The following is a 230,686-nucleotide window of genomic DNA, read 5'->3' as shown; positions in this document are numbered from 1 at the left end:
GCTCCGCGGTGAGCCGGACCAGGGCGACGAACAGGGTGGGCCCGTCACCGACGACACCCTCACCGTCCAACAGGCCGTGCAGGGAGACGAGTTCGGCGCGCTGCCCGTCCTCCGCCGACCAGCCCGTGACCTGCACCGGCGTGCCCGCAGCCGCGCCCACCACCAGATGCGCCCGCACCTCCACCGCACCCTCGGCCATCACCACGCTGGTCACCCGGGCACCGGAAGCCGCCGTGTGCCGGGACGCCACCAGGCCCTCCCCCACCCCCAACGGCACAATCTCCGTCCGGCTCGGATCGCCGCCCACGAACACGCTGTTGTCGTACGACGTCGACGGCGTCGTGGCCGTGGAGTAGGCGAGGCGCGTGTAGTACGGGTCGTAGCGGACGTCCTCGCTGCCGTGGTTGTGCAGGCGGACCAGGCCGTCCGAACTGGTCGACTGGAGCAGCCAGTTGGCGGGGGCGATCGCGGTGACCGCGTCCGCTCGTTCGGCCGGACCCGGTTCCTCGACGGCCGTCCACACCTCGTGGTCCGGTGGGAGGAGCAGGCCGAGGAAGCCCTTGCTGGCCCAGTACGGGGACGCGGGGCCCGAATAGCCTTGCAGGACGGCCTCGTCGGGGCCGTGCCAGCCGAGGGTCAGCAGTCCCCGGTCGTCCACCGCGCCCCGGTCCAGGAAGTACTTCAGCGCTCCCGACGCCAGCCGCCGCGTCTCGCCCGGCGACAGGGGCGTACGGCCCGTCAGCGCGCCCAGCCACAGCGGAGACGTCGTGGCGAAGCGGTAGGTCAGGGACCGTCCCTGGTGCATCGGGGCGCCGTCGCCGCCGAACAGGCGGGCGTAGTCGGCGAGATGGCGTTCCAGGCGGCCCGCGTACAGGTCGAGGAGTCGGGGGTCGTCGGCGAGCCAGGCGTGCAGGACCGGGTAGAGGTGCATGGCCCAGCCGTTGTAGTAGTCGAACTTGCGGCCGTCGCCGTCGGTGTACCAGCCGTCGCCGACGTACCACTGCTCGATGCGCTCCAGGCCGTGGTCGATCGCCTTGCGGGAGGCCTCGGGTTCATGGCCGATCTCCTGGAGGAAGCCGCCGACCGTGACGGGGAACAACTCCCAGTTGCAGGGCCAGGGTTCGGCGGTGAGGGCGTCGGTGAGCCAGGCGGCCGCGCGCTGTCGTACCGGTTCGTCGAGGCGGTCCCAGAGGAGGGGGCGCGTCAGGCGCAGGGCGAGGGCGATCGAGGCCGCCTCGACCAGGGGCTGGCTGCGGTCCTCGATGCGGGGCCAGACGCCCGCGACGCCCGCGGCGAGTCCGTCGGCGTAGCGTTCCAGTGCCGTCTCGTCGCGGCGGAAGGCGGCCAGCAGCAGGGTGCGGGCGTAGCCCTCCAGGCCGTCGGAGAGGCTGCCGGACCAGCTGGTGTGGGTGCCGGGGAGGTGGTAGAGCGCCCGGTCCTCGGTGGCGCAGGGCTCCACGGCGGCGAGGAGGGCGTCGGCGGCAGCCTCCCAGTGGGCGCGGGTCCAACCGGTGCGGGGGCTCGACTCGCGGTCGTCGGCGGGCAGTTGCATCGGCTCACTCTCACAGGCGGCGGGTGGAGCCTGGGGCGCTCCGGTTCCGGTCGGAACGCCCCAGGGGTCTTTCGGGTCTCAACCCACCCGTACCCGCTCCTCCGGCAGCAGATGCCGGGCGACGAGTGCGTCGCGGACCAGGCCCGCGTACACCGTGGCACCGTGCACGGAGGTGTGCGTGTTGTCCTTCTTCTCGTTGTAGAGATAGATCGCCTTGGAGCCTTCCACTCCCAGCGACTCCACCAGCGCCTTGGTCTGCGCCGTGAGATCGATCAGTGTTACCCCCTCGGCGGCGGCGACCGAGCGGACGACGCCCGGCAGGTCTACGCCGAGTCCGTTCACCAGCAGTGCGGTGTTGTTGTTCAGTGTGCCGTCGGCATTGAACCAGCGTCGGACGATCGGTGTCACCAGAACCGGACGACCGCCCATCTCCCGGATACCCGCTACGAGGGTTTCCAAATTCGCGCGGTACGTCGCCTCGTCGGTCGTCTTGTCGTTGTGGGCGAGCTGGACCAGGACGAGGTCACCGGGGTTGATCAGCGGCTGAACCGTCCCCCACAGCAAGGGATTCGCCAGATAGGTGACCGTACTCTCCCCGGAATCGGCGTAGTTGGCGACGGAGACGCCCCTGCGCAGGAACTGCGGGAGCTGTTGGCCCCAGCCCGAATACGGGTCGCCCGGTTGGTCGCAGACCGTGGAGTCGCCGATCAGGATGATCTGACGGGCACGGTGGGCGGGGGTGACCCGGATGTCGGTGAGGGCGGGGGCGGTGCCGCCGAGGGTGAGGTCGAGGCCGGGGGTGCCGTCGGGGCCGGTGGGTTCGCCCTCGGGGGTGCGGACGTTCACGGTGAAGCTGCGGGTCACGGTCTGCCCGGCGGCCGTGGCCGTCTCGGGGAGCAGCGAGCGCCGGGTCTCGCCGGTGACGGCCGTACTCGCCGCGCTCTCGCCGCCGAGGCGGACCGTGACGTCGTAGGTGCCGGGCGGGACGTCGAAGTGGCACGCGCCGGCGGTGCAGTTGGCGATGCCGAGGGGGGGCGTACGGTCGTGGGCCTGCGCGGGTGCGGCCGACAGTGCGGCGCTCAGGGTCACCGCGGCCAGCAGGGCGATGTTGAAACGTCTCATCCGTGGCTCCTCCGTCCGACGACAAGGCCTGGCGGTGGACCGTACCGCTCCGGACAAGCGCTTTCTAGACCCGTGCCGAATTTCTCGTCATCGCCAACTTCCACGCTGCGAAAGCCCTTTCGCGAAATCGATTCAACTGTCACCCTCCAAAGCACCCGCACCCCCACCTCCCGAAGGAGGCACCCCCATGTCCGGCTCTGTGAACAGACCGGTCCGTCGCCGCACCTTCGTCCTCGGCACGGCGGCCGCGGCCGGTTCGGCGGCGCTCGCCGGGCCGCTCGCCGAGACCGCGTCCGCCGCGAGCTTCGGCTACACCGACGACGGCTCGAACTACGTCGTCGACACCGGCGCCAGCCTCGTCTTCAAGGTCAGCAAGACGAACGGCGACCTGACCTCGCTGGTCTACAAGGGCACCGAGTACCAGGGCTACGGCGGCATGAACTCGCATGTCGAGTCCGGCCTCGGCGCGTCCACGGTGACGATCGCGCAGTCCGGCACGACGATCCTGATCTCCGTCACGCACGGCACGCTGAAGCACTACTACGCGGCCCGCAGCGGCGAGAACAACGTCTACCTGTGGACCAACAAGGCCGACACCTCGGTCAGCGCGACCCGCTACATCGTGCGTGTGAAGGCCGGCATGTTCCTCAACGACGAGCCGGATTCCTACACTTACGCGCCCACCACCATCGAGTCCGCCGACGTCTTCGAGAAGTCCGACGGCCAGACGCGCTCCAAGCACTACTCGAAGAAGCGGGTCATCGACTACGACTACATCGGCTGGACCACCGGCAGCGTCGCCCTGTGGGTCGTGCGCAGCAACCACGAGAAGGCGTCCGGCGGTCCGTTCTACCGTTCCCTGCTGCGCCATCAGAGCGCGGACGGCGGCGGGTTGTACGAGATCCTGTACTACGGCGAGAACCAGACGGAGGCGCAGCGGTTCGGTCTCCAGGGGCCGTACGTCATCGCGTTCACGGACGGCGGCGCGCCTTCCTCGGCGCTGTACCACGCCAACCTCACGACCTCGTGGGCCGATTCGCTCGGCATCTCCGGGTACACGGCCGCGAGTGGTCGGGGCCGGGTCGCGGGCGTCGGCATCACCGGGCGCGACACGGCGTACGCGTACACGGTCGGGCTCGCCAACTCGGACGCCCAGTACTGGGGTTCGGCGCGGGCCTCGGACGGCTACTTCTCCATCACGGGAGTGCTCCCGGGGACGTACACGCTGACCGTCTTCAAGGGTGAACTCGCCGTCTACACCGGGTCGGTGGCGGTCACCGCGGGCGGCACGACGACGCTGAACAGCATCGCGATCCCGTCCTCGAACGACCCGTCCAACGCGAGCGCGATCTGGCGGATCGGCAACTGGGACGGCACGCCGAGCGGGTTCAAGAACGCGGACCTGATGACCTACGCGCACCCCTCGGACGTACGGGCCGCGTCCTGGACCGGCAACGTCGTCATCGGCAGCGGGACGGAGACCTCGGCGTTCCCCTGCTACCTCTGGAAGGACGTCAACAGCGGCATCATCGTGTACTTCAAGCTGACGGCCGCTCAGCTCGCCGCCGCGCACACCCTGCGCATCGGTGTGACGACGGCGTACGCGAACGGCCGGCCGCAGGTCGTCGTCAACGACGCCTGGACCTCGGCGGTTCCCTCGCCGCCCACCCAGCCGAGCACCCGGTCGCTGACCGTGGGCTCGTACCGGGGCAACAACAACACGTTCACGTACAGCGTTCCGGCGTCCGCCTGGCTGACGGACAGCGGCGCGTACAACACGCTGAAGATCTATGTGGCGAGCGGCTCGGGTTCGACGTCGTTCCTGAGCGCGGGCACGTCGGTCGACGCGATCGACCTTCTCGCCTAGAGGCGGCAACTTCCGGGCGGGGGACGGCGACTTGTAGGCATGACTGAGCCGAACACGCACCGCCGCTCCCCCGTCCGGCGTCGGGCCGTCGCCGTGGCGACCGGTACCGCCGCCGCCCTCGGGCTGGTCGCCGTGTCGCTGGCGTCCCAGGCACGGGCCGCCACCGTCATCACCGTCGCCAAGGACGGTTCGGGCCGCTTCACGACCGTGCAGGCCGCCGTGAACGCGGCGGCCGCCGGCGACACCATCTCCGTGGCGAAGGGCACGTACGCCGAGATCGTCAACGTCCCTTCCGGGAAAACGGGGTTGACCATCCAGGGCGCCACCGGCAACGCCGAGGACGTCGTCATCACCTATGACCGGGCCGCCGGTTACACCGATGCCAGTGGCAACAAGTACGGCACGCTGGGCAGTTCGGTCGCGACGTTCTCGGCGAGCGGTCTCACCGTCGCCGGGATCACCGTCCAGAACACCTTCGACAAGGCGGCCCACCCCGACATCACGGACACCCAGGCCGTCGCGATCACCGCGCAGGGCGACCGGCAGATCTTCACCAACGACCGGTTCATCAGCCGCCAGGACACCGTCCTCAACTGGTCGCCGTCCTCGACCGGTCAGTACCGGCAGTACTTCTACTCGTCGTTCATCTCCGGGGACGTGGACTTCATCTTCGGCAACGCCACGGCCGTCTACGACCGGGTCAACATCCAGTTGCGCAACTCGGGCGCCGCGGCGGGCGGTCTCAACGGCTTCCTGTCGGCGCCCAACACCAGCTCCGCCAAGACGTACGGCATCCTCGTCACCAGCAGCTCGGTGACCAGCTCGGCGGCTGCCAACACGTACTACCTGGGCCGCCCCTGGCATCCGACGGCGGACGCGGTGGGCCAACTGGTGATCCGCCAGACCTCGTTGCCCGCCGCCGTGAAGGTCGCCGGGCCCTGGACGGACATGAGCGGCTACTCCTGGAAGAACGCCCGCTTCTTCGAGTACAAGAACACCGGCGCGGGCGCCACGGTGAACTCCAACCGCCCGCAGCTCACCGACTCCCAGGCCGCGAACTACACGGCCCAGAAGTATCTGGCGGGCACGGACGGCTGGAATCCGGTCCGGTAATCGGTCTTTCAACTACCGCGCGTCCACAGCTGGTTGGTCGCCCCGCTGCACGTGTACGTGATGATCGCGGCGGAGTTGGCGGTGGACGCGCCCGACACGTCCAGGCACTCGCCGCTCGTCCTGGCCTTGACGAGGACGTAGCTGCCGGACGTGGTCAGGCTCCACTGCTGGGTGGTGGCGCCGGTGCAGTTCTCCTGGGTGACGTTCGTGGAGTTCTCCTGGAGACACAACGAGCTGCCCCGGCCCATGAGTTCGTAGTAGCCGGTGCCGAGGTCCTTGAACCACCACTTCTGGTTGGTGCCGCTGTTGCAGGTGTACTGGCTGATCGCGATGCCCTGCCACAGGGACTGGTTCGGTACGTCGGCGCACTTGGCGCTGTTGCGGGCGACGAGCGTGTTGTAGGTCGCGCTCGTCCCGGTGATCGTGCCGGCGGTCGTGTCGATCGACACCTCCGGGTACCAGGACGCCATGGACATCGAGGTGGTGGTCGGGAAGGTCAACGGCAGCCAGACGTAACGGGAGTCGTTGACGGTGCCGCCGAAGGAGTTGCCCCAGCGGTCACCCATGTAGAGGTAGGAGGTGCCGGAAGTCCCCGTGACCGGAAGGACGTAGGCGGTCTGCGAGTTGTAGGCGGTCGAGTCGCCGACGTTGGTGAAGGCCGTCCACGGGCCGGTGATGCTGGTTGCGGTGGCGTACTGCTGCTGGTTGGCGCTCCAGCCTGTGGCGCCCGAAGTCAGCATGAAGTAGACGCCGTTGCGCTTGAACAGGGCCGGTGCCTCGCGGTGTCCGCCGACCCAGGGGTTGGCGACCAGGCTGTCGATGGCGGTGTAGTCGGCGGTGAGCCTGTAGATGTGCAGGTCGTAGTTCTCGTTGGCGGCGGAGACCATGTAGGCGGTGCCGTCGGTGTCGACGAAGGTCGTGATGTCCCGGGACATGTTGTCGCCGAGCGGCTGGAAGCTGCCCTGGTAGGTGTAACTGCCGTCCACGGTCGAGGAGACGGCGACGGCGGCCTTGGCCTCGCTGTAGTCGACGCCGTTCTCCTTGTGCATCCACATCACGAACTGGCCGGTGGACGCGTTGTAGATGACCTTCGGCCGCTCGATGTAGGCGGTGCCCAGCTCGGAGGCGCTGGACTGGGTCAGGACGTGGCCCCGGAACTCCCAGTTCTTCAGGTCGGTGGAGCGGTAGGCGTCCACGTACTTGAAGGTGTTGTCGGCGTTGCGGTCCTCGCCGAACCAGTAGTAGTAGCTGCCGACCTTGATCACCCCGCCGCCGTGCGCGTGCAGGGCGTTGCCCGAAGTGTCCGTGAACTGCGTGCCGTTGGTGATGGTCTGGGCCGCGGCCTGGGCCGGGCCCGCCGTCACCAGGGCGACGGCGAGGGCGCAGACCAGGGCGAGCAGGATGGCGTACGCACGTCTCATCTCACACACTCTCCTTCACCGTGTCGGCCACGGGAACGCCGAAGTCGGGGGTGCCGTCGGGGTGCCAGCCGAGGCGCTGGATCCGGGTGTGGCGGTTGGGGTCGTTCAGGGGGTCGCCGGTGATCTCCTTGTACTGGCGCGCGTGGTAGACGAGGACGTCGCTGCGGCCGTCCTCGGCGACCGTGAAGCAGTTGTGGCCGGGGCCGTACTGCCCGGTGGTGTCGTTGCTGGTGAAGACGGGGGTCGGCGACTTGGACCAGTTCACCGGGTCCATCAGGTCGGCGTTCGCGTCGACGCTCAGCAGGCCCATGCAGTAGTGCCAGTCGGTGGCGCTGGCCGAGTACGACAGGAACAGGCGGCCCCGACGGGCGATGACGGCCGGGCCCTCGTTGACCTTGTAGCCGACGGTCTCCCAGTCGTACTCCGGTGTGGACAGGCGTATTTGAGGGCCCGTCAGGGTCCACGGGTTCGCCATCCTCGACAGCCACAGGGCGGTGTTGTTGTCCATGCCGGGCTCGTGCTGGGCCCAGGCGAGATAGCGGGTGCCCCGGTGGGTGAAGGTGGTGGCATCCAGGGAGAAGGTCTCCCAGGCCGTCCCGATCTGCCCCTTCTCCACCCAAGTGCCCTGGAAGGGATCGGGGTTGGCGTTCTCCAGGACCCAGATGCGGATGTCCCAGACGCTCTCGGCGGGCGCGGAGGCGAAGTAGACGTACCACTTGCCGCCGATGCGATGGATCTCCGGCGCCCAGATGTGGGCGCCCATCACACCGGTCGCGTGCTTGGTCCAGATCACCGACTCGGTCGCGGTGGCAAGGCCGTTGAGGGTGCGGGAGCGGCGCAGAATGATGCGGTCGTACTCGGGGACGGTGGCGGTGAAGTAGTAGTGGCCGTCGGTGTGCCGGTGGATGTACGGGTCGGCGCGTTGGCGGACGAGCGGATTCACGAACGGGGCTGCTTTCGGGGACGCGGTCGCCGGGGCCGGAGTGATGGCCAGGGCGCCTGCGGCCAGGGCGGCTCCCTTCAGCATCAGCCTTCGGCTGGGGGCATGGGGCAGTTCGTCGTTGCGGCTCATACGGCTGCCTCTCGGAAACGTTCGAGGTGGCGAACACCATCTGTCATTACGAACGACTTCGAACGCCGAAAAGGTAAGGGTGTGCCACCACTAGGTCAACGGGTCCGACGAGACAAAGAGAGAGCGCTTTCCGTCTGTTCTCGAATTTCTGTTATCCCGGTGTGCCTCGAACCGTCTCCACTCCCGTGCGCAGCCATATCCACACGACAGGAGCAGCCGCCGGCGCCCTAGCCGCGGTCGCCGCCCTCCTCACCGCCGCCTCCCCGGCCTCCGCCGCCGGCAGCCGCGACGCGACCGGCGACGTGCTCGCGGACCGCGATGTCACGCTCACCGGCGACACGGTGGTCACCGTGCCGTCCGGGACGACGACGTACGACGGGGTGTTCCGCGGGCAGGGCACGCTCACCGTGCGCGGCGGCGGGACGCTGGTCCTCACCAAGGACAGCGACTTCACGCTCCCGGCGGCCCGGCAGCGGCAGAAGGTGACCACCCGGGGCGGCAACCACCCGTACACGACCGTCAGCAACCCGGATCCGCCCGCGATCACGGTCGAGCGCGGCACAACTCTCCAGTACGGCACGGGTGGTGGCACCGGCCTGATCGGCCACTTCCCGTACAGCACCCCGGGTTACCGGCTCAACCAGCTCAATGTCCGGGTCGACGGCACGCTCCGCCTCTCCCTGACCCGCACCTTCAACATCGGCACCATCAGCGGCTCCGGCCTGGTCACGCAGCCCCGCAACATGTGGGGCACGCTCGACCTCGCCGGAACCCACCCTTTTTCAGGGGTCATCGACAACGGCACCGGCATGGCGGTCGGCCGCCCCGAGTACCCGGTCGCGCTGCCCAACGCCCGCGCGATCCTCAACCAGGGCTCCTGGATCATCGACACCCCGCTGTACCAGACGATCACCCTGCGCCAGAACTTCTACCAGCGCGAGTACGGCAGCGACGTCAACGTGCACTCCCGGCCGGGCAGCAAGGTCGTCCTCACGGGCCAGTACAGCTACAGCGACCAGGGCGGCGACACCGATCCGTCGCTCAGCGACCCCGGCCTCGACTGGCGTGCGATCGCCCACCAGTCGAACAAGCGCGGCACCAACATCGAGGGCGCGGACGTCCAGTGGGGTGACGGCACCACCCACCAGATCTTCATGCCGGGCACCAAGGACACCGTCTACATCAACCTTCACGCGGCGAGCGGGGTCCGGTCCAGGCTGACCTTCGACTACGACGGTCCGGTCACCCTCGGTGCGCCGATCGGCGGCGGCAAGTACCACGACACGCTGGCCGCGCCCGGTGCCGGGGACATCGTCGTCGCGGGGACGCGCGGGAACGACGTGACCTTCGCGGCGCCGCAGTACTACGACGGGTCGACGACCGTGGAGAAGGGGGCGGTGCTGCGGCTGGGGTCCGGGAAGCGGGGCGGCGACGGCGGGGTGCTGACCGGCACGGAGGGGCGCCGGATCGTCGACGACGGGACCCTTGTCGCGCGGAACGTGTCACTCCCCGTGAAACTGTCGTACCTCTCCGGCAAGGGGTCCCTGATCCAGTCCGGCGCCGCGACGACGACGCTGACGGGCGCGGCCGTCACGTACACGGGGACGACCACGGTCTCGAAGGGCACGCTGGCTCTCCGGTCGGGGGCAACTCTCGTCCACAGCACGGCGATCCGGCTCACCTCGGCGAGCGCGCGGCTGGACGTGGGGACGGCGGGGCTGCGGTTGGCAACCACGCTCACCGGCTCGGGCACGGTGAAGGGTTCGGTGACGAACGACGGCGTGATCGCGAGCGGCGGCCTCACCGTGACCGGGAACTACACGCAGAGCGCGAAGGGCGAACTGGTCCTGGGCGCAAAGCCGTTGAAGGCGGCGGGCAAGGTCGCCCTGGCCGGCGACCTGGACCTCTCGGCGGCCGGTACGCATCCCGCGCGGACCGTGACGATCGTCGATCACACGGGCGGCGCCCCAACGAACGGCTCCTTCAAGGGACTTCGCGAGGGCAGCAAGCTCATGCTCGGCGACACGACGTACCGGATCAGCTACCGGGGCGGCGACGGCAACGACGTCGTCCTGACCACCGTCACCGCGAGCAGCGGCTCCTCCCCCACCGCCGACCCCAAGTCGTCGTCCGGAACGACGATCACCGAGGCCCACGCCGAGAACACCGCCCGCGGCGCCGGTTTCGGCTGGTGGCCCTACGCCCTCGGACTCGGCCTCCTGGGCGCCCTGCTGGTCCCGGCGACCAAGCGCACACGGGGCGGGAGCAGGCGCGGAGGCGGGGGCGGGAGGCACGCGGCATAGAGCTGACGGCCGCGGCCTGACGGTTGCCTGTCATTCCGGGACGTCGACGGGAACGGTCATCGTGCGATGGCCGTCGCCGTTGGTCGGCGAGCGCGGACCGTCGAGGGCGTTCAGGTAGGTGGCCAGGTGGCGGGCCGCCTCGATGGTGATGGCGCCGTCCGGTCTGGCCGTCCCCTCCGGCGGCAGGCGTGTTTCGTTCGCGGCCGGAGGGGTGCTGCCGAAGAAGCGGGCCAGATCGATGCTGACGATCCAGCACGCGACGGCCACCTCGCCCTGGCCGGGTGCCGTCCGGCGAGCCCTGAGGTGTCCGTACAGGGTGAAGTTGTCCCCTCCGTAGGAGATCGTCGTGGTGTGTTCCTGACCGTCGGCCGACAGGCGCAGCAGCTCACGGGCCGCGGGTGCCAACGTGAACCGCGCCATCCCATCCGCATAGATCACAGAGCCTCCTCAATGCCTCCTGAAGACATGTGCATGCAAGCTTCGCAGGTCGGGGCCACGACGACCAGATCGCCGTATGCCGGAACAGACGTATCGCATGCCGGGCAATCCGCTCACCAGCTGGACACGGTCCGCGTCCACGGCCGTATCGACTAGCGTCGAGACATGACCAGCGACACCTCCGCCCCCCTCGCCGACGCCCTCGCAGCCGGAACGCTCGTTCTCGACGGCGGTCTGTCCAATCAGCTCGGGGCGGCCGGGCACGATCTGAGTGACGAACTGTGGTCGGCGCGGCTGCTCGCGGACCGGCCCGAGGCGATCACCGAGGCGCATCTCGCGTACTTCGAGGCGGGCGCCGACGTGGCGATCACCGCCAGCTACCAGGCCACCTTCGAGGGCTTCGCGAAACGCGGAATCAAGCACGACCGGGCGGCCGAACTCATGGCGGAGAGCGTGGAGTTGGCGGTCGACGCGGCGGTGGAGGCCGGTCGGCGGGGCATGGAGCGGCCCCGTTACGTCGCGGCCTCGGTCGGACCGTACGGCGCGATGCTCGCGGACGGCTCCGAGTACCGGGGCCGGTACGGGCTGAGCGTGGCCGAGCTGGAGGCCTTCCACCGGCCCCGCCTGGAGGTGCTGGACCTCGTCGGCCCGGACGTGCTGGCCTTCGAGACGATCCCGGACACTGACGAGGCCGAGGCGCTGCTGCGGGCGGTGCGCGGACTGCGGACGCCCGCCTGGCTGTCGTACTCGATCGCCGGGGACCGCACCCGTGCCGGGCAGCCGCTGGAGGAGGCGTTCGCCCTGGCCGCCGACGCGGACGAGATCATCGCGGTCGGCGTGAACTGCAGCGCCCCCGAGGACGTCGACGGCGCGGTCGAGATCGCGAGCCGGGTCACCGGGAAGCCCGTCGTCGTCTATCCCAACAGCGGTGAGACCTGGGACGCGGAGGCGCGCGCCTGGACGGGCCGGTCCACCTTCACCGCCGAGCAGGTCGAGGGCTGGCGGGCCGCCGGTGCGCGGCTGATCGGCGGCTGCTGCCGGGTGGGGCCCGAGGCGATCGCCTCCATCCGGCGGACGCTCACACCGTCGTGATCGAGTTCCGTACGACCACGTGCGTGCCCAGCAGCAGGTGCTCGTCCGGGGACTCCGGTGTGCGGCCCAGCGCGGTGCGCACCGCGAGACGGCCCAGCTCCTCGTAGGGGACGTGGACGGTGGTCAGGGCGGGGTACAGGTCGCGGGCGAAGGGGATGTCGTCGTAGCCGGCCAGTGAGACGTCCCCGGGGACGTCGAGGCCCGCCTCGTGCAGTGCGGTCAGAGCGCCCGCCGCGACCATGTCGGTGGCGGCGACCACGGCGGTGAACTCCAGTTTCCGGCTCAGCGCCTGGCGCATCAGCCGGTGGCCCGAGTCGCGGGTGAAGTCGCCGTGGAGCAGGAGTTCCGGGTCGGGTTCGACGCCTCGGGCGCGGTGCGCGGCGAGGTAACCGCGTTCGCGGCCCTGCGCGGTCGCGTGGTCGGGCTTGCCGCCGAGGAACAGGACACGCCGGTGGCCCTGGGCCAGGACGTGCGCGACCAGGGCGTAGGCGCCGCCCTCGTTGTCGTACTCGATGACCGTGACCGGTGCGTCCGGACCGAGCGGCGGGCGTCCGCACAGCACGAGCCGCGAGCCGGCCGCCGCGAGCGAGTCGGCGATACGGCGGGTGCGGGTGCGGTACTCGGGGGTGTCCGCGGTGCCGCCGACCAGGATCACGGCGGCGGTGCGCTGGGCGCGCATCGTCTCGATGAAGTCCAGTTCGCGCTGGACGTCGCCCTCCGTGCTGCACACCAGACAGAGATGGCCGAGGCGGGTCGCCTCGCGCTCCACACCGTGTGCCATCAGCGCGAACGACGGTCCCGTGATGTCCTCCAGGACGAAGGCGAGGGTCGGCGTCCCGACGCCTGCCACGGCCTTGGCGCGGGCGTCGGCGACGTAGTCCAGTTCGCGCACGGCCCGCAGCACACGCGTGCGGGTCGCCGTGCTCACCGGGTACTCGCCGCCGAGCACCCGCGACACCGTGGACGCGGACACTCCGGCGCGGGCCGCCACGTCCCGGATGGTGCTCCCGTTAGCGTCCTGGCTCTTCCTGGTCATGCGCCGCCTCGCCCCTCCCCTGCCTGCGGGAACACGTCCGGCAACCGGTTCCCTGCGCGGAGGGTAGCAGCGAGCGCCGGTCGGGAGGAGGGGCGCGCGTCGGCCAATTCACCTAAGTGAGCACGGCAGCCCTCGACAACAGGCGTTGGGCAACCGGTTTCCGTCCGACACCCACCCCTTCACGACGACCGCCGCACATCCCCCGTCCGCCGCAACCGCCGTACGACCGACCGCAGTTCGACGGTGCCGCGCGCGGGAGTGCCCACGACCGGGACCGCCGGCTCGCGTGTCGCCGTGTCGGCCGCCCACAGGGCGAACTCGGGGTCGCGCGGGCCGTTGGCGACGTAGGGCGCGCCCTCGCCGAAGATCCGTACGGGGTGGGTGTCGTCCCAGGCCGGCCAGCCCGGGTCGCCGTCCGCGGCGAACCGCACCCAGGCCGCGTGCATGGTGTCGGCGAGTTCCTGGGGCGCGCCCTCGCCCGCGAGTCTGGCGGATTCGGGGATGTCACCCGTGTCGAAGACGAAGCCGAGTTCGAGGGCGTGGCAGGAGCCGAGGTCGGGACGGTTGGAGGGCCAGGCGAACTCGTAGAGATGGGAGTTTCCGGGGCGGGCGTCGGCCAGACGGTGCAGGGGGTAGCGCAGCAGGTGGTCGGTGACGAGCTGGCCCACGGTCTCGGCGGTGCCGGCTTCGGGGTGCAGGGCGCGGTAGCCGCGCGGGACCTCGACACCGCAGCGGCAGCGGGCCATCGCACCGGCCAGGGCGACCGCGCCGAGCCGGTCGACGCGCTCGTGCAGGCCCCCGGGGACCAGCCACAGCCGGTACTCGTCGCGGGTCCAGCCCATCAACAGGTCGACGTCCCGGGCCACTTGGCCGTCGACGAGCGCCTCCAGCGGATCGCGAGGCACCAGTTCGCCGTCGACGACGATCCCGAACATGGGCCCGCCGAGCACCGGGCTGCTGAGTCTGCCCACGTCGGCCTGGGTGCGTAGCAGGAGTTCGCGGTCGACGGCGGCGAAGGCCTCGGCGGTGGCGGGGATCTTCAGCCGGGTCGCCATCCGGCGTACCATCCGCCGTACCTTGTCGCGGTCGAGGGCCTCCGGCGGCCCGCTCTGCAGGACGGCCCGGCGCACCAGCCCCTGGGCCTGCGGGGCGGCGAGCAGGGCGCCGGCGCTGATCGCGCCGGCGGACTGACCGGCGAGGGTGATCCGGTCGGGGTCGCCACCGAACGCCGCGACCGACTCGTGCACCCAGCGCAGCGCGGCGAGCTGGTCGCGCAGGCCGGGGTTGGCGGGCGCGTCCGGGAAGAGGCCGTAACCCTCCACGCCCAGGCGGTAGTTGACCGAGACGAACACGACTCCGTCGCGGGCGAAGGCGTGTCCGTCGTAGACGGGGACGGCGGAGGAGCCACGGGTGAGCGCGCCGCCGTGCAGCCAGACCATGACCGGCAGCCGGGCGCCCGGTCCGGGTTCCGGGGTCCACACGTTGAGGTTGAGGCAGTCGTCGCCGGGGACGACGGGGTCGGAGAGCAGTTTGCCGAAAGCCTCGGAGTACGGCGGTTTCGGCGGGGTCGGGCCGAAGGCGAGGGCGTCGCGCACTCCGGTCCAGGGCTCGGGCGGGACGGGTGGGCGGAACCTGCGCGGTCCGAAGGGGGGCGCCGCGTAGGGGATGCCCCGGAAGACCGCGATCCCGTTCTCGTACCGGCCGCGTACCGCCCCGTAGGGGGTTGCCACCACGGGGCCGGGCTGCGCCGCCGTTGCCGCTGCCATAGCCGTCATCTGCCCACCAGCTCCTCACCGCGCTCGTGAACCATGCTCATCAGAGCATCACATCGCGCCGGACTATTCCGGCGGACGAGCGCGGCTGGACGGGTTATCCGTACCGGCGTGCGGAGGAGTGCGAGGAGGGCTGTGCGGACGCGTCGTGCGGGACTGCGGGTCCGCCGACCGATTGACCCCCGCTCCTCCGCAGATCTACGGTAGAAGACGCTTTCAGAAAACGTTTCCGAAGCTGCATTCCACGTCGCACTACTGGAGGGTCATGCCCAGCGCCCAGCCGCCGAGGGCCGTGTTCGCCATGGATCCGGTGCACCTGCCCCTGCTCTTTCCCCCACCCCTGATGGCACGGCTCCGGCAGACGGCCGAGATCGACCCCGGGCTCGTCGTACGCGACTTCGCCGCCCCCGAGGCCGCCGGGCCCCTGGCCGGGGCCGAGGTCCTGATCACCGGCTGGGGCTGCCCGCACCTCGACGCCGACGCCCTCGCGGCGGCACCCCGGGTCCGCGCCGTGCTGCACGCGGCGGGCTCGGTCCGCTCGCTGGTCGGCGAGGCCCTGTGGGAACGCGGGGTGACCGTGTCCAGCGCGGTCACCGGCAACGCGCTGCCGGTCGCCGAGTACACCCTCGCCATGATCCTGCTCGCCGGGAAGGACACCTTCGCGCAGCGGGAGCGCTTCCGGCACGCGCACGCCTACCCGACGCCCGCCGAGACCGCCGCGATCGGCAACCTCGGCCGCCGGATCGGCGTCATCGGCGCCTCCCGGGTGGGCCGCCGGCTGCTCGAACTGCTGCGGTCCTACGACTTCGAGGTCCTCCTCCACGACCCCTACGTCGGCGTCACCGAGGCAACCGCGCTGGGCGCCGAACTCCTGCCGCTGGACGACCTGTTGAGCCGCAGCGACATCGTCAGTCTGCACGCCCCCGACATTCCCGAGACACAGCGCATGCTCGACCGCGGGCGGCTCGCCCTGATCCGGGACGGCGGGGTGCTGATCAACACCTCCCGGGGCGCCCTGATCGACCACGACGCCCTCACCGACGAGCTGCTGTCCGGCCGGCTGACCGCGATCCTGGACGTCACCGAGCCGGAGCCGCTGCCCCCCGCGTCCCCGCTCTACCAGCTGCCCAACGTCTTCCTCACCCCGCACATCGCGGGCTCGCTCGGCAACGAGCTGGCGCGGCTCGGCGGAATCGTCGTCGACGAGCTGGAGCGACTGGCAGCGGGCCTGCCGCCGGCCCACGAGGTACGGCACGCGGACCTGGCCCGTGTCGCCTGATCCGGGCCGTCCACAGGGCCTCCTGCCTGGAACAACGATGGGATACGGTTTCCGGACCGGCGCGGGAGCGGAGCCTCGCACGCCCGGTGGAAGAGCCGATACCGCGAAGGAGTCGCCACGGTGAGTCAGCGCAAGACGTCGGGCGACGTCGGCCGGGCCACGATCCGGGACGTGGCGGAGCGCGCCGGGGTCTCGGTGGCGAGCGTCTCGCGGGTGCTGTCCGGCAACTATCCGGTGTCGGAGGAGCTGCGCCGCCGGGTGATGAAGGTCGTCGGCGACCTGGACTACGTCACCAACGCGCACGCCCGTTCCCTGGCCGGCGGCGGCACACCGACGGTGGCGATCCTCATCAACAACATCACCGGCGCGGCATTCGCCCATGTGGCCAAGGGAGTTGAAGGCGCGGCCACACTGCGCGGCTGGCTCTCCCTGGTCGGCACCACCGGCGACGACCCGGAGCGCGAGCTCGCGCTGGTCAACCTCATGCGCCAACAGGGCGTCGCCGCCGTGGTGTTGCTGGGCGGCGCCTACGACGTCGACGAGTACCAGCTGCGCATGGCCCGCTTCGCCCGCTCCCTCGACGCGGCCGGCTCGCACCTCGTGCTCGTCGGCCGCCCGCCGCTGGAGGGCGACGTCCCGGCCACGACGGTCGACTACGACAACGAGGGCGGCGCCTACGCCATGGCCAGCCACCTCCTCTCGGCCGGCCACCGGCGGGTCCTGCTGCTGCCGGGGCACGCCGAACTCACCACGGCGCAGGGCCGGTTGAGGGGGGCGCAACGGGCCTTCGAGGCGTACGGCGTGCCGTTCGACCCGGGGATGGTGCGGCACGGTCCGTACGACTACGAGCACGGGTACGAGGCGGTCGAGGAGAGTCTGAAGGCAGGGGTGGACTTCACCGCGGTGCTCGCGGGCACCGACGTGGTCGCCGCGGGTGCCATGCAGGCGCTGCGCGCGGGGGGCCTCAGGGTGCCCGAGGACGTGTCGATCGTCGGCTACGACGACATCCCGCTGGCCTCCCAGCTCACCCCTCAGCTGACCACCGTGCACGTCCCGTACGAGGAGATGGGCCGGGTCGCGCTGCGCGCGGTGGCGGACCGGCGCGAGGGCGGCGGTACGGGCCGGCGCAGGGGAAGCGACGGCGACCATCTGGTGCTGGGCACGCACGTCGTCGTACGGAATTCGGTACGACCGCCCGTCCGGCGGGACTGGTCCAGCACACGGAACCAGGGCGTTACGTAACCGGTTTCCCTCTAAATTCCCAGGCCAGACAGGGTCTGTTCAGGGCTGTCGAAACAAGTCGTTGCACACCTCTTGCTCCGAACAGCCCCCGATGTCTACCTTCCAAGCAACCGGTTTCTACCTCTTCTCTTCCGAAGGAACACGGTCTGATGAACTTCACCAGCCCTCGGAGAAGGTTCGCTCGGGCAGCCGTCGCGGGCCTCGCACTGACAGGTCTGCTCTCCGCCTGCGGCGGATCCGGCTCGGGAGACACAGATTCTTCTGGTCCTTCCGGCCCGGTCACCCTCCCCTTCTGGGGCTGGGCCAACGGGCAGGACGCGGTCGTGAAGGCGTTCAACGCCGCTCACAAGGACATCAAGCTCAAGTACACCAAGGTCACCGACCAGTTGACGATGCAGAAGCAGCTCACCAACGCGGTCAAGGCCGGCAACGCGCCCTGCCTGGTGCAGAACACGGCGGAGTACGTGACCACCTGGGTCTCGCAGGGCGCCCTCGCCGACATCACCAAGTACGTCTCCGCCGACAAGGGCAGGTTCAACGCGGGCTCGTGGGCCAGTGCGCAGGTGCAGGGCAAGTCCTATGGCGTGCCGACCAGTTCGGCCCCCGCCTTCACGATCTACCGCACCGACATCTTCCAGAAGTACGGCCTGAAGGCGCCCACGACCTGGGACGAGTTCATCGCCGCGGGCAAGGTGCTGAAGAAGCACGGCATCAAGATCACCAACTACGCCGGTGAGGACCCGAGCACCCTGGAGGTCCTCTCCATGCAGGCCGGGGCGCACTGGTACGCCATCGACGGCAACTCCTGGAAGGTGGACTTCCAGGACGCGGGCAGCCTCAAGGCGGCCAAGGTGATCCAGGACATCGTCGACAACGACCTCGCCTCCAAGCTGTCGTTCGCCGACTACGCGGCCGTGCAGCGCAACTACGACAACGGCGGCACCGCGACCCGGCAGATCTCCACCTGGCAGATGGCGGGCATGGTGCAGAACTTCACCAAGTCCGACGGCAAATGGGCGCTGTCGCCCTGGCCCACGTTCGCGGGCGAGGCCGCCAAGACGCCCGCCGGGACCAACCAGAGCGGTGGCGTCACCCTGGTGACCAAGCAGTGCGCGCACCAAGAGCAGGCCGCCGAGGCCGCGTTGTGGATGTCGACCAACACGGGCGCGGTGAAGACGATGGCGAGCCCGACCACCGGCAACGGCGTGATGCCTGCGCTGGCCGACAGCAACGCGTATGTCGCGGAGGCGATCTCCGACAAGCTGCTCGGCTCGAACTACGAGCCGGCGAAGAAGGTCGTCACCGACAGCCTGAACACGGTCACCTCGGACTGGGTGTTCGGCCCGGACTGGACCGCCATGTTCACCGAGCTGCAGACCGGCTGGGCGAAGGTGATGAACAAGCAGGAGAAGGTCACCGATCTGCTGGCGCACATGCAGGAGTGGACGGTCAAGGACCTGAAGTCCCGCGGTATCAGCGTCAAGGGCTGAGGCAGCGCCGATGATTCGCTCCCAGCGCTGGAAGGGTGCCGCGTTCACGGTGCCCTTCCAGCTCGGTTTCGTGTTCCTCTACCTGATACCGATCGGGTACGCCGTCTACGAGTCGCTCTTCGTGGAGCACCAGTCCGGGCTCGGCCTCGGCGGCTCCACCGAGAAGTTCTCCGGCCTCCACAACTACCAACAGGGCCTGACCGACTCGGCGTTCATGAACTCGGTGCTGCGCGTGGTGCTGTTCGCATGCGTGCAGATCCCGGTGATGCTGCTCGTGAGCCTGCTGCTGGCGCTGTTCCTGGACGCGCTGTCCTCGAAGGTCGCGGGCCGCTTCCGGATCCTGCTGCTGGTCCCGTACATGATCCCCGGGGTGGTCGCGGCGATCGTGTGGATCAACCTGTACAGCCCGGACGTCGGCCCGTTGACCCCGCTGGGCAAGGTGTTCGGCCTGTCCTGGAACTTCTTCGCGCCCTTGATGGTGTGGCCGTCCATCGGCAACCTGCTGACCTGGCACGGCATCGGCTACAACATGGTCATCATCTACTCGGCGCTCCAGGGTGTGCCCCGGGACCTCTTCGAGGCGGCCCGGCTGGACGGCGCCTCCGAGGTCCGGGTCGCGACGAGCATCAAGATCCCTTACGTACGAGGGGCGTTGGTGCTGACCGGGATGCTCTCGATCATCCAGATGCTGCAGATCTTCAACGAGCCTGCCCTGTTCCGGAACGTCACCCCGCAGACCGTGAACGACAGCTTCACCCCGATCATGATCATCTACAACCAGGCGTTCAACGCGGGCAACTACCACTACGCGGCGACCCTTTCGGTCCTCCTCGCCCTCATCCTCGGCCTCGCCTCCTTCCTCTTCTACCGGCTCACCGCGAAGGAGGCCGACTGATGACTCTCACCGCAGACCGCCGGACAACTCGTCAGGTCCGCCGTCTCGACAAGCCCGACCCGGCGGCCCGTTCACGCGGCGGCCAGCGCTTCCTGCTCGTCGGTCTGGTCCTGGCCAGCGGCTACAGCCTGTTCCCGGTGTGGTGGCTGATCGTCGCCGCCACCAAGAACCGCACGGGCCTGTACCAGAGCAACGGCCTGTGGTTCTCCGGCATGCACCTGTGGGCCAACCTGCGTCAGGTCTTCACCTACGAGAACGGCATCTTCCTGCGCTGGACCGCCAACTCGTTCCTGTACGCGGGCGTCGGCTCCCTCGGCGGCACACTCATCGCCCTCGCCACGGGCTACGGCCTGGCGCGCTTCGAATTCCCGGGCCGCAGCGCGGTGTTCGCGTGCGTGGTGGGCTCGTTCCTGATCCCGATCGCGCTGCTCACGCTGCCGCTCTACCTGATGTTCTCGAAGATCGGCCTGGTCGACACCCCCTGGGCGATGCTGATCCCCTGTCTGATCAACCCGTTCAGCGTCTACCTCGCCAAGGTCTACACCGAGGCCACGATCCCCTTCGAACTCCTCGAAGCGGCCCGCCTGGACGGCGCGGGCGAGCTCCGCATCTTCTTCAGCATCGTGCTGCGGATGATGACGACGGGCGGCGCCACCGTCTTCCTGCTCGCGTTCGTGAACACCTGGAACGCCTTCTTCCTCCCCCTCACCGTCCTGCGCGGCGAGAACAACTGGACCCTCAACATCGGCCTCTACAACTGGTCCGGGAAACGCCTGGAGTCGGGTGTCGACCTCACCGGCCTGGTCCTGACCGGCGCGCTGCTGTCGATCGTGCCGATGGCCGTGATGATGGTGGCGATGCGGCGGTACTGGCGTACGGGCGTCACGCTGGGAGCCCTCAAGTGACCTTGCTGCACAACCCCGTTGTCCGAGGCTTCGCCCCCGACCCCTCCATGGTGAGGGTCGGCGACTGGTACTACGTGGCGACCAGCTCCTTCGAGTGGTTCCCGACGATCCCGATCCACCGCTCGCGGGACCTCGCGCACTGGGAGTACGCGGGCCATGTCCGTGGCGCGGTCCCGGGCGGCTCCCTCGCCGGTGTGCCCGACTCGGGCGGCGTCTGGGCGCCCTCGCTGAGCTGGGACGGCGAGCGCTTCTGGATGACCTACTCGATCGTCCGCTCGGTCGGCACGCCGTACTTCGACGCCGACACCTACATCACCACGGCCACGGACATCGGCGGGAAGTGGACCGCCCCGCGGCGGGTCGTGAGCCACGGCTTCGACCCGGCGCTGTTCCACGACGAGGGCCGACTGTGGCTGCTCAACCTCCAGAACGACCACCGCCCCGGCGGCCGGCGCTTCGCGGGCATCGTCGCGACCGAGCTGGACCGCGACACGCTCGCCGCGACCGGCCCGACCCGTCTGCTGCTCCAGCACGAACGGCTCGTAGAGGGACCGAAGTTGGTACGGCGGGGCGACTGGTACTACCTGCTGCTCGCGGAGGGCGGCACCGGGTACGAGCACGGGGTGCTGGTGGCACGCGGCCGTACGGTCACCGGTCCGTACGAGGTCGACGACCGTCCCCTGCTGACGTCCCGGGACGATCCGTCGGTGCCGTTGCAGAAGGCAGGCCACGGCGAGCTGGTCGAACTACCGGACGGCGAATGGGTGTTGAGCCACTTGGCGGCACGGCCTGTCGCGACTTCCGCAGGGCCTCGGTGCACGCTGGGCCGGGAGACGGCGATCCAGGCGGTGACTTGGGACGCGGACGGCTGGCCGAGGCTGCGCGACGGGGGCCGGCACCCGGCGGTGGCGGTCGCCGTGTCGACGCGACCTCTCGCCCGACCCGACCAAGCCACCAAGGACGGCGACCTGTTGGGCTGGCCGTGGAGCAGCCCGCGCGGGTACCCGGACCCGTCCTGGGCCGACGCCGCCACCCGCCCCGGCTGGATCCGGCTGCACGGGCGGCACGGGCCGGAGTCGCGGTGGGCGCACAGTCTGCTCGCCCAGCGGCTCACGGAGCATCGGGCGGAGGCCGAAGTCACCGTCGAGGCGCGGCCGTCGACGTTCACGCAGGCGGCGGGTCTGGTGCTCTGGTACGGCGCCGACGCGTATCTGAGCCTGGACCTGACCTGGGCGGAGCCCGAGGGTGAGGGGCAGCGGGGGCAGCAGTGGCGGGGCGGCGGGCGTACGGTGCTGAGGCTGGTGGAGCGGGACGAGGACGTCACGCGTGAAGTGGCCGTCGTCGAGGTCGAGTTCGGGCTACAGGTGACGATGGGGGCGACGGTCGACGGAGCCGACGCGCGGTTCTGGTACGTCCGTGCCGGCCAACGCGTGCCGGTGGGACCGGTGTTGGACTTCAGCCGACTCTCGGACGACCACGGATCGCGGCTGCGGTTCACAGGGGCTGTGGCCGGTGTCCATGCCGTGGATCTCGTCGGGGCGGAGTTCACCGCCGACTTCGGCGGCTTTCGCCTGGAGTGCACCCCGCCCGGCTGACCTGTTCGGGGTTTCGAAAGATCGGGTTGCCGTCATCACGTGAATTCCCTGGTCTTCCCGCCGTGTTGACGCGCACCTATCGTAGGAAGCGCTTTCTGATCGGTTGATGGTCGGGCCGTGGAACAGCGCTGGCCGAAACTTTCGATGGCCCTCGGGCGGGCTGGAGAGGTGGTTCCCGATGGTCCGTGCGGGGAGCGCGAGCATGACGGCAGGACCGACGCTGGCGGTCGTGGCCCGTGAAGCCGGGGTGTCCGTACCGACGGCGTCGAAGGTGGTCAACGGCCGGGAGGACGTGGCGCCGGAGACCCGGCGGCGGGTGACGGAGGCGCTGGAGCGGCTCGGTTATGTGCGCAGGCCGCGCTTCGACGCGCACAAGGCGCCGGGGCTTGTCGACCTCGTGGTCCACTCGCTGGAGAGTTCCTGGTCGGGGGCGGTGCTGCACGGGGTGGAGGAAGCGGCGTACGAGGCCGGGCTTGAGGTGGTGGTCTCGGCCGGGCTGACCCGGACGCGGGCGGACCGGCCGGAGCGGGGCTGGCTGGACAAGCTGGTCGGCAGGGGTTCGTCCGGAGTCCTGTTCAATCTGGCGGAGTTGACGCCGTCCCAGTACGCGTGGCTCGACCAGCACCGCATCCCGTTCGTGATGATCGACCCGGTCCAGGAGCCGCCGCCGGGTGTGGTGTCGGTGGGTGCGGCCAACTGGCACGGCGGGGTGACGGCGACCGAGCATCTGCTGTCGCTGGGCCACGAGCGCATCGCCGTGATCGCCGGTCACCGGCACAAGATGTGCAGCAGCGCCCGCGTCGCCGGTTACCGCTCCGCGCTCGCCTCCGCGGGAGTGCCCGTGCGCCCCGACTACATCCGCCACGGCGGCTTCGACCAGACCATGGCCCGCACCCGGATGCGCGAACTCCTCGACCTCCCCGAACCGCCCACAGCGGTCTTCGTCTGCTCCGACCGCATGGCGCTCGGTGTCTACGAGGCCGTGGAGGAACGGGAGTTGAGCGTCCCGGACGATATCAGCGTGGTCGGCTTCGACGACCTGCCGGAGGCCCGCTGGGTGACTCCGGCCCTGACCACGGTCCGGCAGCCCCTGTCGGAGATGGCCGCTACGGCCCTGCGTCTCCTGGTCCGCATGATGGACGGCGACCGTCCGGAGAGCACCCGGACGGAGCTGTCGACGCGGTTGGTGGAGCGGGCGAGTACGGGGGTGCCGCGGTGACCCGTGGAGTGGCGGACTGTCGGGGTCACCTCTGGGTCACCGGCCAGAGAGCCGCCGGGTCGCAGTGGGCCGGGCACGCCAGCAGGTAGACCTCGTTGCCGAGAAACAGCTCATAGGTGTCGATGCCACCGCTGTAGGGCTGCTCCGGTTGCCCGGGGCGGACGGCGAAACCCATGTTCTCCGGGACCTGGCACAGGTACACCATGTCGGCGCCGCACGCGCACCTGTAGTACTCGGGAAACTGCGCCCAGGAAGGCGTACCGCCCACTTTGAAGCTCTGCGCTCCGATCCCCTCCGCGTCCGGGGTGTCCGTGAAGGGGCACAGCGTCAACGGCAGTGCGTGCAGGGACGGTTCGGCCTCCACCGTCGGCACTGTCGCGTGGCGCTGGAGCAGCACGCGCCAGAACGGGCGTGGATACGGCGGCTGCGGAGCGTCCCAGTACCGGGGTACGAGACGGCCGTCGGCCAACTCGGCGTAGGTCGCGTCGTTGTGCGCGCGGCAGTGGAAGAACAGGAGGTGATCCCCGCCGAAGGTCTCCACGTCCGGGGGGATGTCGAGTTGGAAGAACAGGGCGAGCCGCTCGCCGCAGAAGCACTCGGGCCATGGCCTGCCTTCGTCGAGGTACGGCCGGCCGCCCACCGAGTTCCGGTTGGGCCCGTCGAGCGGCTCGGTTCCGACCTCGACCAGATGAGCGGACACCTTCCTCATTCCCCGCTCGTCCCCGGCCGCGCCGCCCAGTTGATCCCGCCCAGCAGGTACGCCCGGAAGTCCGGGTCCTCGTAGAAGGATTCGTCGGCGGAGAGGAGGACGTGGGTCGAACTCCGAGGGCCGGTGCGGAAGTCGTACCACTCGTCCGTGAACTGCCATACGGCGGGAAGGTGTTGGGTGGCCGGGTGGGTGCGGTCCTCGATCACGGCGTTGCCGGGCTGGTGGGCGGGGTGCCGGTCGAAGCGGGCGCCGAGGAGGTCGCCGTAGTACGGCCAGTCGTACTCGGCGCAGGCCGACGCGTGGACGCCGACGAAGCCGCCGCCCGACTCGACGTGGGCCGCGAGGTGTTCGCGGCCCGCCGATGTGAGTACCTCGCCACTGGTGGAGAGGAAGACCACGGCCGCGTAGTCGTCCAGGGGACGTTCGAAGGCGGCAGGGTCCTCCGTGGCGGTCACCTCGAAGAGGCCGAGGGTGCGCAGGGCGGTCACCGCGGCCGGGATCGAGTCGTGGTGGTAGGCGGTGGTGCGGGCGAGGAGGCGGGGTGCGGCAGCCATGCGGGGAAGCCTATTTCACTGCGTTTTTCACTGCGTGGGCTCAACCGCCGTTCCCCGCACCGCGGTCCCGCCGCGTAGCCTCGGTGGTGATGAACGCCGTTCCCGCACGCCTGGACCATCTCGTCCTCGCGACCCCCGACCTGGCGGCTACGGTCGCCGACTTCACCCTGCGCACGGGTATCGCGCCGGTGGCCGGCGGAGCCCATGTCGGGCTCGGTACCCGCAACTACCTGGTGTCTCTTGGTGGTTCGCGTTACCTGGAGATCCTCGGTCCCGATCCCGAGCAGGGCGAGCCGTCCGGGCCGCGTCCGTTCGGTGTCGACGGGTTGTCCGGCGCCCGGACCGTGACCTGGGCCATCAGTCCGCCCGATCTGGACGCGGCGGTCGCGGCGGCCCGCGCCCAGGGGTACGACCCCGGACCCGTGCGCGCGATGAGCCGCCGCCGGCCCGACGGCACGCTGCTGGAGTGGCGGCTCACGGACGGGAGCACGGCGCATCCCTCCGGCCTGGTGCCGTTTCTGATCGACTGGAGTTCTTCGCCCCATCCGACGACCGCCTCAGGTCTGCCCGTCGCACCCCTGCTGGAGCTGACCGCCACGGCCCCGGCGCCGGACGAGATCCGCCCGCTGCTGTCCGCCGTGGGCGTGGAGCTGGCGCTGACCGAGGGACCGGTGGGCCTCTCCTTCACGGTGAACACGCCGCACGGAACGGTGGCGTTCTCATGAAGAGTTCCGGTGCACCTTTCTCCGTGAGCGCTCTCGACGAGGTGGGGCGGATGCCCTGGCGGGCCGGGAAGCGCCTGCGCAGAGTACGGAAGAGCGGCCGGACGGGGGTGCTGCTGGTCGCCGAGATCAGGGAGCCGGTTCGAAGCTTCACCAACAGAGCGGGCGTCGTGTCCATCCGCGAGAACGGCCTGGAGATCTGCTCTCGGGACCGTTTCGTCAAAGCACCGAAGTTCGTCGAACTCCCACCCGGTCTTCACGACATGGAATTCCTGGTGATCCGTCTGAGAGCAAGCAGGACCAGTTCGTTCCGGAGAGCCGTGGAGCTGCGGGCAGGTGACGTCCTGGTCGCGTTGTGCGATCCGGTGCAGCCGAACACCTTCTACCGGAAGAGCCGGCCTGCGGACTCGTGGTTCGTCGGGATCCTTTCACCGGTCGTGGAAGTGTCCGATTCGTTCAAGACCCGCCGCCCACCCCCGCCTACCGTGGCCCCATGACTCCACGATTCGACGCCATCGGCCTGGTCGTCTCCGACATGGCCGCCTCTGTCGCCTTCTATCGTCGGCTCGGGTTCGGGTTCCCCGAGGGTGCCGAGAGCCAGCCGCATGCAGAGGCTCAACTACCCGGTGGACTACGGCTGTTGCTGGACACGGAGGACACCGTCCGCTCGTTCCACTCGGGTTGGCAGCCGCCCACCGGGGGCAGCGGGCGGGCCGCGCTCGCCCTGCTCTGCGACGACCCCGCCGAAGTCGACCGGGTCTACGAGGAGTTGGTCGGCACCGGGTATCACGGCGAGCTCAAGCCGTGGGACGCGTTCTGGGGGCAGCGGTACGCCGTCGTGCACGACCCCGACGGCAACGGCGTGGACCTCTTCGCGCCGCTGAACCCTGCCTAGCCGGTCCGGCCGAGCAGCTCCCCCAGCGGCATCCCCGCCAACTCCTTGACGTCACGGGCGAGATGGGCCTGGTCCGCGTAGCCGGACCGGGCCGCCGTGGCCGCGAACGGCACTCCTGCGCGGGCCAGCGCGAGGGCCCGCTGCAGGCGCAGCACCCGGGCCAGCGTCTTGGGGCCGTAGCCGAAGGCTGCCAGCGAGCGGCGGTGCAACTGGCGGGCGCCCAGGCCTAGTTCGTCGGCGGTGGCGGCCACCGGGCGGCCCGTGTCCAGGGCCGCGACGAGGTGTCGTAGCAGCGGATCCGGTGGGGGTGTCCGCGCGGCGCGGTCCAGTGCCAGGTCCTCCAGTGCGGTCGCCGGGTCGGGGGCCGTGGCGAGGCGGGCGTGCAGGCGCCGTACCGTCGCGGCGGGCCAGAGGTCGGTGAGGTCGACGCGGCGGTCGCGGAGTTCGTGTGCGGGCACGCCCAGGTAGGTGGGAGCGGTGCCGGGGGCGAAGCGGAGGCCGGCCCAGTGGGCGGGTTCGGTCCCGGGGACGTACGCGCGGGTGTCGGGGCCGGCGACCAGCAGGCGCCCCTCGTTCCAGAGGAGGTCCATGCAGCCGTCGGGCAGGACGGGGTGGACCGGGGTCGAGACGGGGTTCTCGATGGTGCGGGTCCACACCACCGCGCCCGGCAGTCGCGATGCCCTCTCCACGTACACGCCGACCAGGCTACGCCGACCGCGTCCGGTGCTCCTGCGGACTCACTCCGTACACCCGCTTGAACGCGCTGGACAGCGCGAACGCGCTGCCGTAGCCCACGTCCCGCGCGATCGCGGCGATCGTGTCGTCCGTGTCGCGGAGGCGGTCCGCGGCGAGGGCGAGGCGCCAGGCGGTGAGGTGGGACATCGGGGGTTCGCCGACCAGGTCGGTGAAGCGGCGGGCCGGGGCCGCGCGGGAGACGGCGGCCTTGGCGGCGAGGGCGGCGACCGTCCAGGGGTGGGCGGGATCGTCCTGGAGGAGGCGCAGGACCCTGCCCACGACGGGGTCCGCCAGGGCGCGGTACCAGGCCGGGGCCTCCGCCTCGGGGCGGGAGAACCAGGCCCTCAGGGCGGCGATGACCAGGAGGTCCAGGAGGCGGTCCAGGACGACTTCCTGGGCGGGTTCGTCGCGGACGATCTCCTCCATGAGCAGCGGGGTGAGCGGGCACTCCCAGACCTCGGAGGGGAGGGAGAGCAGGGGCGGCAGGGCGTCCAGCAGGCGGCCGTTGATCTCGCCGCGCATGAGGTAGGTGCCGATGAGCATGACCGTGGAGCCGTCGAGGCGGTCGCCCCAGGTGCGGACGCCGAGGTCCATCGAGCCCTTGAGGGACGTCCCGTCGGGGTGACTGCACTCGCCGCCGGGCAGGATCAGCGCCTGCGGGGGTGTGCCCGGGGCGTCGCCGCAGGTGTACGGGTCGGGGCCGCGCGCCATGGCGAGGTCGCCGGCCCGGAGCCGTATCCGCTCCCCCGTGTCCGGGGTGACGCAGGCCTCGCCGCGGACCATGAGCATGACCGTCAGCGGGGCGCGGTCCTCGATGCGCAGGGCCCACGGCGGGTCGAAGCACGAGCGGACCATGAAGACGCCACGCGCGCGTGACCCCTCCAGAAGGCCTGACAGGGCGTCCATGCGGCCAGCGTAGACGCGCGCTTACGGGAATGAGCCGGGCGCTTCAGGTCGTACCGGGCGCCGGGTGGCGGAGGCCGTGCGGGCGGCCAGGCGGGCGCAGGGCCTCGACTGGGCGGACCGGTCGACGTGGGCGGACACCCTGCGGGGTGCCGATGCCGCGTACCTGGTGTATCCCTCGGACGTCGGGGCGCCGGACGCGCCTGGCGCGGTGGGGCCGCTCGCGCGCGAGGCGGTCGGGCTGGGTGTGCTGCTGTCCTCGCGGGGCGAGGAGCGGGCGCGGCCGACCGAGGAGGCGCCGCGCGGGTCGGGGGCGGACTGGAGGGTCGCAAGGGCGGCGTGGTTCGCGCAGAACTTCAGCGAGGGACCGTTGGTGGCGGGGCTGCGGGAGAGCGGGGAGCTGGTGTTTCCGGCCGGTGACGTTCGGGAGCCTCCCCCCACAGCCTCAAGGGCATGGGAGGTGCCCCCAATCGATGTGCGGGACATCGCCGACGTGGCCGCGGTGACGGCCGGGGACCGGTATGCCGGGCAGGCCGTCACGATGTCCGGGCCCCGGCTGCTGAGCTTCGGGGAGGCGGTCGCGGAGATCTCCGCGGCGGCGGGGCGGGCGCTGACGTACCGCGCGGTGTCGGCGCGTCAGTACGGCGGCGATCCGGCCGGGTTCGGGGTGCCGGACGGGGAGGTCGAGTTCCTGGTGGAGCTGTTCGAGTCGCTGCTCGACGGGCGCAACTCGCATCTCTCGGACGGGGTCCAGCAGGTGCTGGGGCGCGAGCCGCGCGACTTCTCGGAGTTCGCGCGGGAGGCCTCGGCGGCGGGCGTCCGGAAGGTGTGAGCGGGCGTCCGGAAGCAGTAGCGGAGTGTTACTTCACCGGTCCCTGCGTGTCCCCGCCGTTCTTGTGGATGCTCTTGGCGTGGGTGCGCAGCCGGGAGGTGACGTCCTCGGGGGGCAGGAAGCGGGACCAGCGTTCCGGGAACTCGGAGGGCATGTCGCCGTCCTCCGGGTCGTCGAAGTCCTCGTCGTCCTCGCCGCCGTGGGTGCGGGCGGCGGCCATGCGGGCGACGTACTCGGCGGCCTGCTCCTCGTGGCGGCGTTCGTTGGCGGCGCGGGCGGCGGCCGTCGCGGCGGCCGGCCAGACCCGGTCGATGGCGGCGTTGACGGCGGCTCCGACGAGTACGGCGAACGCGGACACGCCGATCCACAGCAGTACGGCGACGGGCGCGGCGAGGGAGCCGTAGATGGTGGGGCCCTCGACCGTGCCGGTGAGGTAGATGCGCAGCAGGTAGCTGCCGAGGACCCACATGGCGAGGGCGACCAGGGAGCCGGGCACGTCCTCGATCCACGGGGAGCGGACGGGGACGGAGACGTGGTACAGCGTGGTGAGGAAGACGACGGACAGGACGAGGACGACGGGCCAGTACAGGACCTGTACGACCGTCTCCGACCAGGGCACGACGTTCACCACGGCGTCCGGTCCTGCGACCATCAGGGGCAGCGCGATCGAGCCGATCAGCAGAGCCGCGATGAACAGGGCGAAGGACACGATCCGGGTCTTGACGATGCCGCGTACGCCGTCGAGGCCGTACATCACGGTGATGGTGTCGATGAAGACGTTGACCGCGCGGGAGCCCGACCAGAGGGCGAACAGGAAGCCGATGGAGATGACGTCGGGCCGGCCGCCCTTCATCACGTCGTGCAGGATCGGCTGGGCGATCTCGTGGACGCCCTTGTCGGTCAGGACGGTGCGGGACGCCTCCAGGATGTTGTTCTCCAGGCCGGCGATGCTGTGGGCGCCGGTCCAGCTGTCGACGTAGCCGAGCAGGCCGATGAGGCTCAGCAGGAGCGGCGGGACGGACAGCAGCGTGAAGAACGCGGCCTCGGCCGCGAGGCCCAGGATGCGGTACTCCATGCAGGAGTTGACGGTGTCCTTGACCAGCAGCCAGGCGGTCCTGCGCTTGGAGACGTTCCGGTAGAGGGCACGCGCCCGGTGGAACCGGCCGGTGGGCCGCTCGGGGGTTTCACTTGCTGACTGCACGCCCTAAAGGTATCCGCCGTGCCGGGATGCACTCATCCCCCGGGGGCGTCGGCGGGGACGCGACGCCCGCCGGTCGGCCGTGCCATGCCCGCACTGGCCGAAACTTTTCGGTCCTGAATTCGAATTGACATTCGAGATTTTAATGGTTGTTTCGGAGAGCTTCCCGGTGAGGACTTCGCCCGTCAATCCTGTTTGACCTTCCCCGTATCCCCCGAAGACGAAAAGGCGCCATTACCCAAAACGGCCTTGACCCGTTCCAGAATGTCCAGAAATAATCCGGACTGCATTCGTTGCGCGCGTTGGGACGACGTCAGCGCACACGACTCGGGGGAAATCACATTGGGTCCACGACCGGGACCCCGTCCCAGAAATTCACTTTCACCCCACCCGTTTCGCGTGTGCCGTATTCGTCTTTGGCGATTTTGGCAATTCAAAGACAATGATCAGCACCAAGGAGCCACGTGGTGGGAAAACCCGGCACCGGCACCGAGACCGTTCTCGCAGAGGTCCTGGCCGATGTCGTACGCAAGGAAGCAATACCGCTCGACAGTCACTTCTTCGACGACCTGGGCGCCAACTCGCTGGTGATGGCGCACTTCTGCGCCCGGGTCAGGAAACGCGACGACCTGCCGTCGGTCTCGATGCGGGACGTCTACGGCAATCCGACGATCCGCAGTCTCGCGGCGGCGCTCGCCGACACCGACGAGCCTTCCGCAGCGGCCGTCGCCGAGCCTCCGCCGCCCGGCAGCACGACCCGCTATCTATTGTGCGGACTGCTCCAGTTCCTCGTGTTCGCGGTGTACTGCGCACTGGCCGGAGTTGTCACCGGGCGCGGCTACGAATGGGTTTCCGGCGGTTCCGGAGTGGCACAGGTCTATCTGCGTTCCGCGATATTCGGCGGCGCGGTGTTCATCGGTGTGTGCACGGTGCCGGTGGTGGCCAAGTGGGTACTCGTCGGCCGCTGGAAGGAGACCGAGTTCCCGGTCTGGAGCCTCGCCTATGTCCGGTTCTGGACGGTCAAGGCGTTGCTGCACGCCAACCCGATGATCCTGTTCGCCGGCAACCCGCTGTACGTCCTCTATCTGCGCGCCCTCGGCGCCCGGATCGGCAGGGGCGTCACGATCCTGTCCCACTCCGTCCCGGTCTGCACCGACCTGCTGACCGTCGGAGACGGAACGGTCATTCGCAAGGACTCCTTCTTCCTCTGCTACCAGGCGCACGCCGGCCGTGTCCGCACCGGCCGGGTCACGCTGGGCAGCGGGGTGTACGTCGGCGAGAAGACGGTCCTCGACATCGGCACGGTCATGGGCGACGGATCCCAACTCGGCCATTCCTCCGCCCTGTACGACGACGCGCGGGTCCCTGCGGGCGGGCGCGTGCACGGCTCCCCGGCGCAGGCCACGGACGTCGACTACGTCCGCGTCCCGGCGGCGGACTGCTCCACGGCACGCCGCTTCGGCTACGGCCTGGCCGCGCTCCTCCAGATGCTGGTGGTCTACGTCCCGCTCGCGGTCGGCGGCACCTACATGGTGCTGACCGTGGTGCCGGCCCTCGACCACCTCCTGGACCCGAACACCGAGGACCTCGGCTCGGGCCGCTTCTACGTCGAGGCGCTGGGGCTGTCGTTCGTGGCGTTCGCCGCCTTCGTGGTGCTCGGCTTCGCCTCCGTGTCCCTGCTGCCGAGGCTGCTCCGACCGCTGCTGCGCCCCGACCGGGTGTATCCGCTGTACGGCTTCCACTACTCGGTGCAGCGCGCGGTGGCACGCCTGACCAACCTCAAGTTCTTCAAGTGGCTGTGCGGCGACAGCTCGTTCATCGTCGGCTATCTGAAGGCCATCGGCTACGACCTCGGCGAGGTGGAGCAGACCGGCTCCAACTTCGGTACGGAGGTGCAGCACGAGACGCCGTATCTCGTCGGTGTGGGAAGCGGCACGATGGTCGCGGACGGTCTGTCGATCGTCAACGCGGACTTCTCCAGTACGTCGTTCCGGCTGTCGCACGCCTCGATCGGGCCGCGCAACTTCCTGGGCAACAACATCGCCTACCCCTCCGGGGGCCGCACCGGCGACAACTGTCTGCTGGCCACGAAGGTGATGGTGCCGATCGACGGCGAAGTCCGTGAGGGCGTAGGCCTGTTGGGCTCGCCGTGCTTCGAGATCCCGCGCTCGGTGGAGCGCGACAGCCGCTTCGACCATCTGCGCGAGGGCGACGAGCTGAAGCGCCGGCTGACCCTGAAGAACCGCGCCAACCTGCGCTCGATGGGCCTGTATCTGTTCCTGCGCTGGCTGCACTGGTTCGTGCTCACCGTGCTCGGCTTCGCCGCCGTCGACCTGTACGGGGGCGAGGGGATCGGCGGGGGGCTGCTGATCGGCGCGTCCCTGATGCTCGGGCTCGGCTTCACCGCCGGGTACTACGTGCTGGTGGAGCGCCTGGTCGGCGGGTTCCGGCCGCTGGAGCCCAAGCTGTGCTCGATCTACGACCCGTACTTCTGGTGGCACGAGCGGCTGTGGAAGGTCCCGGACACCTACATCCAGGTGTTCAACGGGACGCCGTTCAAGAACCTGATCTGGCGGCTGCTGGGCGTCCGCATGGGCCGGCGCGTCTTCGACGACGGCGCCTACATCACCGAGCGCACGCTCACCGCGATCGGCGACGACTGCACGCTGTCGGCGCACACCAAGGTGCAGTCCCACTCGCAGGAGGACGGCACGTTCAAGTCCGAGCTCATCACCATCGGCAACGGCTGCACCCTCGGGGTGGGGGCGCTCGTGCACTACGGGGTGTCGATGGGCGACGGGGCGGTACTCGCCGCCGACTCGTTCCTGATGAAGGGCGAGGAGATGCCCGCGCTGTCGCGGTGGGGCGGGAATCCGGCGGTGGCCCAGCGCGGCGCCGTCGTGCACATGACTCCCTGACGGCGTGGCCGCAGGGGGAAGGAAACAGGGGGGAAGAGAACGATGGAGATCATTCCGCGGTGGACGCTCGCTCCGGTGCCCGGTGTGGCGGAGTACGAAGTGTCCCTGCCCGAAGGGCTGTTGATCGAGCCCGCCGCTTTGAAGGCCGCCCATGCGACGGTGCTCGCCGCGCTCTCCGGAGAGAGCGTCGAGGAGGACCCGGCGCTGCAGGTGAGCGTCACGGGCCGCACACTGCGACTGCGGTACCGCACCGACGTCCTGGACGCCGAGGCCGCCGCCCGTATCGCGGGCTATCACCTCACGGTCCTCGCCGATCCGAAGCGGACGAGCCTGCTGTCCGAGGCCGAAGTCCGTTTCCAGCTGGAGGAGTTGGCCGGTCCTCGGCGTGAACTGCCGGACCGGCGGGTGCACGAGCTGTTCGAGGAGCGGGTGGCCGCACAGCCGGACGCCGTCGCCGCCGTGCAGGGAGACCGCCTGTGGACCTACCGGGAGCTCAACTCCCGGGCGAACCAGCTGAGTCGGGCGCTGCTGGCCCGCGGTCTGACCCGCGAGGGTGTGGTCGCCGTGGTGCTGGAGCGCAACCTGGACTGGATGGCGGCCGTGCTCGCCGTGTTCAAGGCGGGCGGGGTCTATCTGCCCGTCGAGCCGCACTTCCCGGCCGACCGCGTGGCCCGGGTGCTCGACCGCGCCGGGTGCGAGCTGGTGCTGACCGAGCACGGCAGCGACGGTTCGCTGGACGCGCCGGTCCGCACGCTCTACGTCGACGATGCCTACGCCGAGGGACATGCGGACGGGAACCCCGGGATCGAGGTCTCGCCGGGTCAACTCGCCTACATCTACTTCACGTCGGGCTCCACGGGTGAGCCCAAGGGCGCGATGTGCGAGCACGCGGGTTTCCTGAACCATGTGTTCGCCAAGCTCGACGACCTGGGGATCGGGGCCGGTCAGGTGGTCGCGCAGACCGCTCCCCAGTGCTTCGACATCTCGCTGTGGCAGCTGGTCTGCGCGCCGCTCGTGGGCGGGCGGACGCTGCTGGTGGAACAGGACGTGATCCTGGACGTGCCGCGGTTCGTCGACACGATCGAGGCGGGGCGCGTCAATGTGCTCCAGGTCGTGCCGTCGTATCTGGAGGCCGTGCTGGCCGAGTTGGAGCGCCAGCCGCGCCAACTCCCGGACCTGCGCTGTGTGTCGGTCACCGGGGAGGCCGTGAAGAAGGAGCTCGTGGAGCGCTGGTTCGCGGCGCGGTCCGGAGTGCGGCTGGTCAACGCCTATGGCCTGACCGAGACTTCGGACGACACCAACCACGAGGTGATGGACCGGGCGCCGGACGGACCCCGGGTCCCGCTCGGCCGACCGGTGGGCAATGTGCGGGTGTACGTCGTCGACGAGGACCTGGTGCCGGTGCCGCTGGGGGCGCCCGGCGAGATCGTGTTCTCCGGAGTGTGCGTGGGCCGGGGGTATGTCAACGATCCCGAGCGGACGGCTGCGGCCTTCACCGAGGACCCCTACCGGCCCGGTGAGCGGCTGTACCGCAGCGGCGACCACGGGCGCTGGCGTCCCGACGGCAAGCTGGAGTTCCTGGGGCGCCGGGACAGCCAGGTGAAGATCCGCGGCTTCCGTATCGAGATCGGCGAGATCGAGAACGCGCTGCTGCGGGTCGACGGGGTCCGGGACGGGGCGGTGGTCGTCGTACGCGGGACGCAGCTGGTGGCGTTCTGCACGGGTGCGCGGCCCGTCGGGGCCGACGCGGTGCGGGCGCGGCTCGCCGAGTCGCTGCCCGCGTACATGGTGCCGTCGGTCGTGCACTGGCGGGCGTCGCTGCCGCTGACCGCCAACGGCAAGACCGACCGGCGGACGCTCACCACGCTCGCCGGTGACCTGGACGCGGTCGGCGAGGGGCCCGGCACGGCCGCCGAACGCAGGCTGGCCGCCGCCTGGGCAGCGGTGCTGGGCATCCCGGCCGAGCGGATCGGCCGCCAGGACCACTTCTTCGACCGGGGCGGCACCTCGCTGGCCGCGGTGAAGCTGGCGGTAGCCCTCGACCGGGCGATCAGCCTCAAGGACGTCACCCGACACCCGGTCCTCGCGGACCTGGCCGGACTGCTGGAGCCGCCGGTCTCCTCCTGAGACCCGCCGCACCCCCGGCCGAACGATCGACAGCACCACCGAAAGGAACACCGAGATGTCGCTCTCATCCGCGACCCTTCTCCACGCCGTCACCCTGAGCCCGGACGGTCCGCCGCTGCTGCACGCCGACGCCGGCGCGAACCCGGTGGGCTGGGCCGACCGGCACCGTACGGCGCTGCGCGCCGTCGTCGCCGAGCACGGCTGCGTCCTGGTCCGGGGGCTCGGCCTCGCCGACCCGGCCGGGACCGAGACCGTCTTCCGGCGGCTCACCGACTCCCTGATGGCCGACCGGGAGCCGTTCGCGCCGCGCCGCACCTACGCGGAGGGCGTGTACTCCGCCACCAAGTGGCCGACCGACCAGCCGATGTGTCTGCACCACGAGTCGAGCTACGCGCTGGACTTCCCCGGACTTCTGCTCTTCGCCTGCCTCGACGCGCCGACCGAGGGCGGCGCGACCCCGGTCGCCGACGCCGAGGCCGTCCTGACCTCGCTGCCCACCGCGCTGGTGGAGCGCTTCGAGCGGGAGGGCTGGCTGCTGACCCGCACCTACCACGAGGAGATCGGGGCGTCCGTCGCCGAGGCCTTCGGCACCGAGGACCGTACCGTCGTGGAGCGCTACTGCCGGGCCCAGGGCATCGACTTCGCCTGGCAGTCCGACGGCTCGCTGCACACCCGGCAGCACCGCGCCGCCGTGCTCCGCCACCCGGTCACCGGCCGCCGCTGCTGGTTCAACCAGATCGCGTTCCTGAACGAGTGGACGATGGAGCCCGAGGTCCGCGAGTACCTGATCGACGTCTACGGCGCAGACGCGCTGCCCTTCAACACCCGCTTCGGGAACGGCGATCCGGTCGACGCGGACATGGTGTCGGCCATCAACGGGGCCTACGACGCACACGTCCGGCGCACGCCGTGGCGCTCCGGGGATCTGCTGCTGGTGGACAACATCCGTACAGCGCACGGCCGGGACCCGTTCGAGGGCCCGCGCGAGGTGCTCGCCGGACTCGGCGACCCGGTACGGCTCACGGACTGCGCGCCGACGGGAGGGGTGAGGGCGGCATGAGCGACTTCACCACGGACTTCGACACGCCCTCGTTCGCGGTCGTCAGCGGCGAGCAGGTCCAACAGGCCCTCGCCGGGCGGGAGTCGGAGATCGGCGAGCTGGTGGAAGCCACCTACCGGCTGCACGGCGCGGGCGACTCCGTGAACCCTCCGTCGTACTTCCTGCGCTTCCCGGACCGCCCCTCGTCCCGCATCATCGCGCTGCCCGCGTCACTGGGCGGGCCGCAGCGGGTGGACGGCCTGAAGTGGATCTCCAGCTTCCCGGGGAACACCGGCTCGGGACTGCCCAGGGCCTCGGCGGTGCTGATCCTCAACGACCCCGACACCGGCTATCCGTACGCCTGCCTGGAGAGTTCGGTGATCAGCGCGACGCGTACGGCGAGTTCGGCGGCGCTCGCGGCCGACAAGCTCAGCCAGGGCCGGACGCGCCCGCTGCGGGTCGGGTTCGTCGGGACGGGTCTGATCGCCCGCTACATCCACACCCATCTCCGGGCCACCGGCTGGGAGTTCGAGGAGACGGGCGTGTACGACCTGTCCGCGGACAGCGCGGAGGGGTTCCGGGGATATCTGGAGCGGTCGGGCGCGCAGGGCCGGATCACCGTGCACGACAAGGCCGAAGGGCTCGTCCGCTCCAGCGACCTGCTGGTCTTCGCGACGATCGCCGGCTCGCCGCACATCCACGATCCGGCCTGGTTCGACCACCATCCGCTGGTCCTGCACGTGTCGTTGCGGGACCTCGACCCGGCGATCCTGCTCGCGTCCGCGAACTTCGTGGACGACGTCGAGCACTGTCTGAAGGCCGACACCTCACCGCATCTGGCCGAACAGGCCACCGGCGGGCGGGAGTTCATCGACGGCACGCTGGACGACGTGCTGACCGGGCGGGTGAGCGCACCGGCGGACCGCACCGTGGTGTTCTCGCCCTTCGGTCTGGGGGTGCTGGACCTCGCGGTCGGCAGGTTCGTCCATGACGTAGTGGCTCGACGGGGCGAACTGCGCGTCGTCGACGGGTTCTTCCACGAGCTGCGCCGGTACGGCTGACGGCGATCGTGGCGCACCACTAGGGGGAAAATACATGGCTGTGATCTCCGATCCCTCGGAGTTCAACGAGGACGAGCTCTACGTCGATCTGCGGGCCTCGCTGGGGCTGCCGCTCTATCTGAAATGCGAGGGGTTCAACTTCGCCGGCTCGATCAAGCTGAAGGCCGCCACCGAGATGGTGGACGCCGCCGAGCGGGACGGCGTCCTGCGGCCCGGCTCGGTGCTGGTCGAGTCGTCGTCCGGGAACCTGGGGGTGGCCCTGAGCGTGATCGCGGCGAGCCGCGGCTACGGCTTCCTCTGTGTGACCGACAGACGGTGCAACCTGCCCACGGTGCGGCTGATGGAGACGCTGGGCAGCCGGGTCCACATCGTCGAGCAGCCGGACGGGCACGGCGGTTTCCTGGGCGCCCGGATCGCGTACGTGCGCGCACTGTGCGCGTCGGACGAGCGGTATGTGTGGCTCAACCAGTACACCAACCAAGGGAACTGGCGGGCCCACTACCGCACCACGGCACCCGCCATCGCCCGCCGGTTCCCGCAGCTCGACGTGCTGTTCGTGGGGGCCGGCACCACCGGGACCCTGATGGGCTGCGCGCGCTGGTTCTGGCAGTGGCGGCGCCGGGTGCGGATCGTCGCGGTGGACGCCGTCGGCTCGGTCACCTTCGGCGGGGAGGCGGGACCCCGGATGATCCCGGGGCTCGGCACCAGCGTGGGGTCGCCCTTCCTCGACGGGTCGTACGTCGACGACGTGATCCATGTCGAGGAGACGGACACCGTGCAGACCTGCCGCCGACTGGCCGCGCGGGGCTTCCTGTTCGGCGGGTCCACCGGCACGGTCGTCAGCGGGGCAGGACAGTGGCTCGCCCGCAACGGCCGGCCGGACCGACGGCACGGCCCGACCGCGGTGGCGATCGCCCCTGACCTGGGCGAACGCTATCTGGACACCGTGTACCGCACGGGCTGGCTGGAGGAGGAGGCGGCGGCCGGGACCGAAATACTGGCGGCCATGTCCCGGTCGGCCTGACGGCGGCGGTGGCTGTTTCGGGGCGAAGATCCGGACCACCGCCGCCCGCCCGGGTAGGTTCCAGCCATGGCACGCAGCACCCACACCGTGACGAACCAGCCTCCCCCGCTGACCGGCTACGACGTCTTCGCCGCCGACCGCGTCCTGACCTCGGCGGTCGAGCGGCACACGCCGCCCGAGCTGCTCACCGAGGTGCGGAACGACCTCTCCGCCCTGGGCCGGGCCGCCGGCTCGGCCCAGGTGCAGGAGTGGGGTGCGCAGGCCAACGACAACCCCCCGGGCCTGCGCACCCACGACCGTTTCGGCAACCGGATCGACGAGGTCGAGTTCCATCCGGCCTGGCACCGGCTGCTCGGCAAGGGCGTGGCGGCGGGGCTGACCAATGCCTGGCGCCGCCCTGCCGGGCATGTCAGGCGGGCCGCCGGTTTCCTGGTCTGGACGCAGGTCGAGGCCGGCAACGGCTGCCCGCTGTCGATGACCCACGCGGTGGTACCCGCCCTGCGCGCCGACCCCGCGCTCGCCGCCGAGTGGGAGCCCCGGCTGACGTCCATGGTCTACGACCGTGAGCTGCGGCCCGCCCACCTGAAGGCCGGGGCGGTCTTCGGGATGGGCATGACGGAGAAGCAGGGCGGCAGCGACGTCCGCGCCAACACGACGGCGGCGCGACCGCTCGCCGAGGACGGGACGTACGAGCTGACCGGCCACAAGTGGTTCTGCTCGGCGCCCATGTCCGACGGTTTCCTCGTGCTGGCGCAGGCGCCCGGCGGGCTCACCTGCTTCCTCGTCCCGCGAGTGCTGGCGGACGGCACCCGCAACGTGTTCCTGCTCCAGCGTCTCAAGGACAAACTGGGCAACCGGTCGAACGCCTCCGCCGAGGTCGAGTTCGACGGGACCTGGGCGCGCCGGGTCGGGGACGAGGGGGCCGGGGTGCGGACCATCATCGGGATGGTCGCGGCGACCCGGCTCGACTGTGTGCTCGGCTCGGCCGGTCTGATGCGGCAGGCCGTCGCGCAGGCCGTCCACCACGCCACGTACCGCGAGGCGTTCGGCGGCAGGCTCCTCGACAAGCCGCTGATGCGCAACGTCCTGGCCGACCTCGCCCTGGAGTCGGAGGCCGCCACCACGCTCGGACTGAGACTCGCGGCGGCCTACGACGACGGCGGTGAACAGGAGCTGGCGTTCCTGCGGTTGGCGGTGCCGGCCGCCAAGTACTGGGTGACCAAGCGCTGTTCGACGGTCGCGGTCGAGGCGGCGGAGTGCCTGGGCGGCAACGGATACGTGGAGGAGTCCGGACTGCCGCGCCTGGTACGGGAGTCACCGCTCAACTCGGTCTGGGAGGGCGCCGGGAACATCCAGGCCCTGGACGTACTGCGGGCGTTGCAGCGGGAGCCCCGGGCGCTGAACGCCTTCCTGGTCGAGGTCGGCAAGGTGCGCGGCGCGGATCACCGGCTGGACGGGGCGACGAAGAACCTGCTGACCGAGTTCGCCGACCTGGACGGCATCGAGGGCCGCGCCCGGCGCGTGGTCGAGCGGATGGCCCTCGTACTCCAGGGGGCGCTGCTCGTCCAGCACGCGCCGCCGGAGGTCGCCGACGCGTTCTGCGCGTCCCGGCTGGGCGGGGACTGGGGTGCCACCTTCGGCACCCTGCCGCCGAGCCTGGACCTGGCGTCGATCGTGGAACGCGCCCGGCCGACGGCCTGAGCCGCAGCGGCACAACGCGAGGGTGGTGCTGCGCCGACACGGCACCACCCTCGCAGCGTGGGACAAGTTTCAGACACGGTACGGCCGTTCACCAGGGTTGCAGAGGGTTGCAACTCGGCGGCCACTGTGTCCGGAGTGTCTCCCTCCGTCACCGCGGGGCGGCACTATAAGAACAACAGTCGATACGGGACCGGAGAGAAGGACCCATGGTGAACCCGCCGGCCGCCCCGACGCAGCACGCCACCGTCGACGCGGCGCGGACGGCACGGATGCTCAGCGACGCCCGGCACACCACGCTCTCCGGACAGCGCGCCCGCACCGCGCCGCGCCCGGTGATCGAGGAGTCCTGGGAGCGCGCACTACGCGGCGGGACCCACCCCGACCACGATCTGCGCACCGGACTGCTCTCCCGCGAGGAGGTCGAACGGCGGCGCGGCGCCAGCCCGTTGCGGCACGTCCTGCCGGTGCTGCGGGAGGGCCTGGTGTCGGTCGCGGACGCCGCCCACCACATCGTGCTGATCGCGGACGACGAAGGCCGGGCGCTGTGGCGCGAGGGCAGCGCGGCCGTGCTGCGCAAGGCCGACGAGGTCGGCATCGAGATCGGCACCGACTGCCGCGAGGACGTCATCGGCCCGAACGGTGTGGGCACCCCGGCGGTCGTACGGCGGCCGGTGCAGGTCTTCGCCGCCGAGCATCTCTCGCGCGCGCTGGCCGCGTTCACCTGCGCGGGCGCCCCGATCACCGACCCCAGGGACGGCCGGCTGATCGGTGTCGTCGATGTCAGCGGTCCGCTGAAGACCCTGCATCCGGCGACCCTCGCCTGGGTCGACTCGGTGGCCAAACTCGCCGAGGCACGGCTGCGCGAGCTGCACATGACCTCACTGGAGCGGCTGCGCGCGGTGGCGGCGCCGATCCTGCCCCGGCTCGGCGGCCAGGCCCTGGTGGTGGACCGGGACGGCTGGACCGCCGCGGTCACCGGAATCCCGTATGTGAAGCGGATCGCGTTGCCCAAATCGCCCTCGGCAGGCCGTCGTTGGCTGCCCTCGCTCGGGCTGTGCTCACTGGAGCCGCTGGCCGGGGGCTGGTTGGTCCGCGTCGCCGACGAACCGGGGCCGCGTGCCGCCACCCGGATCGTCCTCGACCTCGCGCTGCCGCGCCGCTGGTCGGTGACGGTGTCCGGCTGTGCCGGCTCCTGGACCCACGAACTGAGTCCCCGGCACGCCGAGTTGCTCTATCTCCTGGCTCTGCACCGCACCGGCCGCAGCGCGGCGGGCCTGGCCGAGGACATGTTCGGCGACCCCGGCCGCACGGTGACGGTGCGCGCCGAGATGTCGCGGGTACGGCGCTATCTCGGGGCCTTCCTGGAGCACCGGCCCTACCGCTTCTGCGAGGACGCGGAGGTCGAGGTGCTGCTCCCGGACGACCCGCGCGAGTTGCTGCCCTACTCGACTGCACCGGCGGTCGCCAGGGGGCGGAGGCCGGTCCCGGCGCCGTAGCGGACAGGTGGCGCAAAAGACACACCGGACGGCATCTTCCGCATAATTGCGGGGTCTTGCCCATGGGGCGGCCTTGACTGCCGTAGCATCCCTCTACGGGCCACCCCACCTGCTCCCTGGTCAACGCACGGATCACCAGGCGCAGTTGGCTCGCTCCGGGAGGACACTTATGGGTGCACGTGGGCGACATCGCCGGCGCAAGCGGGGCAGGGCGCTGCGAGCGGCGCTGGCCGGGGCCGCGCTCGGCCTCACCGCTGCCGCGACGATGATCAGTGCCTCGCAGGCGACGGTGAGTTCCGATCCCGGGGCGCTGAAGCCGCTCACCTCGGCTTCCGAGCTGGGGAAGTTGGATCTGCGGGAGAATCTTGAGCCGCAGCGGTCACTGGACCGGCTCGCCACCGCGATGGGGCGTCCGGTGGGCGTCGACAGCGTGTTGAAGAGCGCCGACCACACCCTGCGCGACGCCGCCGACTGCACGACGGACGAGAAGGCGGCGCTGCCCGTCGAACCCGCGGCGACCCGCGCGTACTGCTGGGACAGCGGCGACGCGGCCGACCCGGCGTGGACCCCGCGCTCGGTGACCACCTCGGGCGACGCCGACGAGGACGGCTGGTGGGGCTCGAACCGCGTGATCCTCTCCGGCTGGACCGCCAACAGCCGCGGCCTGGCCAAGGTCGCCTTCGTGAACGCAGGCGACCCCACCAATCTCACCTACACCTGGGCTCTCCTCGCCGTACCGACCGACGGCGGGCGCGACTACCGCGGGCTCGTCTCCAAGGTCTCCGGCATGGTCTGGTACCAGGACAAGCTCCTGGTCACCACCAGCAGCGGGAACCGCGCCGCCTTGTACGTGTACGACATGAACCGCATCCAGCGCGCCACGGTGACGGCCTCCGCGGTCGGCCGGGTGCGCGAGGGCTGGTCGGCCGCCGGGTACCGGTATGTGCTGCCCGCGGTCGGGTCGTACCGGCTGACCGGTGACAGCTCCGCCACCGGACCCGTCGGACTCTCACTCGACCGCAGCACGGTGCCGGACAGTCTGGTCGCGAGCGGCGGAAAGCGGCTGTGGCGCTATCCCTTCAGCCTGGACCCGGCGCGGCCGGGGCTGCTCGCCACCGACTCGGCGGGGCGCGCGGTGCCCGAGGAGGCGTACGCGACGAAGATCACCGGCGTCGAGGGCGTGCTCTCGTACGGGTCCGCCTGGTATCTGGGCGGCGCGGCCGGGGAGCAGAGCGGGCACGGCTCGCTGTGGCGGCAGGACGCGAAGGACGCGTGGGCCACCGAGTGCGGGGCCGACGAGACGCATCAGTGCTGGAGCGCGCAGACCGACTCCCTCTCCTACTGGCAGGAAACGGGCGAGGTCTGGTCGGTGTCCGGCCGGATGCTGTTCGCACTGCCGCTGACCTCGATCGACCGCTCGCTCGATTGATCCACTGATCGACAGATCACCCGGCCGGATGATTCCCTGACGGGCATGACGAACACCCCCGTGACCACCTGGTCCCTGGAGCAGACCGATCCGCGCGACCTCCTCCCGGCCATCACGCCGGACGGAGACGTGCGGATCGTCCGCGCCGAGGCGCCCTCCGCCGAGTTCAGCCGCTTTCTGTACACGTCCGTGGGCGGGGACATCCTCTGGATCGACCGGCTCGGCTGGACGTTCGCACAGTGGCAGAAGTACCTGGACCGGCCGGGCATGGAGACCTGGGTCGTGTACGACCGGGGCACCCCCGCCGGGTACATGGAACTGGACGCACAGGACGACGGCGTCGTCGAGATCGTGTACTTCGGACTGATCCCCGCCTTCCGCGGCCGGCGCCTCGGCGGCCACCTCCTCTCCTACGGCACCGCCCGCGCCTGGGACCTCGCGGACCGCTGGCCGGGGCGGGCGCCGACCAGTCGGGTGTGGGTGCATACCTGCAGCCTGGACGGGGTGCACGCGATGGACAACTACCAGCGCCGGGGCTTCAGGCTCTTCGACACGCAGGTCGAGGAAGTGACGCTGGTGACCACGCCGGGCCCCTGGCCCGGGGCCTACCCGGTCTGACCTGCGCCGACAAGACCGCGCGCACGTCATGTGACTGATCACACCCTCGTCTCACATACCGGGACCAGGGTGTCCGCATGGCGGACGAAGCTGGACTGTGTCCAGATCGCCGTGACACGCTTCCGTCATGTCTGGAACTGGGATTGCCTTGGTGAGTCGGCGGCACGTCGACCTCGGCCGCATGTCCAGCGCCATCTGTCCGGCGGGCTAGCCGAGCCGCAACCCCCCGGAATTCCCGTATCTGCCCCATCCTGCGCAAAGACGCGCACGTATGCCCGCATGCGCCCGTACGCGCAGGTCAGAGCCGATCACCCGCCTGTCCCGGAGGACGTAGAACCATGGCCGCCACCCCTGAGAACCCTGCAGCCGCAGCGCCCCGCCGCAAGGTGAGCCGTCACCGCGGTGAGGGTCAGTGGGCCGCCGGACACTTCACTCCGCTCAACGGCAACGAGCAGTTCAAGAAGGACGACGACGGTCTCAATGTACGGACACGCATTGAGACGATCTACTCCAAGCGCGGGTTCGACTCGATCGACCCGAACGACCTGCGCGGCCGTATGCGCTGGTGGGGGCTGTACACCCAGCGCAAGCCCGGGATCGACGGCGGCAAGACCGCGATCCTGGAGCCGGAGGAGCTCGACGACAAGTACTTCATGCTGCGCGTCCGTATCGACGGCGGCCGGCTCACCACGGACCAGCTGCGGGTGATCGGCGAGATCTCGCAGGAGTTCGCGCGCGGCACGGCCGACCTCACCGACCGGCAGAACGTGCAGTACCACTGGATCCGCATCGAGGACGTGCCCGAGATCTGGAACCGCCTGGAGGCGGTCGGTCTCTCCACCACCGAGGCCTGCGGCGACACTCCCCGCACCATCCTCGGCTCGCCCGTCGCCGGTATCGCCGAGGACGAGATCGTCGACGGCACGTCGGCGATCGACGAGATCCATCGCCTCTACATCGGCAACAAGGAATTCTCCAACCTGCCGCGCAAGTTCAAGACGGCGATCTCCGGCTCCCCGCTGCTCGACGTCGCCCACGAGATCAACGACATCGCGTTCGTCGGCGTCAACCACCCCGAGCACGGCCCCGGTTTCGACCTGTGGGTCGGCGGCGGCCTGTCCACCAACCCGAAGATCGGCGTCCGGCTCGGCGCCTGGGTCCCGCTGGACGAGGTCCCGGACGTGTGGGCCGGCGTGATCGGCATCTTCCGCGACTACGGCTACCGGCGGCTGCGCACCCGCGCCCGCCTGAAGTTCCTCGTCGCCGACTGGGGCCAGGAGAAGTTCCGCCAGGTCCTGGAGGACGAGTACCTCAAGCGCAAGCTGGTCGACGGTCCCGCCCCCGCGCAGCCGGTCCAGCGCTGGCGCGACCACGTCGGCGTCCACCGCCAGAACGACGGCCTGTTCTACGTCGGTTTCGCCCCGCGCGTCGGCCGCGTCGACGGCACCACGCTCACCAAGATCGCCGAACTGGCCCAGGCGCACGGCTCGGGCCGGCTGCGTACGACCGTCGAGCAGAAGATGATCGTGCTCGACGTCGAGGAGAGCCGGATCGATTCGCTGGTGGAGGGCCTGGAGGCACTGGGCCTGACCGCGAAGCCGTCTCCCTTCCGGCGCGGGACCATGGCCTGCACCGGCATCGAGTACTGCAAGCTCGCGATCGTCGAGACCAAGCAGCGCGGCATCACGCTCATCGACGAACTGGAGCGCCGCATCCCGGAGTTCGACGAGCCGATCACCATCAACATCAACGGCTGCCCGAACGCCTGCGCCCGTATCCAGGTCGCGGACATCGGTCTCAAGGGCCAGTTGGTCCTCAACGACCAGGGCGAGCAGGTCGAGGGTTTCCAGGTGCACCTCGGCGGCGCCCTCGGTCTGGAGGCCGGCTTCGGCCGCAAGGTCCGTGGCCTGAAGGTCACTTCGGAGGAACTCCCCGACTACGTCGAGCGGGTCCTCACCCGGTTCCAGCAGGAGCGCGAGGACGGCGAGCGCTTCGCCACCTGGGCCACGCGCGCCAGCGAGGAGGCCCTCTCATGAGTGAGCGGGCGGCCCCCTTCTACTGCCCCTACTGCGGCGACGAGGACCTGCGTCCGAGCGAGCAGGGCCACGGCGCATGGGAATGCGCGGCATGCAATCGGGCCTTTCAGCTGAAGTTCCTCGGGCTCCTCGCCCGGGGTCTCCAGCAGACCGACGCAGGGGGAGAACAGATATGACGACGACTCAGAAAGCGCGCCCCACCGACGACTTGAAGGCCCTCGCCGAGCAGGCGGGCCGCGACCTGGAGGACGCCTCCGCCCTGGAGATCCTCCAGTGGGCGGTGAAGACCTTCGGCAAGCAGTTCTGTGTGACCTCCTCGATGGAGGACGCGGTGGTCGCCCACCTCGCCTCCCGCGCCATGCCCGGCGTCGACGTGGTGTTCCTCGACACCGGGTACCACTTCCCGGAGACCATCGGCACCCGCGACGCGGTCGAGGCCGTGATGGACGTCAACGTCATCACGCTCACCCCGCGTCAGACGGTCGCCGAGCAGGACGCCGAGTACGGCCCCCGACTGCACGACCGCGACCCGGACCTGTGCTGCAAGCTGCGCAAGGTCCAGCCGCTGGAGCAGGGCCTGACCAAGTACGCGGCCTGGGCGACCGGGCTGCGCCGCGACGAGTCCCCGACCCGGGCGAACACCCCGGTCGTCGGCTGGGACGAGAAGCGCCAGAAGGTCAAGATCTCCCCCATCGCCCGCTGGACCCAGGACGACGTGGACGCCTACGTCGCCGAACACGGCGTCCTCACCAACCCGTTGCTGATGGACGGCTACGCGTCCGTCGGCTGCGCGCCCTGCACCCGCCGGGTCCTCGCGGGCGAGGACGCGCGCGCCGGCCGCTGGGCGGGGCGCGGGAAGACCGAGTGCGGGCTGCACGAATGACCATCACCCAGAAGGAGTTGCACGTGACGACCGGAGCCACCGTCTGGCTCACGGGTCTGCCGAGTGCCGGCAAGACCACCATCGCGTACGAGCTGGCAGGCCGGCTGCGCGAGGAGGGCCACCTCGTCGAGGTGCTCGACGGCGACGAGATCCGCGAGTTCATCTCGGCGGGCCTCGGCTTCAGCCGCGAGGACCGGCACACCAACGTGCAGCGCATCGGCTTCCTCGCCGAACTGCTCGCCCGCAACGGCGTCAAGGCGCTCGTCCCGGTCATCGCGCCGTACAGCGACAGCCGCGAGGCCGTCCGCAAGCGGCACCAGGAGAGCGGCGCCGCCTACATCGAGGTGCATGTGGCGACCCCGGTCGACGTGTGCTCCGTACGCGATGTGAAGGGTCTCTACGCCAAGCAGGCCGCCGGTGAACTCACCGGGCTCACCGGGGTCGACGACCCGTACGAGGAGCCCGAGTCGCCGGACCTGCGGATCGAGTCGCAGCACCAGACCGTGCAGGAGTCGGCAGCGGCACTCCACGCGCTGCTCACCGAGAGGGGACTGGCATGACGGCGACCGTCGCCAAGACCGACGAGGGTACGGACACGCCGTACGCCCTCTCGCACCTGGACGCCCTCGAGTCCGAGGCGGTGCACATCTTCCGTGAGGTGGCGGGTGAGTTCGAGCGGCCGGTGATCCTCTTCTCCGGCGGCAAGGACTCCATCGTCATGCTGCACCTGGCGCTGAAGGCGTTCGCTCCCGCGCCCGTTCCCTTCTCGCTGCTGCACGTGGACACCGGACACAACTTCCCCGAGGTCCTGGAGTACCGGGACCGCACGGTCGAGAAGCACGGGCTGCGCCTCCATGTGGCCTCCGTACAGGACTACATCGACCGCGGTGTGCTGCGCGAACGGCCCGACGGAACCCGCAACCCGCTCCAGACCCTGCCGCTCACCGAGAAGATCCAGGCCGAGAAGTTCGACGCGGTCTTCGGTGGCGGCCGTCGCGACGAGGAGAAGGCCCGGGCCAAGGAGCGGGTGTTCAGCCTCCGGGACGAGTTCTCGCAGTGGGACCCGCGCCGGCAGCGGCCCGAGCTGTGGAACCTCTACAACGGGCGGCACGCGCCCGGCGAGCACGTCCGCGTCTTCCCGCTCTCCAACTGGACCGAGCTGGACGTCTGGCAGTACATCGCCCGCGAGGGCATCGAGCTGCCCGACATCTACTTCGCGCACGAGCGTGAGGTGTTCGCACGTGGCGGTATGTGGCTGACCGCCGGCGAGTGGGGCGGGCCCAAGGCGGACGAGACCGTGGAGAAGCGGCTCATCCGGTACCGGACCGTCGGTGACATGTCGTGCACCGGTGCGGTCGACTCCGACGCGGTGACGCTGGAGCAGGTCATCACCGAGATCGCCGCCTCCCGGCTGACCGAGCGGGGCGCCACGCGTGCCGACGACAAGCTGTCCGAGGCCGCGATGGAAGACCGCAAGCGCGAGGGGTACTTCTAACCATGAGCACCATCACGACCGAGGAACTCTCGGCCACCACGCTGCTGCGGTTCGCCACGGCGGGCTCCGTCGACGACGGCAAGTCCACGCTCGTAGGACGGCTGTTGCACGACTCCAAGTCGGTCCTGACCGATCAACTCGAAGCCGTACAGCGGGTGTCGGCCGACCGCGGCCAGGACGCACCCGACCTCGCGCTGCTCACCGACGGCCTGCGCGCCGAACGGGAACAGGGCATCACCATCGACGTGGCGTACCGCTACTTCGCCACGCCCAAGCGCCGGTTCATCCTCGCCGACACTCCGGGCCATGTGCAGTACACCCGCAACATGGTGACGGGTGCCTCCACCGCCGAGCTGACGGTGGTCCTCGTCGACGCCCGCAACGGTGTCGTCGAGCAGACCCGGCGGCACGCGGCGATCGCCGCGCTGCTGCGGGTGCCGCACGTGGTGCTGGCGGTCAACAAGATGGACCTCGTCGAGTACAAGGAGTCCGTGTTCGCCGCGATCGCCGAGGAGTTCACGGCGTACGCGAGCGAGCTGGGTGTCCCGGAGATCACCGCGATCCCGATCTCGGCGCTGGCCGGGGACAACGTGGTGGACCCGTCCGCGAACATGGACTGGTACGGCGGGCCGACCTTCCTGGAGCACCTGGAGTCGGTGCCGGTCGCCCACGATCTGAGCCACTGCCACGCGCGGCTGCCCGTGCAGTACGTGATCCGGCCGCAGAGCGCCGACCTCCCGGACTACCGGGGGTACGCGGGTCAGATCGCGGCCGGTACGTTCCGGGTCGGCGAGTCCGTGACGGTGCTGCCGTCCGGGCGGGCCACGAAGATCTCCGGTATCGACCTGCTCGGCAAGCCGGTCCGGGCCGCCTGGACCACGCAGTCGGTGACCCTCCTGCTGGAGGACGACATCGACATCTCGCGCGGCGATCTCATCGTGCCCAGCAAGGACGCCCCGGCGACCACGCAGGACATCGAGGCGACCGTCTGCCATGTCGCCGACCAGCCGCTGACCGTGGGCCACCGGGTCCTCCTCAAGCACGGCACCCGCACGGTCAAGGCGATCGTGAAGGACATCCCGTCCCGCCTCACACTCGACGACCTGTCCCTGCACCCGCACCCGGGACAGCTCGTCGCCAACGACATCGGCCGCGTGAAGATCCGCACCGCGGAACCGCTGCCGGTGGACTCGTACGCGGACTCGCGCCGTACGGGCTCGTTCATCCTGATCGACCCGGCGGACGGCACCACGCTCACCGCCGGCATGATCGGCGAGTCGTTCGCGGCGCCGGAGCCCGTCAAGGACGGTACCGACGACGACGGTTGGGACTTCTGACATGACGTCCCGGGACATCTACTCCACGTTCGCGAAGGAGGGCGGCCGGGTCGGCAGCGGCGCCCTCGGCAGCGGGCAGGGCGGAGTCGCGCGATGTGCGGGTTGACGTACGCGCACCGCCTGCGCGCCCCGTCCCCCCACCCGCCGTCCCGGAAGCGACGACGAAAACCTGCCGACCTCCCGGCCACGACCTGAGAGACCGTGACCAGCCGGGCCAACGAGAGGAACACCTCCCGTGCCTGCCAACCGCTCAACTCTTCTGCGCCGCGGCACAGCCGTGGTCGCCGCGCTCCCTCTGCTCGCCCTCGCCGCGTGCGGTTACGGGTCGGAGTCCAAGAGCACCAACTCCAAGGAGAAGGTCGCCGCCGGGTCCTCGGAGATCGACGGTCTCGCCTCCGTGAAGATCGGCTACTTCGGCAACCTCACCCACTCGACCGCGCTGGTCGGCCGTGAACAGGGCCTCTTCCAGAAGGAACTGGGCGCCACCAAGGCCGAGTACGCGACCTTCAACGCCGGACCGTCCGAGATCGAGGCGCTCAACTCGGGCTCCATCGACATAGGCTGGATCGGCCCCTCCCCGGCGATCAACGGCTACACCAAGTCCGACGGCAAGAGCCTGAAGATCATCGGCGGTTCGGCCTCGGGCGGCGTGAAGCTCGTCGTCAACCCGAAGAAGATCAAGTCCCTGAAGGACGTCAAGGGCAAGAAGATCGCGACGCCTCAGCTGGGCAACACGCAGGACGTGGCGTTCCTCAACTGGATCGCGGACCAGGGCTGGAAGGTCGACGCGCAGAGCGGCAAGGGTGACGTCACCGTCGTCCGCACCGACAACAAGATCACGCCGGACGCCTTCAAGGCCGGTTCGATCGACGGCGCCTGGGTGCCGGAGCCGACCGCGTCGAAGCTGGTCGCCGAGGGCGGCAAGGTACTGCTCGACGAGTCGACGCTGTGGCCCGACAAGAAGTTCGTGATCACGAACATCATCGTGTCGCAGAAGTTCCTGAAGGCGCACCCGAAGGTCGTCGAGGCGGTGCTGAAGGGCTCGGTCGCGGCCAACAAGTGGATCAACGCCAACCCGACCGAGGCGAAGGCCGCGGCGAACAAGCAGCTGGAGGCCGACTCCGGCAAGGCGCTGCCCGCCAACGTCCTGGACCCGGCGTGGAGTTCGATCCAGTTCACCAACGACCCGCTGGCCTCGACCCTCAACACCGAGGCGGCGCACGCAGTGAAGGCCGGCCTGCTGGAGAAGCCCGACCTGAGCGGCATCTACGACCTCACGCTCCTCAACAAGGTCCTCAAGGCCGACGGTGAGAGCACGGTCGACGCCGCCGGTCTCGGCACGAACTGATCGAGGGATCCCGATGACTTCCCAGGAGGTGACGACCATGGCCACGACCCTCGCCAAGGAGACCATTGCGTCGGTCGAGCACGCGGCACGCCTTGAGCACGTCTCGAAGTCCTTCGCGACGCCGGGCGGTCAGCAGCTCGTCCTGGACGACATCACCATCGATGTCGCGCCCGGCGAGTTCGTCACCCTCCTGGGGGCCTCGGGCTGCGGCAAGTCCACCCTGCTGAACCTGGTGGCGGGCCTCGACAGGCCCACCACCGGGTCCATCACCACGGACGGCCGCCCCGCCCTGATGTTCCAGGAGCACGCCCTGTTCCCCTGGCTCACCGCGGGCAAGAACATCGAACTCGCCCTGAAACTCAGGGGAGTTCCGAAGGACGAGCGACGCGGCCGGACCGAGGAACTGCTCGAACTGGTCCGGCTGCCGGGCGCGTACGGCAAGCGGGTGCACGAACTGTCCGGCGGTATGCGACAGCGCGTCGCCATGGCCCGCGCGCTCGCCCAGGAGAGCCGCATCCTGCTGATGGACGAGCCGTTCGCGGCCCTGGACGCCATCACGCGGGACGTCCTGCACGACGAACTGACGCGTATCTGGGGCGAGACGGGGCTCTCGGTCCTGTTCGTCACGCACAACGTGCGCGAGGCGGTACGGCTGGCCCAGCGGGTGATCCTGCTGTCCTCGCGGCCCGGCCGGATCGCCCGCGAGTGGACGGTCGACATCCCGCAGCCGCGCCGCATCGAGGACGCGCCCGTGGCCGAACTGTCCCTTGAGATCACCGATGTACTGCGTGGGGAGATCCGCCGTCATGGCCAGCACTGAGACGACGACGGTCAAGGACGCCGGGAGCGTCGAGGCCGGCCTCGACGCCCTGGAGACCACGGTCACCGGCCGTCCGACCTTCCGGCAGACCTTCGTCAACAAGATCTTCCCGCCGATCGTCGCCCTCGCGGTGGTCATGGTCGTCTGGCTGATCCTGACCCCGATCGTCGACGACCCGAGCAAGCTGCCCTCACCGGGCGCCGTCGGCACCGAGTTCAAGAACGCCTGGCTGCAGGGCGACCTCCTCGGCTACATCTGGACCAGCGTCTCGCGCGGTCTGCTGGGCTTCTTCTTCGCGCTGCTCATCGGCACCCCGCTGGGACTGGTGGTCGCGCGGGTGAAGTTCGTCCGCGCGGCGATCGGTCCGATCCTGTCCGGCCTCCAGTCGCTGCCGTCGGTGGCGTGGGTGCCGCCGGCCGTGATCTGGCTGGGCCTGAACAACTCGATGATGTACGCGGTCATCCTGCTCGGCGCGGTCCCCTCCATCGCCAACGGCCTGGTGTCCGGCGTCGACCAGGTGCCACCGCTGTTCCTGCGCGCGGGCCGCACGATGGGCGCGACCGGCGTCAAGGGCATCTGGCACGTCACACTGCCCGCCGCGCTCCCCGGCTATGTGGCGGGCCTGAAGCAGGGCTGGGCGTTCTCCTGGCGCTCGCTGATGGCGGCCGAGATCATCGCCCAGTTCCCGGACCTGGGCGTGGGTCTCGGCCAGCTGCTGGAGAACGGCCGTACCAACAGCGACATGGCGATGGTCTTCGAGGCCATCATCCTGATCCTGTTCGTCGGTATCGCCATCGACCTGCTGATCTTCAGCCCGCTGGAGCGGTGGGTGCTGCGCAGCCGCGGTCTGCTGGTGAAGAGCTGAGCTGATTCCCGTGCACCAGAGGCCGGTCCTCCTCGTCATCGCCCACGGCAGCCGCGACCCGCGGCACGCCGCGACCGTCCACGCCCTCGTCCGGCGGGTACGGTCGCGGCGGCCCGGGCTGCGCGTGGAGGTCGGCTTCCTGGACTTCAACATCCCTTCCGTGCAGGGGGTGTTGGAGTCGCTGGCGGCGGAGGGCGTCCAGGACGTCGTGGCGCTCCCCCTCCTGCTCACCCGCGCGTTCCACGCGAAGGCGGACATCCCCGCGGTCCTCGCGGGCGCGCCGCCACGGCTCCGGATCCGCCAGGCGGAGGTGCTGGGGCCGTCGCCGCTGCTCCTGTCCGCCCTCGAACGACGGCTCCACGAGGCCGGGTTGAGGCCCGCCGACAAGTCCTCGACCGGGATCGTGCTGGCCTCGGCGGGGTCGACCGACCCGGAGGCGATCGCGGTGATCGCGGACATCGCGCGCGAGTGGCGGGACACCGGCTGGCGCGCGGTACGCCCCGCGTTCGCCTCGGCGGCCCTCCCCCGCACCGAGGACGCGGTCCGTGAACTGCGGGCCCTGGGCTGCGAACGCGTCGCGGTCGCGCCCTACGTCCTGGCGCCCGGCTTCCTCCCCGACCGCATCGCGCGGGGCGCGGCGGAAGCGGACGTCCTGGCCGATGTCCTGGGCCCGGCCCCGGAGGTGGCGCGACTGCTGCTGAATCGCTACGACGCGGCCCTGGCCCCACGGCTCGCGGCGGTCGGCGCCTAGCGCCTCCACGGTCCGACCTGCCCGGATTCGCGAAAAAGGGTCCCCCTGGGGCCCCGGATCTGCTGGGATGGTTCCTCGCGGAGCTAGCGGGGGAGCAGTACACGTGACGGGTCGGGACTTCGGGTATCACTTGGGGCTGCCCCGGGCGCTGTCCGGGCTGCCGCTGAGTCCGCTCGTCGCGTCCTACGGCGAGCTCGTGGCCGCCCAACACGCGGCGGGCCTACGGCACTTGGGCGAGGCCCTGATCCCGGCGGGCGCCGGGGGCTTGGGCGTCCTCGACGGTCTGTACGTGCCCTCCGGCGGCCGCGGTCGCCGTCGGGTGGACGTCCCGTTCCTGGAGGACCTCGCCCGCGCCCCCACGCCCGGGGCCGGACTCGCCCAGCTGCTGGCCGAGGTGCACCGGCGGGATCCGCAGGCGCTGCGCCGGGTCGTGCTGTACCAGCTGATCGGGCTGCTGCAGGATCGGCCCGTGAAGGAACGCCCGCACGCGGCGGCCCAGTTGGGGCTGCGTGCCGACGAGGTCGCCGGGCTGGTGGCGGCGGCCCGGCTGCGGCCCCGCCTCGACAAGCGTGAACGGCAGGCCGCCGAATCCCTCGCCGGAGCCCGGGACCGGCACCGGCTGCACCGGGTCCGCACCCTGCTGGAACGGCTGCCGACGGGTACCGACGACCCGGCTCTACTGTCGCTGCGCACCGAGTTGGCCGCACGGTTCGCGGTGGTCGACGGGGCGCTGCTCGCGGCGCGGCAGGCCGAGGAGGCGCGGGACTCGGAAGCCGCGAGTGCGGAGTATCTGCGGGCGCTGCGTGAAGTCGCCGACGACCGGCGGGCGTTGCGCGGACTGGTGCGGGTGGGCCGGCCCCGGCGTGGCGAGCGGGCGGCGATGGCTGCCGAACTCGGCCTGGATCATGTGCGGTTGACCTGGGACGAGTCGGATGCGGACGACGGCTGGCGGCTGGTGTGTCTGCACCGCGACGAACAGGGCGCGCCGACCGTGCGCGAGGTCTCCGCGCACGACGACGCCCTCGTGCTCGGGAGCACGGTCCGCTACGCCGCCCTCCCACTGTCCGGCGGACTCGTGGACGGCCCGCCGCTCGTGTCGCACCAGGTCCTGCTCGCCCCGGAGGTCGGCGAACTCACCCTGACGGACAGCCCGGAGCGCATCGAGGGCACCTGGAAGAGACCGCCCGGCGCGGCCGACGTCACGGTCGAGCGCACCGGGCCGGACGGCACCGTCGAGCAACTGGGCGCCCGCCGGGACGGGTTCACCGCGAAGGGCCTGCCGGCCGGCACCCACACCCTCCGCGTCGTCTGCCACTACCGGACCCCCGGCGGAGCGCCGGTCACCTCCCCCGGCGTCCGCGCCACCCGCACCGTCCACCCCTGGCCCGCCCCCGTCCGCACCCTCACCGCCCAAGCCGAGGGCGACGCCGTACGGTTCGCCTGGACCGGCGCCGGGAACGCGGACGTCCGCCTGGTGGAGTGGCCGGGCGAGGTCCCGGCCCCCGGCACCGAGCTGGACACCCGGGACCTTCCGGCCGGGCTCGGCTGGCCCGAGCGGGACGGGGCGCTGTGTCCACCGCCCGGCCGGTATCCGCGGGTCGCCGCCGTCGCCGTACTCGGGGAGCGCGCGCTCGCCGGTCCCGCGGTCGGGGTCGAGGTGCTCCGCCCGGTGACCGGGCTCGACGCCCGGCGGCTGCCGGGCGGGGAGGCGGAGGTCACCGTGGACTGGCCCGACGGCACCGGTCATCTCCGGGTGAGTTGGGACACCGGCGAGCGGAGTGTCACCGCGCACGCCTACCGGCGTGGTGGGCTGAGGCTGTCCGTGGGCCCGGGGGCGGTTCGGATCCGGGCCGCCGCCGTGCCGCAGGCGCCCGGAGCGGTCGTCGTGGCGCCGGACGCGGCCGAAGTACTGCTGCCGCCGGACACCGCCGTCGGCTATCAACTGGTGCGCCCGCCCCGCCGGTTGCTCGGCCGGGGCCGCCCCCTGCTGCGGGTCACCCTGTCGGCGCCCGACGGCGGTGAGCACCACGAGGCCCCCGAGTTCGTGTGCGTCGCGCGCAGCGGCACGCTCCGGCCCCGGAACGCGGCCGACGGCACGACCCTGGTGCGGATTCCCGGCACCGACCTGCTCCGGCTGGGCACGGTGGAGCGGGAGTTGCCCGCCACGCCCTGCCCGGCGCCGTACACGCTGCGCGGCTTTCTGCTGGGCGAGCACGCGGCCTCGGTACGACTCGAAGAACCGTCCCCCGCGACCCTGGTGGTGCGCTGAGCCATGACGACCGTCATCTGCCCCTACTGCTTCGCCCGCACCTCGGCGGCCAAACTGCCCTACCGGTGCCTGATGACCCCGAACGGGGTCCGCGGGGGCTCACCCTGCGGGCCCGAACGGGACGACGTCTGGGCCGGGTTCGTGGGCCCCGGGGTCAATCCCGCGGCCCTGCTGCGGGGGCCGGTGTTCGCCCCGGTGCGCGGGATGGCCTCGCTGGCGTCCGGGCTGCGGTCCGGCTCCGGCAGCAGCGTCCCCTGCCCGGACTGCGGGGTGACCACCACGGTCCGCGTCTGCGCGTCCTGCCACAGCGACCTGCCCAGCGACTACTGCGACCAGGACAGCCGCATCATCGCGCTGGTCGGTGCGAAGGCCTCCGGCAAGAGCACCTATGTGTCCGTGCTGGTCAACGAGTTGAACCAGCGAGTGGGGCAGGCCTATCACGCCTCGCTGGCGGCGATGGGGCAATCCACGCAGCAGCGGGACCGGGAGATGGCGGAGGACCTGTACGAGCGGCTGCGGCTGCCCGACGCGACCCGCCCGGCCGCGCTCGGCTTCAACGACCCGCTCCTGTACCGGCTCAGCGTGCCGCGCCGCAGCAGACTCGGCAACGGCACCCGGCACACCACCCTCGTCTTCTTCGACGCGGCGGGCGAGGACCTCGCGGGCGCCGAGGCGATGGACCGCTACACCCGCTACCTCAGCGCGGCCGACGGCATCGTCCTGCTCGTCGACCCGCTGCAACTCGGCTCCGTACGGGACCGGTTGCCGCTCCAGGACGGCCCGCCGCTGCCCACGGTGGAGACACCGCCGCAGCAGATCGCCGCCGACCTGGCGGCCCAGCTGCGCGCCCACGGCAAGGGCGGCGCGCGCGGCCGGGTGACCACGCCGATCGCGGTCGCGGTGACGAAGACGGACATGCTGAAGCCACTGCTCGACCCGCACTCGCCGGTGCTGCGCAACGCTCCGCATCCCGAGGGCACGTTCGACGAGGACGACCGGCTCACCGTGCACGAGGAGATCCGGTCCCTGATGGCGGACTGGGACTCGGGCGCCCTGATGCGGCAACTGGAGCTGGACTTCGCGCAGTTGTCGATGTTCGGGCTCTCGGCGCTGGGTGCGCCGCCGCCCGCCGACGCGCCCGCCGACGTACCGAAGTCGGGGCCGCAGCCGGTGCGCGTGGAGGATCCGCTGCTGTGGCTGCTGGCGCTGCGCGGGGTGCTGCCGGTCCGTACCACCGCGAAGGGGCGAGCCAAGTGACCCTGGCCCAGCTGCACTACACCTCGGCGCCGCCGGGCCCCGACGGCTCCGGCTTCCGCTTCACCGCGGTCAGCGCGGGAGTTCCGCAGGGGCTGTTGCGGGAGGCCGAGCAGCTCATCGGGTACGAGCCGCCGCGCGACTGCCCGGCCCGCCCCGACGCCGAACAGCTCAAGGGCTTCCCGAAGGCCTTCAGTTTCAGCGAACTCTCCGACGGCGGAAGGCTGTTGAGCCGGACCGTGTACATCGGCGCCGACTACAGCGGGCGGTGGGGCAACTTCCACGCACACGCCGTCCATCTGCCGTCCGGCACCCGGCTGCCGGACGGCGCCCTGCCCATCACCGCGTGGGAGTCGCCGCGTTGGGCGGACGCGACTCCCCCGGACGGCAGACCCGTGCCGGTGGACCGTATCGAGCCGTCCGGGGTGCTCCGCAAGGAGGCGCTGGTCGCGTTCGCGGTGTCCCGGGCGGGCTGGCTCGCGCCGTTCTTCGCCGATCTGCGCGCGGTCGCGGCGGACCCGGGTGCCGGGCAGCTCGTGGTGGTGGAGCACGACAGCGGCGACGTGGCGCAGTGGATCGCGCTCGCCTGCGCGGTCCTGCCCCGGGAGCAGGCGCACCGGCTCACCTTCACGACGTACACCCGCCGTCCCCAGCAGGCCCGCCAGCAGATCGTGGGCGCGCTGCCGTCCTCCGAGTCGGTGGCCCACGACCACCGCTACCGGGTGCACGACTGCACCGGACAGCAGCCGTCCGGGCCGGTCGCGGACACCTGGGCCGACGTGTGCGCCCGGATCTGGCGCGCGGGCCGCACCGAACTCTTCCACAACGACCCCGAGGATCTGGGGCGGTTGGCGGTGACCGCGCTGACGGCGGGCATCGAACTGCGCGCCGACGCCCGTGCGACAGCGGCCCGTTGGGCGGCCGAACGCGCGGGCGCGCTGTCGGACGAGACGTTGACGGCGCTGGTCGCCGGGTTGTGCGGCGGCCCGCTGCCCGCCCCGGGCGCGGTGGCGGACGAGGCCGAACAGGCGGCGCTGGCAGCCCTGTTGGCCCGGCTCGACGGGCAGGTGCCGACCGTGGTGTCGGCACCGCTGGCCGCGCGGGTGCTGGCGTCGGCGGTGCTCGGCCGGGGACCGGTGCCGGCGCTGCGGGCCGGGTCGCTGACGCCCCGGGCGCACGACGAGCTGGCCCGCGATCTCGCGCCCACGCTGCGGGCCGGGCTCGCGGACCCGCAGGAGCCGCCCGCCGGACGGCCGTTGGCCCTGCTGCGGGTCGCCGACCTGCTCGACATCGACTGCCAGGACCAACTTCCGGACCTGGCCGGGCGGTTGGCCCGGGAGCTGGTGAGCGAACCGGCGGACCCGGCTGCGGCGGACGGCGACGGGAACCGGTCGCGGAACCTGCGTGCGCCGGGGCGGCCGGGGCCGGACCAACAGCCCCGCGCGGGCGGCGATCCGCTGCCCGCCCCACCGCCGTACAGCCCCCGCGTGCCCGGCCGGCCGGAGCCCGCCGCGCCGCGGCCGGGCGGCGACCGTCCCGCCATGGGCTGTCCGCCCGCGCTGCTCGACGCGGTGCACGCGCACCCCGGGCTGCGGGTGGCGCTGTTCGGGTCGCTCAACGCACTCGCCGTGGCCGAACCGACCGCCGTGGCAAGGGTGTTGACAGGTTCCGGGCTGCCGGTCGCCATGCACCCCGGTTTCCCGCATCTGCGGATGTGCGTCACGCCCGCCCGGTCGGGCGACCGGCTCGCGCGGTTCCACGAGGTGGTCCGCACCGCCGGCGTCTCGCCGCACGCCGACCCGACGGTCCTGCGCACCGCCCTGCAGCTCACCTGGCCCGGCGAACTGCCCACCGGCCAGGAGGCGAGTCTGCTGCTGAACGAGCTGGGGTCCGACACCCACCGCGCGGCAGGCACCCGGGACCTGCTGATCGAGGCCGCCCTCGCCGCTCCCCGGGACGACCGTGACGTACCGGCCCTCGCGGTCGACCTGCTGCGCTGCTTCAACACCGAACTGCGGCCGGGGCAGCGGGCGGCGCTGCTCCTCCTGGAGTTCAGCGGGCTGCTGGGCACCGAGGGTGAGGGCGAGGAGTGGGTCCGGCGGGTGCTGAACCTGCGCGACGGCGCCGCAGAACCGGTGCCGGACCCGGTCGTGGACCGTGCCTTCCGGGTCCTCGCGCGGCGGCTCCTCGACGGGGTCGTACCGGAGAACGAGCTGTACGCGCTGGCCCGTTCGGGTGAACCTGGGCTGCTCGCGGCGTACGAGCGGGCGGGCCGTTCGGACCGGGTGGGCGACCGGCTGCGGACGGCGCCGGCGTATGTCGCCGCCCGGTTCTGCGACTGGAGCGCGTTCCCCGGGACCCATCCGGCCTGGGACGAGACCCGGACGGCGCTGCTGACGAAGGTGCTGCGGCCGATCGTGCGGGTACTGCCCGCCGAGGACCTGACCGAGGTCGAGGCGGCGCTCGGCCGCGCGGGCGGCGGCAAGCTCGACGCGTACCGCGCCTGGAACCGCCCCGGCGCCCTGGGGCGTCTCGCGGGACGGCTGTCCGGTCGTGGACGGCGCCCCGACCAGCCCGGTGTGTGGTCGGGGGACCTGGAACCGCCGAGCGGGGGAGGCCGCCGATGACCGCTCTGTCGCCGGTGCTGCTCCTGGCCGTCTGGACCGGGATCATCGCGGCCGGACTCTGTCTCGGCCGACTGCTGTGGGTGTTCCTGTGGATCGGCGCCCGGGCCGTCTGGCGGGGCCTCGGCCCCTGGCAGCCGGGCCGCGCCGACCAGCGGGTCCCGCGCCTCGCACCGGGCGCCGAACCATCCCATCTCAGCTACTACTGGCGGCAGTTGTGGGTCGACGCCGCATCGGCCGGCGGCTACGGGATACGGGTCGTATGGGCCGCGTTCGCCGATCCGTGGCTGCATCGGAACGCCCGCAACCTGTTCCGGGGACGGCACCCGTCGGGCCTGCGCGGCCGGGCGCCAATCAACCGTTTCGGTTACGCCGTCCTCCTGGGGCCCGGCGTCTTCCTCGGCGCCCTGCTCGGCGCGGCCCTCGCCACCGTGCTGCTCGGTGTGTCGCTGCTGTTCTTCGCGCTGCTGGTCGGCCTGGTGTGGCTGGGCTGCGCGGTGGCGGTGCCGGTGCTGCGCGGGGTGGAGTACGGCCGGGCGCTGGCCCGGGGCATCCGCGTCAAGTGCCCCTATCCCGGCTGCTACTTGCCGGTGCCGCTGGCCGTGCACCGCTGCCCCGGCTGCCGCGCCTCGCACAGCTCGCTGCGGCCGGGGCGCTACGGCGTGCTGTGGCACCACTGCGCGTGCGGACAGCGGCTGCCCACGACCCGGCTCGCCGGGCGCGGCGGACTCACCGCCCTGTGCCCGCACTGCGACCGGGTGCTGCCCGAGACGGCCGGCTCCACCCGGGTCGTGCACGCCCCGCTGGTCGGCGGCACCTCCTCGGGCAAGACGATGCTGATGGCGGCCATGGTCGAGGGCCTGCACGCCTGGGCCCGGCACGGCGACCTGCGCGTCGAGTACGCCTCCGACGACGACCGCCACACCTTCAACGACCTCAACCAGGAGCTGAACAGCACCGGTTGGGCCCATGCGACGACCGGCGGCCAGCCGCGCGCCCTGATGCTGACGGTGGCCCGGGGGCGTCGGCGCCGGCTGCTGTATCTCTACGACCCGATGGGCGAGTCGGTGAGCGACGCCGAACGGATGCGCGCCCAGCAGTACTTGAAGCACACGGACGGCGTGGTCCTGGTCGCCGATGTGCTGGCCGACCCCAAGGTGCGCGGCCGGCTCGGCGCCGAGGACACCGAGCGGGCCGGGGCGGCGCGTCCCTCCCCGCAGGGCCCGTGGGAGACGTACCAGCGGCTGACCGGCGAGCTCAACGCGCTGACCGGCCGGCGCAAGCGGCTGTCCGTGGCCACCGTCGTCACCAAGCGGGACGTCCTGGACCAGCTGGTCACGCTGCCCGTCCCGGGAGCGCGGGTCGACTCCTGGCTGGCGGGGATCGGGCTCGGCGGACTGGTCCGGGCCCTCGGGCACGACTTCAAGGAGGCCCGCTACTGGGCGGTGAGCGCCCGGGCCGCCACCGGCACCGGACCGCTGGAGAGCGAGCAACGCCGGGCAGCGGAACCGGTGCTGTGGCTGCTGGCCGCCTCGGGCCTGAAGACCGCCCCGCTGCGCGCACCCGGCGCCGAACCGGAGAAGAGGTACACCCCGGCATGACGAAGGTGACCCCACCGGTCGGACACGGACGGCGGCTGCTGGCAGGCCTGTTCGTCACCTCCCTGGTGCTCACGGCCGCCACCCTGGCCTACTTGGCCTACCTGTTCATCCCGCACCCGTAGCCCCCACTCGCAGAAAGAAAGGACACGGAGTGAGCGACATTCCCGGCGGGCCGATGGCGAACCGGCCGGTCCACTTCATCTGGCTGCTCGACTGCTCGTACTCGATGCAGGGCGAGAAGATCGGCCAGCTCAACTACGCGATCAGAGAAGCGATTCCGGAGATGCGGTCGGTGGCGCACGACAACCCGGCGGCCCAACTGCTGCTGCGGACCGTCACGTTCTCCACCACCGCCCGCTGGCACCATCAGACCCCGGTCCCGGTCGACGACTTCACCTGGCAGGACGTCGAGGTGGACGGCATGACCAACCTCGGCGAAGCCCTGCATCTGGTCTCGCGCGAGCTGCAGAGCCCGCCGATGCCGCAGCGCGCGCTGAAGCCGGTGCTGGCGCTGGCGTCGGACGGGGTGCCCACCGACGACTGGCGGGCGGGCCTGAAGGCGATCGACGCGACACCGTGGGGCCGCAAGGCGGTACGGGTCGCGATCGCGATCGGCGGTGACGCGGACCGCAGTGTGCTGCAGGAGTTCCTGGGCAACCCGGAGATGCAGCCGCTGGACGCCAACAGTCCCAAACAGCTGGCGGCGGCGATCCGTTGGGCGTCGACGGCGGCGGTGAAGGCGGCCTCGCAGCCGGTCGCGGGCGGCTCCTCGGGGCTGACCCTCACCAAGCAGCCCTACGCGCCGCCGGTCATCGACGACGACGATGACGACGACGTGTGGTGACGCTCGGAGTGCGACGCTGGGAGACGCTGGCCGAGAGCGTGCAGGGCGTCGGCAAGAAACTCAACCAGGACTGGTACGCGTGCGAGGGCACCGGCTCCGGCGAGGACCCGCTGCTGCTGGCGGTCGCCGACGGCCACGGCTCGGCCGCCCACGCCCGCAGCGAGATCGGCGCGCGCTTCGCCGTGGACCGCTTCCTGGGCCGGGCCGAACTGTTCGCCCGCGCGGCCCGCGACTGCCATGAACGGGGCCGCCTGACCCGGCTGATGACCTACGCCCGCGACGACTTCCCACGCGCCCTCGTGCAGGACTGGCGGGAGGAGGCCCTCGGCCACTGGGCCCGGCACCGCCCGGTCGCCGACACCGGCACGCCGGAACCGCGGCAGAGCGAGAAGCTGCTGCTGTACGGCACCACACTGATCGGCGCCGTCCTGACACCGTGGCTGTTCGTGGCCTGGCAGATCGGCGACGGGGATCTCGCGGTGGTCGGGCACGACGGCACTCTGAGCCGGCCGCTGGCCCCCGCCGAGGAGGATCTCGGCGACGAGACGGAGTCGATGTGCGGCAAGGAGGCCTGGAGCGCGGTGCGGATGCACTGGGCGCCGGTGTTCGACGAGGCCCGCACCCCGCGCCTGGTGGTGCTGTCGACGGACGGGCTGTCGAAGAGCTTCGCCTCGGCCGACGGCTACCGGCAGTTCGTGGCGGGCCTGGACGGCCGGCTGACGGCGGAGGGCAGCGAGGGGGTGCGTGCCGTGCTCCCGGAGTGGCTGCGGCAGGCCTCGCAGTACTCGGGCGACGACACCACGCTGGCGGCGGCGCTGCGGCGCGCGCCGACGGTGCCGGTGGCCCCGCCCATGGACACGGAACCGAAGACGGAGACATAGATGAGCGGCATGCTCGACAGCGGTACCCGGCTGACCGCGCAGAACGGCGAGGAGATCCAGATCGTCGACATGCTGGGCGCCGGCGGCCAGGGCGAGGTGTACCGGGCCAAGACTCCGGCCGGGGACATGGCCCTGAAGTGGTACTACCCGACCTGCGCGACACCGGAACAGGACGCGATCGTACGGGAGTTGGTGGAGCGCGACTTCGACGACGACCGGTTCCTGTGGCCGGAGGCGTATGTGCCCGAGTACCGGGGCTCGTTCGGGTATCTGATGGGCCTGCGCCCCGACCACTTCAAGGGGCTGCCCGCGCTGTTCCGGCGCCAACTGCGCACCTCACCCAGGGCGTTGCTGACGGCGTGCCTGTACACGGTGGAGGCCTACCAGGCGCTGCACTCACGGGGTATCGCCTACCGGGACATCTCCTGGGGCAACATCTTCTTCGACCCGGCCACCGGTGACGTACTGGTCTGCGACAACGACAACGCGGTGGTCGAGGGCGACGTCAGCGGTATCTCGGGCACGATGGAGTTCATGGCTCCGGAGCTGGTGCGCGCCGAGCCGGGCGCCCGCCCCGGCACCCAGTCCGACCTGCACTCCCTCGCGGTCCTGCTGTTCATGTTCCTGATGAACCATCACCCGCTGAAGGGCAAAAGGGAGTTGGGCATCCACTGCCTCGACGAGGCGGCGGAGCGCAAGTTGTACGGCAGGAGTCCGCTGTTCGTCTTCGACCCGGCCGACGACTCCAACGCGCCGGATCCGATGGAGCACGCGACAGTGCTGGCCACCTGGGACGCGGCGGCCGGGAAGCTCCAGGACCTGTTCCGGCGCGGGTTCACGGTCGGGCTGCGCGATCCGGCGGCCCGGGTCCGCGAGTCGGAGTGGCGGGACGCGCTGCGGGCCGTTCTGGACTCGGTCGTGGAGTGCGCCGCCTGCGGGCGGGAGAACATGACGGAGCCGGGCGAGAACCCGCCGGCCCGTGCCTGCTGGGGCTGCGGGAGTCAACTCGTCCTCCCGCCGAGGCTGGTGGTGACCACTCCCCCGCCGCGCGCCGAGCACCACATCCGGCTGCGCCGGGCGGCCCGGGTGCAGGCCCACCACCTCCGGGCGGAGCCGACCCGGCACGACTGCTCGGACGCGAGCCTGGTCGCGGAACTGGTCGAACACCCCTCGAAGCCGGGCCGGTTCGGCATCGCCAACCGCTCGCAGCTGACCTGGACGGGAACGCGCTCCGACGGCGGCTCACAGCAGATCGAGCCCGGCCAGACGGTCCCCCTGCGCTCGGGGCTCGAACTGGACCTCGGGGGCGGGGCACGGGCGGTGGTCAGGGCCAAGTGAAGCGGCGGGGGCGCCCTGTCGGGACGGGGCGCCCCCGCCGCTTCACAGGCCGAGCGCGTGCTTCAGTTGCTCGATGAGGGCGAGCCCGCCGGTGCCGGCCCCGACGCCGATGGTGATGGTCTCCAGCGCGGCCCGGACACGGCCCCGGTTGACGGCCCGGCCCTCCTCGCCTGCCCGGACCAACTCGCCCTGGATGACCTGCGCTTGAGGGACCAGGGTGGGGTACTCGCCGCGCATCCGGTCGACGAGTTGTTCGGCGAGGCGCAGGACGGTCGCGGAGTCCGTTCCGTTGTTCACCACGTGACCGTGATCGCCGATGTGACTGTTGGTGATGTTTCCGCCGTTGAAGTTGAACGTGCTCATGTCCCGCTCCCCGTCCGTGTTCAGGGCTGTGGCGCCCCGCTCTGCCCCGAAGGCCCTTGGCCCTGCGGCCCGTTGTTGGTGACGTGGCCCTGGTTGCCCACGGCGCTGTTGTGGATGTCCCCGGAGATGTTGTAGGTCTGCGTGCTGATGTTGGCCTGTGCCTTGTCGAAGGAACTCGTGTCGACGTTGTGGTCCTTGAGGAACTTCTCTGTGGCGACGAGCACACCGCCCTGAAGCCTGAAGAGGAAGTCCTGGGAGTCGATGCGCTCGGCGTAGCCCGCCTCGCCCCAGTCCCCGATCCGTTCGCGCAGGCTGTCGGTCGCGCCGACGTCGAGGACGATGTGGTGGTCCAGGATCTCCCTCCGTCGCTCCGCCATGAACTTCTCGCGGCTCCGCCGCGCTCTGCGCAGCGCCCGCAACCGCCCGACGGCGCCCCTGAGTTCGGGCCAGGTACGCGAGTTGGCGTATCGGAAGAGGCTCCACCAGCGCTTGGAAGGGGTCACGGGCAGGTGGTCCACCAGGTAGAACCGCCCGCCCAGCGGTGGAATCGCGTAGGCGGCGACCTCCCAGGTGAGGCTGGGCCCGCTGAGGATCGCCCGCAGGTACATGGAGACGATGATCCGCCCGCCGTCACCGACCCGCTCCAGGCACAGATGGGTCCGCATGCCCGCCCCCGGGGTCTGCACGCCGGCCTGCACCAGTTGACTGGGGATCTTCGGCAGGGGGCGTGCGGTGCGGTCGGGCAGCAGTTCGGGAAGCATGTGGGCGTTGCTGCCGAGGACGTAGAGCCGGTTCTTGGTCCGCAGTCCGTCGAGCCCGGAGAGGGCCTCCATCTCCTTGGCCACATAGGTGTGGAGCTCGACGGCGTCGAAGGGGCGGATGGTGAGCTTGCCGCCCTGCGGAGCGTCGGCCGGCTTGCTGACGTCGATCGGCTGCCAGACGACTTCCTTGATCTTCCTGCCGCTGCCGACGAACGGGTTGGTGAGAGCCGCCGCGTCGGCGTACGGCAGCACGTTGGCCCGCTTGTTCGAGTGCTCCTGCAGCCAGGCCTCCACCGCCGCGTCCACCGGTGGGGCCAGCTTCTCCACCTTGTCGGGGTTGCGGAAAACCTCCTGCGCCGCCTCACGGGCCTGGGCCTCCGCGCGGTGGACCAGCCACCACGAGGCGCCGAGGGCGATGAGCGGGCCGTAGACGCCCACCAGGGCGACGGAACCGAGCCCGCTCGCGAGTCCCCAGACCGCCACCAGCAGGGAGGCGCCCAACGCTGCGCTGAGCCAGGCGAGTTGGCGGTCGAGGGCCGCGCGGCGCAGCAGGGCGGCGCGGGCGTGCCGGGCGAGCGCGACCAGGTTGATGCCGAGCGTGAGGCCCAGGGCGTTGAACCGGTCCCCGGTGAGTTCCTCGTCGACCTCCCGGGCGAACGCCTCGTCGAGATGGACCGACGCGCACAGCCGTCGTGTCACCCCGTCCTTGCGGTACCGCGGCAACGACGGTAGGACCCTGCCCGCCACTGTCACCTGCCCTTCCGTCCGAATTCGCGCACTTCACCCTAGGGACAACAAGCCTGGTTTGTCCCGGGGTTGGGTGAGGTGGCGTCCGAACGGTACACGGGAGCCGTCCGGTTCCGGCACTCCCCTGTGATGCCGGACCCGGACGGCCCGTCCGCTCTCTGTACTGCGTTTCTTCCGGCGTTCTTGTCACTCCGTGACGGCAACTGGTCCACGTTCGGGACGCTCAGTCGAAGGAGAGGCCGCCCGTGCGGGTCCGCTTCAGCTCGAAGAGGTCGGGGTGTGTGGCCAACACCCGGAAGCTGTCGAAGAGTTCGGCCGCCTTCACGCCGCGCGGAATGGCCCGCAGCACCGGGCCGAACCACACCGTCCCGTCGACGTGCAGGGTCGGCGTCCCCACATACCCGCCCGACTCCTCCTCGACGCCCGCCTCATGACTGCGGCGCACGGCGTCGTCGTAGGACGGATCGTGGGCGGCGTCGGCGAGTGCGGCGGGGAGGCCGAGTTCGGCGAGGGATTCGGCGATCACGGCGTCGAAGTCGTCGTGCCGCCGCTCGTGGATGCGGACACCGAAGGCCGTGTACAGGTCGCGCAGGACCTTGTCGCCGTGCTGTTCGGCGGCGGCCACGGCGACGCGTACCGGGCCGATCGACTTGTCGACCAACTCCCGGTACCAGTCGGGTAGTTCGTTGCCGATGTTGTGGAGGTAGAGGCTCATGGCGTGGAAGCGGAGGTCGAGCGGGCGCGCACGCTCGACCTCCAGCAGCCAGCGGGAGGTGATCCAGGCGAAGGGGCACGCGGGGTCGAAGTAGAAGTCGACGCGGACAGCGGTGTCAGTGCTCATACGGAGAACGCTAACCACTAATTGGGCCGAGCGCTCGACCCAATCAGGCGATATGTCAGTGGTCCACTTTGCGCACGGCCGTCTGCCGGGGGTCCCGTCCGCTGGACGCCAGGGCCCGCTCGAACACCGGGGCGTCGTCCGGTACCGGCACCGGGTCGGCGAAGCCGTCGTACTGGCGGTAGAGCGCGCCGTGCTTCTCGACCACGCCGAGGACGAGGCGGGCGGCGCCGTCCGAGACGCGGTACTCCTGGCCGGTGGCGGTGGCGACGTCCCAGCCGTGCACGGCCAGCTCCTTGATGATCATCGCGGCGAGTTCACCGGCCGGCATCTTCGCCATGCCGAGGTCGACCTCGCCCTCCCACACCGCCGGGTCGGCCCAGGCGGCGACGGCCCGGTCCAGCTGGGCGGCATAGGCCCTTGCCCAGTCCGGGTCGGCGGTGAAGTCGCGGGCGGTGAGTTCCTCGGAGAGCTGCTTGCGCAGGGCGCGGTGCTCCAGGCCGTGCGAGGTGTAGAGAACCCAGTGGTTGACCATCGCGCGCACGTCCCAGTCGGGGCAGTGCGTGGGGTCGTCGAGCTGTGCCGCACCGACACCGCGCGCGACACGGGCCGCCTCGGCGGCGCATTCGATCATGTACGGGTGCAGGTCGTAGTGGTTCGTCCGGTCCGGGTGCAGGTCGTCGTTGCTCATGCACCCCACGCTAGGCAGCGCTCCGTCAGGACTCTTGAACAAACGCGACAGCCTCGTCGGCGAGACGGACCAGCTCGTCGAACGGCAGCGAACCGGCCGCCCTGCGCTCGCGCGCGAAGCCGTTGGCCAGCCGTTGCAGCAGGTCGTTGAGCGGTGTGGGCACACCGTGCAGCCGCCCCAGCAGCGCGATCTCGCCGTTGAGGTAGTCGGCCTCGATGGTGCCGGTGCCCCGGTTCAGCGACTGCCAGGACGAGCCGCCGCCGCGCGGTGCGCCCTCGATCTCCACGAGCTGGATCTTGTCGCCGCGCGCCTCCTTCTCCTCCTCGGAGCTCGCGTACGCGACACCGGCGGCATCGAGCACGGCCGCGCCCTCGGCCCGCACCCGCCCGTAGAACGCGAAGCTCTCCTCGCTGCCGAGCGGGCCGGAGACCGCCTCGATCGCGTTGGCGAGGTTGCCGAGCAGCTTGGAGTACTGCCAGCGCGTCACATCGGGCACGACCGGCGCCTCGAACCGCGACTTCTCCAGGTCGGCGGCGATCAGCCGGGCGGTCTCGTCCGTGCCGTGCGGATAGCGGCCGAGGTGCAGGATGCCGGTGAGGGGAGCGCCCTCGGCGGCGACCACGCCCGGTTCGACGAAGGTCGCGGGCAGCCAGACGCAGACGCCGTACACCTGCCGGAAGCGGCGCAGTGCCAGCCGCTGGCTCTCCACCCCGTTCTGCGCGCAGACTACGGGCAGCCGCTCGGCGGCCGTACCGCCGCCGGCGACCGGCGCGGGTCCCCAGGCCGCGAGCGCGGCCTCGCTGTCCTGGGTCTTGACGGCGAGCAGTAGTACGTCGTCGGGCCTCAACTCGCCCAGTTCCGCCGGCTCTTGGACAACCGGCAGCCGGTAGGTCGACTCGCCGTCCGGCACCTTGAGCCGCAGCCCGTGCTCGGCCAGTGCGGCCCGTTGCGCACCGCGCGCGACGAGTACGACCTCGCTTCCCGCCCCGGCCAGCCGGCCGCCGACGGCTCCGCCGACCGCCCCTGCTCCGATGATGATGTAGCGCATGGGGACGAGCCTCGCACAGGATGGATCTCTCCCTCCACGAGGCCTCTCGACGGTCTCAACTGCCGGTCAGCTCCACCAGTTTGACCACGGTGTTCCAGTTGCGGGTGGTGGCGACCAAGCCCTTGTTGAGTCGGGGCCGGGCCAGTTCGACGGCGAGTCTGGAGCGGCCGAGGCCCTCGGGGACGTAGAGATACAGCGCGCGGTCGCCGAGGCGGAACTCCTCGGGGAGGAAGGCGGATCGGTCGAGCTGCGCGTAGCGGTCCTCCGTGACCGGCTCCGAGCAGTATGTGACGTGGAGCTGTTTGGCCTCCAACTCGGCGGCCGGGAAGGGGCAGTTGTCGGCGACGGCCTTCAGGTAGGCGTGGTCCCGGACGACTACGTCGACGGTGAAGCCGAACCGCTCCTCGATGGCCCGGGCGAGTTCCGCCGCGTGGGACTCCTCGTCCCCGTGACCGCTCGTGAAGACGGCCTGGCCGCTCTGGAGGTAGGTGCGGACGTCGCCGTGTCCGAGGCCTTCGAGGAGAGCGCGCAGCTCGGCCATCGGGAGCTTCTTGTTGCCGCCCACGTTGATCCCGCGCAGCAGCGCCGCATACGTCGTCATCCGCACACCATAAAGCGGCCTTCGTGCCCCGTGGGGGTGGGCACGACGACCGCTTTCCGTGGTGCGTGGGTGCGCGGAAACTCTGGCGGATGAGGTGGCTCCGGATCAACACCTACGGGCACACCTACAGACACCTGTGACTTGTTCAACAAGCTTTCTTAATAACAAAGCGGACCCTGCCGACGCATCGGACACCCTGATCACCACCCCCGAGCCGCCCGGATAGATGTAGGGGGCCGCCGTCCTCCCCAGTGGTGAGGGCCCGGGGTCCGTGCGGAGGAGTCGGGCCCTTGGTACTTCACCGGTCAGCACGAGGGGACGTTCTTATTCCGCGCATACCTTCGAACCATGAGGTGGCGGCAGGGGGCTGTCACCGTGCACAAGGGGGCAAGCCCGTCATGGGGAACGGAGATTCGCGGGTACGGGGCCTCGCCGCCCGGGCCGGCGGCTGGAGCGCCCGGCACCGGTGGGCCGCGGTCGGCATCTGGGTGCTGTTCGTGGTGCTGGCGATGGGAATCGGTTCGGCGGCGGGCCGCGTCGACGTCAACGAGAGCGACCAGCTCAAGGGCGAGACGCACACCGCCGCCACGATCATCGACGACGCGGGGATCAAGGAACCGGCCGGTGAGACCGTCCTGATCCAGTCGAAGGACGGGTCGCTCAAGTCCACGGACGCCGAGTTCCGCTCCGCGGTCACCGCGGTCGTGACGGCGGTGAACGGCACCGGCAAGGTCACGGACGTCACCTCGCCGTACGACACGAAGACGATCTCGAAGGACGGCCGGAGCGCGCTCGTCCAGTTCGACATGCGGGGCGACTCGGACACCGCGGGCGACCGGGTGGAGCCGGTGCTGAACGCCGTCGCCGGGGTGCAGAAGGACCATGGCTCGCTGCGGATCGAGGAGATCGGCGGCGCCAGCATGGCGAAGCAGTACAAGGACGCGTTCGGCGACGACTTCAAGAAGGCCGAGTACTCCGCCGTGCCCGTGGCCCTGGGCATTCTGCTGATCGCCTTCGGCGCGCTGGTCGCGGCGCTGCTGCCGGTGGCGCTGGCCCTCACCGCGATCATCGCGACGATGGGTCTGATGGGCATCGTCAGCCACGTACAGCCGATGAGCGACACCGCCAACTCGGTGATGCTCCTTGTCGGTCTGGCCGTCGGCGTCGACTACTGCCTGTTCTATCTGCGCCGCGAACGCGAGGAGCGCGAGGCCGGCCGGGACGCCGGGGCCGCGCTGCGGATCGCCGCCGCGACCAGTGGCCGCGCCATCATCGTCTCCGGTGTCACGGTGTGCGTGGCGATGGCGGGCATGCTGTTCACCGGACTCGCCGAGTTCGAGGCGATGGGCCTGGCCTCGCTGATGGTCGTCGCGGTCGCCATGGTCGGCTCGGTGACCGTACTGCCCGCGCTGCTCTCCCTGTTGGGCGAGCGGGTCGAGAAGGGCCGCATCCCGTTCCTGCGCCGGCGCGGCCGCCGGGGCAACGGCGAGAGCCGGTTCTGGACCGCCGTCCTCAAGGGCGTGCTCGCCAAGCCGCTCGTCTCCGTCCTCGTCGCGGCCGGCGCGCTGCTGGCGATCGCCGCTCCCGCGCTCGGCATGAAGACCGAAAACCTCACCCTGGACCAGGAGTTCGGCAACTCCCTCCCGATCGTGGGGACTTACAACCGGGTCAACGACGCCTTCCCCGGCGGCTCCGAACCGGCCGAGGTGGTCGTCAAGGCCAAGGACATCAACGCACCCGAGGTAAAGCAGGCGTTGGCCGACTTCAAGGCGGAGGCGGTCAGTTCGGGCGCCTCACTCGGCCCGGTCGACATCAAGCTGCACGACGCGCAGAACGTCGCCTTCGTCTACGTCCCGCTCGTCGGCGGCTCCGACCAGGACAAGGCCGCGAAGAGCCTGGAGAAACTGCGCGACGAGGTACGGCCCGCCACCCTCGGCAAGGTCGACGGGGTCCGGGCGCCGATCACCGGACAGGTCGCCGGTTCGCACGACTTCAACGACCAGCTCCTCGGATCGGTCGTACCGGTCTTCGCGTTCGTCGTGGTCTTCGCCTTCCTGCTGATGCTCCTGTCGTTCCGCTCACTGACGGTCGCGATCACCTCGATCGCCCTCAACCTCCTTTCGGTGGGGGCGGCTTACGGCATCCTCGTGGCCGTGTTCCAGCACGGCTGGGGCGCCTCGCTGGTGGGCGCGGAGGGCGTCGGCGCCATCGTCACCTGGCTGCCGCTGTTCCTCTTCGTGATCCTGTTCGGCCTGTCGATGGACTACCACGTGTTCGTCGTCTCCCGCATCCGTGAGGCCCGGCTGCGCGGCCGTACGACCCGGGACGCGATCCAGCACGGCGTGGTCACCACGGCCGGTGTCGTCACCAGCGCCGCGATCATCATGGTCGCCGTCTTCGCGATCTTCGGCACACTGTCCATGCAGTCCATGAAGCAGATGGGCGTCGGCCTCGCGGCGGCGGTCCTCATCGACGCGACGGTCATCCGGGGCGTCCTGCTCCCCGCGGTGATGGCCCTGTTGGGCGAACGCAACTGGTACTTCCCGAAGTGGCTCGACCGCCTCCCCGACCTGACCCACGACGAGTCTCCGGAACCGGTCGCGTCCACGGTGGCGGGCGAGGGCGAGCCGGTGCGGGTGTAACTCCGCTGGACTGAGGGATTGTCGGTATCAGCGCAGAGCAAAGGGACGCCGGCCCACCGGATCTGGCCCGACCAGACCCGGTGGGCCGGCGTCCTGCCCGTCACTCGCTCCGCGGGTGGTAGGCGAGCTGGCGCTCGACGCTCGCCGCGGCGAAGTCGCCGAGGCCGTTCACCACCTCACCGGCCTCCAGCCTGATCCCGCGGGCCAGGCCCGCCCCCTTGAGGACGGCGCCGCGGCGGTCGGGATCGGTGCCGGTGAAGTCGTCGCCTCCGGCCAGCCGAACGCTCCGTGCCGAGATGGCCCCGAGGACCTGGGCACCGTCACCGATGACGCCGGCTCCGACGATCTCGGCGCCGTTGAGCAGCCGGGCACGGTTGCCGACCGACACCACGGAGCCGGGCTGATCGGCCTTGATCTGCACACCGCCGGGGCCGAGAGAGCATTCGTTCCCGATCTCGATCCGCCCATCGTTCGCGGCGATCACCAGCGTCGACGAGTGGAGGGTGTTGCCGCTGCCGATGGAGCACGTCCCGCCGTCGCACTGCACCACGACACCCGGGAAGAAGATGTTGCCCTCACCGATCACGGCATCGTCGGCGATCAGCGTCGAGAACGGATCGAAGACGGTGTTCGTCTCGGCGAGGACGGCCATCCCGGCGAGCGTCAGGAACCCGTTCCTTCGCCGGTGCTCGTCCATCAGATCGATGATCTTGTCCTGCACTTCCGGTCAGCTCCCCTGGTCGGTCAACTCGTGGGTGGCGATGGGGCGGCCCGGTCCGGCCGGGGCAGAAAGCCGTAGTGGATCATCCGCTTGCGCTCACCGACGACGCCAAGGCTGACGAGCGCGCCCATGGCCAGCGAGTACAGGACGGTCGGGAGATCGATCCGCCCGATGGCCAACGCGGCCACCCCGCCGAAGAACACGGCACCGACGAGGCCGAAGCGCAGCGGATGCCGAACGGCACGCTTGCGGGCTTCGGACGGGGGCAGATGCCCGCCGAAGGCGCGGTCGACCGCGAAGAACATCCGTTTGATCCGATCCACTGCTCTCTCCTGGCGGTACATGGCCCGGCCCGAGCCCGGAGGCCCTGGCCAGGCCATGAGTCGCACCTGTGCCAGAACCCCGGCATCATACGGAGCGCGGTGGCGCTACGACATCAACTCCTTGTGCAGCCTTAGCCAGTGGTCCGGGGACACCTCGCCGACGAGGACGTGCGGGCCGAGGTGTGCCGCGCGGAACGCGGCGTCCACGTGGCGCCTGGGGTGTGCCCGGCGCAGCGAGGCGTGCAGCGAACCGCCCACCCCCGAGAAGCCCAGCTCGACCAGGTGCCGCCAGCCGCGCAGGTCGACGGGTTCGAGCAGCGGGGTCCGGCGCCGCTCGATCCGTACGATCCCGGCGTCGACGCGCGGCACCGGACTGAACCTCCTCCGGTCGACCCGCCCGACCAGCCGCCATTCGAAGCGCGGCCAGCTGCGGACCGTCAGCAGGGTCCAACTCCCGTAGTCCCCGGTGCGTTTGCGGGCGTACTCCAGCTGGGTGAGGAGGGTGGCGTCGGTGAGGGTGGGGGCGCGCAGGCACCAGTCGACGATGTCGGCGGTGCGGGAGAAGGGCACGTTCCCGGCGACGGAGAACGGGGTGCGTGGGGGCCTGGTGTTCATGAAGTCACCGGCGATGACGTGCACTTGGGGTGTTGCGGCGAAGCGGGTGCGGAGCTTCGGTACGAGTCGGGGGTCGATCTCGTGGGCGTGGAGTTCGCGGCAGTGGGGCGCGAGCTTCGCGGTCAACGCGCCTTTTCCCGCGCCCACTTCGAGAAGGAGGGGGATCTGCCGGCCGCGCGGGACGGCGAGGCGGGCGACGAACTCTGCGGTGGCGCGGTCGGCGAGGAAGTTCTGCGAGAGCGCGCGGGAAACGTGAGTGGGGCGGGCCATGGCCTGCGGTCCTTGTCTTCCGTGAAGGGCATACGGGCAGACGAAGGCCCCGACCGGAAGAGCAGGGAGAACCGACCGCGCACCGGACGAGCGTCGAGTCGGGTCGGCGGAGGTGTCAGCGGGCGTGGACGCCCGGGCCGGTCAGGGCACCGGGGCCGCGGCGCATGCGGATCGCATACGTGCAGCTCCGGCCGAGACCGGAGTTCGTGATCGCGTTGGCGGCTGACATGTAGGGCACGCTAGGCGGGACGGGTGGAGCGGGGCAACGGGATTTTCGCGGTGAGGTGCGCCGTCCGGGGAGGGTGGTGCGGTTGGACGGCGGGGGCGGGTGCGCTGTGGCTTGTCTCGCAGTTCCCCGCGCCCCTGAAGGCGTCACCTCATCGTTGGTATCTCGCCAGCACCAAGTTGCCGTCCCTCACCAGCCGTTGGCGCAGCTCGGCCAAACCGATCGCGCCGCTGTAGTACTCCTGGAAGGCCGGGGTGGCCACCTTGTCCTTCCATTCCGGGTAGCCGCGTACCGACTGTGCGGGCGCCGAGACGAGGTCGTCGGCGAGCGCCGCACCGGTGGCCCAGTCGTCCTTCGTGGTGTGCAGAGCCGGGTCCTTGAGGGCCTCGGTGCCGGTGGGGAGCATCCAGTCGCCGAGGGCCAGGCGGACCATGTTCTTGGGCTGGAGCAGGAAGTCGATGAACTCGGCGGCCTCCCTCTTGTGGGGGCTGTCCTGGGCGATGGACAGGGTCTGCGGGCTGACGCCCTGGGTGAGTCCGTCGGCGCCGGCCGGAGCGGGCAGCACCTGCCAGTCGAAGCCTTTCGGCGCCTGCTGCACGATCTGCTGGCGGTAGGAGAAGCCGAGCGGGACCATCGCGTACTTGCCGCCGAAGAACCCGGGCAGGGTGTCCGAGCCGCCGCTGCCGAGCGTCGTGGGCGAGGCGCTGTGGTCCACGTCCGCCTGGGCGTGGATGGTGCGCGGCACGACCTGGTCGGCCGCGTCGAAGCGCACGGTCACCTTGCCGTCCGCACCCCGGTGGAACAGTTCGCCGCCCGCCGAGAGGGACAGGTTGAGCGTGGCGGACACCGGTTCCTTGAGCGGCCAGGCCACGCCGTACTTGCCGTCACCGCTCAGTCGGCGGGTGACGGCCCTGAACTCCGGCCAGGTCCAGGGGTGTTCGGGGGTCGGGATGCGTACGCCCGCCGTCTTCAGCCAGGTCGCGTTGGCGATGATCACCCTCGGCTCCTGGAGGAACGGCACGCCGTAGATCCCGTCCCCGAAGGTCACCGTCTCCCAACTGCGCTGCGGAATACCGGACTTGAGCCGGGTCGGCAGCAGGTTCCCGAGGTCGGCGAGGTAGCCGCCGTAGGCGAAGTCCGCGAGGTCGTCCGAGGCGTCGTGGATGATGTCCGGCGCCTCACCGCCCTCGAAGGAGGTGAGCAGCTGGTCGTGGACGCTGTCCCAACTGCCCTGTACGTACTCGACCTTGACGTCCGGATGGGTCGCGTTCCACTCCTTCACCAACTCCTTGTTGGCGGTGACGGACTCCTCCTGCCAGGCGAGGGACTGGAACCGGAGGGTGATCCTGCCGTTCGCGGAGTTGTTTCCGCCGCCGCTCGTGCAGCCGGCGAGCAGCAGGCCCACGACGAGGGCGAGGATCCAGCGGGAGCGCATCAGCTCTTCACCGCCCCGGTGAGCATGCCGCCCGTGATCCGGCGTTGGATCAGGGCGAAGACGAGCAGGGAAGGGAGGGTCGCGAGGAACGCGGCGGCGGCCAGCGGGCCGAGGTCGGCGACACCCTCCGCGCCGATGAAGTGGGTGAGGACGACCGGCAGGGTCTGGTGCTCCGGGGTCTTGAGCAGAACCAGCGCGAAGAAGAACTCGTTCCACGCGGTGACGAACGCGAACAGTGCCGTCGCCACGATCCCCGGCGCGAGCAGCGGTGCCGTCACCGACACGAGGGTGCGGAGCTTCCCGGCCCCGTCGACCGCCGCCGCCTCCTCCAACTCGGCCGGTACCGCCCGTACATAGCCGACGAGCATCCACAGCGCGAACGGCAGCGACCACACCACGTAGACCAGCACCAGGCCGGCCAGGGAGTCGATCAGCCGCAGGTTCTTCAGCGCCAGGAACAGCGGAATGATCACCAGCACGAACGGGAAGGCCTGGCTGACCACCACCCACCCGGTCGCGGCCCGCGCGAGTGCAGTACGGCGCCGGGCCATGACCCAGGCCATCGGGGTCGCGATCACCACCGCGATCAGTGCGGCGCCGACCGCGGCGAGCAGGGAGTTCAACGCGGCGTGCAGCAGCGGCTGTTCGTCGAAGGCCTGGCGGAAGTTGGCGAGGGTGGGGTGCCGGGGGATCCAGGTGGGGTGCAGACTGCCCAGCTCGCGCGGGGACTTGAAGGCGGTGGAGATCAGCCAGACGAAGGGGAAGGCGAGGAAGACGAGATACGCGAGCAGGGCGACGTACTGTCCGGCGCGGGCTCCGGTACTGGTCCTCATGCCTGTGGTGCTGCTGGTCCTCATGAGTCGTCCCCTCCCCGAAGCCGGCCTACGAGGAAGACGGCCAGGAGCACCGCGATCACCGCGACCATCACGCATCCCATCGCCGCCGCGTAGCCGAACTGGCCGTAGCGGAAGGCCTCTTCGTAGGCGAAGAGCATGGGCAGCCGGGTGCGGCCGCCGGGTCCGCCGCTGGTCAGGACGTAGACCAGGGCGAAGGAGTTGAAGTTCCAGATGAGGTTGAGCGCCGTGATCGACAGCGCCACCGGTCTGAGGGCGGGCCAGGTGACCGTGCGGAATCGGCGCCAGGCTCCGGCGCCGTCGACCGCCGCCGCCTCGTGCAGTTCGCGCGGGGTGTTCTGCAGTCCGGCGAGCAGGGCGACCGTCGTCTGGGGCATGCCCGCCCAGACGCCGACGACGATCACGGCAGGCAGCGCGGTCGACAGACTGCTGAGCCAGTCCCGGCCGTTCCCGAGGCCGAGGTCGCGCAGGGTCTCGTTGAGGATGCCGGCGTCCGGGTTGTAGACGATGCGCCACATGATGCCGACAACGACCTCGGGCATCGCCCACGGGACGATCGCCAGCGCCCTGGCGAGCCATCTCAGCCGCAGGTCCTGGTTGAGCAGCAGGGCGAGGCCCAGGGCGAGCAGGAACTGCGGCACGGTGACCCCGACCGCCCACACCAGTCCGATCCGGAACGACTCCCAGAACAGCGTGTCGTGCAGCAGATCCCGGAAGTTGAGGCCGCCGATCCACTGCGTGGGCGCGGTCCGGCCCGACTGGGAGTCGGTGAAGGCCAGCAGGACGCCGTAGAGGAGGGGACCGACGCTGAGCACGAGGATCGGGATCAGCGCGGGTAACACCAGGAACCAGGCCGCGTGGTCGGAGCCGCACCCTTGGCGGTCCCGGCCCGGCGGCCTCCGCGCCTCCGGGACCGATACCCCCGTCACCGATGTCATGGAATCAGCCCCTTTGCGCGACCCGGTCGGGCCCCGTCATGGTCGTGAAGGCCGTGTGCCTCGTCAAGGCACCTCGCATGCCGTCCCACCTGTGCGAATGCGACACTGGCCGTCGGATGGCGGGAACCCGACGCCGTACGCACACGCACAGGAACCACACGGAGGCGGACGATGGACGAGGCACGGGCCCGGGACGTACTGGCCGCGGCGGACGTACTGCCCGGCCCGGCGCGGGACGCGCGGCTCCTCACCCTCGGCGAGAACGCGGTGTTCGCCGCCGGTGACCTGGTCGTCAAGGTGGGCCGCGAAGCCGAACTCCTCGACCGCGCCCGGCGCGAGCTGGACGTCGCGGTGTGGCTGGCCGAGACGGGCGTGCCGGCGGTGCGGGCCGCCGACCCCAAGCCGCGCCTCGTCGAGGGACACCCGGTGACCGTGTGGCACCGACTGGCCGATTCCGTACGCCCCGCCGAGCCCCGGGATTTGGCCGAACTGCTACGCCTCGTCCACGCCCTCCCCTCCCCCTCCTTCGAACTCCCGCCCCGCGAGCTGCTGGGCGGTGTGGAGCGCTGGCTGCGGCTCGCGGGCGACGCGATCGATCCGGCGGACGCGGCCTATCTGCGTGAGCGCCGCGACGGCTTCGCGACGGCGGCAGCCGCGCTCACGCCGCACCTGCCGCCGGGGCCGATCCACGGCGACGCGCTGCCGCGCAATGTGCACGTCGGTCCGGACGGGCCGGTCCTGGTCGACCTGGAGACCTTCTCCGCCGACCTGCGTGAGCACGACCTGGTGGTGATGGCTCTGTCCCGCGACCGCTATGCCCTCCCGGCGCGCGCGTACGACGCGTTCACCGAGGCCTACGGCTGGGACGTGCGCGAGTGGGACGGCTGCGGGGTGCTGCGCGGCGCCCGGGAGACGGCCAGTTGTGCGTGGGTTGCGCAGCATGCGCCGAGCAATCCCGAGGCGCTGGCCGAGTTCGAGCGCCGGGTCAGGTCCTTGCGGGACGGGGACGAGACGGTGCGGTGGTATCCGTTCTGAACCGACACCCCTGCTGAATCCGCCCGGGTTCAGACCGTCTCGTCCTCAAGCTCGCGCAGCGGCCAGGTGCCGTCGACCACCGCGTCCTGGTCGCCCTTGCGGCGCAGGAAGCTCTGGAAGTCGGCAGCCCATTCCGCGTACCACTCGATCTGGCGGCGGTGCAGTTCGGCCGGGCCGAGGGCCGCGACCTTGGGGTGGCGGTCGGCTATCGCACCGGCCAGCCGCGCGGCGGCGAGGGCGTCGGCCGAGGCGTCGTGGGCTGTGTCGAGGACCACGCCGTACTCCTGGCAGACCGCTTCGAGGTTGCGTTTGCCGCGGCGGTAACGGTCGACGGAGCGGTCGATCGTGTACGGGTCGATGACCGGGGCGGGGTCGATGCCGCCCAGGCGGTCGCGCAGGGACGGGAGTCCGTGCCGGCGCAGCTCGGCGGAGAGCAGGGTGAGGTCGAAGGCCGCGTTGTAGGCGACGACGGGGACGCCCGTCTTCCAGTAGGTCACGAGGACGTCCGCGATCGCGTCGGCGACCTCGTCGGCGGGACGGCCCTCGGCGGTGGCCCGTTCGTTCGTGATGCCGTGCACGGCGACGGCGTCGGCCGGGATCTCCACACCGGGATCCGCCAGCCACTCCCGACGGCCCGCCGGCCGTCCGCCCCTGACCTCTATGACCGCGCCGGTGACGATGCGCGCCTCGCGCGGCTCCGTGCCGGTCGTCTCCAGGTCGAAGCCGATGAGCAGCTCCTGGTGCCAGGCCATGACGGCCCCCCTTCTCGGTGGTGCTTTCCCCCAGTGGTCTCCACGATCGCATGAGCCACTGACAATCCGAGGACCGCGTTCCGCTTGGCGCCGGACCGGCCCCGGACAGGTCAGGACACCGGTCGCGAATCCGCCCACATCTGCTCGAACTCATCGCGATAGGTAGGGAAAAGACCGCTGTCGTCCATTTCGTCCGACTTCACGAGTCGGCTTCCGTTGCGCAGCACCAGCACCGGCGCCTCCATTCCGCGGCTGCGGCGCAGATAGGACTGCACGACGGCTATGCCGTCCGAGCCGTCGCCGTCGACGAGGTACGCCGTGAAGCGCGGTGTCTCGTCGAAGACCTGGATCTCGAAGGCGCCCGGGTCACGCAGCCGGGACCGCACCCGCCGCATGTGCAGGATGTTCATCTCGACGGCGCGGCTCAACTCGCCCCGCTTTATGCCGAGTTCACGCTCGCGCCGCTTCACCGCGCTGGAGGCCGGGTTGAGGAACAGCAGCCGTACCCGGCAGCCCGACTCGGCGAGGCGGACCAGCCGTCGGCCGGAGAAGTTCTGCACGAGGAGGTTGAGGCCGATGCCGATGGCGTCGACGCGGCGGGCTCCGCCGAAGATGTCCTCGGCCGGGAACTGGCGCATCAGCCGCACCCGGTCGGGGTGGACGGCGACCACGTCGGCGAACCGGTCGCCGATCAGCTCCTCGACCGCGTCGACGGGCAGCCTGCGCGCCGAGGGCACGTCGCTGCCGGCGCCGAGGGTCTCCAGAAGCTTCGCGGAGGCCCGCTCGGCCTGATTGAGGACGGCCTCGGACAGGGCGCGGTTGCGGGAGACGACGTTGCGGGTCACTTCCAGTTCGTCCAGGGCGAGTTCGACGTCCCGGCGCTCGTCGAAGTACGGCTCGAAGCACGGCCAGTGCTGCACCATCAGCTCGCGCAGCTGCGGCAGGGTCAGGAAGCTGAGGACGTTGTCGTCGGCCGGGTCGAGCAAGTAGCCCTTGCGGCGGCTGACTTCGCGGACGGCGACCGCGCGCTGCACCCACTCCTGGCCGGCCGGACCGGCCGCGGCGACGACCCATTCGTCGCCGTGGACGGGTTCGTAGATGGGACGCAGGACGGCGGCCACGACGGCGCGCAGCCGCTGTTCGACCAGGTTCAGCCAGATGTAGGCGCGGCCGGCTCGCTGGGCGCGCGTACGCACCTCGCGCCAGGCGTCGGCGTCCCAGTCCAACTCCGGCCCAATGGAACCAGCCGCGTCCATCGGACGTGCCAGGGACACCGCGCCGGGCGGGACTTCTGCGGAGTTCCCCTCGTGACTCTCGTCACCAGGGGGCAACTCCAGCCCTCCCGAGCCCACCCGTGCACCGCCTTCCGCTCCCCCGAGCTCTCCCCAGTCTCAACGATCAAGGAAGGGTACTCCGGGACCGGTCGGCGGTGCAGCCGGATGGACAGGGTCGTTTCTCAACTTCCGCCGTTCACATTGCCGTTCTGGTCGGCGAGGGCGGGCGGAGTGAGCGGATTCATAGCGGTGACGTCACGCGGGGCGATCGAGAATCCCTGCCAGTGGACCGGCATCGGCTGCTGGTCCTCGTCGCGGGCGATGTGGTGGAAGCCGACGTTCACCCAGACCACGGGCTGGGTGAGGGTCTGGCCGTTGACCCACTTGTCGACCTGCTTCGGGTGCCCCGCACCGCAGTTGGGCAGGTTGTCGCTGGCGAACTGCTCGCACTTGTTGTACTGGGTGAAGTACACGTCGTGCTGGGTGAAGCTGCGGCCCGGGTACTTGGTGGTGGGGCCGGGGACTATCTCGTAGGACCGGGCGTGGTTGTCCTTGTTCTTGCCGGTCGCGCTGACGATGCGCCACCAGCGCATGTTCTTCGCGTCGCCCGCGAGTTCCTTGGTGACCTTGGTCAAAGTGGTCTTGTTGGTGGGCGTGTTGGCGCCACGCGGGGTGACCACGGAGTCGTACTGCTCGACGCGGCCCTTGGAGGAGCCGTCGAGCGCGAAGTCCAACTTCCAGAAGACGTCGTGCTGGTGGCTCGTCGCGTACGCCGTGGCGCCCTTGCCGAGCGGCCAGCCGCGGCCGTCGCCCGCGTCGTAGTCGTAGGGCGAAAGGCTGCCGGTGGCACCGACGTTCATGTTGATGGTGCCGTCGTCCTGGAAGCGCCACTCGGTGATGTACTCGTACCAGCCGACCTGGTTGACCGTGTAGACGAGGAAGTCCTTGCCCTGGGTCTGGAAGACCTTGTTGGCGCTGTCGCCCTGCATGCGGAAGGCGTGGCCGCGCGAACGGGTCGTCGTGCAGAGGCCCTTGACGTTCGGGTGGTCCGGGTCGATCGCGTCGGGGACCTTGACGGTCTTGATGGTGCCGCCGGGACACTCGCCGGGCTGCATGTTCATCAGGCCGGTGCCGAAGCCGTACTGGGTGAGGTCGCTGTACTCGTTCTTGCCGTCGTCGTACGGCACATGGATCTGGGCGAGCTTCGCGTCGGCGAGCACCTTGATGGGGGCGGCCTCGCCGGGCGGCTGGTAGGAGATGTTCTCCAGGACGAGGCCGGCCTCGCGCTCGTAGTGCCAGCACATCCGCCAGGTGGTGCCGGTGGAGAGCTTCTGCTCGATGGTGTAGGCGGCGCTGCAGCCGGGGGCGGCGGCGCTCGGGGCTGCCTTCGGCTGGGCGACGGCCGGGCCCGCGCCCGCGGTGGCGCCGGCGGCCAGGGCGGCCACCGTGAGGGCCACGGCCCCCCGCCTGCGGGCACGGCTGATTCTGTTGACGCGCATGAAGAAGTGACTCCCTTACAGGAGAAGCAAGTTGGGACAGTGAACGAAGGAGGGCGCGATCCGCGTGGGTCGGTGCGGACGGCGCGATCGGCTCAGCCGGTGAGCTTGCCGACCTTGCGGGCGCTCAGGTCGATGACGAAGTCGCGGGCGTCGATCCACGGCCCGTTCTTGACCTTCGGGAACAGCCGCACGCAGCGGTGCTCACCGCACTTGTCGAGGACGCCTGACTGCCGTCCCGGAGTGGCCTTGTAGATCATGGCGGTCACCAACAGCTGGTCCGGTGAGGTGAGTTGGTTGCCGGTGGCGTCCTTGTAGTCGGCCTTCAGGCCCGCGCCGAGCGGGTCCGCGAGCAGCAGCTGGGCCGCCTCGACGTCCTCGGCGTGGCTCGCCGGCGGCTGCACTCCGTGCTGGGTGCCGGTCTGCTCGACCTTGCCGGTGTCCAGGTTGACGGTCTTGGTGACGACCGTGTCGTCCTTGTAGTCGTAGAACGTCACGTCCGCGCGGCGCGGCGCGTTCGGGTTGTCCAGCTCGTCGGGGTTCGGGTCTGCGAGTTCGACGTCGAGACGCTGCGGTCCGCGCTTGCCGTCCACGTTCTCACTGGAGTTGAGGAACTGCTGGTTCACCGCGAGCCGCTCGACGCGTTTGGTCTCGTCCTCGGTGAGCGGGTCGCGGCCCTTGCCCTTCTCGCCCTCGGCCGGGGCCTGTTGCACGACACCGGGTGCCGCGCCCACTCCGTCCGCCGCCTGCTGGGCGGATCCGGCGGCCTTGCCGGTGCCCCCCGACTCGTCGGCCCCCGCCGTGCCCGGCAGGGTGACGGCGACCATCACGGCGGTCCCGGCCACCGCTATGGCCGTACCCGCCACCACTTTGCCCAGGTGGCGGTGCACTGTCCTTCGCACATCTCCCCCTACTCCCCCTGGGTCCATCCCCGGACCTTTGGGAGTGGTGTCTGTCCCACTTGGTTCGGCATACGGCATACGTCGTACGCACTGGTCATTTGGTAAGAGGGATGTAAGTCATAGGTGGTTCCCTCACTTTCGGGGAGACTCAGGGGCAAGGAGCCCCGGTGGCGGGGCCCGGCTGAAAGAGTCGTGACCATGCAGGTCTGGCCTGGAGAGGCGTATCCACTCGGTGCCACGTACGACGGCGCCGGCACCAACTTCGCGGTCTTCACGGAGGCCGCGGACCGAGTAGAGCTGTGTCTGCTGCACGACGACGGCTCGGAGACGGCGGTGGAACTGCGCGAGAGCGACGCGTTCGTGCGGCACGCGTACGTGCCGGGCGTCATGCCCGGACAGCGCTACGGCTTCCGCGCGCACGGTCCGTACGCCCCCGAGCGCGGCCAGCGGTGCAACTCCGCGAAGCTGCTGCTCGACCCGTACGCGAAGGCCGTCAGCGGATCGATCGCCTGGGGCGAGGAGGTGTACGGCTACCACTTCGACGCGCCCGACAAGCGCAACGACCTGGACTCGGCCCCGCACACGATGTCGTCGGTCGTGGTCAACCCGTACTTCGACTGGGGCGACGACCGGCGGCCCCGGCGCGGCTACCACGAAACAGTGCTCTACGAGGCGCACGTCAAGGGCCTCACCATGCTCCACCCGGGGCTGCCGGACGAGCTGCGCGGCACCTACGCGGCGCTCGCGCATCCGGCGGTGATCGAACACCTGGTGGAGCTGGGGGTGACCGCCCTGGAGCTGATGCCGGTGCACCAGTTCGTGAACGACCACCGGCTGGTCGACATGGGGCTGAACAACTACTGGGGCTACAACACGATCGGTTTCTTCGCCCCGCACAACGCGTACGCCTCCTGGGGCGACCGCGGCCAGCAGGTCCTGGAGTTCAAGTCGGCGGTGCGGGCGCTGCACGAAGCCGGTATCGAGGTCATCCTGGACGTCGTCTACAACCACACGGCCGAGGGCAACCACCTGGGCCCGACGCTGTCCTTCAGGGGCCTCGACAACCCGTCCTACTACCGGCTCGCGGACGACCCCCGCTACTACATGGACACCACGGGGACGGGCAACTCCCTGCTCATGCGGTCCCCGCACGTGCTCCAGCTGATCATGGACTCGCTGCGCTACTGGGTCACCGAGATGCACGTCGACGGCTTCCGCTTCGACCTCGCGGCCACCCTGGCACGGCAGTTCCACGAGGTGGACCGGCTGTCGTCGTTCTTCGACCTCGTCCAACAGGACCCGGTGGTCTCCCAGGTGAAGCTGATCGCGGAGCCCTGGGACGTCGGTGAGGGCGGCTACCAGGTGGGCAACTTCCCGCCGCTGTGGACCGAGTGGAACGGCAAGTACCGCGACACGGTCCGGGACCTCTGGCGGGGCGAGGGGCGCGCGCTCGCGGAGTTCGCGTCCCGGCTGACCGGCTCCTCCGACCTCTACCAGGACGACGGCCGTCGCCCCCTGGCCTCCATCAACTTCGTGACCTGCCACGACGGGTTCACGCTGAACGACCTCGTGTCGTACAACGAGAAGCGCAACGACGCCAACGGCGAGGACAACCGCGACGGCGAGAGCCACAACCGGTCCTGGAACTGCGGTGCCGAGGGCGAGACCGACGACCCGGCCGTCCTGGAGCTGCGCGCCCGCCAGATGCGCAACTTCGTGGCCACGCTGATGCTGTCCCAGGGCGTGCCGATGGTCAGCCACGGGGACGAGTTCGCGCGCACCCAGGGCGGCAACAACAACGCGTACTGCCAGGACAGTGAGCTGGCCTGGGTGAACTGGCCCGAGAAGGGCGCCGAGCCGTCTCCGTTGCTGGCCTTCACGCGCGCGTTGGTGTGGCTGCGCAAGGAGCATCCCGTGTTCCGGCGCCGGCGCTTCTTCCACGGGCGGCCCGTGGAGGGCACCCACGACGAGCTGTCGGACATCGCCTGGTTCACCCCGGAGGGCAAGGAGATGGCCCAGCGGGACTGGGACTCGGCGCAGGCGTCCGCACTGTCGGTGTTCCTGAACGGCAACGCCATCTCGGAGCCCGGCACGCGCGGGGAGCGCATCGCCGACGACTCCTTCCTGATGATGTTCAACGCCTCTCCCAGGACGCTGGACTTCGTGGTGCCGGTCAATCACGGCCGCCAGTGGGAGGTGGTCGTCGACACGGGCCGTCCCGAAGGGATGCCACCGGGCACGGGCGCGAAGGTGAAGGCAGGGGACCGGCTGACCCTGCTCGACCGCAGCATGGCGGTGCTGCAGCGGCCCACCTAGGCGGACGCCGGGGTCGGCCTGTCGGCGGACCGGATGCGGGAGTCGATGACACGAAGGGCGGCCGGGCGGGTACGTAGGTCTGCATGACACCTGAACGACCCGACCCGGCAGTGCCCACGGCCACCTACCGGCTGCAGCTGCAGCCCGAGTTCCCGTTCGCGGCGGCTTCGGCTGCGGTGCCGTACCTGGCGTCGCTCGGCGTCTCGCACCTGCACCTCTCCCCCGTCCTGGAGTCCGTTCCGGGTTCGACACACGGCTACGACGTCGTGGACCACGCGCGCGTGCGGGACGAACTCGGCGGCGAGGACGGTCTGCGGGCCCTCGCGCGCACCGCGCGGGAGCACGGTCTCGGTCTGGTGATGGACATCGTGCCGAACCACATGGCCGTGGCCCCGCGCCACAACCATGCCCTGTGGGAGGTGCTCAGGGAGGGCCCCAAGTCGCCGTACGCGCGCTGGTTCGACATCGACTGGGAGGCGCAGGGCGGGCGGTTGCTGCTGCCGGTACTGGGCGGACCGGTCGGCGCGGAGATCGACCACCTGGAGGTCGACGGTGACGTGCTGCGCTACTACGACCACGTGTTCCCGCTGCGGGCGGGCACCGGGGAGCTGCCGTTGCCGCGGCTCCTGGACGCGCAGTGGTACCGCCTCGGGTGGTGGCGGCTGGCCCGCACCGAGCTCAACTACCGGCGCTTCTTCAGCATTTCGGAGCTGATCGGGGTGCGAGTGGAGGACCCGGAGGTCTTCGACGCCACGCACCGCAAGATCCTGCAGCTGCTGCGCGAGGGCGTCGTGGACGGGCTGCGCGTCGACCACCCCGACGGCCTCGCCGACCCCGACGACTACCTCCGGCGGCTGCACGAGAAGAGCGGGGGCCGCTGGACGGTCGTGGAGAAGATCCTCGCGGACGGGGAGCACCTGCCGGCGTCCTGGCCCGTCGCGGGCACCACCGGCTACGACGCCCTCAGGCACGTCGACGGGCTGTTCACGGACCCGGCGGGGGCGGGGGAACTCCTGGGCCGGTACCGGAGGTTCGCCGCCCCGCAGACGGACCGTGGCGGGCACTGGGAGGCGACGGTGCGGCGGGCGGCGTACAAGGTGCTCACGCACGAGCTGGACGCCGAGACGGAACGGCTGACCCGGGTCGCGAGCCGGCTGTGCGCCGCGTCCCCGGAGCCAGCGCTGCGTGACCGGGCCCCCTGGGCGCTGCGGACCGCGCTGGTGGAGCTCCTGGTGCGCATGGAGGTCTACCGGCCGTACACCTCGGGCGACACCGCGGCCGTCGTCACCGAGGAGGCCGCTGCCGAGGCCCGGCAGGCGTTCGTCGTCGCGGAGGAGGCGGGCGCCGTCGACGTCGTACGGGATCTGCTGCTGGGGCGGTTCGGGGACGGGCCCGAGGAGGTCGAGTTCCGGGTCCGGTTCGCGCAGACGGCGTCCGCGCTGCGGGCCAAGTCCGTGGAGGACACGGCGTTCTACCGCTATGTGCCGCTGCTGTCGGCGACCGAGGTGGGCGGGAACCCGGGCAGTCCGGCGGTGTCCCCGGAGGACTTCCACGCGTACTGCGCGCGCGTGCAGCGCGACTGGCCCGTGGCGGGCACCGTGCTGTCGACCCACGACACCAAGCGCAGTGCCGACGTACGGGCCGCGCTGGCCGTGCTCACCGAGGTGCCGGAGCGCTGGGCGGACGTGCTGACCGAGGTGACTCACATCGGTGCGGGTGTGCCGGACGCACAGCTGGCGTGGGCGGCCTGGCAGACGGTGTTCGGTCTTGGCCCGGCGGACGCGGAGCGCGTACAGGGGGCTCTGTTGAAGCATGTGCGGGAGGCGGGGCTGCACACGAGCTGGACGGAACAGCAGCCGTCGTACGAGGAGGCGGTGGCGGCGTTCGTGGCGGCGGGTCCGTGCGGGCCGCCCGGTGAGCGCGTGGCCGAGTTCCGCGAGGCGCTGGAGCCGCACATCCGGGCGAACGTGCTGGGCGCCGCCCTGCTCCAGCTGACGATGCCGGGCGTGCCGGACCTCTACCAGGGCACCGAGGCCGAGTACCGGGCCCTGGTCGACCCCGACAACCGGCGGCCCGTGCCGTTCCCGCCCCCGGAGCCGGGCGCCAAGGGTGCGGTGACGGCCGCCGCGCTGCGGCTGCGGGCCCGTCGTCCCGAGGCCTTCGGCGACGCGGCGACGTACGCCCCGCTGGCGGCGGAGGGCCCGGCGGCGGCGCACTGTGTGGCGTTCGCCCGCTCGGGGGCCGCAGTCACGGCCGTGACCCGGCTGTCCTCGCGGCTCGCGGAGGCGGGCGGCTGGCGCGACACGGCGCTCCCGCTGCCGTCGGGCCGCTGGGCCGATGTGCTCGCACCGGAGCGGCAGTTCACGGGGCACGCGCGCGTGGCGGAGCTTTTCGAGCTGTCGCCCGTGGTGCTGCTGGAGATCTCGGACTAGGTCTGCACCCGGAGGGTCCGGGGTGAGCGGCGGACCAGGTCGTCGGGCCGGTGCCGGGGGCCCGGTGCGCGGCGGAGACCGGGCAGGGCGGCCAGGAGGGCCCGCAGACCGTGTTCGGCCGCGAGACGGGCGAGCAGAGCGTCGGGGCCGGTGCCGTGGGCGAGCGGGCCGGGGTCGGTGCGGAAGGCGTCGTAGCGGTCCGGGTCGGAGAAGCGTTCCGGGTCACGGCCGGCGGCGCCGAGCAGGCAGGCGACGGTGGCTCCGGCGGGTATCGCCCCGACGGGTGCGACGGCACGGCGCAGCACGATGTGGAGCGGCGGATCGCGGCGCAGGGACTCCGCCCAGGCGCCTGCCACGAGGTCGGGGCGGGCGCGGAGCGCGTCCAACTGGCGTGGATGGTCGAGGAGGTTGGCGAGGAACGACGCGAGTGCCCGCGCGGTGCTCTCACCGGCCGCGCCGAGCAGTGTGCCCACCAGCCCGGTGACGGTGTCGTCCGAGAACGGGCCGTCGTCACTCCGCGAGGTGCACAGCACGGACAGCAGGTCACCGCCCGGATGGGCGCGGCGCCGGGCCGTCAACGGGCTCAGGAAGGCGCCCAGTTCGGGACGGCCGCCCCCGGAACGCCCGAGTCCCGTGCGGCACCAGCGGTGCACCCGCGCGGTCTCCTCGTACGGCAGCCCGAGCGCGGCCACGGCCGTGGCGGTGGGCAGCCAGTCGCAGAACTCGGCCACCAGGTCGGCGTCCTCTCGGGCGGCGAGGCGGCGGGCGAGGACGTGGGCGCTGCGTTCGACGGCGGCGGTCAGGGCGGCCAGCGCGGGCCCGCGCAGGGCCCGGTCCAGGAGCCGTCCTGCCTCGGGTACGGCCGGGTGCCCGTCACCGGTCGCGGCGACGAGCCGCGGGTCGGCGAGGGCCGCGCGGACGTCGCCGTAGCGGCTCAGGAGCCAGGCTCCGAACGGCTCGTCGTACACGAGCGGGTAGTGCGTGCGGAGGGTGCGGTAGAGCGGATACGGGTCCCGTACGGCCGTCCGCAGGCTCGGCGGTCCGGGCGGCCGGGGCTGGGTGCCCGCGGTCCGGGGGACGGTCACGTCCGTGAGACACAGCACCGCCGTCCGCTCCTGTGGTCGCAGCTGCGCCCGCGCCGTGCAGGAGGCGCGCGGCCGGTCGTCCGCGTCCTGCGCGCACGCGGCTGCCCCCAGCCGACCACCGCACCGCGCGGACCGCAGCTCCCGTGCGGCCGTTCGAGTGACGCGGATACGCCCTGGCCCTACGGCGTGCGACGGGGCCCCGGCCACCGGCTCGCACCCGCGTACGGACCCGGGGCGCGGGTCGGGCGGCGGGCGTGCGGTGGCGGGCCGGGAGGGCGGTGTTCTTGATGCGGGGGCACGCGCGTGTGCACGGCGGCAACGTCACCAGGAGGAAGCGCCGGGGCCTGCGAAACCCTCTGGAAATCTCCGGCCCCCTGCTGGCACCAACACGCCTACCGGTTGCCGGTAAGTGCCCCTGGGCGCCCCCTGGAGCCTCCCCCGCGGTCTTCTTGACAGTTCACAGAGGCCATGAAGTACTGCGGTTGCGAAGCCGGGGCGGAGTAGTCGGGGGTGAGTCTCCTGCCGGAGTTGCGATACCCCAGTGTGGCCGAACTGGTCTCGTCCGCCCGGGCGTTGGCTGCACACCGGCCTGCCCTGTGCAACCTGCGCCAAGTAGGTGTCTCCCGCGCGGGCAGACCACTTCATCTGCTGTCCGTGGGGCACGCCCGGCGCGCCGTCCTGGTGGTCGCGGGCGCCCACGCCAACGAGCCGACCGGCGGCTCCACACTCCTCGCCCTCGCCGAACGGGTGGTCCGCGAACGGGAGTTGAGGTCCGACACCTCCTGGCACTTCCTGCTCTGCGCGGACCCGGACGGGGCGAGCCTGCACGTCACCCCGGCGCCGCGCAGCCTGTTCGACTACCACCTCGGCTTCTTCCGCCCGGCGGGTCCGGAGCAGCCCGAATGGTCGCCCTCCGTGCTGCCGCCCGATCGACTGCCGCCCGAGACCCGGGTCCTGACCCGGGTGATCGACGAGCTGCGGCCCTATCTCCAGGTGACCCTGCACGGCACCGATCTGGGCGGCAGCTGGGTGCAGTTGACGAAGGACATACCGGGACTCGCCGAACCGTTCGCCAAGTCGGCGGCGGAGTTGCACATCCCGGTGGAGACGGGCGCCTCCGACGCCGCGGGCTGGCCCGCCTCGGGGCCCGGGGTGCATGTGATGCCGGCGCCCGGTTCGGACGCGGCCTACCCGAGCATGCCGGACGACGCCCGGCACAGCACCTGGTACCACGCGCACCGCTACGGCGGCCTGACCGCGGTCGTGGAGGTCCCGATGTGGGCGAGCGACCTGGTGGACGACCCGGCACCGCATCCCGCCCCGGCGGCGGCGTTACGGCGGCTGGCGCGCCGGCTGCTGCGGGACGGGCGGGAGGTGGAGAGGGTGCTCGCCGAGGCGCTGCCGCGGCTCCAGGGCGTCGACGGGCCGCTGCTGCGGGCCGCCATGTGGGCGCTGGAGCTGGTGCCCGGCCTGGCCGCGGACTGGACGCACACCTCGCCGGCCGACACCACGATGGCGTACGTCGGCAGTGTGGACGCGTTCGGGCGGCGGCTCCCGTTACGGGCGGCGGCGATGCTGCTGCGCGTGCTGCGGGAGACCGACGACCGCGCGGCGCCTCTGCTGGAGCACCTCGTCGCGTCCTGGAGCGACGCCTTCGCGGAGCGCTTCCGCGCCCGCTGGGTGCCCTTGGAGCACCAGGTGGAGCATCAGTCCCGCACAGTCGTGGCGGCGGCGCTGTACGCGCGCGAGCAGGCGGGGGAGATCGGCGGGGACCCACGCGCGCGTGCCCGACGCTCGGCCTGACCCCGTCCGCGCCGCTCAGCCGTCCAGCGCGAAGACGTCTCCCGTCCGCGCCCCCAGGACGCAGCGGTTCGAGAAGGTCCTCGTGTAGTCGACCTGGCGTCCCTTCCACTCCCCGCGCGCGTGGGCGGTCACCGGGGCGTAGATCATCGGGCAGAACACGCTGCCGGCCGGGATGGCGTCGATGTCACCGCCCGCCGCGGCCAGTTCGGCACAGGCCTCGGCCGCGTGGGCGTGGCCCTGGGGCGGGTCGCACAGGAGCAGGGTCCCTCGTGTGTCACTGGACCGGCTGTCGCCTCGGGTGACGGTGAGGTGGAGCCAATCACCCCGGAGGCCGTGCCGGGGCGCCGCCTGGGCGGGTGTTTGACCGGCGCCGAGGAGCACGGTCGCTGCGAGCAGGGCACCCCGGAGGGCGGAGGTTCGGTAGGTGTGCGTCATTCCAGATGCATCGGCACCGTCGCCTCCGTACCCCAGCCCGACTCACCCGTACGGGAGCGTACGGGCGTGTGCCGCCGGGCCAGTTCGAACGCGCTGAGCACCACGCGCGACTGGTACTCGACCTGGCGTGCGACGGAGATCCAGCGCGCCCCGAAGCCGTCCCGGTAGTCGGCGCACCACTCGTCGATCAGCCGGTCCAGCTCCGGCAGCACACCGGCCGGATCGCTCCCGGAGGCGACGACGAGCTGGTACAGCAGCCCGGCCGTGCGCAGGGCGAGGCGCCGGCCCGCGATGCGCAGGGCCGCGAGATGCGCGGTGTTGAGCGGCGGCAGCGGGCGCGCGGCACTGGTGTCGACATCGGGGTCCCACGCGTCGGCGAGCCCCGGGCACACCAGTAAGTAGTCGTCGACCGGCGCGAGCAGCCGTGCCGCGTCGGGCACCAGATGGGTTCGGGGCAGCAGGCCGGGCGTGACCGCCGGTGCGGGAGCGGGACGGCCGGCGTCGTGCCGGGGGCGGCTGTCGGCCGCGTCCGCCGTCGGGGGTCCCGCCATGCCGGTTCCCGGCCGGGCGGCCGTCAGCGGCACCGGCCCGCCCGCGCGGGAGAGCGTTCCCGGCTCCGTCGTACCCGCACCCGTGCCGGCCGCGCCCTGCACGAACGGCCGTATGCGCGCGAGGAGTTGTTCCAGGATGCGGGTGTCGTGGCGCAGGGTGTGGCTCACGGTGCGCAGGACCGCGTCCGCATCGGCGGGCGGGCTGCCGTCCTCGACGCCGGCCACCCCCCACATCGGCGCCTCCACGACCGCGGTGACCGTGCCGTGCCGGTGTGGGTGGAACCAGGTCGACTCGACGGCGGCCTCGGTGATGGCGGCGGCCAGATCGCCCCGGCGCGGTGGTGGGATGCGGTAGACGGCAGGGCCGATGCTGGGCCAGTACAGGGTGTCGTACGGCCCGAGTTCGCGCGGAATGCCGAGGCGGGCCGCGGTGTGCGCGACGCGTTGGGCGAGGCCCGGGAGGTCGCGGGTCAGTTCGACGAAACCGCCGCCCACGTCGACGCCGTGCAGGGAGCACTGGAGGAAGGGCCGCAGTTCGTCCTGGACCTCCAACAGGGCGCGGGTTTCCGGGAGTCGGGCCCCGGCCGCGCCGTCCGGAAGCCACTCGGGCTGCTCCAGGAAGCCGGGCCGGAAGAAGTTCCGGAAGTACCGGCCGAGACTGTAGGGGCCGGACAGCCAGCCCTCGTTGCGGCGCGAGCCGTCGGGGTCGAGGGACAGCAGCAGGTTCCAGGTGGCGTCGGCGCCCTCGGTCAACCGGGGGTCGGCGAGGACCCGTTCGGCCAGGCGCAGCACCGTCGCGCCGCCCACGGGCTCGTTGGCGTGCGGTCCGGCGACCACGAGGGCCTGGCGGCTGCCGTGGCCCACGGACAGCAGCCACAGGGGCGTACCGGCGCGAGAGGTCCCGACGCGGCGCAGCCGGGCGTCCTGGGGGCGGCGGGCGACGAGCGCGGCGGCCTGGGCCCCCAGCTCGTCCACGGACGGGTAGCGGAGGAGTGGTGGCAGGGCACACCTCCACAAATGTGGTGCCGTCGGTTCACCTGATGTGCATGGTGTACGCACAGTCAGTCACGGCCCGAGGGGTACGTCAACACCGCCGTACGCAAAGGGATTTCACGCACACCCAAGATCGCCACATCGGGTAAAGCCCAGGCCAGAGGTGAGGTGGGGCTGAGTTCGGGCTCGGGTTCGGAGTCGGGCCGGGCTCAGCTCACGGCGAGCCGGAACGCCATCCGACCGAAGCCGATCTGATCGCCCTCGCGGACGACGGCCGCACCGATCACCCGACGGCCGTTGACCGTCGTGCCGTTGGTCGAACCGAGGTCGCGCAGCACCCACATGCCGCCCTGTCGACTGAGTTCGGCATGTACCCGGGACACCGTCTCGTGGGTCAGCCGCAGCCCGTTGGCGGGGTCGCGGCCGATGCGCAGCGGGTGTCCGTTGCCCGGGTGGGGCAGCAGCAGCTTGGGGAGCCGCTCGGCCTGCCAGGCCCTGCGCAGCCGTACCGTGAACCCGGAGACGGCCTCCACGGTGCCGAACAGGACGCGCGAGAGCCGGCTTTCGGTGGGCAGGTCGGCGGTGAGCGCCACGAGTTCCTCGGACCGGCGGGCGGCGAGCGCCAGCTCCATGCGCCGGATGAACGTGTCGTGCGAGAGCCGTCCCATGGCGACGCCGTCATGGAGAACCTTGAGCGCCTTGTCGCGCTCCGCGTCGGACAGCCGCGCGGGGTACGTGTGGAACTCGAAGGACGACGTCACGCTCGTGATTGTCGGGCAGCGGACCCCGGGTGTCCAGAAGACGCGGAAACGGCCCGCACGCGCGCGAAGATGACGACACCTGCGCCAAAGGGGTGCATTCAAAAGCGGATTGATCTCGTTTGAAGCACGATGGACGGGCTACATCCCGGTGAGCAGACGAAGGGGAACCGTCCGTGCAGTTCGAGGTGTGGGCACCAGAGGCAGACCGTGTGACGCTCCATCGCGAGGGCGCCACGCGCGCGTTGGAGCGCGATCCCGAGCGTGTGGGGTGGTGGAGCGGCGAGGCGGAGGCGAGTGACGGCACGCGGTACGGGTTCGCGGTCGACGACGGCCCGCCGCTGCCCGACCCGCGCTCGCGCCGCCAGCCGGACGGCCCGGACGGCCTCAGCGCCGTCGTCGAGCACGAGCGGTACGCGTGGCGCACCGCCGCGTGGCCGGGGCGCCCGCTGCCGGGCGCGGTGCTCTACGAACTGCACGTCGGCACGTACACGCCCGAGGGCACCCTGGACGCGGCGGCCGACCGGCTCGGCCACCTCGTCGAACTGGGCATCACCCACGTCGAGTTGATGCCCCTGTGTCCGTTCCCCGGCCGGCATGGCTGGGGTTACGAGGGCGTCTCCCTGTGGGCAGTGCACGAGCCCTACGGCGGCCCCGAGGGGCTGAAGCGGTTCGTCGACCGGGCCCACGAACTCGGTCTGGGCGTCCTGCTCGACGTGGTGCACAACCACCTTGGTCCGTCCGGGAACTACCTGCCCGCGTTCGGCCCCTACTTCACGGACACGCACCAGACCCCCTGGGGCAGCGCCGTCAACCTGGACGCGCCCGGCTCCGACGAGGTGCGTGCCTACCTGCTGGGCAGCACGCTGGCGTGGTTGCGCGACTACCGGATCGACGGGCTGCGGCTGGACGCGGTGCACGCGCTGAAGGACACGCGCGCGTGCCACTTCCTGGAGGAACTGTCCGCCGCCGTCGACGCGTTGGCCACCGAGACGGGCCGGCCGCTCTTCCTGGTCGCCGAGTCCGACCTGAACGACCCGCGTGTGGTCACCCCGCGCGCGGAGGGCGGTCTCGGGCTGCACGCGCAGTGGAACGACGACTTCCACCACTCTCTGCACACCGCGCTGACGGGTGAATCGCAGGGCTACTACGCGGACTTCGCGCGGGCCCCGCTCTCGGCTGTCGCCAAGACGCTGACGGGCGGCTTCTTCCACGACGGCACCTATTCGAGCTTCCGGGGCCGGCACCACGGCCGCCCGCTGGACCGCACGCGCGTGGCCGCCCACCGACTGCTGGGCTACAGCCAGACCCACGACCAGATCGGCAACCGCGCCGAAGGGGACCGCCTTTCGGCGTCCCTCTCCCCCGGCCTGCTGGCCTGCGCGGCGGCACTGACGCTCACCGGTCCCTTCACCCCGATGCTGTTCATGGGCGAGGAATGGGCGGCCGGCACCCCCTGGCAGTTCTTCACCGACCACACCGACCCCGACCTCGCGGACGCCGTACGGCGGGGCAGGCGGCGGGAGTTCGCGGCGCACGGCTGGGCCGAGGAGGACGTACCCGACCCGCAGGACCCGGCGACCCGCGACCGCTCCTGCCTGGACTGGACGGAACCACGGCGCGAGCCCCACGCGCGCATGCTGGCCTGGTACCGCCGCCTCATCGCCCTCCGGCACGAGCAGCCCGACCTCACCGACCCCGACCTCACCGACATCAAGGTGGCCCACGACGAGGACGCCCGCTGGCTCGCCCTGCGACGCGGCGACGTACGTGTCGCCGTGAACCTCGGCAAGGAACCGGCCGCGATCCCCCTGGGCACCCGCCCGGCGGAGATCCTGGCCGCGTGGGACCCGGTGGAGGCACCGGGGGCGGACGGGTTGCTGCGGCTGCCCGGGGAGTCGTGCGTGCTGCTGACGCAGGCGTAGGCGGGGGCGGGTGCGCGAGAGGCACGCGTAAACGCTTGCGCAAGCCTTTGCGCGCTACAACTCCCCGTCCCCGCCGCGCAGTTCCGTCACCCGTTCCAGCAGGATCGCCTCCCAGGTGTGGCGCAGTTGGGTCCTGAGGAGGGGAAGGGGTCCGGTGTCGCGGCCTTCGAGCTGGGCCGCGAGGCGGACGACCGTGTCGCAGCGGGCGAGCCACAGGCCGCGCAGGCAGGGGCGGGCGCCGTAGCCGGCAAGGGTGGCCGCGCGCACGGCGGCGGGGGCGCCGACGGCCGACGCGAGCCCGGCGATGTCCTCCGCGGGGTCGCCGAGCGTCGCGTCGGTCCAGTCCAGGACGCCACGCACCCGGCCGTCGGCGCTCACCACGAGGTGCTCGCCCCTGAGGTCGTGGTGGACGAGAACCGCGGTGGCGGACTGTGCGGCGAGCTGGACCGCGCCGGGCTGGGTGAGCTGGTGCAGGCGGGCGGCGTCGAACTCGTCGGCGGCGGCCAGCCGTTCGGCCGCCTGCTCGGCGGCGCGGCGCAGTGCCTCCAGGGACCGCGGGGCGGTGCGCGGGACGCCGAGCGCCTCGGCCTGCCGGACGGGGACCTCGCGCAGCCCGGTGAGCAGCCCGGCGAGGTCGGCCTCACCGACGGCGGACACGTCCTGGTCCTCGCCGGACCGGCCGGGCACCTTGGTGTCCAGCGTGTAGCCGAGCCCGGGCGCCCACTCGCCGTGCGCCACGCTCGTCGGAACGGCGACGGGGAGGTACGGCCGTACGAGGTCGCGCAGGCGCAGTTCGCGGCGTTGCCGCAGAGTGGCCTCGCGGTCGGGGGCGAGGCGCAGCACATGGCGGGTGCCGACCCACCACGTGGAGTGCTCGCCGCCCTCGGCGACGGGCCGGACCTCGGGGCCGGTGCTGTCGGCCGCACCGTCCTTGAGCAGGGAACGGACCAGTTGTCGGACGGTGTCCGCGGTGGGTGTCGGTGCCTGGGTCATGGTCGCGCCGTCGCCGTTCGGGGTGTCGGGGCTCCTGGTCGTCGTCAGTCCACCAGGGCCATCTCGCGGGCGGTGTTGTTGAGCCGTCGACCGCCGTCCTCGGTCACCGTGACGATGTCCTCGATGCGTACCCCGAAGCGGCCGGGCAGATAGATGCCGGGCTCCACGGAGAAGCACATCCCGGGCACGAGGGGCTGTTCCTCGCCCTCGATCATGTACGGCGGCTCGTGTGTGGTGACGCCGATGCCGTGGCCGGTGCGGTGGATGAAGTAGGGGCCGTACCCGGCGTCGTCGATGACCGCGCGGGCGGCCCGGTCGACCTCCTGGCAGGCGACTCCGGGGCGCACGGCGCGGAAACCGGCCTCCTGGGCCTCGCGGACGAGGTCGTGGACGCGCTGTTCCTCGTCGTCGGGTTCGCCGACGTGGACCGTGCGCGAGGTGTCGGAACCGTAGCCGTCCTTGAGGCCGCCGAAGTCGAGGACGATCATGTCGCCCCGCTGGATGACACGGTCGCCGACCTCATGGTGCGGGTTGGCGCCGTTGGGGCCCGAGGCGACGATGGTGAAGTCGACCTGGGAGTGCCCGAACTGCCGTAGCAGATCGGCCAGATCGGCGCCGACGTCGGACTCGCGGCGGCCGGCGAAGGGAACCCTGCGGATCTCCTCGTACGCCGCGTCCGCGGCCGCTCCGGCGGCTGCCATGAGCCGCAGTTCCGCCGCGTCCTTCACCGCGCGCAGCATCGGCAACGCGTCGGTGAGGGAGGCGTACGTGGTGTCGGGCAGCGTCTTCTGGAGTGCCAGCAGATGCATCGACCAGGCGTTGTCGCTGATGCCGAAGCGGCCCGTCGCGTCGAGGAGGGCCGCGGTGGCCGCGTAGGGGTCCTTGCCGTCGGTCCAGTCGCGCAGGGTGAGGGCGTCGGCGCCGGGTGCCTTGGCGGCGTCGGGGGCTTCCAGGGTGGGGACGACGAGGACCGGGGAGCGTCCGGGGGCCAGGACGAGGACGGTGAGCCGTTCGGTGGGCGCGGTGGGCGCGTAGCCGGTGAGCCACACCAGGTCCGGTCCGGGAGCGACCAGCAGCCCCGCGAGACCGGCGTCGGCCGCGGCCCGCGCGGCGCGGTCCATACGGGCCCGGTAGTCGGCGGAGGTGAAGGGCGCGGGCGTGCTACCGGTCATTCGGGCCTCCGAGAGCGGGCGAAAGGTGGCTACGGGCAGCATCCTGCCCGCACCCGGAGGGCCACGCGAGCCGATCGGCGCCCCTTTCCGCCCCGGACGCGGTCACGGCGTCAGCCCTCCAGGGCCATGCGGGCCCCAGGAGCAGCAGCACACCTCCGGAGACCTGCTCCAGGCGCCGGCGCACACCGGACCGGGACAGCACGTTCTTGAGCCGGCCGACGAACCAGACGTAGAGGCCGTAGTAGCCGACTTCGTAGACCGCCCACAGCGCGGCGAGCCCGATCATGGCGGGCAGGTGCGGAGCGCCCTCGGGTACGAACTGCGGGAGGAAGGACATCGCGAAGATCGCGGCCTTGGGGTTGGCGAGGTTGAGCAGCAGTCCGCCCCGGTAGGAGGCCCACCCGCTGCGTTCGGGGCCGTCCCAGCCGTCGTCTCCGGCACGGTCCCTGGTGCTGCGCGCGTGCCGCAGGGTCTGGATGCCGAAGCCGACGAGGACGATCGCGCCGACGACGCGCGTCACGCCGTAGGCCACCTCGGAGGCGGCCAGCAGCGCTGTGAGGCCGAAGGCGGCGACGACACCCCGGACGAAGACGCCGGTCTCGTTGCCGAGGACGGTGAGGAAGCCCGAACGCCTGCTGCGCAGCGACTGCTTGATGATCAGCACGGTGCTCGGGCCGGGCGAGGCGGCGATCAGGGAGCAGGCGCCGAGGAAGGCCAGGAGGGTGCTCAGCATGAGGTCGTCGTGGCCCCGGGAGGGCGGCGGGACCAGTGCATTTCGTGGCCCGCGCGCTTAGGGCCCGTGCGTTCGCCGACGGCTCGTGGGGTCGTCAGACGACGAAGCCTGGGACCACGGTGAACTGCTGGTAGCCGCCGCTGTGGTGGCGCACCGTGACGGTGATCTCCTTCCCCGGGTGGGCGCGGGCCACGGCGCGCGCGAGGTCGGCCGCCGAGTCGATACGGGTGCCGCCGAACGTGAGCAGGACGTCGCCGCGGACCAGGCCCGCCGTGTAGCCGGGGCCGGGGAGGTGGACGCCGACGATCAGGGCGCCCGCCTTCTCGGCGTCCACTGCCTCCACGCCGAGGGTCGCGGCGGCGACGGACGTGGGCGACGGTGTCGGGCTCGTGGAGGACGGGCCGGGCGGGTGGGCCGTCCGTGCCGCTTGGTGGGCTGCCTGGCGCTGCATCTCGGCGAGTCTGCTCATGCCGATCACCGTGGCGCCGACCGTGCCGAGCCCGACCCCCGACAGGACCAGGACGGTTCCGACGAACAGGCCGAACAGGCCGGTCATGAGCCGTCGGCCGCGACGCCGCGCGGCATGCGGTCGGCGGCCGGTCGCGGGCTTGGTGCCGCCGCCGGGCTCTTGACCGGGCATCGGCTTGGGACGCAACGCAGTCTGTTCCATGGATCGCCTCCGGCTGGTGCTCTACCCGGCGCACCGGCGCCCGACGTGCCACGAACGAGTGAGACTGACCGGAGTTCAGGGGCGGAAGGCCACGGGCCTCGCGGCGGCGGGGGACCACGCGCGAGCACGCGGGCCGGATGGAGCGCCGGCCCGCGTGACTCGGTGCGGGTGTCAGCCGGTGTGTCCTTCGTGGCCGCCGTGCCCGGCGCCGTGGTCGAACTTCATGGCCTCGGGCGGCATGACGACGAACGGCCGCATCATGCCCATGTCCTCGTGCTCCAGCAGATGGCAGTGGTACATGAACCGGCCGTACGCGCCGTCGAAGCGGCCCATGACGCGCAGGATCTGGCCGCCGGGGACGCGGAAGACGTCCTTGTAGCCGTGTTCGTTAGGCGCGAGCGGCAGCTGCGTCGCGGGCTTGTGGGCGATCGGCACGCGTGTGCCGCCCACCGTCGGGTCGAAGCCCGACACGTCGTACGCGTCGCGTCCCAGGAGCTGGAAGTCGGCCAGGTGGATGTGCATGGGGTGGACGATCGGCGCCAGGTTGAGGAAGCTCCACTGTTCGTAGGAGCCCTCAGCGATGGTGAAGCCGAGGCCGTCGTTGAACGTCCGCGCCCCACGCCGATAGGTCTTCGTGGTGCCGTCCTGGCCGGTGACCTGGATGATGCCGTCGGCCGGGAGCTGGACGCCGGTCAGGTCCTCGGCCTCGGTCATCTCCCAGATCTCCGGGTGTCCGCCGGCGCCCTTGGTGGCCGGCGGGGTGAGCACGATCAGGCGGTGGCCGTGCGGGATGTCATGGGTGAGCCGGCGGAAGGAGCCCGAGAGCACCTCGGGCAACCGGAAGTCGTCCGTCTGGCCGCTCTCGTGCACCCGGAACTCCATGACCGCGGGGTAGCGCACGTCGTTCACCGGGTCGGGCACGCCCGGCGCCTGTGCGCGCCCCTTGTTGACCAGCCGGAGCTTCTTGGAGGCGAGACCCCGGAAGTCGACGAGGAGGTCGAAGCGCTCGGCCGGGGCCGCGGTGAGCGTGGGCATCGCGCTGTCGAAGTCGATCGGCACCGGGCGGGGCAGCAGTCCGCCGTCGCTGCCGATCTGGTGGACGACGCCCGGCACCGGGTTGTCGTCCTCGTCGACCAGGACGAGTTCGTAGATTCGGGCGTTGGAGGCGTTGACGAGCCGGAAGCGGTACCAGCCGTCGGCCACGTCGGCGTACGGCCAGATGCGGCCGTTGACCGTGGTGTACGGGCCGGTGAAAGGCAGTGTGACCGGCTTGCCCGTCTCCGGGTTCTGCTGCTGGACGATCACCGTCTTGTGCAGCAGCCGGCCGTTGAGGCGGCCGTCCTCGTCCGTGTCCAGGTTGCGGTCGGCGAGCAGCAGCGGGATCTCCCGCCCACCGCAGGGGAGACGGAGGGCGTCCTCCTCGTCGTCACGGACGAGGTAGGTGCCGTACAGGCCTGTGTGCACGTTCCACCGGGTGATGTTCATGGCGTGGTCGTGGTACCACCACTGCACCGCCTGGTGTTCGTTCGGGTACTCGGAGAGCTGGGCGTCGCCGTGGCCCACGGCGTTGTCGGCCCAGCCGTCGTTGCCCCCGCCCGTCTGGGCGCCGTGCAGGTGGGTCACCGACCAGGGCGGCAGGGTGGCCACGTCCGCGTTCGGCGCGACGCCGCCGCGGCCGGGCTCGGTGGTGGCGGGCGGTGTGCCCGGCGTGCGGGCGGGTACCTCCACCGCGGTGACGGGGTACTCACCCCCTTCGGGAATGCGGTTGGTCCAGGCGATGCGGACGCGCTGTCCGCGGCGCACCTCCACGGTCGGGCCCGGTACGTGGCCGTCGTACCCCCACATCAGGGTCGGCGGCAGCTGCGGGTGGAGGCGCACCCAGGTCGGACGCAGGGCGATCTCGGTCTCGTGGCGCACGTCGGCGGACGCCGGGCGCAGGACCGGCGGGACGGACAACTGCGCGGCGTACGGCGTCAGTTCGCCGTCGGCCGGTGCCTGCTCCCGCGTGCTGCCCTCGGTGATCCTCTCGATGATGTCGGTCAAGGTCGAACACCCCCGTGTTCTGTTCTGTCCGGCTGTTCCCTACACCCCGGAAGACTCCCGACGTCCCATCGAAGTTCCCTGAATGACCCGTTCCGTACACAAAGTTCCCAAACATACCGGTAACCCTGGTTCGGAACGGGTGCACGATCTCAGCCGAACGGCATCGCCGGTACCCGGTCCGGTACGAAACCGTGCGAACGCCGGGCCAGGTAGGCGGACTTGTAGCGGTCGACCGCGCGGTGCCAGTTCAGGATGCCCGCCATCCAGTGCTGGAGGTCGGTCACATAGCCCCGCATGATCTCGCGGGCCTCGTCCGAGAGGTCGAAGTCGTCGTAGACGACGGGCAGTTCGTTCGCGGCGACGTGTTCGAACTGGCGCATGCGCTGGGTCATCAGGTCGTGGACGACACCGAGTGCGGTCGGGTAGTCGATGCCGAAGAAGTTCTGGACGACGAGGATGGCGTTGTGCACCTCGCCCTCGTACTCGATCTCCTTCTGGTAGGAGAAGACGTCGTTGATGAGGCAGCCGTAGTCGATGGCCGCGTTCTCCAGGGCGCGGACCGGGCCGGTGCGGTAGACCTCGGGCGGGACCTTCGGGCCGTGGCCCGTGCGGCACATGCTGAGTGTGAGGTCGGAGCCGAAGGTGGCGCGGCGCATCTCCAGGTAGTCGACCGGGTCGGGGATGCGGTGCTGGATCTGGTTGGACAGCTCCCAGACCCAGCTCTCGGTCATGGTGTTGATGGCGTCCTTCAGGGCGCGCCGGTCGTCCAGGGGCATCTCGGCGGTGGTGAGGGCCCAGAGGTCGATGAGTCCGCGTTCCATGCCGTTGACCGGCACGATGACCGCCGGTCCGTCTACGGGCATGCAGTCCGACAGACGGGCCGTGGTGACGCGGGCGGCGGCGAGGTCGCCCCGGACTCCGTAGACGAGGGGGTAGTAGTCGTCGCCGTAGGTTCCCCACGCGAGCCAGCGCGAGCTGAGGTCGAGTGCCGCTTCCGTGGCGTCCGGGTCGATGCCGGCCGAGCAGAGCGGGAGGTCGGCGGCGGCGAGTTTCTCCTCGTCCCAGACGCCCTCCTCCAGCATGCCCATGGCGTGCATCCAGTCGACGAGGCGGTGCCGGGCGCCGTCGAGGTGCGGGCTCAGTTCGACCTGGAACGGCATGTAGAAGTCGGGAAGTTGGGACGGTCCGACCTTCTGGAAGGGCACGTGCGTGTAGGCGCGGAGCCGTTCCGCGCCCGCCGAGGCGAGCAGGGCGCCGATGTCGGCCGCCGACGTGCCGATGCCGGTCGGTCCGTTCAGCGGCGAGTTGTCGAGGGCGCCTTCGTTCATGTAGCGGCTGGAGCGCAGGTGCCACTCGTGGCCGCCGGACTGCCAGTCCTGGAGGCCCTGGGTGTAGGCGGCGACGGCCGCGACCTGGTCCGGGGTGAGTCCGTTCTCCAGGGCGACGGCGGGCACTTCGGTGAACGCGGTGTGCTCGAACTGGTGGAGCCGGGAGGTCAGGACGTCGTTGACGGTGTCGGCGGCCTCCTGGGTGGTGCACCCGAAGAAGGTCTCCAGGACGAGTACGCCGTTGCTCAACTCGCCCTCCTCCTCGACCTCCCGCTGGTAGGAGAAGAGGTCGTTGCGCAGGTGGACACCGTCGGAGAAGGTCTCCATCAGCACCCGCAGCGGCCTCGATCCGGCGACGGACGCGGGCACTTCGGCGGTCGCGTACTCCACCAGGCCCGCCGACCAGGGCGCGCCGCCCACCTTGCGCCGCATCTCGATGTATTCGACGGGGTTGGCGATCCGCCCCTCGTTGATGTTGGACAGCTCCCACAGGGACTCGTTGAGGAGGTGCTCGGTGGCGACGGCGAACCGGCGGCGCCAGTCGACGGACATCGACGGCACCGTGCGCGCCCACAGGTCGGCGAGCCCCGCCTCGACCGGATTCTCCGGCTCCGGTACGGGAGTTGAGAGGTCGAGGGGCATGAACAGCGGGAGCCGGTCCAGGTAGGCCTTGCCGCCGGCGCGGTCCTGGCTGCGTTTGAAGATCTCCAGGAAGTGGTCGTCGAAGAAGAACACCCACACGTACCAGTCGGTGATCAGCGACAGCGCGGGCCCGTCGCAGTCGGGGTGGGTGTAGGCGCAGAGCAGGCCGTAGTCGTGCGCGTCGAGGTCGGCCTGCTCCCAGATCCCGGAGCCCTCCAGCATGCCCATCTCGCGCGCCCACGCGGAGGAGTGGGCGCGGGCCTCGTCCAGATGCGGGTTGAGGCGCGCGGGATACGGCATGTAGAAGTGCGGGAGTTCGAACGGCTGGGTCATGGCCGGGCCCTACCCGTGACCCTCAACGGCCATCCCGGGCACGGGACATGATCACACCATCGCGTGAATCGGCGGCGAACCCCTTGCCGTCCAGGGGCCTGGCCCCGCGCGGCAACGGCGTGTTCTGGCCGGCCTCGGACGATCCGCTGTACCGGCCGGCCGACGACGGCAGGACGGTCGTCACGTCGGACCATCGGATGGTGAGGCAGGACGTACGGCTGGGCCACGCGTGCGCACCGCGCGGCCCACCCGGGTGCGCAGGGCCACGAACTCCGGCAGTCCCCGCGTGCCGATCTGGTCGCGGGGGCAGGGGAGTTCGACCAGCAGGTCCAGTGCCACCTTCGCGCCGGGGCCCGGCGTGAGGACGACGACACGATCGCCGACGTAAACGCTTTCGTCGATGTCGTGGGTGACGAAGACGATCGTCGTACGGTCCGTGCGGTGCACCTCCAGGAGGAGGTCCTCCAGGTCCTCGCGGGTCTGGGCGTCGAGGGAGCCGAAGGGCTCGTCCATCAGCAGCAGGGAGGGGCGGCAGACCAGGGCACGGGCGATGGCCACGCGCTGCTGCATACCGCCGGAGAGCTGCCAGGGGTGGCGGCGGGCGGCGGCGGTCAGGCCGACGCGGTCCAGGATGCGTTCCGCCTCGGCGCGCCGCTCGGCCCTGCGCAGGCCCTGGCGGCGCAGGGGCAGGGCGACGTTGTCGCGGACGGTGAGCCAGGGCAGCAGTGAGCGGCCGTAGTCCTGGAAGACGACGGCCAGGCGGTCGGGTACGCCGGTGACCGGTGTGCCGTCGACGGTGATCGTGCCCTCGCGCGCGGGCAGCAGCCCGGCGACGGTGCGCAGCAGGGTGGACTTGCCGCAGCCCGACGGGCCGACCACGCAGAGGAGTTGGCCGTCCGGCACGGTGAGGCTGATGTCGTGCAGGACGGGCTGGTCGCCGTAGTGCTGGCTCAGGGAGTCGAGGCGGAGCATCGGGGTCGGTCACCTGGCCCAGGGTTCGGTGTAGAGCGCGCCCCCGCCCGCGGCGACCCGGAGGTGCAACAGGTGCGGGCCGTCCTCGTCTGGCGCGTTCAGGGCGCGGTCGAGGGTCTCGGGGAGTACGGCGGGGTCGTCGGCGTAGGCCGCCGGGCAGCCGAAGGACCGGGCCAGGGCGACGAAGTCGACGCCTCCGATGTCGGTGCCGGGCACCGGGGCGATGCCGATGCGGCGTCCCAGGGCGCGGACGGCCGCGTAGCCGCCGTTGTCGAGGACGACGTAGGTGACCGGCGCCCGGTGCTGGGCCGCGGTCCACAGGGCCTGTACCGAGTAGAGAGCGGAACCGTCCCCGATCACGCAGACCAGTCGGCGCCGGTCGGCGAGCGCGCGGCCGACCGCGAGCGGCAGGCCCCAGCCGAGGGCTCCGCTGCCCGTGGTGAGGAAGCCGCCGGAGGTGTCGACGGGCACGCGCGCGTGGAGGGCGTCCCGGTGGCTGGGGGCCTCCTCGACGAGGACGCGGTCGCGGGGCAGCCGGGTGCGGAGGTGGTCGAGGACGAGTTCGGCGGTGAGGCCGGTGCCGGGTTCCGGCGGCGCGGGTGCCGGACGGGGCGGGGGCGGTTCGCGGTCCGACTGCCCGAGCAGCGCGGTGAGTCGGGCGAGGGCGGGCTTGAGGGTGGTGACGATGCTGGTGCCGGTCGGCAGCCAGGCCGCCTGCGCGGGGTCGCAGTCCAGGTGGTGGAGTTCGGTGCCGGGAGCGAGGAGCGGTCCGCCGTCGTCGAAGTGGTAGGTGAACACGGGCGCGCCAAGGGCCACGACGACGTCGTACGGCCGTAGGCGCGAGGCCAGTTGGCCGGCCACCGGTGGCAGGAAACCCTGGAACAGGGGGTGGGACTCGGGGAAGCCCGAGCGGCCGGAGAGGGGGCTGATCCAGACGCCCGCGCGGGCGCGTTCGGCCAGGGCGCGGACCTCGTCGAGGGCGTCCTCGTCGTCGACGCCGGGGCCGACGACCAGTGCGGGGCGGGCACAGGCGTCCAGGCGGGCCGCGAGGTCGGTCAGGGCGTGCGGGGCGGCGGTGAAACCGGTGTGCACCGTGCGCGGCAGGACGGGGACGGCGGGCTGGTCCCAGTCGTCCTCGGGGACGGAGACGAACACCGGCCCGCGCGGGGGTGTCATCGCGATGCGGTGGGCCTCGGCGAGTACGGCGGGCACGTCGGCGGCGCGTTCCGGCTGGTGGGCGAACTTGACGTAGGGGCGCGGGAATTCGGCCGGCCGGTCGGCGCCGAGGAACGGGCGCAACTGGAGCAGGGAGCGCGCCTGCTGGCCCGCCAGGATCACCAGCGGGACGCGGTCGCGGTGGGCGTTGAAGACGGCGCCGAGCGCGTGGCCGACGCCGCCGGCCGAGTGCAGGCTGACGAACGCGGCACTGCGGGTGCCCAGTGCGTGGCCCGCGGCCATGGCGACGGCGGTGGACTCCTGGAGGCCGAGGACGTAGGTGAAGTCCTCGGGCCAGTCGCGGAACATGCGCAGTTCGGTGGAGCCCGGGTTGCCGAAGACCGTGGTCATCCCGGTGTCGCGGAGGAACTGGACGACGGCGTCCAGGACGGTGCCCTTCATGTGGTCCTTTCCTTACGGCTTCCCCTGCCGGTGAGCCGTCTCTCGACCACCAGCAGGCCGGAGTTGAGCAGGTACCCCATGGCGCCGAGCAGGACCAGTACCGCCCACACGGTCAGCAGGTCGGAGCGCGACTGGGCGTCGGTGAGCGCGAAGCCGATGCCGTTCGCGGTGCCCGGCAGCAGTTCGGAGAAGACCATGAGGATCAGGCAGAGCGAGAGGCTGAGCCGCAGTCCCGCGAAGATGCGGGGCAGCGCGGAGGGCAGCAGCAGGAACCACAGGCGTTCGACGGCGGTCAGGCGCAGGACGGCGGCGACGTCGAGCCGGAGCGGGTCGGTGTCGCGGGCGCCCTCTGCGGTGTTGATCAGCACCGGCCAGACGGCGCTGAACACGATCGACGCGAGCTGCATCGGCGTACCGAAGTCGAACAGGACGACGAACACCGGCACGAGCGTGGGCGGTGGCACGGCCCGTGCGAACTGGAACACCGGGTCGCACAGCGCGTGGGCCCGGCGCGAACGGCCGACCATGAGACCGAGGGCGATCCCCGCGAGGGCGGCGAGCACGAACCCCGCGGACATCCGCCCGAGGCTGGGCAGGATGGTGTCGACGGCGGCCGGAGTGAGGAACGCGTGCCCGGCCGGCCCCGAGAACCACAGGTCGTGGGCGTGACGCGCGATCCGGACCGGGGGCGGGAAGTAGACACTGCCGTGCGCCTGCGCGATCAACTGCCAGGCGGCCAGGGCGAGCAGAAGGACCAGCCGGCGCAGGAGCGCTCCGCGCGCGAGGTTCGCGGCACGGGCCGCGCTGTTGCCGACGAGATGAGCGGTTCGTTCCGCCTCGTCATGGGCTGCGGTGCGACGTGGCTCGGGGATCGGCGTCCTCCTCACGTCGACACCTTGTCGTCGGCGGACTCGCCGCGCGCCGCTCTCCGGGTCCCCGCCCTCCAGGGAAAGGCCCTCCGCTCCCCCCACACGAGCACTCCGTTGATCACCAACCCCAGCATCCCGGCCCACACCACCCCGGCCAGCACGTCCCGGGTGCCGTCCGTGGCCAGTTGGGCCCGGGCGATGAAGATGCCGAGGCCCTGGCCGAAGCCGGAGAGGAGTTCGGTGGCCGTGGCGAGGATGAGGGCTGTGGCGGCCGAGATGCGGAGGCCGGCGGCGATGAAGGGGGCCGTGGCGGGGAGTTCGACGCGCAGGAGTATCGACAGGCGGCCGAAGCCGAAGGCGCGCAGAGTGTCCTTGGCGAGGGGGTCGGTCTCGCCCAGGCCGTAGACGGTGTTGAAGAGGATGGGCCAGACCGAGGCGTAGGTGATCAGCGCGACCTCGGTCCCGGTGCCGGAGCCGAGGAGGAGGGAGACGAGGGGGATCAGGGCGACGGACGGGAGCGGGCGCAGGAATTCGATCACCGCGCGTACGGCGTCGTCGACCACCGGGACGCTGCCCAGCAGCAGACCGAGGGGAATCGCGATGGCGCAGGCGAGGCCCAGGCCGAGTGCCCAGGCCCGGAGGGTGACCGCCACGTCGTCCAGGAATGCGCGGTCCGCCGCCAACTCGACTGCGCGGGCGAGGACTTCGGACGCGGGTGGCAGGTAGCTGCGTCGTACGAGGCCTGCCCTGCCAACCGCCTCGCAGGCGCCGAAGGCCAGGAGTACGCCGAGGGCGCCCAGGGTGAGTTCCTGGCGGCGGTTCACTTGACGAGGAGCGTGGCCGGGTCGATCGCCTTCTTCAACAGCCCCTGTTTCCGCATGAGTTCGGTGAGCCGGCGCAGTTGGGCGGCATCGGTGGCGACCGGGTAGGCGGGCAGGTTGATGGTCTTGGCCTGGTCCGCGGTCACCTTGGTGTACTTGGGGAGTTCGGCGCGTACGGCCGAGGGGTCCTGGGCCGCGATTTTCGAGGCGGCCTCGATCGCGCGCTTGAACGCCGCCGCGGCCTTGGCGTGCTTCTCGGCGAAGTCGCGGGTGGTGACGTAGCCGCTGATCGGCAGGGACCGGACGGGCGCGGACCCACCGTCGAGCAGCACCCGTGCCTTCAACTCGCCCTGGATCGCGCTGTCGAAGGGCTCGACCGCGTGGACGGCGTCGACCTGGCCCTTCTGGAGGGCGGGACCCATCTGCGGGAAGGCGATCTGACGGTAGGTGGGGTGTCCGGCGCCCTGCTGGTCCAGGATCGCGTCGAGGGTGAGCGACTGGATGTTGTTGAGGATGTTGACGGCGACCGTCCTGCCCTTGAGGTCGGCGGGGGTCTTGATGGGCGAGTCCTCGGGGACCAGGACGTCCATCATGTGCGGTGCCGTGCGGACGCCCTCGGCGAGGATGCGGAGGTCGAGGGTGCCCTTCTCGTCGGCCTGGAGGAAGGTGACGTAGTTCGCGCTCGCGATCACGTCGACCTGGCCCCTGGACAGGGCGGGCAGGGCCTGGATGCTCTGCTGGACGGGCTGGATGGTGACGTCCAGCCCCTCCTTCACGAACAGTCCGCGATCCCGTGCGATGTAGAGCGCAGCCGCGTCGGTCAGTGGCAACGCGGCAACGCTGATCTTCTGGTTCCCGCCGTCGTCGGCGGAGTCGGAATCCCCGCCGCCACCGCAGGCGGCGAGCACGAGTGCCAGCGCGATCGCGCCCGACGCCAACCTTCCTGTTCCCACTTGTAATTGACGTGAAGTCGTCATGCGAGCAAGGAATACCAGCGTTTTGACATGATCACCACAGGTGGGTCGGACAAAGATTCACGGTTTGGGAAAATGCGAAACGAGTTCCTCACCGACCCACGCGAGCGCGTCCGGCAGCGCCTCCGTGGCCACCGGCAGCCACAGGGACGCGGAGACCAGCCCGGCGTCGGACAGCCGGCCCAGTTCGTCCCGTACGCTCTCGGCGCTCGCGTCGGCTCCACCCAGCGGGCGCCCCGGCACCTTCACCGCGGGCGTGAAGCCGGGCGGTACGAGGAACAGGCCCGCCGTCAGGGCAAGTTCACCGGGATCGCGTCCCACCTCGGCGCCGAGCGCCTCGAGCCGCGCCCGCACTCCGGTGAGCTCCTCCGCATCGACCCCGGAGCCGTGCCAGGCGTCGCCGAACCTCAGGGCCCGGCGCAGTGCCGCGTCGCTCTGTCCGCCGATCCAGACGCCCGGTCCGCCCTCGGTGCGGGGCAGCACCCCGAGTCGCGTGGAGCCCTCGCCCCGCCACAACTGCCGTACGACAGCGAGCTGTTCGTCGGTGCGGCGGCCCCGGCCCGCGAACGGGACGCCGACGGCCGCGTACTCCTCGGTGTCCCAGCCGGTGCCGACGCCGAGGGTGAAACGGCCGCCGGAGAACCGGTCGAGGGTGGCGGTCTGGTGGGCCAGGATCAACGGGTTGTACAACGGCAGCACGAGCACGCTGGTGACCAGCCCGATCCGTCGCGTCGCCCCGGCCACGGCGGACAGCAGGATCAGCGGGTCCGGGGTCACACCGGTCGCACCGGCCACCGCATGGCCGCTCGCGAAGACGTGGTCGAGGCCCAACTCCTCGGCGTCGACGGCGACTTGAAGGACCGCGTCCACCTCTTCGTCCCGGTCGGGCCAGAGGCGGTGCGGTGCCACTCCGATACGCATCTCGGTCGTACTCCCCTCGTGCGACAAGAACGTCAGTGAACGACCCAACTACACAACGGACGTTGGCGACATCCCCTTCACCTGGATCAGCGCATGCGTGCCACCGGTCCGCCAGCGCTGCTCCTCCGCCGCGACCAACGCGGCCTCCGTGCCGGCGTCGAGGCCGGTGATCACGTCGGACTTGAGGGTACGCAGGGCCGCGACCGGGCCCGGGAAGCAGGCGGTGACGTCGGCGAACGGCGTGGTGGGGGCCCAGAGGCGATCACCCACCAGGCGACGGTAGTTGAGGTCACCTTTCACGATCGTCAGCGTGGCCGCGGCGAACTCGGCGCGGAGGTCGGCGGGCATCTCGGCGTAGGGCAGCGGGGCGCAGGAGAAGGGGTGGGCGCGCACGGTGAGGCGGCCGTCCGCCATGGCCGACCAGAGACGGCGGCCGTACGCCGCTGCCGCGCCCGGCGCGGCGGTCAGCCGGTGCAGGGCGTCGACGACGTCGGCGGTGGTGGCGTCGGAGACGTAGTACGGGTGGGGCTTGATGTGCAGGACCGCCCGTTCGATGCGCCCCCGGTCGAGGAGGTGGGCGATCAGCAGCAGGTCGGGGATGAGTTCGCGGCCCGCGTTGTCGGCGACGAGGCACAGGGTTCCGGAGAGGAGCGACCACAACCGGTCGCTGTCGTCGGCGACCAGGGCCGGGACGGGGGCCTGCGCGGCCGACTCCGCTCCGGCGGCGGAGAGGCGGAAGCCGAGGTCCGCGCGGTTGCCCCAGAGGGAGCCGTGCAGCAGTGCCTGCCCGCGCTCCTCCGGCGACTTGCCCTCCAGGGCGTCGAGGGCGGCGAGTTCCTCGTCCGTCTCGGGGGCGTCGAGTTCGGCGCGCTTGAAGGGGCGGAACGGGTCGATGCCCTGCCAGGCGCCGGGGTCGAAGTAGCCGACGGCGCCAAGGAGTTGGCGGTAGAAGTAGCTCTCGGACCAGAGCCAGGGGACGTCGTACCAGGACTGTCCTGCGTACTGGTCGGTGCCCCAGGCGGCCCACTGTCGGCGGTCGGGGGCGTCGGCCGGGAGGGGTTCGACTGCGCCCTCGGTGCAGTTCTTCAGCAGGGCGTCGAGGGCGCGGTGCTGTGCGGGGCCGTAGGGGAAGGCTTCGCGTACCTGGTGGATGATCGCGGGGTGCCGTTCGGCCAGCACGCTGTGGGGGAACGAGCCGGGCTCGTTGCCGAGGATCACGGGCGCGGCGGGGGTGTCGGGCATGCGGCTCACCGTACCGGGCGGGGTCAGCCGGCGCCGATCTCCCGCTCCAGTCGCGCGGCGAGGCTGAGATAGCGGGCGCGGCGCGGTACGGGGACCACGCCGCGGATCACCAGGTGCCACATCTCGGCGGTTCTGCGGGGCTGCAGGGCAACCGGTTCCAGGGCACGCCCGATGACGCGGATACCGACGAAGAGTCCGACGAGGGTACGGGCGACGGCGTCCACGTCGATGTCGGGGTGCGCGTCGGCCTCCGCGACCGCTCCGGCGAGTTTGCGGGCGGCGATGTCGAGCCACTCCGTGAAGGGGTGCGGCATCGGGGGCCGTACCTCGATCTCCCCTGCGGCGAGCCGGAGTCCGGCCCGCGGGATGGGGCCCTCGACGGCCAGCCGGGTCATGCCGAAAGTGACACGTATCAGCGTCTCCAGTGAGGAGTAGCCCCGGCTGTCCATGTCCTTGGTCATCTGGCGCGAGGCCTTGGCCTGCATCTCCAGGATGGTGTGGGCCAGGTCTTCCTTGGCCGCGAAGTGGAAGTACAGGGCGCCCTTGGTGACTTGGGCGTGGTCGACGATGTCGCTGAGACTGGTGGACTCATAGCCCTGCCGGTCGAACAGCTCGGCGGCGGCCGTGATGATCGTTGTGCGGGTCTGTTCGGCCCGTAGCTGCCTCGCCATCGACTGAAACACTCCCGTGAAGGAAAAAACAACGGCCCATGCCGTTTTTTGTTACCCCCTGTACACAGTAGCTCACCGTCCGACGGCTTCGACCTCGCCCCCGAAGACCACCAAGTCCCCTCACGTTCCCATCACTTGCGCCTCTCTGTCACCCCCACCCCGACTCTTGACCACTTTCAGTATCTGTGGCACGTGTCAGCGACCGTTCTCGGCCATACGGACGACCGGCCGCCCCCGGGAGGCGCCTGTGGAGGCACGCCTCTGCTTACGGGTCGGCCGGTCGGTTTCTGTGTGTGACCTGTGGGATCAGAAGGTGAGTTTCCAGTTGTTGAGGGTTCCGGTGTCCTGGGCGGCGGTGTCCTGCACCCGCAGCTTCCAGGTGCCGTTGGCGGTCTCGCCGGAGGCGTCCACCGTGTAGGTGGCCTTGACGTCGTCGGCGGAGTCCGAGGTGCTGGCGGACTTCAGACGGTACGTCGAACCGTCCGGCGCGACCAGATCCAGGACGAGGTCGCCGCGGTAGGTGTGGGTGATGTCGACACCGACCTGAAGGGCCGAGGGCGCGTTGCCACTACGGCCGTCGACGGTGATCGGGGACTCGACGGCCGCGCCCGCGTCGGGGACGGCGACGGCGGTGGTACTGGAGAAGGTGGTCCCCGTCGTCGTACCGCCGGTGCCGCTCACGGCCTGGACGGTCTTGGCCGCGTCCGCGAGACCGGCTCCGCAGCCGCCCGAGCAACTGCCGGGCAGGGCACGGGCGTTGGTCTTGATCGCCGACTCGATCTGGGCCGGGGTGAGCGCGGGGTTCGCCGACTTCACGAGCGCGACCAGGCCCGCGATGTGCGGGGTGGCCATGCTGGTGCCCTGATAGTAGGCGTACGACTCGGTGGACGGCGTCTTGGTGCCGGAGTTCAGCGTGGAGTAGATGCCGTTGGCGGTGCCCGTGCCGGTCTGGCCGCCGGGGGCCGAAATGTCCACGCCCGTGCCGTAGTTGGAGTAGGACGCCTTGGCGCCGGCGCGGTTGGTGGCGGCGACCGAGATGACGTTCGCGCAGTTGCCCGGCGAGTGGTTGGCGACGTTGTCGTTGTCGTTGCCCGCCGCCACGACGACCGTGGTGCCGCGGTTCACGGCGGCGGTGATCGCGCTCTGGGTGGCCGAGGTGCAGGCGCCGTCGCCGCCCAGACTCATGTTGATGACCTTGGCGACGTTGCCGTTGGCGGGGACACCCGAGACGGTGCCGCCGGAGGCCCAGGTGATGGCGTCGATGATGTCGGAATCGTAGCCGCCGCACTTGCCGAGGACGCGCAGCGGGGAGATCTTCGCGCCGTAGGCGATGCCCGCGATGCCCTTGCCGTTGTTGGTGACGGCGGCGATGGTGCCGGCCACATGGGTGCCGTGCCAGGAGGAGTTGCTCGCCCCGATGCCCGTACCGCACTCGTTGGCGGCGTAGTAGTCGCCGGGGTCGGCCGGGTTGCTGTCGCGGCCGTCGCCGTCGACCGAGACGGCGGTGTCGGTGATGAAGTCGTAGCCGGCGACGATGTTCGCGGCAAGGTCGGAGTGGGTGACGTAGCCGGTGTCGATGACGGCGACGGTGACACCGCTGCCGGTCGAAGTCGGCCACGCGGCGGGGACGTTCATGCCGGCGGTGGACTCGAACAGGTCCCACTGCTTGCCGTACTCGGTGTCGTTCGGGTCGGCCTGCGGGGTGTTCAGCCGGTCCGGCACGACGTAGGAGACCTGCGGGTCGGCCTTGAACTCGGCGATGACGTCGGCCACTTCGGTGGTGCTCTGCGCGTCGCCGAGGCCGACGAGGGCCGCGCCGGTGCCGAGGCGGCGCTGGAAGTCGACGTCCTCGCCGGTCTCCTTGCCCTTGGTGGTGGCGTCGGCTTCGGCGGCCCGGTTCGAACTCGCTTCCGCAGCACCGGACTTGTAGCCGACGATGAGGCGCTGGGCGAGGGTGCCGGGGGCAGCCTCGGTCTGACCGGGCAGAGCCGGTGCGGCGGCCCGGGTGGGGGGTTCCTGGGCGACGGCGGCCGAGGTGGCCACCGTGGCGAGGAGGGCCGCGGAGACCGCGGCGACGGATATCAGGGTCCGTCCGTTGGGGAATGCCGTGGGAGTGCGCAAGGGCTTGCCTTTCGTGGCCGTACTCCGAGCAGCGCGGAGCAGCGGTCGATTCGCTTCGCCGTCGAAGCGGTGGGGGGTCGATCCGAAGAGCACCGGGCACCGGCAGCCGCCTCGCCAGGGGTTGCCTGGGGGTCAGCTGTGGCCAAACGATAGGCAAAGAGAAGGTCATATGGATACGGGGGAAACCCTCGGTCCGGCCGGAAATCGCCCTCGACATCGACCAGTTGACCGATCTGCCCCGGTTCACGGCGGCAGGGCGGACCGAACACGTGGGACCGAGGGCGGCGGGGGCGGGCTGAACGCGTGGGGTCCGAGGGCCGTATGACACGGACAGACCGTTCCCGCCCCGGCCGAGGAGACGTTCCGGATGTCCCGGATGACCGCACAACGCACCGCCATGGCGGGCGCCGCCATGGCCCCGCTGCTGCTCACCGTCTGGGCGGCGGGTCCGGCGCAGGCGCACGGGGCACCGACGTATCCGGTCAGCCGCGTCTACGCCTGCTCGCCGGAGGGCGGCAGCGCGGCCGGGTCGGCGGCCTGCAAGGCGGCCGTGGCGGCGAACGGAGGGCCCTTCACCTTCTGGGACAACATCCGGGTCCCGGACATCAACGGGCGGGACCGGCAGCTGATCCCCGACGGGAAGCTGTGCAGCGGTGGGCTGTCCGACTACAAGGGGCTCGACCTCGCCCGCACCGACTTTCCGTCGACGCGGCTGACTCCGGGGGCGAAGCTGACGATGACGTACGCGTCGACGATCGCGCACACCGGCACGTTCAAGTTGTATCTGACGAAGGCCGGTTACGACCCGTCGAAGCCGCTCACCTGGTCCGAGCTGCCGACGCAGCCGTTCGCCGAGGTGAAGGACCCGCCGCTGACGGGCGGCGCGTACCGCATCAAGGCGACGCTGCCGACGGGCCGGACGGGGCGCCAGCTGATCTACACCATCTGGCAGAACAGCAGCACCGAGGACACGTACTACTCGTGCTCGGACGTGGTGTTCCCGGGCGGCAGCACCTCGTCCTCGTCCTCCTCCACGGGGACGGCCGGCTCGAAGGACAAGGCGGCGGGCGCCAGTCCGTCGTCGTCCGCGGTCAAGTCCCCCACGGCCGCGAGCCCTTCGGCGAAGGCCCAGGAATCCACCACGGCGCAGAAGTCGTCCCCCGCCGAGGAGACCACCGCGCCGGGCAGCAGTCCGGTGGCGTCCGACACCGACGCCGGTTCGGGCGGCCCTTCGGCGCCCATGCTGGCGGGCGGCGCCGCCGCGGTGCTGGTGCTCACCGGGGGCGCCGCCCTGACCCTGCGACTGCGTCGACGCTGAACTCGACGCGTACAGGCCCTGCTTGCTCTGCTCCTTAGTTGGTGTAGACCGGCAGGCCGCCGTCGGTCACCGGGGCGTACTTCGCGGTGAAGTAGCCCGCGCTGAAGCACAGGGACGAGCCCGAGGTCTTGGTGAAGGCCTGGTTGGTGAAGTTGATGCTGGTGTCGGTGTTGCTGGCCGTGCCGCTCAGGCTGGGCGCCTGGTAGACACAGGTGATGCTGCCCAGCAGGGTGGTCAGCTTGACCGTGGTCTGGATGGTGGAGCCGCTGGCCGGGGTGACGGTCAGGGTGCCGTCCGAGGCGGCAGCGGTGGTGTACGGCAGGTTGTCGACCGTGATGCTGGAGACGCCGAGGACTCCGAGGACATTGCTCGTGCAGCTGCTGCTGTCGAAGGTCTGCCCGGAGACGGACTCGGTGGCGGTGCCCGGCGCGGTCGGGTTGTCGGTGACGGTCGCGGTGAACGTCGACGAGGTGCACTTGACGCCGCTGGTGCCGGTCGCGCTGGAGTACAGCGTGGCGCTGGTGCCGGTGGCCAGGGGCGCGGTCAGCACATCGCCGACGGCGACGGGCGTACCGCCGAGGCTGCCGGTGGTGAGCACCGGGGTGTCGGCCGCGGACGCCGGGACGGTGAAGGGGAGGGTGAGCGCGGCGACGGAGCCGACGAGGGTGAGGACGGTGCGAGTGCGCATGCGGGTGTACCTCTTCTTCCGAAGTGGGGCCGAACCGGGGGGTTCTTTGGGGGGTGGGGGAACTGGGGGGTCTTTCGAGGGTTGGCAACTTGGACTTGGGGCGTGCGAGTTCGCCGTCGCCGGCCCGTGACGCCTTCTCCGTACGCGACGGGCCGGCAACGCCGGTGGGCCGGTGACCGGCCGGAGGCCCACGGGGGTTGAAGGCTTCCGGCCGGGCCGGGCGGTGGGGCGGACGGCACGGACCAGGGGGGAAGCGGCCGTGCCGGGCCGCGGGGTTCGGACTCTGCGGGCGTGAAGTGCCCTTGTGGAAAGGGAAGTCCGGGAACGCGGCTCCTGCCACGTGCCGGATCCGGCGCCACGGATCCGGCAAACAATGGAGAGTTGTAGACCTGAGTGTCCGTCAACGTCAAGACGTACAAGTCAAGTTGGTGTGCTGATCGGTATGCGGTCACAGGCTCCGCGAGATCACGGACGGGCCTTGCCTCACAGGCGGCACATCATCAACACTCTTTTTCCACAACTCCCTTGACCCTCGAATGTAACCCCCGGTAACTTCCTCGACGGCTACTGCTGCGTAACCTGAAAGCCCTTGCACCCGCCGGGAGTTGTGAGGATGGCTGCGCCGCACTCGCTGTCCGCGCCAGGACAACGCGCCACATTGGATACCGACTCGCGTTGACTAGAGCAGCACATGGGAGCAGACATGGCTTCACCCTCGGACGCCAACTCGTCCGCAGGCAACACCCCCGAGAACCCGGAAACCGGTTCCGCACCTGGGACCGCCGAGGTTCCCGAAAGACGCGGTCAGGTCCGACTTCGCCGCGCCGCGGTGATGGCGGTGCCGGCCACCCTGGCCGCCGCGGCCCTCGGGATCCTCACCGCCCAGGGCGCCCTGGGGGTGCAGTTCTCCATCTCGGGCATGCCGTTCACGGTCACCGCCAAGTCGCTCGACGGCACCGGCTTCGAGCAGTTCGGCGACCTCGACAACATGATCCCGAACAGCCCGAACGCGGGTGACACCGGCGGGCAGGTGCTGGTCATGACCTCCGCCATCAAGAGCGCCACGCTCGACAGCCTCTGCCAGAGCGTCGACCTCGGCGGCATCAACCTGCTCATCAAGGCGGGCAGCGGCTCCACGAAGGTGACGGCGAGCGACCTCACCACGGACTCGACGGAACTGTCGGGCGACGCCGCCTTCGGCAACATCGAGATCGGCAATGACGCCAGCACGCTCACCAAGGCCGGCGTGCAGGGCAAGAAGGGCGTCTTCAGCCAGCAGTCCGACACCGTGCACATCGACAACCTGCGGCAGACCAACTACGCCACCACAGCGGGTGTGTTCAAGCTGCCGGGTCTCAAGCTCAGCTTCAGCGACTCGGGTTGCTGATGTCCGACAACCTGTCACGGCAGGGGATGCGGCCCGCCTTCCGGAGTTGGCGGGCCCGTCGTCCGTTCTGGGGCGGGCTGCTGCTCGCCCTGGGCGGGGCGGAGATCCTGCTCACGGAGAAGGTGTCGCTGAAGGTCGCGATGCACATCGGGATGCAGGGCATGACCGGCTATCTGCTGCCCGTGCTGATGCTGCTGCTGGGTCTGCTGATCCTCTTCAGCCCGAGTCAGCGGCTCTTCTACTCGATCGTCGGGGTCCTGTGCACGCTGGGCTCCTGGCTCACCTCGAACCTCGGCGGGTTCTTCGTCGGGCTGCTGCTGGGAGTCGTAGGCAGCTGCCTCACGTTCGGCTGGCTGCCGGACCAGGAGCCGCGGTCCGAGCGCCGGCGCCGCAAGCGCGAGGCGAAGTCGGCCACGCAGACGGAACTCCAGCACCAGGCCTGACCGCAAGGGCCAAAGGCGTCACGCCCCGGCAACCGCCGGGGCTCGACGCATGCCCGCCCTGCCGTCAGTGCGCGGTCGCGGGCGGTTCGGTGGAAGTGGCCGCCGGGGACTCGGTCGAGGTGTGCACGGCGGTCGGCTCCACGGGGACCGACTCCGCCACGTTGCTCTCCTCCTTCATCGCCTTCGCCTCGCTCTTGAGGATGCGCATGGACTTGCCCAGCCCGCGCGCGGCCTCGGGGAGCTTCTTCGAGCCGAACAGCAGGATGACCATGATCGCCACGACCAGCAGGTGCCATGGTTCCAGTCCGTTGCGGAGCATGATCTCGCCCTTTCATCCCTGACAACAGTTGCTATGTTGCGCAACTGTACAACCCACGAGTGGATCGCAGACCCCTCAGGGCCAGGGCGTACAGACCGAGCACAGCCGCGAGCAGCAGGTAGTACGGCAGCGCGAGCCCCGTCATGCCCAGCGCCGCGCCCAGCGGACTCGGCGGCAGCAGCAGCCCCACGGCGGCCAGTACGGCCGCGGCCCACCCGACCGGCCCCGGTCCGCCGCCCTCCGCGAGGCTCCGGCCGGTCCGCAGGAGCAGCATCACCAGGGCCTGGGTGAGCAGGTTCTCGGTGAACCAGGCCGAGTGGAACAGCACCTCGTCGTCCACGGCGTCGGGCCCGCGCAGCGCGAGCGCGAGCACGGCGAAGGTGGCGAGGTCGGCGACCGCGTTGAGGGCCCCGAACCCGGTGATGAACCGCAGGAACGCCCGGGGTCGCAGCTCGGTCGGCCGGCGCAGCGCGGCGGCCGACGGCCGGTCGTGGGCGAAGGCCAGTTGGGCCGCGTCGAAGCAGAGGTTCTGGGCGAGCACCTGGGCCGGGAGCATCGGCAGGAACGGCAGCAGCAGACCGGCGGCGAGCATCGCGATGACGTTGCCGAGGTTCGAGGAGAACGTGACCTGCAGATACGAGGCGATGTTCGCGCTGCTGTGCCGGCCGGCCGTGACCGCGTGCCGGATCGCGGTGAGGTCCTTCCCGGCGAGCACCACGTCGGCGGCCTCGCGGGCCACGTCGACGGCGGCCCGCGGTGCGATCCCGACGTCGGCGGCGCGCAGCGCGGGCACGTCGTTGAGGCCGTCGCCGAGAAAGCCGACGGTGTGTCCGGCCGCGCGGAGGTCGGTGACCGCGCGGGCCTTGTCCTGAGGGGTGCAGCGGGCGGAGACCCGCACCTGCCCGGGGACCAGTCCCAGTTCCCGGCACACGCGGGCCGCCGTGGCCGGATGGTCGCCGGTGAGGATCCGCACGCCGATGCCCAGGTCGGCCAGGGCGCGCAGGGCCTCCGGCGCGGCCGGGTCGATGGCGTCGTGGAAGGTGACCAGGCCGCGGAAGGTCAGGCCCCGTTCGTCGGCGGGGGTGTACGCGCGCGTGCGGGCCGGGAGTTCGGCGGTGGCGACCGCCAGCAGCCGTAGACCGGACTCGGCCTCGCGGGTGGCCAGGGCGAGCAGCCGGTCCCGTTCGCCGGGCTGAAGCAGACAGCGTTCCACGACGTCCTCCACCGCGCCTTTGACGATGAGGGTGTGCGTTCCGAGGGCGGCGCCGCGCACCACCGCCGAGGCGAGCCGCCGCAGCGGGTCGAAGGGCACGGCCGCGATCCCGTCGTACTCCTCCCCCACCGGCCCGGCCGCGGTCAGCAGTGCTTCGTCGAGGGCGTCCGGGACGGGTGCGTCGGCGAGCTGGAGGGTCCACCAGGCGGCTGTGGCGGCCCGGTCGAGGACGTCCGGGTCGTCGCGGCCGTCGGGGCCGAGGGCGCGTTCCACGACCGGTCTGTCCTGGGTGAGGGTGCCGGTCTTGTCGAGGCAGAGGACGTCCACGGCGCCCAGGTCGTGCAGGGCGGGGAGTCTTCTGACGACGACCCCGTGCGTACGGGCGAGCAGCGCCGCCCCGCGAGCGAGGCAGGTCGTCACGATCACCGGCAGCATCTCGGGGGTCAGCCCGACCGCCACCGCGACGGCGAACGGCAGCGTCGTAAGGCCCCGGCCGCGCAGTGCCGCGTTGGCCATCAGGACCAGCGGGGGCGTCAGCAGCATGAACCGGATCAGCACCCAGGAGACGCCGTGCACGGAGCGGTCGAAGGCGCTCGGTCCGCGCCGCACCGGCCCGCCGTGCGCGGCGGCCAACCGGGTCCGCGCGCCCGTCTCCAGGACAACCGCCGTGGCACTGCCCGAAACGACGCCGCTGCCCTGGAAACACAGGTGCGGCTGCGCGAAGGGGAACTCGTCGGCCGCGCCGGGCAGTTCCACGGCGGCCTTGGCGACCGGCGCGGACTCGCCGGTCAGGGGGGCCTGGTGCACGGTCAGCCCGCTCGCGCGCAGCAGTCGTAGATCCGCCGGGACGAGGTCGCCGGGACCGAGCCTGACCACGTCGCCCGGGACCAGTTCGGCGACCGGGATCTCCCGGGCCCGCACCTGCGCCCCGGCCTCCGCGCGGCGCAGGACGCAGGCGGTCGAGCCGACCAGCTCGCGCAGGTCGTGCAGGGAGCGGTCGGCCCGCTGCTCGCCGCCGGCGCGCAGCACACAGCTGACCGCGACGAGCGCGAGGATCACGGCGGCCGTGCCCCAGGACGCGACGAGTGCCGAGACCAGGCCGAGGCAGAGCAGGACGGCGGTGAAGGGGTCGCGCAGACTGCGCAGGAACAGGCGGTGCCAGGGTGTCGTACGGCGTTCCGGGAGGGTGTTCTCGCCGGTTGCCGCGAGCCGGGCGGCGGCCTCCGGTTCGGTCAGTCCGCGCGGGCCGGTGTCGAGGTGCCGCAGCGCCTGGAGCGGGGTGTGCCGGTGGGCGGCGGCGTCAGATGCCACGGAGTCGGGGGGCGGGCACATCGCGGTCTGCGCGGTCGGTGAGGCGGGCGACCGCGAGCCGGACCACGTCGACCACGTCCGGGTCGTCGACGAAGTACACCTGGCGGCGGCCCTCGCGGCGGGAGCGGACCAGGCCGGCGAGTTTCAGTTTGGTCAGGTGCTGGCTGACCGCGGGCAGCGCGCCGCCGACCCGCTCGGCGAGTCCGGTGACATCGCTCTCGCCCTGGGCCAGCGCCCACACGATGTGCAGCCGCGCGGGCGAGGCCAGGAGGCCGAAGGCCGCGGCGGCGCCCGCGAGCACGTCGGCGGACGGGTCGTCGAAGCCGCGGCCGGCTGTCTGCACCGTCGTCGCCTCCCGTCCTGTCCCGTCCTGGCCGTTGCTTTCGCACGAACCGCCCCAGTCTAGGCGGCCGGAACTTCTCCCCGGTCCGGGGAGTTTCCACGGTGCCGCAGACACGGATTTGTATACACCTGACTACGACACATGGAGAGCGCATGGCCCTGTGGGACCGCTTCAAGGAGTCCGCGTCGACGATGCAGACCCAACTCGTGGCGAAGAAGAACGACCTGAAGAGCGGGGCGTTCCGCGACGCGAGCATGGCGATGTGCGCGCTTGTGGCGGCTGCCGACGGCACCGTCGACCCCTCTGAGCGGCAGCGCGTCGCCCAGCTCATCGCGAGCAACGAGGTGCTGCAGAACTTCGACGCGATGGACCTCCAGCGCCGCTTCGACGCGAACCTGGACAAGCTGACGGCCGACTTCGCCTTCGGCAAGGTCAGCGTGTTGCAGGAGATCGCCAAGGCGAAGAAGAAGCCCGCCGAGGCGCGTGCCGTGATCCAGATCGGCATCGTGATCGGCGGCGCGGACGGCGACTTCGACAAGACCGAGCAGGCCGTGGTCCGCGAGGCCTGCTTCACCCTGGACCTGCCGCCGCACGAGTTCGACCTCTGACCGGACTCCGGGGGGACATGACCTGCCTCCGGGGGACATGACCGGGAGCAGGCCGGACACCCTGGACCGCGGTCCGATCCACGCCCTGCACATCGACGGCCGGGCACCGTTCCGCCGGATCGCCGCGGTCCTCGGCGTCTGGGCCCGGACCGTCGCGCGGCGCTGCGCCCGGCTGCGCACCGAGGCGGCGCTGCGCGTCGTCGGACCGACGGACCCGCGCCGGGCGGGCCGTACGCAGTGGCTGGTCCGGCTCACCGCGGCGACGCGCTCGGCGCGGCACATCGCCCACGCGCCCACCGACGCGTCGGGCACCAACCCCCTTCTCCTGCGCGGCAACCCCACGTACGGCGCGAGCGCGCGGCCGAGGGAGGGAGCGGCGAATCCGGTGACGTCCAGCACGAACAGCCGTCGTCGGCCCGCGATGTCGCCGAGCCGGCCCCGGTGGTCAGCGGTACCGCGAACGGCAGGGTGTGGGCGGTCGTGAGCCACTGGATGCCGGAGACCGATCCGCCCGGCTCGGCGTGGATCGCGGGCGCGGCCACCCGCGCCACGGTCCCTTCCAGCGTGGCCCCCGGGATCGCGGAATTCTTCCATCCACGACCCGCGGGATGACGAAGTCGCGCACAATGAGCCCGAGTTGCCGATGTAACCGGCCGTACGCCCGTACGTAACCTCCTCAACCTCCTTATGACGTCGAGATGATCACAATGCGGCAGCAACAACTCACTGCGGGTCGCTGCTCACTTGACTACCAGCGGTCACACACGATTGGCTCCGGCCCAGCGGGAGTCACCCGGTCGGCGCACCTCTTACGGCTCCGGGCGCACTCTCCCCGTCCCCGAGCTCGGCCGCACAGCGAGGTGCCGCACCCCCCATGACCACTCCACCCTCACCTCACGCCCCCTTCCGTCGCATACCCGGCGCGGTGCTGACCGGCGCCGTCGCCGCCTGTCTGCTGCTCGCCGGCTGCTCCGGAACCGGTGATTCCGGCTCGGGCACGGACGCGGCCGATGCCGGCGGCACCGGTCGGCTCAAGATCGCCATGGTCACCCACGCGAGCAAGGGCGACGCCTTCTGGGTGCTGGTGAAGAAGGGCGCCGAGGCCGCCGCCGCCAAGGACGGCGTCGAGCTGACGTACACGAGCGACCCGGACGCGACCGGGCAGGCCGAGCTCGTGCGGGACGCGATCCGGGACGGGGTCGACGGCATCGCACTGACGCTCGCCAAGCCGGACGCGATGAAGGCACCGATCGCCCAGGCCAGGTCCTCGGACATCCCCGTGGTCGGCCTCAACTCCGGTATCGACTCCTGGCAGTCGGACGGTGTCCTGGAGTTCTTCGGGCAGGACGAGAGCGTCGCGGGCCGCGCCGTCGGCGAGAAACTGGACGCCCTCAACGCCGAGCACACCCTGTGCGTGATCCACGAGCGGGGCAATGTCGCCCTGGAGGCGCGCTGCGCGGGCGTCAAGAAGACGTTCACCGGCGTGACCGACATGCTCTATGTGGACGGCACCGACATGAACGCCGTGTCCGCGAGTGTCACGGACCGGCTGAAGCAGGACCCCAGCATCGACGAAGTGGTCACGTTGGGCGCCCAGTTCGCGCTGGCCGCGGTCAAGTCCGTGAAGGCGGCGGGCAGCAAGGCCAAGGTCGCGACCTTCGACCTCAACCAGGACCTGGCCAAGGCCGTGCAGAACGGGTCCGTGCAGTTCGCGGTCGATCAACAGCCGTATCTGCAGGGCTATCTGGCCGTGGACTCGTTGTGGCTGTACAAGACCAACGGCAACATCAGTGGCGGCGGGGCGGCTCCCGTGCTCACCGGCCCGGCGTTCGTGACGAAGACGAACGTCGGCGCGGTCGCGAAGTACGCGGCCAACGGAACGCGCTGACCGGACACTTCGTACGAGGATGTAGCGAGGACGACCACGATGTCTCCACGGACAGGTGCCCGGCGCCGCGTCGGCTCCATACGCATTTCCCTGATCCTGCTCGCCCTGGTCCCCAGCGTCACGCTCGCCGCCATGTGGGGCGTGACGACGACCCAGATGTTCACCGAGGGGCTGCGGCTGCGGTCGCAGACGGAGCTGAGCAGATCGACCGGCGCCATGGGCACCGAGGCCGCGCTCGCGCTCCAGAAGGAGCGCAGCCTCTCGGCGGCGTGGATGGCCTCACCGCACGGTTCCGAGGCCGCGCTCAAGGCACAGCGCGCGGCGACGGACAAGGCGGTGGCCCAGCTCGTGGCCCAGTCCGGCGCGATCAAGAAGGCGCCCGTCCGCATCAGGGACCGGATGTACTCGGTCGTCGCGTCGGTGGACAGCCTGGAGTACTACCGCAGCCAGGTGGACAAGCCCACCGACATCACGCCCCAGCAGGTACTGGACCAGTACACCTCGATCATCGACGACCAGATCCAGGCCTTCCAGCAGCTGTCCCAGGTCGACGACGGCGACCTCACCTCGCAGGCGGAGCCGCTCGTCGCACTGGAGCACGGGGCGGAGCTGGTCTCCCAGGAGGACGCGCAGCTGACGCTGGCCTGGCCCTCCGGGCACGTCAACAACGCGGCGTGGGAGCAGTTCGCCGAGCTGGTGCACGCCCGGCGCTGGCTGGTCGAGGACCAGATCGCCACCGGGTTCCAGGGCGCGACCAAGACGAAGATCGAGCACATTCTGCAGAGCGTCGCATGGAGCACCCTGGAGTCCACGGAGGACGCGGTGCTCACGGCCGGTACGGCGGACAAGGCGGTGCCGGACAACGGCTCGGCCGGCAGGATCGTCCTGCCCGACGAGCAGAAGCAGTGGAACGCGGCCCTGACCCAAGTCGCCGCCGAGTACGAGGTGTTGATCCGGCAGCAGACCGCCGCACTCCTCGACCGCAGCTCCGACAAGGCGCACAACCTGCTGCTCACCGCCGCCTCGCTGAGCGCGGGCGGACTCGCCGCCCTGCTGCTGTGCGTCGGCATGTCCTGGCGGATCACCCGCTCCCTGTCCCGGCGGCTGCGCGGCCTGAAGATGGCCACGCTCAGCCTGGCCGAGGACCGGCTGCCGGACGTGGTCGCCCGGTTGAACCGCGGCGAGAAGATCGACGTGGAGTCGGCGACCCCGCCGCTGGACTACGGCGGCGACGAACTCGGCCAGGTGGCACAGGCGTTCAACACCGCGCAGCGCACCGCCGTGCACACCGCGATCGAACTCGCCGACACCCGGCGGGGGTTCCAGAAGGTCATCCTCGGCATCGCCCGGCAGAGCCAGAACCTGGTCAACCTCCAGCTCACCAAGCTGGACCAGCTGGAACGCCGGCACGACGACCCCGAGGTGCTGCGCGGCCTGTACGAACTGGACTCCACGGCAAGCCAGTTGCGCCGCTACGAGGAGAACCTCGTCGTCATCAGCGGTGAGCAGCCGCGCCGCAGCTGGACCGAGCCGGTCGCGCTGATCGACATCCTGCGCAGTGCCGTCGGCGAGGTCGCCGAGTACCAGCGGGTGGAGGTGCACACCGAGGAGGAGGTGTGTCTCGCGCCGCCCGCGGTGGCCGACGTGATCCACCTGCTGGCCGAGCTGATCGACAACGCGACGGTGTACTCCCCCGCGCCCAGCCCGGTCGGTGTGCGGGCCGCGATGGTCGCCAAGGGGCTGGTGATCGAGGTCGAGGACCGCGGGCTCGGCATGTCGGAGGAGGACTACGCCTCGCTCAACGGACAGCTCGCGGTGGCCCCGCAGTTCGACGTCGTCGCGCTCGCCGACGACCTGCGGCTCGGCATGTTCGTGATCGCCCGGCTCGCCACCCGGCATGGCATCGCGGTGACGCTGCGCTCCTCGCCGTACGGCGGCACGACCGCGATCGTGCTGATCCCGCACGAGATCGTCGTACCCGAGCCCTTGGAAGAGGCGGCGCCGGTCGAAGTGAAGGGCGACGACGAGGCCGTCACGGTGGAGCGGGTCGCCGCCGCGGCCGAGAAGGCGGCCGAGACACCGGGCCCCACGCCCGGGGCGCTGCCCGCCATGCCCCCGGCCCGGTCCGCCGAGCCCACCGTCACCGCCGATCTCGGCGGGCTGACCCCGTTGCCACGGCGGGTGCCGCAGACCAGTCTGGCCAGTGAGTTGCGGGAGGAGGCGGGACCGGCCGAGGAGGACGGGGAGCTGGAAGACTTCACCGCGGAACGTGCGGCTTCCTCGCTGGCCGGGTTCCAGCGCGGCACGTTCCAGGCGCGAGACACCATCGACGACGACGCGCCGTCGCAGTACGACCGGGAGGAAGCAGCCGCCTCCCCGAATCCGCCCGCCGATCGCTCATGAAGGACTCCGCCATGACACGTCCCGTGCCTGCCACGCACACCCAACTCGACCAGTTGCTCACCGGACTCGTGGACCGGGTGGCCGAGGTGAACCAGGCCGTCGTGCTGTCCGAGGACGGCCTCGTCGTCAGCAAGTCCACCGGGTTCCTGCGCGACGACGCCGAGCGGCTCGCGGCCACCGCGTCCGGGCTGATGAGCCTCAGCAAGGGGGTCAGCATGGACTTCCGCGGCGGTCCGGTGCGCCAGGCGCTGATCGAGATGGCGAACAGCTATCTGATCCTCACCGCGGCGGGCCCCGGCGCACACCTGGTCGTCCTGACCGGTCCGGGCGCGGACGTCGGGGTCGTGGCGTACCAGATGAACATGCTGGTGAAGAAGATAGGCGAGCATCTCAGCGCCGCGCCGCGGGCCAACGTCGGCCCCGCGGCCGGCTCCGGCGAGTGAGGTGAGCGGTGGCGACGCGGCGGGACGGCTGGTACGACCGTTCACGCTGACCGGTGGCAGAACCCGGCCCAGCCGCGCCGATTTCACCCTCATCACCACGGTCACCGCGGTCGACCCGGCGCCCTCGCGGGCCCCCAGGCCACAGCCGGAGCAGGCCCGCATCCTTCGGCTGTGCGCGGAGCCGCTGGCGGTGGCGGAGGTCGCGGCCCTTGTCGACCTCCCGGTGAGCGTGGTAGTGATCATGCTCTGCGACCTGCTGGAGGCGGGCCTGATCACGGCCCGTCCTCCGCACCCGGTCTCCCGTACCAGCCCGGACATGGACCTGCTGCAGAAAGTGAGGGAGGGCCTTGGCCGGCTCTGACACCATCGCTCCGGCACCCGCGCCGCCCGAGACGGTCAAGATCCTGATCGCGGGGGGCTTCGGCGTCGGCAAGACCACCATGGTCGGTTCGGTGAGCGAGATCGCGCCGCTGCGTACCGAGGAACCGCTCACCTCGGCGAGCCTGGCCGTCGACGACCTCGACGGCATCGAGGAGAAACGGGCCACCACCGTGGCCCTGGACTTCGGCCGCATCACCATAGGCCAGGACCTGGTGCTGTACCTGTTCGGCACCCCCGGCCAGCAGCGCTTCTGGTTCATGTGGAACGACCTGGCGCTCGGCGCGCTGGGCGCGGTGGTCCTGATCGACGTGCGCCGCCCGAAGTCCAGCTTCGCGGCCGTCGACTTCTTCGAGCGCCGGGGCATCCCGTTCGTGGTGGGCGTGAACGGCTTCTACGGCGAGCACCCGTATCCGGCGGAGGCGGTCCGCGACGCGCTGGCGCTCCCGGAGGACGTCCGGGTGCTGCTGTGCGACGCCCGCGAGCGCGACTCGTGCCGGAACGTACTGATCGCGCTGCTGGACCAGTTGATCGAGGCGGCCATCGAGGACGGCGGGGGCGGCAGGCTCACTCGTCCGCCCCGGTGAGCGGTTCGTCCGAGGGGGCGATGATCCGGGCCGTGAGGTCCGGCTCCACCATGTCCCGGTCGAAGGGGAACATCGGCCGCCGGATGCGGTGATGGCCGAGCCGGACCAGGTCCTGGTCGACCCCGCCCGGGGTGAGGGCCATCTTCCAGTCGGCGGCCATGGCGAACAGCTCGGGTTCGAGATAGCCGATCTTGACGAGCACGAGATCGGCCGCGCGCGGCTCCAACTCCAGGTCGGTGAAGTCGTGTTCGTGGTGGTACGGCTTCCGCAGCCGGGTCAGGACCACGTACACGCTCCCCACCCTGAGGACCACCTCGGTCTCGGCGTCCCGGTCGCCGTGCCGGACGGAGTGCACGACACCGGTCATGGAGAGCGGGCCGGCGTGCCGGTCGTCGACCTCCGCACCCGCCGTGACGGTGACGGTGGCGCCGACACCGGCCGCTACGGCCGTGTCCACGGCGGACGGTCCCGGCAGCGACGCGTAGATGACCGTAGGGCCGTCCTGGTCCTTGAACTCCGGGCGTTCCAGCACCTGTTGGAGACCCCAGGTGACATCGCCGGCGCCGCCCGCGGTCGGGTTGTCACCGGTGTCGCTGATGAAGTAGGGGCGGGCGGTGGAGGCCAGGGCCTCGTCCAGGCACCCGGTCAGGGTGCCGGTCGGCGCGACGAACGCGAAGTCGTCACGTGCCGCCCAGAAGCCGCGCGCCAACTGCTCCGCCCCTGCCGTGACTTGGGGGGCGGACGGGCCGGTGACGACGACCGCGGCACGGTTGCGGGGCTCGTCGGCCCACGCGTAGCCGACCCAGATCGCCGCGTCCGTGACACCCTCCTGCGCTTCCACGTCTTCCACGGCCGCGTAGACGCTCTTCGCCGGTTCGATACGGGTGGAGGTCTGCTCGCCCGCGAGGAGTACGGGGACCGGGATCCACGCCTTGACCGGGCGGGGGGCGCCGCTCGCCAGCAGTTCTACGAGGTTGTGGGCAGCGCGTTCCTTGGTGTCCATGGCGTCCTCGTGCGGGGCCATGCGGTAGCAGGTGATCAGGTCGCTGCGGTGGACCAGTTCGCGGGAGACGTTGCCGTGCAGGTCCATTGACGTCGACACCAGGGTGTCGGGACCGACGGTTTCGCGGATGCGGGTCAGCAGTTGGGCCTCGGCGTCGTCCAGACCCTCGACTGTCATCGCGCCGTGGATGTCGTACCAGAGGCCGTCCAGGGGGCCCAGCTCCCTGAGTCTGTCGATGAGTTCGTCGGAGAGGACGGTGAAGGCGGTGGATGTCACCGTGCCGCCGGGGAGGGCCTTGCCGACGAGGACGCCTTGCCAGTCGGCGGCTTCCCTCAACGGGGTGCCGGGGGCGAGGAAGGGGTAGCGGGTCAACACCTCGGGGCCGCGTTGCGGGTGGAAGGCGGGGGCCTCCGTGCGGGCCGGGGAGAAGGTCGACGATTCGATGCCGAGGCCTGCGATGGCGATGACAGGACGTGAAGAAGGCATGGGGGCTCCAAGTCGTGTGTCGGGTGCGGGTTCGTTGTGGCTGGTCGCGCAGTTCCCCGCGCCCCTGAAAAACCAGTCACCGGGTCTTGTCCGTGACCGTCTGGAGTGCCCGAGCCAGGGCCCGTTGCAGGGCGAACTGGCCGGCGCCGACCAGCCCTGCGTCCGCGCCCAGGCTCGCGCGCTCGATCACCAAGTGCTCGGTCACGAGGGGATGGCAGCCCTCGTACAACTGGCTGCGGACGGCCGCGACGAAGGGTTCCAGGGTGGAGAGGATGCCGCCCAGGTACACGGCGTCGGGGTTGAAGAAGTTGACGTTGGCGGCGAGGACCTGGCCCAGGTAGCGGCCGGCCTGCCGGACCGCTCGGGTCGCCTCGGGGTGGGAGTCGGTGGCCAGGCGTACGACGTCCTCGGTGGAGGTCACATCCAGGCCGTGGCCGCGCAGGATGCGGACCAGGGCGGCGCCCGAGGCGACGGTCTCCAGGCAGCCGGTGTTGCCGCAGGAGCAGGGGATGTCGTGGGCGGCCTCGACACGGACGTGGGTGATCTCGCCCGCCGCGCCGGTGCCGCCGCGGTAGAGGCGGCCGTCCGCGATGACGCCGGCGCCGATCGCGGTGCCCGTCTTGACCATGATCGACTGACGGCGTTCGGCGGGCTGCACGGTGTGCTCGCCCACAGCCATGCAGTTGGCGTCGTTCTCGATGGCCGCCGGGACACCGAACCGGTCCTCCAGCCAGGCCCGGACCGGGAACCGGTTCCAGCCGGGCATCCGGGACGGGAGGGTCACGACGCCGCCCGCGACGTCGACCGGACCGGGCAGCGAGAGTCCGACCCCGCGCAGCAACTCCGGCCCGCGTCGCTCGGCGAGACCCTGGAGGGTGTCGGCGAGACCCGGCAGCGCGGCCTCGGGGCCGTCCGTCGTGGGGAAGGGCACGGTCGACACGTCGGTGAGGCCGCCGCCGGGCAGGACCACGCCCACGTGCGCGTGCTTGCCGCCGAGTTCGGCCGCGACCGCGAAGCCGTCGCTGCCGCCCAGCCGCAGCACCTTGCGCGGCCGGCCGCCGGTGGAGGAGCGCGTGCCGTGCTCGGCGACCAGGCCCAGGGACACCAGCTGGCTCACCGCGAGGGAGATCGTCGAGGGCGCGGCGCCCAGCAGTTCGGCGAGGTCGGTGCGGGTCGCGGCCTGCCCGGAGGCGAGGAGTTCGAGGACGTGCTCGGCCAGTGAGGAGACGCCCGAGGTGCTCTTCCGGCGATGGGCACTTTTTTCAGGCATGAAGGAAGTTACTTCCGGATCGGCGGTCGGGGCGATGAGCGTAAGTCACCCGCATGCCCTGTGCGCTTTTTCCAGAACGGCAGTAACAGGCTTTTTACAGCGGCACGCCTGTTTCTTCGACCACAGGGGTCGTTGACTGTCCTCACTCCCGCCTCCGCCCCTCTTTTTCCGAGGAGAACCATGTCCCCTGTCCGAAAGAGACTCCTCGCCGGTGCCTCCCTGACCACGGCCTCGCTGCTGCTCGCGGGCTGTTCCGGGTCGAGCGGTACGTCGTCCTCCGGGTCGCACGACACGATCAACTACGCGCTGCCCGCGAACTTCACCCCGAACTGGATCCTGCCGATCGGCACCGCGGCCCACCTCAACACCAACAACATCTCCATCGCGAACGCGCTGTGGGAGCCGCTGATCGCCTACGACGGCTCGACCGGGACCATGGGCTGGAACAAGAAGGGCTCGGTGGCGACCGCGGCGGACTTCGCGGCCGACAACAAGAGCGTCACGATCACCCTCGGCGAGCGGCAGTGGAGCGACGGGAAGCCGATCACCTCCGCCGACGTGAAGTTCTGGTTCGACCTCATCAAGGCGAACAAGGCGCAGTGGGCGGGCTACAACCCGGGCAAGGCGCCGGACAACTGGACGTCCTTCAAGACCGTCGACGCCCGCCACTTCACGATCGCCTTCGACAAGGCCTACAACCCGCAGTGGATGCTGGCCAACGAGCTGAGCCAGATCAACCCGCTCCCCCAGCACGTGTGGGACAAGGCCGGGGACGCCAAGAAGGACTGGACGTACCTCAACAGCGCGGCGAAGAACATCAACGGGTACGCCACGAACGCCCTGTGGAAGACGGTCAGCGGCCCGTACACCGTGAAGTCCTTCTCCACGGCCGGCAAGGTCGTCCTGGCCGCCAACCCGAAGTACGACGGCGGCGAGAAGGCCGGCATCCCCACCGTGAACCTCCTCCCCTTCACGACGGCGGACGCCGAGAAGAACGCGCTGCGCTCGGGAAGCGTCGACTACGGCTACATCGAGGCCACCGACCTCGACCAGAAGGACAGCTTCACCGCGCGCGGTTACGCGGTGCAGCCGTGGTCCGGCTGGGCGATCACCTACATGCCGTACAACTTCAACAACCCTTCCATGGGTGCCGTGTTCAAGCAGCTCTACGCCCGGCAGGCCGTGCAGCGGTCGATCGACCAGAGCACTCTGGCGAAGGTCATCTTCAACGGGACGGCGGTGCCCGGGTACGGGCCGGTCCCGCAGGCGCAGAGCTCGTCGTTCCTGTCGGCCACGCAGAAGAGCGACCCGTATCCGTTCTCGACCTCGGCCGCCGAGTCCCTGCTCACCGGCCATGGTTGGAGCAAGCAGGGCGGGGTCATGACCTGCACGAGCCCCGGCACCGGCGCCGCCCAGTGCGGTGAAGAGGTTGCCAAGGGGACGAAGTTCCAGATGCAGGTCCTGTCGCAGTCCGGTTCGACGGTCACCGACAACATGATGAGCGCGATCCAGTCCTCGCTGGCGAAGACCGGCATCAAGTTCTCCATCAAGACCGCGCCGGTCAACTCCGTGCTGTCGCAGACCCCGCAGTGCACTGGCTCTCAGTCGATCTGCAAGTGGCAGCTGTCCTACTTCGGTACGGCGGGCAGCTGGTACTTCCCGGCCTTCCCGACGGGTGACTCGCTCTTCCAGACGAAGGGCGGCGCGAACTTCGGCAACTACTCCAACGCCGACGTCGACAAGCTCATCTCCGCGTCCACGACGTCGAGTTCGACGCAGGCGGTCCAGGACTACAGCGCGGCCCTCGCCAAGGACCTGCCGGTGATCTGGCTGCCCGAGCCCGACTACCAGATCTCCGTCGTCAAGAACGGCCTCGGCGGCTTCTCGCAGGACCCGCTCGCCAACTTCCACCCGGCACAGTGGAAGTGGACCAGCTGAGGCATGGACACCCTCCTGTATCTCTCCCGGCGGATCGCCCAGGCACTGGTCGTGATCCTCATCGTCACGGTCGTGGTCTTCGGTCTGCTGCACGCGCTGCCCGGGGGTCCCGCACGCGGGATCCTCGGCCCGCAGGCCACGCCCCAGCAGATCACGCTCTTCAACCACGACCAGGGTCTCGACCGGCCGCTGCCCGTGCAGTACCTGTACTACCTGCGGCAGTTGCTGCACGGCGACCTCGGCACGTCGTACACCCTGAACGAGGCGGTGTCTGGTCTCATCGAGCAACGGCTGCCGAAAACACTGGTGTTGACCGTGCTGTCGGCGGTTGTCGGGCTGCTGCTCGCTCTTCCGCTGGGCATGTGGCAGGCGGTGCGGCGGAACAAGCCGGCCGACTACGTCATCACCACGTTGAGCTTCGTGGCGTACTCGACTCCCGTGTACTTCCTGGGACTTGTACTGGTGATGGTCTTCACGCAGTTCGTGCGCTGGTTTCCGTCGCAGGCTCCGCAGGGGGACACGGTGGGGCAGGTCTTCGCGGATCCGGTGGCGCTGGTGCTGCCCGTGGTGACGGGGGCGGCTTCGATGGTCGCCGTGTTCAGTCGGTACATGCGGGCGGCGACGCTGGAGAACCTGTCCGAGGACTATGTGCGGACGGCTCGGGCCGGAGGTTCGCGGCAGCGGGCGATTCTCTTCAAGCACGTGTTCCGGAACTCGTTGACTCCGGTGATCGCGATGCTCGGGTACTACGTGCCGGTGCTGTTCGGCGGTGCGCTGGTTGTCGAGCAGCTCTTCAACTACCCGGGAATGGGGCTGTTGTTCTGGAGTGCGGCCCAGTCGTCCGACTATCCGGTGTTGCTGGGGTGCGTGCTTGTCATCTCCGTCGCGACCGTGGTGGGGACACTGCTCGCGGATGTCGTTCAGCGGGTTGTGGATCCTCGCGTCAAGGGGGGTCTGGCGTGAGTGTTCAGAGTGCACGCCGGTGGGGGCTGGTCGCGCAGTTCCGCGCGCCCCTGAGAGCGCGCTTCGCGCGCAATAGGCTTGCCGTTGCCGGGATCGTAGTAGTTGCCCTCTTCTTCCTGTTCTGCTTCGTCGGGCCGCTTCTCTACTCCACCGACCAGACCCACACCGATCTGACTCAGGTCAACCTCGCGCCCGGCGGGGCCCATTGGCTGGGTACGGACGCCGTCGGGCACGACGAGCTCGGGCGGCTCATGTACGGCGGGAGGGTCTCGCTGCTCGTCGGGCTGGCCGCCGGGGTTCTTGCCACCGTCATCGGCACGCTCTGGGGGTCCGTCGCCGGGTACGCCGGCGGATGGGCCGACGCCGTCATGATGCGGATCGTGGACGCCGGGATCGCGATCCCCGCGCTGTTCATCCTGCTGGTCGTGTCCGCCATCACCACGCCGGGCGTGCCGGGGCTGATCGTCATCCTGGGGTTGGTGTCCTGGCTCGTGCCCTCGCGGCTCGTGCGGGCGGAGACGCTCACCTTGAAACGGCGGGACTACGTGCTGACCCTGCGGGCGATCGGCGGTACCCACGGGCGGGCCGTCGCCCGGCACATCCTGCCCAACTCGGTGTCGACGATCGTCGTCGCGGCCACCTTCCAGGTCGCCGACGCGATCCTGCTCGTGGCCTATGTGTCCTATCTGGGGCTGGGAGTCCAGCCGCCGGCGACCGACTGGGGCGGCATGCTCTCGGCCGGGCTGACGGCTGCCTACTCGGGACGCTGGTGGCTGATCGTTCCACCGGGTCTCGCGATCATCCTCGTCGTGTGCGCTTTCAACGCGATCGGTGACGGACTGCGGGACGCCTTCGACGTAAAGGGACGCGGATGAACAACATCCTGGAGATGGAGAATCTGGGCGTCACCTTCTCGACGGAGAGCGGTGATGTGCCCGCCGTGCGCGGGGTCTCGTTGCGGGTGGCGCCGGGCGAGACGCTGGCCCTGGTGGGTGAGTCCGGGTCGGGGAAGTCGACCGTGGCGCTCGCCGCCCTCGGGCTGCTGCCGGGCAACGCCCGTGCATCCGGGGCTGTTTCGGTCGGCGGTACGGATGTGGTCGGCGCCGGCGAGGCCGAACTCGCGCGACTGCGTGGCCGTACGGCCTCGATGGTGTTCCAGGAGCCTGCCACCGCGCTCGATCCGCTGACCCGAATCGGCAGGCAGATAGCGGAAGTCGTGCGAAATCATCGGGACGTGTCGCGGCAGGAGGCGGCTGCCGAAGCCGTCGCCTTGTTGCGCAAAGTCGGTATTCCTGATCCCGAGCAGCGGGCTTCGGCGTTTCCGTTCCAGTTGTCCGGCGGACAGCGGCAGCGGGTCGTCATCGCCATGGCCATCGCCAACTCGCCCGGACTGCTCGTCGCGGACGAGCCGACCACCGCGCTCGATGTCACCGTGCAGGCCGAAATCCTCGATCTGCTGCGGGCGTTGGCCGTCGACTCGGGGACGGGAGTGCTGCTGGTCACGCACAACATGGGGGTCGTCGCCGATTTCGCCGACCGGGTCGCCGTGATGCTGGAGGGGGAGATCGTGGAGACGGGGACGGTGGAGGACGTGCTGTTGCGGCCCGCGCACGAGTACACGCGGCGGTTGCTGGAGGCCGTGCCCCGGCTTGCGGTGAGCGAGGCCGCCGGGAGCCCCGTGCGCGAGAAGGCTCCCGAAGGGGCGCCCGTCGTCGAACTCCGGGGTGTGGGTGTGCGGTTCGGGCGGGGGCCGCATGCCGTGCGGGCGCTGGACGAGGTGTCGCTGACCGTGCGGGCCGGGGAGACCGTGGGGCTCGTCGGTGAGTCCGGGTCGGGGAAGTCGACCGCGGCACGGGTGGCTCTCGGGCTGGTGGCGCCGGAGTCGGGGGACGTCTCGCTCTTCGGGGCCGATCTGCGCAAGGCGCGGGGGCGGGCGCGGCGGGCCCTGCTGGCCGGGGTCGGGGTGGTGCTGCAGGATCCGGTGGCCTCGCTGGACGCGCGGATGAGTGTCGCGGAGTGCGTGGCCGAGCCGTTGCGGGTGCACCGGCGTGGCATGGGCGCGGCCGAGCGGCGCGAGCGGGTCGCCGAGGTGCTCGAACTGGTGCGGCTGCCGCGGGAGTTGGCGCGGCGTGGCCCGCGTGAGCTGTCCGGTGGGCAGCGGCAGCGGGTGAGTCTCGCGCGGGCGCTGGTGCTCGCGCCGCGGTTGCTGGTCGCGGACGAGCCGACGAGCGCGCTGGACGTGAGTGTGCAGCGGACGGTGTTGGAGGTGATCGCCGAGTTGCAGGCGGAGCTCGGGTTCGCGTGTCTCTTCGTGTCGCACGACCTGGCCGTGGTGCAGCAGTTCGCGGGGCGCGTTGTCGTGATGCGGGGCGGGCGCGTTGAGGAGCAGGGGGCGACCATGCGCACGCTGCTGCACCCGGAGACCGCGTACACGCGTCGGCTCATCTCCGCCGTGCCCGTGCCCGATCCGGTGCTCCAACGGGAGCGCAGAGAACGCCGGGTGGCGTCGGGAACGGAGGCCGGCGCGTGAGCGAGGCCCACCAGGTGATCGCCGGTGTCGACATCGGCGGGACCACCACTCAGGTCGTGCTGTGCACGGACCGGCTCGACGTCCTGGACCGGGTGGAGGTGCCGACCCCGGCGAGCGAGGGCGGGGCGGCGATGCTGGACGCCGCACTCTCCGCGCTACGGCTGCTGCTGGACCGTACGCCCGCCCGGTTGCTCGGGGTCGGGGTCGGCGCGGCCGGGCTCGTGGACGTACGGACCGGGCGGATCCTGGTGGCGAGCGACTCGTTCCGTGACTGGGCCGGGTTCGAGGTGACGGCCGCTGTCGAACGGGCCCTGGGTGTACCGGCGTTCCTCGACAACGACGTCAACGCGTTTCTGCGCGGGGAGGTCGCGAAGGGAGCCGCCGCGGGTGAGGAGAACGTGCTCGGGATGACGCTCGGCACCGGGGTGGGCGGCGCACTGTGGCTGAATGGCGCCCTTTACGACGGGCCGCGCGGGGCCGCGGGCGAGATCGGTCATGTCCCGGGGTTCGGCGAGCTGCCGTGCACGTGCGGTGGCCGGGGGCATCTGGAGACGCTGGCGTCGGGGCGGTCGATCGCGGCGCGGTACGGGGAGCGGACGGGTGTGGACCGTACCGCCCGAGCGGTCGCCGAGGCGGCCCGCGGCGGCGACCCGGACGCGCTCGCCGTGTACCGGGAGGCGGGCCGGGGTGTGGCCCGTGCGCTGCTGATCACGGCGGGGCTGCTGGATGTCACGACATGTGTGATCGGCGGGGGTGTCAGCGGGTCGTGGGCGCTGGTCGGATCGGCCGTGCGGGAGACGCTGGCGCTGGAGCCGCCGGTGAGCGGTCACCCGGTGCGCGTGCTGCCGGCCCGGCTGGGCGGTGACGCGGTGGCGGTCGGGGCGGCGGCCAGGGCGCGGACGGAACTCCTGATCCACACAGGGGGCTCGTAGCGGACACCTACGTGAACGGTGAGAACCGGCCAAGCACGACCGTGTGATTGACGCGCACGCGCCCCATCTCTAACTTCTGATCGACTTACCGAACTCCGTTCGGAATGTCGAACAAGATGAATCAATGGGCCGCTCGTATCCCCCTGGAGAACACATGGCCGTCCCCCCTCTCCCCCACCCCTCCCGCCGCCTGTTCCTCGGTATGGCCGCGACCGTCCCCCTCGCGGCCACCGGAGCGCTCACCCTCGGCGCCGGCAGCGCGCGAGCGGCGACCAACTCGGCTTATGTCATGTGCTACTTCACCGAGTCGCCGACGTTCCTGGGCGCCAACTACGGCCTGCACCTGGCGGTCAGCCCCGACGGCCTGCAGTGGACCCCGCTGAACCAGAACGCGCCCGTCGCCACCCCGACCGCGGGCTCCCTCGGCCTGCGCGACCCCTTCATCCTGCGGAAGCAGGACGGCACCTTCGTGGTCCTCGCGACGGACCTCAACGGCACCGACTGGTCGTACGTCAGCCAGTACATCCACGTCTGGGACTCCACCGATCTGCGCACCTTCACCGGGTACCGCCGGATGAAGGTGCACGACCTGGACACCCACGCGTGGGCGCCGGAGTCGTACTGGGACGCGGGGCGCGGTCAGTACGGGGTGATCTATTCGGCCGTCAACGACAGCGGCCACAACGTCATCATGGTCAACTACACGAGCGACTTCGTGACCGCCGGGGATCCGCAGGTGTTCTTCGACCCCGGTTACGACGTGATCGACGGCGATCTCGCCGTGGGCGTGAACGGGGTCAACTACCTGTACTTCAAGAAGAATTCGACGCTGGTCGGTGCGAAGTCCACATCACTGGACCCGGGCAGCTTCACCGAGTTCAGCACGGCGGTCTCGCACAACGGCACCGAGGCGCCGACCTTGGTCAAGTCCCTGACGTCCAGCTCCACTTGGTACCTCTGGGGCGACACCTGGGACCCCAACGGGGTCTTCTACGCCTGGCAGTCCAGCAGCCTGGCCGCCGGCACCTGGACGGCCGTCGACCAGAAGCTCTACACGCAGCCGCTCAACTCCAAGCACTGCGGCATCCAGCCGATCACCGCGACCGAGTACAACAACCTGATCGCCAAGTGGGGCACGCCCGCCTGGAACCGGCTCAAGTCCTACAACTACCCGGCCCGTTACGTCCGGCACTCCAATTTCATCGGCCGGATCGACGAGTACGCCTTCGACCCGTACACCGACTCGCAGTGGACCCTGGTGCCGGGCCTCGCCGACAGCGCGGGAGTGTCCTTCCAGTCGGTCAACTACCCGACCCGGTATCTGCGGCACTACAACTACGCGCTCCAACTCGACGTGAACGACGGCACGTCGACGTTCGCCGGGGACGCCACGTTCTACCGGACCGCGGGGCTCGCCGACTCCTCCTGGGCGTCCTTCCGGTCGTACAACAATCCGACGCGCTACATCCGCCACTCCAACTACGTCCTGCGCATCGACCCGATCTCGACGGCCACCGATCAGCAGGACGCGACCTTCTACGTCGGGTACTGAGCACGACGCGGGTGCCTCCCGGAGAACGGAGGCACCCGCGTCGCGGCCGGAGAAGATCAGCTCAGGCCGGCCGTCTTCAGCCAGGCCTTCGCGACGTCCAGTGGGTCCTTGTTCTGCGAGCCCACCTGGGTGTCGAGGTCCAGCAGGGTCGCCGTGTCGAGCTTCGCGGAGACCGCGTTGAGAGCTGCCACGCCGGCCGCGGAGAGGCCGCTCTTGTAGACCAGGGGCTGCACGTTCTCGAAGCCGAAGAGCCGCTTCGGGTCCTGGAGCGTGACGTGCTTCTCCTTGGTGATGGTCGGGTCCGTGCTGAAGAGGTCGGCCGCCTGCACGACGTTCTTCTTCAGCGCGGCGGCGGTCAGTGTGCCGCCCGCGTCCAGCGCCTTGAAGGACTTGAACTCCAGGCCGTAGACGGACTTCAGGCCCACCAGGCCCTGCTGCCGGGTCTGGAACTCCGGCGAGGCGCCGATGACCAGGTCCTTGGCGATGGGCTTGAGGTCCCCGATGCTGGACTGGGCCGTGAGGTTGTACTTCTTCGCGGTCTCCGCGTTGAGGGTGACCGTGTCCTTGTCCTCGGCGGCGGCCGGGTCCAGCAGCGTCAGCTTGGTGTCCAGCTTGGCGTTGATCGCGGCCGTGGTCGCGGCGAGGGTCGCCGGGGTGGCCTTCGGGTCGAGGTAGGCCAGCAGGGCGCCGTTGTACTCGGGCAGCACCGTGATGGAGCCGTTCTTGAGCAGGCCGTAGGTCGTCTCACGACTGCCGATGTTCGGCTTGTATGTGACCTTGACGCCCTTGGCCTTGAGCGCTTCGCCGTAGATGTCGGCGAGCAGGGTACTCTCGGCGAAGTTGTTCGAGCCGACGACGACCGTGTCACCGCCGGCCTTGCCGCCCGAGAGGGGGTCGTCGGACTTGCTGTCCGAGGACGAACCACATCCCGTGACAAGCGCAGCCGTGGCGGCGAGGGCGATGGCCGCCGCGCCGGGGTACCTAGTGCTGGACCAGCTGTTCTTCGCTTTAGAAGTCACAATTCCCGTTCCGGGGTTGGATGTTGGCACAGGCGTGCAGGCATGGCTGTGGCGTCCACGCGCGGGGCGTGAATGCCGCACTCCGCTGATCCAATCCAGCCGGTTCTTGGTCAGTCAAGAGAACTCTGGTCACCGATTGGCCTCAATGGGTGCCCAGTTGTGAAGGCGACGTAAACAGACCGGTCACGAACACGGGCGCTTTGTAATTGATTCTTGACGTAGGGCGACGCACTTGATCGTTCAAAGAGGCGGTAGTCTCCCGGGAGTTGGCGTCGGTCACAGCGGTGTGCGGGGGCCGCTTCGATCAAAAACAGTCACGTGTGTCGCTGCGCGTACCGTGACAACACCCCACGAAGGAGGCCTGGTGTCCATACGGGGCTTCGCAGACCGTTGGCCCTTCAGGCGCAAGCTCAATCTGCTCGTCGGCGTGCCACTCGCGGTGGTCGCGGTGCTGCTGGGGTACCTCATCGCGGATGAGCTCGGGCAGTCGACGGACGCGAGCGACGCGGCCCAACTGGTGCGGGACAGCGGCCAGGTCGCCGAGCTGGTGAACCTGGTGGAGGCGGAGCACCAGCAGGCCATCCTGCTCTCCGTCCGCTTCGAGGCCACCAACGACGGCGGCACCCCCTCGCAGAGCGCCTACCGCAAGGCCCAGCAGGCCGTGGACAAGCAGGTCGAGAAGGTGCGCGACACCTTCGGCGACCGGCTGCCGGCCGGCGAGGCGCAGGCGCTCAGGGAGATCAACGGCCTGCAGACCCTGCGCAACACGGTCGCCCAGAGCTATCTCCCCGCCGACAACATCGACCCCGCGTACACCAGCGCCTCGGACGGTCTGATCGACGGGCTCGACCTGGAGCACAACGCGAACCTCGCCACCACCTTCACCGGCAACCTGCTGGACTCCGTGCTGCGGGCCGATGCCGCCCACAGCTCGTTCGAGACCAGCGTGTTCTCGGCGACGACCGGTGACAGCAACGCGCTCATCGAGTTCACCAACGCCGTCGGCTCCTACGATCTGTACACCTACCAGGCCTCCCGCTTCGCCCGGTTCGCCGCCGAAGAGCAGGCCGACGAGCTGTCCGGCATCGAGCACACCACCCCGCAGCGGGAGATCGCCGAGGCCTACGCCGAGCTGCAGATCGACCCCAGCGGGCTGCAGGCCGAGTCGCCCGGCGCGGTCCGCAAGGCGTTCGCGGACGCCATGAGCGACTACCCGGCCTACCCGCAGCAGGCCGAGGCCCGGCTGAAGATCACCAGTTCGCTGATCGGCCAGATCGCCACCCGCGCCGACAGCGCGTCCAGCTCCGCCTCCTGGCGCGCCGGACTGCTGCTGAGCCTCTCACTGCTCGGCTTCGTGCTGTGGCTCGCCTTCGTGGTGATCGTGCGCCGCTCGGTGGTCCGCCCGGTGCAGGCCCTGACCGGTGCCGCCAAGCAGGTCGCCGAGGTCGCGGGCCGGGAACTCGCCCGCGTGGCCGACGACGACGCGGAGGACGACGGCCCGCCGATGCTGCGGGACATGCCGGTCACCGCGAAGGACGAGATCGGCGACCTCGCCGAGGCCTTCAACCATGTGCAGACCACGGCCGCCGCGCTGCTGGCCCGCCAGGTCGTCAGCCGCCGCAACGTCGCCGAGATGTTCGGCAACGTCGGCCGCCGCGTCAGCAACCTGACGACCCGTCAACTCGCCCTGATCGACGCGGTGGAGCGCGGCGAGACCGACCCGGCGCTCCTCGAACGCCTCTACTCCATCGACCACATCGCCGTACGTCTGCGCCGCAACGCGGACAGTCTGATGCTGCTCGCCGGCATCCGCGAGACCGTGCTCGACGGCGGACCCACCGAACTCACCAACGTCGTACGGGCCGCGCTCGGCCAGATCGAGGGCTTCCAGCGGGTGAGTCTGCGGGCCGACACCGAGATCATGGTGGAGCCCGACATCATCGGCGACCTCACGCTGATGGTGGCCGAACTCCTGGAGAACGCGGTCTCGTTCTCCCCCGCGGGCAGCCCCGTCGAGGTGGTCGTCCGCACCGACGGCGACGACGCGCTGATCGTCGTGGCCGACCACGGTCTCGGGATGAGTGCCGACCGCATCGCCGAGGAGAACGCCCGGCTGATCCGCCGTGAGCGTCTGGACCTGGTGCCGACGAAGGTGCTCGGTCTGTTCGTGGTCGGTACGCTGGCACGCCGCTGGGACATCGACGTCACGCTGGCCCGTACACCGGGCGGCGGTGTGACGTCCGAGGTGACCATCCCGGCGACGCTGCTGCTGCGCATGAGCGCGCTGGCCTCCGTCGGTTCGGCGGAAGGACACGCGGGGCCGGACAAGGCGCTCGCGCCCGCCGGGTCCGGGGCCGTCGACTCCGCGGAGGAGCAACGCCGTCCGGCTCCCTCCTGGGCCGCCTCGGACTCCGGGCCGCGCCCGTCGATCACCCTGAGCAGACCCGAGCCGGCCGCGTCCGAGCACCTGCGCGCCGAGGACGAGCCCGCCCCGCTCCCGCGCCGGGTCTCCCGGTACGAGACGGTGACGGCCGCCGCGGCTCCCCCGCCCGTCACCCACCACGCCCCGGCGGACGAGTCCGCCGCCTTCGACACCGCCCCCGGAGGCTCCCGCCCCCTGCGCCGGCGGGTCAAGGGTGCCACCCTTCGTACGGGCGCCGACGACGCCGCCCAGCAAGCCGCCAGGCAGGCCCCCCGGCCCGCCGACGCGGACGCCGTCCGCTCGGCCCTCGAAGAGTTCGAGGCAGCCGTGGAGCAGGCCAACCGGGACAGCGACACCCTCTCGGGCCTGCGCCTCGCGGACGCGCACCACCCGCACGACCGGAACAATCTCCCGAAAGGAGCGGAGCAGTGAGTACGTCGACAGGTGAAACTCCCAGGGGAGGCACCACGCCGGCCGAACTGCAGGCAGCCGCGGCCGATTTCAACTGGCTGCTCAACCGTTTCGCGACGGAGACCGCGGGTGTCGTCGACGCCATCGCGGTGTCCTCCGACGGTCTGCTGATCGCCGTGGCGGAACTGCGCGAGCACGCCCACTCGGAACGGCTCGGGGCCATCGTCTCCGGCATCACCAGCCTGGCCGCCGGCGCCTCCGGCAACTACGGTCTCGGCGGCCTGAACAAGGTCATCATCGACCTGGAGGGCGGTCACGTCCTCGTCTCCGCGATCGGCAGCGGCGCCGTCCTCGGCGTGGTCACCGACAAGGAGGCCAAGCTCGGCAACATCGCCTACGAGATGACGCTGTTCGCCAACCGTGCCGGTTCCGCGCTCAACCCGCAGCTGGTGCTCCAGCTGAAGAACAGCGTCGGCGCCGCTTCGGCTCGGTGACCGGTCCCCGACCGGTCGAGAGAGGAACAGCCACTCATGCCCGACGGCCGCACTCCGAGCGGAGCCGGCGCGGACGGGGCCACACCCCCGGATCGCGATCCGGTGCGCGCCCCCTCCGCCGTACGGCCGTTCCTGGTGACCGCCGGCCGGGTGGCGGGGGCGGGCGCGGCCGACTCCGGACGGCCGATCCCCGTCGAGACCCAGGTGGTGGCCACGGCCGCCGGACTCGACGTGCTCGACCGGCTCTCCTTCGAGCAGCACGACATCGTCGCCGCCTGCCGGCAGCCGCAGTCCCTCGCGGAGATCGCGGCCCGGCTGCGGCTGCACCTGAACGTGGTGCGGGTCCTCGCCGAGGACCTGCGGGCCGCCGGACAGCTGACGGTGCATGTGCCGAACACCGACATCACCCATGACGCAACCGTCCTGCGAAGGGTCATCGATGGCCTCCGCGCCATCCCCAACTCCCGGGGAGTACTCCGTGACACCGACTGAACCGGTCGCCCGCGGTGCGGCTGCGCAGACCGTCGTACGACCGCCGCTGCCGGTGAAGATGGTCGTCGCGGGCGGCTTCGGCGTGGGCAAGACCACCACGGTGGGCGCGATCTCCGAGATCGAGCCGCTGACCACCGAGGCCGCGATCACCGAGGTGGCGGCGGGCGTGGACGACCTGTCCCACACCCCGCGCAAGACCACGACCACGGTGGCGATGGACTTCGGCTGCATCACCATCGACCCCACCCTGAAGCTGTATCTGTTCGGTACGCCCGGGCAGGACCGGTTCGGCTTCATGTGGGACGACATCGTGGAGGGCGCGGTCGGCGGTCTCGTCATCGTCGACACCCGCCGCCTCGACGACTGCTATGCGGCCGTCGACTACTTCGAGCACAAGCAGATCCCGTTCGCGGTCGCCCTGAACGCCTTCGACGGAAAGATCGAGCACTCCCTCGACGAGGTCCGCTGGGCGCTCGACGTCAACGAGCGGGTCCCGGTCATCGCCTTCGACGCGCGGGAGCGCGGCTCGGTGCGGGACGCGCTGCTGGTCGTCCTGGAGCTGGCGCTCGCGCGCACGCAGGGCTGACGGCGGCAGAGACAAGAGAGGGGGAGGGCCCGAGCCCTCCCCCGTTTCGCTTGCTACGGCGCTCAGTTGCTCCTGCGCACCCCGGGCGACACCGCGAGCCGCGCGATGCCCCAGAAGAGCGCCAGCGTCACCAGGGCCATCCCGGCGACCAGGGTGGCGCCGCCGACGACCTTCTCGTAGTTCCTCTGGTAGAGGCCGTCGATGATGTAGCGGCCCAGGCCGCCGAGGCTGACGTAGGCCGCGATGGTGGCGGTGGAGACGATCTGGATGGCGGCCGAGCGCAGGCCGCTGAGGATCAGCGGGAGCGCGACCGGCAGTTCCACCTGGAAGAGGATGTTCGTCTCGTTCATGCCCATGCCGCGAGCGGCGTCGACCGGGGACGGGTCGACGGAGCGCATCGCCTCGTACGTGGTGACCAGGATCGGCGGTACGGCGAGGACGACCAGCGGGATCATCACCGGGACCAGGCCGAAGCCGATCAGCACGAACATCAGCACCAGCAGGCCGAAGCTGGGCAGTGCGCGGGCGGCGGTGGCGATGAGCGAGAGGGTGTTGCCGCCGCGTCCGGTGTGGCCGGTCAGCAGGCCGACGGGGAGGCCGACGGCGGCGGCGATGGCGAGGGCGATCAGCGAGTACTGGACGTGCTCGCGCAGCCGGGTGGGGATGCCGTCGTAGCCGTGCCAGTGCGTGTTGTCGCTGAAGAACAGGTTGATGTAGTGGAGTACGTTCACCGGGCTGCGTCCTCCAGTACGGGTTCGGCCGGTGCGGGCCGGGCCTTGCGGGTGCCGCGTGGCATCCAGGGCGTGAGGAGCAGGCGTACGGCGACCAGGACGGCGTCCACGACGATGGCGAGGACGGCGGTGGTGATCACGGAGAGCCAGATCAGGCGCGGCTGGTGGTAGACCTGGCCGTCGTTGAGCAGGTTGCCCAGCGCTCCCTGGTTACCGATCAGCATGCCGACGCTGACGAGGGAGATGCTGGACACGGTCGCCACCCGCAGTCCGGCGATGATCGCGGGCACGGCGATCGGCAACTGCACCTGGAGGTACCGGCGTACGGGCCCGAGGCCCATCGCGGTCGCCGCGTCCAGGGTCTCCTGCGGTACCGAGCGGACGCCGTCGACGATCGCCGGGACGAACACCACGAGGCTGTAGACGCCGAGCGGGATCATCACCGTGGTCTCGGTCTGCCCGGTGTAGTCGATGAGGACGACGAAGAAGGCCAGCGAGGGAATCGCGTACAGCACGGTCGTCACCCACAGCACCGGCGGGTACAACCAGCGCAGCCGCACGCAGAGTTGGGCGATGGGCAGCGCGATCACCAGGCCGACGAGGACCGGGATCACGGCCTCGCGCAGATGCAGCCCGATCAGGCCGAAGTAGCTGTTCTGGAGGTCGCTGGGGATGCGGAACCAGTCGTTCATCCGAGGACCTTTGTGTCCGGCCGCACCGCCGCGTGCGCGCTGCGGATCGCCTCGCCCACGGCCTGCTGCGACACGACGCCCACGACCCTGCCGGTGTCGTCCACGCCGACCGCCCAGCCGGTGGGCGAGAGCACGGAGCCGTCGAGCGCGGCGCGCAGCGAGTCCTTGCCGGCCGCGAAGGGGCGGCCGTAGGACAGGAGTCGGGCGGTGTCGACCGGGCCCGCGCCGAGTGCGCCGGGCTCGCTCCAGCCGAGCGGCCTGCCGTCCAGGTCGGTGACGAGGAGGTACGGCACGCCGGGCGTGGTGCGTTCGGCGATCTGCTCGGCGGTGGAGTCGACGGCGACGATGGGGGACGTCTTGAGGTCGAGGCCCGCGGAGGAGAAGAAGGACAGACGGCGGATACCGCGGTCGGCGCCGAGGAAGTCCTCGACGAAGGCGTCCGCCGGGTCGGACAACAGCTCGGCGGGCGGCGCGAACTGGGCCAGCTTGCCGCCGGTGCGCAGCACCGCGACCATCGTGCCGAGCTTGATGGCCTCGTCGATGTCATGGGTGACGAAGACGATCGTCTTGCCCAACTCGTCCTGGAGGCGCAGGAGTTCGTCCTGCAGTCCCTTGCGGACCACGGGGTCGACCGCGGAGAACGGCTCGTCCATCAGCAGCACCGGCGGGTCGGCGGCGAGGGCGCGGGCGACGCCGACGCGCTGCTGCTGGCCGCCGGAGAGCTGGTAGGGGTACCGCCTGGCGAGCGAGCCGTCGAGTCCCACCCGTTCCATGAGTTCGGTGGCCCGCGCCCTGGCCTTCTCCTTGCCCCAGCCGAGCATGCGGGGCACGGTGGCGATGTTGTCGACGATCGTGCGGTGCTGGAAGAGTCCGGCGTTCTGGATGACGTAACCCATGGACCGGCGCAGGGTGTTGACCGGCTGCTTGGTGATGTCGGCGCCGTCCAGGAGGATCTGGCCCTCGCTGAGGTCGATCATCCGGTTGATCATGCGCAGGGTCGTCGTCTTGCCACAGCCCGAGGGGCCGACGAGGACGGTGATCGAGCGGTCCGGTATGTCCAAGGACAACCGGTCGACCGCCACCGTGCCGTCCGGGTACCGCTTGGTGACTGAATCTATCCGTATCAAAGCGCCGAATACCCTTCGGATGTGGCAGAAACTGCCCGTTCCTGGCCGCTGTCTCAGGCCGTTGAGGGGAGAGTCTAGACGGCTCGTGTTGCGGGAACTTGGCGGGCACCTGAGGGGTTTTGGGTGCCGCTTCCTGGGGGTTCGACACGGATCGACTGTGCCCTTCCTGTGAGTCCGCTGATTCTCATCGGCCGTTCAGCGAAGGCACAGCAATGCCCTAGACAGGGCCCGGATCGTCACGGTCATGAACGAACAGAACGCGGGAGGCGCCCGGCAGCGGTCGGTCGAGATCGTGGTGCCGGTCTACAACGAGGCGCACGTCCTCGCCGACAGTGTCGGCCGTCTCCACGCATACCTCGAATCGTCCTTCCCGTTCCCGTTCACGATCACCGTGGCGGACAACGCGAGCACCGACGCCACCTGGCAGGCTGCGCTCGACCTCACCCAGCGGCTGCCGCACGTGCACGCCGTGCACCTCGACGCCAAGGGCCGGGGCCGCGCGCTGAAGCACGTGTGGAGCCGCTCCGAGGCGGACGTGGTCGCGTACATGGACGTCGACCTGTCCACCGGCCTCGAAGGCTTCCTCCCCCTGGTCGCACCGCTCCTTTCCGGCCACAGCGACGTGGCGATCGGCAGCCGGCTGCACCGGCAGTCGGCCGTCCGTCGCGGCGCCAAGCGGGAGTTCATCTCCCGCTCCTACAACCTGCTCCTCAAGGCAGGCCTCGCGGCCCGCTTCTCGGACGCGCAGTGCGGCTTCAAGGCCGTCCGCACCGAGGTGTTCCGGGCGCTCGCCCCGCACATCGAGGACACCGCCTGGTTCTTCGACACCGAACTCCTCGTCCTCGCCCAGCGCAACAAGCTCCGTATCCACGAGGTCCCGGTCGACTGGATCGACGACCCCGACAGCCGCGTCGACATCGTCCGCACCGCCCTCGACGACCTCAAGGGCATGCGCCGCATGTTCAGGCAGAGCATCACCGGCCGCGCCCGCATCGCCGCCGTACCCCACCGCACCCGCACCACCTCCCCTGTCCTGCCCGCTGGGGCGCCCGCCACTTCCGCGGAACACCTGGAGTACGCGTCATGACGACCCTCGCCCCGCCCCCCGGTCAGGAGAGCACCCGCCGCTCGCACCGGGCGGGCCCGCCCTCCCCCACTGCCTTGAGGGCGTGGGGGGACCCCCACGCCCTCAACTCCCGTGCCAGAAGGCTCTTCACGGGCCCGGAGGACGACCCGCGCTGGGCCCGCCCGGCCCTCTGGGCGATCCTGCTGCTGGCCACCGCGCTCTACGCCTGGAACCTGACCTCGATCACCGGCAACACCTTCTACGACGCGGCCGTCTACAGCGGCACCAAGAGCTGGAAGGCGTTCTTCTTCGGCGCGCTCGACTCCGGCAGCTTCATCACGGTCGACAAACCGCCGTTCGCCCTCTGGGTGATGGGCCTCTCCGCCCGCGTATTCGGTTACGGCACCTGGCAGTTGATGCTCCCGATGGTCGCGGCCGGCACCGGCTCGGTGGCCCTGCTGTACCGCAGCGTCAAGCGTGACTTCGGCGCGGTCGCGGGCACCGTCTCCGCGCTGGTCCTCACCCTCACCCCGATCACGGTCGCCATCACCCGTGACACCAACCCGGACCCGATCCTCGTCCTGCTGATGATGCTCGGCGCGATGGCCCTCCTGAAAGCCGTCCGCAACGGCAAGCTGATGCCGCTGGTCTGGTCGGCGGTCGCGATCGGCTTCGCGTTCAACACCAAGATGATGCAGGCGTACGTCGTCCTGCCCGCGTTCTTCCTGGTCTACCTCTGGGCGACCAACGTCTCCCTCGGCAGGCGCATCCGCAACCTCGCCGTCGCCACCGTCGCGCTGGTCGTCTCCAGCGCCTGGTGGATGGTGATCGTCGACCTGATCCCGGCCTCCTCCCGCCCCTACATCGGCGGCTCCACCGACAACACGGTGTGGGACCTGGTCATCGGCTACAACGGCTTCGGCCGCATCTTCGGAGCCAGCTCCTCGGTCGGCTCGCAGGGCAACGGGGCTTCCTTCGGCGGCAGTTCGGGCCTGTACCGGATGTTCAACGAGATCATGGGCGGCCAGATCTCGTGGCTGATCCCCTTCGCGGCGATCGCGCTCGTCGCCGGTCTGGTGCTGCGCGGACGTGCTCCCCGCACCGACGCCAAGCGGGCGGCGCTCATGCTCTGGGGCGGCTGGTTCGTCCTCCACTTCCTGACCTTCTCGCTGGCCGAGGGCACCTTCCACCCGTACTACGTCACCGCCATGGCCCCCGGCATCGCGGCCCTGGCCGGTGCTGGCGGGGTGCTGCTGTACCGCGCCTTCCGTGAGGGCACCGCCGCCAAGTGGGCGTGGGTGCTGCCGGTCGCCATCGCGGCCAGCTCGGTCTGGGCGGTCGTCCTGCTCCAGCGCGTCTCCGGCTCCGGCACGGTCTACACGGCCGCGGAGATCGTGGTCGCCGTGGCGGGTGCGGCCTCCGTACTCGGCCTGCTGGTCGGCCGGTTCACCCGGCGCCACCGTCTGATGGGCTTCGCGGCCCTCGCCGCGACCGTCGCCCTCCTCGCCGGTCCCGCGGCCTACTCGGTCTCGGCGGCGACCTCCTCGACCAACGGCACCAACCCGACGGCCGGTCCGAGCACCGGTGGCGGCATGGGCGGCGGCGGTGGTGGCATGGGCGGCGCGCCGAGCGGCGCCAAGTCCGGTACGAAGCCCAGCGGTTCGGCCCCCTCGGGTACGAAGCCCAGTGGTTCGGCCCCGTCCGGCACCATGCCCTCGGGCAGCGGCTCGGCGTCTTCGTCCTCCTCCGAGTCCGGTACGCAGTCCACCGGTGGCGGCGGAATGGGCGGCGGTACGCAGGTCTCGTCCGCGATGATCACGTACCTCAAGAAGCACCAGGACGGCGCCACTTGGCTGCTGGCGGTGTCCACCGACCAGACGGCGTCCTCGATCATCCTGGAGTCGGGACAGCCGGTGATCTCCATGGGCGGCTGGTCCGGCAGCGACAACGCAATGACGCTCGCCAAGCTCAAGAGCCTGGTCAAGTCGGGCAAACTCCACTACATCATGGTCAGCAGCACCGGCGGCCAGGGCACCAACTCCGAGATCACGACCTGGGTCAAGGCACACGGCACGGCGGTCTCCACCTACAGCGGCCTGTACCGTCTGGACGCGTCCGACGTCAGCTGATCCACTCCCTGAACCACATTTCCCGACAGGAAGGGCCGCCGGTAACCCGGCGGCCCTTCCGCTTGCCGTGGGTGAGGGAGAGCCGCTAAGCCGCCACCGTCGCGACCGGGAATCCCGGCGTACGGCGGACCCGGCGCTCCGCGTCGACCGCGAAGACCTCGCAACCGGGCCGGGCAGCAGCCCAGTCGACGCCTTCCGGGCCCATGGCGAAGGCCGCTGTGGCCGTGGCGTCCGCCTCCGTCAGCGACGCGGCCACGACGGAGAGGCTGAGCAGTCCGGTCGCGGGGCGGCCGGTGCGGCCGTCGACGATGTGGTCGCCGCGTTCGTAGCGCGCGGAGGTCGCCACCGCCCCGTCGGTCAACTCCAGGACCGTGCACAGCTGGTCGGCGTGCTCGGGGTGCCGTACTCCCACCCGCCACGGGCCGCCGGACACGATCACGTCGCCGCCGGCGTTGAGGATGAAGCGTCTGGCCCCGGCGGCGGTGAGCAGTTCGGCCGCCCGCTGCACCGACCAGCCCTTGACGACCGCGCAAGGGTCGAGGGGCCGGCCGGGCAGCCGGACGTCGAAGGCGCCGCCGGTCGCGAGCCGGTACTGCTCGCAGAGGCCGAGGACCTCGGTCAAGTCCGCGCTGAGCTGGGGGAGTCGGAGCTTGCCCCGGTCGTAACGGCAGACCTCGCTGTCCGGGCGGAACGGACTGAAGCGGGCGTCGACCTCGCGCAGCCAGGCGAACAGCTCGTCCGCGGTCTCGTCCCCGATGCCCTCGTCGTCGATCCGCAACGACACCGGGAACCCCATCACATGCTCAACGCGGTTCATTTCAGGCGCTCTTGGCGTCGATGGCGGCCTGGAGCGACTGGACGTAGGCGTCACTGGTGATCGTGGCGCCGGAGACCGTGTCGATCTTCGAGCTCTGCGCCTTGAGGGTCTCCTCGATCAGCACCGGGACGGCGGCCGTGGTCTGCGGATGGTTCGGCTGCTGGAGCATGCTCACGGCACTGATCCTGTCGCCCTCGAAGGTCACCTGCACCTGCACGGTGCCCTTCTCGGTGTTGATCGCGGTGCCCTGGACGACCTTCTTCGTGGAACCGGACGACGTGGAACCGGACGGCGTGGACCCGGAAGCCGACGGGGTGGGTGTCGACGCCGCCTCGGTGGTCGCCGTGCTCGTCGAACTCGTCGTCGTCCCGATGGACGGCTCGTAGCGCCAGACGGGGATCAGACCCGCGACGGACAGCACCAGGACAGGTATGACTCGCTTCACGTTATGTCTCTCATCCCGCCAGGCTGAAGCGTTCGAAGTGGATCTGCTGCTTGGGCACGCCCATGTCGCCGAGGGTGCGCAGCACCGCGTTCATCATCGGCGGGGGTCCGCAGAGGAAGACGTCCCGGTCGGCTATGTCCGGTACCAGGCGGGCGAGTTCGCGCGGGGCCAGCTTGTCGGGGACGGGCGGCCCGGTGAGCAGGTGCAGTTCGGCGCCCTTGGCCCGGGCCAGCTCGGCCAGTTCGTCGTAGAGGACCGCGTCGCGTTCGGCGGAGACGCGGTAGATGACGACCGCGTGGCCCTCCAGGTCCTCCAGCAGGGCACGGATGGGGGTGACGCCGACGCCGCCCGCGATGAGCAGGGACTCGGACTTCCTGCGGTGCAGGGTGGTGAAGGCGCCGTAGGGGCCCTCGGCGAAGACGCGGGTGCCGACCTTGAGGTGGCGCAGGGCGGCCGTGCCGGCGCCGGCGGTCTTGGCGGTGAGGCGGAGGCCGGTGCCGTCGGGGGCGGCCGACAGGGAGAAGGGGTTGGCCTGCCACCAGCGGTCCTTGGTGAGGAAGCGCCAGAGGAAGAACTGGCCGGCCTGGGCGGGGAGCCGGTCGAGGTCGCGGCCTGTGATGTAGATCGAGACCACGTTGTCGGACTCGGGGACGACGGCGGAGACCCGGAACCGGTGGCGGAGGTTGCGCCACAGGGGCAGGACCAGACGGCCCAGGGCGACCGAGCCGAGCGCCACGCCCCAGACGGCGTACCAGTACGTCTTCGCGGCGGAGGACGCGGTGAACGTCGTACCGACCGCGACCTGGTGGGTGAAGGCGAGGACGACGGCGACGTAGGTGTAGAGGTGGATGAAGTGCCAGGTCTCGTAGGCGAGGCGGCGCCGGGCGTAGCGGGCGGAGGTCGCGCCGATGACGAGGATCAGGGCGAAGGCGACGAGCGCGCGGAGGATGCCCTCGGTGGTCTCGGCGAGGTCGACGACCTCGCCGACGGGGCCGGTGTCGGTGCCCTGCGCGTAGCCGAAGGCGATGAAGACGAGGTGCCCGAGCAGCGTCCAGAGCAGGGCGAAGCCCGTCCAGCGGTGCCAGGAGGTCATCCGGTCCATGCCGATGCGGCGGTCGAGCCAGGGCAGGCGGGCCACGAGCAGCAGCTGGAAGGCCATGACGAGCGCGCCGTAGAGGCCGAGGAGGCGGCCGACGACGATGAGCGCGTTGGAGGCGAATCCGGCCTGGGCGAAGAAGACGGTCACCACGGCGACGTTCGCGGCCAGCACGGCGTACAGGCCGGTGCGGGCCACCACCCTGGGGCGTATCGCCGTGGGGGGCGCAGGAGGTGATTGGACGGTCGTCACGGACGGCAGCTCCTTGATCGGGTCCTGGGAGACGAGCTTGGCCTCGGGGCGCTGTCGTTTTCCTGTCGAACAACTTTCAAGTACTTATCGATGCGGGTGTGGGGGTGCCGCGGGTCTGGCGCCGGAGGGCGGGTGAAGCAGTATGAGCGGGTGGACAAAGTTCGACTCCTCGTCGTGGACGACGACCCGCCGATCGCCGACCTCGTCGCGACGGTCGCCCGCTACGAGGGCTGGGAGGCCGCGTGCGCGTACTCCGGTGAGGAGGCGCTGGCCGTCGCCGCCGAGTTCCGGCCCGACATCGTGGTGCTCGACCTGATGCTGCCCGGCCTGGACGGCTTCGGCGTGCTGGACCGGCTGCGGCACTCCGGGACGATGGTGCCCGTGGTCTTCCTCACCGCGCGGGACGCGGTGGCCGACCGGGTCGCGGGGCTGACCCGGGGCGGTGACGACTACCTGGTCAAACCGTTCGCGGTGGAGGAGCTGATGGCCCGGCTGCGGACGGTGCTGAGGCGCAGCGCCGGGCCCGGTTTCCCGCGCTCGGTGCTGCGGGTCGCGGATCTGACGATGGACGAGGACACCCGGGAGGTGCGGCGCGGGGACCAGCTGCTCACGCTCACGCCGACCGAGTACGAGGTGCTGCGCTATCTGATGCGCAAGTCGCCGACCGTGCTCACCAAGGCGCAGATCCTCGACCATGTGTGGGAGTACGGCTTCGGTGGCCGCTCCAATGTGGTGGAACTGGTGGTCAGCCGGCTGCGGCGGAAGCTCGACGAGGGGCACGACCCGCTGATCCACACCGTGCGCGGCTTCGGGTACGTGATCCGGCAGGCCGCCGAGTGATCGCGCGGCTGCGGCGGACGTACCGGCGGCTGCGGCTCGGCACCCGGCTGGCGCTGGGGCTCGGGGCGCTGGCCCTGGTGGCGTTCGCCGTGGTCGGCACGGCCCTGACGACGTACATGCGGGACTATCTGTCGGCCCAGCTGGACGACCAGCTCGGGCTGGCCCAGGGGGCCCAGTCCAAGTCGATCGTGGCCAACGGCACCCTCCAGGGCAAGAAGTACTACCGCTGGTACTACGCCGTGTACGACGTCACGAACGGCACTCCGGTGCTCCGCAGGCCCGAGGAGAGCTCGGACCTGCCGTCGGACATCGGCGACCTCACCGCCGTGGCCCGGGCCCAGATCGCCAAGGGCACCGAGGTGCTGCGCACCAGCGACCTCAGCGGCGAGGGCGAGTACCGGCTGCGCGGCTGCGCGGTCGAACCCGGGGTGGTGCTGGTCAGCGGCGCGCCGATGGACGCCATCGACGACACGGTACGGCAGCTGGTGATCATCCAGGTGATCGCCTTCGGGGTGGCCCTGCTGGCGCTGGTGGTGCTCGGCCGCAGGCTGCTGCGGCGCGGGCTGCAGCCGCTGAGCGACATGGCGCACACCGCGCACGGCATCGCCTCGCACGATCTGAGCGACTCGGCGGCCCGGCTCCCGCTGCGTGCGGAGAACCGGGACGGCGGGCCCGAGGTGGAGGAGCTGCGCACCGCGTTCAACACGATGCTGGAGCACATCGACGACTCCCTCGCGGTGCGCGCGGAGGCGGAGCAGCGCCTGCGCCGGTTCGTCGCGGACGCCTCGCACGAGCTGCGGACGCCGCTCATGTCGGTGCGCGGCTACGCGGACCTGTTCCAGTACGCGGCGGCGAACGTGCCCGAGGAGCGGGACAAGCACCTGGCCCGGCTGCGCGCCGAGGCGGCCCGCATGGGCGTCCTCCTCGACGACCTCCTGCTGCTCGCCCGGCTCGACGCGGCGAACGTGGAGACTCCGATACGGCTGCAGGACGCGGAGCTGGTGGAGCTGGTGGCGCAGGCGGCGGACGCGTTCCGTGCCGGGCATCCGGACCGTCCGCTGACGGTGACGGTTCCGTCGGCCCCGGTCCGGCTGCGGGTCGACCCGGTCCGGATCCGGCAGGTGCTGGACAACCTGCTGACCAACGCGGCGGTGCACACCCCGCCCGGCACGGAGGTGTCGGTGACGGTCTCGGTCGGCGCCGGTACCGCGTCGGTGCGGGTCGCGGACGCGGGCCCCGGCATCCCGGAGGCCGACCGGGACCAGGTCTTCGACCGCTTCTACCGCGTCGACAAGGCCCGCAGCCGTGACCGGGGCGGCAGCGGCCTCGGTCTGGCGGTGGCCCGCTCACTGGCGATGGCCCACGGCGGCACGGTCGAGCTGACGACTGAGCCCGGGGTGACGGTGTTCACGGTGACGATTCCGCTGGGGGACGGATCGGCCTGGCCCTAGGCTCGGCGCACGGCATGCGACTACCATGGGTAACGTGGCGTCACTTGAGGCTCAGAACCATCAACTGGCTCTGTTTGTTCGGCAGTTGCCGCGCCGCGCCGCGGTGAGACCGCTGTCACATACCGCGCCACACATTGTCATAGGCCGCGTCCTCGACGCTCTTGCGCTGCCGGACGGCCTCCAGTTCCGTCACCGAGTCGTGGACGGCGGCGAGGACGGTGTCCAGAGCCTCGTCGGTGACCTTCGCGGAGTCCTCGTCCGGCACCTCGCGGATGCCGACGGCCGCGGCGAGCTGGGCAAGGACGGGTTCGCCCGTGGCCCAGCGGTCGGCCGCCCGGCTGCGGGCCGGGGAGTCGACCAGGGCCGCCCTGCCGCTGCGGACAAGGTTCCAGCGACCGCTCTGCCGGGCGATCAGGCCCTCCTTCTCCAGCGCGGCGAGATAGGCCGAGGCCAGACCCCGCCCCCGCCGCCACAGCCAGTCCTCGACCGACTCGTACGGCGTCTGCCGTACGAGGGCGCTCGCAGCCTCGTCCAACAGGCCTTCCGGCAGGGGAACTTGGAGGTTCGGCACGATCAGTTCGCCGTCCAGCACGACGGCTTCGGCGGCGAGGAGGTCGACCACCTCCGCTCCCGCGAGCGCGAGCGAAAGCTCACCCGACTCGACGGGGCGGTCGGGGGCGACATCCATGGCGACGATCAGCAGGTCCCGGGGTGTGCTCATAGGTGCCAACCTAGCGCGGCTCACGCGAGGAGGCAGCGACACCCAACGTTTACATAATTCCGTTCCGCAGTCGGTCATGTTTCGGGACCATGAGCCTCGGATGAATACCAGGGGCTTTTGGACCGCTTGCGCCACTGCGGTCCGAATGGCGTGCCCTCTGAAGGAAATTGGCGGGGTTTCCGGTTGTTTGGGGGCCCGCTCGGGCTGGCCGGATCATTTCCCTGGGTGTGGCCCTTACCTTTCCGTTGTTGACCGCCGAGTAACAGTGACGCTAGCTTTCAACCAGCCAACTCACGTCTCTGCGATTCCGTTCGGCGCCCACAGGCCGAAACCCCCCACCGTGCAGTTTCACCGTTTATTCGGAGAATCATGACGTCTGTCGCGCGCGCCGCAGAAATGATCATTGGAATCACGCCGTTCCATGAACCGGATGCCAGACTCGCGGCGGCCGTGAGCCGCGCCGGCGGGCTCGGTGTACTGGACCTGGGAATTGGCGACCGAAGATCCAGAGAGGCTCTGGCGCGAATCCGACGCTGGTCCCCCGGCTCTTTCGGGGTACGGGTCGGCGCCCACTGCCGGATCGCCCCCGCGGAACTCGCCACGGCCGCCGACGGCGGCCCGCACACCGTCGTGCTCGCCGTGGACGCTGCGTGGCGGGTCGAGGAGGTCGCCGACTCGTACCGGGTACTGGTCGAGGTCAGCGATCCCGACCAGGCGCTGGCGGCGGTCAGCGCGGGTGCGCACGGGCTCATCGCCCGCGGTGCCGAAAGCGGTGGCCGCATCGGCGAGTTGAGCACATTCGTGTTACTCCAACGACTGCTCGCCGAGCCCGGTGTGACCGTCCCGGTCTGGGCCTGCGGCGGCATCGGCCCGCGTACGGCCGCCGCGGCGGTGTCCGGTGGCGCGGCCGGGGTCGTGCTGGACAGCCAGTTGGCGCTGCTCGCCGAGTCGTCGCTGCCGGAGACGGCGGCCGCGGCGCTGCGCTCGATGGACGGTTCCGAGACCACGGTGATCGCCGGTCACCGGGTGCTGCTGCGCCGCGGCCCCGACGCCCCGCAGGTGCCCGTCGAACGCGTCTGCGAAGTGCTCGGCGCCCGCGACCCGCGCACCCAGCTGCTACCGGTCGGCCAGGACGGCTTCCTCGCCGCGCGGTTCGCGGAGCGCTGGGGCGACGTGGGCCGCACGGTGCGTGAACTGACCTCCGCGATACGGGAGTTCGCCGGGACCTCAGCACCGCGGCCCGCACCGCACGCAGCACACGAAGGGCCCGTTGCGGCACTGCGCGCCGACTCCCCGATGAGCCGCCGGCTGGGCACCCGACTGCCCATCGCCCAGGGCCCGATGACCCGCGTCAGCGACCAGGCGGAGTTCGCCGCGGCCGTCGCCGGGGGCGGTGCCCTGCCGTTCGTCGCGCTGGCGCTGGCGAGCGGCGAGCAGTCGCGGACGGTGCTGGCCGAGACCCGCGCCGCCGTGGGAACACGGCCGTGGGGTGTCGGGGTGCTGGGCTTCGCACCCGAGGAGCTGCGCAACGCCCAGCTCGACGCAGTACGGGAACTGCGCCCCACGCACGCGATCATCGCGGGCGGACGGCCCTCGCAGGCCCAGGTACTGGAGCGGGCCGGAATCTCCACGTTCCTGCACGTGCCCTCGCCGGGGCTGCTGCGGCAGTTCCTGGACGCGGGGGTGCGCAGATTCGTGTTCGAGGGCTCCGAGTGCGGCGGGCATGTCGGACCGCGGGGCAGCTTCCCGCTGTGGGAGGCCCAACTCGCCGTGCTGGAGGACTTCTTGGCGACCGCGCAGGCGGGTACGGCCGAGCAGGTCGAGGTGTTCTTCGCGGGCGGTGTCCACGACGCCCGCTCGGCGGCGATGGTGGCCGCCCTCGCGGCACCGCTCACCGCCCGCGGCTCGGCCGTCGGCGTGCTGATGGGCACCGCCTATCTGTTCACCGCGGAGGCCGTGTCGTGCGGGGCGGTCCAGCCGCTCTTCCAGGAGCAGGTGATCGGCGCCACGCGGACCGCGCTCCTGGAGACCGCACCCGGTCACGCGACGCGTTGCGTCCCGAGCCCCTTCAGCGACAACTACCTGGACTTCGAGGCCCAGTTGCGCGCGGAGGGTGTGCCCGACCGGCAGATCTGGGAGCGGCTGGAGCGGCTCAACGTCGGCCGGCTGCGGATCGCCAGCAAGGGTGTGGAGCGGGACGCCGCCGGCGCGCTGGCCGCCGTGGACGAGCAACGGCAGCTCGCCGAGGGGATGTTCATGGCCGGTGAGGTCGCCGTGCTGCGTTCGGCGACCACCACGATCGACGCCCTGCACCGCTCGGTGACCGAGGAGGCCGCCGAATTCCTGGCCGACAGCGCGCGAACCACCAGTGCTCTCCTGGGACTTGAGGAGCAGGCCGAGCCGGAGCCGCCCGCCCCGCTGGACATCGCTGTCATCGGCATGGCCTGCATGTTCCCCGAGGCGCCCGACCTGCCCACGTTCTGGGCGAACATCCTCGGCGGACGCGACGCGGTGAGCGAGGTCCCGGCCGACCGCTGGGACCCCGCCGTGCACTACTCGGACGACAAGGGCGGCGCCACCCCGTCGAAGTGGGGCGGCTTCCTGCCCCGCATCCCCTTCGATCCGCTGCGCTACGGCATCCCGCCGACCTCCCTCGGCAGCATCGAACCGGTCCAGCTGCTGGCTCTCGAAGCGGCCCGTCGTTCGCTGGAGGACGCCGGATACGGCGACCGGGGCCGGGAGTTCGACCGCGCGCGCACCTGCGTGGTGTTCGGCGCGGAGGCGGGCAGCGACCTGTCCAACGCGACCACGCTGCGCGCCGTACTGCCGTCCTACTACGGGAAGATCCCGCAGGGCATCGAGGAACAGCTCCCCACGCTCACCGAGGACTCCTTCCCCGGCATGCTCTCCAACGTCATCTCGGGCCGGATCGCCAACCGGCTCGACCTCGGCGGGGCCAACTTCACGGTCGACGCGGCCTGTGCGTCCTCGCTGGCCGCCGTCGACGTCGCCTGCAAGGAACTCGTGGGCGGCACCAGCGACATCGTGCTGTGCGGTGGCGCCGACCTGCACAACGGCATCAACGACTACGTCCTCTTCTCCTCCGTGCACGCCCTGTCCCCGACCGGCCGCTCCCGCGCCTTCGACAGCTCGGCGGACGGCATCGCGCTCGGCGAGGGTGTCGCCTGCGTGGTCCTCAAGCGGCTCGCGGACGCGGAGCGGGACGGCGACCGGATCTACGGCGTCATCAAGGGAGTCGGCAGTTCCAGCGACGGCCGCTCGCTGGGTCTGACGGCACCCCGGCCCGAGGGGCAGCGGGCCGCGCTGGAGCGGGCGTACCGCAACGCGGGCGTCTCCCCCGCCTCGGTCGGTCTGGTCGAGGCGCACGGCACCGGGACCGTCGTCGGCGACCGGACCGAACTCTCCATCCTCAGCGCGGTGTTCACCGAGTCCGGTGCGGAGACCGGCAGTTGTGCGCTCGGCTCGGTCAAGTCGCAGATCGGGCACACCAAGTGCGCCGCCGGACTGGCCGGGCTGATCAAGACCGTGCTGTCGCTCTACACCGGGGTCAAGCCGCCCACCCTGCACATGAAGCAGCCCAACTCGGCCTGGAAGGAGGACAACAGCCCGTTCGTCTTCCACGCCCGGCCCCGGCCCTGGGCGGCTCCTGCCGGGGAACGCGTCGCGGGACTCAGCGCGTTCGGCTTCGGCGGCACCAACTTCCATACGGTGATCCAGGCCTACGGCGACGCCGTACCGCCCGCGCACGGCCTGGACGCCTGGCCCGCCGAACTGTTCACCTTCCGGGGAGCGGACCGGGCGGCGGCGCGGCGGGGCATCGAGGAAATCCTGAAGCTCGCGGAAGCGGGTCACTGGAAGCTGCGCGACCTCGCCCTCAGCGCGTCCCGCCGCTCCGACGCCCGGCACGAGCCGGTGCAGGTGGCCGTCGTGGCCACGGATGTCGAGGAGTTGGCCGTACAGCTGCGGCGGGCCCTCGCAGGCGAGCACGATCCCGCTTCGGGAATCCACGCGGCCGACCTCCAGGAGGGCGCCGGCCAGGTCGCCTTCCTTTTCCCCGGCCAGGGCAGTCAGCGGCCCGGCATGCTCGCCGACGTGTTCGTCGCGTTCCCCGAACTCCAGCACTATCTGCACCTGGGCCGCGACCACGCCGACGCGCTCTACCCGCCGGCCGCCTTCGACGACACCGTCCGCGACCGCCAGCAGGCCGGTCTGACGGACACCCGGGTGGCACAGCCCGCGCTGGGCATCGCCGGGCTCGCCGCCCACGCGCTGCTCACCGAGGCGGGCGTACGGCCGGACATGGCGGCCGGGCACAGTTACGGCGAGCTGGTCGCCCTGTGCGCGGCCGGCGCCATCGCCCCGGAAGCGCTGCTGGAGCTGAGCGCCGAACGCGCGGCGGCGATCCTCGAAGCCACCGGCGCCGACGACCCGGGCACCATGGCCGCGGTCGCGGCCGGCGCCGAGGACGTCGAGCAGGCACTGAAGACGGCGGGCGCACCGGACTCGGTGGTCGTCGCCAATCACAACTCGCCCCGCCAGACGGTGATTTCGGGGCCCACGGAGGCGGTCGCCGCTGCCGTGCGACTGCTGCGCGAGGCCGGTCTGGGTGCCAAGCGCATCCCCGTCGCCTGCGCCTTCCACAGCCCGCTGGTGGCGGGGGCGGGCGAGCGGTTCGCCCAAGCCCTCGCCCAACAGACCGTGCACGCACCCGAGTTCCCCGTGTGGTCCAACCGCACGGCGGCCCCGTACGGCGAGGGATCCGACGCGGTCCGGGCCGAACTCGCCGCGCAGATCGGGGCGCCGGTCAGCTTCGTCGCGCAGATCGAGGCGATGTACGAGGCGGGGGCGCGGGTCTTCGTCGAGGCCGGTCCCGGGGCGGTGCTGACCCGGCTGGTGGCCCAGATACTCGGGGAGCGTCCGCACCGCACGGTCGCGTGCGAGCCGCGGCAGGACAGCGGGCTGCGCGGCTGGCTCGACGCGCTGGCCCAACTGGCCGTCGCGGGGCTGCCGGTGCGCACCGGATGGCTGTTCAACGGGCGCGACGCCGTCGACGCGGCCCGGACTCCTGTGCCCAAGCGGCCCGGCTGGACGGTCGACGGACAGCTGGTCCGCACCGCCGCCGGAGAACTCCTCCCCGGTGCCCTCGCACCGGCCCGACGCGTTGTGGAGACGACTGTGACGACGAACCCTCAGGGCGGCGCCCCCGTCGAGGCGAACAGGGACGCGCTCATCTCCGAATTCCTGCGCACCAGCCGGGAGATGGTGGCCGCGCAACGGGACGTACTGCTGACCTACTTCGGCGCGACGCAGGCGACGGTGCCCCAGGGGACCTGGGTTCCGGCACCGGCGCCAGCCGTGGTCGAGGCGCTCCCGCAGCTGCCCGCCGCGTCGGCCGCCGTCGAAGCCCCGGTCGCCCAACAGCCCGGCGCTCAGCCGGAGTCGGCGCCCGAGGCCGTCACCGAGGACGATGTGCTGCGGGTCGTGCTGGAGATCATCAGCGAGCGCACCGGCTATCCCGTCGACATGATCGAGCCCGACCTCGACCTGGAGGCGGACCTCAGCATCGACTCCATCAAACGGGCCGAGATCGCCGGTGAGCTGGCGCAGCGGCTGGGCATCGGCGGCGGCGCGGACATCGCCTCGCTCGACGACGCCGAGCTGGAGGACCTGGCGAAGGCCCGCACGGCGGCGTCCGTCACGGGCTGGCTGTCGGCACGTCTGAGCGAGCCCGCCCCCGTGGCGGAAACACCGCCGAGTGACAACACCCCCCAGGACGAGGTCACCGGCACCGCACCCAAGCGGCTACAGCTGCGGCCGGTGCTGCTCGCGCACCAGGACGGCGACAACCCGGCCGACCCATCCTCCGTGCTGGGCGGGCGGCGGTTCGCCGTGTGCGGCGACGGAGAGGGCGCGGAGGCGGTCGTGGCCCGGCTCTCCTCGTACGGTGCCGAGGCGCTGATCGTCGGTCCCGAGCACCAACTCACCGCAGCGGACGGCCAGGTGGACGGCGTCCTGTATCTCGCGCCGCTCACGGCGTCGGCGCCGGTGCTCCCCGACGCGTTCCCCGTGTTCCAGGCCGCGCTGCGCCGCGGGCCGCGCCAACTGATCGCCGTACAAGGGGCGGAGAGCGGATCGGCGGGCCTGCACGGGCTGTTCCGTACAGTGGCGCGCGAGTACCCGGACACCGTCGCCCGGATCGTCGAGGTGACGGACACGGCACCTGCCGCCGTCGCCGACACGCTGCTCGCCGAACTGCTGGCCCCCGGGGACGAGCCGGTGGTGCTGCGAACGGCCGCCGGACGGAACGGACTTGAGCTGGTCGAGGCACCGCTCGGCGCGCTCGCGACCAACGGGGCCGGACCGGCCGGTGACGGGGTCGCCGAGGCCGCCGCCATCGGGCTCGACCGCGAATCGGTCGTACTGCTGGTGGGTGGCGCGCGGGGCATCACCGCGAAGTTCGCCGTCGCGCTCGCCGCGGCCTCCCGGTGCCGTATCGAACTCCTCGGCAGGACGGCCGCACCGGCCGGCCCCGAGGACCCGGCGACCGTGGGTGCCCGCACCCCGGCCGAACTGCGCGCGGCCCTCGCGGGCCAGGGCGGGCGCACACCGGCCGAGATCAACCGCACCGCGGAACTCCTGCTCGCCCAGCGGGAGATCACCGCGACCCTGGACGAACTCGCCGCGCTCGGCAGCGAGGCCCGCTACCACTCCGTGGACTTCCGCGAGCCGGACGCGGCGCTCCAGGCGGTCAAGGAGATCCACGCCGAGCACGGCCGTCTCGACGGTGTCGTCTACGCGGCCGGGGTCATCGAGGACCGGCTGATCGCCGAGAAGACCACCGAGTCCTTCCAGCGGGTGTACGGCACGAAGACGCACGGCGCCGAGACACTGCTGTCGGCACTGGAGGAACTGCCCAACGGCCCTGCTTTCGCCGTCCTGTTCGGCTCCATCTCGGCCGTCCTCGGCAACCGCGGGCAGGTCGACTACGCGGCGGCCAACGACGCCCTGGAGAGCCTCGGCGCGGCCTGGTCGGCGCGTACCGGGCACCGGGCGCTGACCGTGCACTGGGGTCCGTGGGCGCCGACCGGCGGTCACCACGGCATGGTCACCCCGGAGTTGGGACGCGAGTACGCGCGGCGCGGTATCTCGCTGATCGATCCCGAGGAGGGCACCGCGGCCCTGCTGCGCGAGCTCGCCTTCGGCGACGAGTCGGCCGGAGCCGTCGTCTACACCGCTTCGGGCTGGTGACATGACCGACCGTCAAGTGCCGGTCGCCATCGTGGGAATGGCGGTGCTGCTGCCCGGCGCCGCCGACCTCGACGCGTACTGGCGGAATCTGCTCGGCGGCACGGACGCCATCAGTGAGGTGCCGGACGGGCGTTGGGACGCCGACTACTACCGGCCGGACTCCGCGAGCGGTCCGGCCGTGGCCGACCAGGTGTACTGCCGGCGCGGCGGCTTCGTCGACGGGCTGGCCGAGGTCGAGGTGACCCGGTTCGGCATCATGCCGAACTCGGTGCCCGGCACCGAACCCGACCAGCTCATCGCCCTCCACGTGGCCGCCGCGGCCCTCGCCGACGCGGGCGGGGAGAGCCGACTGCCCGACCGGCACCGCGTCGGCGTGGTGCTCGGCCGGGGCGGCTATCTCACCCCCGGCCTGGTCCGCCTAGACCAGCGGGTTCGTACGGCAGGCCAACTCGTCCGCACGCTGGGCGAGTTGCTGCCCGATCTGGACGCCGGTCAGCTGGAGCGGATCCGCACGGCGTTCACCGACCGGCTGGGCCCCGACAGCCCCGAGTCCGTCATCGGCCTCGTACCGAACCTCGCGGCATCCCGCGTCGCCAACCGCCTCGACCTGCGCGGCCCGGCCTACACGGTGGACGCGGCCTGCGCCTCCTCGCTGATCGCCGTCGACCAGGCGGTCACCGAACTCGCCGCCGGGCGCTGCGACCTGATGCTCGCCGGAGGCGTCCACCACTGCCACGACATCACGCTGTGGAGCGTGTTCTCCCAGCTGCGCGCGCTCTCCCCGAGCCAGCGCATCCGCCCCTTCCACCGGGACGCCGACGGCATCCTGATCGGCGAGGGCACGGGAGTGGTCGTCCTCAAACGCCTCGCCGACGCCGAACGCGACGGCGACCGGATCTACGCCGTCATCCGCGGCACCGGTGTCTCCAGCGACGGCCGCGCCGCGAGCCTCGTCAACCCCGACTCGACCGGCCAGACCCACGCCGTACGGCAGGCCTGGGAGGCGGCGGGGCTGGATCCTGCGCTGCCCGGTTCGATCGGCCTGCTGGAGGCGCACGGCACGGCCACGCCCGCCGGTGACGCGGCCGAACTCGCCACGCTGGCCGAGGTGTTCGGACCCGGCGATGATGCGGTCATCGGCTCCGTGAAGTCGATGATCGGGCACACCATGCCGGCCGCCGGGGTCGCCGGACTGGTCAAGGCCGCCCTCGCCGTCCACCACGGGACGCTGCTGCCGACCCTGCACTGCGACGACCCGCATCCGGCGCTCGCGGCCACCCGGTTCCGTCCGCTGGCGAAGGCGACGCCCTGGGAGACGACGCCCGAACAGCCCGTACGGCGGGCGGCGGTGAACGCATTCGGGTTCGGCGGCATCAACGCGCATGTGGTGCTGGAGGAGGCACCAGGGGCTCGCGCGTCACGTTCGGCGACGGTGGTGGTCGACGAGCCGGAACGCGTGCTGACCCTCGCAGCCGACAGTCCCGAGGCGCTGGCCGCGATGCTGGACGCGGACGACTCCGCGCTACTGGCCACAAGCAACTCGCTTTCCGGCCGCTCCCGCCTCGGCATCGTCGCCCCGGACGCCAAGCGACTCGCGCTGGCCCGCCGCGCGGTCGCCAAGGGGCGGGCGTGGCAGGGCCGCAGCGATGTGTGGTTCACGCCGAGCCCACTGCTCGGCGCGGGCGGCGGCAAGCTGGCGTTCGTCTTCCCGGGCCTGGAGGGCGACTTCACGCCCCGGGTGGAGGACGTCGCCGCGCACTTCGGACTGCGCGAGAACAGGTCCGCAACTCCCGCACAGGTGGGGGATGTCGGCCGCCACGGCTTCGATGTGGTGGGTGTGGGACGGCTGTTGGACGCAGCGCTGCGCCGGATGGGTGTGGTGCCGGACGCGGTCGCCGGGCACAGTGTCGGCGAGTGGACGGCGATGACGGCCGCCGGGGTGTACTCGCCGGACGAGGTGAGCGACTTCATGGAGTCGTTCGACCCGGACTCGGTGACCGTGCCGGGGCTTGCCTTCGGCGCGATCGGGGCTCCCGCGGAGCGCGTGCTGTCGGCACTCGCAGCCGAGTGGCCGGACTCCGGGATCGTCCTCTCGCACGACAACGCGCCGGGCCAGTCGATGGTGTGCGGGCCGGAGCAGGCGGTGGACGCGTTCGTGCGGTCGTTCCGCGCGCAGGGTGTCCTGAGCCAGGTGCTGCCGTTCCAATCCGGCTTCCACACACCGATGTTGAAGCCCTACCTCGCACCGATCGAGGAAGCCACCAACCGCTTCCGGCTGCATCCGCCGACGGTTCCCCTGTGGTCCGGGACGACCGCCTCGCCGTATCCCTCGGAGGAGAAGGCGGTCCGCGAGCTCTTCATCCGGCATCTGCTGGAGCCCGTGTGGTTCCGACAGCTCGTCGAGGCCATGTACGACGCCGGTCATCGCGCGTTCGTCCAGGTCGGCACCGGCCAGCTCGGTTCCCTCGTCGACGCGACACTGAGCGGACGCGATCACCTGGTGATCGCCGCCAACTCGCCCCACCGCTCCGGGCTGGCCCAACTCCGGCGCGTGGCAGTGGCGTTGTGGACGGCGGGCGGAGCAGTGGATCCGTTGACACCGGCCCCGCAGAAACCGGCTCGCCGACAGGAGCGGCCTCCGGTGCGCCTCGACCTGGACGGGGCACTCGTGTCCCTCGACGCCCCGAGCCTGGTGAAGCTGCGGGCGGAACTGCGCACGCCGCTCCCGACGAGCGCCGCCGCATCCCCCCTGGACGCGCTCACCGGCCGCTTCCCGGCAGCCGCCGAACTGCACGCCCTGATGCGCGAAACCGCGGACACGGCCGCCCAACTCCTCAGCGCGGGCAGCCGCCGTACTGTGGCGACCATTCCCGCCCCACCCCGGCAGCCACCCGCTCCGCCCCGGGAATGGCAGACCACGGTCCATGTCTCCCCCGAGTCCATGCCCTACCTCATGGACCACTGCTTCTTCCCGCAGCGTCCCAACTGGCCTGATGTGGCGGACCGTTGGCCGGTCGTCCCGGCCACCACGATCGTGCAGCACATCATCGAGGCGGCCGAGCGGACCGCGCCCGGCATGCGGGCGGTCGCCGTGCACGACGCGCGGTTCGACCGGTGGCTGACGGCGACGCCGCCGGTCGACGTACCGGTGCGGGTGGTCACCGAGGCCCCCGGCCGGCTCGCGGTCTCCTTCGGCCCGCACGCGCGCGGTGCGGTCGAACTGGCCCCCGCGTACGCCACCGCGCCCCCGCCCCACGACCGCCCGGACCCGACCACCGAACGCGTCCCCGACCACACCGCGTCCCATCTCTACGACGAGCGCTGGATGTTCCACGGTCCGGCGTTCCAGGGGGTCACCGAACTCACCGCGATCGGCGACCGCCACGTACGCGGCACGATCACCACACCGCCCGCCCCGGGCTCCCTCCTCGACAACGTGGGCCAGATCCTGGGCTACTGGATCATGTCGACCCGCACCGAACGCACCGTCGTCTTCCCGGTCGGCATGCGCGAGATGCGCTTCTACGGCCCCCATCCGCGCCCCGGCACGGAAGTCGAGTGCCTGGTGCGGATCACCTCACTCACCGACACCGCGCTCGAATGCGACGTACAGCTCACGGTCGACGGCGCGGTGTGGGCGAAGCTGACCGGCTGGCAGGACCGGCGTTTCGACAACGACCCGCAGACCAGGCCGGTCGAGCGCTTCCCCGAACGCAACACGCTCTCCGAGGCCCGCCCCGGCGGCCGGACCCTGCTGCACGAGCGCTGGCCCGACCTCGCCTCCCGTGATCTCATCATGCGCAACTCCCTGAGCAGCATGGAACGTACGCAGTACGCGGAGCATCCGCCGCGCGGTCGCAGGCAGTGGCTGCTGGGCCGGATCGCGTTGAAGGACGCGGTACGGCAGTGGCTGTGGAGTCATGGCGAGGGGCCCGTCTATCCGGCGGAGATCCGGGTGCACAACGACGCGGCGGGCCGCCCCTACGTCACCGGCCTGCACGGCCGGACCCTGCCCCCGCTGGACGTCTCGCTGGCCCACGCCGCCGAGGCCGCCGTCGCGATCGTACGGCCGCACTCCCCCGAACCCGGGCCCGGAATCGACATCGAGGAAGTCGTCGACCGCGACCCCTCAACCCTCGCCACCGCTCTCGGTGAGGAAGAACTCGCCCTGCTGCGGGCCCAGTTGACGGCGTCCGGTGAGTCGGAGGCGCTGTGGTTCACCCGATTCTGGGCGGCGAAGGAGTCGGTCGCCAAGGCGGAGGGCACCGGCTTCGGTGGCCGGCCACGCGACTTCACGGTCTTCCAAGTGGCCTCCGGATCACGGCTGTTGGTGTCCGGGCGGCTGGAACGCGCCTACACCGTGCACTGCGAGCCGGCCGGCAATCCCCCCAATCTGCCGGACAGGACCTATGTCGTGGCCTGGACGACGGGACCCGCGCACGAAGAGGAGTACGACCGATGACCCCCACCACCGAGGACACCGTCCTCGCCGACCTCACCGGCATGCTGACCGCGCTCCTGGAGGACGAGTACGGCGTCGACGACGTCGAGATCACCATGACGACGACCTTCAACCGCGACCTGGAGCTGGAGAGCATCGACCTGGTGACTTTGGCCGGGCTGCTCCAGGAGCACTACGGCACGAAGGTCAACTTCGCCGAGTTCCTGGCCGGGATGGAGTTCGACGAGATCATCGAACTCACCGTCGGCCGACTCGTCGAGTACGTAGTGCAGAGCCTCAAGGCAGCCGAGGCGGGCTGAGTCATGGCGATGGTCGACACCGGTCAACTCCGGTTGCACGTACAGAGAATGAGCCCGCCCGACGGTCGTCCGGTGACCGCCACGGCGGTGCTCGTGCACGGCCTGCTCACCGACAGTCTCGCCAGCTACTACTTCACCCTCGCCCCGCCGTTCGCGCTGGCCGGCATCGACGTCGTCATGTACGACCTGCGCGGTCACGGCCGCAGCGCGCGCCCGGCCACCGGCTACACCCTGGACGACAACATCGACGACCTGGAGGCGCTGCTCGACCGCCTGGAGGTGACCGGCCCGGTCCATCTGGTCGGCAACTCCTACGGCGGGACAGTCGCGTTCGGCTACGCGGCCCGCCATCCGGAGCGGGCCGCCAGTGTCTCCCTCATCGAGTCGGAACCGGCGACCGACGCCTGGGCGCCGAAGCTCGGCAACATCCTGGACCGGGTGCTGCACGAGCTGGCGCACAACGAGGACGACGCGATCGCCTGGATCAGCGCGAACCGCGGCCACAACACCGCCCGCCTCGCGAAGGGCGCCGCCCGCCTGGCCCGGGAGACCTCCCTCTCCCAGGACATCCCGGCCAGCGTCGTGTTGACGGAGGGTCAGATCCGGGCCGTGCGCTGCCCGGTGCTCGGCGTCTACGGGGGCGACTCGGATCTCGCGCTGCTCGCCCCCTGGCTGGAGTCCGTGCTGCCGGACTGCCGGACCGTCGTCGTCCCCGGTCACGAGCACTCGGTGCTGGTGGAGGCGGCGGGCACGGTCGGCGGCCACATCCTCTCCCTGATCCAGAAGGCGAGCATCCAGGACGCGAGCACGTCGGAGGCCGCCGCCGAGGTGGCGGTGCGGTGAGCCGGTTCCTGTTCGTCGTACCGCCGCTGGTCGGCCACATCAACCCGGCGACGGGGGTGGCGGCCGAACTCGCTGCGCGCGGCCACGAGTTGGCGTGGGCGTGCGCCGATCCCGCTCTCGTGCGGCGGCTGGCGGGAGAACAGGCGCGGGTGTTCCCGTGCGCCGGTCCGGTGCCGGGCACGGGCGAGGGTGTACGGCCGCCCGACATCCGTGGCCCCGAGGCGCTGAAGTTCCTGTGGGAGGCCTTCCTCGCCCCGCTCGCCGAGCAGATGGCGCCCGGAGTCACCGCCGCTGTCGAGGAGTTCAGGCCCGACGCGATCGTCGCCGACCAACAGGCTCTGGCCGGGGGCCTGGTGGCGGAGCGTCTCGGGGTGCCGTGGGCGACCTCGGCCACCACCTCGGCCGAGTTCACCGACGTGTTCGCGGGCATGCCCAAAGTCGCCCTCTGGCTGGACGAGTTGCTGCACCGGCTCCGCACCGACCTCGGCGACCCGTCCGGCACCGGCGACCCCCGCTTCTCGCCGCACCTGGTGCTCGCCTTCAGCACCCCGGAGCTCGTCGGCCCGGAGGCACGGCAGGGCGAGCAGATCCGCTGGGTCGGCCCCTCGATCGCGCCCCGCCCGGCCGCGCCGGACTTTCCCTGGGACTGGCTGGACCCGGCCCGCTCCCTGGTCCTGGTCAGTCTCGGCACCGCCAACACCGATGTGGGCGCCCGTTTCCTCACCGAGTGCGTGACGGCGCTGCGGGCCCGAACCGACCGCGTACAGGCGGTGATCGCGGACCCGGGCGGCGCGCTGGGGCCGTCCGACGCGCAGGACAAGGACCTCCTCGTCCTGCCCTCCGTCCCTCAACTCCCCCTCCTCGAAAGGGCGGACGCGGTCGTCTCGCACGCCGGGCACAACACGGTGTGCGAGACGCTCTGGCACGGTGTCCCGCTCGTCGTGGCACCCATCCGCGACGACCAGCCGGTGATCGCCGGTCAGGTCACCGGCGCGGGCGCGGGCATCCGGGTCCGCTTCGGCCGGGTCACCGCCCCCAAGCTGGGCGCGGCGATCGACGCCGTACTCCACGAACCCGACCACCGCGCCGCGGCCGACCGCATCCGTACGGCGTTCCGCGCGGCCGGAGGCACCCGCGCGGCGGCCACCCACCTGGAACTGCTGGCCACCGGCGCGTCCCCCAAGGAGACCCCGTGAGCACCGAGGACGACCCGAAACCACCGAGCCGCAACGACCAGGTCGCGGCTCTGCGGCCGGTCTACCAGGCCGACCTGGCCGACGGCCTCGACCGCTTCTTCGAGCCCAGGCGCGAGACCTGCCCCTGGTGCGACTCGTCGCGACTGCGGACCCGGCTGCGCACGAAGGACCTGATCCAGCACAAGCCGGGCACCTTCGTCCTGGACCGCTGCGAGGACTGCCGGCACACGTTCCAGAATCCCCGACTGAGCCCGGCGGGGCTGGAGTTCTACTACCGGGACTTCTACGACGGCCTGGGCGAGAAGCAGTTGGGCAACACGTTCGCGGCCCGTACCAAGATGTACGAGCAGCGCGCGCAGTCACTGCTCCCGCACTCGCCGACTCCCAAGAACTGGCTGGACGTCGGCACTGGTCACGGCCACTTCTGCGAGTCGGCCCGCACGGTGTACCCGGACACGACCTTCGACGGCCTCGACTTCACGGACGGCGCCGAACTCGCCGAGCAGGCGGGCCGAGTGGAACGCGGATATCGCGGCAGCTTCCCGGAGTTGGCCCCGAATCTCGCCGGCCACTACGACGTCGTCAGCATGTTCCACTACCTGGAGCACAGCACCGAGCCCGAACGCGAACTGACGGCGGCGCACCAGGCCGTACGTCCCGGCGGTCACCTGCTGATCGAGGTCCCGGACCCCGACAGCCGCTACGCCGGTCTGCTGGGCCGCTGGTGGCTGCCCTGGCTCCAGCCCCAGCACCTGCACTTCATCCCGGTCGAGAACCTGCGCCGCCGACTCACCGACCTGGGCTTCACGGTCGTGGCGGAACAGCACGCCGAACCGCACGACCCGGTCGACCTCCTGGCCGGCACCTGGCTGGCATTGGACACGGCCGCCCCCCGCGACAACCTCCCCTGGCTGCCGAACCCCCCGACCGGCCTGGCCCGTACGCTCCGTGCGGCGGTCCTGATCGCGGGGATCCCGGCGCTGGTCCTGGGCACGCTCCTGGACCGGTTCGTGGTGAAGCGGCTGTCGCACCGGCTGGGGGTGTCCAACGCGTACCGGCTGGTGGCACGGCGCGACTGAGCCGTCTCCTATGCGGTCAGGCTCTCCAGGGCGCGGGCGACCTCGTCCGCCGTGATGCCGTCGGCCCGGTTGTCGAACACCAGCCGGCGGCCGTCGCTCCAGCGGCACTCGTTGGCCTCGGCCGCCTTCCAGAACGTGTCCCAGTCGGCGAGCTTGGACAGGTCCCGGGCACAGCCGCGGGCGCGCACGCGGCTCGACACCGTGGTGACCGACACGGGCCTGCCGGAGGCCGTGGTCGACCGCGTCTCGGAAGAGGGCCCGACGGTTCTGCGCACGGGCTGAGCCCCGCCCACCCCTGCCGACCCCCGTTGAATGATGCATTCACCGCGTCTAGCATCACCTGGTGATTGCATCACTTCCTGTATGACTCTCGTCGAGCAGCGCAGGTGACGACGAGCGGTCGCGGCCCGGTTCCGGGGGCTCCGGCCGCTCGTCCTCGCTCCTACGACGGTTCAGCTCGCGGTACGGCGGATCCGCCCCGCGTAGCGCTTCTCCAGTTCCAGGTTGCTCTCGAAGCCGCCCGGCACATTGGCCGAGACGTATACGGGCGGCCGGTCCCCCGCGGCGAGGAGCTGGGCCGCCGCCTCCGCGACCGTCAGTTGCACGAGCATCGCGCCGGTGAGCGTGGACAGGGCACAGACAGCGCCCCCACCCGGGAGTTCGAGGAGCGCGTCGCCGCGCGGGGCCGCGTTGTCCAGGACGACGTCCGCGAGGTCGACGAGCTTCTTGCCGCTCGGGTGACCGGCGGGAACGGCGCGCGTGTGGGCGAGCGAGGTGATGGCGAGGAGGCGGTGGCCGCGCTCCTTCACCCGTAGGGCCATTTCCACGATCACCTTGTTGACACCGGAGTTGGAGACGATGACGAAGAGGTCCTGCGGGTGGGGCGCGGCCAGGTCGTAGAGCCGGTCGGCGACTCCGGCCTGCCGCTCCAGCAGCGGGTCGTCGAGCACGCCCGGGGCGTCGCCGCCGTAGAGGACGAGGTCGGCGATGCTCAGGCGGTTGGTGGGCACCAACCCCCCGGCGCGGCCGGCGAGTTCGAGGACCATGGCCTGGGAGTGGCCGGTGCCGAAGGCCTGGATGACTCCGTCGGTGCGGACGCAGTCCGCGATCAGTCCGGCGGCGCGGGACACGGTCTCGCGGCCGGATTCGGTGATGTGCTGGAGAACGGCCAGGCTCTCGCGCGCGAAGATCTCGGCGCTCACGGACTCGGCGGACACGCGACACTCCCCACCGGTGGATCAAACCACCTATTCTTTCCCGATCAATGAATCAATAAATCACACGCGGTCCTGGTATTCAATCGATGGCCTCTGGGGTGGCTGATACCTTCTCCACATGCCCCCGACAGACGTCACCACCCTCATCCGCACCGAGCTGCCACGGCTGGCCGGCTCGCTGCGGAAGGTCGGCGAGCTGATCCTGGAGGATCCGGCCGCCGTCACCCACTGCTCGGCCGCCGAGCTGGGCCGCCGCACCGGCACCTCGCAGGCGACGGTGACCCGGTTCTGCCGCGCGGTGGGCCTCGACTCGTACCAGCATCTGCTGATCGAACTGGCCCAGGAGCGCGGGCGCGGCGAGGTGTCCGACTGGGGCACCGCGGAGATCGGCCCGGACATCTCCCCGGACGACGATCTCGAACGGGTCGTGCAGGTCGTGGGCAGCGCCGACCTGCGCGCGGTGCAGCAGACCATCGACCGGATCGACCTCGACGCGGTGGAGCGCGCGGCCACCGCCGCCGCCCGCGCCCGGCGCATCGACGTCTACGGCATCGGTGGCAGCGGGGCGGTCGCCCAGGAGACCGAGACCCGGCTGTTCCGCATCGGCTGCGCGGTGCGCGGCTGGACCGAGGTGCACGCCGCCGCCACCTCCGCCGCCCTGCTCACCCCGGCGGACGTCGCCATCGGCATCTCCCACTCCGGTTCGACGCGCGAGACCATCGAACCGTTCGAGCTGGCCAAGGAGCGCGGCGCCACCACGGTCGCCCTCACCTCCGACCCGCGCTCCCCGCTCGCCCGCGCCGCCGACATCCGGCTCATCTCCTCGTCCTCGGCGACCAGTTTCCCCACCGGCATCATCGGCGCCCGCCACTCCGTGCTGGTCCTCATCGACTGCCTCTACGTCCGCATCGCACAGCTCTCCTACCAGCGCGCGAGCGCGTCCCTGGCCCTGACCGACCACATCGCCGGGGAGCACACGGTGAAGGCCCGCAGGGGCCGGTGATCCGAGCCGGGACCCGGCCGTGATCTCGGCCGAGTCTGCATGGATGAACCACCGAAGTTACGCGGAGATGGTTGTTTGAATCATCTTCGCGGTGTCAGGATGGGCGCTCCGCCGAGCCTCTGGTAGGAGACCCATGCGCGTCACCGCTGCCCTGTCGACCGAGTTGTTCGTCGGCACCGCCGAGCATCCGCTCCAGGTGGTGACCGCCGAACTCGCCCATGTCCCCGGCCGGCCGGTGCGCCTCACGGTCGAGGGCCCGGGTCTGCACGGCGGCGCGGAGACGGTCGTGGGCGAGGACGGCACCGCGCGCGCCGAGATACCCGTGAGCTGCGACCTCACGGCCGGCGAGCGGTGCGCGATCGAGGTGACGGCGGCCGACGGCGACCAACTGGCCACCCTCACCACCGAGTTCACGGCCGCCGAGCCCGGCTGGACCATGTTCATGGTCAGCCACTTCCACTACGACCCCGTCTGGTGGAACACCCAGGGCGCCTACACCGAGACCTGGGACACGGCCGACGACCCCGCCTCCACCGGACTGCCCGCCCGCACCTTCGACTCCCGCGGCCAGTCCGGCATGAGTCTCGTCCGCGCCCACTGCGACCTGGCCCGCCGCGACCCGGCGTACACCTTCGTGCTGGCCGAGGTCGACTACCTCAAGCCGTACTGGGACGCCTTCCCCGAGGAGCGCGGATTCCTGCGCGAGCTGATCCGCACCGGCCGGGTCGAGATCATGGGCGGCACCTACAACGAGCCCAACACCAACCTCACCGGCGCCGAGGCGACCGTACGCAACGCCCTGTACGGGGACGGTTTTCAGCGCGGGATCCTGGGCGCCTCGCCCGAAACCGCCTGGCAGCTCGACGCGTTCGGGCACGACCCGCAGTTCCCCGGCCTGATGGCGGACGCTGGAGTGACGTCCAGCTCGTGGGCGCGCGGCCCCTTCCACCAGTGGGGGCCGACCCTCTCGGTCTTCGGCGAGGAGCCTCGCGACCCCCGACGCATGCAGTTCCCGGCCGAGTTCAGCTGGATCGCCCCCTCCGGGCGCGGACTGCTCACGGCCTACATGGTCAACCACTACGGCGCCGGCTGGGCCATCGACAACGCGCCCACGCTCCCCGAGGCCGAAGCGGCGGCGCTCAAGCTGTTCCGGGGCCTCAGGAAGGTCGCGCTCACCCGCAATGTGCTGCTCCCGGTCGGCGGTGACTACGCGCCGCCGTGCCGCTGGGTGATGGACATCCACCGCGACTGGAACGCCCGTTACGTCTGGCCGCGTTTCGTCAGCGGAATCCCCCGGGACTTCTTCGCCGCCGTCCGCGCCGAGTTGGACCAGGAGGGCCGCAAGGCGTCGCCTCAGACCCGGGACATGAACCCGGTCTACACCGGCAAGGACGTCTCCTACATCGACACCAAGCAGGCCCAACGCCACGGCGAGACCCTCCTCGCCGACGCCGAGGCCTGGGCCACCCTGGCCTCGCTCGTGGCCCAACACCCGTACCCGGACGCGGCGTTGGACAAGGCCTGGCGGCAGCTGATCTACGGCGCCCACCACGACGCCATCACCGGCTCCGAGTCGGACCAGGTGTACATCGACCTGATGACCGGCTGGCGCGAGCTGTACGACCTCGCGGAGACGGTGCACGCCGACGCGACGGAGGCGATAGCCGCCAAGGTCGCCCGACTGCCGGGCGCCACCGACGACTTGGTGGTGTTCAACTCCGCGACCTGGGACCGACGGGACGTGCTGACCGTCGCCGACCCCGGCCTGGTCCCGCTCGACGACACCGGCCTGCCCCTGCCCGCCGTACGCGAGGGCGACCGACTCCGGCTCGTCGTACCGGACGTACCCGGCATGGGCCTCAAGGCCCTCCCGCTCGCCGAGGGTTCGGTGCCCGGCTGGACGCCCGGCGAAGGCCTCACCATCCGCAACGAGTTCTACGAGGTGACGGTCGACCCCGCGCGCGGCGGCGGCGTCAGCAGCCTGCGCGAACTCGCCGACGGCGGCCGGGAGTTGCTGCGCGCCGGCGACATCGGCAACGAACTCGTCGTACAGGAGGAGTACGCGCGCCACCCGCGCTTCGGCGAAGGCCCCTGGCACCTCACGCCCACCGGAACCACCGCCGCCCGCAGCCGTGACGTCACCGCCGACATCGATGTCCAGCACTCCCCCGCCGGTTCACGGATCACCGTCACCGCCGACCTCGGGCTGTTCCGGTACACCCAGCGGCTGACCCTGTGGACCGGGGTGGCGCGCCTCGACGTGACGACCACGATCGACGGCTACGACGGCGCCGACCGGCTGATCCGGGTGCGCTGGCCGTCCGACGTGACCGGCGGACTGCCCGTCCACGAGGTGGCGGACGCGGTGATCGGGCGCGGGTTCGGGTTCGTGGAGGTGGACAGCGAGGAGTTCCCGTGGACGCTCGACAACCCGGCGAACACCTGGTTCGGGCTGGGGTCCACCGCGCGGGTCGCGGTGCACGACGAGTCGGGGCGGCTGCTCGGCCACCGGTCGATCGGTGTCGCCGAACTCGTCTACGCCGACTGGGACGAGGCCGGTGAGCTCGGTGCCCCGCTCGCGGCGGCCCTCGTCCGCGCCGGGGTCACCGCGACCTCGACGATCGCGGGCGGCCCGCGCTACGGCGACCTCGAAGTGGACTCCAATCTCCCGGACTTCCGGATCGCCGTGGGTGCGCCCGAGCGCAACTCGGTGGTCGCCGAAGCCCTCGGCTGGGACCCGGCCGCCGGACGCGAGCTGCGCCGGCAGCTGGCGGAGCGGGGTGTGGCGGCGGTGTGGGTCGCGCCGCGCGCCGGGCTGCGCGAGGAGTGGGTACCCGGGGCCGACCTGCGCGACCTCGAACGGCTGCCGCTGCTCGTGGTGGCTGGCGCCCGCCCCGAGGACGACGCCAAGGCGGTCGACGCGCTGATCGCCGACCTCGACGACGCGGTCCTCACGGCCACGGCAGCGGGCGGCTGCGAGGCCCTGCCGCCGGGCGACGCCTGGGACGGCCGCAGCTTCGCCGTCCTCAACCGGGGCACGCCCGGCTGTGTCGTCACCTCCTCCGGCGACCTCTACATGTCCCTCATGCGTTCCTGCACCGGCTGGCCCTCCGGCATCTGGGTCGACCCGCCCCGCCGCACCGCCCCCGATGGCTCCGCCTTCCAACTCCAGCGCTGGACCCACGAGTTCGAGTACGCCGTGGTCGCGGGCGCGGGTGACTGGCGGGACGTCCGACTCTCGCAGTCCGGACATGAGTTCAACCATCCCCTCACGGCCCGACTGCGGTCCGCCCCCGAACAGGGCGTCCTGCCACGGAAGTTCACCCTGCTCGGCCTGGAACCGGCGGGCGAGGTGGTGCTCGACGCCCTCAAGCCGCTCGGCTCCCCGCTGGCCCGGGGCAGCGCGGCACCGGTCGACCCGGGGCACGGTGTCGTCGTACGGATGCACGAGGTGAACGGGCGGCCGGTGCGTGCCCGGATACGCGGGCCGCAGCACTGGACCGAGGGCGCCCGAGCCGACGTACTGGAGTCGCCGGGTGCGGAGTTGGTGCCGGAGCCGGACGGCGGGCTCGTCGTCGACCTCACCGGCTTCGAGGTCACGACCGTGCTGGCGGGCACTGCCGCCGAGTCCCCGACCGGGCCCGGAATCGCGGCACCTGAACCCGCGCAACCCGTCCACACCCGCTACTGGCTGCACAACTCCGGCCCCGCGCCGCGCGGGAACATGCCGGTGTCGGTGTACCTCTCCCCCGGCACACTCACCGCCGCCGGACCGGTGACCGCGACCGTCCGGGTCGGCTCGGAACTCACCGACGCGCCGCTGTCCGGCACGGTCGCCTTCGAGGTACCGCCCGGCTGGACCGTCGCACCCGCCGAACTGCCGTACGCGCTGGGCCCGTCCGGCTTCACCCTCTCCGAGATCACGGTGACACCACCGCCCGACCCGACCCCCGGCCGCCACTGGCTCGCAGCCCGGCTGTCGTACGGCGGGCAGGTCTACGAGGATGTCGTGGCCCTGGATGTGCCGGACGGGCGTCCGGTCGGACCGACTCTGGTGACGGCGCTGGGAGTTGACCGGATCAGCGTGCGCCGCGGTGAGCGCGCCCGTGTGCCCGTGACCGTCCGCAACACCACCCGAGGGCCTGTCAACGGCACCCTGTGGGCCGTCTCCTCCTGGGGCACCTGGGCCGGTGTGGAGCCAGGCGTCCAGGGGTTCACGGTCGCAGGGGGCGCGGAGCGGGAGTGTGTGATCGAGGTGGACGGTTCGGCGGTGGCGCCCGGGTCGTACTGGCTGCTCGCCAAGGTCGCCTGGCACGGGTGTGTCGCCTACACGGAGGCCGTCGCGCTGGAGGTGACGCCGTGACGGCGGAGCACGCCGCCGTGGTGCGTGGCGCGGCGGTCGCCAAGGGGCGCGTGGACGCGTTGCTGGCGGCCGTGCCGGCCCGGGACCGGGAGGCCAACCGGCCCGAGGCGCTCGCGCGGGCCGAGCGGCAGCGGCGGCGGTGGGCGACCCAGGTGGTGGTCATCGACGAGCTGGCCCAACGGGCTTGTGCGGAGCGGGCGTTGAAGCCTCCGCCGGAGGTGGCACCGGATCGGGTGCCGGCCGTCGCCGAGACCGATGTCGCAGATCTCGGCAGCATCGTCGCGGCGGCCCTCGCGCACTCCCCGGCCGCCCGTTCGCTGCTCGCCGAGCTCGAGGGCGAGCAGGAGGTCACCGAGGCCGCCGTACGGGACTACTACGACCGCAACCGGGACCGTTTCCTCACGGCGGAGGCACTACGGCGTGGGGTGGACCCGTTCGACCGGGTGTCATCGGAGGACTTCGTGCCGTACGAGCAGGCCCGTGAAGGGGTCGCGCGGGAGTTGCGGCGGGCGGCGGGGCGGCGGGCCTTCTTCGGCTGGTTGGACCAGGCCAAGGCCGGGGTCGTGTATACCGCCGGGCACGAGCACCCCGGCGATCCGGCACACCCGGACCACGAGCACCGGCACTGATCTCCGCCGGAACCTAAAAGCAACACGAGAACCATTGACCTCCGATGAATTCTGGTCCACCTTTTCATCAATCGGAGTCGAAGTTGGTTAATTGAACCAGACTGTTGGCTGATGCTCAGGAGGGCAGCGATGCGCACAGGAAGACTGACCGGATCGATGGTGGGGATCATCGTCCTGACCCTGACGGCCGCCGGCTGCGGGCTGTCCGGCAGCTCGGGCGACAGCGACTCCACCGCGGGCGGCTGCAAGGTCGACAAGGGGAACGTGGGGGCCGGAAAGCTGACCGGTGAGGTGAAGGGCGACATCACCTTCCAGACCACCAACCTGAAGAAGGACTTCGGCACCTTCTTCAACGGGGTCATCAAGTCCTTCGAGAAGGCGCACCCCGGTACGTCGGTGAAGTGGATCGACGATCCGGGCGACGCGACCTTCGGCCAGCGCACGGTCGCCGACGCCCAGGCCTGCACCCTGCCGGACGTGCTCAACGTCGACTCTCCCACCGCGACCGCCCTCACGAAGGCCGGCTACCTGCTCAACCTGGGCGTCAAGGACCCTGACGCCGCCAAGCCGTTCGTGCCGGCGTTCTGGAAGTCCAGCACCATGAAGGACTCCTCGGGCGCCCTGGTGCACAGCGTGCTGCCCTGGTACACCGGCGGCGTCCTCCTGACGTACAACACCGATCTGCTGAAGAAGGCGGGGATCGACCCGGCGAAGCCGCCGACGACCATGTTCGGGCTGTTCGCCGACTACGAGAAGATCGCCAAGAAGGCCGACGGCAAGTACTACGCGACGATGGCCAACCCGATCTGGCGGATCCCGGCCGACTGGGACCAGATGAACATCAAGACGCTGTCGGCGGACGGCAAGTCGGCTGTCTTCGCCGACGATCCGAGGACCGCGCAGTGGGTCGCGTGGATGGCGAAGCTGTACAAGGAAGGCGCGATGCCGAAGGACTCGCTGTCCTCCAACAACGACCCGTCCACCCTCTACAGCCAGGGCAAGGTCGCCTACGGTTCGACGAACCCGAGTTTCGTGCGCTTCGTGAAGCAGAACAGCCCGTCGATCTACGCCAGGACCGCCGTCGGTCAGCAGCCCTTCGACGCGCTCGGTCACACGACAGCCGCCCCGCAGTACATGGCGACCGCCGCGACGAGCAAGAACGCCCCCACGGCGCTCGCGTTCGCGGAGTTCCTCACCAACGCCGAGAACCAGACGGCCTGGTGCAAGGATCCCGACGTCGTGATCTTCCCGACGACCTCGGCCTCGCTGGACGACCCGTTCTTCCAGAAGACCACCGGTGACGACCCGTTCTCCCAGGCCCGCAAACTCGTCGCCGAGCAGCTGAAGACGGCCACCGCCTACCAGACCAACATCTCCACGGCGGTGCAGAACGCCATCGTGGGCCAGGTGCAGCTGGCCATGCAGGGCAAGAAGAGCCCGGCGCAGGCCGTCAAGGACGCCCAGGCGAAGGCCAACGAGCTGCTGAAGCAGGCTGGTTGATGGTGGCGACGCAGACCGCGAAGCCGGTGGCCGTGCCGGGTGCGGAGGCGACGACCTCCGCACCCGGCACGGGCCGCGTACGTAAGATCGCCCGGGCCGTTCTCCCCGGGCCCGCCCCCGGCGCCAACGGGGCGGCCCTGTACCGCCGTTGGTGGCTGCCCTGGCTGTGGACCGCACCCGCGATCGTGTGCGCGGCGGTGTTCGGGGTGTTCCCGTTCCTCAACACCGTCCTGCTGTCGTTCACGAACGCCAAACCGCTCGGCGGTGCCGCGAGTTTCGTCGGGCTCTCCAACTACACCCGGATGCTGGACGATTCGGACTTCTGGCTGGCGACCCGCAACAGCGTGCTGTACGCGATCATCGTCGTACCGCTGATGGTGCTGCTGCCGCTGCTGCTCGCTGTCCTGGTGGAGAAGAACCTCCCCGGCATCGGCTTCTTCCGCTCGGCCTTCTACACGCCGGTGCTCGCCTCCAGCGTGGTCGTCGGCCTGAGCTGGCAGTGGCTGCTCGCGGACGACGGTCTGGTCAACACCTGGCTGGAGAAGGCCCACTTGATCCGGTCGGCCATCCCCTTCCTCTCCGACTCGTGGCTGATCCTGCTCTCCGCGATGGGCCTGACCCTGTGGAAGGGCCTCGGCTGGTACATGGTCTTCTACCTGGCCGCGCTCGGGAACGTGCCGAAGGAACTGCACGAGGCCGCCTCCATGGACGGCGCCGGAGCCGCCCGCCGCTTCTGGCACATCACCGTGCCCGGCGTACGGCAGGCGATGATGCTGGTCGGCACCCTCACCGGCATCGGCTCGCTGCGGGTGTTCACCGAGATCTACATGCTCGGAAGTTCCACCGGCGGCCCGGGCGGCGCGGACCGCACGCTGCCCTTCTACATCCGGGACGTGGGCCTCGACCCCATCACCGGAAACGCCGGTTACGGATCGGCGGTGAGTGTGGCGCTCTTCGTCCTCACCCTGGGCCTGACCCTGCTGGCACAGCGCCTGACGAAGGAGGACGAGTCATGACGACGACCGCCGTGCACCCCAAGTCCCGGCGCCTGATGCCGCGTTGGCGGGACTACGGCCGCCCCCGCGAACTCCTCGTCCGCTACCTCCTGTTGCTCCTCGTCCTGGGCCTCACCGTCGGCCCGCTCATCTGGCAGTTCCTGGCCTCGCTGAAGGGCACCGGCGAGGACGTCTTCGGCGCGAACGCCTCCCTGCTGCCGCACCACCCGACCCTGCGCGCCTACCGCGAGGTCTTCAGCCAGGTCCCGGTGGCGACGTACATCAGGAACAGTCTGATCGTCGTACTCCTGTCGGTCGGCAGCCAGTTGCTGTTCTCCACCACCGCCGGCTACATGCTCTCCAAGCCCGCCTGGAAGGGCCGCCGGGCGGTCTGGATCCTCCTCGTCGCCTCGATGATGTTCCCCTTCGAGTCGATCATGGTGTCGCTGTTCCTGAGCATTCGCGACCTCGGCCTGGTCGACAGCGTGGTGGGCGTGTGGCTGCCCGGCTTCGTCGGCGCGATCAACGTCCTGCTGATGCGCGGCGCGTTCCTCGCCGTGCCGCGCGAGATCGAGGACTCGGGGATGCTGGACGGCGCGAGCGAGTGGCAGCGCTTCCGCTACCTGTATCTCCCGTCCGCGTGGGGCGCGATCCTGGTGGTCACCATCAACACGTTCATCAGCGCCTGGGACGACTTCCTGTGGCCGCTGATCGTGCTGCGCTCCGAGGACCACATGACGCTGACGCTGGGTCTTTCGCGGTTGCAGAGCTCGTCGTTCGGCTACGACCAGCGGGTGGTGATGGCCGGTTCGGTGATCTCCGTGGTCCCGGTGCTTGTGCTGTTCGTCATCACCCAACGCTGGTTCTACAAGGGCGTGTCGGCGGGAGCGGTCAAGCTCTGAGGCGTACGACGAGGGGTTCTGCGCCGAGTGCGGCCCGCGCGGACCGAGCTACCCGGATCTCGACGGCACCGACCTGCTCGAACCGGTCGGTGCCGAAGGGGACGGCGACCGTGCGGTGTTCGCCCGGCGAGAGGTCCACGCCCTGGAAGGCGTGCAGTTCGAGGGTGCGCGGCCACACCGGGGTGAGCAGGCGGCGGACGTACATCTGGACGACCGAACGCCCGGGCCGCTTCCCTGTGTTGGTGACCTCGACCTCGACCGTGTCTCCCGACATGCGTGGCGTCCCGTACTCGAAGCTCGTGTACGACAGCCCGTGCCCGAAGGAGTAGAGCGGCTCGGCGTCGGCGTCCGCGTAACCGCCGTACTCGATGTCCTTGTGGTTGTAGTAGACGGGGAGTTGGGCCGCCGAGCGCGGGACGGAGACGGGGAGGCGGCCGGTCGGTTCGGCGCGGCCGAGCAGTATCTCGGCGACGGCCTCGCCGCCCCACGGGCCGGGGTACCAGGCGGTGAGCAGTGCGCCCGCCCGTTCGGGGACGACGTGTGGGCGGCCCTGGATCAGGACGACGGCGGTTGGTGTCCCGGTCGCGGTGACCGCGTCGAGGAGCGCGTGCTGGGCACGGCCGAGGCGCAGGCCCGCGAGGTCGACGCCCTCCCCGCAGGTCATCTCCGAAACGGCGTTCCGTGCCGCTCCGTTGGCGTCGAAGTCCGTGTCGGGGGTACGGGCACTGCTGCCGCCCAGCACCAGGACGGCCAGGTCGGAGGCGGCGGCAGCGACGACCGCCTCGGGGACGCCGGAGAGGTCGTCGCCGGTGAGGGCGCAGCCGGGAGCATGACGGATGTCGGTACCGGGCGGCGCGAGTCGCCGTAGACCGTCAAGGACGCTGACACCGGAGCGCTGCGGTGCTGTGTAGTCACCCAACTGGTGTGTGTAGGTGGCTGATTGGGGTCCGATGACCGCGATGCGGGAGACGGTCGGCGGGATGGGCAGGACATCGCCCTCGTTGTGCAGCAGCGTCACCGCGCCGCGCGCCAGCGCGGTGCTCAGTTGTCTGCCCTGCTCGGCCGGGGGCAACTCGCCTGTGCTGTAGGGGCGTTCGAAGAGGCCCAGGCGGAACTTCAGGCGGAGCACGCGCTCCACGGCCGCGTCGACGGTGGTCTCGCTCACCAACCCCCGCTCGACCGCCTCTTCCAGATGCGTGAAGCCCTCGTCCCAGAGACTCAGGTCGACACCGGCGTTGAGCGCGAGGGCGCCTGCCGAGACCTTGTCGCCGGTGATGCGGGCGAGTCGGTCCACGGCGAGGCCGTCGGCCATGACGAGGCCCTCGAAACCCCAGTCCTCGCGCAGGAGTTGGTGGAGCAGGGCGCGGTTGCCGGAGCAGGGGGAGCCGTCGACCTCGTTGTAGGCGGACATGACGGCGGCGGCCCCGGCCCGGACTCCGGCGCGGGCGGCGGGGAGATGGATGTCGTGGAGTTCGCGGAGGCCGAGTTCGGACTCGGCGGAGTTGCGTCCGCCGACCGTGGCGCCCTGGCCGGCGAAGTGCTTGAGGACGACGGGGGCCTTGTCGGGGGCGAACCCGGCCGTGGTGTCGCCCTGCATGCCCCTGACGAGCGCCTCGGTGAGGCGGGCGGCGAGGTGCGGGTCCTCGCCGAAGCACTCCTCCGTGCGGCCCCAGCGGGGGTCGCGGGCGATGTCCAGGGCGGAAACGAGGGCCAAGTGGGCGCCGCGGGCGCGGAGTTCGGCGGCGGCGTGGGCGACGGCGCGCTCGTACAGGTCGGGGTCCCAGGTGGCGCCGACGGCCAGGTTGACCGGGAGGACCGTGCCGTCCAGGGCCATGTGGCCGTGCGGCACCTCCTCGGCGAAGAGGGCCGGGATGCCGAGGCGGCTGCTGTCGATCACATGGCGTTGCACCAACTCGGCCAGGGCGGCGCTGTCCTGGGCCCCGGGTCCGTTGGAGTGGTCGACGCCGGACCAGGCGTCGGCGCGGAACAGACCGTAGAGCGCGCCGAGTCCGGCGAAGCGGGCGGTCTCGGCGTACAGGGCCTCGGTGAGTTCGAAAGAGCCCGAGGGGGTACGGCAGTAGGCGTCCCAGCCGTACATCCGCTGGTTGAGCTGGCCGACCTTCTCGCGCAGGGTCATGCGGGCGAGGAGGTCACGGACCCGGGTGTCGACGGGGGCGGCGGGGTCGCGGTAGAGGGGGGTGGTGGTGTCGGTCATCGGTCGTCGCCGTCGTATGCGAGCCGGGCGAGGGCGACCGCGCCGCGGCAGCCGTCCGGTACCCAGTCGAGGGTCAGGCCGAGGGGGTGGAGGCGGGCGGTGAGGTGGGCCGTCAGGGGGCCTTCGGGGCCGAGCAATCCGCCGGTGGCGACGATCCGTTCGCCGGGGGCGGGATTCAACGCCCGGACGGTGTCGGTGAGTTGCTCCGCCGCCTCGTCGAGGATCCCTTCCGCCACGGGGTCCTTCTCGCCGGCCGCGTCGACCACCAGCGGGGCGAAGCGGGCGAGGCGGATGGGGAGTTCGGACATGACGGCGGGGAGTACGTGCATGCGGTAGGCCTCGCGGTGGGCGCGGGACCAGTCGCCGGTGCCGGGCAGCGCCTCGGCCGGCACTCCGAGTGCCTGTCCGACGGACCCGGCCAGGACGGACGTGGGACCGCGTCCGTCCGCCATCCGCAGCGCCGCCCGTACCGCGCTCCGGCCGATCCAGAAGCCGCTGCCGTCGTCGCCGAGGAGCCAGCCGTCGCCGTCCACGGTGGCGGTGGAGCTGCGGTCGGTGATGCGCAGGGCGACCGCGCCGGTGCCGGCGACCAGGGCGAGGCCGTCGGCGGGGGTGCCGGGGGCGGAGGCGAAGGCCGCCTCGATGTCGCTGCAGACGCGGACCCGGTCGGCCGGGATGCCGAGGCGGCGCAGCGCTGCCGTGAGGGCGGTGCGGGCGTTGACATGGCCCGGTTCCTCGGTGGAGGCCGCAGTGGCGCCCGCGAAGCCGCCCGACACGGCGACCACTCGGGCGCGCGCCGCCTGCGGGACAGCTTGCCCGATCGCTTCGGCCAGGTGATCGGTGAGGCGCGGCACCGGGACGGTCAGGGCGTTGCCGGGCCCGGCCGCGCCCTCGCCGAGGAGGCGTCCGTCCTCGGCAGTGGCGAGGACGGCGCGGGTGCGGGTGCCGCCGGCATCGAGGCCGATGACGTAATCACCGACGAATTCCTGGTTCAAATCATTGCTCATTACTGACTATGGTGGTTGATACATTCACGGAGGGCAAGACCGGACCCGGGGAGGATCCCATTCCTACGCTTCGTTTCGGCGTCAACTACACGCCGCGCCGCGGCTGGTTCCACTCCTGGCACGACTTCGACCCGGCGCACGCCCGGGAGGACCTGGCCCAGATAGCCGGGCTCGGCCTGGACCACGTCCGGATCTTCCATCTCTGGCCGCTGCTCCAGCCCAACCGCACGCTGATCCGCAGGGCCGCCGTGGATCAACTGGTGCACCTGGTCGACCTGGCGGGCGAGGCGGGCCTCGACGTCCTCGTGGACGGCGTCCAGGGACATCTCTCCAGCTTCGACTTCTACCCGGAATGGACCCGCAGCTGGCACCACCGCAACGTGTTCACCGACCCGGAGACGATCACCGCCCAGGCGGAGCTGCTGCGCACCCTGGGCGGCGCCCTCGCCGACCGTCCGAACCTGATCGGTCTCCAACTCGGCAACGAGCTCAACAACCTGGTGGAGCACAACCCGGTGACGGCGGACGAGGTGGACCACTATCTCGACACCCTGCTGGCCGCCGCCCGCGAACATCTGCCGCCGGACCGTCTGGTCACCCACTCCGCGTACGACGCCGCGTGGTACGGCGACGACCACCCGTTCACCCCGGAGGCCTCGGCCCGCAAGGGCGATCTGACCACCGTGCACCCGTGGGTGTTCTCCGGCGACTGCGCCCGCCGCTACGGTCCGCGTTCCCCGCAGGTGCTCCATCTCGCCGAGTACGGAACGGAGTTGGCGAAGGCGTACGCCACCGACCCGGCCCGGCCCGTCTGGGTCCAGGAGACGGGCGCACCCGAACCGCACATCCCGGCCGCCGACGCCCCGGAGTTCGCGCGCGCGACCGTGCGCAACGCGGCCGAGTGCGACGGGCTGTGGGGTGTGACGTGGTGGTGCTCGCACGACGTGGACCGTTCGCTCGCCGACTATCCCGAACTCGAATACACGCTGGGCCTGTTCGACTCGACGGGCCGCGCCAAACCGATCGCCGAGGCCCTGGCCGCCGCGATCGCCGAGCCGCACACCGTCCAACTCCGCGACACCGCCCTGATGTTGGACTGCACCCCAAGCACCCGGTCGGTGTCCGGTCCTGGAGGCGCGTACTTCGAGGAGTGGATGAGGATGCGCGCACGGGGCGCGCGTCCGGCGGTCGTCCTGGCCGAACGGGCTGAGGACCAGGAGTATTTGGCGGCACGCGGCATCAAGGAAGTCCTACGGCTGTCGTGACGGTCACCCGTCGGCCAGTACCTCCGCGACCGCCCGCAGGTTGACCCGGCCGCGGCCGTAGGAACAGAGGGTGCCGCCCTCCGGCAGTCCGGTGTCGATCAGTACGGCGTCGGGCCGGCGGGCCGCCAGGGCGTCGCGCAGCCGGGTCTGCCAGGGGTGCAGGACGGCGTCGGAGGTGGCGAGGACCAGGGGCGCGCTGCGGGCCGCGATCGCGTCGACGATGGCGGCGGGTTCGGCCGGCTCCTCGTTGAGGGCGATGCCGGTGGCCGTGGGGTCGATGGCGCGGAGTTCGGTGAGGAGGTCCTCGCCGCCCCAGTTCAGGGCGGGGTGCGGGGCCGGGAACAGGTCGACGACATGGGCGCCGCGCACGGGCGGCGGCAGGGGCCGGGTGCGTACGGCGCGCCGGGCGGCCTCAAGGCCGGCGTTCGCGTCCCAGGCGGCGACCTCCCGGCGGGGCGTCGCGTACCGCTCGGCGAGCCGCCGGACCCGGCCGGCCGCCTCCCAGACCCGCTCCTCCGCCAGCATGCGGGCGTGCAGTGCGTCGAGGACGGCGTCCCGGCAGGCCAGGGTGACCGCCAAGTCCGGTACGGCGACGATGACCTGGTCCGCTCCGGCGGCGAGCGCGATGCGGGCGCCGGCCGCTTCGCCGTACTCGTCGGCGATCGCCTTCATCTCCAGTGCGTCGCTGACCAGGACGCCGTCGAAGCCGAGGTCGAGGCGGAGCAGATCGCCGAGGATGCGGCGGCTGAGGGTGGCGGGGCGATTGGCGTCCAGGGCCGGGAAGACGACATGGGCGCTCATCAGCATGGGCACGCCCGCGGCGACGGCCGCGCGGAACGGTTCGAGGTCGACGAGGAGTTCGCCGTAGGGCCGCGGGTCGATCGCGACACCGTGGTGGCTGTCGGTGATCGTGCCGCCGTGGCCGGGGAAGTGCTTGGCGCAGGAGGCGATGCCGCGTATGTCGGTGGCGGTGATCCAGGCGCGCAGGTGGCGGGCGGCCAGTTCGGGGTCGGCGCCGAAGGAGCGGGTGCGCACGATCGGGTTGCGCGGCTGGTGCTGGAGGTCGGCGACCGGGGCGTACGAGGCGGTGATGCCGAGGGTGGCGAGGTGGCCGGCGAGGGCGTCGGCGCAACGGGCGGTCAGGGCCGGGTCGTCGACGACCCCGAGGGCGTAGGAGCCGGGGACGTCCGGGGCACCCGCGTTCACCAAATGTCCGATGCCGCCGCCCTCGTTGTCGATGGCCACGAGCAGGTCGGGGCGCAGGGCGCGGAGTTCGTCGGTGAGCCGGCGCACCTGACCGGCATCCCGGATGTTGCGGGTGAAGAGGATGACCCCGCCGAGGCCGCGGTCGATGAGCCGCTTGAGGGTGTCCGGCACGGTCGTCGCGCCGTCGAAGCCTGCGACCAGACAGCGGTGGACCGCCTCGTCGAGGTCGACAGGGAGGGCGATGGCGGCGGACGAACGCTCGGCGTGGGTCATACTGGAATTCAAATGGCTCGCTCAACCTAAAGTCAACAAACCGATGGATTGTTGATTCAGGCAAAGTTTTGGCTCCGACTACACTTCTTCAGTGCCGTCCGCTTCGCCCAGCCGCCCGCACCCCTTCCGCTTCCCGACACCACTGCGTCATACCGGATGGGAACGTTTCGCCTCGTGTCCCTGCTTCCGCTCGAAGACATCCCCGGGCCGCTCCCCGCTTCCACCGCCGGCCCCGCCCCCGCCCCCTTCCGACTCCCCTCCGCCGCGCGCCTCGCCACCAAGGTCCTGACCCTGCTGCCCCTGCTGCTGATCGCGGTGTGGGCGGCGGTCGACTGGCGTGCCATGTACGACGGCACGGCCCGGCTCGCCTCCGCCGACCCCTGGTGGCTGCTCGCCGCGTTCTTCTTCACCTGCCTCGGCTGGGGTACCGCCGCCCTGGTCCGTCAGGGAGCCGTGCCGGACCGGCTGCCCACCGGTCTGCTGATCGCCTCGCAGTTCGCGGCCGGCGCGGCCAACCACGCCCTGCCGGCCAGCATCGGCGCCCACGCCGTCACGCTGCGCTTTCTCCAGGGCCAGGGCATCCCCCTCCCCCGCGCCACCGCCTCGCTCGCCCTCTACTCGCTCGTCAGGCCGATCGCGAAGACGCTCGTGCTGCTGGTCTTCCTCATCTCCTTCCCCGAGATGCTGCGCTTCGGCCAACTCGCCCCCAGAGGCTGGTCGTTGCTCCTCGCCGTCGGCGGCCTGGCGACCGCTGTCGCCACGGCCACCGTCCTGCTGGCCGTCGTACCCCGGCTGCGCCGCCCGGTCCTGCGCTGCGTCCGCACGGCGCTGACGGACGTTCGGCAGCTGCACACCATGCCCAGCCGGATCCTCGCCCTGTGGGGCGGGGCCGCCGCCGCTCCCGTGCTGCAGGCGACGGTGATCTTCGCCGTCGGGGCCGCGCTCGGCATGCCGCTGTCCTGGGCGCAGGTGGTACTCGCGTTCCTCGCCGCCAGCACCGCGGTCGGCGCCGTGCCCGCACCCGGCGGGATCGGTCCCGTGGACGCGGCGACGGTGTTCACGATGGTCGCGTTCGGCGCCCCCATGGACCTGGCCACGGCGAGCGTCGTCGGCTACCGCGTCCTGACCGTGTGGGTGCCGTTGCTGCCGGGGGCGTTGCTGCTGTCGGCGCTGGTCCACCGGAAGGTGCTGTGACCGAAAACCACTTGTACGGCCACCTGTACCGCCCTTGACGTCGCTTCTCATGGATGTGCGTGGGGCGCTCACGGGGATGGCCGGCGGCCTGCCGACGGTCGGTTCGCGCACCCCGGTCGCCGGGCTTCCCGCCCGGGGCACCCCGAGGCGCCTCAGGGCGGTTGAGTGACCCCGGGGCCGGGTCCTACCCCTCCGCCACCGCGCGCACGGCCGCCTCCGTCAGGGTCGTCGCGGTGCGTACGACGCTGGCGACAGCCTCGTCGGGGGTGAGCCTCAGCTGGTCGGTGAGGGTGAACAGGGCGTCCGCGCCGACGACCACCGCGAGGCTTCGCTTGAGCTGGGTGAACGCGTCCGGGTCGGTCACCCCCAGGGTGTCGTCCAGGGGCGCGAGGGCGTGGTCGATGAGGCCGAAACGGATCCCGGGCCGCATGCTCTCGGCGTCGGGGCGGACGATGGTCGCGGCCATCATGGCGCGCACCCCACCCTGCCGGGCCAGGATGCCGCGCAGCAGGAACTCGCAGGCGTACGCGACCCGTTCGACGGGATCGCCGGAGTCGGCGACCGGCCGGAGCGCCTCGGCCGGGTCGGGCCAGACACCGGCCAGGGCCTCGCCGATCAGGGACGGAAGGTCGGGGAAGTACCGGTAGGCGGTGGCCTCGGAGACCAGGGCGGCGCGGGCGACCTCGGGCATGGTCACCTCGCTGCCCGCACCGATCAGCACCCGGGCCGCGTCGACGATCGCCGTACGGGTGCGCTTCTTCTGATTGCTGCGGCCCGTGTCCGTCTGTGCTGTCGCCATCGGTGCGTCACATCCCCGTCTTCGCTCGTCGCTGCCGTCCGTCCCTTCCGCACTTTATCACGATCGACTCTCGTCATGAGAGTGCACTTGCACGAAGAGGGCTGCCGGCCTACTGCCCTACTGTCCTTGGGCGCGCAACGCGCGGCGAACACAAGGGAGTTCGAGATGAACGAGGTTTCCGTGGTCGGTCCGGACGACGGCGAGAGGATCCGTCTGGGCCCGGTCACGATGCGCATCCTGGAGGACGGCAGCACCACCGGCCACCGCCTGGGCATCGGCGAGATCACCCTCGCCCCGCACACCCAGGGCCCGCCGCAGCACCGCCACGGCGAGCAGGACGAGGGTTTCTACGTCGTCTCCGGCACCGTCCACTTCACCGTCGGCGAGACCGTCCACGTCGCCCCGGCCGGCACCCTCGCGATGATCCCGCCCGGCGCCCCGCACACCTTCGCCAACCCCGGCGACGAACCCGCGGTGATGATCAATACCTTCACGCCCGACCTGTTCGTGCAGTACTTCCGCGACCTGCGGGACATGATCGCCGGCGGCCGGGAGTTCAACACCGAGTCGACGATCGAGATGATGAGCCACTACGCCACGGTCCCCGCGACCGACTACGCCTGAGACATTCGCCGTACGTCAGGAACCACCCGAGTTCGACGGGCCGAAGAACTCGATCTCGGCGATGGCCACTTGCTTGCTTCCCGAGGTTCCGTAGGCGGACTCGATGGTGAAGCGCACCGACGTGACCTCCCCGACCCGGAAGGACCGGCGCTGGGCTCCGGCGCCCTGGTCGAGGCTGAGTTCACGGGTGGTCGTCCTTCCGTCGGACGTGGTGATCCGGGCCTCGACACGGTGCGGAAGCGCCGACTGGCTGAGCTGGTCGGCGCGGGTGGAGACGCCCGGGGTGATCAGCACGTCCAGCAGCCGCGTCGGCTCGTCGAACTTCGCCTCCAGCCACTGGCCCTCGCCGGACTGCGACAGACCCGGCCCCCACCAGGTGTTGTTCAGCTTGTCGAAGGCCAACTCCGGCTTGTGGCCCGGGAAGGAGCGGGAAGCGGTGACGCGGTCCGGGGAGACCGGGGCGCGCTTGGCGAAGTGGTCCTTCGCCGCCTGGACACCGCGCGGGATGTTGACGGCCAGCACGATCAGCAGGGTCAGGACGACCGCGGCACCGATCCAGGTCAGCACCCGGTCGAAGGTACGGCGCAGCCGCGGCCGGTCCCCCGCCCACGGGATCTCACCGCTGCGGAACGTGAGCAGCCGCCGCCACCAGGGCAGCCGGCCGGGGACCTGCTCGTCACCGGCCATGGGCATCGCGCACCGGGCGCAGTAGTGCCGGTCCGGCCGGTTGGCCGTCGCGCACCAGGGGCAGGGCACCCCGCCGACCGCGCCGGGTTCGACACCGGGTGCCCGCACGGACTGTGGACGCGCGGCCACCGGGCGGCCGGGCAGCACCGGTGCCACGGAGGGCGCCTGCCGGGGCTCGGGGTCGTCGACCGGAACGAGCAGCCGCCGGGCCCGCTCGGCCTCGGACTCCGGCGCGGTGGCGGGCACCGGCCGGGTGGGGACGGTCCCGTCGTGGGGAAGGTGCGGTACGTCGGGCGCGGGTGCCGGGGAGGGGTGCGGGATCTGGGGCGGGGCCGCCGCGGCGACCGCCGGGTCGGCGGGAAGGGGCGTGGGGTCTCCCGGCACATGGGCAGGCGCAACGGCCCCGGACGCATCGCCGTTCGCCGGCTCCTGCCTTGCACCCGGCGCCTGCCTCGTGCCCGGCTCCTGCCTCGTGCCCGCGCCGGCTGAGTCGTACGAGCCGGCGGCCAGGGCGTCCAGCCGCAGGGACAGTGCGTCGAGTCGGGCCGCGGGGTCGTCCGAGGCCGAACTCCCTCGTGCCGGAACCCTGTTGGCTCCGGTGTCGTTCGTGGTCGGCAGGTCCCGGCGGGTCTGCGACACCCCGGCCGTGTCGGACCGGGAGTAGGCGTCCCAGCCCGGGTCGCCGCCACCGGCCGGGGTGCCGGTGGCGCCCTCGCCGCGTTCGGCCGCCGCCCCGGTGCGTGCGCCCGCGCGGTCCGTCCAGCTCAGGACGGCCCCGCAGGCGTCGCAGAACGACTGGCCCGGTTCCGCGCGGGTTCCGCATTCGGCGCAGCTCTGGGTGGTCGTCATCTCTCGGGGTTCCTTTCGGCGGGCACGGTGGTGGTGACCTGCACCGTGTACGGCATATGGGCGGGGCGGGCCGCCGCCACGAGGGCGTCGAGGCGGTGGGTGTCCAGGGTGGTGGGCGCGGGCAGGCGCAGGAGTACGTGCAGCCGGGGGCTGCGTTCGCCGGGTACCGGACCGAGCGGCCGGGCGTTCCAGTCGGCGGCGCCGCTCTCGGTGATCTCGGGTTCGACACCGAACGCGAGCCGGACGGCCTCGGCGAGGCCGCGCCGGGTGCCGCGGATGCGGTGCAGGTACGTGGCGGCGCCCACGGCGGCCCGCAGCCGCGCCTCCGGTTCGCTGCCGTCGGTCTCCGCACCGACCCAACTGCCCAGCCACTGAACGAAGTCGAGCGGTGCCAGGGACGGCCTGAAGTAGGTGTCCAGGCAGTCCAACACGCTCAGGATCGGCGCTACGACCTCGTCGAGCCCGGCGACGAAACGCTGGGCGAGGTCGTCGTCGGCGAACACGGCGGGCAGCATCGCGCCGATCGGCGCGGACGAGCCGAGGCCGTCCACTGATCCTCTCAACGCGAGCCTCCCGAGCGGGAGTCGGCCGTGGTCATGCGCCGTCTCCGATCACGCGGACGCGGTGGTCGAAGGAGAACACCAGTGACGGCTGCTCCAGGTCGATGCGGTCGGTGGGATCGCCGCGCTTGCCGGTGAGCGGGTCGGCCGGGTGCAGGACGACCTCGTCGACCAACTCGACGCCGGGCACCCGCTGGAGCACCGCGAAGACCTCCCCGGACTGCACGGGACGCCCGAACGGCCAGCCCTTGCCGTCCGATCCGCCGGTGAGCGGGTCGAGGTGGCGGTAGAGGGCGTCGTGGGCCTGGCGGCGCACCCGGTCGGTGTCGACGCCCCGGAAGGCGTGGACCGTGGCGACCACGGTGACGCCCTGATAGAAGGGCGGGCCGACCGCCAACCGGGTCCCGATCAGCCGCCGTTCGTCGAGGTGCCGGGTGATGCGCTCCAACAGGGCGTCGCCGGGCACGAGTTGCTCGAAACGCAGTCGACCGCCGGGGTCGGGCACAGCCTGCGGGACCACCAACACCCGTACGGCATAGGCCCCGTGCTCGGCCTCGTCGCCCTCCAGGCAGGTGATGCGGGCGGTCTCGGGGGCGGCCCGGCGGGACAGTTCCTCGTAGTCGCGGAGGGTCACGGCCCGTTCCTGGGCGCGCAGGGTGATCGGGGCGCGCGTCTTGGCCTCCTGGACGGTCTCGCCGTCCACTCCCCCGCGCGCCGCCTCACGGTTGACGACCTCGGAGACGTATGGGATGGAGCTGCGCAGGATCTGCACCGCGCCCCGGGCCACGTTTCCGGCCCGGCCGCCGCCGGTGCGGTAGCGGCGGGCGCGGATCACCGAGCCCTTGGGGGCGACCATGCCGTACTGGCGCAGCGAGCCGTCGGGTTCGCGGACGGCCGGTCCGAAGGCTAGTTCGCCGGTGGCCGCGTCGAGGGTGATGTGGCGGTCGTGCGGGCCGGAGGCGGCGAAGTGCGGGACGACCTGCCAGTCCGTCCAGCCGTCGTGCTCGGCGGTCTGGAGGAGGAGCGGGGGGTTGTCGCCGACGACGGGTGTGTGCGCGAGCCGCAGCCGTTGCCCCGGCAGGCCGGTGGACTCGCCGAGTGCCTCGTCGTAGACGGTGTCGGCGTGGACGACGGTGGTGGTGCCGCCGATGGTGAAGGCCTCGGCGGAGCGGACGGTCGGCGAGGTGGTGTAGAAGGGCTGGTCGGGGTGGGGTTCGGTGACGCGGCAGCGCAGCCAGCCGGCCTCCTGGCCGCCGTTGCGGGACAGGGTGTGGCCGCCGGGGACATGCAGGACCACCGCGCCGGGGCGGTTGAGGCCGCCGGTGCCGTCGCGGTCCACCTCGCAGGACTGCCAGCCGTCGGCGGTCCACGCCTCCCACACCAGGGGCGGCTGGCGGGGGTCGACGCCGACTCCGTCCACGCGGCTGTCGAGTTCGAGGGCGAGAGCGCAGTGCGGGACAGCGGCGGTGAGGCCGAACAGCATGGAGTCGCCGGGGTCGGGCGACTCGGCGAAGCACATCACATGGTTGCCCTCGGCCAGGTCGTGGGTCCGGTCGACCACCTGCTTGCCCCGGTGCTGCACGACAAGATGCCGCAACGCGGTGGGTACGACGGCGAGTTCGCGCTCAGTGGCGAAGACGACCGCCTCCTCGCCCTCGGTGCGCATCGTCGCCACCTCGGTGCCCAGCGGCACCTGCACCGGTTCCTCCTGCGGCGCCGACAGCCAGAACGTGACGTCGGTGCGGGCCGCGGACGGCGGGAAGAGCGTGATGCCGACCAGGTCGAGGAAGGCCAGGTGGTTCTTGTCCGGTACCCGGTTGAGGCGGTAGACGATCTGGTCGGCCATGTGCGCGACCGTCTCGACGAGGGTGACGCCGGGGTCGGAGACGTTGTGGTCGGTCCACTCCGGGGCGCGCTGCTGGATGTAGCGCTTGGCGTCGTCGACGAACTGCTGGAAGCGCCGGTCGTCGAGGTTCGGGGAGGGCAGAGCCATCGGTCAGTAGTCGCTTTCAGCAGCCGTGCCGGGCGTACCGGGGGTGTCGTCCGGCTCGTCGTGGGACGGGATGACGTAGAAGGGGAAGACGAGGCTGCGCGGGTTGTTGGTGCCGCGGATCGAGTAGCGGACGTCGATGTACAGCACGCTCTGCTCGGTGCCCGCGGTGACCTCGACGTCCTCGACCTCGATGCGCGGCTCCCAGCGGTCGAGGCTGACGTGCACCTCGTGCTGGATCCGGCCCGCGGTCTGCTCGTTGACCGGCGCGAAGACCAGGTCGTGGATGGCGCAGCCGAAGTCGGGCCGCATCGGACGCTCGCCCGGCGCCGTGGACAGCACGAGCCGGATCGCCTCCTCGACCTCGCGCTCCCCACTGACCAGCGCGATCCCGCCGGTCGGCCCGATACGCAGCGGGAACGACCAGCCGGAGCCCACGAATTGTTCGGCCATCAGCCAACACCCGCCTGATCCTTGCCCGTTCGGCCCCTCATGCCGGAATCACCATCGGCACCAGGCCGTTGAGGGTGACCACGCCCATGATCGGCACGGTGACGGCCCGAATGCCCACGTTGGCAATGGAGTTGATCTGGACGCTCGCGCCCGCGGTGAGCATCGCGTTGCCGATCGCCTTCATGTTGAGGGCGCCCATCGCGTCCAACGTGATGGCTCCGGCGGTCGACTTGACGTTGACCAGCCCACGCCCCTCCATGGTCAGCGGCCCGCCGCTCTTGATGGTGAGACTTCGCCGCGCGCTGAGGGTGAGATCGGTACCGGCCTCGACCGACACGGACCGACTGCCCTTGATGGTGACCGCGCCCTTGCTGTCGACGACGATCTCGGTGTTCGTGCGGTCGAGGTTGATCGTCAACTGCTTGTCTCCGGAGGTGAGTCGGACCCCCTGCTTACGGCCGCCGGTCTTCTGGCTGAGCAGGTCCAGCCGGTTGCCGTCCCGGTCGGAGAGGGTGTGCCGGCTCGCCTTCTTCCGCACGGCGTCGTGCAACGGCACGTCACCGACGACGGTCGGCTTGTCCTTGCCGTTGTAGAGCCCGCCGATCACGAACGGATGGTCGAGTGCGCCCCGGTCGAAGGCGACCAGCACCTCGTCGTTGACGTCCATCGGGAACACCCCGCCGCCACCGAGCCCGCCCAGCTGCACGGTCCTCGTCCAGTCGCTGACGTAGGTGTCGTCGAGCCACGGGAACTGGAGCCGCACCCGCCCCTGCTTCAGCGGGTCGTTGACGTCCGTGACAAGGGCGTTGGCGACACCGGGCAGCCGGGGTGCGGTCTCCGAGCCGCCCGAGGCGAGCCCGTACAGCGAACGCCACTGCCGTCCGCTGACCGTCACCCAGGTCTCGTAGTGCTTGCCGTCGCCGAAGACATGCCGTACGGAGGTGACGGTGTACTTGCCCTCGAAGGGTTTTCCCACGTCCGCCAGCGCGACCGGAACTCCCGGGCGCAGCTTGGGATTTCCGCGGGCGACGACCTCCAGCTCGGCGAAGGAGGAGGTGACGTCGTCGGCGAGCGCGTCCGCGGCGAACTTGACCTCGTTCTGCTTGTCGTAGGGCGTGCCCGTCTCGACCAGCTTGGCCGTCTTGAACTTTCCGGCCGCCGCGCCCGGGGTGATGCCGATGCCGATGGCCGGGTTGGAGCTGCCGGGCGCGGTCGCGGTGAGCTTCTTCTTCGTGGTGACGTCCCAGCCGCGCGACTCGACGGTGGCGACCTGGTCGGCGGCGGTCACCGCGGCGCGCAGCCGCAGGATGTCGTGCCCGGCCTGGAGCACGAACGGGCTCTTGTCGCCGTCGGTGTCCGGGGAGGGCGCGCCGGAGGACGGTTTCGGCGCCACGAACTGGAACTTGCCGTCCGCGTCGACCGACATCACCATCTCGTTCTCGTCGGCGAGCCGGGCGAGAAAGTCCCAATCGGTCACATTGGACTGGGAGATGAACTCGTAGACCGTGCGCGTCGACGTGATCCGCCCGATCGGCACGCCGTCCTGGGCGGCGAGTTTGCGGGCGATGTCGGAGGCGCTCTGGTTGCGGTAGGCGGCCACCCGGCGCTGCCGCAGCAGCCGGTGCCCGAAGTCGTAGCCGCGTACGACGGTGAAGGTGCCGGTGCCGTCGTAGTCGGCCTCAAGTCCGGTGACCTCACCGGTGAGCAGCGGGTCGGAGGCGCCCTGCCCGTCGGCGACCGGAGCGATGACGACCTTCGTCCCGAAGGTGACCCCGAGCTTCCCGAGGATCAGGCGGTACGGATCCCGGAAGGTGAGCCGGAATGCCGCCGGCACCCCGACACCCTGGTCGACATAGCTGTCGACGAGGCAACGCGCGTACTCCGAGGGGAGTTTGGCACCACCGATCTTCACCTCGACGACGTTCGAGAACGCGGACTTCACCATCAGGAACGCACCTCCTCGGCGGCGGGCAGCACGAGTTCGACACCGTTCGCGAGCCGCGTCGGGTCGTCGATCCCGTTGGCCTCGGCTATCGCCCGCCACGCGGCGGAGTCTCCGTACTCCCGCCAGGCCAGCGACTGCAACGAGTCGCCCGCGACGACCCGGTGCACACGCCGCGCGGTGAGCGCGCCCGAAGTCGGGTTCTGGCCCTTGGTGTTGCTCGGGATCTCGTGCAGTTGCAGTCGGCAGGTGGCCCGGATGGGCACGCCGGTCGTCCCGAAGAGCGAGTAGGCGGCCTCGACGGAGGAGACGTAGGCGGTGAACCGGGCGGTGGAGAACGACCCCCACTGGAACACCACCCAAGGCGGTGAAGGCTGTTTGGCCGCAATGGACTTGGTGGTCACGTCGCAGCAGGCGAGCAGCGACTCGACCTTCTTCAGCACCGAGTTGCTGGACGGCTCGTCGGAGGAGTCGAGGAAAATCTCCACGCTCATCTCACGCGGCTCCGAACCCATGAACTCCGGTAGGGAGCCGTCCCGTTCGATCTGTGCCGGGGTCGTCTTCCACTGGGCGCGGCGGGTGAGCGACAGCTGCGCCGGGTTGAAGTCGAAGGCGAAGGTCTTGATGAGTCCGCCCGGGGTGGTGCTGCCTCCGACGGGCGGCTCGTGAATGGCGAGACTCGCCCGGACAAGGCTTTTGCCCGCGCCTCTGCTGGTGGCCATGGTCTGCTTCCCGCCCCCGCTCAGTCCGTGAATCCGTGGTGGGCGATCTCCAGCACCTCGGTGGCGACGGCGGGCCCGGCCGGGTCGAGGGACGGCCCCTGCCAGCTCACCGGCAGCACATCGATCAGCCCCCAGTGCGCGACCTCGGACCCGTCTGCGCGCAGCGCCGCGATCTGCCCGGTGGGCCGCTTGATCCCGGTCTGCACGGACGAGATCCACTTGGCGACCTTGGAGGTGTCCGGGGTCAGCGGGCGGGTCAGCCGGATGGTGGAGAAGGTGACACGGGTGGGCAGTTGCCATACGAAGCCGTTGTTGCCGCCTTCCTGCCGGTGCTCGATCTCCACCTGCGACGACAGCCCTTCGCACCCGTTGAAGTAGCCGAGGCTCTCGCCGTCGATGCTGAGGGTGAACCAGATGGTGGAGCCCGGGTCGAGGCGGGACATCGGGGGTGGGCCTTTCTGTCGTTGCGGTGCGGTGATGCGGTCGGTGCGGCGGTGCGGTGCCATGACGGTCAGCGGCGGGGGTCGCGGAGTTTGCCGATCCGTTCGCGGTCCAGGCGGAGTTCCGTGCGGATCAGGCGGGTGATGCGGCCGATGATCCGGTGCACGAGTTCGTCGAGCTGGAAGTCGGTGAGGTCACGGGGGTCGAACTGGCCGGCGGGGATGGCTTCGTAGGCGGGGGGAGAAGAGGCGGCGGCGGCGGTCGAGGAGTAGGGGGGTGGGGGCGGGTCTGCGGGCGAAGACGGCTGGGAGGGGGGCGGGGTGTAGGCCGGTGGGGGGCCGGCGGGGGGCGGCGCGACGGCGGGAACGGCGGGGGCGAGGGAGGGGCCGAGGGTGGCGGCGATGCCGGTGCTGATGCCGGTACCGGCGGTGCGAGCACCGGGTGCCTTCCTGGCTGGGCGGACACGGTTGAGGGTCGAGGAGACCGCGGAGGAGAAGCTGCGCTGGACCGGGAGGGGGTGGGGCGGGGCGGCGGGGGTGGAGGTGCGGTGGCCAAGGGGTGCTGGTCGGTGGGCTAGGGGGGTGGACACCGGGAGGGGGGTGCGAGGGGCGGGGGTGGCGGGGCGTAGGGGTACTACGGGTAGGGCGGGGACGCTTGTCGGATTGGGAGTGGCGGAGGGGCCGGGGGTCCTCGGTAGTACGGGGGTGACCGGGGCTCCGAGGGGGATGGGGGCTGCGGGAGTTCCGGGTACTACGGGTGTGGGCGGTGCGGGGTGACCGACGGGGGTGACGGGGGTGACGGGCCTGTCGGGGGCTGTACGGCGGTGACGTTGTACGGCGGTGGGGGTGGAGGACGACGGGGGTGAGAGGCGCTGGAGCAGGGGTGCGCCGGGAGAGGGTGCGAGGGGAGAGGTCCCGTGGGGAAGCGTGAGGTCGGGCGGGGTCGGGCCGGGCTGCGTCGGCTTCGTGGTGCGGGACTGGATCGTGGCTGAGCGCGGGGGTACGGCCGAGGACGAGGTCGCGCGTTCGGCTGCGGAGGCCGTCGCCGCTGGGGGTTGAGTCAGGGCCGAGGGTCGGGGTCCGGCCGAGGCTCCGGGGCCGACCGGGGACGGACCCACGGCCGAGGGCGAAGTCATTGCCTGGGGTGGGGGCGGGGCCGAGGCTCGGGGTCCGACCGGGGACGACATCAGGGACGAGGACGGGGTCGGCAACGGAAGCGGAGCCGGGGGCGGGCTCACCACCGGTGCTTCGGTCGGCCGGGGCTCGATGGTCGGGCGGGCGGCGGGTGAGGGGGCGACGGCCGAGGGAGTGTGCGGGGGCGGCACAGACGTGCTCGGGGCGACGCTTCGCTGGACCGAGAGCCCCTGACCAGACGACGGCGGGGTTGTGGAGCCGCCCGGGGCTCCGACCATTCGGTCCATTCGGTCTGTGGTGGTCGGTCGCACGGCAGACGGCTGCGTGACACCTGGACCCGTCCCCTCCGACGAAACCTGCGGGCCAGACACAACAGGCATGCCAGGAGCCGCACTTCGCCGAACCACCGGCACCGAACCCGCTGCCCACGACACAGTCGAGCCAGCCGGGGCTCCGATCGGCCGGGGCGGGATGCTCGGGTGCGCGTCGTTGGAGGGTGTGGTTGCCGCGCGGGTCTGCCCTGACGGTGCGGGCGTGCTCGGGGTGACGCCGCGTTGGGTCGTCGGCCCCGGAACCTGTGCCGCCGGGGCTGCGGCGTGCCGGTGCGTGCCGGGCGGGTGTGCGGTGGTCGGGAACGTGGTGGTGGCTGGAGGGGCGGCGGCCGAGGGTGTCTGCGGAGGGGGTGGAGGTGTGCTTGGGGCCACGCTGCGCTGGATCGCCGGGCCCTGGGCCAGGGGCAGGTTCAGGGCCCGGGCCCGGCCCTGGCCCGACGCCGGCCTCGAATCTGATTCCGTACGGCGACCAGTGCCCGCTGGCGGGATCGGCGATCCGGTGAGGGGCTTGGCGTCTGCCGGTGTCGTGGTGACGGGAGCGCCGAGAGGTGAGCGGCGCCGGGCGGGGGTGATCGCCGCCGGAGCCGGGGAGTTGGCGGCCTGCGAGGGCGGAGACAGGGCGGGCGTTGCCGAACCTGACGCCGGAACCGGAATCGGAACCGTTCCCGGAGCCGTGGCCGAATCGCCTTTCGGGGAGCGGGCGTTGGTTGTCCCGGCCGATGCGGAGTGAGCGGCCGTGCGTGGCACTGGCCGCTGCCGTGTCTCGTTCGGACGTGTGGTGAGCGGGGCGCCGAGGGGTACGCGGGGCGCGGTGCCGCGTTGGACCTGGGGCGCGGGAGGGGTCGTAGTACCAGGGGTTGGAGTGTTCCCCGATTCCGCAGGGGGCGGTGGCGGTGTTGTCGCCGGGGTGTGGGAGCGGGGCTCGACGGAGTCGCCGTCAGGCGGGGCGGAGGCAGGCAGCGCGCGCTGTACGGGCGTCGAAGCGCGAGGGCTGCCCGGTGGCGTCGGGGCGGCAACTGTCGTGTCCGGTGCGGTGATCCCCCGCCGCACGCTGTGCGTCCCGTGCCCGCTCCCGGAAGCGGGAGCCGCGCCGCGACCCGTGCTGGGGCCGTCGGGCTCGTCGCCACCCCCTGCCAGACGCGCCGGCGGAGTCGCGGAGCGAGGCGAAGGACCTTGCGGCGCAGCCGAGTTGGCCGCCGGTCGGCGTTGCACGGCGGGCTTCGCCGCATCCGGGCCCACGACGGTCGGCCCACTCCGATCGCCCGAAACACCCGGAGACTCCGGAGCCGCGAACGAGTCGGGGGACTCGTCGCCCGCAACAGCTCCCCCGCGCTTCCAGTCACTCGAGCCCTGCCCCGAACCACCCCCAGCAACAGTCGAGTTCCGCCGGGCAACGAGCCGCCGCTCCACCGCGGCCGTACCCGCCCCGGCCCGCGTCAACGACCCCGACGCCGACGCCGACCGAGGTGACTCCGAGGGCACCGGAGTCACCCGTACACCCGAAACCGGACGCACCGCGCCGGCCACGGGATCCGACCCACCCGGCCTCACTGCCTCCGTCCGTACACCGGAGGAACCGCCCCGCGCGAGAGGCACCCTCCGCCCCGCAAGGGCACTCGCACTCCCACTCGTACCGGCCCGCAACGGAACCGCCGGCGCCCGCTCCGCCGAAACCGCCGTGGCACGGCCGGCCAACGGCAGCTCCCCCGCGGGCCGCCCCAGACTCGGGACTGCCCGCGGCATCGCCGCCGCAGGCGCGGATCCCGCGATCCGGGCGCTGCGCTCCGCGTCCAGCACCGCACGGAACCCCGTGCCTGTGAAGGACGGGTTCTGCCAGGTGGGCAGCCGCGCGCCGAACCCGGCGTCGGCCACCCCGGTACCGCCCACCGCGGAGGCCCGCCGGATCGGCGCCAGCCCCGGCCAGGCGGCCACCCTCACACCAGGTCCGGTGGAACCCGTAGACCCCGTAGAACCCGAAGAACTGTCGGACTCCGAGTCAGGGTTCGCACCCACATCACCACCCACAGGCCCTTCGACCCGCCCCTGACCCCGCCCCCGCAACCGCAACCGCCGGTCCAAGAACCCCACAGCTCAGCCCTCCGTCCCGGCTCGCGTCACCAGGGACGCGATCTCGCCGGTGTAGCGACGGCGGTCGTGGTGTTCGAGGTCCAGGATGTCCTCCAGGCTCCAGTGGAAGTGGTAGGCGACGTACGCGATCTCCTCGTGCAGCCGGTCGGTCGCGTACGTCACGATTCCCCCAGGCGGCTCCCGCCGAGCTCCACCTCGAAGGGTTCCGCGCAGTGCGGGCACTGAACTGCCGCGCGGGTGTGGCCCTCCGCGTTGATCTGGCGGTAGAAGTCCTGGAGGAAGGCGAGGTCGGAGGCGAACATGTTCTCCACGATCCCGTCGTGGACCATGGGTACCGACCCCAGCCGGGTGATCACCCGGCCGAGCAGCACCACCGACAGATACGCCGGGTTCTCCTGCACCCGGACGTCCCGCAGTGGCACCAACTCGTCGCGCGCGGTGGCCAGTCGCATCACACCGTCCTGGTGGACCGTGCCGGACTCGTCGACATAGCCGCGCGGCAGCTGGAAGGGGAATTCGGTCCGCAGGGTCTGCCGTACGGCCGGAGCGGCGGCCGGAGCAGGGGCCTGTACCGGGCCCGCTCCCACTTCGGCCGAAGACTCCGCACTCGGCGTCGCCGCAGCCGGCGCCCCCGCCGCCACCCCCGAACGTCGCATTATTCGATGACCAGTTCTTCGAACACGATGGTCACGGACTCGGTGAGCGCGGCGGCCTCGCCCGCCTTTACCGTGCTCGCGTCGATCTTGCTGCACCAGGCGTTGCGCAGGTGGTAGCGCTTCACGGGGTTGTTCTGGAAGTCCATCATGATGATCGACGCGTTCTTGCGCGCGGTGGTCATCTGGCCGGAGATCGACTCGTTGATCCACTGGGTGAACGAGGCCGACTGGGTCATGCCCCGGATGACGGTGCAGGTGCCGTTCTTCTTCACGCCCGGCAGGTTCTTGACGACGTTCTGGCCGTTGGGGGTGTTCTGCTGGTAGGTGATGACGTCCTGCTCGATGCTGAGGCCGCTGACCTCGGCGAGGTACTCGACCATCACGCCGTCGATCTGCAGGCCGAAATTGTGTGAGGTGAGGGCGTCACCCGGCTGGAGACTCATGAATTCGCTGTCTTTCTAGGGGTGTTGAGAACTGCCTGGAGCGGCGGTGGGCACGCCGGGCTCGCCTACTCCTCCAGTTCCCCGCTGCCGCTGGAGAACTGGGCCAGCCGGAAGATCACGAACTCGGCCGGCTTGACCGGCGCGATGCCGATCTCGCAGACGACCCGGCCGACGTCGACCGACTCCGGCGGGTTGGTCTCTTCGTCGCACTTGACGTAGTACGCCTCTTCGGGCCGCTGGCCGAACAGGGCGCCGCTGCGCCACTCGTTGACCAGGAAGGCCGAGATGTTGCGCCGGATGCGCGCCCACAGGGCGTGGTCGTTCGGCTCGAACACCACCCACTGGGTGCCGATCAGGATCGACTCCTCCAGGTAGTTGAAGTACCGGCGGATGTTGAGGTAGCGCCAGGCCGGGTCGGAGGACATGGTGCGGGCACCCCAGACGCGGATGCCGCGGCCGGGGAAGGCGCGGATGCAGTTGACGCCGATGGGGTTCAGGAGGTCCTGTTCGCCGCGGGTGATCTGCGTTTCGAGGTCGACGGCGCCGCGTACGACCTCGTTGGCGGGCGCCTTGTGCACGCCGCGCTCGGAGTCGTTGCGGGCCCAGATACCGGCGATGTGGCCGCTCGGCGGGATCAGCCGGGACTGTCCGCTGGACGGGTCGAAGGTCTTGATCCACGGGTAGTACAGGGCCGCGTACTTGGAGTCGTAGCCCGCGGTCTCCTGCCGCCAGACACGGATCTGACGGGCGTTCAGGCTCGGCGGCGGGTCGATGACGGCGACGCGGTCGCCCATCAGCTCGCAGTGTGCGATCAGACCCAGCTGGACGGCCTTGACGGCCTCCAGGTCGATCGCGCCGCGCTGGTAGGCGGCCATCAGGTCGGGCACCGCGACCATGGAGATCTCGTCCACGGCCTCCAGACCGCCGAAGCCGGTGCGGTCGGCGGAGTCGCCGAGGTAGGTGGCGGGACCAGGATGTGACGCCGTGTCACTTCCCTTGCCGGGTACGGCGGGTGCGGACGCGGCGGCGGGAGCCCTGAGCGCGACCGTCTGGTTGTCCGGGCGGGCCAGCTGGGCGGCGGGCGCGGACTCGGTCACGGTGATGAGCTTGGAGCGCTCCTTGACCTGGGTGACGACGTAGTTGCGGCCGCCCTTCTTGGCGGTCACGTCGAAGCTCTCGACGTCCCGACCGGCGTCCTTGACGATCAGCCGGAACCGCTCGGCGGGTCCCTCGCCCTCGGCGTCGGCCACCTCGACGGTCAGGTCGCCGGGTGCCACGGCCGTCACGGCGAAGGTGCCGAGCTGGGCCGGCTCGCCGGCCGTCAGCGCGGCCGGGGCCGTCGAACCGGCTACGGCGGACGGAGACTTGGACTCCGTCGAGGTGCCCTCCGCGGTGCCGCCGACGCGGACGACGTAGGCGGCCGAACCGCCGTTGTTGAAGAAGCCGTAGACGGAGTGCGCGAGGTAGTACCCGTCGGTGAACTCACCGAAGGCAGCCACGTACTGCGTCCAGTTGGTCACCAGGGTCGGCTCGTTCAGCGGACCGGTCGGGGCCAGACCCACGAAGGCCGCCACCGAGGTGCCCACTCCCTCGATGGGGCGCGAGCCGCTGGCCACCTCCTCGACGTAGACGCCGGGCGACAGGTAGGACGGCATGCTCTGCTCTCCTCGGGGTACGAGATAAGACGCTCTTAACCCTCACGCGGGTGCCCCGGCCGCCGAAACGTCCTCGGGTGCCTGTCCCGGGGCAACTTCCGTGCCCTCAGGGGCAGTCCGCTCGACTGCCGCGAGCTGCCCGGCGGTGCCCTTCCGGGCCGTCGCGACGGATGTCCTCACCGCTCAGGCGGCAACCGCGTTTACGACGGCGCCCCTTTGGGCAACCTCCCCTGCCCCGGCGACTCCTGACGTCCCCTCACCATCCGTCGTAGCGTCGGCTCATGAGTCTGTGGACCTCCCTGGAGCCCGCGTCCGCGACCGTCGATCCCGGTGGCAGTACCCGAGTGCGGCTGCGGCTGCGCAACACCGGCGACGTCGTGGACGAGTACCGCTTCGAGCCGGTCGGGGGCATCGCGCCCTGGACCACCGTGGAGCCGCAGACGCTGCGGCTCTACCCGGGCACGACGGGCACGGTCGATCTGACGTTCGCGCCGCCGCGCACCCCGGACGCGACGGCCGGCCCGAACCCCTACGCGGTACGGATCACGCCGACCGAGCACCCGGAGGCGGTCACCGTCCCCGAGGGCAATCTGACGATCACCCCGTTCACCGAGGTGCGGGCGGAGCTGGTGCCGCCGACGGTCAAGGGCCGGTTCCGGGGCCGTCCCCGGCTGGCCGTGGACAACCTCGGCAACACCAAGCTGACGGCGTCCATCAACGGCAGCGACAACGGCGACCAGCTGTCGTACGACATCCATCCGGGCAATGTGCAGATCGAGCCGGGCCGGGCCGCGTTCGTCAAGGCGTCCCTGAAGCCCCGGAAGATCATCTGGTTCGGGCCGAAGGAGCAGCGGCCGTACACGCTGAACGTGCTGCGGTCCGGCGCCAACCCCCTTCCCGTGGAAGGGACTTACCTCCAGCGGGGGTTCCTGCCGCGCTGGCTCGCCACCTTCCTCGGGGCCGTCCTCGCGCTGGCGCTCACCTTCCTGATGCTGTGGATCGCGTACAAGCCGCAGGTGCGGACGACCGCCACCGAGCAGCTCAAGGACGCGGGCGTCAGCACCCTCGCGCCCGCTCCCTCGCCAACCGCGAGCGTGCCGGCGCCGCCCTCCGAGACGGCCGCGGCTCCCCCGCCGGTCGCCGTGACCTCGACCGCCGCGGCGGCGGGCGGCGGCGGATCCACGGCGTCCACCAAGCCCAAACCCAAACCGGCGACGGCCGCGACCGCGGTGAAGAAGCTGGCCGCCAAGGATTCGGGCCGGCACATCTGCTACCGCGCCTTCATCGCGGGCGACGGCTGGACGGACGCGGTGTGCGACGGGGCAGCGACCGGCACGGTCGACGACGCCAAGCAGATCACGGCCCTGAACATCGCCGTCTCCGGCTCCCTCGGTTCGGCCGCCAACGCCTTCATCCACAACCCCGCCTCGACCGACGGCAACGGTATGTGGGAGCCGCAGTGGACGGCGATCGTCGCGGACAACAAGGACAACTACATCGGCAGTTCGAAGGACGGCGCCCCGTACATGACGGGCCTCGCCATCAACATCGGCAGCGGCCAGGTCTGCGAGACGACCCGCAACACGGGCTACGACTGGGGCGGTCAGGGGTGCGCGGACGCGCGCCCCAAGTACATCTTCGGCGGCACTCTCGACAACTCCCGCTGGCTGGTGGCCGTCAAGTTCACGGTGTAGCAGGGTCGTTGGGCGGCTACCAGGTGCCCTCGCCGGGCACCAGCCGTCCGGCCTTGCGGTACTCGCGGCGGGCCCCCTCCAGGAGGTCCGCCGCACCGACCGTGCCCCCGCGTCCGGCGGCGAGATAGGCGGCGGTGACGACCGCGCTGCGGATGGAGCCGCCGGCGAGCTCGAACTCCTTTGCCAGCGGCGCGAGTTCGAGGTCGGGCGCGCTCGGCACATGGGTCAGGCCGTGGAGCCACAGGGCGAGGCGCTGCGCCGGGTCGGGGAACGGGAAGTCGACGACCAGGTCGAGCCGGCGGGTGAACGCCTCGTCGATGTTGGCGCGCAGGTTGGTGGTGAGCAGCGCGATCCCGTCGAAGGACTCCAGCCGTTGGAGCAGATAGGCGCTCTCCATGTTGGCGTAGCGGTCGTGCGAGTCCTTCACCTCCGACCGCTTGCCGAAGACCGCGTCGGCCTCGTCGAAGAGGAGCACGGCGTCGGTGCGGTCGGCCTCCGTGAAGATCCGTTCCAGGTTCTTCTCGGTCTCGCCGATGTACTTGTCGACGACCGACGACAGCTGAACCACATAGAGATCCAGGCCGAGTTCGGCCGCGACGACCTCCGCCGACAGTGTCTTGCCGGTACCGGACTCACCGGCGAACAGCCCGAGCACGCCCCGCCCCCGGCCGCCGCCCGCACTGAGCCGCCAGTCACCGAGGACCCGGTCCCGGTGCCGGGCGCGCAGGGCGAGTTCGTGAAGCTGGGTCAGTGACCGGTCGGGCAGGACCAGGTCCCGCCAGTCGACCGCGGGCCGGATGCGGCGGGCGTGCTGTTCGAGTCCCGACGCCGATTGCTGGCGGGCGGCGAGCCGCAGATGGGCGGCGGTCAGCGGGGTCCCGTCGAACGCGGCGAGCCCCCGGGCCGCACGCGCGGCGCGCGCGATGCGGTCGGCGCCGAGGTGGTACGGCGCGACGGTGGCCCGTACGTCGAAGCCGTCGTCCTCGCCGACGGCCGCCGTCCAGGCACGCAGCGCCGCGGCCCGCTGCCGGGGCGCCTCCAGGATCAGCGGGTCGCTCTCGCACCACTGCGGGTCGTACGGGCGGGCCCCGGCGAACACCACGGAGACATCGGTGACTGCCGTCAACGCCTTCACCAGCGCGCCGGGTTGGTCGGGCAGCCCGCTCACCACGACCGTACGGCCGCCCAGCCGCGCCTCGCGCAGCAGCTCCGGCACCCGCTCGACGGGGCCGGAGAAACGCAGGGCGGGCACCCGCGCCGCGTCCAGCGCTGCCGACACGCACACGAGCCCGTCGCCCTCGTGGCGTTCCCTCAGATACACGGCGAGCGGCGGCCCATCGGCGAGCAGTGCGGCCAGCCGGCCCACGAAGTGCGTGAACTCGTCGTCCCCGCCCGGGTCTTGGCCGTCGTACGGCACTCTCGGCGCGATCAGTGGGTGGAGGTGGCCGGCGAGGGCCGCGTCCGGGGTGTCGTCGCCGAGCAGGTGGGCCACGATGCGGTCCGGTACCCGCAAGGAGCGGCTGAGGAAGGGGCGTTCGGGTTCCTCCACGGTGAGGAGGCCGAGGGCGGAGAGCGGGGCCGTGGGATGGAAGCGGGCCCGCCCCTCCGCGTCGTGGGCCGGGATGCCGCAGAGGTCGAGGGCGAGTCCCGCGGTGGCCCGGCGGCGACTGACGTCGTCGTTGAGGTAGCCGTAGAGGGGCTCGAAGGTGCGGTCCAGGTCGGGGGCGAGGGCGATGAGGAGGAGGGCGGTGTCTAGGTCGGTCAGGCGCAGGGCGGCGAGGCGGTCGGTCCGGTCGGGTGCCAATTCCCGGGAGGCTGGGGCCGGTTCGGGTGACCGCAGGAGCAGGTACTCCACCGCCTCCCCGGAGAGGTAGAGGCCGCGCAGCGGGTCGGTGGCCGTGGGGTCGGTGGCGGAGCGCTGTGCGACGAGCAGGGCGACGCGCTCGCGGAGGCGGGCCAGCCGGGCGAGGAGAGCGCCGGCCTCATCGCCCCTGAAGGTCGCGTCAACGTCCCCGGCGGCCACGCCGACATCCTCGACGGTCACGTCCCCGTCCCCGTCGTCCTCCTGCGCCGCGCCACCTCGCGGGCGTCCCGTGCCGCCGCTACCTGGCGCGGGCGGTGGGCCCGTTCCTCCGGGCCCGGGGACGTACCGTCGAGGCCGTGGACGCGCACCGCGGCGCCCTCGGTGACCGGTGGTCCCGCGTCGTACTCGGGGTAGGCCGGGAAGGGCGCGGTGACGACGAGGTCGAGGGAGGGCTTGAGTTCGCCGCCGAGGGCGGACCAGATCTCCGCGAGGGACCGTGACTCGGTCTGGATGCCGGCCACCGAGATCGGCACGGAGAGGCCCAACTGACCCAGCGATCCGGGGAGTTCGGTAGGGGAGAGCAGCTCGCGCGGGATCAGGGTGGCCAACACGGCGGACAGCAGGCGGTGTTCGTCCTGAGGCCGTTTCGTCCACGCCGTCACCAGGTACGACAGCCGGAACCAGCGCGGCGGCTGGCGGCGCTTGACGACCACGTCCCGCTCGTCGCGCACGACGACATGCCCGCGCTGGCGCCGGTGCACGTCCTCCCTGATGTCGTACAAGTAGGTGTTGATCGTGGGGGTGTTGCGCCGGGCCGCCCAGTCGCGGGTCGGTGCCTCGAAGGAGACCTCGATGCCCGAACCGGCCAGTGCGCCGCCGCCGATCAGGTCCTTGAGGACCTCGTCCACCTCGTGGATCACCGCCGTGCTCCCGCCCTGCCGTGCTGTCGTGCCCCGCCGTACGCGTCGGCGCCCGATACGCCCCTGTCGGCCGTACTCCGATCGTGCCGTTCCAACCGGCCATGACCGCAAGCACGTTGGGGACGCAGGGAGGGCACGGCAGGTTGCCCGCGTGTCCGGCTTCGAGTGCCCGTTCGGTCAGATGTAGCCTTCCCGGAGGGCATGGGCCACTGCGTGTGCCCGATTGCGCAGATGGAGGCGGGTGGTGAGCCCGTGCATCACGTTCTTGACGGTGCGTTCGGAATAGGAGAGCTTGCTGGCGATCTCTCCGGTGTCGAGTCCCTCGGCGACCAGCCGCAGGACGTCCACCTCACGCGGCACGAGCCCCGCCGTCTGGACTCCGGAGCGGCCCGCCGCGCTGCGGTGCAGCGTCCCGACCTGTTCGACGAGTCGGCCGATCAGATCGGCCGGCAGATCGCCGTCGCCGCGGGCCGCGGCGATCACGGCCTGCACCAGACGCTGCGCGGTCGCCTCCTGGCGCCATACGATCGCGCCGACCCCGCACTCGATCACATCGAGCAATTCCGCCTCGCGCAGGGCTCCTACGACGAGTACGGCCCGCCCGCCCTCGCTGCGCACGAGTCTGCGCAGCTTGGTGAGCGCGGCTTCGTCGAGCGTGTCGGCGATGAACAGGGCCACCCTGCCGGGGCCGGTGTCGTTCTCCTCGCGGAGGTCGATCTCCGGGTATCTGCGCAGTTGGCTGAGCGCTCCCTCGCGCGAGATCGGGTCCGGGGCGTGGACCGCCACGGGTATCCGGTCGCCGGAGTCGGCCGTACCGGGATGCGCGGTCCGCGATGAGCTGAGCAACGTTCTCCCTCGAATCCACATACGTGCCACCCCAGTTGCGCTGGTGGCGGCCGTGTACTCCTCACCCTCGTGGGGCGGGTGGGGCGCGCGCAATCGTGGAGCACCACGAGCAGCACCACGAGATCGGACGAACGACGGACCACGACGGATGCGAGGAGGACCGCGATGAAGGGGACCACACCTGACGCCAGAATGTCCGTGATGCCCTGCGAACACCGGGACGCGGCACGGCTGTTGGCGGCGGAGGCCGCGCATGCCCGCGCGGGTTCCGGCCGCCTCGTGCTGCTGCGCGGGGCCACCGGGACGGGCCGTACCACAGTGCTGGAGGCCGCCGCGGAGGACGCGGAGGCGCACGGCATGCGGGTGCTGCGGGCCCGCTGCTCGCCCCGCGACCAGGCGATCCCGTATGCCGCCGTCCTGCAACTCCTCGGCCCGGTGCCGGAGTTCGCGGATCTCGCGGTCGACGGGGACGAGCGGGCGAGCGCCGCCCGGCTGTGGCGGGTGCTGCGCTCGTACGCCGACCGGGCACCGCTGCTGATCGCCGTGGACGACGTCCATCTGGCGGACGCCGCCTCGCACCGCTGGCTGGTCGAGTCCGCCCGGCACGTGGACCGATTACGGATCCTGCTGGTGGTCACCGAGCGCAGCCAGTACGACATCGAGCCGTCCGCGCCGGGGCTGACCCACACCCTGTCGCCCGCGCTGGTCCGCACCCACACCCTGGCCCCGCTGACCACCGACTCGGCCGCCGGGCTGGTCCGTTCGGTGCGCGCCGACGCGTCCGGGCCCTGGGTGGACGGCTGTGTCCGGGCCGGCGCCGGCAACCCCCTGCTGCTGCGTGCCCTGCTCGACGACCTCGGTTCCGGTCGGCATCCGAGGGTGCCGCAGACGTCCGCCGCGCTGTACCCGGGGGCGTATCCGGCGGCCGTGTCCTGGTGGCTGGAGTGCGCGGGCCCGGCCACCGGCGAGGTCGCACGGATCCTGGCCGCACTGGACGAGGGCTGGGCCGGGGACCCTTCCGCAGCCCTGCCCGCCGATCGCACCGCTCCCGCGCCCGTCGACGAACTGGTCGCCCTGATCGCCGAGTTGGCGGGTGCCGACCCGGCGCGGGTGGCCGGCTGGCTCACCGCGATGACCGGGCTCGGGATGTTGCGCCAGGACCCCGACGGGCGCCCGCGCTACGCGCATCCACTCCTGCGCGACGCGGTGCTCACCGGCGTGCCCGCGGCCAGACGGCGGGCCGCGCACGCGGCGGCGGCCGAGACGATGCAGCGCCACGGCGGGTCCCCCGACGCGGTCGCCCGGCAGCTGCTGCTCGCCGACCCGGTGGGTGCGCCCTGGACGTCGGCCGTGCTCCAGGAGGCGGCCTCGCTCGCGCTGCGGGACGGGCGCGCGGACGACGCCGTCGCCTTCCTGCGCCGGGTCCTGGAGGAACCGCTGCCGGACGACAGCAGACAGCGGCTGCTCACCGAGCTGGGTTCCCTGGAGTACACGCGGACCTCCTCGGCCGGCATCCCCCGGCTGAGCGAGGCACTGCGGCTGTCCGGGGCGCCGCAGGACACGATGCGCGCGGCCGTCGCCCTCGGCACGGCACTGGCCGGCCGGGGCAGGACCGTGGCCGCCGTGGACGTACTCCGCACGGCGGAGGACGAGTTGACGGACCGTCCACGGCTGGTGCGCACCCTCCAGACGGCGTCGGTGCTGCTGGCCGAGCAGGACCAGTCGGTGCGGCAGGACGTGTACCGGTGGCTCCGTGATGCCGCGGCGGACTCGCCGGAGCTGGTGGGCACGGCCGGTCGGGCGCTGGTCGTGCGGCATGCGGCCACGGCCGGGCTGATCTCGGCGGCGGAGGCGATGCGGCGGCTGCGCGGTCTGCTGGCCGAGCCCGCCGACCCGCTGACCGAGCCCTTCCTGCTCGGCACGGCCGCCGCCGTGGCCCAGTGGGCCGACGAACTCCCGGAGGCGGAACGGCTGGTGGAGCGCGGGCTGGTCGGGCAGCGTCCCGACCTGCTGCACCCGATGCACGACGCGCTGACCAACGTACGGGCCGACATCCTGTCCGCCCGCGGCGAGCACGGGCAGCTGCTGACGGAGGCGTGGGCGCGGAACTGGGCGCGCGGCACGCCGTCGAACGGGCACGCCCACATCCTGCTGGCGCTGCTTGCGACCGGGCAGGAGGCGCGGGCGCTGCGCCTCGCGAACGGTTTCGACCTGCGGTCGGCGCCCGACTCCTGGGAGTTGAACCGTTTCCTGTACGCGCGGGGGGTGCTGCGCGCGGCGGGCGGCGACGCGGCGGGCGCGCTGCACGACTTCCTGGAGTGCGGGCGCCGGCAGTCGGCCCGTGAGGTGGTAAGCCCGGTCGTCACGCCGTGGCGTTCGGCCGCCGCCGAGTGTCGGCTCGCCTTCGGCCGCTCCCGGGAGGCGATCGGTCTGGCGGAGGAGGAGCTGCGGCTGGCCCGGGTGTGGAACACGCCCCGCACGGTGGGCCGTTCGCTGCGGGTGCTGGCCGCGGCGACCGGCGGGCGGCGGGGTGTGGAGCTCGCCCAGGAGGCCGTGGGGCTGTTGCGGGAGGCGCCGGAGGGGACGGAGACCGAGTTGGTGCCCGCGCTGATCGCGCAGGGCCGGGCGCTGACCGCGGTCGGGGACCGTAGGCGGGCCCGCGGGTGTCTGCGGGAGGCCGCGGAGCGCGCCGAGCGGCTGGGCGCGACCCGGCTACGGGCCCTGGCGGAGGGGGCGTTGGGCGAGAGCGGCGCCCGGCGCAGAGTCCCGGCCCGCACCGGTGCGGGGTCGCTCACCGACAGCGAGCGCCGGATCGCCGAGCTGGCCGCCGACGGCCGTACGAACACCGAGATCGCCGATCTGCTGCACCTGGCCCGGCGCACGGTGGAGACCCATCTCACCAGTTCCTACCGGAAGCTGGGCATCCAGCGCCGGGGCCAGCTGCCCCGGACGCTGGGACGGGGCGGCCAACGCCCGTGATGCGGACGCTACTTGCGGGTGCGGGCGGTCGGGGTGGGCTCGGTGCCCTCCGCGCGCACGGTGCTGTGGGCCTTCTTCTTGGGGAGGTGCCGGGGCACGACGTCCTGGGGGAAGGTGAGTTGCTGGTTCATCCACTTCAGGGCGGCGGGCATCTCCCGTACCCAGGTGGGGAAGTTGTGGCTGCCCGACTCGGGCAGGATGGACACGACGCGCATGGGCGCCTTGACGGCCTTGACGAAGGCGAGGGTCTGCGGGTAGCCGCGCTCGCCGTGCTTGCTCTCGGCGACCAGAACGGAGACCTGGGGTGCGGGCAGGTGCTTCAGCCGCCACATCAGGTCGTGTCCGTTGACCCGGTTGACGCGGCCGAGTCCGCTGCCGAAGAGGTTGCCGGTGGTGGGGTCGTCCTTGACCCTGTAGTCGGGCGAGAGCGCGGCGGCCGTGGTGTAGACGTGCGGGTTGCGCATCGTCAGCTGCAAAGCGCAACTGCCGCCGGAGGAGTAGCCCATGACACCCCAGGCGCTGGCGTCGTGGCCGACCCGGTAGACGGACTTCAGGGCCTGCGGGAGGTCCTTGGCGAGGAAGGTCTCGGTCTGCGGTCCGCCGGGGACGTTCACGCACTCGGTGTCGCGCGGCGGGGCGATCGTGGGCCGGATCATCACCATGATGGTCGGCTGCATCTGGCCGCTCTTCTGCAGCTGTCCGGCGGTCTGCGACACCCGCAGGTACTGGGCGAGGTTGAAGATGCTGCCGGGGTAGCCGCTGAGTGCGACGACGACCGGGAAGCGCTGCCTGGCGTACGCCTTCTGGAAGTACTGCGGCGGCAGGTAGACGAAGGCCGGGTCGACGACGCCGGTGCGGCGGCCGATGACCTTCACGGACTCCACCTTCCCGTTGACCGCGGGATTGCCGGTGGGCAGGCCGCTGACCCGGTTCAGCTGCTCGTCGGAGGCGGGCTGCACCAGCGCGCCCTTGACGGAGATGCCGGTCGCGCCGCCGTTGTGGTCGGCCGCCTGGGTCACGCCGACGGGCGTGGTGTCGGTGTTGCCGAAGAGCTCGTCCCACGATCCGAAGAACTGGTACGAGGAGTTCAGCCAGCACGCGAACGCGGCGATAATAGTGACCTGCGTCACTCCGATGGCCGTCAGCCGCCCGAGCACCTGCCGCACGCCGGGCTTCGCGAGCCGCGGCCACAGCCAGACAAGCAGCGCCACGCAGACGACGGCGACGGCCGCCATCACATAAACGGTAGTCTCGCTGGTCAAACCCATGCCACTCAGTCCCCGGTTCCTTGCCTGTGCTCGTTCCTTCACACAGAAGGAGGGCTACGAACCCCTTCGCGTTCCTCAACGAGCGCGAATAGGACAAAGAAGCGGGTCTCTTACCGTTTCCACGGACGACTCGCCGGACGACCCACCCTCCCCGGTAAGACCTACGTAAGGTCCGGCCCTGTCCCGTCGTCCGGCCCGACCCGGTAGGTTTCGCAGCGGCCCGAAGAGGCTGGCTCCGGGGAAAGGAACGCCATGGCGAAGGAGGACTCCGCCGTGCTGGCCGACAGACTGGCGTCCGCCCGGTTGCAGTACTTCGTCGGCAGGCAGCGGGAACTGGCGCTCTTCCGCCGCGCGGCGGCCGGCGAACCGGGCGCCCCGACGGTCATCGTGCTGCACGGGCCGGGCGGCATCGGCAAGAGCGCCCTGCTCCAGCGGTTCGCCGCGGAGACGCACGCCATGGGCCGGCCGGTCGTGAGCGTCGACGCCCGTACGATCGACCGCTCCCCGTCGGCCTTCGAGGCGGCGACCGCCGAGGTCTTCGTCCGCGACAACGCTGTCCTGCTGGTCGACGACTTCGAGCGCTACCGGGACATGGAGGAGTGGATACGCGACCGTTTCCTCCCCCGGTTACCGGCGGGCGCCCTGGTCGTCGTCGCCGGCCGTCTCGCCCCCGACCCGCTCTGGAAGGCGGACCTCGGGTGGAGCGAGCTGCTCCAGGTCGTGCCGCTCAGGGAGTTGGAGCCGGCGGACTCGGCGGCCCTGCTCGCCTCCCAGGGCGTCGACCCCTCCTCGCACGCGGCTCTGCTCCGGTTCGCCGCCGGCCATCCGCTCGCCCTGCGGCTGGCCGCGGAGGCCGCGGCGCACGACAACACGTCGACGGACGAGGTGTTCTGGGCGCCGTTGCGCACGGTCGTCGACCGGCTGCTGACGCACCTGGTCGGCAAGCCGCCGTCGTCCGCGCACCGGCGGGCGCTGGAGGTGTGCGGCCATGTCGCCGACACCACCGAGGAGTTGCTGCGGGTTGCGCTCCCCGACGAGGACGCCACCGAACTCTTCGCCTGGCTGCGGCAGTTGTCGTTCATGAAGTCGGGGCCCTTCGGGGTGTGCCCGTACGACGTCGTCCGGGACGCTCTCGACAGCGACTTCCGCTGGCGCGATCCCGAGCGCTACAAGGCCATGCACCGCACGGTGCGCCGGCATCTGGTGGAGCGCGTCCGCGAGGCGCCGGAGAAGGAAGCCCTGCGCGCTGCCCGCGAGTTCAACCACATCGTCTCCAGGGCCCAGTGGCTGCGCGAGTTCCAGGGCGACCGCGCCGAAGGAGCCGTCCATGAGCAGCCGATGCGGCCGGAGGACGCCCCGGCGCTGATCGAGCTCACCCACAGAGTCGAGGGCGAGCACAACGCCCGTGTCGTGGCCCACTGGTTGACGCGTCAGCCCGAGGCGTTCCACGTCCACCGTCGCTGCGACACGGGCCAACTGCTGGGATTCATGACCTGGTTGAGGATCGACGAGCTGGACGACGAGACCCGGGCGGCCGATCCCGTTACGGCCGAGGCGTGGGACCTGGTGTCCGCGATGACACCCCCGCGCCAGGGCGAACACCTCGGTGTGGCCCGGTTCATGGTGCACGAGCAGAACCATCACCGCCCCTCGCGGTCGTGGGACCTGGTGCGTATGCGGATCGTCTTCGAGCTGCTGCGGGCCAAGCACTGCGCCTGGTCCTGTTTCGTCAGTGCCGAACCGAAGTTCTGGGCGCCGCTGATGACCTACCTGGGCATGTTCCAGCCGCCCCGCCAGGCCGTCCACGCCGATCGCGGGTACGGCCTGTTCTGCCACGACTGGCGGGCGGCTCGGGTGGAGGAGTGGGCCGAGGGAATCGACGCCCGCCTGCTCGGCGGGGCACCGGCGGTGGCGGCCGGGAAGCCCAAGTCCCGTCTCACGTCGCTGAGTCGGGAGGAGTCGGACGCCGCGGTCCGCGAGGCGCTGCGCGGCTGGCTCGACCCGGGCGGGCTCGCCGACAACCCGCTGCTGCGCAGCCGGCTGGTGGAGGAGCTCAGCGAGGGCGACCCGGTGACCGCGCTGCACGACGTGATCTGCAAGGCCGTACAGCGGCTGAACGCGCATCCCCGGACACGGCATCTGTACGAGGTGCTGACGGCGACGTACCACTCGACGTCGACGCAGGAGGCCGTGGCGCGGAAGCTGAACCTGGCGTTCAGCACCTACCGCAGGCATCTGGCCCGCGCGCTGGACGAGGTGCGCGAGACGGTGTGGGACTGGGAGGTGCACGGCCGGATCAGGGCCGAACAGGAGCCGCCGCAAGGGAGTTGAAAGGAGACGGGGCAGTGGCTCCCGGTCGCCCGGAAGGCCACTGCCCTTGCCCTCGTACCAACTGCCGTGTTACTCGGCGGGCTTGTAGAACGCGTAGGTGGCGGTGTACTGGACGCTGACCTGGTCCGTGCCCGTGCAGGCACCGGCCGGGGCGACGCCGCCGTCCGTGCCCAGGCGCTGGATGTAGGAGACGCCGCCGAATACGCCCGTGCCGCGCGTGGCGGTGGCCTTCAGCAGCAGCTCCGGAATGGTGCCGGTCTTGGGCGAGTTGGCGATCGCGGAGCCGTTGACGGCGCTGCCGTCCACGGTGGACACCCACACCGGGCCACGGGAGTGGAGGGCGACCGAGCGGTGTGTGCGGTCGTTCTTGGCCCACAGGGTGGCGGCGGGCTCCAGCAGGGTCCAGGCGCCGTTGGTGCAGGTGTAGGTCTGGACGCCGGCGGCGGAGAAGACGCCGGTGAGCTTGTTGCCGTCGGGGACCTTCAGCGCGTCGGGCACGGTGACACCGAGGCGGACGGGCGGCTTCGGGGTGGCGGCCTGGCCGACGGTCGCGCTCGCGAGCGTGGCGCCGGCTACGGCGGTGAGGGCCGCGGTGGTGAGGACGAGACGTTTGGCGATCTTCATCGGTGTGTCTCCAGAGCACTTTCTGAACATGGTCGCGATTCCTGCGACAAGGTCGCGGGTATCCGGACTTCCGGGCCGATCAGATGATCTTCGGCCCCGCTGACGCAATGTACGGCCGATCAATCGCGGCCGGGTTGCCAACTTCTGATCGACTTATGGCCAGCACTGCTCACCCACGGCGCACTCGTCCGAAACAGGTATTGCCGTCCCGTTTTCCGTTGTCCGGCACGACGGCCGCCGGTCTCCTCTACGGAAGCTCCGCCGGCCGCGTCGCCGCACGGCGGAGATGTGGGTACGGACAGGAGTGTTGAGAGATGCCTCGTAGACAGGCCGCCCTGATCGCCGCCGCGGTCCTCACCTGCCTCGCGGTGGTGACCGGCGTACTGCTGGCCCGCGCGCAGACGGGGCCGCCGCCGGGAGGCCGTACCGTCGCGGACCCGTCGTCCACGCACGCCACGGCGACCGCCGACTCCCCGTCCCTCCCCCGCACTTCGCCCACGACGACCACGTCACCGCGGACCACGTCCTCGCCCACTCCTCACGCACACAGGTCGCCCCGCGTCACCGCCTCGCCGTCCCGTACGTCCGCCGGACAGGTGAAGGCCGTCGGCAAACGGACCGTCACGCTGGTCAACCGGCTCGACCGGACGATCTGGCCGGCGATCGCCGCGGACCCCAAACACCCTGTGGAGGCGACGGGTTGGGAGCTGAAGCCCGGGGCGAGCGTCAGCTTCGCGGTCCCCGACCACTGGGACGTCCGGGTGTGGGCGCACCGGCTGCTCCTTCGACTCGGCCGGCAACGGCCACTGCACGACCGGGGACTGCGGCCACTTCCAGTGCGGGTCGACCTGGGGCGAATTCCCTTCCACACTGGCCGAGTTCAACCTGAACGCCTGGAACGGCATGGACTTCTACGACGTCAGCCTGGTCGAGGGCAACAACCTGCCGATGTGGATCAACAGTTACGGCGGTTCGGCCCAGGACAAGATCGACGCGAACGGCTGTTCCGCCGCCGGGTGCACCCGGGACGCCAACGCGACCTGCCCCGCCAAGTTGCAGCGGATCAGGGGCGGTCGCGTCGTCGCGTGCCTCAGCGCCTGCCTGGTGTTCAAGACCGACAAGACCTGCTGCACGGGCGCCTACGCGGCGCGCCCCCAGTGCGTCCCCTCGACCTGGCCCGTCGACTCGGCGGCCGTGTTCAAGAAGGCCGAGCCCTTCGCGTACTCCTACGTCAACGACGACGCGACCAGCGTCCCCACCTGCTCCGGAGAGTGCGGCTACCGCATCACCTGGGGAGTGAGCCCCTGACCTTGTACGCGGCCGGGCCGGTCAGTCCGCGGACTGGAAGGCCCGGCCCGCCGCGGTCGTCGTCGTGCCGTTGACGAAGAGCCCGCTGCTCGGCTTCGACGGGTCGGCGCCCAACCCGAACCACGCGTAGCGCTGCACATAGGACAGGCCGTCGAGCGCCTTGGTGGACGCGGTGACGAAGTCCGCCTGCTGCTGCGCGGACGGGAAACGGGTGCCCTGGGAGAAGTCGATCAGCGCGTACTCGGTGAGCCAGATCGGCTTGTGGTAGCGCGCGTACACGGCGGCCAGATACGACGTCAGCTGCTGCACGGCCTGCGGGGTGCGGAAGTCGCCGCCGTACCAGTGCAGGGTGATGAAGTCGACGCGATAGCCCTTCGCCCCGGCCCCGGACATGAAGCGGTCCAGCCAGCCGCCCGCCGTGTCCCCGCCGTAGGCGACCGCGGGGCAGCCCAGGATCTTGCCCGCCGCCATGAGCTTGGGCCACAGCTGCAGCGCCTGCTCGACCGTCATGTTCGACTGCTGCGCCATGTCGGGTTCGTTGAACCCCAGCAGATACGGGCCGTACGACCGGGCCTGGGCGAGCGAGGCGTCGGTGACGGACTTCGCACCCCAGATCATGGGCACGAAGGAGCCCGAGGAGGGTGTCGTGTACACGGGGTCGGTGTCGTGAAAGGTTCAACCGAGTTCGCGTCGCACGTGCTCGCCACGTTCCGAAAGGTTCGGGCGACTTCGCATCGAACGTTCTCGCCGGGTGGCTCCGTGTAGTCGGTGGAACGGAACCTCGGAGGGCTTGGGTGGACACGACGAGCAACGGCGCGGGCACGAGGCCCGGGCCGGCGGCCGACGGGGCGCACCGCCCGGTCGTGGTCCCCGATCCGGCGCAGACGGGCGGGCAGCGCGCCGCCCCGCAGTCGGTGCGGGGGCCGGACCGGCCTGGTCCACGGTGAGGCGAACGGCGCGCACCGGCGCACCGACGCCGACGGCCACGTCGACATCCCGGTCCTCGATGTCCGGCTCACCGTTCGGGCGTGAGCCCCTTGCCGGCCTCGGCGCGCAGGATGTTCAGGGCGTAGTGCCGGCGGGACTTGACGGTGCCCGCCGGTATGCCGAGGACGCGCGCCGTCTCCTGCACGGTCCGGCCGCACAGATAGGTGTGCAGCAGGACCTCCCGGTGCTCGTGGGACAGTCGGCGCAGCAGGCCGGTCGCCACCACGGAGGCCAGTACGGCGCCGGTGTGGTCGGGCAGGGGCACGTCCCGGTCCTCGGCGCCGATGGTCTCGTGGCGGGCGACGGCGCTGCGCGTCCGGTCGACGACGAGGTTGCGGGTCACGGTGAGGAGCCAGCCGCGTACCGATCCCTCGGTGCTGTAGAGGCGTTCCACGTGCGGCCAGGCGCGGATGAGGGTCTCCTGCACGATGTCCTCCGCCATGTGACGGTCGTTCAGCAGCTTGTCGGCGTAGGCGAGCAGTGCCTTCGCGTGCTCGGACATCATCGTGCGCAGCAGTTGGTTGCGGTGCGCGGCTGTGGGGAGGTCCGTGGAAGTGATGGGGGTCATGTTCCAGTCCTGAAGGGGAATGCCGTACGCGCTTCCGGCTCCGGGTGGAGCGGAGCGGGGATCGTAGGCAGGGCCCGCTTTCGGGACGCTGACGTTTTACTGTCGCGAAGGCCGTTCGGATTCGGCGGGGCCCGTCAGCCTGTGCCGGACCTGCTCGGCGTCCGGGTGGCCGATCTCGTCGAGGATGCCGAGCGCCGCCCGCCAGGCGAGCGCGGCCCGGGTGTCCTGGTGGCCGGCGCGGTGGGTGTCGCCGATGTGCACCAGGGTGTCGGCCTCCAGGTAGCGGTCGCGGATCTCCCGGTACAGCCGCAGCGCCTGTTCGTAGCACTCCAGCGCCCGCTCGTGGTCGTGCAGGTGGTGATGGGCGTAGCCGAGGCTGTCCAGGGCGGCGGCCTCACCGTTGCGGTCACCGGTCTCCCGGTGGGCTGCGACCGCCCGGCCGCACTCGGACAGGGCGTCCTCGTACTTGCCCATCAGGATGTACGTCCAGCCGACCTCGTTGGCGATGCCGGCCTCGTCGTTGCGCCGCCCGGCCGCACGGCAGAGCGCGCTCGCCTCGGCGTAGTGGCCGAGGGCCGCTTCGTGCCGTCCGCGCCCGTTGGCCAGGAAGGCGAGCCTGCGCAGGGTCCTGCTCCGGCCGGCCGGGTCGCCGATCTCGCCGAACAGCTCCAGGGCGCGCGACAGATGGGCGTCGGCCTCGTCCGGCCGGTCGAGACGACCGCTGACGAATCCGAGCGCGAGGTGGGCGAAGGCCTGGCCGGGTATGTCGCCCAGGCGCCGGGCCGCTTCAACTGCCGTTGTCTGCGCGTCGAGTTGCTCGGGCCAGCGGCCGTTCCGGTCGAGGTACAGCTCCAGGACCGAGGCCAGTTGCCAGCTGTGTTCGCCGCCGCCGTGCCGGGCGTCCTGCTCGATCGCGGCGAGGACGGCGGAGCGGTTGGTCTCCAGCCAGTCGACCGCCGCCGCCTGGTCGGGCAGCCTCGGGACGGTCACCCCGGGTGTGTGGGGCCGCAGTTGGACGCGGTCGCGGCTGGGCATCAGCAGGCTGTCGGCCGCGTGCGCGGTGTGCAGGTAGTGGTCGAGCATGCGGCGCCCGGCCGCGTCCAGTTCCTGCGCGGAGTCGTGTGCGCGGGCCAGTTCGGCGGCGTAGGCGCGCAGCAGTTCGTGACAGCCGTAACGGCCCGGCAGGGGTTCGGAGATCAGATGCGCCCGGGCCAACTCGGCCATGACCGGCCTCACTTGGCCGACCCGCTGCCCGGCGAGGCTCGCGACGGCGGCGAGCGAGCAGTCGGGTCCCGGGTGCAGGGCGAACAGGCGGAACACCCGGGCGGCGGCGGGACTGAGGAGTTGGTACGACCAGGAGAACGCGCTGCGGGCGTCGGTGGCGGGCGATTCTCCGGCGAACGCGTCGAGACTGTCCTCGCTGTCGGAGAGTTCGGCGGCGATGGAGGCGAGCGGAAAGGCCGGGTTCACCACCGCGCGGGCACTGACGACGGCCAGCGCCAGCGGGAGCCGGCCGCACAGGGTGATGAGCTCCGTGACGGCGTCGGGTTCGTCCGCGATCCGTTGGGCACCGAGCCGGCGGGACAGGAACGCGCGTGCCTCCGCCTCGGTGAGCACGTCCAGCGTCAGCGAGTGGGCGCCCTCGCCGGCCACCAGGCCGTAGAGCTGGTTGCGGCTGGTGACGAGGACCAGGCAGCCGGGGGCGCCGGGCAGCAGCGGGCGGACGTGCTCGGTGTCGCGGGCGTTGTCCAGCACGATGAGGACACGCCGGTCGGCGAGGAGGCTGCGGTACAGCGCGGCCTGCGCGTCGAGCCCGGCGGGAATGCGCTGCCCGGGGACGCCGAACGCGTCGAGGAACGACCGGATGGCCTCGGCCGCGCTCATGATCGAACCGCTGGGATGGAAGGCGCGCAGATTGACGTAGAGCTGCCCGTCGGGGAACCGGTCGGCGACGCTGTGCGCCCAGTGCACCGCCAGGGTCGTCTTGCCGACGCCTGCCATGCCGCCGATGGCGCTGATCACCACCGTCGGCGTCGACGCGTCGGACCCGGGCAACAGCTCCTGGACATGGGCGAGTTCATTGCGACGGCCGGTGAAGGCGGGCAGATCCACCGGGAGTTGAGCCGGGCGGATCGTGGCGACAGCGTCCGGCTCCGACGCCGGCACCTCTTCCGCGTCCTCGCCGGGTCCGGCCGGCCGCGCTCCTCGGGAGGGCGTGACGGCACCCGGGGTGCGGGTGTGTCCGAGGACCCGCTGCAGAGCCGCCTGGAGTTCTGGGCCCGGCTGTACGCCCAACTCGTCGGCGAGCCGGGTGCGTACGGTCCGGTGGACGTCAAGGGCCTCGGCCTGATGGCCCGTTGCCGCGAGCACCAGGATCAGTCTGGCCTGCAGCCCTTCGTCCAACGGGTGTTGGGCCGCGGCCTGCCGGAGCGTCACCAACACCCTTGCGCCCAGGCCCGGTCCGGCTTCCAGGGCGAGTTCGGCGGCCTCCTTGACGGCGGCCAGGTGCTCGTCGTCGAGGGCGGTGAAGGCCGGGTGGGACCGCGCCTCGGGCGCGATCCCGGAGGCGGCCGGCCCGCGCCACATGGCCAGTGCCTCGATCAACAGCCCGGTGGCGGTGGGAGGTTGGCCGTCCCGTGCGGCCTGCTGCCGCAGGGCCCGGAAGCGCAGCAGGTCGAGATCGTCGGGGCCGACTTCGAGGCGGTAGCCGCCCGAGCCGCGCACCAGCCACCGTGACTGGCCCCCCGCCGGTAGTTCGGGTTCGAGCAGCCGCCGCAGTGCTCCGACGTGCCGCTGGACGACGTTGACGGCGCTGTCCGGCGGATCCTGTCCCCACAGGGCGTCGACGATCTCGTGGACGGCGACGGGATGCCCCGCCTCGGTCAGCAGCAGCGCGAGCAGAGCGCGCTGCTTGGGGGGTCCCAGCGCCAGTTCCGTGTCGCCGCGCCAGGCCCTGACCGGTCCGAGAACGGCAAAACGTGTACGCACCGAGTCTCCTGTGCCGACCGTGACAACGTCTGCGGCCGGTCCGCCCGTCCTCGGGGCGCTCGGCCGCGAACGGGCATAGAGTCCGCGCGAACCGCGCGACGACGGGTTGACCCGCCACGGGGCGTCGTCGGGGTTCGTGGGGTGCCGGGCGGGGCGAGGGAGTCGCGGCGGACGACTCGATCGCGTCGGTGCCCAGCACTGCGGGAGCAGATCGGCGTGTCCGGGAACGGGAGCGGCGGCGGCCACGTCGACCCGGGCGACGTCCCGGCCGCGCGGTCGCGGGAGCGGGGTGACCGGGCGAAGGCACACCTCCTCCTCGTACTCGGCTACCGTTCGCCGAGTACGAAAAGGAGAGGGCGATGCACGCGGAAAGAGCACCGGCGGGCACGGGTGGGATGAAGGCGGGCACGGGTGGGATGAAGCGGCGTCTGGGCCTGTCCGACGCCGTCGTGATCGGCCTGGGATCGATGATCGGAGCCGGGATCTTCGCGGCCCTCGGCCCGGCGGCCGACGCGGCCGGTTCCGGACTGCTGCTCGCCCTGGCGCTGGCCGCCGTCGTGGCCTACTGCAACGCGACGTCCTCGGCACGACTGGCCGCCCTCTACCCCCAGTCCGGCGGCACCTACGTCTACGGCCGCGAACGCCTCGGCGCCTTCTGGGGCCACCTGGCCGGCTGGGCCTTCGTCGTCGGCAAGACGGCCTCCTGCGCGGCCATGGCCCTCACCGTCGGCGCCTACCTCTGGCCCGGTCACACGCACGCGGTGGCCGTGGCCGCCGTAGTGGCGCTGACCGCGGTGAACTACACCGGCGTGCAGAAGTCCGCGCTCCTCACCCGCGCCGTCGTCGCCGTCGTCCTCACCGTGCTCTGCGCCGTGATCATCACCGCCCTGACCTCCGCCCACGCGGACACCGCACGGCTGGGCATCGGCTCGGACACCACCGTCGGCGGACTGCTCCGGGCCGCGGGTCTGCTCTTCTTCGCCTTCGCCGGCTACGCCCGTATCGCCACCCTCGGCGAGGAGGTCCGCGACCCCGCCCGCACCATCCCGCGCGCGATTCCGATCGCGCTCGGGATCACCCTCGCCGTCTACGCCCTCGTCGCCGTCTCCGCCCTGACGCTGCTGGGCCCGCACGGTCTGGCGCACGCCACCGCCCCGCTGTCGGACGCCGCGCGCGCGGCGGGCGCCGACTGGCTGGTGCCGGCCGTCCGCGTCGCCGGCGCCGTGGCCGCACTCGGCTCACTGCTCGCGCTGATCCTCGGAGTCTCCCGCACCACCCTCGCCATGGCCCGGGACCGGTACCTGCCGCACGCCCTGGCCTCCGTCCACCCCCGCTTCGGTGTTCCCCACCGCGCCGAACTCGCGGTCGGCACGGTGGTCGCCGTCCTCGCCGCGACCACGGACGTACGCGGCGCGATCGGCTTCTCCTCCTTCGGTGTCCTGGCGTACTACGCCATCGCCAACGCCTCCGCCTGGACCCTCACCGCGGAAGAAGGCCGACCGAACCGCCTCGTCCCCGTCATCGGCCTCGCGGGCTGTGCGACGCTCGCCTTCGCCCTGCCCGCGAGCACCGTGATCTCCGGCACCGCGGTCCTCGTCCTCGGGGCCGCCCTCTACGGACTGCGCAAGGTCTCCCGTACGACCGACTCCGAGGATCCACGCAGCCGATGAACAGTTCCGCAGACGACGACATCCGCGCGTTGGTCGACGCCCTGAAGCGACGAACCGCGGCCCGGGGAGAGCGAGTCCCGGCCCTCGATTCGGTCCTCCACCTGGTCGCCAACGACGAGGCGGAGATCGCGATCGACGGCCTGATCCACACGGCCAACGCGTTCCGGCTCCTCTCGCGGCAGGGCGAGTACGACCGCCTCCTGGCGGCGGCCGCCCGACTCGACCACGCGGACGGCGTGACCGACATCGATCCCGACTTGCTCCGCCCGGTCTCCGAGGACATCTGACGGCGCGGCTCCGGTTCGGGCACGACCACGGCCGTGCGCGATCCGACCTCCCCATGTGACCGGCGACTGTCTTCCCCGCCCCGGACAACTGGACGGAAGATGGTGACCTGCCAAGTCGCGCCCCCGCGCAACTCCCCACGTGGCGAAGCCCGTTGGAAGCCCGTTGGAAGCTCATTGGAAGCTCGTTGAGCGAAAGGTGACTCCTCATGGCCGACGAGCCGATCGCGCCACAGGGTCCGCCCGGCATCGAACCCGACGTGCCCAATGTGGCCCGGATCCACGACTACTTCCTCGGCGGCCGCACCCACTATCCCGCCGACCGCGCGGCCACCCGGCGCATCACCGCCGCCAACCCGCAGGCACCTCTGCTGGCCCGCGCCATGCGCCGCCGGCTGGTACGGGTCGTGGCCGCGATGACCGCCGGGGGGCATCACCCAGTTGCTCGACCTGGGTGCCGGTCTGCCCACCCAGGACAGCGTGCACGAGGTCGCCGCCCTCCACCACCCCGACACCACGGTCGTCCACGTCGACAACGACCCCACCGTCCTCGCCCACGGCAGACCCCTGCTGCGGCCCGGACGATCCCACCTGCTCCTGGGCGACGTGGAGGACATGGCATCCGTCCTCGACCACCCCGACCTGCACACCCTGATCGACCTCAGCGCCCCGCTCGGCGCCCTTTCGCCTTCCTTCCACGCGCACAGCCGAATCACCTCGCGGTCCTCGAAGCGTGCCCGTCGCCGCCGACGGATCTCCTGTTCCGTCATGGATTCCACGCCCCGTCCGTGTCCGACACCGGCCGACTCCTTTCAGGAAGGAGGTCCTGTCCGGATCGGCCGGTACCGCTGGCCGCGGTGCGCTCGGTGCGCCGAAGAAGAAGTGACACACATGCGGGTGCCCGCCCACCGTCGCGCACGGTGGACGGGCACTGACCTACGCACTTGTGATCACGGCACTGCCGCGTCCGGAGCGCTCAGCCCTCTTCCGGCGTCAGCCGCAGCGAAATGCTGTTGATGCAGTAGCGCTGGTCCGTGGGCGTCGCATAGCCCTCTCCCTCGAACACATGCCCAAGATGCGACCCGCACCGAGCGCACCGCACCTCGGTGCGCACCATGCCGTGCGAGCGGTCCTGGATCAGTTCGACCGCGTCGGTGTCCTTCGGGTCGTAGAAGGACGGCCAGCCGCAGTGGGACTCGAACTTCTCGTTCGAGGTGAAGAGTTCGGCGCCGCAGGCGCGACAGGAGTAGACGCCCTTCGTCTTGGTGTCGGTGTACTCACCGACAAAGGCGGGCTCCGTGCCTGCCTGCCGCAGCACCGCGTACTCGGCCGGGTTCAGCTCCGCGCGCCATTCCTCGTCCGGCTTTTCGACGTCGTACGACATGAAGCTCAGCCCCTTACTTCGCGAGACGGTCCAGGATCCGCGGGCCGAGGTCTGTCACATCGCCCGCTCCCATGGTGAGAACCAGATCACCGGGCTTCGCCATTCCCGCGACGGCCTCGGGGACGTCCGCCTTGTCGTGGACCGGGGTCACGTCGGCGCCCGCCGCGCGCGCGGCCTCGATGATCAGGTCGCTGGTGACGCCGGGGATCGGGTCCTCGCGGGCCGGGTAGATGTCCAGGACCAGCGAGGCGTCCGCGAGGGCGAGGGACTGGCCCATCTCCTTGCCGAGCTCCTGGGTGCGGGAGAAGAGGTGGGGCTGGAAGACGACCAGCAGCCGCGCGGTGGAGGCCGCCGCGCGCATCGCCTCCAGGTCCGCCGTCATCTCCGTGGGGTGGTGGGCGTAGGAGTCGATCACCTGGACGCCGGCCGCCTCGCCCTTGAGCTGGAGGCGCCGCTTGACGCCCGTGTAGGCGGCCAGCGCGGGCGCCAGTTCCGCCGCCGGGACGCCGAGCGCGGCGCCCGCGGCGAGGGCGGCGACCGCGTTGCTCGCGTAGTGGCGGCCGGGGACCGAGACGGTGAAGGTGAGTTCCTCGCCGCCCAGGACCACCGTCACCTCGCTCTTCAGGCCCTGCGCGACCACGGAGAGGATGCGGACGTCGGCGCCCTCCGCCTCGCCGTACGTCACCGTCTTCACGGAAACGGAGTCGGCCACCCGGCGCGTCAGTTCTCGCGCGCCCTCGTGGTCCGCCGAGATCACCAGGGTGCCGCCGGGCACGATCCGGTCGGCGAAGGTCTGGAAGGAGTCGTAGATCTCTTCCATGGACGCATAGTTGGCGTGGTGGTCGAGCTCCACGTTGAGGACGATCGCGACCTCGGGCGCGTACTTGTGGAAGCTGCGGTCCGATTCGTCGGCCTCGGCGACGAAGATCTCGCCGTCGCCGTGCAGCGCGTTCGAACCGGGGGCGTCCAGGTCGCCGCCGATCGCGTACGAGGGCCTCAGGCCCAGCTCGGTCAGCGAGACCGCGAGCATCGACGTGGTGGTCGTCTTGCCGTGGGTGCCGGCCACGGCGATCGGGCGCAGGCCGTCCATCAGGCGGGCGAGGGCGTCCGAGCGGTGGACGACCGGGATGCCCAGCTGGGCCGCGCGGGCCAGCTCGGGGTTGTCCTGGCGGATCGCCGACGACACGACCACGCAGGTGGCGTCGTCGGCGAGGTGCTCCGCCGCGTGCCCGATGTGCACGGTGGCGCCCAGGGCGCGCAGCGCGTCGGCGGTCGCGGAGTCCTTGGCGTCGCTGCCCGCGACCTTCGCGCCGCGCTGCGCGAGGATCTTGGCGATCCCCGACATTCCGGCCCCGCCGATGCCGATGAAGTGCGGTCGGTCCATGGCGGTGGGAAGGCCGGGTGCCATGAGTGTCTCCCTGTGCGTGCTGGTTCCGTACGGATACGACGGACGTTCGGCGGCCAGCCTATTCGGTGCCACCGACAATCACGGACACCCGCCCGCCGCACCCGTCCGCTACTCCTTGCTGTGCGAGAACAGCTTCAGCACCGGTACTCCGACCTTGTGACGGGCCCGCGAGGCCCAGTCGCGGTGGAAGAACTCCTCCACGTAGTGGGGGTCGGTCAGCACGATGACCTCGTCGGCGCCGATCTCGTCCACCAGGGTCTTGAGGGCGTCCAGCGGGTGGTCCTTGATGAGGCGCCCCTCCGCCGCGCTGCCGGCCGCGTGCAGGGCTTCCAGGGACACCGAGAGGGCCTGTGCGCCCAGTTCCGCCGCGTCCTTCCCCTCGGGGGTCTCCCGCTCGTGCGCCGCTTCGTCGAGTTCGCCGAGGGCGACGTCGTCGATGGCCCGCAGCAGGCGGTCCGCCTGGTCGCCGCGGGGCTGGAGCAATACGTGGAAGGAGACGGTCTCGTCACCGTGCAAGGTGGTGACGAACTCCACGTCGGCGGACGTAAGGGCCTTCTCGATCATCAGTACGCTTGTGAACACCAGGCGCCCCTTCTCCTTGGAGGACCCTCGGGCCCTCTCTCCTCCGTGGGCCTGCCAGGCCCTGCGGAAACCATCCTGCCCCGTGATCGCACGGGTACTGCCGGATTTAGTGTGCCCGTCGAAAGACAAACGGAACGGATCATTCCGCCCGTTCTCAGGTCCGACGGTAGCGACCGAACAGGAACCCGGCCTCTTCCAGCAGGGACACCAGTTCGAAGCGCTGAGGAACCTTAACCGACGGCCCCCCGGCGATCCGCTGCGCCTCCCCCGCCACGAGCATCGGCGAGAGGGTCACACACAGCTCGTCGAGGACCCCGGCGGCCACGAACTGCCCGAGCAGCCGCGGCCCGCCCTCGGTCAGCAGCCGGGTGTGCCCGAGGTCCGCGAGCACCCGTACGGCCCGCGCGGGGTCCACGCCGGCGCCGTCACCGGCGGCCACCACCCGGGCGCCCGCTTCCTCGGCCGCCGCGACCCGTTCGGGGGCGGCCGCGGCGCCCGTCAGGATCAGCGTCGGCACCAGGGGCGAGACGAAGAGCGGAAGCGAGAAGTCCAGGTCGAGGCTTGCGGTCACGACGGCGATCACGGGGGCGGGCCCCTGTCCGGCCGCAGCCCTGGCCGCCGCGAACTTCGCACGCGCGCGTGCGGGCCGGTAACCCTCCTGGCGTACCGTTTCCGCACCGACGACCACGACATCCGCCAACGCCCGCAGGGTGCCGAAGATCCGCATGTCGGCGGGCCCGGAGATGGGCTGCGAGCGGCCCTCGTGCTGACCGGCCCCGTCGAGTGTGGACACCATGTTGGCGCGCAGCCAGGGGCCGTCGGCGGCGGGGTAGGCGTACGCCTCCGCGAGTTCCGCGAGCCCCCACTCCTGGTCCGTCCCACGCGCGTCAGGGGCCCCGTCCGAGGCCTGGGCTGCTGTTTCGTCGGTCACAGGGAACAGGCGTCGCATGTCGTGCAGTGTGGCACGGCCCTTAGAGTGGTGAACCGTGTCGTCCTCCTCCGCCGCCTCCGGGATCAGCCCGATAGCAGACGCGGCCCCGCTGTCCCTGTGCGCCCGTGAGCCGTTCGTCCCCGCGGACCGGCTGGTCGCCGAGATGGTGCCGCCGCCGCGCTTCGACTCGGTGCGCTTCGCCACGTACCTCCCGGACCCGAACCAGCCCAGCCAGACCGAGGCGGTCGGCGTCCTGGAGAACTTCGCCGCCGGACTCGGCGGGGCGCACGCCGCCACCGCGAAGCGCGGTTTTCTCGGCTTCGGCAGGGGCAGGGCGGCCAAGACCCCGGCGGGCCCCCGTGGCGTCTACCTGGACGGCGGCTACGGCGTCGGCAAGACCCACCTGCTGGCCTCGCTGTGGCACGCGACCCCGGCCGAGCCCGCGCTCAAGGCCTTCGGCACCTTCGTGGAGCTGACGAACCTGGTCGGCGCGCTCGGCTTCCAGCAGACCGTGCGGACGCTGTCGGGCCACCGTCTGCTGTGCATAGACGAGTTCGAGCTGGACGACCCGGGCGACACCGTCCTGGTGTCGACCCTGCTCGGCAGGCTGGTCGACGCGGGTGTGGCGCTCGCCGCCACCTCCAACACGCTGCCGGGCAAGCTCGGCGAGGGCCGGTTCGCGTCGGTCGACTTCCTGCGCGAGATCCAGGGCCTGTCCGCGCACTTCCGCTCGCTGCGCATCGACGGCGACGACTACCGCCACCGCGGCCTGCCGGAAGCCCCGGCGCCGTTCACCGACGAGCAGGTCACGAAGGCGGCGTACGCCACCGCCGGCGCCTCCCTGGACGACTTCCCGCACCTGCTCGCCCACCTCGCGAAGGTCCACCCCAGTCGCTACGGCGCCCTGACCGACGGCCTCAAGGCGGTCTGCCTCACCGACGTCCGGCCGATACCCGACCAGTCGACCGCCCTGCGGCTCGTCGTCCTCGCGGACCGGCTCTACGACCGTGAAGTGCCCGTCCTGGCCTCGGGGTTGCCCTTCGACCGGCTGTTCAGCGAGGAGATGCTGAACGGCGGTTATCGCAAGAAGTACTTCCGCGCGATCTCCCGCCTCACCGCACTCGCCCGCGACGCCAAGAGCCTCGTCGAAACCGCCTAGTTCACGCCAGCCGAGGCGCGCTTTTCACGCTCTCTCGGAACGGAAACGCTCCGTTAACCCTGCAAACAACTTCACCGGGTTACCGTGTCACTTGACCAGCCGTTGACCTGGCCTTGGTCTGCACGAGAAGCACGGACCAGTTGAAGGGGGGCGCATGTTCCGAGGTAAGACAGCCCGGACCGTCGTGACGCTCCTCACTGCGGTCCTGCTCGCCCTGCCGTTCTTCGCACCCATGGAATCCTTCGCACCCGCGCACACAGCGCGTCATGCGGAGGCCAAGGCACAACCCGGGCTCAAGCTCAGCGGCAAGGCCCTGCGCTCCGAGACCATCACGTTCCGCGACTGCGGCGCCTCCGGGTCCCCCACCGTCCCGCTGCGTCTGCGCGACCGTTTCCGCACCGTCGACTGCGGGCCCGAGACACCCGAACGCCCCCTGCTTACGCAGGACCCGGCGGCCGTACGAACACAGGTGGCGCCCGGCGCGGCGCACCAACGCACAGTGAGATCCTCGACAGCGCACTCTCCGGCGGCACTTCAGGTCTTCCGCTGCTGAGAGCCGAGCAGGCAGTCAGTTCCCCCACGCACACTGTCATGCAAGCCCGACGCGCCCAGAGGGCGCGCCAGGAGGAGTACTCACGCCCATGCAGCCCCTCATCGACAACGCCCGTACGTTCGGACAACGCCCTGAGGAGTTCGCCAAACTCGCCGAAGGCCAGTCCCCGCAGGTGCTGTTCATCACCTGCTCCGACTCCAGGGTCGTACCGGCCCTGATCACGGGCGCCCGCCCCGGCCAGCTCTTCGAGCTGCGCACCGCCGGCAACATCGTTCCGCCGTACGCCTCCCAGCACCCCACGAGCGAGGCGTGCACCATCGAGTACGCCGTGGAAGTCCTCGGCGTCTCCGACATCGTGGTCTGCGGCCACTCGCACTGCGGCGCGGTCGGCGCCCTGGTGCGCGGCGACGACCTGACCGCCGTACCGGCCGTGCGCGACTGGCTCACGCACGCGACCCCGAAGCCGGAGGGGACGGTCGACGACCCGGCCGTCTCCGAAGGCGTGCAGAGCCATGTCCTGACGCAACTGCTGCGGCTGCGCTCGTACCCGTACATCGAGAAGAAGCTGAAGGACCGTCAACTCGCCCTGCACGCCTGGTTCTACGAGGTCCACACGGGTGCGGTCCTGGTGCACGACCCGGCCGCCGACGCCTTCAAGTCCCTGTGAGCGCGCCGATGCCGACCAAATTCCCCCATCTGCGGGAGGACTTCGCCGCCTCCCTCGTCGTGTTCCTGGTCGCGCTCCCGCTCTGCGTGGGCGTGGCCGTCGCCTCCGGTGTGCCGGCCGAACTCGGCCTGGTCACCGGCATCGTGGGCGGGATCGTCACCGGACTCATGCGGGGCAGCAGCCTCCAGGTGTCCGGTCCCGCCGCCGGTCTGACCGTGCTGGTCTTCGAGGCGGTACGGGAGTACGGACTGCCCGCCCTCGGGGTCATCGTGCTCGCGACCGGTGTGCTCCAGGTCCTCATGGGCGTCCTGAAGTTGGGGCGCTACTTCCGGGCCATCTCGGTCTCGGTCGTCGAGGGCATGCTGGCCGGTATCGGACTGGTGCTGATCGCCGGGCAGTTGTACTCGGTGGCGGGGGCGAAGGCCCCCGCCTCGGGTCTGGACAAGATAGCCGAGCTGCCCGGCGCGCTCGTCGATGCCGCCGGGAACACGAAGGCGCTGGCCTCGCTCGCGCTCGGCGCCGCCACCATCGCCGTCCTGGTGCTGTGGAAGCGGCTGCCGGCCAGGATCCGTACGGTGCCGGGTCCACTGGCCGCCGTAGGACTGGCGACGCTCGCCGCGCTCGCCTTCGGGCTGCCGGTGGCGACCGTCGAGGTGCAGGGGCTGCTCGGGTCGCTCCAGCCGCCGCCGCTCGGCGCGTTCGGTGAGCTGGCGCAGGTAGGGCTGCTGGGCACGGTGGTCGCGTTCACGCTGATCGCGTCCGCGGAGTCGCTCTTCAGCGCGGCGGCGGTGGACCGGCTGCACTCCGGGCCGCGCACCGAGTACGACAAGGAACTGGTCGCGCAGGGCGTGGGCAACACGATCTGCGGACTGCTCGGCGCCTTGCCGATGACCGCGGTGATCGTGCGCAGCGCGGCGAACGTGCAGGCGGGCGCGCGGACGAAGGCGTCCCGGGTCATGCACGGCGTATGGCTGCTGCTGTTCGCGGCGCTGCTGCCGAACGTCCTCGCGTACATCCCGATCCCGGCCCTGGCGGGCATCCTGGTGCACGCCGGCGCCAAGCTGATCCCCGTCCGGGAGATCCTGTCGCTGTGGCGCGAGCACCGGGGCGAGGCGCTGATCCTGGTCGTCACGGCGCTGTCGATCGTCGCGGTCAGCATGTTCGAGGGCGTGCTCATCGGGCTCGCGCTGGCTGTCGCCAAGACCGCGTGGGAGGCCTCGCACATCAAGCTGGAGGTCGTCGACAAGGGCGCCGGGCCCGTCCAGGCGTATCTGACGGGCAACGCGACCTTCCTGCGGCTGCCGAAGATCCTCGACAGCCTGGAGGCGCTCCCCCAGGACCGGCCGGTCGAGCTGCACCTCTCCGGCCTGCACCACCTGGACCACGCCTGCCGTAAGGCCCTGGAGAACTGGGCCGAGCGGCACAGCGCGGCCGGTACCGAGCCGGTGAAGGTCACGGCGGTGAAGTAGCGGGGCCGGTGCCTGCTCCGGGGTGATCGTGGCCCTGGAGCAGGCACCGGGCATACCCTTGCAGGAGCAGACAAAAGACCTCTCCGCTAGGGGGTCAGGATGCTCCAGGAACTGCTGGTGGCGGGCGTGGCGGCCGCTTCCGCGTGCGCCGTCTACGCCGCCGCGGCGGCGAGGGTCGTCAAGCAGTACGAGCGCGGGGTGGTCTTCCGCCTCGGGCGGGTGGTCGGCGAGGTGCGGGGGCCCGGCTTCACCACGGTCGTCCCGTTCGTGGACAAACTCCTCAAGGTCAACATGCAGATCGTCACGATGCCGGTGCCCGCGCAGGAGGGCATCACCCGCGACAACGTGACGGTCCGGGTGGACGCGGTCGTCTACTTCAAGGTCGTCGACGCGGCCGACGCGATCGTCAAGGTCGAGGACTACCGTTTCGCCGTCTCGCAGATGGCCCAGACCTCGCTGCGCTCGATCATCGGCAAGAGCGACCTGGACGACCTGCTCTCCAACC

189 protein-coding genes and 3 pseudogenes (1 of these 192 cut by a window edge) are annotated in these 230,686 nt (G+C 71.1%); 101 read left to right on the top strand and 91 right to left on the bottom strand.

The annotated features are described in order from the left end of the window. A protein-coding gene (locus AB0I51_RS13690; protein WP_362974566.1) for a DUF2264 domain-containing protein crosses the window boundary here: on the bottom strand, nucleotides 1-1,552 show its 5' portion. The gene continues 155 nt to the left of window position 1, outside the view; only the first 1,552 of its 1,707 coding nucleotides appear in the window; it begins with the start codon at nucleotides 1,550-1,552; the stop codon falls past the left edge of the window. A 78-nt stretch (nucleotides 1,553-1,630) separates the two neighbouring features. Next, nucleotides 1,631-2,674 carry a rhamnogalacturonan acetylesterase gene (locus AB0I51_RS13685; RefSeq protein WP_362974564.1) on the bottom strand — a complete coding sequence of 348 codons (1,044 nt, stop codon included), beginning with the start codon at nucleotides 2,672-2,674 and terminating at the stop codon, nucleotides 1,631-1,633. A gap of 187 nt (nucleotides 2,675-2,861) precedes the next feature. Between AB0I51_RS13685 and AB0I51_RS13680 the strand changes: the two genes are divergently transcribed. Together AB0I51_RS13680 and AB0I51_RS13675 are read left to right on the top strand one after the other, a co-directional pair. Next, complete coding sequence (locus tag AB0I51_RS13680) at nucleotides 2,862-4,541, top strand: rhamnogalacturonan lyase B N-terminal domain-containing protein (RefSeq protein WP_362974562.1); 1,680 nt, start codon at nucleotides 2,862-2,864, stop codon at nucleotides 4,539-4,541. A gap of 39 nt (nucleotides 4,542-4,580) precedes the next feature. After that, nucleotides 4,581-5,654 (top strand): pectinesterase family protein, encoded by a 1,074-nt coding sequence (locus AB0I51_RS13675; protein ID WP_362974560.1) that lies wholly within the window; start codon nucleotides 4,581-4,583, stop codon nucleotides 5,652-5,654. Nucleotides 5,655-5,662: 8 nt separating this feature from the next. On the opposite strand, the gene AB0I51_RS13670 is transcribed toward AB0I51_RS13675, so the two are convergent. Both AB0I51_RS13670 and AB0I51_RS13665 read right to left on the bottom strand, forming a co-directional pair. Further along, nucleotides 5,663-7,075: an RICIN domain-containing protein gene (locus tag AB0I51_RS13670; protein WP_362974558.1), complete on the bottom strand. Its 1,413-nt coding sequence runs from the start codon at nucleotides 7,073-7,075 to the stop codon at nucleotides 5,663-5,665. A 1-nt stretch (nucleotide 7,076) separates the two neighbouring features. Beyond that, on the bottom strand, nucleotides 7,077-8,147 hold the full coding sequence (locus AB0I51_RS13665; protein ID WP_362974556.1) for a glycoside hydrolase family 43 protein: 1,071 nt from the start codon (nucleotides 8,145-8,147) through the stop codon (nucleotides 7,077-7,079). Between the two features lie 185 nt (nucleotides 8,148-8,332). Between AB0I51_RS13665 and AB0I51_RS13660 the strand changes: the two genes are divergently transcribed. Then, nucleotides 8,333-10,450 (top strand): autotransporter, encoded by a 2,118-nt coding sequence (locus AB0I51_RS13660; RefSeq protein ID WP_362974554.1) that lies wholly within the window; start codon nucleotides 8,333-8,335, stop codon nucleotides 10,448-10,450. A gap of 30 nt (nucleotides 10,451-10,480) precedes the next feature. Here the strand turns inward: AB0I51_RS13660 and AB0I51_RS13655 are convergent, their stop codons facing one another. Beyond that, nucleotides 10,481-10,888 (bottom strand): hypothetical protein, encoded by a 408-nt coding sequence (locus AB0I51_RS13655; RefSeq protein ID WP_362974552.1) that lies wholly within the window; start codon nucleotides 10,886-10,888, stop codon nucleotides 10,481-10,483. Between the two features lie 165 nt (nucleotides 10,889-11,053). Here AB0I51_RS13655 and mmuM point away from each other — a divergent pair, with 165 nt between their 5' ends. Then, complete coding sequence (gene mmuM, locus AB0I51_RS13650; protein WP_362974550.1) at nucleotides 11,054-11,980, top strand: homocysteine S-methyltransferase; 927 nt, start codon at nucleotides 11,054-11,056, stop codon at nucleotides 11,978-11,980. On the opposite strand, the gene AB0I51_RS13645 is transcribed toward mmuM, so the two are convergent. Both AB0I51_RS13645 and AB0I51_RS13640 read right to left on the bottom strand, forming a co-directional pair. Beyond that, on the bottom strand, nucleotides 11,967-13,016 hold the full coding sequence (locus AB0I51_RS13645; protein WP_362974548.1) for a LacI family DNA-binding transcriptional regulator: 1,050 nt from the start codon (nucleotides 13,014-13,016) through the stop codon (nucleotides 11,967-11,969). The genes mmuM and AB0I51_RS13645 overlap by 14 nt on opposite strands. A 179-nt stretch (nucleotides 13,017-13,195) precedes the next feature. Then, nucleotides 13,196-14,791 (bottom strand): carboxylesterase family protein, encoded by a 1,596-nt coding sequence (locus tag AB0I51_RS13640; protein WP_362974546.1) that lies wholly within the window; start codon nucleotides 14,789-14,791, stop codon nucleotides 13,196-13,198. A gap of 262 nt (nucleotides 14,792-15,053) precedes the next feature. Here AB0I51_RS13640 and AB0I51_RS13635 point away from each other — a divergent pair, with 262 nt between their 5' ends. From AB0I51_RS13635 to AB0I51_RS13605, 7 genes are all read left to right on the top strand, one after another. Next, nucleotides 15,054-16,067: a hydroxyacid dehydrogenase gene (locus AB0I51_RS13635; RefSeq protein ID WP_362974544.1), complete on the top strand. Its 1,014-nt coding sequence runs from the start codon at nucleotides 15,054-15,056 to the stop codon at nucleotides 16,065-16,067. Between the two features lie 120 nt (nucleotides 16,068-16,187). After that, the gene (locus AB0I51_RS13630; protein ID WP_362974542.1) at nucleotides 16,188-17,309 is read left to right on the top strand and encodes a LacI family DNA-binding transcriptional regulator; all 1,122 of its coding nucleotides are present in this window, start codon (nucleotides 16,188-16,190) and stop codon (nucleotides 17,307-17,309) included. A gap of 149 nt (nucleotides 17,310-17,458) precedes the next feature. After that, complete coding sequence (locus tag AB0I51_RS13625) at nucleotides 17,459-18,799, top strand: extracellular solute-binding protein (RefSeq protein WP_362974540.1); 1,341 nt, start codon at nucleotides 17,459-17,461, stop codon at nucleotides 18,797-18,799. Nucleotides 18,800-18,809: 10 nt separating this feature from the next. Beyond that, nucleotides 18,810-19,694: a sugar ABC transporter permease gene (locus AB0I51_RS13620; RefSeq protein ID WP_362974538.1), complete on the top strand. Its 885-nt coding sequence runs from the start codon at nucleotides 18,810-18,812 to the stop codon at nucleotides 19,692-19,694. Beyond that, nucleotides 19,694-20,599 carry a carbohydrate ABC transporter permease gene (locus AB0I51_RS13615; RefSeq protein WP_362974536.1) on the top strand — a complete coding sequence of 302 codons (906 nt, stop codon included), beginning with the start codon at nucleotides 19,694-19,696 and terminating at the stop codon, nucleotides 20,597-20,599. The genes AB0I51_RS13620 and AB0I51_RS13615 overlap by 1 nt, the downstream gene beginning before the upstream one ends. After that, nucleotides 20,596-22,194: a family 43 glycosylhydrolase gene (locus AB0I51_RS13610; RefSeq protein WP_362974534.1), complete on the top strand. Its 1,599-nt coding sequence runs from the start codon at nucleotides 20,596-20,598 to the stop codon at nucleotides 22,192-22,194. The genes AB0I51_RS13615 and AB0I51_RS13610 overlap by 4 nt, the downstream gene beginning before the upstream one ends. A 178-nt stretch (nucleotides 22,195-22,372) precedes the next feature. Beyond that, complete coding sequence (locus AB0I51_RS13605) at nucleotides 22,373-23,413, top strand: LacI family DNA-binding transcriptional regulator (protein ID WP_362974532.1); 1,041 nt, start codon at nucleotides 22,373-22,375, stop codon at nucleotides 23,411-23,413. A gap of 25 nt (nucleotides 23,414-23,438) precedes the next feature. Here AB0I51_RS13605 and AB0I51_RS13600 read toward each other — a convergent pair whose 3' ends face one another. Next, on the bottom strand, nucleotides 23,439-24,113 hold the full coding sequence (locus AB0I51_RS13600; RefSeq protein WP_362974530.1) for a hypothetical protein: 675 nt from the start codon (nucleotides 24,111-24,113) through the stop codon (nucleotides 23,439-23,441). 5 nt (nucleotides 24,114-24,118) lie between these two features. Then, entirely contained in the window at nucleotides 24,119-24,676 is a 558-nt protein-coding gene (locus AB0I51_RS13595; protein WP_362974528.1) for a ThuA domain-containing protein, read from the bottom strand. Between the two features lie 89 nt (nucleotides 24,677-24,765). Between AB0I51_RS13595 and AB0I51_RS13590 the strand changes: the two genes are divergently transcribed. From AB0I51_RS13590 to AB0I51_RS13580, 3 genes are all read left to right on the top strand, one after another. Beyond that, the gene (locus AB0I51_RS13590; RefSeq protein WP_362974526.1) at nucleotides 24,766-25,401 is read left to right on the top strand and encodes a VOC family protein; all 636 of its coding nucleotides are present in this window, start codon (nucleotides 24,766-24,768) and stop codon (nucleotides 25,399-25,401) included. 107 nt (nucleotides 25,402-25,508) lie between these two features. Next, nucleotides 25,509-25,895, top strand: coding sequence for a hypothetical protein (locus AB0I51_RS13585; RefSeq protein WP_362974524.1), 387 nt, complete (start codon nucleotides 25,509-25,511; stop codon nucleotides 25,893-25,895). Next, the gene (locus AB0I51_RS13580; RefSeq protein WP_362974522.1) at nucleotides 25,892-26,293 is read left to right on the top strand and encodes a VOC family protein; all 402 of its coding nucleotides are present in this window, start codon (nucleotides 25,892-25,894) and stop codon (nucleotides 26,291-26,293) included. Before AB0I51_RS13585 ends, AB0I51_RS13580 begins: the two co-directional genes overlap by 4 nt. Here AB0I51_RS13580 and AB0I51_RS13575 read toward each other — a convergent pair. Continuing rightward, nucleotides 26,290-26,988 (bottom strand): helix-turn-helix domain-containing protein, encoded by a 699-nt coding sequence (locus AB0I51_RS13575; protein WP_362974520.1) that lies wholly within the window; start codon nucleotides 26,986-26,988, stop codon nucleotides 26,290-26,292. The two genes, AB0I51_RS13580 and AB0I51_RS13575, sit on opposite strands and share 4 nt — an antisense overlap. 10 nt (nucleotides 26,989-26,998) lie before the next feature. Then, nucleotides 26,999-27,934 (bottom strand): AraC family transcriptional regulator, encoded by a 936-nt coding sequence (locus tag AB0I51_RS13570; protein WP_362974518.1) that lies wholly within the window; start codon nucleotides 27,932-27,934, stop codon nucleotides 26,999-27,001. 64 nt (nucleotides 27,935-27,998) lie between these two features. On the opposite strand from AB0I51_RS13570, the gene AB0I51_RS13565 reads away from it, so the two are divergent. After that, entirely contained in the window at nucleotides 27,999-28,763 is a 765-nt protein-coding gene (locus tag AB0I51_RS13565; RefSeq protein WP_362974516.1) for an NmrA family transcriptional regulator, read from the top strand. 28 nt (nucleotides 28,764-28,791) lie between these two features. Here AB0I51_RS13565 and AB0I51_RS13560 read toward each other — a convergent pair whose 3' ends face one another. Beyond that, nucleotides 28,792-29,964, bottom strand: a complete 1,173-nt coding sequence (locus AB0I51_RS13560; protein WP_362974514.1) for a YihY/virulence factor BrkB family protein — start codon at nucleotides 29,962-29,964, stop codon at nucleotides 28,792-28,794. Nucleotides 29,965-30,428: 464 nt separating this feature from the next. Here AB0I51_RS13560 and AB0I51_RS13555 point away from each other — a divergent pair, with 464 nt between their 5' ends. The 28 genes from AB0I51_RS13555 to AB0I51_RS13420 all read left to right on the top strand — a co-directional run bounded on the left by AB0I51_RS13555 (nucleotide 30,429) and on the right by AB0I51_RS13420 (nucleotide 63,720). Continuing rightward, nucleotides 30,429-32,879, top strand: coding sequence for a Pls/PosA family non-ribosomal peptide synthetase (locus AB0I51_RS13555; RefSeq protein ID WP_362974686.1), 2,451 nt, complete (start codon nucleotides 30,429-30,431; stop codon nucleotides 32,877-32,879). Between the two features lie 42 nt (nucleotides 32,880-32,921). After that, the gene (locus AB0I51_RS13550) at nucleotides 32,922-35,006 is read left to right on the top strand and encodes a non-ribosomal peptide synthetase (RefSeq protein ID WP_362974512.1); all 2,085 of its coding nucleotides are present in this window, start codon (nucleotides 32,922-32,924) and stop codon (nucleotides 35,004-35,006) included. Between the two features lie 55 nt (nucleotides 35,007-35,061). Next, nucleotides 35,062-36,066 carry a TauD/TfdA family dioxygenase gene (locus AB0I51_RS13545; RefSeq protein WP_362974510.1) on the top strand — a complete coding sequence of 335 codons (1,005 nt, stop codon included), beginning with the start codon at nucleotides 35,062-35,064 and terminating at the stop codon, nucleotides 36,064-36,066. Continuing rightward, a complete protein-coding gene (gene sbnB, locus AB0I51_RS13540) occupies nucleotides 36,063-37,106 on the top strand; it encodes a 2,3-diaminopropionate biosynthesis protein SbnB (RefSeq protein WP_362974508.1) in 1,044 nt (347 codons plus the stop codon). Before AB0I51_RS13545 ends, sbnB begins: the two co-directional genes overlap by 4 nt. 34 nt (nucleotides 37,107-37,140) lie before the next feature. Further along, nucleotides 37,141-38,130 carry a 2,3-diaminopropionate biosynthesis protein SbnA gene (gene sbnA / locus AB0I51_RS13535; protein ID WP_362974506.1) on the top strand — a complete coding sequence of 330 codons (990 nt, stop codon included), beginning with the start codon at nucleotides 37,141-37,143 and terminating at the stop codon, nucleotides 38,128-38,130. Between the two features lie 66 nt (nucleotides 38,131-38,196). Continuing rightward, nucleotides 38,197-39,831: an acyl-CoA dehydrogenase family protein gene (locus tag AB0I51_RS13530; RefSeq protein WP_362974504.1), complete on the top strand. Its 1,635-nt coding sequence runs from the start codon at nucleotides 38,197-38,199 to the stop codon at nucleotides 39,829-39,831. Between the two features lie 206 nt (nucleotides 39,832-40,037). Continuing rightward, a complete protein-coding gene (locus tag AB0I51_RS13525) occupies nucleotides 40,038-41,327 on the top strand; it encodes a GAF domain-containing protein (protein WP_362974502.1) in 1,290 nt (429 codons plus the stop codon). 169 nt (nucleotides 41,328-41,496) lie between these two features. Further along, nucleotides 41,497-42,756 (top strand): hypothetical protein, encoded by a 1,260-nt coding sequence (locus tag AB0I51_RS13520; RefSeq protein WP_362974500.1) that lies wholly within the window; start codon nucleotides 41,497-41,499, stop codon nucleotides 42,754-42,756. Between the two features lie 45 nt (nucleotides 42,757-42,801). After that, complete coding sequence (locus tag AB0I51_RS13515) at nucleotides 42,802-43,374, top strand: GNAT family N-acetyltransferase (RefSeq protein ID WP_362974498.1); 573 nt, start codon at nucleotides 42,802-42,804, stop codon at nucleotides 43,372-43,374. Nucleotides 43,375-43,501: 127 nt separating this feature from the next. Continuing rightward, nucleotides 43,502-43,585, top strand: coding sequence for a putative leader peptide (locus tag AB0I51_RS13510; protein WP_309500612.1), 84 nt, complete (start codon nucleotides 43,502-43,504; stop codon nucleotides 43,583-43,585). A 127-nt stretch (nucleotides 43,586-43,712) separates the two neighbouring features. Continuing rightward, entirely contained in the window at nucleotides 43,713-45,410 is a 1,698-nt protein-coding gene (locus AB0I51_RS13505) for a nitrite/sulfite reductase (RefSeq protein ID WP_362974496.1), read from the top strand. Continuing rightward, entirely contained in the window at nucleotides 45,407-45,586 is a 180-nt protein-coding gene (locus tag AB0I51_RS13500) for a hypothetical protein (RefSeq protein WP_266886620.1), read from the top strand. The genes AB0I51_RS13505 and AB0I51_RS13500 overlap by 4 nt, the downstream gene beginning before the upstream one ends. Then, nucleotides 45,583-46,293: a phosphoadenylyl-sulfate reductase gene (locus AB0I51_RS13495; RefSeq protein ID WP_362974492.1), complete on the top strand. Its 711-nt coding sequence runs from the start codon at nucleotides 45,583-45,585 to the stop codon at nucleotides 46,291-46,293. The genes AB0I51_RS13500 and AB0I51_RS13495 overlap by 4 nt, the downstream gene beginning before the upstream one ends. Continuing rightward, nucleotides 46,290-46,853 carry an adenylyl-sulfate kinase gene (cysC, locus tag AB0I51_RS13490; protein WP_362974490.1) on the top strand — a complete coding sequence of 188 codons (564 nt, stop codon included), beginning with the start codon at nucleotides 46,290-46,292 and terminating at the stop codon, nucleotides 46,851-46,853. The genes AB0I51_RS13495 and cysC overlap by 4 nt, the downstream gene beginning before the upstream one ends. Beyond that, nucleotides 46,850-47,788 (top strand): sulfate adenylyltransferase subunit CysD, encoded by a 939-nt coding sequence (gene cysD, locus AB0I51_RS13485; protein ID WP_362974488.1) that lies wholly within the window; start codon nucleotides 46,850-46,852, stop codon nucleotides 47,786-47,788. The genes cysC and cysD overlap by 4 nt, the downstream gene beginning before the upstream one ends. A 2-nt stretch (nucleotides 47,789-47,790) precedes the next feature. Further along, complete coding sequence (locus tag AB0I51_RS13480; protein WP_362974486.1) at nucleotides 47,791-49,125, top strand: GTP-binding protein; 1,335 nt, start codon at nucleotides 47,791-47,793, stop codon at nucleotides 49,123-49,125. A 235-nt stretch (nucleotides 49,126-49,360) separates the two neighbouring features. Next, the gene (locus AB0I51_RS13475; RefSeq protein WP_362974484.1) at nucleotides 49,361-50,473 is read left to right on the top strand and encodes an aliphatic sulfonate ABC transporter substrate-binding protein; all 1,113 of its coding nucleotides are present in this window, start codon (nucleotides 49,361-49,363) and stop codon (nucleotides 50,471-50,473) included. Nucleotides 50,474-50,486: 13 nt separating this feature from the next. After that, on the top strand, nucleotides 50,487-51,293 hold the full coding sequence (locus AB0I51_RS13470; RefSeq protein ID WP_362974482.1) for an ABC transporter ATP-binding protein: 807 nt from the start codon (nucleotides 50,487-50,489) through the stop codon (nucleotides 51,291-51,293). After that, nucleotides 51,280-52,158 (top strand): ABC transporter permease, encoded by an 879-nt coding sequence (locus AB0I51_RS13465; RefSeq protein ID WP_362974480.1) that lies wholly within the window; start codon nucleotides 51,280-51,282, stop codon nucleotides 52,156-52,158. The genes AB0I51_RS13470 and AB0I51_RS13465 overlap by 14 nt, the downstream gene beginning before the upstream one ends. Before the next feature lie 10 nt (nucleotides 52,159-52,168). Continuing rightward, entirely contained in the window at nucleotides 52,169-52,909 is a 741-nt protein-coding gene (locus AB0I51_RS13460; protein WP_362974478.1) for a sirohydrochlorin chelatase, read from the top strand. Between the two features lie 103 nt (nucleotides 52,910-53,012). Next, complete coding sequence (locus tag AB0I51_RS13455) at nucleotides 53,013-55,178, top strand: hypothetical protein (protein WP_362974476.1); 2,166 nt, start codon at nucleotides 53,013-53,015, stop codon at nucleotides 55,176-55,178. A 3-nt stretch (nucleotides 55,179-55,181) separates the two neighbouring features. Next, complete coding sequence (locus AB0I51_RS13450; protein WP_362974474.1) at nucleotides 55,182-56,435, top strand: hypothetical protein; 1,254 nt, start codon at nucleotides 55,182-55,184, stop codon at nucleotides 56,433-56,435. Further along, nucleotides 56,432-59,059 (top strand): GTPase-associated protein 1-related protein, encoded by a 2,628-nt coding sequence (locus tag AB0I51_RS13445; RefSeq protein ID WP_362974472.1) that lies wholly within the window; start codon nucleotides 56,432-56,434, stop codon nucleotides 59,057-59,059. The genes AB0I51_RS13450 and AB0I51_RS13445 overlap by 4 nt, the downstream gene beginning before the upstream one ends. Further along, the gene (locus AB0I51_RS13440; protein ID WP_362974470.1) at nucleotides 59,056-60,657 is read left to right on the top strand and encodes a hypothetical protein; all 1,602 of its coding nucleotides are present in this window, start codon (nucleotides 59,056-59,058) and stop codon (nucleotides 60,655-60,657) included. The genes AB0I51_RS13445 and AB0I51_RS13440 overlap by 4 nt, the downstream gene beginning before the upstream one ends. Then, the gene (locus AB0I51_RS13435) at nucleotides 60,654-60,779 is read left to right on the top strand and encodes a hypothetical protein (RefSeq protein ID WP_362974468.1); all 126 of its coding nucleotides are present in this window, start codon (nucleotides 60,654-60,656) and stop codon (nucleotides 60,777-60,779) included. Before AB0I51_RS13440 ends, AB0I51_RS13435 begins: the two co-directional genes overlap by 4 nt. A 53-nt stretch (nucleotides 60,780-60,832) precedes the next feature. Then, complete coding sequence (locus AB0I51_RS13430) at nucleotides 60,833-61,501, top strand: tellurium resistance protein (RefSeq protein ID WP_362974684.1); 669 nt, start codon at nucleotides 60,833-60,835, stop codon at nucleotides 61,499-61,501. Next, nucleotides 61,495-62,382, top strand: coding sequence for a PP2C family serine/threonine-protein phosphatase (locus AB0I51_RS13425; RefSeq protein WP_362974466.1), 888 nt, complete (start codon nucleotides 61,495-61,497; stop codon nucleotides 62,380-62,382). The genes AB0I51_RS13430 and AB0I51_RS13425 overlap by 7 nt, the downstream gene beginning before the upstream one ends. Then, a complete protein-coding gene (locus AB0I51_RS13420) occupies nucleotides 62,383-63,720 on the top strand; it encodes a serine/threonine-protein kinase (RefSeq protein WP_362974464.1) in 1,338 nt (445 codons plus the stop codon). Between the two features lie 42 nt (nucleotides 63,721-63,762). Here AB0I51_RS13420 and AB0I51_RS13415 read toward each other — a convergent pair whose 3' ends face one another. The 6 genes from AB0I51_RS13415 to AB0I51_RS13390 all read right to left on the bottom strand — a co-directional run bounded on the left by AB0I51_RS13415 (nucleotide 63,763) and on the right by AB0I51_RS13390 (nucleotide 68,769). Beyond that, a complete protein-coding gene (locus tag AB0I51_RS13415; RefSeq protein WP_362974462.1) occupies nucleotides 63,763-64,083 on the bottom strand; it encodes a hypothetical protein in 321 nt (106 codons plus the stop codon). A 20-nt stretch (nucleotides 64,084-64,103) separates the two neighbouring features. After that, nucleotides 64,104-65,543: a hypothetical protein gene (locus AB0I51_RS13410; protein ID WP_362974460.1), complete on the bottom strand. Its 1,440-nt coding sequence runs from the start codon at nucleotides 65,541-65,543 to the stop codon at nucleotides 64,104-64,106. 271 nt (nucleotides 65,544-65,814) lie between these two features. Then, a complete protein-coding gene (locus AB0I51_RS13405) occupies nucleotides 65,815-66,432 on the bottom strand; it encodes a DsbA family protein (protein WP_362974458.1) in 618 nt (205 codons plus the stop codon). Nucleotides 66,433-66,487: 55 nt separating this feature from the next. Further along, complete coding sequence (locus AB0I51_RS13400; RefSeq protein WP_362974457.1) at nucleotides 66,488-67,120, bottom strand: TIGR03086 family metal-binding protein; 633 nt, start codon at nucleotides 67,118-67,120, stop codon at nucleotides 66,488-66,490. A 25-nt stretch (nucleotides 67,121-67,145) separates the two neighbouring features. After that, nucleotides 67,146-68,168: a 2-dehydropantoate 2-reductase N-terminal domain-containing protein gene (locus tag AB0I51_RS13395; protein ID WP_362974455.1), complete on the bottom strand. Its 1,023-nt coding sequence runs from the start codon at nucleotides 68,166-68,168 to the stop codon at nucleotides 67,146-67,148. 55 nt (nucleotides 68,169-68,223) lie between these two features. Further along, nucleotides 68,224-68,769, bottom strand: a complete 546-nt coding sequence (locus AB0I51_RS13390) for a DUF1697 domain-containing protein (RefSeq protein WP_362974453.1) — start codon at nucleotides 68,767-68,769, stop codon at nucleotides 68,224-68,226. A gap of 398 nt (nucleotides 68,770-69,167) precedes the next feature. Between AB0I51_RS13390 and AB0I51_RS13385 the strand changes: the two genes are divergently transcribed. Next, entirely contained in the window at nucleotides 69,168-71,411 is a 2,244-nt protein-coding gene (locus AB0I51_RS13385) for an MMPL family transporter (RefSeq protein WP_362974450.1), read from the top strand. 100 nt (nucleotides 71,412-71,511) lie between these two features. On the opposite strand, the gene AB0I51_RS13380 is transcribed toward AB0I51_RS13385, so the two are convergent. The 6 genes from AB0I51_RS13380 to AB0I51_RS13355 form a co-directional block, all read right to left on the bottom strand. After that, entirely contained in the window at nucleotides 71,512-72,132 is a 621-nt protein-coding gene (locus AB0I51_RS13380; RefSeq protein ID WP_362974448.1) for a hypothetical protein, read from the bottom strand. A 23-nt stretch (nucleotides 72,133-72,155) separates the two neighbouring features. Then, a complete protein-coding gene (locus AB0I51_RS13375; RefSeq protein WP_362974446.1) occupies nucleotides 72,156-72,455 on the bottom strand; it encodes a hypothetical protein in 300 nt (99 codons plus the stop codon). A gap of 105 nt (nucleotides 72,456-72,560) precedes the next feature. After that, complete coding sequence (gene erm / locus AB0I51_RS13370; protein ID WP_362974444.1) at nucleotides 72,561-73,340, bottom strand: ErmE/ErmH/ErmO/ErmR family 23S rRNA (adenine(2058)-N(6))-methyltransferase; 780 nt, start codon at nucleotides 73,338-73,340, stop codon at nucleotides 72,561-72,563. A gap of 377 nt (nucleotides 73,341-73,717) precedes the next feature. Further along, nucleotides 73,718-75,001: a sugar ABC transporter substrate-binding protein gene (locus AB0I51_RS13365; RefSeq protein ID WP_362974442.1), complete on the bottom strand. Its 1,284-nt coding sequence runs from the start codon at nucleotides 74,999-75,001 to the stop codon at nucleotides 73,718-73,720. Continuing rightward, complete coding sequence (locus tag AB0I51_RS13360) at nucleotides 75,001-75,834, bottom strand: carbohydrate ABC transporter permease (protein WP_362974440.1); 834 nt, start codon at nucleotides 75,832-75,834, stop codon at nucleotides 75,001-75,003. The genes AB0I51_RS13365 and AB0I51_RS13360 overlap by 1 nt, the downstream gene beginning before the upstream one ends. 20 nt (nucleotides 75,835-75,854) lie before the next feature. Next, nucleotides 75,855-76,793: a sugar ABC transporter permease gene (locus tag AB0I51_RS13355; protein ID WP_362974438.1), complete on the bottom strand. Its 939-nt coding sequence runs from the start codon at nucleotides 76,791-76,793 to the stop codon at nucleotides 75,855-75,857. A gap of 171 nt (nucleotides 76,794-76,964) precedes the next feature. On the opposite strand from AB0I51_RS13355, the gene AB0I51_RS13350 reads away from it, so the two are divergent. Then, nucleotides 76,965-77,828: an aminoglycoside phosphotransferase family protein gene (locus AB0I51_RS13350; RefSeq protein ID WP_362974436.1), complete on the top strand. Its 864-nt coding sequence runs from the start codon at nucleotides 76,965-76,967 to the stop codon at nucleotides 77,826-77,828. Nucleotides 77,829-77,857: 29 nt separating this feature from the next. On the opposite strand, the gene AB0I51_RS13345 is transcribed toward AB0I51_RS13350, so the two are convergent. The 4 genes from AB0I51_RS13345 to AB0I51_RS13330 form a co-directional block, all read right to left on the bottom strand. Next, on the bottom strand, nucleotides 77,858-78,580 hold the full coding sequence (locus tag AB0I51_RS13345; RefSeq protein ID WP_362974434.1) for a 3'-5' exonuclease: 723 nt from the start codon (nucleotides 78,578-78,580) through the stop codon (nucleotides 77,858-77,860). A 110-nt stretch (nucleotides 78,581-78,690) separates the two neighbouring features. Continuing rightward, a complete protein-coding gene (locus AB0I51_RS13340; protein ID WP_317887981.1) occupies nucleotides 78,691-79,932 on the bottom strand; it encodes an SAV2148 family HEPN domain-containing protein in 1,242 nt (413 codons plus the stop codon). Nucleotides 79,933-80,036: 104 nt separating this feature from the next. Further along, nucleotides 80,037-81,353: a copper amine oxidase gene (locus tag AB0I51_RS13335; protein ID WP_362974431.1), complete on the bottom strand. Its 1,317-nt coding sequence runs from the start codon at nucleotides 81,351-81,353 to the stop codon at nucleotides 80,037-80,039. Between the two features lie 92 nt (nucleotides 81,354-81,445). After that, complete coding sequence (locus AB0I51_RS13330) at nucleotides 81,446-82,252, bottom strand: Tat pathway signal sequence domain protein (RefSeq protein WP_362974429.1); 807 nt, start codon at nucleotides 82,250-82,252, stop codon at nucleotides 81,446-81,448. A 198-nt stretch (nucleotides 82,253-82,450) separates the two neighbouring features. Between AB0I51_RS13330 and glgX the strand changes: the two genes are divergently transcribed. Together glgX and treY are read left to right on the top strand one after the other, a co-directional pair. Beyond that, the gene (gene glgX / locus AB0I51_RS13325) at nucleotides 82,451-84,568 is read left to right on the top strand and encodes a glycogen debranching protein GlgX (protein WP_362974427.1); all 2,118 of its coding nucleotides are present in this window, start codon (nucleotides 82,451-82,453) and stop codon (nucleotides 84,566-84,568) included. A gap of 83 nt (nucleotides 84,569-84,651) precedes the next feature. Continuing rightward, nucleotides 84,652-87,000: a malto-oligosyltrehalose synthase gene (gene treY, locus AB0I51_RS13320; RefSeq protein WP_362974425.1), complete on the top strand. Its 2,349-nt coding sequence runs from the start codon at nucleotides 84,652-84,654 to the stop codon at nucleotides 86,998-87,000. Here the strand turns inward: treY and AB0I51_RS13315 are convergent. Further along, complete coding sequence (locus AB0I51_RS13315; protein WP_362974423.1) at nucleotides 86,997-88,103, bottom strand: cytochrome P450; 1,107 nt, start codon at nucleotides 88,101-88,103, stop codon at nucleotides 86,997-86,999. The genes treY and AB0I51_RS13315 overlap by 4 nt on opposite strands. A gap of 492 nt (nucleotides 88,104-88,595) precedes the next feature. Between AB0I51_RS13315 and AB0I51_RS13310 the strand changes: the two genes are divergently transcribed. Then, nucleotides 88,596-89,888, top strand: coding sequence for a M14 family zinc carboxypeptidase (locus AB0I51_RS13310; RefSeq protein WP_362974421.1), 1,293 nt, complete (start codon nucleotides 88,596-88,598; stop codon nucleotides 89,886-89,888). Nucleotides 89,889-89,903: 15 nt separating this feature from the next. Here the strand turns inward: AB0I51_RS13310 and AB0I51_RS13305 are convergent, their stop codons facing one another. The 3 genes from AB0I51_RS13305 to AB0I51_RS13295 all read right to left on the bottom strand — a co-directional run bounded on the left by AB0I51_RS13305 (nucleotide 89,904) and on the right by AB0I51_RS13295 (nucleotide 92,628). Beyond that, nucleotides 89,904-90,323: an SSI family serine proteinase inhibitor gene (locus AB0I51_RS13305; protein WP_362974419.1), complete on the bottom strand. Its 420-nt coding sequence runs from the start codon at nucleotides 90,321-90,323 to the stop codon at nucleotides 89,904-89,906. Next, nucleotides 90,320-91,891 (bottom strand): M14 family zinc carboxypeptidase, encoded by a 1,572-nt coding sequence (locus AB0I51_RS13300; RefSeq protein ID WP_362974417.1) that lies wholly within the window; start codon nucleotides 91,889-91,891, stop codon nucleotides 90,320-90,322. Before AB0I51_RS13300 ends, AB0I51_RS13305 begins: the two co-directional genes overlap by 4 nt. Before the next feature lie 185 nt (nucleotides 91,892-92,076). Next, nucleotides 92,077-92,628, bottom strand: coding sequence for a DUF1707 and FHA domain-containing protein (locus tag AB0I51_RS13295; protein ID WP_362974415.1), 552 nt, complete (start codon nucleotides 92,626-92,628; stop codon nucleotides 92,077-92,079). A gap of 173 nt (nucleotides 92,629-92,801) precedes the next feature. Here AB0I51_RS13295 and treZ point away from each other — a divergent pair, with 173 nt between their 5' ends. Then, on the top strand, nucleotides 92,802-94,550 hold the full coding sequence (gene treZ, locus AB0I51_RS13290) for a malto-oligosyltrehalose trehalohydrolase (protein ID WP_362974413.1): 1,749 nt from the start codon (nucleotides 92,802-92,804) through the stop codon (nucleotides 94,548-94,550). 54 nt (nucleotides 94,551-94,604) lie between these two features. On the opposite strand, the gene AB0I51_RS13285 is transcribed toward treZ, so the two are convergent. From AB0I51_RS13285 to AB0I51_RS13215, 15 genes and pseudogenes are all read right to left on the bottom strand, one after another. Then, nucleotides 94,605-95,543 (bottom strand): aminoglycoside phosphotransferase family protein, encoded by a 939-nt coding sequence (locus AB0I51_RS13285; protein WP_362974411.1) that lies wholly within the window; start codon nucleotides 95,541-95,543, stop codon nucleotides 94,605-94,607. A 44-nt stretch (nucleotides 95,544-95,587) separates the two neighbouring features. Next, on the bottom strand, nucleotides 95,588-96,715 hold the full coding sequence (locus AB0I51_RS13280; RefSeq protein WP_362974409.1) for an aminopeptidase P family protein: 1,128 nt from the start codon (nucleotides 96,713-96,715) through the stop codon (nucleotides 95,588-95,590). A gap of 110 nt (nucleotides 96,716-96,825) precedes the next feature. Then, nucleotides 96,826-97,448 (bottom strand): annotated as a pseudogene (locus AB0I51_RS13275) (LysE family translocator). A gap of 94 nt (nucleotides 97,449-97,542) precedes the next feature. Beyond that, nucleotides 97,543-98,118: a PDZ domain-containing protein gene (locus AB0I51_RS13270; RefSeq protein ID WP_362974407.1), complete on the bottom strand. Its 576-nt coding sequence runs from the start codon at nucleotides 98,116-98,118 to the stop codon at nucleotides 97,543-97,545. Between the two features lie 171 nt (nucleotides 98,119-98,289). Next, nucleotides 98,290-100,161: an O-aminophenol oxidase PhsA gene (gene phsA, locus AB0I51_RS13265; protein WP_362974405.1), complete on the bottom strand. Its 1,872-nt coding sequence runs from the start codon at nucleotides 100,159-100,161 to the stop codon at nucleotides 98,290-98,292. Nucleotides 100,162-100,310: 149 nt separating this feature from the next. Next, the gene (gene cyc2 / locus AB0I51_RS13260) at nucleotides 100,311-102,464 is read right to left on the bottom strand and encodes a germacradienol/geosmin synthase Cyc2 (RefSeq protein ID WP_362974403.1); all 2,154 of its coding nucleotides are present in this window, start codon (nucleotides 102,462-102,464) and stop codon (nucleotides 100,311-100,313) included. 180 nt (nucleotides 102,465-102,644) lie between these two features. Next, nucleotides 102,645-103,436 (bottom strand): ABC transporter ATP-binding protein, encoded by a 792-nt coding sequence (locus AB0I51_RS13255; protein WP_362974401.1) that lies wholly within the window; start codon nucleotides 103,434-103,436, stop codon nucleotides 102,645-102,647. A gap of 9 nt (nucleotides 103,437-103,445) precedes the next feature. Next, nucleotides 103,446-105,053 (bottom strand): benzoylformate decarboxylase, encoded by a 1,608-nt coding sequence (mdlC, locus tag AB0I51_RS13250; RefSeq protein ID WP_362974399.1) that lies wholly within the window; start codon nucleotides 105,051-105,053, stop codon nucleotides 103,446-103,448. Beyond that, nucleotides 105,050-105,940 carry an ABC transporter permease gene (locus tag AB0I51_RS13245; protein WP_362974397.1) on the bottom strand — a complete coding sequence of 297 codons (891 nt, stop codon included), beginning with the start codon at nucleotides 105,938-105,940 and terminating at the stop codon, nucleotides 105,050-105,052. Before AB0I51_RS13245 ends, mdlC begins: the two co-directional genes overlap by 4 nt. Then, nucleotides 105,937-106,746 (bottom strand): ABC transporter permease, encoded by an 810-nt coding sequence (locus tag AB0I51_RS13240; RefSeq protein WP_362974395.1) that lies wholly within the window; start codon nucleotides 106,744-106,746, stop codon nucleotides 105,937-105,939. Before AB0I51_RS13240 ends, AB0I51_RS13245 begins: the two co-directional genes overlap by 4 nt. Continuing rightward, on the bottom strand, nucleotides 106,743-107,681 hold the full coding sequence (locus AB0I51_RS13235; protein ID WP_362974393.1) for an ABC transporter substrate-binding protein: 939 nt from the start codon (nucleotides 107,679-107,681) through the stop codon (nucleotides 106,743-106,745). The genes AB0I51_RS13240 and AB0I51_RS13235 overlap by 4 nt, the downstream gene beginning before the upstream one ends. A 96-nt stretch (nucleotides 107,682-107,777) precedes the next feature. Then, nucleotides 107,778-108,638 (bottom strand): LLM class flavin-dependent oxidoreductase, encoded by an 861-nt coding sequence (locus tag AB0I51_RS13230; RefSeq protein ID WP_362974391.1) that lies wholly within the window; start codon nucleotides 108,636-108,638, stop codon nucleotides 107,778-107,780. A gap of 48 nt (nucleotides 108,639-108,686) precedes the next feature. Beyond that, the gene (locus tag AB0I51_RS13225; protein ID WP_362974389.1) at nucleotides 108,687-109,880 is read right to left on the bottom strand and encodes a damage-control phosphatase ARMT1 family protein; all 1,194 of its coding nucleotides are present in this window, start codon (nucleotides 109,878-109,880) and stop codon (nucleotides 108,687-108,689) included. Nucleotides 109,881-109,903: 23 nt separating this feature from the next. Continuing rightward, on the bottom strand, nucleotides 109,904-110,551 hold the full coding sequence (locus AB0I51_RS13220; protein WP_362974387.1) for a ScbR family autoregulator-binding transcription factor: 648 nt from the start codon (nucleotides 110,549-110,551) through the stop codon (nucleotides 109,904-109,906). 306 nt (nucleotides 110,552-110,857) lie between these two features. Next, nucleotides 110,858-112,672, bottom strand: a complete 1,815-nt coding sequence (locus AB0I51_RS13215) for a S8 family serine peptidase (RefSeq protein WP_362974385.1) — start codon at nucleotides 112,670-112,672, stop codon at nucleotides 110,858-110,860. A 367-nt stretch (nucleotides 112,673-113,039) separates the two neighbouring features. Between AB0I51_RS13215 and AB0I51_RS13210 the strand changes: the two genes are divergently transcribed. After that, on the top strand, nucleotides 113,040-113,990 hold the full coding sequence (locus tag AB0I51_RS13210; RefSeq protein ID WP_362974383.1) for a lytic polysaccharide monooxygenase: 951 nt from the start codon (nucleotides 113,040-113,042) through the stop codon (nucleotides 113,988-113,990). 34 nt (nucleotides 113,991-114,024) lie between these two features. On the opposite strand, the gene AB0I51_RS13205 is transcribed toward AB0I51_RS13210, so the two are convergent. Continuing rightward, complete coding sequence (locus AB0I51_RS13205) at nucleotides 114,025-114,678, bottom strand: Tat pathway signal sequence domain protein (protein ID WP_362974381.1); 654 nt, start codon at nucleotides 114,676-114,678, stop codon at nucleotides 114,025-114,027. Between the two features lie 703 nt (nucleotides 114,679-115,381). Here AB0I51_RS13205 and AB0I51_RS13200 point away from each other — a divergent pair. Both AB0I51_RS13200 and AB0I51_RS13195 read left to right on the top strand, forming a co-directional pair. After that, a complete protein-coding gene (locus AB0I51_RS13200) occupies nucleotides 115,382-116,065 on the top strand; it encodes a DUF6230 family protein (protein WP_362974379.1) in 684 nt (227 codons plus the stop codon). Next, the gene (locus AB0I51_RS13195; RefSeq protein WP_362974377.1) at nucleotides 116,065-116,508 is read left to right on the top strand and encodes a DUF6114 domain-containing protein; all 444 of its coding nucleotides are present in this window, start codon (nucleotides 116,065-116,067) and stop codon (nucleotides 116,506-116,508) included. Before AB0I51_RS13200 ends, AB0I51_RS13195 begins: the two co-directional genes overlap by 1 nt. Before the next feature lie 64 nt (nucleotides 116,509-116,572). Here AB0I51_RS13195 and tatA read toward each other — a convergent pair whose 3' ends face one another. Genes tatA through AB0I51_RS13180 form a run of 3 tightly spaced genes read right to left on the bottom strand, consistent with a single transcriptional unit; the run spans nucleotide 116,573 to nucleotide 119,694 of the window. Next, nucleotides 116,573-116,827, bottom strand: coding sequence for a Sec-independent protein translocase subunit TatA (tatA, locus tag AB0I51_RS13190; protein ID WP_362974375.1), 255 nt, complete (start codon nucleotides 116,825-116,827; stop codon nucleotides 116,573-116,575). Between the two features lie 31 nt (nucleotides 116,828-116,858). Continuing rightward, nucleotides 116,859-119,372, bottom strand: coding sequence for an HAD-IC family P-type ATPase (locus tag AB0I51_RS13185; RefSeq protein WP_362974373.1), 2,514 nt, complete (start codon nucleotides 119,370-119,372; stop codon nucleotides 116,859-116,861). Further along, entirely contained in the window at nucleotides 119,341-119,694 is a 354-nt protein-coding gene (locus AB0I51_RS13180) for a metalloregulator ArsR/SmtB family transcription factor (RefSeq protein ID WP_362974371.1), read from the bottom strand. Before AB0I51_RS13180 ends, AB0I51_RS13185 begins: the two co-directional genes overlap by 32 nt. Nucleotides 119,695-119,846: 152 nt before the next feature. Here AB0I51_RS13180 and AB0I51_RS13175 point away from each other — a divergent pair, with 152 nt between their 5' ends. The 7 genes from AB0I51_RS13175 (at nucleotide 119,847) to AB0I51_RS13145 (ending at nucleotide 126,001) form a co-directional block, all read left to right on the top strand. Next, complete coding sequence (locus tag AB0I51_RS13175) at nucleotides 119,847-120,302, top strand: TerB family tellurite resistance protein (protein ID WP_019071429.1); 456 nt, start codon at nucleotides 119,847-119,849, stop codon at nucleotides 120,300-120,302. A 37-nt stretch (nucleotides 120,303-120,339) separates the two neighbouring features. Next, the gene (locus AB0I51_RS13170) at nucleotides 120,340-120,786 is read left to right on the top strand and encodes an Lrp/AsnC family transcriptional regulator (protein WP_362974369.1); all 447 of its coding nucleotides are present in this window, start codon (nucleotides 120,340-120,342) and stop codon (nucleotides 120,784-120,786) included. Between the two features lie 390 nt (nucleotides 120,787-121,176). Further along, nucleotides 121,177-122,190 carry a substrate-binding domain-containing protein gene (locus AB0I51_RS13165; protein ID WP_362974367.1) on the top strand — a complete coding sequence of 338 codons (1,014 nt, stop codon included), beginning with the start codon at nucleotides 121,177-121,179 and terminating at the stop codon, nucleotides 122,188-122,190. Between the two features lie 39 nt (nucleotides 122,191-122,229). Further along, complete coding sequence (locus AB0I51_RS13160; protein ID WP_362974365.1) at nucleotides 122,230-124,593, top strand: nitrate- and nitrite sensing domain-containing protein; 2,364 nt, start codon at nucleotides 122,230-122,232, stop codon at nucleotides 124,591-124,593. 11 nt (nucleotides 124,594-124,604) lie between these two features. Next, nucleotides 124,605-125,036 (top strand): roadblock/LC7 domain-containing protein, encoded by a 432-nt coding sequence (locus AB0I51_RS13155; protein WP_362974363.1) that lies wholly within the window; start codon nucleotides 124,605-124,607, stop codon nucleotides 125,034-125,036. 1 nt (nucleotide 125,037) lies between these two features. Beyond that, nucleotides 125,038-125,397 carry a DUF742 domain-containing protein gene (locus tag AB0I51_RS13150; RefSeq protein WP_362974361.1) on the top strand — a complete coding sequence of 120 codons (360 nt, stop codon included), beginning with the start codon at nucleotides 125,038-125,040 and terminating at the stop codon, nucleotides 125,395-125,397. Further along, nucleotides 125,384-126,001 carry an ATP/GTP-binding protein gene (locus AB0I51_RS13145; RefSeq protein WP_359606042.1) on the top strand — a complete coding sequence of 206 codons (618 nt, stop codon included), beginning with the start codon at nucleotides 125,384-125,386 and terminating at the stop codon, nucleotides 125,999-126,001. Before AB0I51_RS13150 ends, AB0I51_RS13145 begins: the two co-directional genes overlap by 14 nt. On the opposite strand, the gene AB0I51_RS13140 is transcribed toward AB0I51_RS13145, so the two are convergent. Both AB0I51_RS13140 and AB0I51_RS13135 read right to left on the bottom strand, forming a co-directional pair. Next, nucleotides 125,982-127,490: a M81 family metallopeptidase gene (locus AB0I51_RS13140; RefSeq protein ID WP_362974359.1), complete on the bottom strand. Its 1,509-nt coding sequence runs from the start codon at nucleotides 127,488-127,490 to the stop codon at nucleotides 125,982-125,984. The genes AB0I51_RS13145 and AB0I51_RS13140 overlap by 20 nt on opposite strands. 76 nt (nucleotides 127,491-127,566) lie before the next feature. Beyond that, on the bottom strand, nucleotides 127,567-128,760 hold the full coding sequence (locus AB0I51_RS13135; protein WP_362974357.1) for an ROK family transcriptional regulator: 1,194 nt from the start codon (nucleotides 128,758-128,760) through the stop codon (nucleotides 127,567-127,569). Between the two features lie 180 nt (nucleotides 128,761-128,940). Between AB0I51_RS13135 and AB0I51_RS13130 the strand changes: the two genes are divergently transcribed. The 6 genes from AB0I51_RS13130 to AB0I51_RS13105 all read left to right on the top strand — a co-directional run bounded on the left by AB0I51_RS13130 (nucleotide 128,941) and on the right by AB0I51_RS13105 (nucleotide 136,675). After that, on the top strand, nucleotides 128,941-130,698 hold the full coding sequence (locus AB0I51_RS13130) for a peptide ABC transporter substrate-binding protein (RefSeq protein ID WP_362974355.1): 1,758 nt from the start codon (nucleotides 128,941-128,943) through the stop codon (nucleotides 130,696-130,698). Between the two features lie 3 nt (nucleotides 130,699-130,701). Further along, nucleotides 130,702-131,661: an ABC transporter permease gene (locus AB0I51_RS13125; protein WP_362974353.1), complete on the top strand. Its 960-nt coding sequence runs from the start codon at nucleotides 130,702-130,704 to the stop codon at nucleotides 131,659-131,661. A 26-nt stretch (nucleotides 131,662-131,687) separates the two neighbouring features. After that, nucleotides 131,688-132,536 (top strand): ABC transporter permease, encoded by an 849-nt coding sequence (locus AB0I51_RS13120; protein ID WP_362974682.1) that lies wholly within the window; start codon nucleotides 131,688-131,690, stop codon nucleotides 132,534-132,536. Continuing rightward, complete coding sequence (locus AB0I51_RS13115) at nucleotides 132,533-134,191, top strand: ABC transporter ATP-binding protein (protein ID WP_362974351.1); 1,659 nt, start codon at nucleotides 132,533-132,535, stop codon at nucleotides 134,189-134,191. The genes AB0I51_RS13120 and AB0I51_RS13115 overlap by 4 nt, the downstream gene beginning before the upstream one ends. Further along, the gene (locus AB0I51_RS13110) at nucleotides 134,188-135,123 is read left to right on the top strand and encodes an ROK family protein (RefSeq protein WP_362974349.1); all 936 of its coding nucleotides are present in this window, start codon (nucleotides 134,188-134,190) and stop codon (nucleotides 135,121-135,123) included. The genes AB0I51_RS13115 and AB0I51_RS13110 overlap by 4 nt, the downstream gene beginning before the upstream one ends. Nucleotides 135,124-135,277: 154 nt before the next feature. Further along, on the top strand, nucleotides 135,278-136,675 hold the full coding sequence (locus AB0I51_RS13105; protein ID WP_362974347.1) for a glycoside hydrolase family 43 protein: 1,398 nt from the start codon (nucleotides 135,278-135,280) through the stop codon (nucleotides 136,673-136,675). Between the two features lie 56 nt (nucleotides 136,676-136,731). On the opposite strand, the gene AB0I51_RS13100 is transcribed toward AB0I51_RS13105, so the two are convergent. Then, nucleotides 136,732-137,694, bottom strand: a complete 963-nt coding sequence (locus tag AB0I51_RS13100; RefSeq protein WP_362974345.1) for an ABC transporter substrate-binding protein — start codon at nucleotides 137,692-137,694, stop codon at nucleotides 136,732-136,734. 364 nt (nucleotides 137,695-138,058) lie between these two features. Here AB0I51_RS13100 and AB0I51_RS13095 point away from each other — a divergent pair, with 364 nt between their 5' ends. The 4 genes from AB0I51_RS13095 to AB0I51_RS13080 are packed head-to-tail and all read left to right on the top strand — an operon-like array spanning nucleotide 138,059 to nucleotide 142,099. Beyond that, entirely contained in the window at nucleotides 138,059-140,548 is a 2,490-nt protein-coding gene (locus tag AB0I51_RS13095) for an ATP-binding protein (protein WP_362974343.1), read from the top strand. Further along, a complete protein-coding gene (locus tag AB0I51_RS13090) occupies nucleotides 140,545-141,021 on the top strand; it encodes a roadblock/LC7 domain-containing protein (protein ID WP_019071413.1) in 477 nt (158 codons plus the stop codon). The genes AB0I51_RS13095 and AB0I51_RS13090 overlap by 4 nt, the downstream gene beginning before the upstream one ends. Before the next feature lie 36 nt (nucleotides 141,022-141,057). Next, the gene (locus tag AB0I51_RS13085) at nucleotides 141,058-141,513 is read left to right on the top strand and encodes a DUF742 domain-containing protein (protein WP_362974341.1); all 456 of its coding nucleotides are present in this window, start codon (nucleotides 141,058-141,060) and stop codon (nucleotides 141,511-141,513) included. Further along, nucleotides 141,500-142,099, top strand: coding sequence for an ATP/GTP-binding protein (locus AB0I51_RS13080; protein ID WP_362974339.1), 600 nt, complete (start codon nucleotides 141,500-141,502; stop codon nucleotides 142,097-142,099). Before AB0I51_RS13085 ends, AB0I51_RS13080 begins: the two co-directional genes overlap by 14 nt. A 62-nt stretch (nucleotides 142,100-142,161) precedes the next feature. Here the strand turns inward: AB0I51_RS13080 and AB0I51_RS13075 are convergent, their stop codons facing one another. From AB0I51_RS13075 to AB0I51_RS13065, 3 genes are read right to left on the bottom strand one after another with little or no spacing between them, the layout of a single operon-like run. Continuing rightward, nucleotides 142,162-142,830: an ABC transporter permease gene (locus tag AB0I51_RS13075; protein WP_362974337.1), complete on the bottom strand. Its 669-nt coding sequence runs from the start codon at nucleotides 142,828-142,830 to the stop codon at nucleotides 142,162-142,164. Beyond that, entirely contained in the window at nucleotides 142,827-143,522 is a 696-nt protein-coding gene (locus AB0I51_RS13070; protein WP_359606014.1) for an ABC transporter permease subunit, read from the bottom strand. Before AB0I51_RS13070 ends, AB0I51_RS13075 begins: the two co-directional genes overlap by 4 nt. Continuing rightward, nucleotides 143,519-144,649, bottom strand: coding sequence for an ABC transporter ATP-binding protein (locus tag AB0I51_RS13065; RefSeq protein WP_362974335.1), 1,131 nt, complete (start codon nucleotides 144,647-144,649; stop codon nucleotides 143,519-143,521). The genes AB0I51_RS13070 and AB0I51_RS13065 overlap by 4 nt, the downstream gene beginning before the upstream one ends. Nucleotides 144,650-144,893: 244 nt before the next feature. On the opposite strand from AB0I51_RS13065, the gene AB0I51_RS13060 reads away from it, so the two are divergent. Beyond that, a complete protein-coding gene (locus AB0I51_RS13060) occupies nucleotides 144,894-145,736 on the top strand; it encodes a dolichyl-phosphate beta-glucosyltransferase (RefSeq protein WP_362974333.1) in 843 nt (280 codons plus the stop codon). Beyond that, on the top strand, nucleotides 145,733-147,844 hold the full coding sequence (locus tag AB0I51_RS13055; RefSeq protein ID WP_362974331.1) for a glycosyltransferase family 39 protein: 2,112 nt from the start codon (nucleotides 145,733-145,735) through the stop codon (nucleotides 147,842-147,844). Before AB0I51_RS13060 ends, AB0I51_RS13055 begins: the two co-directional genes overlap by 4 nt. Before the next feature lie 85 nt (nucleotides 147,845-147,929). Here the strand turns inward: AB0I51_RS13055 and AB0I51_RS13050 are convergent, their stop codons facing one another. From AB0I51_RS13050 to AB0I51_RS13040, 3 genes are read right to left on the bottom strand one after another with little or no spacing between them, the layout of a single operon-like run. Beyond that, complete coding sequence (locus tag AB0I51_RS13050; RefSeq protein WP_362974329.1) at nucleotides 147,930-148,661, bottom strand: FAD:protein FMN transferase; 732 nt, start codon at nucleotides 148,659-148,661, stop codon at nucleotides 147,930-147,932. 1 nt (nucleotide 148,662) lies between these two features. Next, a complete protein-coding gene (locus tag AB0I51_RS13045) occupies nucleotides 148,663-149,106 on the bottom strand; it encodes an FMN-binding protein (protein ID WP_362974327.1) in 444 nt (147 codons plus the stop codon). A gap of 10 nt (nucleotides 149,107-149,116) precedes the next feature. After that, nucleotides 149,117-150,454: a ferredoxin reductase family protein gene (locus AB0I51_RS13040; RefSeq protein ID WP_362974325.1), complete on the bottom strand. Its 1,338-nt coding sequence runs from the start codon at nucleotides 150,452-150,454 to the stop codon at nucleotides 149,117-149,119. A gap of 150 nt (nucleotides 150,455-150,604) precedes the next feature. Between AB0I51_RS13040 and AB0I51_RS13035 the strand changes: the two genes are divergently transcribed. Further along, nucleotides 150,605-151,294: a response regulator transcription factor gene (locus AB0I51_RS13035; protein WP_362974323.1), complete on the top strand. Its 690-nt coding sequence runs from the start codon at nucleotides 150,605-150,607 to the stop codon at nucleotides 151,292-151,294. Continuing rightward, nucleotides 151,291-152,745, top strand: a complete 1,455-nt coding sequence (locus AB0I51_RS13030; RefSeq protein ID WP_362974321.1) for a HAMP domain-containing sensor histidine kinase — start codon at nucleotides 151,291-151,293, stop codon at nucleotides 152,743-152,745. The genes AB0I51_RS13035 and AB0I51_RS13030 overlap by 4 nt, the downstream gene beginning before the upstream one ends. Before the next feature lie 115 nt (nucleotides 152,746-152,860). Here AB0I51_RS13030 and AB0I51_RS13025 read toward each other — a convergent pair whose 3' ends face one another. Then, nucleotides 152,861-153,466, bottom strand: coding sequence for a GPP34 family phosphoprotein (locus AB0I51_RS13025; protein ID WP_362974319.1), 606 nt, complete (start codon nucleotides 153,464-153,466; stop codon nucleotides 152,861-152,863). Between the two features lie 396 nt (nucleotides 153,467-153,862). Here AB0I51_RS13025 and AB0I51_RS13020 point away from each other — a divergent pair, with 396 nt between their 5' ends. Genes AB0I51_RS13020 through AB0I51_RS12995 form a run of 6 tightly spaced genes read left to right on the top strand, consistent with a single transcriptional unit; the run spans nucleotide 153,863 to nucleotide 168,614 of the window. Then, nucleotides 153,863-160,735 (top strand): SDR family oxidoreductase, encoded by a 6,873-nt coding sequence (locus AB0I51_RS13020; protein ID WP_362974317.1) that lies wholly within the window; start codon nucleotides 153,863-153,865, stop codon nucleotides 160,733-160,735. 1 nt (nucleotide 160,736) lies between these two features. Next, nucleotides 160,737-165,197, top strand: a complete 4,461-nt coding sequence (locus AB0I51_RS13015) for a beta-ketoacyl synthase N-terminal-like domain-containing protein (protein ID WP_362974315.1) — start codon at nucleotides 160,737-160,739, stop codon at nucleotides 165,195-165,197. Continuing rightward, nucleotides 165,194-165,496, top strand: a complete 303-nt coding sequence (locus tag AB0I51_RS13010) for an acyl carrier protein (protein WP_019071397.1) — start codon at nucleotides 165,194-165,196, stop codon at nucleotides 165,494-165,496. Before AB0I51_RS13015 ends, AB0I51_RS13010 begins: the two co-directional genes overlap by 4 nt. Nucleotides 165,497-165,499: 3 nt before the next feature. Continuing rightward, the gene (locus AB0I51_RS13005; RefSeq protein ID WP_362974313.1) at nucleotides 165,500-166,339 is read left to right on the top strand and encodes an alpha/beta hydrolase; all 840 of its coding nucleotides are present in this window, start codon (nucleotides 165,500-165,502) and stop codon (nucleotides 166,337-166,339) included. Continuing rightward, the gene (locus AB0I51_RS13000; protein ID WP_362974311.1) at nucleotides 166,336-167,535 is read left to right on the top strand and encodes a glycosyltransferase; all 1,200 of its coding nucleotides are present in this window, start codon (nucleotides 166,336-166,338) and stop codon (nucleotides 167,533-167,535) included. Before AB0I51_RS13005 ends, AB0I51_RS13000 begins: the two co-directional genes overlap by 4 nt. After that, the gene (locus AB0I51_RS12995) at nucleotides 167,532-168,614 is read left to right on the top strand and encodes a class I SAM-dependent methyltransferase (protein ID WP_362974309.1); all 1,083 of its coding nucleotides are present in this window, start codon (nucleotides 167,532-167,534) and stop codon (nucleotides 168,612-168,614) included. Before AB0I51_RS13000 ends, AB0I51_RS12995 begins: the two co-directional genes overlap by 4 nt. An 8-nt stretch (nucleotides 168,615-168,622) precedes the next feature. Here AB0I51_RS12995 and AB0I51_RS12990 read toward each other — a convergent pair whose 3' ends face one another. Together AB0I51_RS12990 and AB0I51_RS12985 are read right to left on the bottom strand one after the other, a co-directional pair. Further along, complete coding sequence (locus AB0I51_RS12990) at nucleotides 168,623-168,889, bottom strand: hypothetical protein (protein ID WP_362974307.1); 267 nt, start codon at nucleotides 168,887-168,889, stop codon at nucleotides 168,623-168,625. A gap of 177 nt (nucleotides 168,890-169,066) precedes the next feature. Continuing rightward, the gene (locus AB0I51_RS12985; RefSeq protein WP_362974305.1) at nucleotides 169,067-169,831 is read right to left on the bottom strand and encodes an SIS domain-containing protein; all 765 of its coding nucleotides are present in this window, start codon (nucleotides 169,829-169,831) and stop codon (nucleotides 169,067-169,069) included. Nucleotides 169,832-169,949: 118 nt separating this feature from the next. Here AB0I51_RS12985 and AB0I51_RS12980 point away from each other — a divergent pair, with 118 nt between their 5' ends. From AB0I51_RS12980 to AB0I51_RS12955, 6 genes are all read left to right on the top strand, one after another. Continuing rightward, nucleotides 169,950-170,834 carry a MurR/RpiR family transcriptional regulator gene (locus AB0I51_RS12980; protein WP_019071388.1) on the top strand — a complete coding sequence of 295 codons (885 nt, stop codon included), beginning with the start codon at nucleotides 169,950-169,952 and terminating at the stop codon, nucleotides 170,832-170,834. 133 nt (nucleotides 170,835-170,967) lie between these two features. Beyond that, the gene (locus AB0I51_RS12975) at nucleotides 170,968-175,197 is read left to right on the top strand and encodes an NEW3 domain-containing protein (protein ID WP_362974303.1); all 4,230 of its coding nucleotides are present in this window, start codon (nucleotides 170,968-170,970) and stop codon (nucleotides 175,195-175,197) included. Beyond that, nucleotides 175,194-175,826: a peptidyl-prolyl cis-trans isomerase gene (locus AB0I51_RS12970; RefSeq protein WP_362974301.1), complete on the top strand. Its 633-nt coding sequence runs from the start codon at nucleotides 175,194-175,196 to the stop codon at nucleotides 175,824-175,826. Before AB0I51_RS12975 ends, AB0I51_RS12970 begins: the two co-directional genes overlap by 4 nt. A 129-nt stretch (nucleotides 175,827-175,955) precedes the next feature. Beyond that, nucleotides 175,956-177,326, top strand: coding sequence for an extracellular solute-binding protein (locus tag AB0I51_RS12965; RefSeq protein ID WP_362974299.1), 1,371 nt, complete (start codon nucleotides 175,956-175,958; stop codon nucleotides 177,324-177,326). Then, nucleotides 177,326-178,342 (top strand): sugar ABC transporter permease, encoded by a 1,017-nt coding sequence (locus AB0I51_RS12960; RefSeq protein ID WP_362974297.1) that lies wholly within the window; start codon nucleotides 177,326-177,328, stop codon nucleotides 178,340-178,342. The genes AB0I51_RS12965 and AB0I51_RS12960 overlap by 1 nt, the downstream gene beginning before the upstream one ends. Continuing rightward, nucleotides 178,339-179,223, top strand: coding sequence for a carbohydrate ABC transporter permease (locus AB0I51_RS12955; protein WP_362974295.1), 885 nt, complete (start codon nucleotides 178,339-178,341; stop codon nucleotides 179,221-179,223). Before AB0I51_RS12960 ends, AB0I51_RS12955 begins: the two co-directional genes overlap by 4 nt. Here AB0I51_RS12955 and AB0I51_RS12950 read toward each other — a convergent pair. Beyond that, nucleotides 179,213-181,438, bottom strand: coding sequence for a glycoside hydrolase family 3 N-terminal domain-containing protein (locus tag AB0I51_RS12950; RefSeq protein WP_362974293.1), 2,226 nt, complete (start codon nucleotides 181,436-181,438; stop codon nucleotides 179,213-179,215). The two genes, AB0I51_RS12955 and AB0I51_RS12950, sit on opposite strands and share 11 nt — an antisense overlap. Next, the gene (locus AB0I51_RS12945) at nucleotides 181,435-182,445 is read right to left on the bottom strand and encodes a BadF/BadG/BcrA/BcrD ATPase family protein (RefSeq protein WP_362974291.1); all 1,011 of its coding nucleotides are present in this window, start codon (nucleotides 182,443-182,445) and stop codon (nucleotides 181,435-181,437) included. Before AB0I51_RS12945 ends, AB0I51_RS12950 begins: the two co-directional genes overlap by 4 nt. An 8-nt stretch (nucleotides 182,446-182,453) precedes the next feature. Between AB0I51_RS12945 and AB0I51_RS12940 the strand changes: the two genes are divergently transcribed. Continuing rightward, nucleotides 182,454-183,710, top strand: a complete 1,257-nt coding sequence (locus AB0I51_RS12940; protein ID WP_362974289.1) for a glycosyl hydrolase — start codon at nucleotides 182,454-182,456, stop codon at nucleotides 183,708-183,710. Between the two features lie 3 nt (nucleotides 183,711-183,713). Here AB0I51_RS12940 and AB0I51_RS12935 read toward each other — a convergent pair whose 3' ends face one another. Then, nucleotides 183,714-185,189, bottom strand: coding sequence for a glycoside hydrolase family 3 N-terminal domain-containing protein (locus AB0I51_RS12935; RefSeq protein WP_362974287.1), 1,476 nt, complete (start codon nucleotides 185,187-185,189; stop codon nucleotides 183,714-183,716). Between the two features lie 174 nt (nucleotides 185,190-185,363). Between AB0I51_RS12935 and AB0I51_RS12930 the strand changes: the two genes are divergently transcribed. Then, a complete protein-coding gene (locus AB0I51_RS12930) occupies nucleotides 185,364-186,383 on the top strand; it encodes a lysylphosphatidylglycerol synthase transmembrane domain-containing protein (RefSeq protein ID WP_362974285.1) in 1,020 nt (339 codons plus the stop codon). A 184-nt stretch (nucleotides 186,384-186,567) separates the two neighbouring features. Here the strand turns inward: AB0I51_RS12930 and AB0I51_RS12925 are convergent, their stop codons facing one another. Next, nucleotides 186,568-187,182: a TetR/AcrR family transcriptional regulator gene (locus AB0I51_RS12925; RefSeq protein WP_362974283.1), complete on the bottom strand. Its 615-nt coding sequence runs from the start codon at nucleotides 187,180-187,182 to the stop codon at nucleotides 186,568-186,570. Between the two features lie 165 nt (nucleotides 187,183-187,347). Between AB0I51_RS12925 and AB0I51_RS12920 the strand changes: the two genes are divergently transcribed. Continuing rightward, nucleotides 187,348-187,806, top strand: coding sequence for a cupin domain-containing protein (locus tag AB0I51_RS12920; protein WP_362974281.1), 459 nt, complete (start codon nucleotides 187,348-187,350; stop codon nucleotides 187,804-187,806). 15 nt (nucleotides 187,807-187,821) lie between these two features. Here the strand turns inward: AB0I51_RS12920 and AB0I51_RS12915 are convergent, their stop codons facing one another. The 12 genes from AB0I51_RS12915 to AB0I51_RS12860 all read right to left on the bottom strand — a co-directional run bounded on the left by AB0I51_RS12915 (nucleotide 187,822) and on the right by AB0I51_RS12860 (nucleotide 201,757). Then, nucleotides 187,822-189,342 (bottom strand): zinc ribbon domain-containing protein, encoded by a 1,521-nt coding sequence (locus AB0I51_RS12915; protein WP_362974279.1) that lies wholly within the window; start codon nucleotides 189,340-189,342, stop codon nucleotides 187,822-187,824. After that, nucleotides 189,339-189,905: a phage tail protein gene (locus tag AB0I51_RS12910; RefSeq protein ID WP_362974277.1), complete on the bottom strand. Its 567-nt coding sequence runs from the start codon at nucleotides 189,903-189,905 to the stop codon at nucleotides 189,339-189,341. Before AB0I51_RS12910 ends, AB0I51_RS12915 begins: the two co-directional genes overlap by 4 nt. Before the next feature lie 31 nt (nucleotides 189,906-189,936). Further along, a complete protein-coding gene (locus AB0I51_RS12905) occupies nucleotides 189,937-191,895 on the bottom strand; it encodes a putative baseplate assembly protein (protein WP_362974275.1) in 1,959 nt (652 codons plus the stop codon). Nucleotides 191,896-191,898: 3 nt separating this feature from the next. Then, nucleotides 191,899-192,345 (bottom strand): GPW/gp25 family protein, encoded by a 447-nt coding sequence (locus tag AB0I51_RS12900; RefSeq protein ID WP_362974273.1) that lies wholly within the window; start codon nucleotides 192,343-192,345, stop codon nucleotides 191,899-191,901. A gap of 37 nt (nucleotides 192,346-192,382) precedes the next feature. Beyond that, on the bottom strand, nucleotides 192,383-194,290 hold the full coding sequence (locus AB0I51_RS12895) for a VgrG-related protein (RefSeq protein ID WP_362974271.1): 1,908 nt from the start codon (nucleotides 194,288-194,290) through the stop codon (nucleotides 192,383-192,385). After that, nucleotides 194,290-195,009, bottom strand: a complete 720-nt coding sequence (locus tag AB0I51_RS12890) for a peptidase M23 (RefSeq protein ID WP_362974269.1) — start codon at nucleotides 195,007-195,009, stop codon at nucleotides 194,290-194,292. The genes AB0I51_RS12895 and AB0I51_RS12890 overlap by 1 nt, the downstream gene beginning before the upstream one ends. A gap of 20 nt (nucleotides 195,010-195,029) precedes the next feature. Next, on the bottom strand, nucleotides 195,030-195,452 hold the full coding sequence (locus tag AB0I51_RS12885; RefSeq protein WP_362974680.1) for a phage tail protein: 423 nt from the start codon (nucleotides 195,450-195,452) through the stop codon (nucleotides 195,030-195,032). 68 nt (nucleotides 195,453-195,520) lie between these two features. After that, entirely contained in the window at nucleotides 195,521-196,039 is a 519-nt protein-coding gene (locus AB0I51_RS12880; RefSeq protein ID WP_362974267.1) for a hypothetical protein, read from the bottom strand. Between the two features lie 2,967 nt (nucleotides 196,040-199,006). Next, nucleotides 199,007-199,165 carry a DUF6760 family protein gene (locus tag AB0I51_RS12875; RefSeq protein ID WP_019075130.1) on the bottom strand — a complete coding sequence of 53 codons (159 nt, stop codon included), beginning with the start codon at nucleotides 199,163-199,165 and terminating at the stop codon, nucleotides 199,007-199,009. Then, nucleotides 199,162-199,659, bottom strand: a complete 498-nt coding sequence (locus tag AB0I51_RS12870) for a hypothetical protein (protein ID WP_362974265.1) — start codon at nucleotides 199,657-199,659, stop codon at nucleotides 199,162-199,164. The genes AB0I51_RS12875 and AB0I51_RS12870 overlap by 4 nt, the downstream gene beginning before the upstream one ends. Then, nucleotides 199,659-200,102: a phage tail protein gene (locus tag AB0I51_RS12865; protein ID WP_019063375.1), complete on the bottom strand. Its 444-nt coding sequence runs from the start codon at nucleotides 200,100-200,102 to the stop codon at nucleotides 199,659-199,661. Before AB0I51_RS12865 ends, AB0I51_RS12870 begins: the two co-directional genes overlap by 1 nt. Before the next feature lie 65 nt (nucleotides 200,103-200,167). Further along, entirely contained in the window at nucleotides 200,168-201,757 is a 1,590-nt protein-coding gene (locus tag AB0I51_RS12860; RefSeq protein ID WP_362974263.1) for a phage tail sheath subtilisin-like domain-containing protein, read from the bottom strand. A gap of 281 nt (nucleotides 201,758-202,038) precedes the next feature. Here AB0I51_RS12860 and AB0I51_RS12855 point away from each other — a divergent pair, with 281 nt between their 5' ends. Beyond that, the gene (locus AB0I51_RS12855; protein ID WP_362974261.1) at nucleotides 202,039-203,451 is read left to right on the top strand and encodes a hydrolase; all 1,413 of its coding nucleotides are present in this window, start codon (nucleotides 202,039-202,041) and stop codon (nucleotides 203,449-203,451) included. A 16-nt stretch (nucleotides 203,452-203,467) separates the two neighbouring features. Here AB0I51_RS12855 and AB0I51_RS12850 read toward each other — a convergent pair whose 3' ends face one another. The 3 genes from AB0I51_RS12850 to AB0I51_RS12840 all read right to left on the bottom strand — a co-directional run bounded on the left by AB0I51_RS12850 (nucleotide 203,468) and on the right by AB0I51_RS12840 (nucleotide 207,021). Beyond that, nucleotides 203,468-205,474 (bottom strand): ATP-binding protein, encoded by a 2,007-nt coding sequence (locus AB0I51_RS12850; RefSeq protein WP_362974678.1) that lies wholly within the window; start codon nucleotides 205,472-205,474, stop codon nucleotides 203,468-203,470. Between the two features lie 17 nt (nucleotides 205,475-205,491). Beyond that, nucleotides 205,492-206,175 (bottom strand): DUF4255 domain-containing protein, encoded by a 684-nt coding sequence (locus AB0I51_RS12845; protein WP_362974259.1) that lies wholly within the window; start codon nucleotides 206,173-206,175, stop codon nucleotides 205,492-205,494. A 177-nt stretch (nucleotides 206,176-206,352) separates the two neighbouring features. Next, a complete protein-coding gene (locus AB0I51_RS12840) occupies nucleotides 206,353-207,021 on the bottom strand; it encodes a LuxR C-terminal-related transcriptional regulator (RefSeq protein ID WP_362974257.1) in 669 nt (222 codons plus the stop codon). A 201-nt stretch (nucleotides 207,022-207,222) separates the two neighbouring features. Between AB0I51_RS12840 and AB0I51_RS12835 the strand changes: the two genes are divergently transcribed. After that, on the top strand, nucleotides 207,223-210,000 hold the full coding sequence (locus AB0I51_RS12835; RefSeq protein ID WP_362974255.1) for an AAA family ATPase: 2,778 nt from the start codon (nucleotides 207,223-207,225) through the stop codon (nucleotides 209,998-210,000). Between the two features lie 8 nt (nucleotides 210,001-210,008). On the opposite strand, the gene AB0I51_RS12830 is transcribed toward AB0I51_RS12835, so the two are convergent. Beyond that, nucleotides 210,009-211,268, bottom strand: coding sequence for an alpha/beta hydrolase-fold protein (locus AB0I51_RS12830; RefSeq protein ID WP_362974253.1), 1,260 nt, complete (start codon nucleotides 211,266-211,268; stop codon nucleotides 210,009-210,011). Between the two features lie 252 nt (nucleotides 211,269-211,520). Between AB0I51_RS12830 and AB0I51_RS12825 the strand changes: the two genes are divergently transcribed. Next, entirely contained in the window at nucleotides 211,521-213,599 is a 2,079-nt protein-coding gene (locus AB0I51_RS12825) for an ATP-binding protein (RefSeq protein ID WP_362974251.1), read from the top strand. Between the two features lie 69 nt (nucleotides 213,600-213,668). Here the strand turns inward: AB0I51_RS12825 and AB0I51_RS12820 are convergent, their stop codons facing one another. Continuing rightward, the gene (locus tag AB0I51_RS12820; protein ID WP_362974249.1) at nucleotides 213,669-214,223 is read right to left on the bottom strand and encodes a DUF3455 domain-containing protein; all 555 of its coding nucleotides are present in this window, start codon (nucleotides 214,221-214,223) and stop codon (nucleotides 213,669-213,671) included. Between the two features lie 314 nt (nucleotides 214,224-214,537). Between AB0I51_RS12820 and AB0I51_RS12815 the strand changes: the two are divergent. Further along, nucleotides 214,538-215,531, top strand: a pseudogene (locus tag AB0I51_RS12815) (thaumatin family protein). A gap of 21 nt (nucleotides 215,532-215,552) precedes the next feature. On the opposite strand, the gene AB0I51_RS12810 reads toward AB0I51_RS12815, so the two are convergent. The 3 genes from AB0I51_RS12810 to AB0I51_RS12800 form a co-directional block, all read right to left on the bottom strand. Next, on the bottom strand, nucleotides 215,553-216,185 hold the full coding sequence (locus AB0I51_RS12810; protein ID WP_362974247.1) for a glycosyl hydrolase: 633 nt from the start codon (nucleotides 216,183-216,185) through the stop codon (nucleotides 215,553-215,555). A 361-nt stretch (nucleotides 216,186-216,546) separates the two neighbouring features. Then, entirely contained in the window at nucleotides 216,547-217,086 is a 540-nt protein-coding gene (locus tag AB0I51_RS12805; protein WP_362974245.1) for a sigma-70 family RNA polymerase sigma factor, read from the bottom strand. Between the two features lie 96 nt (nucleotides 217,087-217,182). Beyond that, nucleotides 217,183-220,074: a BTAD domain-containing putative transcriptional regulator gene (locus tag AB0I51_RS12800; RefSeq protein WP_362974243.1), complete on the bottom strand. Its 2,892-nt coding sequence runs from the start codon at nucleotides 220,072-220,074 to the stop codon at nucleotides 217,183-217,185. A 359-nt stretch (nucleotides 220,075-220,433) separates the two neighbouring features. On the opposite strand from AB0I51_RS12800, the gene AB0I51_RS12795 reads away from it, so the two are divergent. The 4 genes and pseudogenes from AB0I51_RS12795 to AB0I51_RS12780 all read left to right on the top strand — a co-directional run bounded on the left by AB0I51_RS12795 (nucleotide 220,434) and on the right by AB0I51_RS12780 (nucleotide 223,045). After that, a complete protein-coding gene (locus tag AB0I51_RS12795; protein WP_362974241.1) occupies nucleotides 220,434-221,744 on the top strand; it encodes an APC family permease in 1,311 nt (436 codons plus the stop codon). Then, on the top strand, nucleotides 221,741-222,031 hold the full coding sequence (locus tag AB0I51_RS12790) for a hypothetical protein (RefSeq protein ID WP_362974239.1): 291 nt from the start codon (nucleotides 221,741-221,743) through the stop codon (nucleotides 222,029-222,031). The genes AB0I51_RS12795 and AB0I51_RS12790 overlap by 4 nt, the downstream gene beginning before the upstream one ends. A gap of 206 nt (nucleotides 222,032-222,237) precedes the next feature. Next, nucleotides 222,238-222,390: pseudogene (locus AB0I51_RS12785) on the top strand (SAM-dependent methyltransferase); the annotation flags it as partial. 118 nt (nucleotides 222,391-222,508) lie between these two features. Further along, entirely contained in the window at nucleotides 222,509-223,045 is a 537-nt protein-coding gene (locus AB0I51_RS12780) for an SAM-dependent methyltransferase (protein ID WP_362974676.1), read from the top strand. Here AB0I51_RS12780 and msrB read toward each other — a convergent pair. The 4 genes from msrB to AB0I51_RS12760 all read right to left on the bottom strand — a co-directional run bounded on the left by msrB (nucleotide 223,005) and on the right by AB0I51_RS12760 (nucleotide 226,351). Continuing rightward, a complete protein-coding gene (gene msrB, locus AB0I51_RS12775) occupies nucleotides 223,005-223,412 on the bottom strand; it encodes a peptide-methionine (R)-S-oxide reductase MsrB (RefSeq protein ID WP_362974237.1) in 408 nt (135 codons plus the stop codon). The genes AB0I51_RS12780 and msrB overlap by 41 nt on opposite strands. Before the next feature lie 13 nt (nucleotides 223,413-223,425). Continuing rightward, nucleotides 223,426-224,820, bottom strand: coding sequence for a UDP-N-acetylmuramate--L-alanine ligase (gene murC, locus AB0I51_RS12770; RefSeq protein ID WP_362974235.1), 1,395 nt, complete (start codon nucleotides 224,818-224,820; stop codon nucleotides 223,426-223,428). 108 nt (nucleotides 224,821-224,928) lie between these two features. Beyond that, the gene (locus tag AB0I51_RS12765; protein ID WP_362974233.1) at nucleotides 224,929-225,402 is read right to left on the bottom strand and encodes an indole-3-glycerol phosphate synthase; all 474 of its coding nucleotides are present in this window, start codon (nucleotides 225,400-225,402) and stop codon (nucleotides 224,929-224,931) included. Nucleotides 225,403-225,556: 154 nt separating this feature from the next. Further along, a complete protein-coding gene (locus AB0I51_RS12760) occupies nucleotides 225,557-226,351 on the bottom strand; it encodes a pyrimidine reductase family protein (protein ID WP_362974231.1) in 795 nt (264 codons plus the stop codon). 37 nt (nucleotides 226,352-226,388) lie between these two features. Here AB0I51_RS12760 and zapE point away from each other — a divergent pair, with 37 nt between their 5' ends. The 5 genes from zapE to AB0I51_RS12735 all read left to right on the top strand — a co-directional run. Further along, on the top strand, nucleotides 226,389-227,492 hold the full coding sequence (zapE, locus tag AB0I51_RS12755) for a cell division protein ZapE (RefSeq protein ID WP_362974229.1): 1,104 nt from the start codon (nucleotides 226,389-226,391) through the stop codon (nucleotides 227,490-227,492). A 154-nt stretch (nucleotides 227,493-227,646) separates the two neighbouring features. After that, a complete protein-coding gene (locus AB0I51_RS12750) occupies nucleotides 227,647-228,045 on the top strand; it encodes a hypothetical protein (protein WP_362974227.1) in 399 nt (132 codons plus the stop codon). An 88-nt stretch (nucleotides 228,046-228,133) separates the two neighbouring features. Continuing rightward, nucleotides 228,134-228,712 carry a carbonic anhydrase gene (locus AB0I51_RS12745; protein ID WP_362974225.1) on the top strand — a complete coding sequence of 193 codons (579 nt, stop codon included), beginning with the start codon at nucleotides 228,134-228,136 and terminating at the stop codon, nucleotides 228,710-228,712. Between the two features lie 8 nt (nucleotides 228,713-228,720). Continuing rightward, on the top strand, nucleotides 228,721-230,181 hold the full coding sequence (locus AB0I51_RS12740) for a SulP family inorganic anion transporter (RefSeq protein ID WP_362974223.1): 1,461 nt from the start codon (nucleotides 228,721-228,723) through the stop codon (nucleotides 230,179-230,181). Nucleotides 230,182-230,280: 99 nt separating this feature from the next. Next, nucleotides 230,281-230,686, top strand: a 406-nt coding sequence (locus tag AB0I51_RS12735; protein ID WP_362974221.1) for an SPFH domain-containing protein, incomplete at its 3' end; no start/stop codon positions are given.

Origin of the sequence: Streptomyces sp. NPDC050549 (genome assembly GCF_040655035.1) — a bacterium.
Lineage (GTDB): Bacteria > Actinomycetota > Actinomycetes > Streptomycetales > Streptomycetaceae > Streptomyces.
This window is presented reverse-complemented; position numbering and strand designations above follow the sequence as displayed.

Excerpts from the sequence above, each read along its gene's own strand:
- AB0I51_RS12805 (WP_362974245.1), bottom strand. The coding sequence starts at position 217,086 with ATGACCCCCATCACTTCCACGGACCTCCCCACAGCCGCGCACCGCAAC.
- AB0I51_RS13645 (WP_362974548.1), bottom strand. The coding sequence starts at position 13,016 with ATGACCAGGAAGAGCCAGGACGCTAACGGGAGCACCATCCGGGACGTG.
- AB0I51_RS12745 (WP_362974225.1), top strand. The coding sequence starts at position 228,134 with ATGCAGCCCCTCATCGACAACGCCCGTACGTTCGGACAACGCCCTGAG.
- AB0I51_RS13635 (WP_362974544.1), top strand. The coding sequence starts at position 15,054 with ATGCCCAGCGCCCAGCCGCCGAGGGCCGTGTTCGCCATGGATCCGGTG.
- cysD (WP_362974488.1), top strand. The coding sequence starts at position 46,850 with ATGACGGCGACCGTCGCCAAGACCGACGAGGGTACGGACACGCCGTAC.
- AB0I51_RS13525 (WP_362974502.1), top strand. The coding sequence starts at position 40,038 with ATGGTGAACCCGCCGGCCGCCCCGACGCAGCACGCCACCGTCGACGCG.
- AB0I51_RS12915 (WP_362974279.1), bottom strand. The coding sequence starts at position 189,342 with ATGACGACCACCCAGAGCTGCGCCGAATGCGGAACCCGCGCGGAACCG.
- AB0I51_RS13415 (WP_362974462.1), bottom strand. The coding sequence starts at position 64,083 with ATGAGCACGTTCAACTTCAACGGCGGAAACATCACCAACAGTCACATC.
- AB0I51_RS13170 (WP_362974369.1), top strand. The coding sequence starts at position 120,340 with ATGACCGGGAGCAGGCCGGACACCCTGGACCGCGGTCCGATCCACGCC.
- AB0I51_RS13160 (WP_362974365.1), top strand. The coding sequence starts at position 122,230 with ATGTCTCCACGGACAGGTGCCCGGCGCCGCGTCGGCTCCATACGCATT.
- AB0I51_RS13465 (WP_362974480.1), top strand. The coding sequence starts at position 51,280 with ATGGCCAGCACTGAGACGACGACGGTCAAGGACGCCGGGAGCGTCGAG.
- AB0I51_RS13125 (WP_362974353.1), top strand. The coding sequence starts at position 130,702 with ATGGACACCCTCCTGTATCTCTCCCGGCGGATCGCCCAGGCACTGGTC.
- AB0I51_RS13400 (WP_362974457.1), bottom strand. The coding sequence starts at position 67,120 with ATGAGCAACGACGACCTGCACCCGGACCGGACGAACCACTACGACCTG.
- AB0I51_RS13545 (WP_362974510.1), top strand. The coding sequence starts at position 35,062 with ATGTCGCTCTCATCCGCGACCCTTCTCCACGCCGTCACCCTGAGCCCG.
- AB0I51_RS13355 (WP_362974438.1), bottom strand. The coding sequence starts at position 76,793 with ATGACATCGGTGACGGGGGTATCGGTCCCGGAGGCGCGGAGGCCGCCG.
- AB0I51_RS13520 (WP_362974500.1), top strand. The coding sequence starts at position 41,497 with ATGGGTGCACGTGGGCGACATCGCCGGCGCAAGCGGGGCAGGGCGCTG.
- AB0I51_RS13505 (WP_362974496.1), top strand. The coding sequence starts at position 43,713 with ATGGCCGCCACCCCTGAGAACCCTGCAGCCGCAGCGCCCCGCCGCAAG.
- AB0I51_RS12895 (WP_362974271.1), bottom strand. The coding sequence starts at position 194,290 with ATGGTGAAGTCCGCGTTCTCGAACGTCGTCGAGGTGAAGATCGGTGGT.
- AB0I51_RS13665 (WP_362974556.1), bottom strand. The coding sequence starts at position 8,147 with ATGAGCCGCAACGACGAACTGCCCCATGCCCCCAGCCGAAGGCTGATG.
- glgX (WP_362974427.1), top strand. The coding sequence starts at position 82,451 with ATGCAGGTCTGGCCTGGAGAGGCGTATCCACTCGGTGCCACGTACGAC.
- AB0I51_RS12860 (WP_362974263.1), bottom strand. The coding sequence starts at position 201,757 with ATGCCGTCCTACCTGTCGCCCGGCGTCTACGTCGAGGAGGTGGCCAGC.
- AB0I51_RS13105 (WP_362974347.1), top strand. The coding sequence starts at position 135,278 with ATGGCCGTCCCCCCTCTCCCCCACCCCTCCCGCCGCCTGTTCCTCGGT.
- mdlC (WP_362974399.1), bottom strand. The coding sequence starts at position 105,053 with ATGAAGGGCACCGTCCTGGACGCCGTCGTCCAGTTCCTCCGCGACACC.
- AB0I51_RS12935 (WP_362974287.1), bottom strand. The coding sequence starts at position 185,189 with ATGACCCACGCCGAGCGTTCGTCCGCCGCCATCGCCCTCCCTGTCGAC.
- AB0I51_RS12900 (WP_362974273.1), bottom strand. The coding sequence starts at position 192,345 with ATGGCCGAACAATTCGTGGGCTCCGGCTGGTCGTTCCCGCTGCGTATC.
- AB0I51_RS13230 (WP_362974391.1), bottom strand. The coding sequence starts at position 108,638 with ATGCGTATCGGAGTGGCACCGCACCGCCTCTGGCCCGACCGGGACGAA.
- AB0I51_RS13405 (WP_362974458.1), bottom strand. The coding sequence starts at position 66,432 with ATGAGCACTGACACCGCTGTCCGCGTCGACTTCTACTTCGACCCCGCG.
- AB0I51_RS12835 (WP_362974255.1), top strand. The coding sequence starts at position 207,223 with ATGCCCTGCGAACACCGGGACGCGGCACGGCTGTTGGCGGCGGAGGCC.
- AB0I51_RS13185 (WP_362974373.1), bottom strand. The coding sequence starts at position 119,372 with ATGTGCCCGCCCCCCGACTCCGTGGCATCTGACGCCGCCGCCCACCGG.
- AB0I51_RS13640 (WP_362974546.1), bottom strand. The coding sequence starts at position 14,791 with ATGACGGCTATGGCAGCGGCAACGGCGGCGCAGCCCGGCCCCGTGGTG.
- AB0I51_RS12750 (WP_362974227.1), top strand. The coding sequence starts at position 227,647 with ATGTTCCGAGGTAAGACAGCCCGGACCGTCGTGACGCTCCTCACTGCG.
- AB0I51_RS13225 (WP_362974389.1), bottom strand. The coding sequence starts at position 109,880 with ATGCCCGACACCCCCGCCGCGCCCGTGATCCTCGGCAACGAGCCCGGC.
- AB0I51_RS12890 (WP_362974269.1), bottom strand. The coding sequence starts at position 195,009 with ATGGCCACCAGCAGAGGCGCGGGCAAAAGCCTTGTCCGGGCGAGTCTC.
- AB0I51_RS12940 (WP_362974289.1), top strand. The coding sequence starts at position 182,454 with ATGGTGGTTGATACATTCACGGAGGGCAAGACCGGACCCGGGGAGGAT.
- AB0I51_RS13005 (WP_362974313.1), top strand. The coding sequence starts at position 165,500 with ATGGCGATGGTCGACACCGGTCAACTCCGGTTGCACGTACAGAGAATG.
- AB0I51_RS13060 (WP_362974333.1), top strand. The coding sequence starts at position 144,894 with ATGAACGAACAGAACGCGGGAGGCGCCCGGCAGCGGTCGGTCGAGATC.
- AB0I51_RS13025 (WP_362974319.1), bottom strand. The coding sequence starts at position 153,466 with ATGAGCACACCCCGGGACCTGCTGATCGTCGCCATGGATGTCGCCCCC.
- AB0I51_RS13130 (WP_362974355.1), top strand. The coding sequence starts at position 128,941 with ATGTCCCCTGTCCGAAAGAGACTCCTCGCCGGTGCCTCCCTGACCACG.
- AB0I51_RS13155 (WP_362974363.1), top strand. The coding sequence starts at position 124,605 with ATGACACGTCCCGTGCCTGCCACGCACACCCAACTCGACCAGTTGCTC.
- AB0I51_RS13280 (WP_362974409.1), bottom strand. The coding sequence starts at position 96,715 with ATGACCGGTAGCACGCCCGCGCCCTTCACCTCCGCCGACTACCGGGCC.
- erm (WP_362974444.1), bottom strand. The coding sequence starts at position 73,340 with ATGGCCCGCCCCACTCACGTTTCCCGCGCGCTCTCGCAGAACTTCCTC.
- AB0I51_RS13450 (WP_362974474.1), top strand. The coding sequence starts at position 55,182 with ATGACGACCGTCATCTGCCCCTACTGCTTCGCCCGCACCTCGGCGGCC.
- AB0I51_RS12790 (WP_362974239.1), top strand. The coding sequence starts at position 221,741 with ATGAACAGTTCCGCAGACGACGACATCCGCGCGTTGGTCGACGCCCTG.
- AB0I51_RS13135 (WP_362974357.1), bottom strand. The coding sequence starts at position 128,760 with ATGCCTGAAAAAAGTGCCCATCGCCGGAAGAGCACCTCGGGCGTCTCC.
- AB0I51_RS12945 (WP_362974291.1), bottom strand. The coding sequence starts at position 182,445 with ATGAGCAATGATTTGAACCAGGAATTCGTCGGTGATTACGTCATCGGC.
- AB0I51_RS12865 (WP_019063375.1), bottom strand. The coding sequence starts at position 200,102 with ATGAGTCTCCAGCCGGGTGACGCCCTCACCTCACACAATTTCGGCCTG.
- AB0I51_RS12975 (WP_362974303.1), top strand. The coding sequence starts at position 170,968 with ATGCGCGTCACCGCTGCCCTGTCGACCGAGTTGTTCGTCGGCACCGCC.
- AB0I51_RS13470 (WP_362974482.1), top strand. The coding sequence starts at position 50,487 with ATGACTTCCCAGGAGGTGACGACCATGGCCACGACCCTCGCCAAGGAG.
- AB0I51_RS12950 (WP_362974293.1), bottom strand. The coding sequence starts at position 181,438 with ATGACCGACACCACCACCCCCCTCTACCGCGACCCCGCCGCCCCCGTC.
- AB0I51_RS12795 (WP_362974241.1), top strand. The coding sequence starts at position 220,434 with ATGCACGCGGAAAGAGCACCGGCGGGCACGGGTGGGATGAAGGCGGGC.
- AB0I51_RS13435 (WP_362974468.1), top strand. The coding sequence starts at position 60,654 with ATGACGAAGGTGACCCCACCGGTCGGACACGGACGGCGGCTGCTGGCA.
- AB0I51_RS12955 (WP_362974295.1), top strand. The coding sequence starts at position 178,339 with ATGACGACGACCGCCGTGCACCCCAAGTCCCGGCGCCTGATGCCGCGT.
- murC (WP_362974235.1), bottom strand. The coding sequence starts at position 224,820 with ATGGCACCCGGCCTTCCCACCGCCATGGACCGACCGCACTTCATCGGC.
- AB0I51_RS13515 (WP_362974498.1), top strand. The coding sequence starts at position 42,802 with ATGACGAACACCCCCGTGACCACCTGGTCCCTGGAGCAGACCGATCCG.
- AB0I51_RS13210 (WP_362974383.1), top strand. The coding sequence starts at position 113,040 with ATGTCCCGGATGACCGCACAACGCACCGCCATGGCGGGCGCCGCCATG.
- AB0I51_RS13165 (WP_362974367.1), top strand. The coding sequence starts at position 121,177 with ATGACCACTCCACCCTCACCTCACGCCCCCTTCCGTCGCATACCCGGC.
- AB0I51_RS13335 (WP_362974431.1), bottom strand. The coding sequence starts at position 81,353 with ATGCGCGTCAACAGAATCAGCCGTGCCCGCAGGCGGGGGGCCGTGGCC.
- AB0I51_RS13270 (WP_362974407.1), bottom strand. The coding sequence starts at position 98,118 with ATGGAACAGACTGCGTTGCGTCCCAAGCCGATGCCCGGTCAAGAGCCC.
- AB0I51_RS13480 (WP_362974486.1), top strand. The coding sequence starts at position 47,791 with ATGAGCACCATCACGACCGAGGAACTCTCGGCCACCACGCTGCTGCGG.
- AB0I51_RS12820 (WP_362974249.1), bottom strand. The coding sequence starts at position 214,223 with ATGAAGATCGCCAAACGTCTCGTCCTCACCACCGCGGCCCTCACCGCC.
- AB0I51_RS13140 (WP_362974359.1), bottom strand. The coding sequence starts at position 127,490 with ATGCCTTCTTCACGTCCTGTCATCGCCATCGCAGGCCTCGGCATCGAA.
- AB0I51_RS13205 (WP_362974381.1), bottom strand. The coding sequence starts at position 114,678 with ATGCGCACTCGCACCGTCCTCACCCTCGTCGGCTCCGTCGCCGCGCTC.
- AB0I51_RS13510 (WP_309500612.1), top strand. The coding sequence starts at position 43,502 with ATGTCTGGAACTGGGATTGCCTTGGTGAGTCGGCGGCACGTCGACCTC.
- AB0I51_RS12925 (WP_362974283.1), bottom strand. The coding sequence starts at position 187,182 with ATGGCGACAGCACAGACGGACACGGGCCGCAGCAATCAGAAGAAGCGC.
- AB0I51_RS13550 (WP_362974512.1), top strand. The coding sequence starts at position 32,922 with ATGGAGATCATTCCGCGGTGGACGCTCGCTCCGGTGCCCGGTGTGGCG.
- AB0I51_RS12885 (WP_362974680.1), bottom strand. The coding sequence starts at position 195,452 with ATGTCCCGCCTCGACCCGGGCTCCACCATCTGGTTCACCCTCAGCATC.
- mmuM (WP_362974550.1), top strand. The coding sequence starts at position 11,054 with ATGACCAGCGACACCTCCGCCCCCCTCGCCGACGCCCTCGCAGCCGGA.
- AB0I51_RS13440 (WP_362974470.1), top strand. The coding sequence starts at position 59,056 with ATGACCGCTCTGTCGCCGGTGCTGCTCCTGGCCGTCTGGACCGGGATC.
- AB0I51_RS13020 (WP_362974317.1), top strand. The coding sequence starts at position 153,863 with ATGATCATTGGAATCACGCCGTTCCATGAACCGGATGCCAGACTCGCG.
- AB0I51_RS12920 (WP_362974281.1), top strand. The coding sequence starts at position 187,348 with ATGAACGAGGTTTCCGTGGTCGGTCCGGACGACGGCGAGAGGATCCGT.
- AB0I51_RS13620 (WP_362974538.1), top strand. The coding sequence starts at position 18,810 with ATGATTCGCTCCCAGCGCTGGAAGGGTGCCGCGTTCACGGTGCCCTTC.
- AB0I51_RS13345 (WP_362974434.1), bottom strand. The coding sequence starts at position 78,580 with ATGGCCTGGCACCAGGAGCTGCTCATCGGCTTCGACCTGGAGACGACC.
- AB0I51_RS13200 (WP_362974379.1), top strand. The coding sequence starts at position 115,382 with ATGGCTTCACCCTCGGACGCCAACTCGTCCGCAGGCAACACCCCCGAG.
- AB0I51_RS13195 (WP_362974377.1), top strand. The coding sequence starts at position 116,065 with ATGTCCGACAACCTGTCACGGCAGGGGATGCGGCCCGCCTTCCGGAGT.
- AB0I51_RS12830 (WP_362974253.1), bottom strand. The coding sequence starts at position 211,268 with ATGGGTTTGACCAGCGAGACTACCGTTTATGTGATGGCGGCCGTCGCC.
- AB0I51_RS13115 (WP_362974351.1), top strand. The coding sequence starts at position 132,533 with ATGAACAACATCCTGGAGATGGAGAATCTGGGCGTCACCTTCTCGACG.
- AB0I51_RS13085 (WP_362974341.1), top strand. The coding sequence starts at position 141,058 with ATGCCCGACGGCCGCACTCCGAGCGGAGCCGGCGCGGACGGGGCCACA.
- AB0I51_RS13495 (WP_362974492.1), top strand. The coding sequence starts at position 45,583 with ATGACGACGACTCAGAAAGCGCGCCCCACCGACGACTTGAAGGCCCTC.
- AB0I51_RS13255 (WP_362974401.1), bottom strand. The coding sequence starts at position 103,436 with ATGCTCCGCCTCGACTCCCTGAGCCAGCACTACGGCGACCAGCCCGTC.
- AB0I51_RS13685 (WP_362974564.1), bottom strand. The coding sequence starts at position 2,674 with ATGAGACGTTTCAACATCGCCCTGCTGGCCGCGGTGACCCTGAGCGCC.
- AB0I51_RS13050 (WP_362974329.1), bottom strand. The coding sequence starts at position 148,661 with ATGAACCGCGTTGAGCATGTGATGGGGTTCCCGGTGTCGTTGCGGATC.
- AB0I51_RS12965 (WP_362974299.1), top strand. The coding sequence starts at position 175,956 with ATGCGCACAGGAAGACTGACCGGATCGATGGTGGGGATCATCGTCCTG.
- AB0I51_RS13305 (WP_362974419.1), bottom strand. The coding sequence starts at position 90,323 with ATGACGCACACCTACCGAACCTCCGCCCTCCGGGGTGCCCTGCTCGCA.
- AB0I51_RS13010 (WP_019071397.1), top strand. The coding sequence starts at position 165,194 with ATGACCCCCACCACCGAGGACACCGTCCTCGCCGACCTCACCGGCATG.
- msrB (WP_362974237.1), bottom strand. The coding sequence starts at position 223,412 with ATGTCGTACGACGTCGAAAAGCCGGACGAGGAATGGCGCGCGGAGCTG.
- AB0I51_RS13070 (WP_359606014.1), bottom strand. The coding sequence starts at position 143,522 with ATGAACGACTGGTTCCGCATCCCCAGCGACCTCCAGAACAGCTACTTC.
- AB0I51_RS13590 (WP_362974526.1), top strand. The coding sequence starts at position 24,766 with ATGAACGCCGTTCCCGCACGCCTGGACCATCTCGTCCTCGCGACCCCC.
- AB0I51_RS12870 (WP_362974265.1), bottom strand. The coding sequence starts at position 199,659 with ATGCGACGTTCGGGGGTGGCGGCGGGGGCGCCGGCTGCGGCGACGCCG.
- AB0I51_RS13365 (WP_362974442.1), bottom strand. The coding sequence starts at position 75,001 with ATGCGCTCCCGCTGGATCCTCGCCCTCGTCGTGGGCCTGCTGCTCGCC.
- AB0I51_RS12855 (WP_362974261.1), top strand. The coding sequence starts at position 202,039 with ATGAGTCTGTGGACCTCCCTGGAGCCCGCGTCCGCGACCGTCGATCCC.
- AB0I51_RS13055 (WP_362974331.1), top strand. The coding sequence starts at position 145,733 with ATGACGACCCTCGCCCCGCCCCCCGGTCAGGAGAGCACCCGCCGCTCG.
- cyc2 (WP_362974403.1), bottom strand. The coding sequence starts at position 102,464 with ATGACCCAGCCGTTCGAACTCCCGCACTTCTACATGCCGTATCCCGCG.
- AB0I51_RS12905 (WP_362974275.1), bottom strand. The coding sequence starts at position 191,895 with ATGGCTCTGCCCTCCCCGAACCTCGACGACCGGCGCTTCCAGCAGTTC.
- AB0I51_RS13580 (WP_362974522.1), top strand. The coding sequence starts at position 25,892 with ATGACTCCACGATTCGACGCCATCGGCCTGGTCGTCTCCGACATGGCC.
- sbnA (WP_362974506.1), top strand. The coding sequence starts at position 37,141 with ATGGCTGTGATCTCCGATCCCTCGGAGTTCAACGAGGACGAGCTCTAC.
- AB0I51_RS13595 (WP_362974528.1), bottom strand. The coding sequence starts at position 24,676 with ATGGCTGCCGCACCCCGCCTCCTCGCCCGCACCACCGCCTACCACCAC.
- tatA (WP_362974375.1), bottom strand. The coding sequence starts at position 116,827 with ATGCTCCGCAACGGACTGGAACCATGGCACCTGCTGGTCGTGGCGATC.
- AB0I51_RS13220 (WP_362974387.1), bottom strand. The coding sequence starts at position 110,551 with ATGGCGAGGCAGCTACGGGCCGAACAGACCCGCACAACGATCATCACG.
- AB0I51_RS13350 (WP_362974436.1), top strand. The coding sequence starts at position 76,965 with ATGGACGAGGCACGGGCCCGGGACGTACTGGCCGCGGCGGACGTACTG.
- AB0I51_RS13430 (WP_362974684.1), top strand. The coding sequence starts at position 60,833 with ATGGCGAACCGGCCGGTCCACTTCATCTGGCTGCTCGACTGCTCGTAC.
- sbnB (WP_362974508.1), top strand. The coding sequence starts at position 36,063 with ATGAGCGACTTCACCACGGACTTCGACACGCCCTCGTTCGCGGTCGTC.
- AB0I51_RS13530 (WP_362974504.1), top strand. The coding sequence starts at position 38,197 with ATGGCACGCAGCACCCACACCGTGACGAACCAGCCTCCCCCGCTGACC.
- AB0I51_RS13395 (WP_362974455.1), bottom strand. The coding sequence starts at position 68,168 with ATGCGCTACATCATCATCGGAGCAGGGGCGGTCGGCGGAGCCGTCGGC.
- AB0I51_RS12825 (WP_362974251.1), top strand. The coding sequence starts at position 211,521 with ATGGCGAAGGAGGACTCCGCCGTGCTGGCCGACAGACTGGCGTCCGCC.
- AB0I51_RS13385 (WP_362974450.1), top strand. The coding sequence starts at position 69,168 with ATGGGGAACGGAGATTCGCGGGTACGGGGCCTCGCCGCCCGGGCCGGC.
- cysC (WP_362974490.1), top strand. The coding sequence starts at position 46,290 with ATGACCATCACCCAGAAGGAGTTGCACGTGACGACCGGAGCCACCGTC.
- treY (WP_362974425.1), top strand. The coding sequence starts at position 84,652 with ATGACACCTGAACGACCCGACCCGGCAGTGCCCACGGCCACCTACCGG.
- AB0I51_RS13670 (WP_362974558.1), bottom strand. The coding sequence starts at position 7,075 with ATGAGACGTGCGTACGCCATCCTGCTCGCCCTGGTCTGCGCCCTCGCC.
- AB0I51_RS12980 (WP_019071388.1), top strand. The coding sequence starts at position 169,950 with ATGCCCCCGACAGACGTCACCACCCTCATCCGCACCGAGCTGCCACGG.
- AB0I51_RS13675 (WP_362974560.1), top strand. The coding sequence starts at position 4,581 with ATGACTGAGCCGAACACGCACCGCCGCTCCCCCGTCCGGCGTCGGGCC.
- AB0I51_RS13500 (WP_266886620.1), top strand. The coding sequence starts at position 45,407 with ATGAGTGAGCGGGCGGCCCCCTTCTACTGCCCCTACTGCGGCGACGAG.
- AB0I51_RS13615 (WP_362974536.1), top strand. The coding sequence starts at position 19,694 with ATGACTCTCACCGCAGACCGCCGGACAACTCGTCAGGTCCGCCGTCTC.
- AB0I51_RS13175 (WP_019071429.1), top strand. The coding sequence starts at position 119,847 with ATGGCCCTGTGGGACCGCTTCAAGGAGTCCGCGTCGACGATGCAGACC.
- AB0I51_RS12760 (WP_362974231.1), bottom strand. The coding sequence starts at position 226,351 with ATGCGACGCCTGTTCCCTGTGACCGACGAAACAGCAGCCCAGGCCTCG.
- AB0I51_RS12960 (WP_362974297.1), top strand. The coding sequence starts at position 177,326 with ATGGTGGCGACGCAGACCGCGAAGCCGGTGGCCGTGCCGGGTGCGGAG.
- AB0I51_RS13360 (WP_362974440.1), bottom strand. The coding sequence starts at position 75,834 with ATGAGGACCAGTACCGGAGCCCGCGCCGGACAGTACGTCGCCCTGCTC.
- AB0I51_RS13420 (WP_362974464.1), top strand. The coding sequence starts at position 62,383 with ATGAGCGGCATGCTCGACAGCGGTACCCGGCTGACCGCGCAGAACGGC.
- AB0I51_RS13680 (WP_362974562.1), top strand. The coding sequence starts at position 2,862 with ATGTCCGGCTCTGTGAACAGACCGGTCCGTCGCCGCACCTTCGTCCTC.
- AB0I51_RS13285 (WP_362974411.1), bottom strand. The coding sequence starts at position 95,543 with ATGACCCAGGCACCGACACCCACCGCGGACACCGTCCGACAACTGGTC.
- AB0I51_RS12740 (WP_362974223.1), top strand. The coding sequence starts at position 228,721 with ATGCCGACCAAATTCCCCCATCTGCGGGAGGACTTCGCCGCCTCCCTC.
- AB0I51_RS13015 (WP_362974315.1), top strand. The coding sequence starts at position 160,737 with ATGACCGACCGTCAAGTGCCGGTCGCCATCGTGGGAATGGCGGTGCTG.
- AB0I51_RS13625 (WP_362974540.1), top strand. The coding sequence starts at position 17,459 with ATGAACTTCACCAGCCCTCGGAGAAGGTTCGCTCGGGCAGCCGTCGCG.
- AB0I51_RS13390 (WP_362974453.1), bottom strand. The coding sequence starts at position 68,769 with ATGACGACGTATGCGGCGCTGCTGCGCGGGATCAACGTGGGCGGCAAC.
- AB0I51_RS13605 (WP_362974532.1), top strand. The coding sequence starts at position 22,373 with ATGGTCCGTGCGGGGAGCGCGAGCATGACGGCAGGACCGACGCTGGCG.
- AB0I51_RS13570 (WP_362974518.1), bottom strand. The coding sequence starts at position 27,934 with ATGGACGCCCTGTCAGGCCTTCTGGAGGGGTCACGCGCGCGTGGCGTC.